This is a genomic window from Endozoicomonas gorgoniicola (assembly GCF_025562715.2).
In the GTDB taxonomy this organism is placed as follows: Bacteria; Pseudomonadota; Gammaproteobacteria; order Pseudomonadales; family Endozoicomonadaceae; genus Endozoicomonas_A; species Endozoicomonas_A gorgoniicola.
Map to the genome: position 1 here is coordinate 1 of NZ_JAPFCC010000001.1, position 230,686 is coordinate 230,686.

Genomic DNA, 230,686 nt, shown 5'->3' on the forward strand with positions numbered 1-230,686 from the left:
TCCCTGAACTTAGGGAGAAATATACCTATACGGACGATTTGGTAGTGCCATTGGCTATGCGTTATGTGGGTAAAGAATTGATGGGTAAAAGCGTGTTGGTCAGGTTTTGGGGTGATGCAAACCGGAAATATGGTTCAGGGGATTATATTTATGATTTAGGGATTATCCCGAAAAACAAAATTTCATTAGCCTACAGGATGAGGTGAGTGGTATGAAAGGTGCTATTTACGAGGTTGACTCGGGGCGCTTGGAAATGATAATTACAGCGCCACGGAAAGAAGATATTGATCTACAGTTGACAGGCCGGACAGGTTTCCGTGCTTACTATGGCGATGTTAAAGACGGTCAATATATTGTTGAGGGTAGTCCAGTCCTCCGCCCAGTTATGGGTTTAACGGTTTCTTCCACTGAACTAACGATAGCCAAAGTACTCAGGGTAGATAACATCCCAAAAGGCACAAAAGTCTTCCATCCCGAGGGCGAGGTAGTTGTTGATGACGGGTTTATCGAATGGTATTCAGTAGAGCCTGGCACTTACCTGTTCCGCTTTGAAAATTTCCCTTACATGGAGGAGGAGATAAATGCCGTCGTTAGGTAAGCACGACCCTCTTTCCCAGAGGCAGGCTGATAAAAGCCTGATCAACCAGACCCGTGACCGGCTCGATAATGAGCCGGTTTTGGTTTCCGGGGTTTTGATTCAGTGTAATGATGAATCCCTTCACCGGCTGCGGGAAACCATCGAGTTCTTTGATGACCTGAAACAGGACGACGGCACAGTGAGCTGGAAGCTGGCAGATAACGGCCTGCTGCCCTGTAATCGGGAAGAGCTGCAAACCCTGATGATTGAAACCCGCAAAGCCCGCGCCCTGCGATTCTCCCGGCTTCATGCCAGAGCCAACGAATTTAAGCAACAGATCGACTCAGGCCAGACAGTCACCCTTCGGGATATTGCCGGAAGCTGGTAATATATCCAGTGCTGTACAAATAAACAGCCACTCAAGAATAATTATGACCCCAGAACATCAACACGCACTGCTCAGGCACTGGCTACAGGATGAGCCTCACGCTATTGATCTGGCCTACCAGTTTGTGGCGATCAGCCAGATATGGGATGACCTGATCGACCGGGATAAGCCGGTGGACAACGACGCCATTAACCGCATGATGCGGTATGCGCTGGTCGAAATTCCGAAAAACCCCTTTTACCAGACCCATATCCAGAGCCTGCACCCGGTACTGGAAGACCGTCTTTATACCTGGCTCGATGCTAATGCGCTGGAAGCCAAGGGCAACTGTCGGGACTTGCAGGTGAGCTACATCATACGTTCCGTTATTACTGACCTGATCATTCATTTGGCCTTTCTGGTGGGTGGCTTTGACTGGCGGCAACAGGCCGCTCTTGCCCTGCGTCAGGCGGTGTACCGGGACAACGAATCATTCTTTGACTACTGGAAGGAGCAGCGTCATGTGTATGAGCAGTGACTCACCGGACGTACCGGAAGCGGGTCCCATGGAACGGACAATGGTGGACTTGTCGGAGCGCCAGCTTCAGGACTACGAGCAGATGTATGACCCTCTTGCCCGCAAGATGGTAGACGACAGCAAGGAGCTGGGTACTGCGGCATTCCGTCAGCATACCGGCAATGTGGCAGCGGCAGCCGCACGACAGCAGTCCGGCACCGTGAATGCCAGTGCCGGGTCAGCGCCTTTGTTGAAGCAGGGGCTGGTCGAGCAGGGCATTGGTAAAGATATGGCTGTCGGCGGCGCTGTCTCCCAGGGCGATATGCTCAGCAAGAGTCAGGAAGTGGTGGGCAAGCTGGGTATGGCGCAACTGGGCAGGGGGCAGTCGCAAACCGCCTCACAGACCTTTGGTAATGTGGCAGCAAATGAGTACGCCGAGAATATTGCCGAGGCTAACGCCGACGCCAGTAAGAGCGCTGCCCGGTCTTCAGCTGCCGGAACCGTGGCAGGGATTGGGGCGGGCTACTGGCTGACCAAACCGCAGACCCCTTCTGTCAACATGCAGGGACAGAAGAAACCCCTGTACGACAACCCCGCCTTTATCAAAAACTTTTAACTGCTCTTTAGCAAGGAAGGCTGATTATGTGTATGGAAGTTGAAGCCGCAACGGATCATACCCTGCAAAACCGTCAGGCCGAACAGGCTAAAAAGATCGACAAGAACTATCGGGAAGTGTTTCAGCCTCTGGAACGTGAACTGGTGGGTCTGGCCATGGATGACAAGTTTGTCGGAAAGTCTGCCAGCGACGCTTATCAGGCAGCCGGTAAAGCCTTTGACGCAGGCGAGGGCAGCACCGCAAGAGGGCTTGCAGGCTTTGGTATGAACCTGACCCCTGACCAGCAAAAGGCACTGGACTTTAAACGGGCGATGGGGCGCAACACCGCCACCATGGGCGCAGCCAGTACTGCACGACAGAACGCTGAAACCCTTCAGGGCAATATTAAAAGCAACATGCTTTCTATTGGCCGGGGTGTTCAGGCGCAGGGGCTGAGTGGACTGAATCAGGCAGCGGGTATGGAGTCAGGCCGTAATCAGGCTAGCCATAATGCCGCAGGACAGAAAACTTCCCAGAACTACCAGACCGCCGGAACCATTGCCACGATTGGAGGCTTGGCGATGTTTTCCGAACGGAAGAAGAAAAAGAACATCAAGCCCCGCAGCGATGAGCAGGATATGGCCGACGTGCGTCGTATTGATAACCACGAGTACGACTATAAGGAAGGCATGTCCGGCGGTCGTCGTGAACAGGGGCATATTGGCCCCATGGCCGATGACGCCCCCGCCAGCATTTCCGACGGCAAGACTATTGATATTGGTGATATGCAGAGCCTTGGGCTGGGTGCCATTCGCAATCTGGATAAACGACTGAAGAAGATGGAAGGGAGATCACAGAATGAATCCTAATGCCTTTGCCGATGGCGCAGCCCGTGGTCTGGGTATGTTTATGCAGGTTCAGGGACATAAAGACCGGCAGGAAGAGAAAGCCTATAACCGCAAGATGCAGAAACAGTTGTTTGATATGCGGCTGGAAGACCGGGAGTATCAGCGTGGCCGTGATAAAGTAGCGGATGAACGTCATCAGGAAGGTCTGGACTACCGTAACAAGCGTGATGGCGTTATGGATCAGCGTTATCAGAACACGCTGGATTACCGTGACAAGCGTGATGCTATTGGGGATAGTCGCTGGCAGCAGAACTTTGATGCAAGCAAGGGCATCAGGGCATTGCAGACACAAAACCTGCAAGGACAGATAAACGACCGAAAGCGGAAAAATCATCAGGCCAACATAAAGAGAATTTCCACCGCCTATTCACTGGCATACAAAGAGGGAAACGTTAACGCCATGAATGCCCTGAAGCGGGCATATATCGGCGCATGGAACACTAATCCCGCACGTCGGCAGGAGCTACAGAAAGGTGCTGCTGAAGGTCATACCAAAGTTATGACTGATCTGGATGAACAACCCGGTGGACGACTGTTGCCGGAAATCACCACCTACGACCAAGAGGGTAATGAAGTCAGTGTCAGTGCCTTGAGCCGTGACCGTAGCAGTCGTCCGGATGACCCCTATATGACCGTGGATCGTGATGCTATTTTTGGTGACGTGATGAATGACCCGGATATGGCGGAGTATATGATTCGGGCTGAATCAGCGCTGAATGGGATATCGGACAAAGGCAGCAATCAGTACCGGAACGTTGCCCGCTATAACGAATTTGGCGAGCGTGAAGGGGAGGACGTTTACCTGATTGACAAAGAGCGGGGCGGTCTGGTGCCGATGCCAATCCTTGGTCAGCCTTCAAGACCTGTAAGACAGCCCGCACCAAATGAGCTACCTGAAGGCATGACAGCTCAACATATTGCCTCATTCCTCAGGGCAAACCCCGGAGCTACCCGTAAAGACGCTATTAACGCATGGACGGCCAGATAATGAGCGACAGCAAGTTCACAATTCCTGACGACTGGGGTCAGACAGAAGAGCAGAAACCAGCATTTAATATTCCGGATGAGTGGGGGGAGCCTGAGAAAAAAAGTAACCAGCAAGGTTATGGAGCCGACTTGGTTGATGCGGCACAACAGGGAGCCTATTCCGGAACCGCTGATCTGGTGTCCGGGGTAGAAATGCTGCTGGGTGGTGACGGTGAAAACGCTGTCACTGATTATTTACGTGAAAGGGCTGACCAGCAGTATGAGGAAATGTCGGATTCCGGTCGTGAAGCCATGCAGGGGTTTGGCTTTGAGGCTGATGAGGATAGTGTCACAGGGTATGGCCTGAAAGACAGCAGTTCATTGTCAGGGTTTGGCCTTAACCTTGCTTCTGGCCTTGGTAGCTTTGCCCCGTCAATGGTGCCGGGAGGCGTTGCGGCCAAGGGTATTTCTGCCTTTACCAAAGGCAAGAAAGCTTTTGACGTGGCTAATAAGGTAAGAAAAGCAAAAGCCCTTGGCGACGCTGAAAAGCTCAGGAAATTAAAAAAACTTGAAAGTCGTATCGACAAGGCCAGCAGTGCTACCGGGTTTGGTTTAACGGGTGGCGCAATGATAGGGGGAGGCGGTGCAGAGCAGGCCAGGCAGAATATTTTAAATGCCAGCCCTGAAGAACTGCACACACTCCCAAGATTCCAGTCGCTGGTTCGACAGCTGTCTGATACTTCTGAGCCTTTGACAGAAGCAGAAGTATTCCGTCTTGCCAGAGATGAGTTGGCGAACGAGATAGCAAGGGATGCTTTTAACAAATCCGCAGCCGTCGGTGCTGTTTCAATGGGTGTAGCGGGTCCCATTATGGAGAAGACCATCAGAGGAGGGACCGGTCTTAGTGCGTTTAGAAATACACTGGCAGGTTCGGCAACAGAAGGTCTTCAGGAATTTTCCGAAGGTGTTGGTCAGACAGCTTCTGTGAACCATGCTTTAAATGCAGCAGGAATGGAAAGAGATATTTTTGAGGGAGCCATTGAAGATGGACTGACTGGCGCTGTAGTTGGCGCGGGTGTCGGTGGCGGTGTAGCTTATGGCGGTTCCAAGATTAATCAGTTCCGGTCGTCTTCCAGAACGCCTTCTGAAGCCGCAGAACAGGCACGACAGGAAGTTAGGGAACAGGGTGGCGATGCATTGCAGCAGGCACAGGCTGCCAGTGAGGCGGCAGGCAGCATTCTGAAGCAGCAATCATTCCCGGCAGAACTTGACACAGAATTCAATGTCATTGAAGAGAAGGCAGAGACACCTTCAGGGAGTCTGTCTTTTGATGACTGGGGACAACAGCAAGGCTATAACCAGACAACCGAAAGCGTACAGCATCTTGATAGCAAGAATTGGTTCGGGCAACTGGAGCAAGATCGTAGACAGAAGCCAAGGGGCGTTGTTGAATACTTTCCACCTTATGCGACGAATGCAACCTCACAACCCGACCTGTCAGAAACAGCACCGCAAGCTAAATCCTACACCTATGAGAATGGGGTTAATTACCAGAGCGAATCAGCGAATGGTCTGGGTTTGGCCCCATTCACCGAAAACTACCAGCCTGACAACACGGTTGAATACTCCAAGGCTGATGAACTCAGCCGGGGCATTGAAACCGATATTCAGCAAAGGGCTGAAGCTGAACAACTCGCTGCTGAACAGCAGGCATTGGCACAGCAACAGGCGTTTGATAAGGAAATTGCCGACGTACAGGCTGAGAGCCTGCCGGAAAGAGAGCAGGCATTGCAGCAGGACTACCCGCTTCAGAAAGTCGCCGGTCTGCCGGACAGTCGTCTTGAGTCGCCCCAGTATCGGGAGTACCTGACCGAAGTCGCTGATATAGCCCATCAGGATACAGTCGCCAGTCGTCGTAAGAATCTGGACGACGATGAAACCGTATTGATGGCGATCCGTCGTCATAAGGGTCTGGTACAGGGCAGTGTAGAAGACACCATTGTTGAAAGTCTGAAGTTCAAACTGAAAAGCAAAGAGCTGAAAGGATTGCCCAGCCAGTACCTGAGAAAGAACGGCGGTATGACGCTGGACGATATGGCAACGGCGCTGTATGAAGATGGCTTTAATATTGATGGTCGGGAAATGACCGTTAATGAACTGAGTGAAGCCATTGATAATGAATTGTCCGGTCGTCCAATGTTTGCAGACTTTCAGGGGCGCTCCCTGACCGACGACCGCTACACGCCCAAGACTGTCACCAACCGGATCACTGAGCCTGCTGTTAAGGCTGCTCTGAATGGTGAGCCTCTGTCACCTGTGTATCAGCGGGAAATCACCCGCCTTCTTAACGAAGCGGAGAACGACCCGGTGTTTGAGGCGCCTGCTTTTTTAAACGAGCAGGAAGCCCGGATTGAGCAGGAAAGACAGGCTAATGCCTTGCCGGAAGGGTGGTTTGAGCAGTGGGAGCCCGTAAACTTTGAAGAAGCTGATGCTACTATAGGAGTGGACAGCAAGGACTTTAACGATGCAGACTGGAAATTAATCGCTGAAGCACAAGAACAAATTCTGCTTGAAGAGGCTGCACTTCACGAACAGCAGAACACCATTGAGGAATCTAACCTTGAAAGAACAGCAGGACAACTCTCAGCAAGAACAGAAGCCAACCCTGACACCGAAGCAGGCGAAAGCGTACGCCAGAGCGTTAATGAACTCCAGGAAGAAGCATCAGCAAGCCAAACAGAACCAGAAGTAACCCCTTCTGATTTCTCCCTTGAAACCCAGACCGAAGCATCCCTTCAGCAGCAGGCCGAACAACAGCAGGCGGCTGAAGCGGCAGAGCGTGAAGCCCAAAAGCAGGAACAGCAGAAAGCCGAAGCCGACAGGGAGCGTAATGATTTCGCCCTGACGGGTTCTGATTCTGTGTCTGACCAGGCAACTGCCAGAGGTCAGGCCGACCTGCTTTCTCCATCAAATAACGATCAAATAAAGAAACCCGCAGAAGACAAGGCTTCTGAAGCGGACAGCACTGAAAAAGCAGCCAGTCAGCAAATAGAAGACTTCGGTGAAAAGATCGGCGGAGCCCGAAAGGATGTCTGGTCAAGCTATCGGGAAAGCCTGTCAAACGATGTTGACGTGGAAGCTCAACCCCTGAGCAAAACCTTTCCTGAACCGAATTATGAAAAACTCCATGAAGCCGGTGCCGATATTCAGTCGCTGGCGATTATTGCCGCCCTTCGGGCAGATATTCCCGCCAAGCCCCGTCGTACCTACAAGCTGAAAAGCTGGGCTGAGAACGTGGAAGCGGCAAGACAGATCGCCAGTATGCTGGTTGACAGTCAGGTGTCTTCTGACCGTGTACTGGAAGCGATGAAGCAGGACGGCAACGCCCCGGAAGGTGTGATCAATATCATTCCGGTTCTGGCAAAGCTGGAGCCCGGACAACTGAAAGCAGCGGCAGGGTTCAGGATTCGGTCAGGCTCTTTCTCTATCTTCAATGGCCAGCAACGTAACCCCGGTAAGCCGATCTATTACTTGCAGGACAATAAAGGCAAGCGCAACCATTTTGACCTGTCTTCTGAGAGTCTGACGGAAATTCAGGAGCAGGTACTGGGCTTTATTCGCGGGCAACTGGAAGCAAGCCCCGGCAGGAAAGGACGACAAACCCGCTTTGACGTGTTCCGTACCCGTGGCAGCAAAACCTTCTGGGTCGGTAAAAAGATTGCGTCGGGTAAGTTTGTGACATTGAAAACCGGCTTTGACAGTGCCGGTGAGGCAACGAAGTTCCTGAAGGAGAATCAGGACTGGCTGGAACAGGAGTTGAAGCGCAAGAAGGATGTGCCGGCGCATCGTCGTTCAATCAATCAGGATCGGCAGGGGCTTGATTATCGTGATGGGCAGGATGTTTTACCGGAAACCTTTTCTGAAGCTTTTAGTTTCCGTGGGGTGGAGTTCGGTAATTGGGTTGAACAGGGACGCCGACAGAGTGATTTGAACCGGGCTTATGATGCTTTGCGGGATTTGGCAGATGTGCTGGGCATTCCCACACAGGCTCTATCCCTGAATGGCGATTTGGGGCTGGCTTTCGGAGCCAGGGGCAGAGGTGGCAAAAGACCAGCAGCTGCTCATTATGAGCCTGACAAAATAGCGATCAATCTAACCAAGAACAACGGCCCGGGCTCTCTGGCTCATGAATGGTGGCATGCCCTTGATAACTATTTTTCCCGCAAGCGCGGCCAACCGGGTGAGTTTATCACTAACAACCCGAAAAAAGGCGTATTTAAAAATAACAAGTATCAAAGGGATGACAGTGTTCGCAATGAAGTAGAGGACGCATTTGATGCGGTTGTCAATGCTATTGAAAATACCGGACTGCCTGCCCGATCAAGAGAGCAAGATGCGACACGCAGTAAAGATTACTGGTCAACAGTTATTGAGATGACCGCCAGAAGTTTTGAAAACTACGTCATCCAGAAGCTTGAAGCCAGTGGTTTTCATAATGATTATCTTGCCAATATTGTTTCAGAGCAGGAGTTCGGAGGGACGCCTGATAGCTACCCTTACCTGACCGCCAAAGAAAAAGAGTCTGTTACCAGGGCGTTCGACCAGCTGTTTGCCAGCCTGAAAACCGAAGCTACTGACAAGGGCGTCAAGCTGTACCGTCTGGGCAGTGGCAAGGGCATCAAGTTGAACAATGCCCGTCTGGTCGCCCACCGGATGAAGAAGGAGCTGGGTGTAGGTGTTGAGGCGGTGGCCACGGAAAGCGATCTGCCTGACCATCTGCAAAGTGAGATTCGCAGGGATAGCGTTAGTGGTCGTGTAAAAGGGATTTACGACCCGGTGTCGGGTAATGCCTTTATTATTGCTGACAAGCTGGACGGTGCCAGGGATGCGGTTAAGACCCTGCTACATGAGCTGGTCGGTCATAAAGGTGTACGACTGGCGTTAGGCACTAAGCTGAACCTGAGCATGGCTGGTATTTACCGGGATATGCCGGCGGATGTACGACAGACGATTGAAACGGAGTACGCTAGCCAGCTGGAAGGCTTGTCTACCGGCAAGCGCAAGATGCGGGTAGCAGAAGAGTATGTTGCCCGGATGGCAGAAAGTAACCCGCAACTGCCATTAATGAAGCGGCTGTACAGCAAGTTGAGGCGAGTGCTGCGCAATGTTCTGCCAAGCATTAAATGGACGGATGCCGATCTTGTGGAGCTGGTGCAGGCGGGGAAGAGGGCTTTGCGTAAATCGGGGAACGACCGTGGAGAAAGTCTTTACTCTCTGGAATCGGCTGATGCAGATTCTGCTAATGGCTCAGGCCAGCAGGGTAGCCGGTCGGATTTCATCGTCACCCCTGAAACCTGGCAGGACCTGTTTATCCGCAAGATTCAGGATAAGTTCAGGCCGCTGAAACGCACTCAGGACGCTCTTTCCGTGAATGGTGCCTCGCCTCTGTCGGAAGAGATGGACACCTATCTGGCTGAGGAACTGTCCCACGGCAGGATTGAAGAATCCCTGCGACGGTTTGAGAACCGGCATGTTCGCCCCCTGGCACGAGCCATTGCGGAATCGTCCGTAGAGCGTGAAGAACTCGACCTGTACCTTTATGCCAGACACGCACCGGAGCGTAACGCCCATATCGCCCGCATCAATGACAAGATGCCCGATGGCGGTTCGGGTATGACCAATGCCCAGGCGGCAGATATTCTTGCCCACTTTGATGCAGAGGGTAAAACCCCGGAGCTTCAGTCACTGGCGGACAGGGTGTACCGGATCAATAAACAACGACTGTCCATTCTGAACAGTGCCGGACTGGAGCCCAAAGAGGTACTGAAGAGCTGGAACCGCTACCAGAACTATATTCCCCTGAAGGGCAAGGGCGAGCAGGTAGAGAGCGCAGTCCACCGGCAGAATACCGGACGCGGGTTTGATATTCGCGGCAGGGAATCCATGCGTGCCATGGGGCGGCGCTCAATGGCGGAAAGCCCCCTGCTGCATTCACTGGCAGCCTATGAGGAAACGCTGGTTCGTAAAGAAAAGAACGAAGTGGCAAAAGTTTTCCTGAAGATGGTGCAGGCACACCCGAACAAGGATTACTGGGAAGTGTTCAGTGAAGATCATCTGGATACCAAGCGCCTGTTTGATCCACGCACGGAAAAAGTAGTTGATCGTAAGAACCCGCTGATGAGGCTGGACCGTGACAGTTACTTTGCGGTGAAGGTGAACGGCAAGGAACACTACATCAAGCTGGCTGATAAACAGCTGCTGGCGGCCATGCAGAACCTTGGGCCGGAAAAGCTGGGTGCTGTTACCCAGATGTTGGGCCGGGCGAATCGTTTCCTGGCATCCCTGAACACCAGCATTAACCCGGAGTTTGTTATCTCCAACTTCAGCCGGGATATTCAGACAGCAGTTCTGAATGTCATTGCTGAGCAGGATTTAAGCGACGGTCGTATTAAGGGGCAGCAACTGGCGACAGAGGTCGTTAAGGATATACCCAGCGCCATGCGGGGCATCTGGCGCAACCTTCGGGAAAAAGACGGCGAATCCACTGAGTACCAGAGGTGGTTTAATGACTTCCGGGAGGATGGCGGCAAGATCGGTTTCTTTGGCCTGAACGACTTTGATGTGCAGGCCAGGCGGATCAAGGAATTGATTACGGTGGCTGAAGGGGGCAATAAAGGCCAGGCTCTGGAAATGTGGGGAAACCTGCGTGACCTGGTTGAAGACAGCAACGCTGCCGTGGAAAACGCTGTACGACTGTCGGCTTACGTCAATGCCCGTAAGGCTGGCGTCAGTCGTAAAAAAGCCGCCAGTCTTGCCAAGAACCTGACTGTTAACTTTAACCGTAAGGGAGAGCTGGGTGTTTATATGAACGCCCTGTATATGTTCTTCAATGCGGGTGTTCAGGGTACGGCACAGTTTGTCCGGGTGATGAAGTCCAAACGGGCGCAAACTGTAGCGGCAGGTCTGGCGGGTGCGTCCCTGCTGCTGGCTGAATGGAACCGAATGGTGTCCGGTGAAGACGACGATGGTGAGAACTGGTGGGACAAGGTGCCGGATTATGTGAAGGAGCGTAACCTTGTCATTATGAAGTGGTGGAAAGACGACGGTTCTTATATCTCTGTGCCGCTGCCTTATGGTTATAACGTCTTTCATGTGGCGGGTATATTGACGGATGACCTGATCAGGGGGCAGAAGTCTGTTCCTGAAGCGGCGACTGAAGCCGTTAAGGCGTTGCTGGGAGCCTTTAACCCGATTGGTTTGCAGGATTCTGAAAGTACTGAGAAGGCAGTTATTAAGAGCGTGTCGCCTACGGTGCTATCCCCCGTCGTACAACTAGCCGTCAATGAAAACTTCTACGGTGCGCCGATTTATAAAGAAGGCTTCCCGGGGGCAACCCCAAGGCCGGACAGTGCTTTACCCATGAAGTCTACCAAGACCCTGTTCCGTGACCTTGCTACCTGGCTCAATGAGGCCACTGGTGGCACAGGCTTCCGTAGCGGCTGGGCGGATATCAGCCCGGACAGTATTGAGCATCTGTTTGAGTTTGCCACGGGTGGCGCGGGTGCTTTTGTCGGTCGTACGTTTAATGCGGCATTCGGCGATAAAAAGCTGTCCGAACTGGAAGATCGGGAGATCCCGTTCTGGCGCAAGCTCAATGGTACGGTGTCGGAATACCGGGATGTTCAGACTTTCTATGACCGACTGGACGAGGTGAACCAGTACCGGGATGAGCATAAGTCACTGCCCGCCAGCGAACGGCAGGAGTATCGGGCGGAGTATGACCATTACCTGAGACTGTCCAGCATGGCCCGTCGTACCCGTAAGCGACTGAGAAAGCTTCAGGATCGTATGGACTTTGTAGAAAACAGCGACAGGCCGGAAGCGGAGAAGGAAGCCTTGCTGGAACGGTTACGGGAACGGATGAACCGGGAGGTGGATCGGTTTAATGGGGAGTATGGGGAGTTGGTGGAGTAGGCTTTTGCCTACTCTCAGCTGCCTTTTGCTTGCAGCCAGTCCAGATAGAAGTTAAGAAATCTTGGCTTTGTTCGTTCAGAGATTTGCAGGCCGTGGCAGACTCTGGCAAACAAGTCAGTGTGCAGTGTTTCAAATGGCTGAAAAACGCCTTTCTTAACGCCGTTGACTATCTTGTCAGCAGGGACGATCTGAATCCGGCTGTAATCAACAAAGCTCTTTTTGGAGATAAAAGAATGATCGCCGGGGTAGAGTACGCAACTGTTGTCATAAGGAATACCTTTTTTCACGGAAGACAGACTGACAATCAGAACCAGCTTCTCGTGAGTCACCGGGTCAGTCAAAAGGATGAACAGGTGCTTTAAGTCTTTTCGTCCATCGACTGGGGTAGGTATCAGGAGCGTTGCGCGTTGTACGGGAAAAAACAGCTTCATAAAGAGGCAAATATATCATCCACTGATTGCTTGGAATAAATTTCAGCCTGAAGCTCTTCGGCTTCTTCCGGGGATTTCCCCAGAGCCTGAAATACGTCTTTATAGCGAAGGGGCAAACTACTGCCTTTTGGGTCTTGCCACTCAGGGCATTCATCGTGGGTATAGTCGCTGAGATCATACTTGTGCATGTGACCGAACTTATCCCATACCGCCTGAAGGACTGAGACATCAGCCTTGCTTAACTCGTCGAGATCGGTAAGCGTTATTTTATCTTTCCTGAGATCGACTTCATAACCCGCCCGGTCGCCAATCCAGTCTTTCCAGCCATCGACGCTGGAAGGGGCAGAGTCGTTGATATGGTTTAGCGTACGAGACAGAACCGGTCCGTGATCCAGAGAAACCATCAGGTCGTAGGATATCGGATATCCATACCGTTCCATTGACTCACGATCAGCCAGGTAAAGCAGCTTCATTAACTTCAGCACTGACATTCTTCCCCTGTTCCTGAGCAGGAAGTATGCGGCCATCTGTGCTGCTAACCGATCATTGAACATGAATACGTCACCTGATCCTTTGTGTTTCTGATTTTGGGGCAAATGATTGTAGGAGGTCAACTATATTTGTCAATGCAATTATAGACCGCTATCTGCCGGAGAGGTTCAGAGTTTAGCTATGGAGGGTGAAAAGCCCGGGTTGTTCCGGGCATTTATCCTCTAATTTTTATATAGCAACAGACCAGTGATGATTTTCCGCTTTCAGAATTAGCTGCTCAATAGCGGCAGTCTCTTCATTTTCTGCCAGCAGTCTCAAAAAGAAGCTGACGTTGCTGCTTGTATCAACAGACTCCAGATACAGTGTGCGTAAAACTGCGTCGGATGTTCTGGGGATAACTGTCTGGTCCTTTTCCCATCGGGCAACAGTCTGGGTATCAACGCCCAGAATTTCTGCCAGATGCTTTTGAGACATACCCATTTCGACACGCAGGAATCGGATTTCCTGACCTTCCAGCGTACTTTTCTTTTCTGTAACGTTTTTAGCGATAACCCGGTGCAGGCCGTCTACGTCTTCGATGCCTACATAGGTATCACCATCAATATTCTCGACTTCATAGCCATCTTCCAGATAGATGTAGGACAATCCGCATTCTGTATAGTGATAATTCATTTTCAGTCCTCCATCGCTTATTTAACGATGACTGTTACCAGGTAAATGCCAGGTCGATCTTCCGGCCTGCGTACATCAATCACAAGCTCAATAGTGTCGCCAGAAGAAAACCCCATGAGATTAAACTTCCATGATCCCCTTGGGGTTTGGCAAGGGCTCTCTGTGATGTAGCTATGCCGAGACCTGAGTACATCAAAAACTTGCCTGTTAGAAACGCCCCGCTCAAGCATTCGCTCTTTGGCGTGCTGACCAAATCGCACATGCTGGGTATGGTTAGCGGCCAGATCGCGCACAATAGACAAAGCTGATTTCGGCTTGAGCGGAAATTCTTTTATAGTGAGAGGCTTTTTAGCGTCCATTACTTACCTATCATTTTGATAGCTAACAATATGATAGTTTATTTTATGCGGATGTGAAATGAATTTACGATAAAAGCCGAACCTCCAGCCACTCAATCAGCTTCACCACCTCCCGGTCTGGCAACCTCAGAAGCAAAAACAGCAAGCGCTGGTGAGCGGGCGACCCTATATCAACCCCCAGTAACAGCCAGTCAACAGAAGCCCCGGTAACCTGGTGAATAGCAACCAGTTCATTCATGGATGGCGTGGTCTTGCCCCTCTCCCATCTTGACCACTGGGCAGGGTTCCTATTGACCCGCCTTGCCATCTGCCCCTGGCTTTTCCGGAATGCCTTTCTTGTCTCTCTCAATCTCTCGCCGAATGTATTCATACAACTGCACCAATGTATCGTGTTGGCCTGTCAGAGCCGAAGGTGAGCCTAAAAAATTGCACAGGTCGCATTACTTTCATTGAAACCCTTGCGTCTTGTGCAACTGTGGACAATAAGGTGATCCAGATCAGCTTTTTATTCAGTACAGCTGCAACTATGGGCTACCAGTACTAGAAACAAATAATATAAATACTGTATAAATAGACAGTTTAAAAACTGTATGTAAGAACAGTAGTACATGGAAATAATAATAATGAAGTATGACCCGCTAGAGCGCCTTATCGAACTGGCAGAGTATAGCCATAGCGTTGCCAGCCTGTGTGAAAAAAACGACCTTGAGCAGAAGCTGACGGATCGTGAGCGAACGATGAAGGAGGCGCTGGAGAAAGTCAGCCAGGAAGCTGCTGAACTGGCAATAAGCCTGAACCCGATTATCAGCGCAGAGACCGGCGAGTGGGATTGGGGTGCCGGGCGCTGACAAGTCAACACGCGACCCCCTGAGTATTACCCGAAAGCTATTTCTCAGGACACCCGACCCAATGTGCCGTTTGTCCTGTGGGATGACGTTCCCACCGTGCTCGGTTGTCAGGCCGGAGGTGGAATGTAGAGGATGCCAGCTTGGGTGAATCACGGCAAGCACCTGAAGCTGCTTGCTTGTCAAAAGTGTGAAATTCAGGCTGTGTGCTATAGTGCGATGTACAGTATAAAAGTAGTGCCTGTCGTACAAAAATTACAAATTACAAACGGCCTCTTCACCCCTTAAAAATCAAGCACTTAGAAAATTCTCAAATTACAAAAAATGATCGTAACTTATTGAAAAATAAGGAAACTGCCTATCCGCCAGCTGGATATGTCCCCGCTGCTGGCTGAGTCTGTGCGCAGAATCAGCAATGCAGAATCCATCAGTGCCATGTTCCAGTAATCACATCGACTGAAACCGCACCAACAAAAAAGGCGTAGTGAAGTTTTACTACGCCTTTTTTGTTGGTGCGGCATCCGGCATCACTCTGGAGCCGGTTGGAGTAATTAATATTGGATTGCTTACCAAGGCAGTATATTACCGGGTCAGTTTGATGCGTAATCGCTGAATGAAATAAAAAATGCAATATCTTGAATGTTATATAGACTTGTCTAATCGCTAATAAAAATTAGCGGCCAGTCGTATTTAATTGTAAATCAAGAGTGCATAATGATAATCAACCACCAACGAAGAACTTCAAGTTTAAGCCTGCTTACTATTGGGTGTCTACTGGCTTTTTCTTTTATTGGTAGTGAAAATCTATACTCAAATACACAGCTGATAAGTCAACATTGGAAGCCCAGTCTAAATCTCGAGCTGACAGGGCAAAATTGGCAGCTCAATGAATATCCTGAAAATGTTTGCTCTCAGTTTATATCCGAAGAAAGCTGTACTGCTCAATTGTCAGGTGTTCTGCAGTCGTATCATGAAAAGATTCCCCATCTTGTAAACCATTACAGTCAATTAGAATTTTATAACAAACAAAAATCTCTTGAACCAGGAAACGGAGGAGGGTTTAAGATTAAGAATTACGGTCGTTCGTCCTCTGCATTTTCAGCAAAAATGTCTGCTGACGGAACATACACGCAGAAAAGAGTTTTGCGAGAACAACAGGGTTCCTCAATCGAGCCCATCACTAAAAACCAATCATTTACCATTCCGCCTGAACTTAAGCGTTCTGGTTTTGTAGTAGTCAGTACTGACTCAAGATTTAACTATGGAAGTGAGAATGAAGATTTTAAAATAAATATTAATAGTGCAGGGAAAACATTAACTTTTTCTTTTTATGCTAAAAAGAATTACATCCAGTTGAAAGAAGTAAACCTGTTGACTCAAGGCGACAGTTCAGGCTCTGAAATAACTAAATATATAATAGATGATCAGGATACAGTAGAAAGGTGTGTATGCGATGTGGGTTTTATTCGCTACGAGTGGTCTAAGGAAGGAAATGCTACCTGGTATAATCTGTATTTAAACAATCAGTCTGTTTTCTTTGGTTTAATCACCGATTTTCAAGCAAAAATCGTGTTCATTGAAACTGACAAACCTAAACTGATTACTTTTAGTGCATCGTGAAAACCCACGTCCTATGGACGTGGTCATGAATGGTTGGCTCCGCCTGCCATGAACTACCCATGCTACTCCTTATCTCTGAGTTGTCCCCACAACTACTAGAGATAGGAAGTAGCATGAGTAGATTTGAAAAGTTAACGCATGTCATTTGGCATTGCCAATATCATATAGTTTGGGTGCCCAAATACAGGTTTCGAGTCCTGACCGGAGCCGTGAAAGCCGAGGTTCATAACAGTATTCAAGTATTTTGTAGTCAGCTTGGATGTACGGTAGTGGAACTGAACATCCAGAGTGACCATGTGCATTTGCTGGTAAAAGTGCCGCCGAAAGTTTCGATATCGACGCTCCTGGGAACGTTGAAGGGGCGAACAGCTTTGAGGCTGTTCACGAGATTTCCGTACCTCAAGAAGAAACCATACTGGGGCAATCACTTTTGGTCAAAAGGCTACTGTGTCGATACTGTCGGTGTAGATGCAGAAATGATCCGTAAGTATGTGAAGTACCAAGAAAAGAAAGAACGTCTCCAACAGGAGATAGACTTCAGGAAATAACCTGCAATCTTGGGACAACTCTCACCAGCCTTCTCTGAAGGCTGGCGGTTTCAGCCCCCTTTTAGGGGGCATAAAGCAAAACCACGTTCTAAGAACGTGGATCATTTACTTCCCTACTCTACAGAAACAGTTAAAAAGGTGCGCGTAAAAGATACCGACTATCACGATTTGAGCAGAATGCCTATTGGCGACTGAGGCTCATAAAAGCCAGATGTTCGGTGTTTTGTCGGGAAGGCAGCATTTACCGTAAATCCGAAAGATGGGTTTGGCAATTCAGCCGGTTTGTGGGTATGATACGTCGCCTTTATATCAGCCGCTGTTAAACTCCCATAGTCTGGTCGCAAGATTGATGTGGAAGGGCGGCATTCTGGAGAAAGAAAATGTCTGAAGCTATTACTCTGAACGCTATTGTGCGTAAAGATGTAGGGAAAGGTGCGAGCCGCCGCCTGCGTCACGAAGATAAAGTACCTGCCATCATCTACGGTGGTGAAGCTGAGCCTGTACAGGTTACCCTGGAAGGCAAGGCTATCCGTAAGGCTCTGGAGTCTGAATCCTTCTACTCCCAGATCGTTAACCTGGATATCGAAGGTGCTGCTCAGCAGGTTATCCTGAAAGACGTTCAGCGTCACCCGGCGAAAGAATTCGCTATGCACATGGACTTCCTGCGTGTAGACGCTACTCACGCGGTAACCACCCACGTACCTCTGCACTTCATCAACGAAGATGCCTGTGTTGGTGTTAAGGCTGGCGGTGCTATCACCCACGCTCGCGTTGAAGTTGAAATCAAGTGTCTGCCTGCTGATCTGCCAGAGTTCATCGAAGTGAACATGGCTGACGTTGAGCTGGGTGGTCACGTACACCTGTCCGACCTGGCTCTGCCAGAAGGTGTACAGCTGGTAGCTATGCTGCAGGCCGAAGGTCATGATCTGGACGTTGCCAGCGTACAGAAGACCCGTGGTGCTGCTGAAGAAGACGAAGCTTCTGAAGAAGCTGGCGAAGAGTAAGATTCTGTCTTACTGTTTCCAGCAGTAATAGCTCTGGTTGAATTCTGAGCTGTCGAAAACAGCTTTCATTGCTTAAAGTGATGAAAGCTGTTTTTTTATGTGTAGAATTTATACGTTTTCAGACTGTTTTCAGGAGTGAGTTTCGATTATGGCTAAACCATCAGAGAACGCCATCCAACTGATTGTGGGCTTGGGAAACCCGGGCGCTCAGTACGATGATACCCGCCATAATGCTGGCTTCTGGTTTGTGGAAGAGCTGGCACGTGCTTACGGTGCTGTCCTGCAACCAGAAAAAAAGTTTTTTGGCCATGCCGCACGTATTTCCATCAACGGTCAGGATGTCCGTTTGCTGAACCCGACAACGTTTATGAATCGCAGTGGGCAGGCCGTAGGCGCTCTGGCCACCTTTTATAAAATTCCGCCCCAGTCCATTCTGGTGGCGCACGATGAGCTGGACCTGCCTCCCGGTGTCGGGCGCCTGAAGCAGGGGGGAGGTCATGGTGGTCATAACGGGCTGCGCGATATTATTGCTTCCCTGGGGAATAATAAGGACTTTCTGCGCTTGCGACTTGGAATTGGTCATCCGGGGAACAGTAAGGAAGTGGTGAACTATGTGCTGAACAAGCCGGCAGTCGCTGATCGCCAGAGAATTGATGCGGTGATTGATGAGGCGGTACGTGTAACGTCTGAAGTCGTTAACGGTGCGCGGCAGAAGGCGGTTCAGGAGTTGCACACCTTTAAAGGCTGAAGGTTAGAATGGGTCAGCTGGCCGAATCCCGAATCCCGAAGCCCGAAGCCCGAAGCCCGAAGCCCGAAGCCCGAAGCCCGAAGCCCGTTGTTGGGTGCTGGCTGAGGGGTTCGGTCTGTAAAATAATTACTGCTTTTTTGAGAGTTCAAGCTCTGGCAGTTCCCAATGGCCTGAAGTGGTTTTTTGTTTATGCCTTTTTAGTGCCTGATCAACCAGGCGGCAGACTAAATCTTCAAACTCAATGCCCGCATGTCGGGCGCTGTCCGGGAACAGGCTGGTGGGTGTCATGCCGGGCAGGTTGTTCAGTTCCGCCAGAATAGGGTCGCCAGACTCCGGTACAATAAAATCGGAACGGCTGATATCCCTGCAGCCAAGGCCGGTATGGGCCAGCAGGGTCAGTTCCTGCACACGCCTGTACTGTTCCGGTGGGATGGGGGCGGGGATAATATGGTCGCTCATGCCCGGGTTGTAACGGTATTCGTAGCTGTACCAGGCTCCGTCACAGGTGGTGATTTCGATGACGGGCAGAACCTGTGTTGTGTCCAGCTCAAGTACGCCAGCGGTGATTTCCCTGCCCACTATAAATTCTTCAACCAGCAGTTCATGGTCTTTGCTGAAGCTTTCGCGCAGGCAGGCTTTCAGTTGGTCATAACCCCTGGCGAACTGGATGCCGATTCCGGAGCCCTGAGAGAACGGCTTGATAATCACTTTGTCGCCCAGTTGCTCCAGGCAGTCGTTGACGTTCTTCTCAAGGTCATCTGAGGCGTAGATCACAAGGTCCTTTGCCAGCGGCATACCCAGATGGCTGAGAATCCGTTTGGTGGTCACTTTGTTCAGGGCGTTGGCGCTGGCCTGCGGGCGGGAGCCTATGTAGGGAATCCCCATCACTTCCAATAAACCCTGAAGGCAGCCATCTTCCCCCTGTGGTCCGTAAGTGGCGGGGAATACGACATCGACTTCATGCCGGAGTAGTTGCTCAGGCAGTTGTTTATCCAGCTCAAGCTGGATAGCCTTGCCGTAGTGTCTGGTCAGTGACGGCATCAGCCGGTTGGCAGCAATGCGTGAAACTTCAGCTTCCGGAGAGGGGCCGCCGCTGATAACCGCCACGGTTTTATTCTTGTCAGGCATTGAAAATCTCGTCGCTGTTTCTTTATTAAGAGCAAACTGGAAATAAAATAGTGCAGCAAAAGATTAGTACAACCTTCGCTGTCTGTCTGGTTGATTAATACAGCCTCTGATATCTATGGCATACTTCCTCTGCTAAACCGGCCAGCCGAAAAAACATGAATTCCATTCTGCAACTCAGACTGAGATTGCTGTACACTCGTGCAATTATGAAATCCGACACTGAAGCTTCCGAGGCCTATGCTCCGCCAGGTTAATAAAGAACCATGGTTCATCTCTGGGCGGTAGCGTGGGTGTGATCAGGGAGTTGGTGGGGGCTCTGTATAATGTCATTCCGCTATCCGCTATCCGCTATCCGCTATCCGCTATCCGCTATCCGCTATCCGCTTCCGATCTGTTATAGCGGTCACTGAATTGTGGTCAAATATGGGTGTGTCGGGTTAATTTGTAACGCTTAACCGAATCTGGCTAAGTTCTTTGTAGAATCAAGGTTTCGCAGAAGTCTGGTGTTGTGTGTTATGCAGACAAGAAGGTAGTTCTTGGGAAGTGTGAGTGTTATATGGGCTCACCAGATTTATTGTGAAAATTTGTACTCGTTTGGGGCTTTGTAGAAGTCTATTAAGCGTTAGATTTTTAGCAAACAATGGAGTTAATTAAATGTCAAAAATTTCTCTCAATATGGAAATGGGAAATTTAATCTGTAGATTTGGAACTAAGAAAGTTTTACTAGATTTAGTCAATGAAATCGTTTTACCTGGATTTTTAGATGATACTCTTGTTCGTTCATATGGTAAAACAAGTTATTTCTTTCATGATGTAAAACCAGTACTTTTAAACGAAAAAGGTAAAGAGCCAGTAGTTGCTGTAATTGGAAGATTAATTAAAGATACAACTTTAGAGCGAGAGCAGGTTTTTGAAAAAGGAAAAGGTATTGTTAGAAAGACTGGTGAAATGGCTTCAGCGCCATCTGCAATGTTTTTATTGATTCTAAATAATCATAGATTAATCTATGTTCGAGAAACTAAAAATGCTCCAAAAATGGAAACATTTAGAGCAACTCTTCTTTCTTTTCTGCGAAATAAACATAAAAGCTATATTGATGCTTTACATAAAGAGAATAAATCGAAAAAGGTTACCAAAAACAAACTACTAGACGATACACCAAGACCCACAATAGAACTTATTCCATTAACCTCAGATGAAGATATTGAAACATTTGTCAAAAAATATGACGTATTGAAAAGTGTGGAAATTTCTCTTTCTGACAGAAATGATGAGAGTGACAACGACCCATTTTTTGAAGCAATGCAAAAGCGCAAAGATGCAATGGGTAGTAAAAAATCCACTATAGTACATAGTAATTCTAAGGGACTTGATAAAGCTGAAGTAATCGTAGAAATAAGTGAAGCTACAGAGCAAGGAAATCAAATTGTGAAATTAAGTGGTGTTGATTGCAGTGGTGATATATTAAGAGGCAACAACGAAGAATTTCAATTAAGAAAGCATGTTGAAAAAGTTAGCAATAATAGCCAAAAAGCTGCTAATGAGCTATTTACATCATTTCAAGAGCTTGTTGAAGATGGATTGGTAAAACTTCCACAAACATCCGAAAAGGCGAAAAAAATAATAGGTTCACTTGTTCAGAGGTTATTCTAATGAATTCTGCCAACTATGAAGCAAAGGAGTTAACTAAAGAGAAAAAATTGTGGGATATTTACTGGGCTTCTAGAAGATTACCACATAGTAAATTCAATATTATTACAACATTGCTTGTCTTCATTGCTTTGATTTTAAATTCTTGGTTATCGCAGCAGCCTGTAGATGAAACATTGGCATTCGTTAGAAGCTTAGCTGATAGTGGTTTGTCAATATCGTTAAGTACGCTCGGCTTTTTATTATCGGGTTTCACGATATTTGCTACGATCTCTCAACCAACTTTATTTTTGAGAATGTCAGAAATACAAAACCCAGAGAGTGGATTATCATATTTAAAGCACAATTTTTTCATATTCCTTAGAGTATTTATATATTACATTGCTTTTGCAACACTGTGCCTGCTAGTAGCAGTACTTGGGCATAGTGGAGGTTTAATCTCACTACTCGCATCGTACTCGCCACACCCAGTTGAAGTAAAATTCGCTTTAGTGAAAATATCCTACATAGTGATTTGCACGTCGTATTATTTTTTATTAATGCAACTAAAATCATTTGTATTCAACATTTACCACGCTGTTATGACTTCTTTACGATGGGTAGCAGAGGGGTACGAGTAAAAAAAATCTAACGAATAAGGATAGATTGTGCGCAGCCGCAATCTTATCCGGTTGTTGAACAAGCCTGGCCTTGACAACTGTTCAACAAATGGCTCAACAAATGCTTCCAGTTCGTTTCGTTCGCTGCGCGTACCCGACCGCCTTCGGCGCACAGCTTAACCGGTGTTATGTTGCAAATCAAAGTACAGCAAATAATCGATAGACTATAATTTGCTGTCGTATATACATTGGAGAAATATATAAGTATGAAATTTACTATTGAAGGTAATGATTGCATGCCTCCGCTTTCAGGAGGTTATTTAATCATTTTACTTGATAACAAAGAAATACATGTTGTTAGTGTTCCATCTCCAAATATATTTGCAGATAGGCATCGAGACAGCATTTCAGAAAATCACGATGAATTTGAAGACCCTGATGGCAATGGATTTGCAATATCAGTATGGTCTTCAAATATTGGTGTAGAATGGCAACTAGATATTACATCAAAAAACAATAAAGAAAGCTTAAAAGATCGTATTGGTGTGGAGTATCGCCCAAATGATTTCTGACCATTGCAAAAGTATTTTTTATGAAGAATTCTGTTCTGGAATAGAAGTAATAGAAAGCCAATGTAATGATGAGTTCCATAATAAGTTATATTTTTCAAATGTAATAAGCTTGATGGAAAAGTATTTGTATGACCTCTTCATACATGAAATATCCTCAAATAGAAAAGCAATTGTAAGATTAGGGACGCAAAATAAATTTAGAACTGAATCTCTGAAAATACCTTACTTACTTCATCATACAGTTGAAGAGTATTTGATTAATGCAATGAAAAACATGGTCTGGCATAGACTTAACGATATTGATGTTTTGTTCAAAAATGTAATTGGTATAAAGATTAATATAAGTACAACACTTCTTGAAAATCTGAACATAAGACATCATATCATCCATAGAAATGGTTACGATCTTGAAGGAAATAAAGTATTAATTGAAGATCAGGATTTACAAAGCTGTATAGCTTTGGTCGACTCTTTTGTATTTGATATAGATAAAAAATATCAGATTCAGGGACAAATGAAAAAATTGTAGGCCTCTGCATAAGCAACATAACGCCTGGTTCAGCCGCGTGCCGAAGGCACGTCGGGTGGAGGGGCGCAGCCCCGAAACGAACTGGAACCATTTGGTACGCCCGGCATGGGCATGAACTTATGGGGTGAAAGTCCCCTGTGGGTAAACCAGCATCGGATCTGGAGCCGAATAAGCCCACCGATGATAACCACTAGCTTAAGGCAAGTGCAATCTCTCGAGGGATTGTGCGGAGGCAGTCTGACTGCAAAAGTGCGAGCCGACGGACAGAAATCGCATACAAGGCCGAGCCTCGTGGGTGAGTGAGCCAAAGATCACAAAGCCCTCTGGTTTGAGAGACACGGTAAATGCGGCGGTTGTGTACTGAAAGTTCATGCTCTTATCCGGGGAGGTCTGTTCAACATGCGATTGGTCAATCCCAGTTCTCAGCCACTGGTTACAACAGGCTCGGCGGACAGGGTTAATCACCCTGTTCGAGCAAACCCGGTGACCACCAATAGCGCCTGCAGAAGTAATTCTGTGTGGTGATTGAACAGAAGTCAGCAGACGTCATAGTAGTTGTTCGACAGAAGTCGTTAATCCGATTGGAAGTCGTCAACGAAGGACTGAACACCGATGAAAAGAGGAGACTGATTCCCTCAACACAGTGCAGCCGTCCGGTGACTCACTGGAGTTGGCGAAAGAATCTTTAACCAGCTTTGAACCACGATCTACTGAGTTGCGCACTGGAACCAGCCAATTTGCTGAAAGCATGGAAACAAGTCAGAAGTAACAAAGGGGCTCCCGGAATAGATGGGATCACCATTGAAGCCTATCCTGACTTTGCCCGTCAGCACTGGCCTTCAGCGCGCCAAGCCTTGCTCAATGGGACTTACAGACCATCTCCCGTCCTTCGGGCTGTTATAGAAAAGCCCGATGGTGGAGAACGGCTGCTGGGCATCCCGACAGTTATGGATCGAGTGATACAACAGGCCATTGTGCAGGTATTATCACCCATCTTTGACCCTGACTTCTCTCCCAGCAGCTTTGGTTACAGACCGGGAAGGTCTGCACAAGACGCTGTACAACAGGTTAATCAATACATTAAGCAGGGGCTGCATCAGGCGGTTGATGTTGATCTGAGTAAATTCTTTGATACTGTCAGCCACGATGTTCTTATGTCGAGAGTCTCTCGCAAGATTCACGACAAGCGTCTGTTGAAACTGATTGGCCGCTACCTTCGTGCTGGCGTCATAATTGATGGGCAATGCTACCCAACCTGGGTAGGTATGCCACAAGGCGGTCCACTTTCACCGCTGCTGTCGAATGTCCTTCTTGATGACCTGGATAAGGAACTGGAATACCGGGGACACTGCTTCGCACGTTACTGCGATGACTTCGTCGTACTCGTCAGAAGCCAGCGAGCCGGTGAGCGAGTGATGGCAAGCATCACCCGCTACCTTGAGCGCAGGCTAAAACTGAGAGTAAACCCGACAAAGAGCAAGGTAGTGAAAGCTACCGAAGCTGAGTTCCTGAGTTTTACCTTTACAGGGAAGCGAATCCGCTGGTCGGAGAAGAGTCTGAACCGTTTCAAGTGGAAAACCCTGAAACTCACTGGCCGAAGCTGGGGAGTATCGATGGAATATCGCTTGAAGAAGCTGGCCGAATATATCCGGGGCTGGATGGGTTATTTCAGGATAACCGAATATTACAGTCCCATACCGCGACTGGATCAATGGATACGTCGGCGGATTCGCTGTTGTTTTATCAAGCAATGGCGAAAGCCGAAAACCCGTTACAGAAATTTAATCAGGTTAGGTGTTGATCACATCAAGGCCGCCTCGATTGCAGTCAGTAGCAAAGGGTATTACCGGCTAAGCAAAACCTATGCGGCACAGTTAGCATTAAACGACAGTTCTCTCAGTAAACTCGGGCTTGTTTCCCTGAAAGACTTGTGGATCAGGTTTCACCATCCTCGGTGAATCGCCCGGTGCGGACCCGCACGCCGGTGTGGTGTGGGGGCTGGAGGTTAGAGACCTCCGGCTACCCGATTTAGCCGTCGCTGCTTGGTATTATTTCGTAGCCCAAAGATGATGCGCTTTGAAGGAAGCCATTAATATTTCCAGCTCCCCATTCTGTGCTTACTGTAATCTTACAGTCAGTAAGTTGAATGAGATCATTATCTTTAATGAAGTGTCTTTTGTTTGTTTTTCCCTTGTATTTTTCTTCCACATACTCTGAATCGTTGAAAACACCTGTAGATCCTTGGATAGATTTAGGAAATAGATGCTTCAATTCTTCGTATGAAATATCTGGGTTGGCTAAAACATGCTCACGTATAACTGCATGAACTAACCTTGACTTTCCATATGCAGAATCTCTGAAAATATATTTTGTAGTATCTTTTTTTCTTTTTTCTGAGCTTTCTAAAGCTTTGTTTGTTAAGCCTTCATAATGGTTCAATAGCTTTTCAATAACATTAGCTGGTGTATCAAAGCCTTGTGCATGTTGTTCTAAACGGTTGTATATTTTTGCTGGAATTCGTATTACATGGCTCATCACTTTATCCTTACTTCATGATGGGTAACAATGTAACATGTAAGCTTGTAAACGACAATGATTTAATATGTATAGACGGCTAACAAGTGGCTATGGTGTTGCGTACTCCAGTCAAAATGAACACCTTCTGATCAGGGTGAGCAATACACCCTTCCACCATTTGATGACAATGATCTTCCAGGCGGCCAATACGAAGCCTAAACTTCCGCAGCCCTTGTTGCTTTAGGGATAGCGCCTTAAGTCAGTGCCATTGATCCAAAACCGATAGCATTAAATCAGGTGGATTATTATCCGGCAGTCCTTATAATCCGGCCCCATTCATTCTTTTTGTTAATAGATAAAGGCTGGTAACTTTTATGGGTTTTAGATGCGGCATCGTTGGCTTGCCCAACGTCGGTAAGTCCACTCTGTTCAATGCACTGACCAAGGCAGGTATTGACGCCGAAAACTTCCCGTTTTGTACCATTGAGCCAAACGCCGGTGTAGTGGCTATGCCTGACCCGCGCCTGGACAAGCTGGCAGCGATTGTCAGTCCTGAGCGTGTATTGCCGACTACCATGGAGTTTGTCGATATTGCCGGTCTGGTAGAAGGTGCTTCCAAAGGGGAAGGTCTGGGTAACAAGTTTCTGGCGAATATCCGTGAAACCGATGCGATTGCCCACGTTGTGCGCTGTTTTGAAAACGATAATGTTATTCACGTTGCCAACAAGGTCGACCCTGAAGCGGATATTGGCATCATCAACATTGAGCTGGCCATGGCTGACCTGGAAAGCTGTGAAAAACAGCACCAGCGCGTAGTTCGTGTTGCCAAGAGTGGTGACAAGGAAGCCGTTGCACAAAAAGCGCTGCTGGAAAAGCTGATTCCGCATCTGGAAGAAGGCAATCCGGTTCGCTCTCTGAAGCTGGACGACAATGAGCAGGCGCTGGCCCGCATGTTCCACCTGCTGACCACCAAGCCGACCATGTACATTGCTAACGTGGACGAAGACGGTTTTGAAGATAATCCTTACCTGGATAAAGTGCGTGAGATTGCTGAACAGGAAGGTGCAGTAGTTGTACCTGTCTGCAATAAACTGGAAGCTGAAATTTCCGAGCTGGAAGACGATGAGCGCGATGAATTCCTGCAGGACCTGGGTATGGAAGAGCCGGGTCTGGATCGTGTGATCCGCGCGGGTTACCAGCTGCTGAACCTGCAGACCTACTTCACTGCCGGTGTGAAGGAAGTACGTGCCTGGACGGTTAAAATTGGTGCCACAGCGCCTCAGGCCGCAGGCGTTATTCATACTGACTTCGAGCGTGGCTTTATTCGTGCCGAGGTGACCTCTTACGACGATTTCATTGAGTACAATGGTGAGCAGGGTGCGAAGGAAGCCGGCCGCCTGCGTCTGGAAGGAAAGGAGTACATCGTTAAGGATGGCGATGTAATGCACTTCCGTTTTAACGTTTAATGCTTCTCCTTCCCTTTAAATAAAAAGAGTCAGCGCTGCTGACTCTTTTGCCATCAACACGCTATCAAACGCTTTTTTTGGTATCAACCACGCTGTCTTCGGTACCGAACTGGTTAGGTACATAAGCGTCAGCCTGATAATCGTTTTCCCAGGTTTCATTATCCAGCAGGTATTTGAAACGGAATGAGGAATCTTTTGGCAGACGGACTCTTGTACGAAAAACCTTGTCCTTTTTAACGTACTTCATTGTTAGCGGGCTCCACTCATTGAACTCTCCGGCGAGTGCTACGGATTTAATGTCGTCTCTGGAAAACTCAAAAGTAACTTCAGCCTCTTTTTTTGTTTTAAAAAATTTCTTCTTTAGCATTAAAAATCCCCTATCGAGCAAGTCAGACAAGTGTTACCTGTTTACTGCCTGCACTTCCCCCGAAATGCAGATAAACAGGAAACCCCAGTATGATACTTGAATGTTTAGGCTTTGTGTCAAAGCATAATTTCTTGTTTGCACAGTTAAAATGCGCATGCTCCTTTGAATTGATGATTAATCATTCATTCATCATGGAATTGAGTAAAGCCTGTGCCGTTATCATTTAATCGGGTTGGGTATAAATGATAAAAAATGATTTGATCACCTATAAATAACAGCTTCGAACAAAGTTGGTCAGGTGTAAGATTCCACCATGAAGCGGTTACTTATTTTATTGCTTTCCCTTATGTACCAGAGAAGGCTTTGCTCTCAAGAATAATGCGGCGAATCTGTTTCAGGTTTTCAGCTTCGTCAGTACCCTTATTAAAGGGAATAAAGATTGCACCGAGCAGTCCTTTGCCCCCGGGCATAAAGTAGATGTAGTTGTCCTCCGTTGAGGCAGACAAGGGACTGCGATAACGGGTGTAAATAATGTAATGCAACTGTTCTATAAAAACACGCATGGTATGTTCACGGTCGTGATGATGTCATACCCTGTGTGTCCTCCTGAGATAGAATCCGTAGCAATTTCGAAGTATTAGTAGGTATTTGCTGAAAAAACAGCCCAAGTGGTTGACAGGCAAGGCATAAATCCTGAAAATGCGCTTCGTCTTTCGGGGCTAGGTAGCTCAGTTGGTTAGAGCACAGCACTCATAATGCTGGGGTCGGCAGTTCGAATCTGCCCCTAGCTACCATTGCAGGCAATGACTGCAACCACTGGTTGACATTGATTGAAACGATGGTAACTTCGAAAGCGTCTTAACGACACCAGTTGGGGTATCGCCAAGCGGTAAGGCACCAGGTTTTGATCCTGGTATGCGCAGGTTCGAATCCTGCTACCCCAGCCATTTTTCTGTCGGCTTCTGCAAAGCAGAGGTTGCGTTGCCGGTCTGGTTGTTTTTGAGTTTAAGCTCAATGGCATAACGGTTGACAGATTAATTAGAAATCCAGATAATGCACGCCGGTTTGATGGCTAGGTAGCTCAGTTGGTTAGAGCACAGCACTCATAATGCTGGGGTCGGCAGTTCGAATCTGCCCCTAGCTACCATCATCCTCGTCTTAATGACATCGTTGGGGTATCGCCAAGCGGTAAGGCACCAGGTTTTGATCCTGGTATGCGCAGGTTCGAATCCTGCTACCCCAGCCATCTTCTCTGATGAAGAATTTTAAAAGCCTGCTTAAGTGATTAAGCAGGCTTTTTTCGTTTGCCCAGCGAAGCGGGCAAACCCGTCAGGCTGAAAGAAGCCTGAGCCGCCCCGACTGAGGGGAAGGCAATCTGAATGGCAAGGGCGTAACTGGCCAACGGTTGGGTCTGAAGGAAGCCATAGGAAGTCAGAGGTACACAGCGCAAGCGAACCTGATTCGGCAGGTTGGGAGCGGCAAGCGTGCGAAATAGCGCAAAGCCCGATACTCAGTCAGTCCCAACTCTGTGCTTGAGGGTGGCATTTCTGACAGGGAACCGTTTAGTAACTGGGGAAGCCTGGCATCAATCTCTGAATCTCAGGGGCTGTTATCGCAAGAGGAAACTCAAGGGTAACAGTGGTGTGAGGTGGCAGATGATCCTGTAGTAGTGATGAAATTCCGGCCTGTGAAGGCGGGTAACCGTTCGGAGGGCAAAACCGGAATGACTACAGCCAGAGTGACTGTAGGGCATGTGTCGTCAAAAGCGGCAGATGTTGCGAAGGGGTGAAGCATTCTTAAAGAACAGTCAGACCGCAGGAATGACACTGTGAGCGCACAAGCTGCCTGACGAGGCAGGACATCTTCGGCTGGTGAGGTTGGGAACAATCCTGCTAAAAGAAAGAGCCGCGCTCGGGAGTAAAGGACAGGTAGCAGGTAGATTGCCTTGAGCCAGAACGCCTGTGAATGTCCATGAAGAATCCGGCCACAGTAGAAGGATGGCGCAATCTGTCTGTCGTGAGACAGTAACTGATGAGAGTATATTATAGCCTGTATGGGCGCTTGCTGACGATGGAAGCGCTTTACAACGGATTCAAAAAGGTATGGAAAGCGAAAGGTGCGGCCGGAATAGATGGGCAGAGCCTGAGCGACTACGCCTCGAATCTGCGTGGTAATCTTGAACAGTTACTGCTTGAATTGCGGGAAAAGCGCTACAAACCGCTACCGGTAAAGCGTGTAGAAATCGACAAAGAAGACGGTGGAAAGCGTCTGCTGGGAATCCCCGCAGTAAAAGACCGAATCGTCCAACAAGCACTTCTAAATATCCTGACCCCGATCTTTGATCCGGACTTCCACCCGTCCAGCTATGGGTACAGACCGAATCGAAGCTGCCATCAAGCCATTACCAAGGCGACCCTGTTCATACGGAAGTACGACAGACGCTGGGTGGTGGACATGGACTTGTCCAAATGCTTTGACCGACTCGACCACGAGTTAATTCTCAAGGCGTTCAGGCACAAAGTGGCAGATGGAAGCATCCTGAACCTGATCAGAATGTTCCTGAAAAGCGGGGTGATGGTTGGCTATCAACTGGAAGCCACGGAAACAGGCAGTCCACAGGGCGGAGTGATCAGTCCCTTAATCTCAAACGTCTATCTTGATGCGTTTGATCAGGAAATGATGCGACGCAAGCACAGGATTGTCCGCTATGCGGACGATATCCTGATTCTGTGTGGCTCCAAAGCAGCGGCAGAAAACGCTCTGAAAGTGGCGACCAAAGTACTGGAGCAAGACCTGAAACTGACGGTCAACCAGAATAAAACACACATAGCCCATAGCGGCGAGGGTGTGAAATTTCTGGGAGTTGAAATCCTGAGCAGCTATACGCGCATACAGGAAAAGAAGCTCAACGCACTGAAAGCAAAGGTAAAGCGAATCACGAAAAGGAATCGGGGAACGAACCTTGAAGGAGTAATCCGAGAACTGAACCCTGTGATACGAGGATTTGCTAATTACTTCAGGATAGCGAACTGTAGTCGTGAATTAAAACGGCTGACAGGATGGATGAGGCGCAGGCTGAGATGTTTACAACTGAAACAGTGGAAGAAACCAGCGAAGCTGCATCGTCGGCTGAAGCAACTGGGTTACAAGCCACCATTTAAGTACATCAAAATGCGTTCATGGAGAAATGCGTGCAGTCCCCTGTCGCATTTAGCCATGCCGAACAACTGGTTCAATGAGATAAAGTTGTTCAATTTGGAAGGCGTTAAAACGGGCGTTCTTGCCCCTTATTGTTAAGGGATAGAGAGTGCAGGAGCCGTGTACGAGGTCCGTACGCACGGTTCTGTGGGAAGGACGGGGCAATAGCCCCGCCTTACCTAATGTTGTGCAGGTTTTGTACTAAACAGCCATGAACAAAAAAATGTAGCTTTTGCCCTCCTGCCCAATAAGCCAGAAGTATTCGATTGTGTATGACCGGATATTTAAGCAGGCTTGTTTGTACATTTTTTACCTTTAAAGATCAGAATTATTCTGAGTTTCATTTGGTTATGGGGAAACCGTGTCCTGCTCTATAGCCTCATCATACTGCAGCTCCTGGCTATCATTATGCTCAGGCAGTTCACCTAAACTGATAGGTTTCAGTGTTACTTTCAATTCGCTGTTGTTACCGAAGGAGACGCCTTTAAGCGTTAACGGATCCCAGTTGCTGTTGATGTTGGTTTTTTTACTGCCAATCACTCTACCGTCGATTTCTACCACCATTTCGTAGGACATTTCGGGCATATAGTAGTACATGCCTCCAGCAAAGATATCAAACCGGTAAGTAGGGTTGTAGTTATCCAGATTGTCCTTAGACCAGCCAATGCTTCCCCCGGGGTAGGGTTGATACGTAGGAACCGTGTCACTGTTTGCGTTTTGCAATTGTACATTAGTGTTATACGGAACCATTACACCGCCCGCTTTTTTGACAGGGAGAATCTGAAATATTTGCCCTTCTACTTTGGTAAAAAACACTAAGGCGTTATTGACAAAACCTGCTCCTTTGGCGCTAAAGCCAAAGGTGCCTGGTATAGCTCGCGTCTGGTCATCAAAGCTCAGGGAAGCTGCGAAAAGGGAAGTGGAAATACCACTGGCCAGAAGGAATGAAGCTGTCTTCATAACGATCTCTACTCTTTCAGAGACTACGAGCAAACTATTATAGCCGCACTGCTGAAGTTGGGCTTTGAGACGGTATAAAGACCGCATAATTCCTCATGCCAGAACAGGCACAACTACGTACAATGCAGCGTTATTATTACCAACGTTCCATTATACGAAGAGGCTGGCTTTGGAATTTGTATTGAGTCTGGACTGGGCGCTGTTGTTGTTTCTGGTGGGATTGACGGCAGGGTTTGTCGATTCCATTGCCGGTGGTGGCGGGTTGATTACGGTACCCGCTTTGCTGGCGGTGGGATTAACTCCGGCTCAGGCGCTGGCTACCAATAAACTGCAAAGTAGTGGCGGAGCCTTTTCTGCCAGTTATTATTTTGTTCGCAAGGGCATGGTGAAACTGGGCGACCTGAAGCTTGCCATTGCCCTGACTTTTGTGGGCAGCGCCCTGGGTACCATACTGGTACAGACGATTGATGCCAGTGTGCTGGAACAGATCATCCCCTTCCTGATGATCGGCATTGCCGGTTACTTCCTGTTTTCTCCCAGTGTTGGCGACAAAGATCGTAAGCAGCGCTTTTCCATTAACCTGTTTGCCCTGACAGCCGGATTCGGTATTGGCTTTTATGATGGTTTCTTTGGTCCGGGAACTGGTTCGTTCTTTGCTATTGCCTTTGTCAGCCTGATGGGGTTCTCCCTGACCAGGGCGACAGCCCATACTAAAGTGCTAAACTGCACCAGCAATATCGCGTCGCTGCTGTTCTTTATACTGGGCGGAGCCGTAGTCTGGAGAGTCGGCCTGGTGATGATTACCGGTCAGCTGATTGGTGCCAGACTGGGTTCAAAAATGGTAATGAGCCGAGGTCAGAAGATTATTCGACCGATGATTGTGATAATCTCCCTGATAATGACTGGAAAACTGCTGTGGAATAATTACGGCCACTTACTGTTTTCCTGATAACAATGATTTTTATGGCAGTTAATGGATAGTTCCTGGTACAGCATCCTGTTTGGGGGCGTTTATCTTGCCCTGATTATGGCGTTTGCACTGAACATTATTATGCACCGGCGCTCTGTTGGGGTATCCCTGGCGTGGCTGGTATTGTTGTTTGCCTTACCGGTTGCCGGGTTTGTCTGTTATCTGCTGTTTGGCCCCCGTCGTCTGGGCATCAAACGTATCAAACGGCTGGAAAAACTGCATCCGGATTATGAACAGTGGTCTGATCATCTGACTGCGGTTATCTCAGGCACGTCGGTCAGGCAGGATGCCGCTCAACAACACCCTGGTATCTATACCCTTTCCGAGCAGGCGCTGGGTATTCCGGTTATGCCCAGCAGCAATCTGCAACTCTTTCACGAAACCGATGCCATTATTGATGGCATTCTTCAGGATATTGAACGGGCGAAAAAAAGTATTGCTCTGGAGTTTTATATCTGGGACGCCACCGGGCGTGGCAGAGAGTTGGCAGAAGCTCTGGTCAGGGCAGCCAGACGGGGCGTTGATTGTGTGGTGGTGCTGGATGGAGTGGGCAGTCGTCATTTTTTAAGGCACTACTGGGGCAGGCGCTTTCGTCTGGAAGGGATCAGTGTAACCGAGTCACTGCCGGTGGGCTTGCTGCGTATGCTGGTGGAGCGCATCGACATTCGCAACCATCGCAAGATACTGGCTGTGGATGATGATATTGCCTGGACTGGCAGTTTTAACCTGGTGGACCCGGAATACTTTAAAACCGACGCCAACGTCGGGCGTTGGGTCGATGCCATGGTGCGCATGGAAGGTGTTGCGGCTCATGTAATGTCTACTGTCGTGCATTGGGACCGAACCCTGGAAACCGGCGAGCCATTCTCCGTTTTACAGTCAACTTATGAGATGCCCCGCAACCAGTTGAGCGACAACCGGGCGGCTGTGCATATTATGCCTTCGGGTCCTGACGGGCAGCGGGAATCCATTCATCAGGTGTTGTTGACAGCGATTTATGAGAGTAAAGAAGAATTGCTGATTTCCACACCTTATTTTGTACCGGATGAAGCCCTGTTAACGGCGCTGCGTTCTGCCGCCATGCGAGGTGTCGATGTGCAGCTGCTGGTGCCGGAAAAAAACGACTCCCGTATGGTTCATTATGCCAGTCGTTCTTATTATGACGAGCTGCTGAATGCGGGCGTCAGCATTCAGCAGTTTAAAGGGGGGTTGCTGCATACCAAGTGCGTACTGGTGGATCGCTCTACCATTTTGTTTGGTACGGTAAACCTTGATATGCGCAGTGTCTGGCTGAATTTCGAAGTCACCCTGATCATTTACGACCGGGCTTTCAGCCAGACCATGGCGCTGCTGCTGGAAAGCTACATTGCATTGTCAGAACCTGTTGAGCCATCCAGCTGGGCTAACCGGCCTTTCCGGAGAAAGCTTCTGGAAAATACCATGCAGCTGATTAGTCCGCTGCTATGATAATCTGTCGGCAGGGTATACGACGCCAAGCATTTTTCTGGCGTCGGTCATAATTTCGCTGATGACTTGAGTGGTCACAAGACCGGGGTGTTGGTACTGCCTGTTTTGGATCAGTTCTGCAAAGGCCTTTGCTTCATACTCCAGGGTATTTTCAGGCTGGGTAATGCCCAGCTTCTCTGGTGCTTCCCCTCTGATAATGCGTGTCACTGTGCGGCAGTCGGAAATTTGCTCGATCAGCAGCGCTCCGGCTTCTCCCTGAATATCACTGGGTGTCAGTCCATCGCTGACTTTTGAATGGCTGACCAGTACTTCAAAGCCTTCATACTTCAATGTCAGGGAGCCGTGGGCGTCTACTCCGGACTCTAACAGACTGCCACTGGCTGAAACCTGCTCAGGCTTACCGAACAGTTCAATGGCTGCGGTCAGCGGGTAGATACCAATATCCATCAGAGAACCGTTTGAGAACTCAGGGTTAAAGGTATTCGGGTTCTCGCCATCCAGGTATTTCTGGTAGCGGGAAGAGTACTGGCAGAAACTGAAATGCGCTCGCCGAATTTTTCCCAGTGAAGGCAGAGCTTCCCGGCTTATTTGCAGGTTTGGCAGATAGCGGGTTTTCATGGCTTCCATTAATACGACGTTGTTTGCCAGGGCAATTTCGATCAAATGCCTTACTTCGTCAATATTGGATGCCAGAGGCTTTTCACCAACAACATGCTTGCCCTGTTTTAGAAAAAGCTCTGCCTGGGAAGCGTGCAGGGAGTTTGGACTGGCAATATAAACAGCATCAATATCCGGGTTATCAGCTATTGCTTCAAGATGGTCATAGCAGTCAGTCACCGCATATTGCTCAGCAAAGGCATGAGCAGTCTCCAGTGTGCGGGAATAAACGGCAGTCAGCTTGAGAAGTCTGGTCGTGTGGGCGGCCTGGCAAAAGGCGTGGCTGATCCAGTTGGTACCGATAACAGCAAAACGAATCATATCTTTGAACCCGTGTTTTAAAAATGAACTCCGACAGGCTCCTGGCCTCTGATAGAACAGGATGTCGGAGTTCATTCAGTTGTCACTTACTGATCAAAACGAACACGGTACAGCAGTGAGTAAATCACCGGCAGCACCACCAGCGTCAGTACCGTGGCAAAACCAAGACCAAAGATAATGGTCACTGCCATGGAGCTGAAGAAAGCATCTGAAATCAGCGGCACCATCCCCAGCATCGTGGTCAGAGCGGCCATGCAGACCGGACGCACACGGCTGACACAGGCATCCAGAATCGCCTTCTGCATAGATGTAGCGTTTTTCGCTTCAATGTTGATCTGCTCAACCAGTACGATGCCGTTTTTCAACACCATACCGGACAGGCTCAGCATCCCCAGCAAGGCGGTAAAAGTGAACGGCATATTCAGAAGCAGCAGACCCGCAGCAATACCAATAATACTCAACGGCACTGTTGACCAGATAGCCAGTGGCTGTCGTAAAGTATTGAACAGAAGGATAGTCACCAGGAACATCGACAGGTAGCCTACTGGCAGAGATCTGAAGATATTCTTGTTGGCTTCTGTAGACTTTTCGAACTCTCCTCCCCATTCGAAGCTGTAACCTTCTGGCAGAGGGATGGCTTCAAGGTCGTCTTTCAGCTTCTGGCGCATGGATTCCGGCGTGTCGTTACTGAACGGTGCTACGTCAGCCAACACTGTCAGAACACGCTTCAGGTTGCGGCGCATGATCAGCGGGTTTTCGGTTCTGGTCTCAAACCCTTTCACGGCCTGGTTGATGGGAACAAACGCATTGCGCTCCTGGCTCCATACCTGCAGGTCATTAATATGGTCTGCATTTAAGCGTTCTGCCTCTGGTGCGCGGGCAACAATAGGCAACAGATGACTGCCATCACGGTACAAGCCGACCTGTCGACCGCTGAAGTTCATCAGCAGGGTGTTGTCCAGTGACTGTTTGGTGATGCCGCTGCGACGGGCAGCTGCTTCATCCAGTTGTGGACGAACAATCGCTACCGGTTCCCGCCAGTTATTGCGGATATCAACCGCACCCGGAACCGCTTCCATGATTTCAACCGCCTGTGCGCTCAGCTGGCGCAGCACGTCCGGGTCTGGCCCGTAGAAACGAGCTTCAATCCGGGCAGCAGGTGCGGGGCCGTTTTGCAGCAGCTTGAATTTGTATTCGTACTCAGGGTGCTGGCTCTCAAGGTGCTCACGAATTTTTGGCAGCAGGGTTTCAATGGTCTGCAGACTGTCGGTTTCAATCATCAGCTGACCATAGCTGCTATACAGATTCTCCGGCGTATAAGTGAGAATAAAGCGTTGTGCGCCCATGCCCATTACCGTGGTAACGTTGTGTACCTCATCAAAGGCCAGGACCTCCTGCTCAAGTACCTGCATATTTTTCTGGGTTTGTCGTATATCGGTGCCTTCCTGCATCCATACGTCAACAAAGAACAGCGGCGTATTGGAGGGTGGGAAGAATGCCTGTTTAACGTGGGAGAAACCTGCAATCGCACCCAGCAGGGCAGTAACAACCAACACCAGTGAAATAATGCGATGTTTCAGCGCCTTATTCAGAATGGCACGATAAGCGACAAACAGAATGCCTTTGTACGGGTCTTCAGGGTTACCGGTCAGTGTCGTTTGATCCGGGTCTTTGAAGACCATGTGACAGAAGAACGGTGTCAGGGTAATTGCCAGAACCCAGCTGATACTCAAAGAGATCAACAGAACCATGAACAGAGACCCCAGGAAGTCCCCGGTAGCGTCCGGAGATAGCCCGATGGGAGCAAAAGCCATGATGGCTATAGCGGTCGCGCCCAGCAGTGGCCAGATATTCTGTTGAACGATGTTCTTGATCGCTTCCATACGGGTCTGACCACGTTGCAGCCCTACCAGTACTCCCTCTGTCACCACAATAGCGTTATCGACCAGCATTCCCAGGGCGATGATCAACGCACCCAGAGAGATCAGCTCCAGCTGTATAGACAGAATGTTCATGCCTATAAACGTGCCGAGAATGGTCAGCAACAAAATACCGCCCATCAACAGGCCGGAGCGTAATCCCATGGCAAACAGGAGAACAACAATAACGATGGCAACCGCTTCAACCAGGCTGATGATAAAGTTTTGCACCGAGTGGTCAACAATATCGGGTTGGCTATATACAGGGGTCAGCTCTATGCCCAGGGGGCGGCTGGACTCCAGTTCGGCCATGCGTTGGTTAACGGCACGACCAACGTCGACAACGTTAACACCTTTGGAGAAGGAGATACCCACCGACAATGCTTTCTGACCATTGCTGCGGTACAGGTTAAACGGTGTTTCATCAAAGGCTTTGTAGATAGTGGCAATATCACCCAGGTACACCAGCTCGGAGCTGCCCGGAATATTGATCACCAGTCGTTCCAGTTCCTTAATGGACTGAAATTCTCCGGTTGGGTGAATGCGTACAGACTGACCTTCGATCAGCATACTTCCAGCGTTGGAGACAATGTTCTGGTTCTGGATCAGGCCGAAGATCAACTTCGGGTCCACGCCCAGTGAAGCCAGTTTTGACTGGGATATTTCAATGACGACCTGCTCGGAAACGTTACCGGCAATAGAGACTTTTTTAACACCTTTTACCAGTGTCAGCTCACGTCGCAGAATGTTGGCATAGTCTGCCAGTTCCCGGTAAGTGTAATCTTCACCGCTGATGTTATACAGAATGCCGTAAACGTCACTGAAGTCGTCATTGACGATGGATGGATAGACGCCGGGAGGTAACGTCCCCTGGCTGTCACCAATCTTGCGGCGTAGCTCATCCCATATCTGCGGGTGCTGGTTCGCCTTGAAATCGAAGGACAGCTCAACCATTATCTGGGAATTGCCAGCGCTGGAGACGGACGTGATATTCTTCACGTATTCCAGCTGCTGTATAGCGCGTTCCAGTGGCAGAGTAACTTCTTCCTCAACCTGCTCCGGTGAGGCACCGGGGTAAACGGTGTTAACCATCGCCTGGGGAATCGGGAATTCAGGAAACTCCAGTTGCCCCAGATTATTAAACGACACTACGCCGCCAATCAGCAGCAGGACAACCAGTGTCCAGCTGATGACTTTGTTCTTAATTGAATATTCAGCGATATTCATGGTTATACTCCACGCTCACGTTCCAGCGGCTTGACTTCCATACCTGCACGCAAACGGTTCAGGCCAGCAGATATAATCTGTTCACCATCCTCAAGACCGGAGGTAACGGTAATCCCGGAATGGGTAATACGACCAACGGTAACGGACCTTGGGGTAACTGTTCCGGTTTCAGCGTTATATACCCAGGCCTGATATTGACCACTGCTGTCGTCTTTAAGAACGGCTGTCATGGGTACAATAAATTCAGAAGCAGAGCTGTCATTGCCCATAGCGCGGGGGATATCTATCGCCATAGTTGCGCCCATACCCGGATAGACGGTAAACGACTGTGGTGCAGGCATGGAAAAGGTCACTTCATAAGACTGGGTACCTGGAGTAACTTTGGTGGCATGCTCTTTATAAGAGACCTTGTATTCTGTGCCATTGCTCCCTGAAGGGCTGCCTGCAAAGGTCACTACTGGCTGATAGGCTGGATCGATGCGGTCTTCCTTTACCCGGGTCAGAATGCTTTCAGGCACCTGGATACTGACATCCAGAGTGTGATGATCCTGTAGAATCAGAACCGGCTGCTGGGCCTGAACGGACTGATAGTTTTCCACCAGAGTCTGGGCAATACGGCCAGCAAAAGGTGCGGTTAATACCGTATCGCTGAGGCGGTCTTTAGCCAGTTGCAGTTTGACTCTGGATGCCTTTAGACGAGTGCTGGCGTTATCGAAGTCAGACTGGGACACCATCTTCTTATCACGCAGGGACTGAATACGATGAAAGTCGGACGCTGCCAGGTCGTAATCGGCCTGAAGGGCTGCCACTTCGTTCCTGAGATCACGGTCATCCAGTTTTGCCAGCAACTGGCCCTTTTCAACAATCATTGCGGGGGTCGCCGGAAACTCGATCAGTTCACCTGGAATCCGGAATGAGATAGATGCTTCTTCACTGGCTGCGACGATTGCAGGGAACTCCCTGAGATTTTGTGACCGCTGGTTGACCACTTCGAACAGCTTTACCGGTCGTACGACACTGACCTCTTGTTCTACAGGCTCTGAACAGGCGGTCAGAAAACTGAGAGAAACGGTTGCCATTGTCACAGTGCGGACAAATCTGGCAAGTGAGTTTGGTTTCATGGGATTCCTTGTTCTTTATGTATTAGTAAGTTCTTTTCGAATTTAAAACGAATATTATTCGTTGTTGTTTAAAGTCATTGCAAGCGTCACAGCTGTCAATAAAAGCTAATCCAGCAATTCTTCCTGAACGAGTTTTCTGGTCAGAACTTCCAGAGCGCTCAGTCGTTCATCAAAGTTGTCAGGATATATGTCCCAGCTTGTGAAAAAACGCTTAATTTGTCGTTTATGCATGGCGTACGATTTTTCAGGGGACAGTACCTTATTAAACACTTCAAACCCGGACTCTTTTATCTGAAATAAGCCCCAGGTGCAGGCAAAGAGGCCCAGCTCCAGCTCCAGGGCCAGCTCTTCCGAATAGTCCAGTGTTGGGTGTTGCTCAAGGAGCTCTTTGGAAATTACCTTCATCCATGAGTACATTTCATTACTGAACTCATTGATGGCAATGTACCGCTGGCTGGAAGCCCGTTCCCAGACAAAAGGGTTCATGGCCAGTTGCTGAAGGCGGTAATGCCCCGGATACTGGTCATCGCTATACCATAGACAGAAGCACATCAGAACCATACGTTCATGAGGAGGCAGATCCAGCTGGAAAATGCGCTTCTTTACTGGTTCACGCATTTTGAAAATGGCATCGGCACATCCCAGTAGCAGATCCTCTTTGCTGGAAAAGTGTGAGTAAATTGCTCCCATGGAGCAGTCGGCTGCCTTGGCAATATCAGACATGCGCAGATCGAGAAAACTGCGCTCATCCAGCAACTTGATCGTTGCTGTCAGGATATCGGCCTCTCTTTGCTGGCGTTTTTGTTGTCTGGACATCAGGTTACCGGTTTATGAAATTTTTTCGAATAATATTCGTTTTTTTTCTGAAAAAGCTACAAATGAGTGTTCATAGGGCTATGCCTGATCCAATTGAAACCCTGATCTCGACATAACCATTCGCAGGCATTGGTTGCCAGTACACTTCGCTGACAGGAAGGTTGTGTATATCGTCTTGCTCGACAGATGACATAAATTAGCTTTCTCCAGATCAACGACTCAGGGCAAACATTATAGATTCTCAGTCTGATGGTCATGAATCAGATGCGTTGATCTCGTATATTTTTCGGGGTTCACCGCATACTTACACATGAACCCCCATTTACCGGCCTTATTTATAGTAGAAAAAAGTATAATCTTTATACTCAAATAGTCTCAAAATAGGCTTGTTTTTCAGAATCTTACCACTACTTTTAAGTCAGATTAATAGTCATCTTTATAATCTTTCTAATCGAGATTAGATTAATGGTTACATCTGTGAAAACCAGAGCTAGAGTGGTAACCGATAACACTGGGTTTGAGCTTGAATTGCCTGTGCTTGTTAGTAAAGATGGTGTCCTGGAACCTCTACTTGATTACCTCCTTGTAAACCAACACAACCGAAGCAACTCATGGTGCGAAAGAGTAGTGCATGGAGCATATCTACTCATGCAATATATCGAAGCTAACCAATCTTGCTTTTCAAGCCCAAAATCACTTTTTGAGTCTTTCGTACGACATCTATACAGTGGCACGATCGACAACGATGGATATGATCCATCAGGTTTATATTGGCTTCCTGCATCAACTCAAACGGTAAATGGCCTTATTAATTCTTTAACGGGACTAACTGATTACTTAGCAGATAATATTGAAAACCTTAAAAGTATGAACCCCAATAGGATGGCCTCCAGATTTGAAGAACGGTTAAATTATGCTGCTTGGTATCGTCGTAATCAAGAAGATTTTCTTGGTCATATTAAGGATAAAAGTATTAGTTCCACATCTTTAAGAGCAAGAAACATCATGGGGAAACGACTTTTAGTCGTTAGCAGTCACACTGCAACACAATTTCCAGAAAATATATTTAAAGATTTTTTTGTAAATGGCATAGGAGCAAATAAAGATCCAAGATCAGCAATCCGAAATCAACTTATTTTGCTTATGTTGCATTTTACTGGGTGCCGTGAAAGTGAAGCCCTTCACTTATGGATAAATGATGTATTAATAGATCCATTAAACTCTGAAAGCGTATCTATTCGCATTTATCATCCAGAAGAAGGAAAGGCTCCCGATAATTGGGTTGGATCACAAGGGCAAACACATAGAGCTGCATATCTTCGAGAAAGATATCTAATTACCCCAAGAAATAAAATACTTGGTACGAAGAAGGTGGGCTGGAAATGTCGGGTAATGGATCATTCTGACAAATACATTCAACTGTATTGGTTTCCAACCAAAGCGGGGGTATTATTTAATAAACTTTGGCGCATGTATATTAAGTATCTTGCTGTTACTGATAGGTTACATCCTTATGCTTTTGTAAGCTTCTCCAAAAAAAATATAGGCGCAGCTTTAACTTTAAATGCATTCAATGATGCTTATAAAAGAGGTTTAATTCGGATAGGAAAAGCACCCTCAAAAGAGGCAGGACTAACACCCCACAGCCATCGTCATTCTATGGGAAGAAGGTTAGAAAGAGCAGGTGTTCATCCTAGAATAATTCAAAAAGTTCTACATCATGTATCAATAGAAAGTCAAGATATTTATACAGCGCCATCCTTAGAAGATATTAGTCAGTCTTTGAATAAAGCAAACTCAATTATAGAGAGCGAAGGTATAGATAACACAACTAATCAACGTCAGTCTGATTGGGATGAGCTAATGAAAGTATATGCTGATTAATAATCAGTATTTTTTAAAGGTTAGTAACTATGAGTAGGAAAAGAATAGACAACCGAACAACTGATTTAAGTTGTTCATGGCTCACAAAAAAATATGGTAAAGAATGGGAGTTGTGGAGAGAATATGCTGAAAACTGGTTGCACTCAATAAAGCTAGGTCTTACGCCAAGGCTTCAGTCAGTAGTGTGGTTTCTAGAAACCTACATAGTAAAACAAGAGCTCTCATCAGAACCACTGCTTTTTTTAAATGGCGACTGTTATCTACCAAAGCTTTTTCCCATTATTGAGCAAGGAGTAAAATCTAATGGTAAGTACACTCGAAATAATCAAATAGTTGAATTTATTGACTGGGTTATTGTTAATTATTTCAGCGAGCCAGATGACAACGGAAAACCAATAGCTTTATTCCAAAACCCTTTCACTTATATTAGTGAGAAAGGATATCGAAGTGAAACGGTTTATAATCCAATTCCATATCGTTATATTAAAGAGTTAAGATCAATTTTATGTCCAGATCCTAATGGGCATTTTAGCAATTGGACCTGGGCTCAAGAGCAGTCTGGAAAAAATGTCACCGGGAATCTTGGAGATTGGTACGAAGTGACTAAAAACCTTATCGATACAAATGATCCAGATTGTGTATGGAGGAAAATAGTAGTCGAGCAGGGGCAATATTACAGTAGAAATGGAAAGCGTTATAGAGTAAAGAGAAAGAATGGTTTAGAAATCTATCAGATGTGGTCTCCTGTTAGGCCTATGATTTTATTTATCAAGTTACATTTACCATTAAGGACTTATCAAGTTCGAATGCTTGATTCTGGTGAAGCAGATACTTGGCGTTATCTGAATGGAACTTTTAAATTAAATAAACAAAACAGTTTTGTTTTGGGTTCAAAAAAAAATCCATATTCAAAAGGTGTATTTAGACGTCTTATATCCCCCGATACAGGTAATTGTCATACAGCCTTATATATCAATACCAATAAAACCGCAGACCAAAACAAAGCGGCGATTGATCGGGGTTATACTATACCATGGGAACATGAGCAGGTTTTGTATTGGCTAGAAAAACTTCGTAACTGGCAAGAAAAGTATAATCCTATAGAGTCCCCTACACCTTGGTCATGTCTTCAAAAAAAACATACAAGTGAATTAAAGTCCGAAGCACTTTTGGAAGAAATTGGTAAAACTTGTTTCTTATTTAGAAATGCGAGTGCAACAATAAGTGAAGATAAAATGAAGCCGTTGTGTGCCAACAACGAAGCTAACTTATGGTACAGATTATTATTTACTTTGGAAAGTACAGTAAAAAAAAGGAATGGAGAGGCTTTATTGAGATTCGTCAAACCTTATGGCGGGAACATTCCGATAAGCCAGAGGTATTCAACCGAATTTCCTCTTCATAGTTTAAGAGTTAGTTTACTTACTCATTATGCAATGGATGGTGAAGTTCCTATCCCTGTGCTGTCAAAATTAGTTGCTGGACATAGCCGCTTGATAATGACCTTATATTATATAAAGATATCTCCTGCTGTAATGAGACAGAAAATGGATGAGGCTGAATCAAAAATAGAAGCTGAAGAATTACGACAGCTTAGCAATTTCTTAACAGATGCAACAATTCAGCAAATCAAGGAAAAAGCAATTTTCAGAGATTATACAAGCCTTGAAATGGTTCTTGTAAACAGAAATCCAGCAGGCTGGGAACAACGGCATATAGGTTTATGTTTGGCAGGTGGTAACACAGTTAAGTCAGATGAAACAAATCTTCTAGCTGGTTGCTGGAATGGTGGAGAATGTAAAAACCCATCAGCAAGACCACGCTCTCAAGTTTACGATCCTGTTCCTCACGGACCAGAAAACTGCTGCAGGTGTCGTTGGTTTATAACCGACTCAGCATATTTAGATGCACTCAGAGGACACTTTAACAATCTAAGTTATCATGCGTCCTTAGCTGCTAAATTAGCTATTGAAGCTGAGCAAATTATGGAATGCTTAGAAGATGAGCGATCTTCAGCAGAAGATGCCAGCATGCCCTTTAGAAAACAATCGGAACTTCAACAGGCTCAACGTCGTTATGAAAAACAACTCGTAGAAGCTGATGAATATGCTAAAGATATGCGTGCATGCTTTACTTTGATTCATCGGATTATCAATTTAGAAGAAAGTAGAAAAGCTAACGATAATAAACAGAAATTAGTTGCAGTAGGAAAATTGCATGATATCTATCAACCAATTGCATTACTGGAAACCCAATCGGAACTGTTGCAACTTTCTGGAATCTGTGAAGATGCAGAAGTTTATCCTGAGTTAGCTGATGATCTAAGAAAAACTCCAGCAATTGAAAAAAGGTCTAATTTTTTAGACTCAGCGTTAATTCGTGAAGGTTATCAACCAATCTTTATAACATTAAATGAAAAAATGCAACTTATGGTTGGCAACTCTTTAATGAGAATAATGGCAAAGCAAGCTTGCCCTGATGACTGGCAACTATCAGGAATGAAGACAGTATGCAGCATAATAGAGGCAAAACAGTCGCTTTACGAAGCCGGTTTTTTAAATGTTGGCATAGAGGCATTAGAGAAGTCATGCAATAAAACAATGTTCTTTTTGAGAGACATAATATCAAATAATCATTCATCTCTTTGTACGGATTATGATGATGTCTATAGTTGATCCGAAGCAAATACTTTCCAACCTCAAAGAAAAATCTAACAGCAGAAAAAAGAAGACTCTTGATTTAATCTTTGGATTATTAGAAGAGCAGGCGAAAAAGGAAGAACTGGATTTTTCTATTGCTACTATTGGCCGAATGTCTGTTCTTGCTGGGGGGCCAACAGCTCAGTCTATCCATAATAAGAATGGAGCAGATTACCGCACTCTTATTGAGGCCTATGCATTGGCACATGGAACAACACGGAAAAAACCACCAATTCAACCCCTTCAGCGAGCAAAACAAAATCATGGAGCAAAAGATTATGACCTACTCTCAAAGATCAATGATCCTGCAATGAGAGCGGCAATTGGAACCATTATCAGAGAAAGGGATTTATATAGAAATGAACTAAAAGTACTAAAAAGCAAAGCTTTTATAACGGTAGATAGGCGGGTTACAAAAAGCACAGAGCAAGCCACTGTTGAAGTACTTCCATCGTTGGCAGGGTTATTTACACCTAGCCAAAGAGAAGCACTAGAAGACGCTATCAGTGATAAGTTAATGGCTCGGAGAGGCTGGCATTCTCAGCCCAATGGACGCGTTAAGGATGAAAATGGCAGGCACCTTTATAAACCAGGGTATGTCACAGCAATAGAGAAGATACTGAAAGAGTCCAGTTCCTGTGACAAATAATTTAACGTCAGTATGTAACGATAATTATATAAAGTCACATGCAACGGTAAGTATTAAGAGTTTTATATGACTTTAAATATTTCGTCACATAGTGACGATAATGAAAAAAATGCCCTGGGGAGACCCAGAGTTGGTATTACAGAGCAAAACTCACTGGAATTTTGCCTTACCATAAGGCGATGGATCGATAATCATCGCTTAGATCGCTGGCTTGCAGAAGAGGCCAGCTATCCTGATGCTGTGGCAGCTTACGACCATTTACCCAGTAATTTAAATGGATGTGGCAAATGTGAAGAGGCTAAAGCACTTGACCTGTGGTGTTTGAAGTGGCTCTCGCAAGCAGGTTGGCAGAGGCTACAGGCAAACGTACGACAACAAAGACTTAATCATGGTTCATCAATAATCGGGAAAGATGGTCAACCGATCAATCGCCCCCGTAGAAAAGCTATCCAACTGGAGGAAGAAACCAAAAACCGCCTGGCTTACTATGCCCGAAAGCGTAATATGACTATCAATGAAGCCATCCGTGATCTACTTGACCATGCTGATCCATGAGTTTGATTAGAGATCAAGTTGACTCTAATCAATAGAAAATAGGCTTGAAAACATTGCTATATAAAGGATTAATTGGCTTGATTAAAGAAAGTGCTATAAATAAGCCGGCCATCCCTCATATCGTAAACACACGGCTATGCAGGTAGATCAACGGGCACAATCAGATGAACACAACACCTGATCAACACAGACTTTTTATTCTAAAAAAATATTAAACCTTTCTTCTTTATAAAAGTCTAAGCGTAGTAATTTAAGAAGTAACAGCAGGAAGGGAGTCACTATGGCTTATGGATTTACGCCGGTTTCTGGCGCATCATCGAATAGTTCATCAACCGCCACTGAAGCAACAGGGTCGCATGTTGCTTCATCATCAAGGTTTAACTCCAGAACTGTGTCTGAAACAGCAGGTAATGAACTGTATATTGTTGACAGGGAGGGCCACCAATCATTTACAACCTTCCGCGAGTTACTTTCAGACAGACATTTGTGGCGCAATTTCAAAGATCAATTTTCCCTGTACCAGCCTGATGTCACTTTCGAATTTGAATCTCCAGAAGCCAGACATGATGTCCTTCAAAGTGAACAGTTAAGTCAGCTGTTTCTTCTGATCAATGATGTTCAGGTCATACCCGGGATAACCCGGGAAATCGAATTAGAAGCAGAAAGGCCTCAAGATGCCCCTCCCCAAGTCCAGGCTGTTTCTGATCAAAGGTCGGATTCTAGTCAAATATTGTGTAACCCAGATATGGAAGAGCCCGGAGAACGCATCTATAGCCTGACGAGCCAGACAGCAAGAGAGGTGAGCAGGACGTTTCCTCGAGGGTTCCGTAACGTGAATACTCTATCAAGTTCTGGCTTTTATTTTTCTTACGACCTGGGAAAAGTACAGTGCTTTTGCTGTGGTGGCACTGTTGAGCAGGAGCTGATCCAGAACAGCACAGATCTGGATCAGCTCCATGGTAAATTTTATCCTGACTGCAACTTCCTTCGTCAGAAAAAAGGGGAGCCATTTATTCGTAACCTCCAGAACAACTTGACCGAAGCAGAGCGAACACTGGTGGCTAACTCCCGACCCGACATCCCGTATTTGTACTCACGGCCTGTGAGTGACGCAGCCAGGCGTAGAAACAGAATGCTCAGACAACGTGATTTTGATCGACTGAGTCTGCTAGAAGGGCGATTCGAAAGTTTAACCTTGCAAGATACCATGCAATATCATCGGACATCTGATCCCACAAGGGTGCGTCAAAGATTTCAGCAGCTGCAGCTGCCCCAGCCCCCTGCGCTTAATAGTGGAATCGGTGATAGCTGTAATGCTTCCCTTGAACATCTTCGTAGCAAATTATCTCCTGAGCAATTCCTGGCACTGGATAGGTTACGTAATAAAGTGACAGCCGCTTTTTATCAACGGGAAATACTGGAACAGAGCCTGTTGGAGATTCTTCACCAACTCGACGCCTGTCCTGAACCAGAAGTCAGGGAAGTGGCTGGAGAAATCACCGAAATCATTAACGCAGCTCAAGATCAAGACTGTCAGGATCACACTTCGGAAGTGATTGATCAAATCAAAACCCGATTGCTTTTTATGGCGTTAAAGCAGGAACTCGCATCAGAAACAACCCCGACTTCCGCGCTCCGTTTTTTCTGCAAACTGAAGTTATTTTTCAATGAGTCCGTGCTGTATAAAGTGCTGGCTACAACAAATGACAGTCGTGGACTCCCTTTAATTGCAAGCAGAGAGTCTACAGAAATCAGGGGGTACGTTAAAAACCACCTGGCAAGAGCCGTGTGCCAGTTCCCCGCAACGCATATTTTACAGCGGTATAGCAGCTTGGGCCGCCCCGCTGCCGAGGTTATGGAAAACATTGAGAACGTATTCAGGCATGGCATTAATAATCAGGCGGACTTTGCACAATACCTGACCGACTTATTCCTGGCTGATCGCCAGTTTATGGAACTTCTGCAACAGCTCGATGGTGACTTATCCATTCGGTGTGCCAAATCACAAAGTAATGCTGAACTGCTGATGGAAGTCTATGATCCCCTTACGGCCACCTCCGGGGTTTCAGAGCAGGAACTTCTGGAAGGGGCTGGCAACGTTGCACAAACCCGTGAGCAATGGATCCGGGAAGATCTTCAGCAATTCATTGACGAACAGATCCGAGAGCACTGGGCAGTTATTACCATTGAAACATCGTTATAAGTTGTGAAAAATGGCAAAGCACCCACGAGCGCATAGTGAGCATGACTATGAATGGTTCTGGTGTCAGGGATACAGGTCGTGTCCCGGGGATCAGTCCAACGACGGTCATCAGCCATTTAAAAAACTTGCCCCACCACGGGTAACGTCACTTCCTTTCTAGTGCTATGCCTGATCAAACCGGATACGGTAAAGCAGCGCATAGATAACGGGCAAAACGACCAGTGTCAGTACGGTGGCAAAGCCCAGACCAAAAATAATGGCCACTGCCATAGAGCTGAAGAAGGCATCAAATACCAGTGGAATCATACCCAGCATGGTGGTCAGTGCCGCCATGCAGACGGGTCTTACCCGGCTGACGCAGGCATCCAGAATGGCAGATTGTGCGGTGGCAGACTCTCTGGCTGCCTCAATATTAATCTGTTCTACCAGAACAATGCCGTTTTTCACAATCATGCCGGACAGGCTGAGCATCCCCAGTAAGGCAGTAAAAGAAAAGGGCATTCTCAGCAACAGCAGCCCGGCAGCAATACCAATAATGCTCAGCGGTACGGTTGACCAGATAGCAATTGGCTGTCGTATGGTGCTGAACAGGAAAACGGTAATCAGGAACATAATCAGATAGCCGAGAGGCAGTGACAAGAAGATGCCTTTCTGGGCATCTCTTGAGGACTCGTACTCGCCACCCCATTCCAGAGAATAACCGGCTGGCAGCGGAATGGCTTCAATACCCCCAAGAATTTTCTGACGCACAGAATCAGCCGTTTCTTCACTGAACGGGGGAATGTCTGCCAGTACGGTTAATACCCGCTTCAGGTTTCTGCGCATGATAAGCGGGTTTTCAGTTTCGGTAGCAAAGGCCGTTACCGCCTGACTGACAGGAACAAACGTGTTGCGCTCATCGCTCCAGACCTGCAGGTCGCTGATATGGTTAGCGTTCAGGTGCTGAGCCTCAGGTGACCTTGCCACAATAGGCAACAGGTGACTGCCATCCCGGTAAACCCCAATCTGCTTGCCGGAAAAATTAACCAGCATGGCATGGTCAATGGATTGCTTGGAAAGCCCGCTGCGGCGCGCGGCGGCTTCATCAAACTGTGGACGGATAATGTTCACCTGTTCCCGCCAGTCGTTTCGGATGGCGTAAGCACTGGGTTCCGCCTCAGCCACTTCGATGGCCTGAGCGGCAAGCCTGCGCAGAACCTCCGGGTCAGAACCGAAAAACCGGGCTTCTATCCGGGCAGCCGGAGCAGGGCCGTTTTCGAGCAGCTTGAATTTAAAATCAATATCCGGAAACCTTGTTTCCAGACTCTGTCGCATTTCCGGGATCAGTTCTCTGATGGTGTTCAGGTCAGCCACTTCGATAATCAGCTGCCCATAGCTGCTGTACATTTTTTCCGGTGCGTAGGTCAGGATGAATCGCTGTGCGCCCATGCCCATAACTGTTGTCAGATTGACCACCTGCTGGTAGTTCATGACCTCCTGCTCAATGGCCTTCATGGTTTTTTCGGTTTCCCTGATATCAGTGCCTTCCTGCTCCCAGACATCCACAAAAAAGATGGGCGTGTTGGACGGCGGAAAAAACGACTGTTTGATACTACCGAAACCAACGATGGCTGCGACAAGGGCTGCAATGATCAGAGCCAGGGAAGTCAGCCGGTATCGCAAGGCGATGTTCAGCAGATTGCGATAAATCGTAAACAATGCGCCTTTATAGGGGTCAGATGCATCCCCGACCATACCTTCTGAGGGTTCACTGAACATCAGGTAACAGAATAACGGGGTGATAGTAATCGCCAGAACCCAGCTGATCATAAGGGCGATCAGCAGTACCTGGAACAGGGATATCAGAAAATCGCCGGTAGAATTGGGTGACAGCCCGATGGGGGCAAAGGCAATAACCGCAATGATGGTGGCACCCAACAGAGGCCATTGAGTCTGGCTGACAACGACTTTAACCGCTTCGATCCGGGACTGCCCTTTCTGCAGGCCGACCAGTACACCTTCCGTGACCACAATGGCGTTATCGACCAGCATACCCAGGGCAATGATCAGGGCGCCCAGGGAGATCAGCTGCAATTCGACCTTGAGGATATTCATGCCAATAAACGTCCCCAGAATCGTCAACAGCAGAATCGTCCCCATCAGCAGGCCGGAACGAAGCCCCATGGTAAATAGAAGAACGACGATGACAATGACCACGGCTTCGACCAGATTGATCAGAAAGTCCGCAACGGACTTTTCTACGATGGCAGGCTGGTCATAAACAATATCCAGGTCGATGCCAACGGGGCGACTGAACTCCAGCTCTGCCAGCCGTTTGTTAACGGCTTTGCCAATATCAACGACGTTCACACCTTTGGAAAACGAGATGCCCATGGAAATGGCTTTGTTGCCATTGCTGCGGTAAAGGTTGGTTGGTGTTTCGTCCGGTTTTCTGCTGATGGTGGCGATATCACCCAGGTAGATCAGTTCAGAGCTGCCGGGATTACTGATCAGCAACTGTTCAAGTTCATGCAAATCCTGAAACTCGCCAGTGGGATGAATGCGGATGGACAGTCCTTCAACCAGTACACGACCAGCGTTAGATACAACGTTTTGATTCTGGATCAGGTTTAAAATGCGGGCGGGGTTGATGCCCAGAGTCGCCAGTTTGCTTTCTGACATTTCGATAATGACCTGGTCGGTCACTGTTCCGGCCAGACTGATTTTCTTTACCCCCTTAATCAGTGACAAATCCCTGCGTATGTAGTCGGCATAATTTTCCAGCTCCCTGTAACTGTAGTCTGTACTGCTGATATTGAAGAGAACACCAAAAACGTCACTGAAGTCGTCATTAACAAGCGATGGCAAAACACCGGGAGAAAGGGTTCTCTGGGCGTCACCGATCTTTCGCCGTAATTCGTCCCAGATCTGAGGCTGGTCACTGGCTTTGGCAGTCTCCAGCAGTTCAATCGATATCTGTGACAGTCCGGCGCTGGATACAGAGTTGATGTTTTTAACGTATTCAAGCTGTTGAATGGCACGCTCAAGAGGCAGTGTCACTTCTTCCTCGACCTGTTCTGGCGAGGCGCCGGGATAAGCGGTCAGGACCATGGCCCGAGGGATAGGGAATTCAGGAAATTCCAGTTGTCCGAGTTGCAAAAATGAGACAGCTCCGCCCAGTACCAGTAATACGACAAATGTCCAGCTGATGACCGGGTTGCGGATAGAATATTCAGCGATATTCACGGTTACAGCCCCCGTTCACGTTCCAGTGGTTTAACCGCCATGCCCGGGTGCAGGCGACTGAGACCTGCACTGACAATTTCATCCCCTGCCTCCAGTCCGCTTAAAATGGTAATGCCCTGCTCGGTGACAGCGCCAAGTGTCACCTCGACCGGGTTTACAGTCCCGGTTTCAGGGTTGTAAACCCAGGCTGAGTTTTTACCTGTACTGTCGTCTTTCAACACGGCTGTCAATGGAATGATATATTCCGCCAGTGCTTTGGGTCGGAAAGTGACTTTCGATAAGTCAATGGTGACGGTGCCTCCCATGCCCGGGTAAATAGTCAACTCTTCTGGCGTCTGCATGGTGAAGACAGCGGTATAAGACTGGGTCCCCGGTGTAACCCGGGTGTCGTGTTCCTTGTAGGTCAGGGAATATTCTTTATTGGGGTTGCCGGCAAAACGGACGGTTGGGGAGTAGTCGCGGTTTACTTCTTCTTCCCGGATTTTAGTAATAATAGTTTCAGGCACCTGGATACTGACATCCAGAGTATTGTTGCTCTGCAAAATCAGTATGGGTTGCTGAGCCTTCACTGACTGATAGTTCTCAACCATGGTCTGGGCAATGCGTCCGGAAAAGGGTGCATTAAGAACGGTGTCCCTTAGCTGGTCCTTTGCCAGTTGCAGGGATATCTTGCTGGACTTCAGTCTGGCGTTGGCCTGGTCATAGTCAGCGACTGAGACCACTTTCTTATCCCGCAGGGAAGCTATACGACGATAGTCTGCTGCTGCCAGGTCATAATTGGCCTGACGCACGGCAGCGGTGTTTCTAAAATCCCGGTCATCCAGCCTGGCTAACAGCTGCCCTTTCCGGACTTCATCAGCCGGGTGTACCGGGAATTCAATCAGTTCTCCGGAAACACGAAACGATACTTCCGCTTCTTCGGTGGCTTCTACTGTGGCAGGGAACTCTCTGATATTTTCTTTGCCACTGTCTTTTACTGTAAACAGTTTTACCGGTCGAACCACTTCGTTCACCTGTTCTTCAGTCTCTGAGCAGGCACTCAGTAAATACAGGATAAAGACGGTTGTTGCAGTGTGGATCAGTGTTCTGAACCCGGGTTTTATAACACAGGGAGTATACATACTGCCTCCAGTATTATTGCTGGCATGCGTGGATTATTGAGAGGTTTGAATGGAGTTTGCCTGCAGTCTGCTAATAATAGACATGGACAGCCTGATCGTTTGCTCAATTATGAATTTCAGGCGCAAATTGAATGGTTCAATAACCCCGTTATGATCAGACTGAGAATCTATACTGTTTGCCCTGAGTCGTTGATCTGGAGAAAGCTAATTTATGTCATCTGTCGAGCAAGACGATATGCACAACCTTCCTGTCAGCGAAGGGTACTGGCAACCAATGCCTGCGAATGGTTATGTCGAGATCAGGGTGTCGCCCCTTCAGTATCAGCAGGCTGTTGGTGTAGAGCAGGGTATTCAGGTGGTGGCTCCTGGCGGGTATGTCAGGGAGCATCGACATAATGGTCAGCAGGAACTGATTCTTGTGTTTGAAGGTGAAGGCGTAGCTGAAATTGATGGCAGGGAGTACCCCATGTTTTCAGGGGCATCTTTCTATCTGGCTCCTCATAAAAGCCATCGGTTTACCAATACCGGAGAGGGCGAACTGAAGTTCTTCTGGGTATTTCTGCCCGGCGGGCTGGCAGATTTTTTCCGTAGAGCTGGTCGCCCCCGGCATGAGGGAGAAGTACCTCCTTCTCCTTTTGCCCGTCCTGATAATATCAACCAGATTGAAGCAGAAACCGTGTTTGCACCGTTGCAGGGTAGTTAACGAATGCCGTTTATTAATTTGCCTGATGACTCAGAGCTTTTCTACCGGACTGAAGGGCAGGGAGAACCCGTCGTTTTTATCAGTGGACTGAATGGCAAAGCATCATTCTGGGATGAACAGTTAGCGTTTTTTTCCCGGTATTTTCAGGTTATTGCCTTTGACCAGCGCGGTTCAGGCAGAAGCTCAAACAAGGCTCAGTCGTGTGAAACTCTGGAGAGGCTTACAAACGACGCTGTTACCCTGATGGATTGGCTGGGCATTGAAGCGGCACACATTATCGGTCACTCGCTGGGAGGTGTCATTGCGCAAAGCCTGACCAGCCGATATCCGGAGCGCATAAAGTCGGTGGTGCTGAGTGCTACCTGGGTAAAACCTGATGATCGTCTGAAACGTATTTTTCAGGCGCGGCAAAGCTTTTTGAAAACATCTGGCGGACAGGCATTTCTGCGCTATAACCCCATGTATCTTTATCCTTACTGGTGGATTCAGTCTCATCCGCAGCTACTCAGCAATCCAGAAAGTCCCGACCCTTCCCAGGTAAAACTCTGTCTGGAACGAATGGGCATTATCATGGAGGCGGACAATCTTGAAAATGCTGCCAGTATTCGCTGCCCTGCGCTTGTTCTGTCGGCGCAGGATGACCTGCTGATCCCCCCGGCTATGGGTGATGAAGCCGCTCACTCTCTGCAGCACAGTCACCGTCATGTATTCACTAAAGGTGGGCATTATTATCCGGTGGTCATGGCGAAAGCCTTCAATCAGGTGGTGATGGATTTTCTTAACAACCTTAATAATCTTTGCCCGATGCAGCGGTTGAATCACTGACAGACGTACCTGGTAGTCGAGTGAAAGCCATTCCCCCAGATGCCGTCTCAGATTCGGACTCTTTTCACCAGTGCAAAGTAACACCGGTAAGGCAGGCGCTTCAGAAAGCCCATTATTCCTGCAAATACGGTAGGAAAACGTATTTCAAATTTACGACTGACCAGCCCGTTGCTGATGAGCCTGGCAGCCTGTTTACTCTCTATCAGGAACGGCATAGTGAAATCGTTTTTGTCAGTCAGAGGTGTTTTTACAAAGCCGGGATTAATGACTTTGACATCAAGACCATACGGGTCAAGATCCAGCTTCAGGCATTCGGCCATATTGATCAATGCCGCTTTGGTGGCACCGTAAGCCGCTGACTTTGGTAGCCCGCGATAACCAGCCAGTGACGCATTGATGGCAAGCAACCCGCGCTTTTGCTGTTTCATGACGGGGATCAGTGCCTCAAGGCAGTAGCTGACTCCAAACACATTCAGGTCAAACTGTTGTTTAATGACATCAGCACTGAACCGGCTGCCTGGCATGGGTAAAAATGTACCAGCGTTTAGCACCGCCTGGTCGATGGTTGAGAAATCATTCTGAATGGCAGTGACCACATCATTAACAGACTGCTGACAGGTCACATCCAGAGGGTAGGCATGAATCGCACCCGGCAGGGGGCGGGATTCCTCAACCAGTGCCGATAGCTTGTCCCGGCTGCGGGCGCTGGCGATCACCGTATGTCCCTGGTCTGCCAGCTCAAGGGCGAGGGCTTTGCCAATGCCCATGCTGGCACCGGTAATCCAGATAACGTTGCTTTTTGTTGCTTTCATCGTTATTGCTACATGCTTGCGGTGTTCATGGTTCGAACGCTTTTTGCAAAGGTTTTTCTTTACCAAAGACAAATACCAGTCTGCCAAGGGTTATACCCCATTTGGAAACCGTTGCTACATTGATCAGCACACCATCTTCCTGAAGGAACAGCCAGTCATCAAACGACACTCGCCATGTTTTATCACCGATGGGCAGATCGATCTTGTATTTCCAGTTAAAGGCATGTCCCGCTGCTTTGCCCTTAGCCACTCCGATAACGTCACCTGCTGTGCCTTCGTATCGCCCGTCGCCAAGAATCCTGATTTTCCACCGCCGGTTTGATGTCGATCCATTTTCATAGGAAAAATCTTCATCAAGAATCAGTACACCGTCTTTTACCGTGCCGTTCATATTGACTTTAAAACGATTGCGAACTTTGCCAAAACGATCCTGAAACATACCCCAGGCCAGCGTATGCCCCTGAAAGTAATCTTCAATCTTGAGAGTGGGGGTTGTGCCTGCGTAATCATCCGGTTTTATGGTGCTGCACCCGGCCAGCCAGGTCATTGAAACCAGTCCCAGCAGCTGACGAAACGATTTCCTCATAGTCTTGCTCCATCACATTGATATTCACTGATCATGGGTTTTCTGGTTTTATAAAAGCGGACATTGATGCTTTTGCACTTAAAACCGGTTTCGCAATACGCCAGATAGAAGTTCCACAGTTTGTAGAAGCGATGATCAAAACCTTTAAGGTTCAACTCTGGCCAGCAGGCCTTAAATCGCTTCATCCAGAGATTCAGGGTTCGGGCATAATCCTGACCAAACGCCATAGAGTCTTCCATCTCAAGCCCGGCTGACTCTATCTGGCTTTGCATGATCTGATGGCTGGGTAGCATACCGCCGGGAAAAATATAACGCTGAATAAAGTCTGCCCCTTTCCGGTAGTCTTCAAACCGTGTGTCATCAATAGTAATGACCTGAAGTATGGCAATACCTCCGGGCTTGAGACTGTCGTATACTTTCCGGAAATAGACAGGCCAGTGGTTTTCACCTACGGCTTCAATCATTTCGATGGACACCAGACAGTCAAATTGTCCGGACAGATCCCGGTAATCCGTCAGGCTGAACTGATGACCAGCGTACTTACACGTTGCCCGGGCATAAGCTAACTGTTCTGTAGACAGCGTGATGCCATGATAAGAACTGCCGGTTCGCTCAGCCAGAGCGCTTGAAAAACCGCCCCAGCCACAGCCTATCTCCAGAACCGTCTGTTCAGGCTTTACGTCCAGCCAGTCTAGTATCTGTTGGTACTTATTGCGCTGCCCCTGCTCCAGAGACTCATTCTCATGATGAAACAAAGCACTGGAGTAGGTCATGGTGTTGTCCAGCCATGGCTGGTAGAAATCATTGCCAAGGTCGTAGTGTGCAGCAATATTTTTTCTACTTCCTTTACGACTATTGTTGTTTAATAAATGAATAAGCCTCTGAATTTTTCCGCTCAGCCAGTTTGGCTCAAATAATGAGTCCAGCGCCTTTTCATTGGTCATAGCCCAGTCTGTGATGGCGACAAGATCCGGGGTACTCCAGCCACCGGATATATACGACTCTGCAAGACCAGTAATACCTGCCTGCGAAGCCATCATAAAGGCCAGTGGGCGGTGCAGCGTCAGTCTGGCAACCGTAACATCATTCTTTTCAGTGCCGATGTGGAACTCTTCTCCGGAATTAAGAGTGAGAATGATTTTACTGATATCGGCGCTTTCCAGTTTGCGCTTCAGCCACCACAGCGGCAGGCTCAATAGCGATGGGGTGGTTCTATTTGTGCCTGAAGGCATTTTTTCCGCTGTATTCATTACCGACCTCCCTTTCTTGTTATGGATTCACCGGAGCTCCAGCTATAAGGTTCTTCTGCAGGCTGGTGTTTGACGATCCTTATTCCTTTAGCCCACAGCTTCAGGGCTTCCCAGTGAATAGCGCCAGTCACTTTCAGGGTTTGCCAGGGCAGCAGGCAGAGTTGCAGCAGAATCCGTTGATTGGTCAATTCTTTTTTCTTTCCCTGAAAGACAGCGGCAAAGAGTTTGCCCTGGCTGTCCAGAAGCTCAATTGTCAGCGAAAGCGTCTGGCCAGGTCGGCGAACACGAAAACGGTAGTGGCAGTCCATCGGGAAGAAAGGCGAAACATGCAATCGTTTACGGGCAGTCTGGTGAATAATCTCCTGCCCGTCGCTCTTTTCAGGGTGAGCAGTTGCAGGGTGAGCAGTTACAGGGTGAGCAGTTACAGGTTGAGCAGTTACAGGAATAACATAAGAGTGTCGTTCACTAAAAGTATTCGAAACTTCGTAGACCAGAGCAACCGGCTGCCCGTTACGATAACAAAAATAAACCGACAGAGGGTTAAACACATAACCCAGTATTCTGGGTGAACACATCAGCTCGACTTGGTCCGCAGCCGCTATGTTGTTCTCACAGAGCAGTTCATTGACCTGCTGTTTCAGACATCGACAGGAGCCATCACCATAATCTCTGGTATGAAAGGCGATGAGGTTGAAGGCATTAAAGGAAAACAACCATAAACATTGATCCAGCTGCTGCAACTCATCCAGATTGACCAGCCAGGACGCCATACGATAGCGAAAACGGTGTTTTTTGGGGCGAATCCGGTTGTGCATCAGACTTCCCCAGTAAACGGCTGATTTCATACAACACTCTCTGTTTTGTGAGTAGACACCTGTCTGTTATCAGAAGCTGTCTCTGACTCACCGGTTCCGAAAGATTCCGGCAATACCAGACGATGGTTTTCCCCGGCCACGGACCACGGACGCTTCAGGCCGCCCAGGGCTTCTGCAACCGCAAGGCCAGACTGCAATCCGTCTTCATGGAAGCCATAGCCAAACCAGGCGCCGCAGAACCATGTGCGCTGTCGCCCCTGCAGTTCCCAGAGGCGTTGCTGGGCTTCGATGGCAGCTCTGGTAAAAACCGGATGGTCATAAAGATAGCTGCCGTGAATCAATGAACGGTCAACATCAAACCCCGGATTAAGGGTGACAAACAGGTCTTTGCCATCAAGGTGTTGCAGCCGGTTCATCCAGTAAGTCACAGACGGCCCCTGGTGATGGTTGGTTTTTGTACTCAGGTAGTTCCAGGAGGCCCAGGCTCTTTTGTTTTCCGGCATAAAGCGCGCATCGCTGTGCAATACGGCGGTATTGCGCTGAAAGGTAAAGGCACCCAGCAACAGTTGTTCCAGCTCGTCAGGTTCGCTGAGCAGCTGAAGGGTTGTGTCTGCATGGCATGCCATTACCACATGGTCAAACTGCCATTCTGTTCCCTGAAGGTTGCTGATAACCACTTTGTCCGGATAACGTTTGACTTTGCGGATGCAGCAATTCTGAACGGTACTGTTGCCGAGCTGGCTGATGATTTTGCTGACGTATTCACGACTGCCGCCTTTTACGGTTTTCCACTGGGGGCGATGGGTGAGTTGTAATAGCCCATGATTTTCGCAGAATCGCAGAAATGCGAGTGCCGGGAAGTCCAGCATTTTGTCAGCAGGGGTTGACCAGATGGCCGCTCCCATGGGAAGCAGGTGTTCGTCAATAAACTTTCGGCAGTATGCGTGGCGTGACAACAGTTCACGCAGGGTGGTTGAAGGATCCAGGGTCGTTTGCCATTCACGGCTTGCCCGGTAGAACCTCAGCACATCCACCAGCATTCTCCAGAAGCCGGGTTTCAGGGCATTAAGCCTTTGGGCAAACACACCGTTGAGACCAGAACCTGAATATTCGACTTTGCTTTTGTTGATTGAATGAGTCATGGACACGGCAAAGGACATATCGGTGTTGATAACATCGACGTCCAGATGCTTAAAAAAGGCGGTCAGGTTCGGATAGGTAGTGTCGTTAAAAACAATAAAGCCAGTGTCTACCGGAGTAGACTGATTGCTGTCTTCAACACAAACTGTATGGCTGTGACCACCAAAGCGGTCGTCTTTTTCAAACAGGGTGACATTGTGTTGTCTGGACAGCAGCCATGCAGCGGATAAACCGCTGATGCCTGAACCGATAACAGCAATGTTGAGTCCATGGTTTTTCATTAGGTTCCATCCGGAAGAAGAAGATGTGCAGTTTGATAACGCTTCTACGAGCCTCCTGAATGAGTGGATCAACGACGTACTTTAATGAATACCATTATTTTGAGAACTGAAAATAAGAAGAGGGCAGCAAAGCCCAGCAGAAGGCTGAATACGCCCAGTGGCATGAACAGGCTTTCATGTAGCCAGCCATCTTGATCAACGTACTGATAAAACCGTTTTTCGAGCCAAAGACAGCAGGCTCCCGCAGTAATAAACAGCAGGCCAGCATAAAAAAAATATGTAGAAACTTTATTTTCATGTCGGGGTGATTTTGAATAGGGTAATTCAGTCATAAATCAGCTTGTCTGTGTAGAATTTATAGTACAGATTTAATAATCCGAAAGTTTTCTGACCCCGTACAACAAGAGTTTACAATAGTGTGACTGACAGCACGATGTTAATGGCTACTGCGTACAAAAACAATATGGAATCAGACAACACAACTCCGGAAGCACTAAGGCAGAACCTGGTTGATCTGGCAAAATACCGGGACAGGCAGCTGTTTGTGCATCTGTATGACTACTTCGCTCCCCGTCTGAAAAACCACCTGATCCGCAAAGGGGCTCATGGGGAAATGGCGGAAGAGCTGGTTCAGGAAGCCATGCTGTCAGTCTGGCGGCACTGTGCCAGCTACAACCCGGATAAAGCCACGGCATCCACCTGGATTTTCAGGATTGCACGCAACCTTTGGATAGACCGGATGCGTAAAGAAAAACCGGGCTTTACGGTTCAGATGGATGTCTATCCGGAAATGGGGTTTGAGCCCAGTCATGCTTCTGCAGATTCCGATAAGCTTATTCAGGCGATCAACAGCCTGCCTCACCAGCAGTCACAACTGGTTTACAAAGTGTACTTTGAAGGAAAGTCGCATCGGGAAATTGCAGATGATATGGATATTCCATTAGGTAGTGTGAAATCAGGCCTGCGCCTGGCCTTCGGTAAATTGCGTAAAAAGATTGGCCAGGGACAATAGGAGGGGAATCATGACCGCAACACATCATCCTGATCCCAGCTCTCTGATGAGTTATGCTGCGGGCAGTCTGCCGGAACCCAGCGCCATGGTCATAGTCTGTCACCTGTCCAGCTGTGAACACTGTCGTAAAATGGTTTCTGAGGCTGAGGACGTTGGACGCTCGTTGCTGGAACAGCTGGAGCCTGTTCCTATGTCGGAAGGTAGCCGGAGTCAGATGCTGGCCCTGCTTGACGGTATTGATCCAGAACCTTCACAGCCTGTATTCAGAGCGGATACGGGTAGCATTCCGGCGCCGTTGCAACCCATGTTGGGGGAAGACCTTCACAGGCTGCACTGGCGAACGCTGGCACCGGGTATGAAGCAGTTCATTATTCCTGCCTCTGCAGGCAAGTTGCGACTGCTGAAAATTGCCCCCGGTACCTACATGCCCAAACACAGTCATTCCGGTTCAGAGCTGACCCTGGTATTGCAGGGTTCATACAGTGATGAACTAGGGCGGTTCTGTGCCGGTGACGTGGCTGACCTTGACGGTGACGTCAGCCATCAGCCAATAGTCGATACCCACGAAGACTGCATCTGTCTGATAGCAACGGATGCTCCGTTGAGATTCACCGGACTGATCCCACGACTGCTGCAGCCTTTCTTTGATCTTTGAAGCGGTGAATGGATGCACAATCTCCTCCAGCACAGTGGCTTGTAAGAACCGTAGCTACTGTGTCTGGAGTTTTTTTTGTCCACTTAAAAATCAGACAGAACGAGACTCAAGAGAGACACGATGACCTGACTTCTGAGAGTCCCGGGTGCTTTTTTCAGATTGCTCTTTTACAGAATGAGAATGTCCAATCACATTAATCAGGGCGCCTGCCACAATCAGGCTTCCGCCCAGCCATGTCCATACGGATGGTATTTCATTAAAAAATAATCCGCCCAGTATCATGGAAAAAATAATCTGAATATAAGAGTAGGCAGTTACTTTGTTGGCAGCTTCTACCTGCATGGCTCGGGTCAGGTAAATCTGTAACACCTGGGTCAGCAACCCGACCATAATCAGGAGCACCAAGGCTTCCATGTCTGGCAGTACAATATCTTTCCCAAGCAGTGCCAGAGAGACCGGTAAGGCGACCATGGGAAAATAAAAGATAATGACAGAACTGTCTTCGCTGACACTCAGTTTTTTCACAATAACATAGGCAATGGCGCTGCCTGCTGCCCCTGCCAGTGCCGCAATGACGCCAATCGCTGGCAGGTCATTGGCGCTGCCCACCAGAAGCCCCGGTTTTACCGTGATGATCAGTCCCAGGAACGACAGGAAAATACAGAGAACCGTTGAGCGATGAATCTTCTCTCCAAGCACCAGAATGGCTAACACTGCGGTGAAAATAGGCGTCAGGTTCTGAAGAATATTGGCTTCAGCCAGCGGCAGAATGGTCAATGCGTAATAAATACACATAAGGGCAAGAACGCCGGAGACTCCCCTCAGGGTGAGAAGCACCCTGTTATTGCCCCATGGTGAAATGCCTTTTCTCTTTATATCCGCATAACTCAGCAACAGTGAGATAAAAGCCCGCGCAGCAACAATCTGGAGAACCGGAATATTGTAGGTGTTAACCAGCTTTACACAGCTCGACATCAGGGTAAATGCCAGTGATGACACCAGCATGTACCTCAGCCCTTCAGGCATCCAGCGCCTTATGTTTTTTTTCATTTAAAATTCAGTCAGCCTCAAAATACGTCAGCGGCAGTTTCCGTAGGGAATTCAAAGTCGATTGTAAGAGCATGGAAACCTTAGCTGGCGGAGCATTAACAAATCATTGGCAGCATTGTATTGTGAGTGACCTTATCAGTTAAATTGAATGTTTTACTGATATTGATCAGAGGATTTGATGATTAACTATAAATTTGTGGGTATCTGACACAATGTGGGTATCTGACACAATAGGTGGTGACACGGTAGGTGATAACATTAACTGGCGCGGACAGAAAAAACGGCAATGATGTGATTTGGAAAAATGATCATTGCCGTTTAATAACAACTAAAATTATTTATTGGTAACGCAGGTCATAAATTTGTTCCAGGGTGGGGAGCATTTAATCCATGGCTTGTCAGTATTGCTTACCGTGTAGTAAGCAGATTTTTCCTTGCCGGTATCAATAATTCGGGTGTTCCCATCTGTTGCAAGATGCTGTCTACTGCCATAAAAGCCGACGGTGAACACTTGTCCGGAGTTTTTCAGTCTTGGGTCACTTTCGGGAATGCAGGGTGTTATTGCAATGGATTTATCTCTAAAAGATGTAAGGCAGAATTTGCTGCAGTTTCCGGGATTGCTTTTATCGTATAGTTCAAAGCTCACTTTTGGACTGCTTCTGGTGCTTAGTTGTTCGTTTCGACGCATTCTCCATGCGGTGGCATCGGTTGGTATTCGACCTGCATTGATAAGAGAGGTGACGGTCATCTTTCCATATTCATATTTAATTTCGGTAACCGGAAAGCTGTTTTCGCCCGCAGAGTCTTCTTTGGCAAGAGCGTAATTCACAAAATTTTGCAGGATGAAAGCAGGGATGGCTATTTTATACCCTGCGGTATACCAGAGTGCCGCTGATACCATGTATGGGTATGAAGAACGCCATAATCTATTGGCTGCACTGGTAGGGGCGGGGGTACTGCCACTGCACTGCAGGCTTAATTTTTCGGTGTCGACATACAGGGCAGTTCTCTCAGCCGGGCCACCGGCGTAAACTTCCGAACTTAAAATCAACGGAGGTGAGTATAAGTCAGGCGGCCTTGGGGTGATTGTGGTCACACTGTTTATTTCCGGTGAAAATGCTGAAGAGCTGGCAGGTTTGATCAATGCTGTAGCGTAGGTGCGGTTAACTAATATTGTGGAGACAGTAGAAGGTGCAAGTTGTGTTAGAGACGTTGTGTTAGAGTCGAACCGTGGGGTACGAGAAGGTGAAGAGTGTATTGAAGAGTGTATAGATGTACTGCTTTGGGGTATCGAACGGGACGTTGATATTCCACTGCCCAGAGCCTGGTTCGGGTATTGGGACAAAGGCAAAGTAAACAATAAAATGGACGCTGAATACGCAGCTCGTTTGTTCATGATTCACAACTCTGCTGATTGACAAAGATAGTTAAGCCTAATAAACAGAGTTAAGTGATTTTTTTTGTCAGGTGCCTGGCCCTGATGCAATGGGTTGTTTGGGAGCCGTTTCTCTTGAGTCCGCGATTATGTGGAAAGCTGAAGTGTTAATCGTCTTCAAACAGTTCCCGCAACATTCTGTCAGGGTTAGCAAGAAACGACCGGGTTATCTGGTAATGTTCGGTTTCCTCATAGTTAACCGACTCAATGCCTGAACCAGTGAAATGATAAATCAACGCTCCGGGGTAAGCCATTAACAGGGGGGAATGGGTGGCAATAATAAACTGTGACTTTTTCTGTACCAGTTGATTCATCCGGGACAGAACCGTTAGCTGTCTGGCTGGTGAAAGAGCCGCTTCCGGCTCATCAAGAATATACAGGCCGTTACCCCGGAACCGGTTGAGTACCAGCGATAGAAATGATTCTCCATGGGACTGCTCGTGGAGTGAGATACCGCCATAGGCATCTATAATCGGCGGACCTCCGCCTTCATTGTCTAACTGCTCAATGTTAGTCGCGACATTAAAAAAGCTTTCGGCCCTGAGAAAAAAACCGTCTGCGGGCTTTCGGATCGATTTAACCAGCCTTAAAAACTGGTGCAGGGCAGAGTGGGACTCACGGGTGCCAAAGTTAAAGTTTTTTGTGCCACCCTCGGGGTTAAAACCCATGGCGACGGCAATAGCTTCCAGCAGAGTCGACTTTCCACTGCCGTTTTCACCAATAAAAAAAGTCACTTCCGGTGAAAACGGCAGGTGATCAATACTCCGGATTGCCGGAATGGTGAAAGGGTAATGGTTCCAATGTTCAATTTTCTCGCTTTTTAGAGAAATTTCCCTCAGGTAGGGTAATGTTTCCATTAGTTGTTCTCTTTGCTCAATTAGCTGACGATAAACATGAGCAGCAGTTATAGCCGAAAATGGAAATACCCAGTATGGTTAAATGAAAAAAATAATGTCCCGCTTGACAGAGGAGGTACATCGGATGAACAGAGATGTCGGGCTGACCCATATCGCACTGACGTCTAAGAACATTGACGCCAGTGTCCAGTTCTATGGTGAATACGCCAATATGAGAGTGGTTCATGAACGTGGCATTGAACCAGAATCTACCCACGTGGTCTGGTTGTCAGATCAAACCAGACCCTTTGTTATTGTGTTAATCGAATCAAACCATCCTGCACCGGCTTTGGGGCCTTTCGCGCACCTTGGCGTCGGTTGTGAGTCGCGGGAGACGCTGGATAAACTGTGCGACCGCGCTCGTAAAGCCAATATTCTGGTACGAGAGCCAGTAGACTCGGGTTACCCTGCTGGCTATTGGGCTTTTATCAAAGATCCGGACGGACATAACCTTGAACTGTCGTATGGTCAGGAGGTTGGGCTGGCGGTGACTAACGCTTAATAACTGTTTAATAATAAGCCTGTCGTGGATAGTTGATTGTTTTATTATCAGCGACAGGCAAATTTTCCTCAAAGCGTCTAATCTACAGATTAAAACCAGCACGTGAAATACCCACCATGTATGGCTTGATGTCTGAGGAACTTGCCGGTGTATTATGCTCGCCGGTATCAGAAGACCACCCTGCCGGTGAATACCTGAAATCCAACCGGCAACTCTATCGTCCACTGCGCAACGTTTACAACGTTGCCCAGACCAGCTTGCATAAGCTGTCACTGAATCCTGACCCTTCTGAGCTGGAAGAATTACTGATTGTCAATCAGGAAAACTGGTCAGAACTGGAAACTATGCTGCTGGATATTCTCCAGACCAACTCCCGGGATCTTGAATGCCTTGTCTGGCTGGCTATGGCACAGCTCTTTTCTGATCAGCCATACATTCGTCTGGCTCGTGTACTGAATTTTTTAGAGCAGGTTGTCCAGACCTTCTGGCCTGCTGTTCAGCCCCTGCTGCCGGATGAAAAAATCCACTCCAGTGACGAGCAGGGGATAGCCAGGGAGCGCGCTGAACTACAGTCGCGGCCGCTGAAACTGTTGTTTGGTGAATCAGAAGACAGCTGTCAGATAGCCGTCCCCCTGCGTATGCTGCCGCTGATTGGAGACATTGATTATGTCCGTTATCAACGGGACGAGGCTGAACTTGTCAAACAGCTTCAGGAGTCGCCTTCAGACATTCTCAATAGTGAAGATGAAATCGTTAAGCGCATCAATAGCATGCAGGATGTGATTGATGCGCTGGACGCACTGGATAAAACGCTGCAGTCCTGTTTTGGCGAACTGAATATGGCTGCACCGGGTAGTCGTTTTTTCAGAAAGCAAATGGATGCCAACCTGAACGCCATGCAAAACCTGACAAACGGAATTATTGAGCCATGGCCACTGGATGCCCGAAAAGCGCTTGAATCGGAGCAAGAAATTTCTGAGAAAGAAGCTACCTTAACAGTAGGTTTGTCGGATTCTGATGCTGAATCCGGAGTAAATGGCAATGGTAGCGGAATCGACAGCACTCTGGCACCGGGCTTTGGGCGGAATCAGGCATTTCATCAGTTGCGCAGTCTGGCGGATTTTTTCCAGAAGACAGAACCTCAAAGTCCGGTGTCGTATTTACTGGAGAAAACTATTCGCTGGGGTTACACCCCTCTACCGGATTTAATGCATGAATTACTTCAGGGGAATGAGGCACTTCTGGGGAGAGTTACTGATCTGACAGGTATGAACATGACTGCCAAAAAGTCTATTCCGGGTAAACCGGAAATGTCTCTGGATTCCATACTGGCCACGCAGGAAGAGGAAATGACCACTGGTCCTGAAATAATCAGTGCTCCTGAACTGATCAGTACACCTGAACCCATTGAGCCTGTGCCAACTAAGCCATCAGCAGAGACTGAGCCAGAGACAACAACAATGCCCGATATGACTATTGCAAACTTGCCTGACTCTGACTCTGACTCTGACTCTGACTCTGGCTCTGGCTCTGGCTCTGGCTCTGACGTTGATGATGATAAGGCTCAGGCATCAGAATCTGCTGACGAAGAATCGTCACAATCAGAACCAGGCTCTGAAAATGTGGTGATTAGTAATCTGGATGAGCTTTTCTGATCAGTGCTAACGCACTGACAACGGAGGAAATACATCATGGCTAATATGTTTATGAAGCTAGGGAATCTCAAAATTAAAAAAGGAAAAGGGGCCACCGCTCTAATAACTGGTGGCGACAAGAACAAAAAGTCTGACTATTTTGGAATTCGCTCTATGAACTGGCGTGTTACTCGCGATGTCGACATGGAAGTCGGTGATGCTAACAACCAGGACAATGGGATAGCATCGATGAGTCAAATTACGGTTACCAAGGAGATGGATGGTGCTTCTGAAGTCATCCTGTCACGGATATTAGTGCCGGGTAAATATGGCGATACCGTCGATATTGTCATTACCAAACCGGACCGGAAGGGTGGGGGGGCTGAAGTTTATCTTCACATCCAGTTAAAACACGCCCGTGTCTGCGAAGCCGACATTAACATTGCTGAGGGGGCAAGACCTTTCGAGTGTTATGCACTGGCTTACAGCAGAATTTTGATTAAACACTGGAATGAGGACGAAGGCGGCGCTCTGCAACCGGGTGGCGACGTTACTTTTGATCTGCCAACCGCTAAAGCTATGTCTCATGCCATCCAGCAGAGTGGCTAAAGCTATATCTCATGCCATCCAGCAGGGTGGTGGTGCCCCCGCAGCATGAAATAGCTGATTTTTCATTACAGAAGGCAGGAGCAGCTCATGCCCCTCAGTACTCAACATAAACGAGTCAGTAAAAACAGGGGCAGCATTTCCTGCGATGTCGAAACGAGCGGAGCCTGTGCTAACCATGCCATCAGCATCTGCAGACGAAGAGTCGTCACAATCAGAATCAAGCTCGGAAAAGGGGTTGATTACTTATCTGGATGATCTTTTCTGGTCAGTGCTAACGCACTGACCACCGGAGGAAATACGTCATGGCTAATATGTTTATGAAGCTAGGGGATCTCAAAATTAAAAAAGGAAAGGGGGCCACCGCTCTATTAACCGGGGGCGACAAGGGCGGCAAAGACAACTATTTTACTATTCGCTCTTTGAACTTTCGTGTTGGTCGCGAAATCCTCATGGAAATCGGTAATGGTCTGAACCTGTCCACAGGGAAAATGCACTTGAGTCCAGTTACGTTTACCAAGGAGATGGATGGTGCTTCTGAAATCATCCTGTCACGGATGTTAGTGCCGGGTGAGAAGGGCGATACCGTCGATATTATCATTACCAAACCGGATGAGGAGGGTAAGGGGGCTCAAGTTTATCTTCACGTGCAGTTAAAAAAAGCCCGTGTCATCGAATGCGACCTTAACATTGCTGAGGGGGCAAAACCTTTCGAGTGTTATGCATTTGCTTACAGCAGAATTTTGGTTAAATACTGGAGTGAAGACGAAGGCGGCGATCTGTCACCGGGTGGCGACGTTATTTATAACCTGTCAACCGCTGAGGCTGAGTCTCATGCCATCACCGGTGGTGGCAGTAGCTCTCCCGACGCAGTATGAAACCGTTGATTTTTCATTAAATAAGGCAGGAGTAGCTCATGCCCCTCAGTACTCAACACAAACGAGTCAGTAAAAACCGGGTCAGCATTACCTACGATGTCGAAACGAACGGAGCCTATGAAAAACGTGAGTTACCTTTTGTTGTTGGAGTGATTGGTGAATTTTCAGGTGACAAACCTGAGAGTCAGAAAGAGGAAGTCGATTTTCGAAGCTTTACTGATGTCAACAGGGAGAATTTCGACACCGTGATGACAAATATTGGTCCACAACTGGATATGAGAGTCAATAACAAGCTGGCCGATGATGACAGTGAATTTAACGTCAAGCTGCTTTTTAGTTCAATGCGAGACTTTGAACCTGAAAATCTGGTTCAGCAAGTCGAACCGTTAGCGAAGCTGATGGAGGTGCGCAATCAGTTGCGGGAACTGCTGGCTCATGCCGACCGCTCCCGTGACCTTGAAAAGTTACTGAAAGAAGTACTGCAAAGTACTGAAGCACTGAACAGCCTTTGTGAAGAACTTGGTGTCAGCCCTGACGGTGAGGAGGCAGAATCATGAGTGAGCAACAGGGCGAAACTGCCGCCGCAGAGAGTTCTGAGGCTCAGGAAGCTCCTGCTACTTTCCTTGACCGGGCTATTGCTGCAACCAGTCAGACGTCACCGGATACCACCAAAGAACTCCTTGCTACGCTGACTCAGCAAGCGTTATCCGGTACGGTGACATGGAGCAAGAGCCTGCAAAAAACCATTCAAGAAGCCGTCAACTTAATGGATGAGCGAATGTCAATGCAGTTGTCGGAAATTATGCATAAGCCAGAGTTTCAGAAGCTGGAAGGTTCGTGGCGCGGAATCAGCAAGCTGGTACAGAACAGTGAGTTAGGTACTCAGTTGAAAATTCGCGTGCTGGACATTACTCGTGAGGAGTTGATAGAGCAGTTTGAAGATGCACCTTCCATTGACCGCAGTCGTCTTTTTAACCTGGTTTACCAGAGTGAATTTGGTACAGCGGGAGGTGAGCCTTATGGTGTACTGCTGGGTGACTACGCGTTTGATCATAATGACGAAAATGTTGCCTTGCTGCGTTATCTTGGGACTGTAGCAGCTGCTTCCCATGCGCCATTTATCGGTTCGGCAAGCCCTTCCCTTTTTGGGTTCAGCAGCTTCGAAGCGTTTAGTGAAGGCAGACCGGTGGCTTCGGGTTTTGAATCGCCCGTTTACGCCAGCTGGAACGGCTTCAGAGACAGTGATGATTCCCGTTATGTGGCTCTGACCATGCCCAAAACACTGGCACGAACTCCTTATGGCACAGGGGGACGTTCGGTAAAAACTTTTAACTATGAAGAGTTTCCGAAGTCGGCGGATGGACAGCGACGACCATCGTCTATTGACGACTTTACCTGGAGCAATGCCGTCTATGATATGGGATTACTGATTAATAATGCGTTTACTGCCTTTGGTTGGTGTACCAGCATTCGGGGGCTGGAAAATGGAGGGAAGGTTGAGGGTTTGCCAAATTACACTTACACGTCAGAAGCGGGGGATCTGGTGCAACAGTGTCCAACGCAGGTCAATCTGACCGATGAGCGTGAGAAAGAAATCTCAGATCTGGGGCTCCTGCCATTAGTTCATTATAAAAATGGTAACTACGGTGTCTTTATTGGGGCGCAAACTCTGCAAAGAGCCAAAGTATATCTTGACAAAGACTCCACGGCCAATGCTGCCATTTCTGCCCGCCTGCCCTACATTATGGCCAGTTCCCGCATCGCCCACTACCTGAAAGTCATGGGGCGGGATCAGATTGGCTCTGCTATGCAGCCTGCAGATGTAGAAAAATACCTGTCGACATGGATTGGCGAATACACCAATCCTAATGCGGCGGGTAATGAGGCACGAGCCGAAACACCACTGCGGGAATCAAGCATTAAAGTTGAAGAGCAGGCCGGGCGGCCGGGCTGTTATTCAGCGATTGCCTACCTGCGCCCCTGGCTGCAGATGGAAGAGCTGACTACATCGCTGCGCATGGTTGCGAATATTCCGGGAGGTGGTGGCGGTGGGTGAGAGCAGCCCAAATGAGGCTGTTTTCACCAGAACAAGAACGAAAGTTTCAGGCTGAAGCACTGATTCAGAAGCTGGTAGCTGGTATTGATGAAATGGTTACGTTACAGCTTAATGTCATCATCCAGCATCCTGCCTACAAACGGTTGGAAGCTCTGTGGCGTGGTCTCTGGTATATGCTGGAGACTGTACCTGCTTATCAGTTGGGAAAGGTTTTACATGTCAGGATTCTGGATCTCAGCTGGGAAGAACTCGCAAATGATCTTGACGTGGGTGTCAGTATCCGCTCGTCTGTCCTGCACCGCCTGATTTATGAGCAGGAGCTGAATACCCTGGGTGGGCAGCCATTTGGTTTGCTGTTGGTGGATCATCCGGTTTCATCCGAAATGGATGAAATCAGCGGTTCAGATGACTTTCATCTGCTGCAGCTACTGGGTGAGCTGGGTCATCAAGCCCTGTGTCCGGTGATCCTGCCCGTTGCCCGGAATTTTCTGGGAACGGATGATATTAACGTCTGGTCTGATCAGCTTCGGGTCAAACGTATTCTTGGCAGCAATGACTTTTTAGGCTGGCGGCACTTGCGTACACAGAGTGTCAGCCAGTTTCTGGGACTGACCCTGCCTGAACATCTGCTTCGGACTCCCTGGCAGGCCTGCTATCAAAACATCCACTTTAATGAATACTCAGTCAGCGACAAGGGAGGTGATCACCTGTGGGGCAGTAGCGCCTTTGCATTTGCCGGAAATGTGATGAAGGAATTTAATCGCATTCGCTGGTTTGGTTTTCTCAGGGAGTCGGAATCCGGCGGAGCTATGGTTGACCCTCCTGTTGGTTCACCGCCGGCTGCCCGGATACGCCTTACAGACAGCCTTGAGGAGTTTTACAGTGACCAGGGCTTTATTCCCCTGGCAACCTGTTACCTCACTCAGGAACTGGCTTTTTTTAACAACCGTTCTGTCTTTATACCTCCAGCGGACAACGATGACTGGAGAATTCTCAGCATGATTCAGACGACGCTGATTGGGTGTCGCTTTGGACACTATCTGAAAGTACTGATCAGGGAACGTATTGGCAGTTACCGGAGCGCAGAAGCCTGTGAGCAGGACTTAAATGACTGGCTGCAGGGGTATGTGTCCAATGTCGAGTATGCTGACGCGCAAATACTGGCCCGTTACCCCCTGAGGCGTGCATCAGCAAAGATTTCAGGTGATGCCAACCTGGGCATTTATCATTGTCAGGTTGAGCTGCAGCCACAGTATCAGTTTGATGCAATCAATACACATATCGTCCTGAAAGCTGACACCAGTGAACTGGCCGCTCATTTTGCTCCCTCTCATTTCGCTAAAACCGCTACCAGGATACAGGGTGGAAGATCATGAATGTAGATCTGCTGGCTGCTTTTCGTAAGGAAACACCGTCTGGTGATGATCTGGAAGACCTGAAGCATTCGGTGCGACACAATATCCGATATCTGCTTGAAACAAGACAAAGCAGGGAAGCTGGAAACTCTGAAATATTGTCATTTAATTCACTTTACTGTTATGGGCTGTCTACCAGAAATCTTGGGCATGGTGACTTTCAGAGCAATCGTTTATGCCGGGAAATCGAGAAAATGCTCTCTTATTACGAGCCCCGGCTGCAGGACGTTCTGGTCGAAGTAGACAAAGTCAGGGAACGGGGAAATCGCCTGTCCATTCGAATTGAGGGTGTACTGCAGGATGAGAAACAACAAATGGTTCCCGTCGTATTTAATTCGGTCCTTAATCTCACCAGCAGCCATCTGAGTATAGAGGAGAGTCGTTTTGCCTAACACCCTGATGTCATGGTATGAACGGGAGTTGAGCTTTCTGTACACTGAAGCGAGAGCATTTGCAGAGGAACACCCTCAGCTGGCCAGCCACCTGGGGGTTGGCTACAATTCGTTGTCTGATCCTCATGTCGCGCGGTTGCTGGAATCTTTCGCCCTGATTAATGCACGGTTGTCACGGCAGCTTGCGGAGGGATCAACCCAGCTTTCCAACAGCCTGCTGAATATTGTTTTTCCCATGTGCCTGCAGTCTCTGCCTTCGACCAGCATGATTCGGATTGCACCTTCCCGCGATCAGTCACAGGTGGCAGCGTTGCCTTCAGGTACCCGTTTCAGGGCTTATGTCAATGAAGATCAGTTCTGCCGGTTTCAGACCACACGGGAATTACAACTGTGTCCGTTTGATATAATGGAAAGCCAGTTTGAATTAAGGCCGTTTACTTTTTCAGGCATTGATTATCCTGAGTCTTCGACAGCCTTATTGAAACTGGAGCTGGGTATGCTGGATGACTCACGCAGTTTTTCTGATCTGGCCCCCTTCTCGGAAATCAATATTCACTTGCAGGGGCTGGCCCGGCATCAGGCTCGGATGTATGACTATCTTTTCCGGCATCGCTGCCAGATGGTGCTGGTCAATGACAAGGAACAGCAGGTTGTCCTGTCTATGGGGCAATTCGCAGCGGTAGGGTTTACCGGGCGGGACTCCATGATGACTCATGACAACAGTACCTTTCTTGACTATCAGATGATGCTGGAGCTGTTTGCCTGGCCAGAGTTATTTTTCGGTTTTCGCCTGCTGGATATCGGCGATGCCTTGCGGCAGTTTTCCTGCCAACGGGTTACTCTGCTGGTGTTTCTGGAAGATATAGTTGAAGAACAGGTGCCAGCCCTTGGCAGCATTCACTACAGCCTGGGCTGTGCGCCTGTCATTAACCTGTTTGAGCAGATTGCAGAACCTGTGGTCGTTGATCACCGGCAGCTGAGTTACCAGCTGGTTCCCGATATTCATTCTGCCAACACTCTGGAAGTGCAGTCGGTTCAGAAGGTGTTGGATATTACCGGTGAGCAACCAGAGCTACTGCCGCCAATCTATGGCCTGAAGCACAACGATACAGATCACGGCCGGTTCTGGCTTTACCATCCGCCTGAAACCGAGACCGATATATGTGGACAGCTGTCGGTGGTTTTTCCTAATCTTCAGACGAATAAAAACCAGACGATGGTGTTGTCACCGCACCTGATCTGTAACAACGGGATGCAGGTTCTGGAGTTACCTGATAATCCCCGGCTGGAGTGCCTCGACAGTATTGCACTGCCAGCGGACGCTAAAATGCTGATGCGACCAACGGCAAGAATACGACGTAAGCATAATATTAAGAATCGTCTGAACCTGCTCGTACATCTGAAAGGTGCATTTACCTCGGTATTGCTGGGAAATGACTCTGCCAGTGATCTTCGCACACTGATGTACGTGTATTGCCTGCGCAATAACTCGGTCAGCACTGCCTGGCTTGATTCTCTGGTACATATGCAGCCTCGCCCCCTGGTGGCTCCATTGCGTATTGGTGGACATCAGTGTTTTACCCAGGGCATTGAGTTAATCATTGAGCTGGACCCCGCAAGGCTCAAACAGGTCAGCATCATGATGTTCGTCAATCTGATTGACTTTCTGGTGGCAGGTTACGCTGGGTATCACAGTTTTATCGAAGTGGTCATTCGTCTCAAAGGCGATTCCGGAGACTATATGCGATGTACACGCCGACATGGTTATCAGATCAATCGTTGAGCGATAGCTTGCAGCAGCAGCCCTGGCGCTGGCAGTTTGCCCAAGCGGTAAGAATCATCGAATTAACGGGCGGTACATTTCGGGCGGTCAGCGATCCGGTTTATGGCTATGCCTCGGCGGAAATCAGCGACATTTTGCGTACCCGCAAGGGTTGGCGTTTAAAAGTCACCTGCCCATCGCTGAATGGCTACAATGGAGTACTGCCTTATGTTTATCAGGATCTGGAACAGCAGCAGCGACTGGTTCGGGACGACGATGACCTGTATGCCCTGTTCAGTGTCTTTAACCACCGGGCACTGAAACTGACGTCGATGGTCGCTAATCGTTCCAGTCTGTCTGTGCGCTATGAAGAGCGTTACCAGAGAGGTGGGCTGCTGGATAAGACGGTACTGACGTTGCTGGGCACGCCGATTCCCACCCAATGGATACCACCGGATAACCTGGTGCGATACACCCAGGTTCTGCATAGAGCAACTACCAGTCTGGTGTTGTTGAGTGGCATTCTGCAGGACTATTTCTCAATCGCTATTCGTCTGGAAGCTCCCCCTCTGGTGCGCCTGCCTCTTGCCCCCGAGTGCCTGACCCGGTTGCGCTGCCGTGTCGACCACAAAACAAAGTGTGTAGGGCATCTTAGCCGAAATGCGGTGGTAGGGCGCAGCTGTTACCTGCTGCACACCCGACTCAACGTGGTGATCCTGGCCAGAAATCCTGATGAATATGCAGAGATTACTTCTGACCGGTCATTAGGCCCGGCCATGCTGGAAATGTGTACCCTTTACTTTGCCGGTGCAGCCCGCTTTCGCCTTCAGATTGAATGTTCCAAACGCTGCCTTGCCTCACCCACACTCAATACCAGACCCTGTGTCAGTACTGCCAGGCTGGGCTTGCTGAGTTGCCTGATTCCGGAGAGGCATCCTGATCAGACCATCGTTGTGGATTATCCCGGGCTGCCGGACAGAGAACCCTCTGAACGGCAGGACAAATCATTCATACCAGAGATCCCTCTGTGATGAAACAGCTTGAACTGAAAACCCTTATTGGCCGACTCTCAACAGAGTTGAGACGGTCACTGGAAACTGCAGCAGCACTGTGCGTTAACCGTAAACACAAAGCGGTTGAAGTGGAGCATTGGCTGATGCAGCTGTGCCGTGAACCCGGTGCTGCTATGAACCAGATCATCATCAGCCAGAAGCTGTCAGTGACCACTATGATTGACGATCTGGAACAGCGTTTAAGTCGTCTGCCGGACGGTTTTGAAGGCACACCGGCTTTAGCCCATGACACGGTTATCCTGATTCAGGATGCCTGGCTGATTGCCTCTGTTAACTTTCATCAGCAGACCATTGCTGTTCACCACCTGATACTGGCGTTGCTGGATAATGATTCGTTCGCCATGGTGGAAACGCCCCTGACAGAAGAGCTTCATAAGATTTCCAGAGAAGCGTTACAGGCTCAGGCTTCAGAGGTGTCAGAAACGACGGCTGCTGAGCCAAAAGAGTCAGCTCTCAGCAAATACACCACCGATATGACGGCTTTGGCTGCCAGTGATGAGGCTTCTGGTGCCGGGGGAATAGTTGTCGGTCGGGATCAGGAAATACGACAAATCATAGATATTCTGTGCAGGCGCCGTCAAAACAGCCCTATTCTGGTGGGTGACGCCGGTGTGGGAAAAACGGCAGTCGTTGAAGGGCTGGCGCAAAAAGTGATTAATGAAGATGTTCCTGACAATCTGAAAGGCATCCGAATCCTGAACCTTGACCTTGGGCTGTTACAGGCGGGAGCCAGTATCAAGGGAGAGTTTGAGAATCGCCTGAAAGACCTGATCAATGAAGTGAAGCAGTCCGAAGTGCCGGTGATTGTGTTTATTGATGAGGCGCACACACTGATTGGTGCAGGAGGAGCTGCAGGACAGAATGATGCAGCGAACCTGCTCAAGCCTGCCCTGGCGCGAGGTGAGTTTCGAACCATTGCAGCGACCACGTGGGCAGAATACAAAAAGTTCTTTGAAAAAGACGCTGCCCTGACCCGACGCTTTCAGCCTGTCAAAATCCATGAGCCTGACGAGGAAACGGCTATTCATATGGTGCGTAGCGTTGCTGCGACTCTGGAGCAGCATCACCGAACCCGAGTTCACGATGATGCGGTGACCAGCGCCGTCAGACTTTCGATTCGCTACCTTCCCGAACGACAGCTGCCCGATAAAGCCATCAGTTTACTGGATACGGCCTGCTCACGGGTGAGCCTGTCACGCCATACGACCCCCATGCGCCTTCAGGGAGTGTTGCAACAGCAACGCTACCTGCTGGGAGAATTGGCAGAACTCAGCCGGGATCAGGCAGCAGGGCTTGTGGAGCAGGATCAGGTGACTATCGTAAAAGAGCAGCTGGAACAGGTCTCTGAGAAAGTCGAAACCTTAAAACAACAGTGGCAGGAAGAGCAGGCGCTGGTTGAAGAGCTGGTGACGCAGGAAGCGGCAATCGACGAACAGTATCTACAGACTGGAACAGTGAATGAAGCCCTGAAGAAAAAGCAGGAGACGATGCAGGAACAGTTGCAGAAACTGCAGGGGCAGGTTCCCATGGTGTATCCCAGGGTGGATGCTGACAGCGTGGCAGCGGTGGTATCAGGCTGGACGGGAATACCTGTCGGAGACATGCTCAGTGATGAAATCCAGCGACTGTTGACGCTGGAAGAAAGCCTTCGACAGAGAGTGATCGGGCAGGATCAGGCGATTGCTGAAATCAGTAAAAGTGTACGCATTGGGCGTGCAGGACTGTCTGACCCACGTAAACCGATTGGTGTTTTTTTAATGTGTGGCCCATCAGGAGTGGGTAAAACAGAAACGGGACTGGCTCTGGCGGATGAGTTGTATGGTGGTGAACAGAACCTGACCGTACTGAATATGACGGAGTTTAAGGAAGAACATAAAGTATCCATGCTGCTCGGTGCGCCAGCAGGCTATGTGGGGTATGGCGAGGGTGGTGTGTTGACAGAAGCGGTTCGTCGCAGTCCTTACTCGGTCTTGTTGCTGGATGAAATGGAGAAAGCTCATCCGGGCGTACACGATATTTTTTACCAGATATTTGATAAGGGGCGTATAGCTGACAGTGAAGGCCGTGAAGTGGACTTTCGTCAGACTATTATCATTATGACGTCGAATGCAGCCGATTCGGCTATCTGTGACCTGGTTGACCAGTTTGAGCATGAGGGGAAAGGAATACCGGACAGAACGGACATTATTGCTGTCATTAATGATGAACTGCAGCATTTTTTCAAACCCGCTTTTCTTGGGCGGCTTACCCTGATTCCCTTTTTGCCACTGAACGACACTGATATGGCTAAAATCTGTCGTTTAACATTGCGCCGTATGGAGAAAAATCTGGCAGCCCGCTATGGTGCCTCGCTGGTGGTTGACGACGCCGTGGTTGAACAGCTCGTCGCATGGAATGACAGCCCGCAGACAGGGGCCAGGGCGATAGAACAACAGGTTAACCGTCGTTTGATGCCTGTACTGGCAGAAGAGTGTCTGAGCCGACTGGCGAAAGGAGAAAGTATTACACAGGTCTGTATTGGTCTGGATAACCATCGGCTGGTATTCGACGTCCAGTGATTGATGTACTAGTGCTGATAAAGGTTTTGCATGCATGGTTTTTAGCGCTTAGCTGCACTAGTACATTGTTTCAATTCAGATCGGTTGGGTAGAGCATTACGCGACACCCGGCACAGGAGTTTAATGCAGGTAAGAAACTGATAAGGAGCCAACAGTGGCTGAGCAAACGATAGATCCTGAATCCCGACCACTGGTGGCCACAACGGAAGATGGCAATAAGCTGATTGTTGCCCGGTTGACCAGTACAGAACGGCTGGATGACCTGTATGAACACAGGGCACTGGTGCTGGTACGAGATGTGGATGAGCGCACTCTTCTGGGGCAGACGATCTCTTTTTGTTATCAGCCCTTGCATGGCTCCGAACGACGGAGGGAACGTTTCTTTCACGGTTTCTGTGTAGAGGTGCGTCAGGTTGGCTGGCTGTCCTCCCGGGATTATCTGCAATATGAAGTGGTGGCAGCTCCCTGGTCATGGTTTTTATCCCAGCGGATCAATTGTCGGGTATTTCAGCAGCAGAAGACCAGTGAGATCATTGCAGCCATTGCCCGTGAACATGGATTTCAAAGTTATCTGGAGTTGAATGGTTCTAACGACCAGCGGCGTGAATACTGTGTGCAGTTTAATGAAACCGACTGGGGCTTTATTCAGCGACTGATCAATGCCCAGGGCTGGTACTATTTTTTCCGTCAGCAGGAGGAAAAACACACACTGGTGATTGGTGAGAATAACCGGCTGTTTGGAGACTGCGGTGAAAGTGGTGTCGAATACTTTGTAGGCAGCCATAAGCTGAAACGTGCCATCACTGAATGGCAACACGTTTACAGCATAGGCGCCGGCTCGGTAGTGACGGCTGACTACAACGTTGAGATGGCAGAGCCGGTGATGGCTGACGAAGTAAAAACAACTTTCACCAGTATTCGTCATAAGAACCTGCAACAGTATTTTTACCCGGGCGGGTTTCAGGAAAAAAATACGGGCAATACGATCTCTGCACAGCAGATGCAGGGCATTGATACCGGGTTCAGCGAGGTTAGTGGAGCCAGCTGTCGGTTTCACTTTGCCAGCGGGACGACATTCCATCTGGATCATCACCCTGAAAGCGAAGAACAGGTGACCTGGCTACTCAGCGAGGTCGTTCACACATTTAATACTGCCGAAGATGGACATTCCATTGAATACACCAACCGGTTTCGCTGCCTGCCTGTGGACACTCCCTGGAAAGCCAGGCAGCGTCTGCCTAAACCGGTGATGGCGGGATTACAGAGCGCCAGTGTGACGGGGCCTGACAACGAGGAAATTTATCTGGACAAGTACCATCGTATTAAATTGCAGTTTCACTGGGACAGGGAAGGTAAAAGCGACCAGAACAGTTCCTGCTGGGTTCGGGTGGCCCAGTCTCTGGCGGGAAATGGTTTTGGTTGCCAGTTTACTCCCAGAGTGGGAGATGAAGTGCTGGTGGGCTTTCTCGACAGCGACCCGGACCAGCCTCTGGTGGTGGGTACCGTGTATAACGGCAAACGTCAGCAGCCTTACAGTAACTCAATGGAGCAGGGTATGCGGTTGAAGTCTCTGCCGGGCGCGGGGGCTGACCATTTCAGTGAGCTGAGGTTTAATTGCAAATCTGAAGAAGAACTGGTGTACCTGCAAGCCCAGAAAGATATGAAGGTTCTGGTCAAGAATGATGCTGAGCGAACGGTGACAGGCAATGATAAAACACTGGTAGAAAAAGCTTCGGAGCGAACGGTTAAAGAAAACGACACACACAAGGTCGAGGGGGAGCAGTCGACAGAGGTCATTAAAAACCTGACCACCAAAACCGATGCTGACTATCAGTTGCAGACAAAAGGGAAGTATCAGCAGCAGACCGACGGCAGCTTTGATTTAAAGGTTGGGGAATCCACAACGGTTAACAGTCAGGGCAGTCTGGAGCTGGAGACCAAGGGTAATATGACTGGCACAGCATCCGGGAGCCTTTCTCTGGATGCTGCCAGCATTTCCGGCAAGGGCAAAACCGATGTTGAGCTTACCGTGGGTGCCAGTAAAGTCAGCCTTTCCCCCAGTGCTGTAGAAATCAGCTGCGGTCCCAGCACTGTTAAAGTCTCACCTGCCGGGGTTGAGATCAGTGGTATTGAGGTCAAGGCGAATGCTCAGGTCATGGCAGAGATTAAAGGGGGCGTATCAGCCTCTCTGGAAGGGTCGGTTAATGCTGAAGTGAAAGGCACCCTGGTAACCATCAATGGCAATGCCCTGACGACTGTAAAGGCCGGGGCACTGGTGGAATTGTCCGGAGCCATCGCCAAAATAAACTGAGATGACTCATGCTGGAGATGACTCATGCTGGAGATGGTTCACGCTGGAAATCATTTATGCTGGAGATCGTTTATGCTGATTGTTGCACCAGCGTTGAAGAAAATTCCACAACTCAAGGCAACCGATATTCTGGTTCGGTATCAGCAGGAGCCGGATTTCAAAAAATCCATTAACAAAGACCTGTCACCTGTCCAGCTGATTAACCAGTTATACGACGCAAAGCAGTGGCAGGAGGTGGTCGTGTTTTTATGCCACAGCCTGTTTGCCCGGGAAGTCATCTGGTGGGGGTATTGTTGTATTGAAACCGTGCAGGATACGTTGTCTGCTGAACAACAGCGGAGCCTCCAGGTGGTTTATCAGTGGTTAACGGACAGTACCGAGCCCCATCGGCGCCTGGCGGAAATAGAAGTGAAAAAAATCGGTCTGGATAATGCCTGCGGCTGGCTGGCACAGGCGGTGTTCTGGAGTGGGGGGAGCATTACCCCGCTGAATGCGCCTGAAAGCCCGGCACCGGCTTACCTGTACAGTCATGCGGTAGCGGGAGCCATCTGTCTGGCGGCATTACTGCCTGATGGCAAACAGGGAGAAAAACGGTACAAACAGTTTATTAAGCTGGGTCTCAACATAGCTGCCGGTGGCAGCGGGAGGTAAAGATGGGGCCTGCTGCCAGAGTTCTCGATATGCACATCTGCCCCATGCAGACACCGGCAGTTGTTCCCATTCCCCATGTAGGCGGCCCTCTGTTGCCCATGCCGTCAACGGTTTTGATAGGCGGCCTGCCGGCAGCAGGTGTCGGGCAACCGTGTGTTTGTGTCGGGCCGCCCGATGTTGTAGTAATGGGCAGTTTAACGGTATTCATGAATGGTCGTCCGGCGGCGCGTATAGGCGATGAGACCGCCCACGGTGGCGTTATTGTTTCGGGCTGGCCTACCGTAATCGTTGGAGGTTGACAGGTAGCCTCCATCCGTACAACCCTGCCTTGCCTGGTACTTTGTTTTATGACGTTTAACTGGTCAGTCAACGCAATAGAATAGCTAATAACTGCGATTGGTATTATATGAGGTTCCGGGTCATGTTGAGAAAGTGGAGTCAAAGAAGAAACCTGGTCAGTGAAGCGAATACACTGCTTTTGACCAAGCCCCTCTTCTTTCAGAATACGACCTTATTGACGGGAGCCCGTCAGACGGCACCGGGCCGTCGAGGTGAGAATCGATTTTATGGTTATGCTTTCAAACCAGATGATCTCGATATTTCTGATGCCTTTAGCAAAGGTTTTTTTCCAAGGTATCTCGATGGGCCTTCCAGAGAAATGAGAGATATGATGGTTCCCAGACCCCGTAACCTTTCTGGTGAGGTGGTTATTCAGTCTTATATTTGCCATTACGCTGCCTGTCAGTCCTATTTATTCTGTAATATCTATCTGGTAGACCTCAGGGAGGTCGGGGGCATTGTCCGGGGGCCGTCAAATCCGCGTTTTGCAACACATCCCAGTGTCATGCCAGCAGACAGAGACGGTTACAGGTCGGGGGACGGGGCATTTGAGTATTTTCCCTTTACCCGGCAGTTGTATCGACTGGAAACCCTGGCGCCTGTTCCTGGTGAGGCGGTGATAGGGATGGTGACATGCTCTACTACCCGTTCACCTGTATCCCGGCTTAAACTTCATGTTAACCCGGGGTACAAGGAGGGACTGGAAGGAACCAGAGACATTGTAGATTTATTTAATGGGGAAAGTAGCTGGGTTATGGTATAGACGCGGCCGATCCGGGGAGTCCGTTAATGGCGGATCTGTTGCGGCAAGTTGATTTTCATATAAATTTCCTGGATGAAAGGTGTTCTCCTCCGATCCATATCCAGTTCCAGCCTGGCATCATATCCTTTATAGCGATACCTCAGCTCAGTCCGGTTACCGTTCTGCCATTGCTGACAGTCGAATACAAAACGTAACCATGCCCAACTACCGGAATAGCTCTGCTGTGACAGTTTCAGGCTACTGTCCAGCATAGAAACAGTCACCTGTTCAGTGTCATCACTGGGCCAGAGCCGTTGTTGCCAGAGTTGTGGGCCGTGCTTGTATACAAAGCGACCATTGTTGTCTCTTATGGAAAACTCCGTGGCCTCTGGCGTTAGCTCGGTACAGCGCATGCGGTATTTAATCTGTAAAGTACCATCTGCATTAAACAGGCTCTGTTGCAGAGTTCTGACATTATCCAGCTGCTTAAGGAATTGTTTTCCCAACCCGAGTTTCTGTCCCCGTATCGTTTTAAGCTGCCAGCCGGTATTGGTGTTGAGAATAAAAGGTTGAAGAACAGATGTCGTGTAGTTGTCATGCAGTCCTTTTGGTTTAAAGAAATCAATAAAGTCTATCATCCGGCTGTTGCTGCTGGCCCTGGCTGAAAGAGGAAAACGTTGGTTAAGGTACTGGCTGTAAAAGCTGTAGACGCTAAGTTGCCACTGGTCTTGTGCATATTTTGAGGCACCAGCCATAATCTGCTGCCAGTACTGTCTGGCAATCTGTTCAAACCATTTTGCGGCAATGGTTTTGCTGTTTGCTGTCAGCTGCCAGAGGGCGGGTAGCTCAACGTCTTTGTCTTCAACCACTTGAACCGCCTGTTCATACATAGCTACATTCTGGTTGTAGTGTGTACTGATACTTTGTAGCTTTTTGACGATGGCAGACAGCACCGGTACCAGGGTATCGGCCTGTAGTTTTTCAAATCCGACGTAGTCAGCGAATGCCTGATTAACGATGGCGGGGTTGTCCGGCGGTACGGGCCGGCCCCTGGCTGCTCCGGAAATAACAGCTTCTGCCCGCTGGGCTGCCATACTGAGGTTTTCTGCTCTTGCAGACTGGGTAGCGGTTGCCAGTTTTTTACTGGCTGCAACCGGATTGATTGAGTCGTCTGCCAGCTGGGTTTCACTGGCTACCGTTGCCATCAGACTGAACAGAGGGGCGCGTTCGCCTGAGTAAAGGTTCGACAGCTGATTGCAGAGCTGTGCCAGTGTGGTGGCCGGACGAAGCTCGATGCGATCCAGCAGTTTTTGCCATGCCCGGATGTAATCCTGAAAATATAACTCTCTCACTTTGGCGCTGACACGGCTTAATTCAACCGCAGAAAACGCTGGCAACCCCCTGCTGATACGGCTCAGGTTACTCAGTTCCTGCTTCAGCATTGACGACAGAGGTGACAGATCGAGAGTTTTGTATTGACTGCGGGTATAAAGCCGGGGAAGTCCAGACTCGTTCTTTTCATTTTTAAGTACAAAGTACTGGTCAAAGTCATCGCCAAACAACTCTTTCATTGTGATCGTTCCCTGGTGTTGTGGCAATGCAATGATATGGTCGTATATCACTTTTTCGTCCAGTTGCCCGCTGAGGGACTGCCTTGAACGGTCAATTAAAGCGATATCGGGCTTGATATGTGTATTTTTCAGCTTCCAGAGATCCTTTAACAACAGCGACAGCTGACTCTGGTTGGTGGTTTCCAGTACCCTCTCCTTTGCCAGTAAGCCCAGGATATGGCTTTCGAGCAGTTGGGTATCCCGAATATCCGGTTTGAACAGCATCAGGTAAAGTTGTAGTGAATCAAACAGTGTCCTGCTGTTTTGTTCTTCTGCATACTCCAGCTGATCGCGCAACATTCTGGCCAGAGGTTTGAGCAGGCGAAGTTGCAGCTGGAACTGGTAGGCATCATTGATTTGCCGGGTCTGGTTCCAGTCCATCAGTCCAAGATGGTAGAAGGCAGTTTTTGTCTCCTGGTAGCTGTCGTTAAGTTCTTTGAGTCTACTGAGGGGGGAGATGGCGTCAGCAAGGTTGTTATTATTGTTGTTATCCAGTTGACGGATCGCAAACCGGTAATCCCGAATCGTTGTTTGCTGCTGATGAAGTAGTCCTTGATTGTATCCGATCTGCTGCCAGCAAAATCCCAGACCTGCGAGCAACATAAAGACCAGTACAACAATGGATGCAGCTGTCTTAAACTGCCAGATTTTGCGTGCGATGGGGTTTTCACCCACGTCTCCCATGTTATTAAAAATAATCCGGTTGAAAAATTGCTGGTTGAACAGACTTTGGGTGTTCTGTATCTCCGGGCTTTCCGATAATGCGGTGAAGCCGTGAATACGTGCCAGTTCTGAAGCCAGCAGGTTGATGCTGACACCCTTATTGCCGATGGAACTGAACCAGACGCCTCTCAGCAGGGGTGTCGGGATATGGGGTTGAGGCTGAAACAGTTCTTCACAGAAAAAACGTAGTCGCTCTCCCAGAAGTGAAAACTGCAGGCAGTAACGCATAATTGCCCGGCGTGCATTGCCGTCTTTTTCGTTCTGCAGGATCGTGGGCAATAACGAACACAGCTCCTGATGGCAAAGGTTGAATGCCTGGTAAAAGTGGTCGGAACGATAACCTTCCTGCAGGGAAAACCCCCAGGGCATCACCTGTTTCTGCTGACTGCAGTTCCGAAAAAATTCAGTAAAGCCATTCAGCCTGTCAGCCTGTGTTAACAGGAACCATGTGGGCAGTTGTAATCTGAAGTGCCGGTTTAGTTCCATCAGTCGCCAGCGCAGCTGCCTTGCCAGTTCCATTAAACCGAAGGGCTGCCGAACCACCAGCTGCTCGGAAGACAGCATCGTTATAACAGAGGTTAAGGGACGCCGGGGTCGCTTTCTTTTCAGTAGCCTGATCAGGGAATGCCACAGTTCTTCCGCCTGTGACTCTTTGTTCAGGAGGTAGTAGTGACCAGTCAGTTCGATGATGACCGCAGACTCACCCAGCCAGAACACAATACCGGAACGCAGATCGACCGCCTTGCCGCTGATGCGCTCATAACCTGCGTCGATCAGCCACCCTGATTTGCCCGACCCATCGGGACCCAGCAGTATCAGCCAGGGCAGGGCATAAGGGTTACTGCCATGGCGCTGATGCAACTTTTTCCACAGTTGCTTCCAGTCTTCGTTCAGTTTCTGTTTACGTTGCTGTTCGTCCTGTTCTATGACGTGTTCTTTTTGTGCTGACATTGAATAGTGCCGGCGCAGGTATTTCCAGAGGCAGTAAAGCGACCAGGGCACTATCAGCAGTAGTGTGATCAGGATCTGCCAGAAAAGTGACAGCCAGGCAAAGGTATCACCAGCCCATAAGGGCAGTAGCCATACCAGCAGCAGAACAACGGTGAGAGCGAATACTATCAGGATGTTTTTATTCATAACCAGAAGCCTGCCGGACTTAAGGGAAGCGGCAGAACAGAGCTTACCGGAAGAACGTCATTCCCATGCAGATGGGAATCCACCACGAACAGTGGATCCCCGCCTGCGCGGGGATGACAATGGTATATTCTTGTCAGCTTATTCCCTGAGACTGTGCAGGTGAAGCTGGCGGGTTGAGGGGGGTAAGCTGAGTCCGGCACGAACCGGGCTGAATGTGGAACAGTCAGTAAACGCAGACTGTCGCTGTAATCCTGGTTTGCGTTTTTGATCCAGACATGAGTCAACACGCCACAGGTCACCAGAATAGCCAGTATGATCGGAAGAAAACGCAGGGAGTATGCCTGACGAAGAGGGCGAAATGGACTGGCTTTTACTGGCAGTGACGGTAAAGGGTTTTCGCCCCGGTATTTGCAGATGTCCTCGTACAAGTCACTGCATAATTGCGCCAGTGCATGCCCATCGGTTTTCATATACCTGCCTTTAAACCCAAGACGAAGGAGTACATAAAGCAGCTCAATGAAGTCAATCATACGACGGGTATTTTGACGGGCCTGTTCCAGCAGGATAAAAAAGACTTCTCCGGCATTGCGTTGTTTGAAAAGCTGAGCCACAAGACTGTGATTTTCCCAGTAGGCAGCCTGCCCCCAGCTGGTATTCATGATCTCTTCATCAAAGGCAGCACACAGGGCATAACAGGCTTTTTCCATCAACCGGGGTGAGTAGTCAGAACGCAGACCGTTGTTGTGTAACTGGCTCATACATTTCAACAGGTACTGGTGTAACTCAGGCAGGTTGTGGCTGTTTTTCTGTTGCGACAAGGTGGTCAGAATAGCCAGCAGTTCCGCAGACAGGTTGATCAGCGGGTTGTTGGTTGCAGAAAAATGGGTCAGCAGGTCTTTCGTATCTACGCACTGGCTCTGTTCAGAAGAAATCCTGCCCCCGGTATTCGTTTTGTCCCCGGTACTCATGATAAAGGCTCCGGTTAGCGAATGACAAAGCACTCAATGTTAGTATCTTCTGGCATCTGTTCGTCGATATGCAGTGCCAGCTTGTCACGGGTTCGGATCATTTCCTGCCACAAATCGTCTCCTGTATCGATTTCAAAATACACAGTATTTGGCTGAATTCTCAGTTCCAGGGGGACTGCTGGCAGTGGATTCAGGGGAACAGCTGACAGGGCGTTGCGTACCCGCTCTGCAATACGGTTGTGACCACAGAGTTTAGCCGCTGATATAAAGTTTGTGCGTGTTACCTGAGAACCCAGGCTGGAGGAAACCGCAAGAATAAAACGTCCGTCGTTAAACAGGGTGCGGTCATCAATCTGGCAACGTAATAAACGACGGCGCTTGTACAGGCTTTTATCCCAGCTTAAGGTCACAACCTTATCCTTGCTGGCCTGACGCAGGTTCAGCAACAGGCAGGAAATGACGGGAGCGAAAGAGGTGTATATGTTGTGTTCATCGAACACCGGAAAGTCGGGAGACAGGGTGGTGGTAAAGGTGGACAGATCGGCAGCCATCAAAACGAGGCAGTGGTAAAGGTGCGCAGCGCTGATGCCGGCCTTATGCTCAATCTGCTTCAGCCAGGCACCATAACGATTCAGGGACTGCAGCCACATATAGGCAATCTGCATGGTCTGAAAACTTTTCTGCTCACCCTCAAGCCCGATCTGTGCCGCAATCTGGGCTGCACGTTGTTGCATCAGGGCCTGTATGTTCTGTACCTGCTCAAGCAGGTAGCGGGAAACCCGGTAGTCCATGCAGCGGGGGATAAAGGTTCTGTCCAGCAGGATCTCGCTATCGGAATTGAACTCCTGTATGCGTGCAACAGCCAGAGTCGTGTAGTCGTCCAGTGGTTCACTGTCCAGCATCAGGCTGGGGTTCAGAATACAGAGTTCCAGTTCAACGGCATCGTTGTCGTGGTTTGTGCTGTCGTGGACGGTGTGGTCAAAGCTTTTGTTTCGTATGGCGCTGGAAAGCTGCTCTGTTGTTGCCGTGTCAACCTGGTTTGAACGTAACAGTGGCAGTACCAGGTAAACCGTAGCTCCGGCATTGGCGCTTTCAATATCCCGGATCAGGTTGTCAGTCAGCTCGAAAGGTGTCCCGTCAGGAAACAGCCCACAGGCTTCACGCAGGAACAGCTTGCCGGCTTTGAGCTGATCGGTATCAATACGCAGACTGGTGAAGCCAGCCAGCCCCGGATGTTTAAGACTGATCAGCTGGCGGCTGTGGTGTTCAAGGTAGCGTTCCTGCTGCTGGAAATGCTGGGGGCTTAAAAACATCCCTTCCTGCCAGACAACTTTATCAAACGTGTGATTCATGGGTTCGCTGCTTTGTTATTTGCTGAATATGGTTATTTGCTGGGTATGGTTATTTGCTGGGTGTGGACACCAGTCGTAAGCGGTTTTCCTCGATAACCAGCGCCAAAGAGTTGTTTGCGCCTTTTGTTATGGCTTCAACAGCAGAGGCCATGGCACTGTTGTAGCTGGCAAATTCGCCAAGAACCCCAATGTAGCGGGTGGCACTGTTGAGTTGAAAAGTCTGTTTACGGTGTTCGCCGGGATGGAGTACGGGAAGCTGATGTTTTTTGATCAGGCTGTCCTGCAATGTGTTGCCGTCTTTCAGGTAGATATCCAGAAAATCCGCCTGTTCAAATAAGGTTTTGCTACTGAGTTCATACAGGCGGGTCTGTAACGGTGTCGGCAGTCCCGATCCCATACGATTGATATCGTAGGCTGCGCTGATATCCAGAGTCAGGATGGTTGGAGACGGTTTCGAGCGGCAGCCAAACAGAAGTACGACAACCATGATCAATACAAAGGCGGTTTTTTTACGTTCCATCATCGTTGCTCCTGAATAGCTGTTCCTGTTCCTTTAAGGCTTGACGGAAGCGTTGCAGAAACAGTAGCCGGTAGCGTTTGCTGACCATCAGTTCCTGATAGTAGTACTGGTAGTTGGGCAGGAAATCCGCATTTGGTGATGCGTCTGATGGTGCGTCAGGCTGCCAGCGAAAGTGTTGTCGTATCCGGCTTGTTCGCTGGGTGTCGGTGACCGGCGATGAAGCAGTGACGGATTGTCTGAACTGTTCAGCCAGCTGGTCCGGGCAAAAATCTTCGATGGCCTGATCAAGCGCTGACAGCATCGCCTTGCAGATAGATCGTTGTTGTGTGGCTGGTGTATCGGGGGAGGCTGTTGCGTGGTCACCTGAGCCTGGTGGTTGGGAGTAAATGCGCGGAATCTGTGTCAGCACGGGACGACTGCCCTGTGAATACAGGCAGGATTCATCTGGCTCCTGAGGCTGGGTAATTTTTCCGTACCAGAGTCCCCTGTGTATGCTCCAGTCATTATCCAGATCGTCTGGTTCTGTCAGTATATCAATCAGTGGTTTTTGATCAGGGGCAAGGTTCAGGCTGGTCGCCGTAGCGAGATCCGTCAGCGGCCTGTCGGCTCCGGACATAGAGACATCTACATTCCCGTTTTCAGTTTGACTGTCCTTTGATGCGGGTTTTCTGGCAAAGGGATCATCAAGGGCTTCTTCGTCTTCCTCCACTGAGCTGGTGGGTGTGAGCGCGTATTGTTCCGGTGCCTGATCTTCTGTCACTGTCAGCACAGGCGTGTCCAGCAGACCTGTGGTGCCCAGCCAGGGGCTGAAATCACTGGCTGCCAGTTGATAGTCACCACAGGAAAGAATGTCGCCGTCGCTTAATAGGAGTCTCTGCCGGGCCTGAACCGGTACTTCGACCTGGTTAATATGCAAAGGAAGGTCACTCAGGTTTTCCACGTACCAGAGCGAGTCTTCACGAGTCAGGCGGGCGTGTTGATCAGCAACACGGTTCTGACGATCGGGTAACCGGATCTGGCAGGAGTCTGACTGACCGATAAGCAGCTCCTCGGCATTCAGCGAGTGGCTCAGGCTGGCAACCTGTTCTCCTTCAGGCACACTGATGATCATAAACTGCATGGTAATGATCGGGAGTCTGGTTAAATGTCTAGATGGAAGCCGACTTGCGACAGCCTCCTGTATGGGAATGACGGTAGTATGATGTTAAAGATTGTAGATGATTTGTTGGGGATTGCAGTCTTGCGGACATGCAGGCTTGTAATATTGCGGAAAAGGCAATGGCAAAAGACCCTTCTGTTGTATCCATTGTCGCAGAAGCTGAACGACTGGGTTTAATGACGAGAGACCAGGGAACTGCGGTCAGGTTGACGCCATCTTATCTTCCAGAATTTTCCAGCCTTCATCCCAGTCCCTGACAGCGTATGCTTTTATCCAGCATTTTGGCAAATAAATACTCCCCAGCAATTCAGCCGCAGTGGCCTCGGCCAGGGAGCATGTTTTCATTTTCTTATGCAGGTCGTAGGCCATGTACCCTCTGACCTGACCAAGCGTTCCCCGAACGAATTTATAAGTGGCGCGAGCTTTTAAGCCAACAGATTGTGCCGTGCTGAGGGCAGGTACCATATCGAAACCCGTTCTGGCGAGCTTTTTGGACTTCTGGTTTATGATGTAAGTAATGATTGCTCTGCAGTTTTGCGATGCATCATTACAAACACACTCGTAATTATTTTCCTCAAACAATAATCGGAGGCAGGCGAGATGGCGGGTTGTACTCACGAGGGCAGGCACTTTCGCCACTGTGTCGGCAAGGTTGCCGGTCAGCATCTTTAAGCCTTGCATAGCTACGAACTTTGCTGTTCTTTTCACTATTTCCTGTTCCAGTTGTTTTAGCAGTGTCACCCTGTGTCTCTCGTAAAAGTCCCTAGTAGCCGGGTCAATCTCTGGCAATGGTGTATAACCCTGAGCAACAGCTTCCACCGCATCAACAACGTCAATGGGATCAAGGTCAGAAAAAAAATTTTCCATGGCAGGCTCCAATTCAAAGGCAGGAGGCCTCAAATGGGAAAACAGCTGTATAGAGTTTAGACGGGATTTGCCCCAAACTCTTCATGAAATGTCATCCAGAAGCCTGGCTTATGGCTGACAAGATTGAAGCAGAATTGGCCTCTGTACCTGAGGGGCTGAACTGGCTGGCCGATACAGTATTTCAACAACATTCAATAAATAGTGTGCAAAGGCCTTTACCCTATGGATGCTCCAGGAAACCCGAAGCCCGTAACCCAGACAGATTTACCGTCAGCAGAAAACCAGAAGCCTGCTGACGAGCCAGAAAAGGCAAAGAAAGCAAGCCATGCCGGGCGTACTATCAGCAAGCATGATGGTCAGACAACGTCCAGCTCGATTGTTGATGAGGCGAGAGCTTTGGCCGGGCCTGATAAAGCGAAAAGGCAACAGGTTGTCTCATCAAGAAAGACGCACGCTGAAATACAAAAGATTGGCGATGAGCTGGATGCCTCCAATCAGGCTATCAGGGACTTCATTAAAGCCAATAAACTGCTTGAAGTGTCAAACATTCAATACGACCCTGTTACCGGGTTTTCCAGAGAAACCCAGCGTAAGAGTGTTTTGATGTCGCAGTTGAAAGATTTAATTGATCAGCACACCCGGTTATTGAATCAGATATATAGTGTTATTTCGCCTTCCAGTCATCAACTGAAAATGATGGGTAAAGCCGTCAGGTCTGCTGTCGGTAAAAAAAGACGAAGCCCTGAAGACAAGGCTTTACTGGAAGCCGTGACCTCAATTCCCGGAATTGATGGCAACAAGGCAAAGTACTGGAAAGAAAGAGGGTTCATACGGAGTTACTCAGTGTTTTGTATGGAGCGTTTTCAAGCAGTGTGTACCCTTTATCCCTCACTGCAAAGAGTGGGAGACCCTGAAACCTATATTGCCAGAGTCGAAGAGTTTATTGCTCATTCGCTGGAGTGGATGCAAGTACTGGTGGAAGTGATGCAGTGTGATATTGCAGAGGGAAAAAACGTTGAGCTGCAGGAGAACATTAAGGCATTCGATAATGCGGCTGTCGCCATTTCGGCGATGATTCAGGATAGTGAAAAGTTTTATGTGGCCTATGACAAGCTGGACCAACTGCGACATCTGCTGGCTGAAAACGGACATTATCTTGATCACTGGCTGGAAACGCTGGGTGATTTTAGCCAGAAGCCACATGACAGCCCAAAGTATTTAAATGCCATTGTCGCAGCCATTGTTATGGATAAGCCGGAAGTGGCCCTGAACATACTGGAAAAATTCAGCCAGCGGGTAAACAGCGGCGATTTTCCTGCGTCTGACTGCTTTCGGGTCTGCCTGGGGCTGATCAGTTCCACCACATGGTTATACGATCGTCCGGAACCTCTGGGGGAACACAAAAATCGTGTCAGGGGGGCAGAAAAAATAGTCAGGGAATTTGGGAATCTGGTCAGACATGTCGATGAAAACAAGTTGCTTTCCGATGAACAACGGGCTTCTTTGCTGCAGCTCTTTGCGGTTATTGATGATCTCTGCTGTTCTGAAGTCCGGAACTTAGAGGCACTTGAACAGAGAGTCCTTGACAGGGGTGCTGAGCTGGTTCGTGAAGAAGACGCCCAAAAACAAAAAGTTCAGTCCAAGCTTGAGAGGCGTGAACGGCGAAGGCAAAAACGTCTGGCGGAGCAACAGGCGACTAAAAAGGAGACGCCTTCAGATGAACCGATTAATGAACCGGATCGCCCTTCGGATGACAGTGAGGTACAACTGCACCCTTCACTGAAGAAAGCACTGGATGCATTTTCCCAAAATGAGCCTAACAGGGTCATCAAGTCGGCGTTTCATGAAGTTGTGAAGGATAAAAGCGCCAGTGCCTTCGACAAAGCTCAGGCACATTATGGTTATGCGGATGTTTTGTCCGCCCGGCTGAGCCCGCGTCTGGAAACGTTGAATGCCTTTGTGGATGCGACTTATGACTATGAGCAGGAACTGTTGGCAGACCGGCTTCCCCCTTCTGATAATGAGTTTCGTTTTAACAAGGTGCTGAGTGAACTGAAAGGTCAGGTGGAAGGCATCAACTGGGCAGTACTGGAGATGGCTCAGTCGATCAAGTCCGCGCTGGATATATTTTATGAGCTGGGGGATGAAAAGGCAGAGTTTCTGGAACAGCTGCTTGAGCTGCATGACCAGGCAGAGGATCTGATTGCAAAAACAGAAAAAGTCACAGAATGTTGCAGACGATTGCCAGACATCTACCAACTAAGGGGACGGGTTCTCAGCCGGTACCTGAAGGCAAGAACCGAGAGGCAGGCAAATCCTGAGCAAGTAAAAAAACGTGGGGAAAAGAAAAAGCTGATTGAAGACAGTATCAGAGAGATAAAGGATTTCAGTTCGAAACTCGATGGCAGTATTCGGTTTATAAAGAGTGTACTGGATCGGAATAAAGTAGAAAGTGCCGTTACCAACTACCAACAGCAGAGTGATAATGTGCAGGTAACGGCTGACAGTGCCACAGCTTCTGCCATTGCGACAGCTTCAACATCTGCAACCCCTTTATCGCCTTCAGAAACCACCTCTTTTGAACAGAACCAGCCAGCGGAACCGATCGCTTCCACATCGGTCGCTTCCACATCGGTCGCTTCTCCCGTTGAAGCTGTTGGGGGGGCATCAGGCAGCACTGGAGTAGAGACCGGGGGTGCTGAATCTCAGCCTGCTCCGTCATTTGTGTTTCCTGTCAGGCGGTTTATGCCTGAAGATATTTTCAGTTCCCTTGAGAAGTCGATTGAGGACACCGGGCTTTCCTGGCAGATGGGTAAATCGGGTCTGGTTGTTTCTGACAATGCAGATTCAGCATCAGGAGCGACTGCCAGACCAGAGCCTGACCAACCTGCCAAAGGCAGGAGAAAAGGTAAGGGTAAAAAGCGGAAAGTGGCTGCGAGCAAACCGACGGAGCCGAAGGCCGAATTACCTGCTGCTACCGGCTCGCTCATGCAGCTTCGCGTACGTGATTATCTGAAGTCAGTAGTCACTCATGGAAAGAGTCCGGATGGAAAGCCGCTGCCTGATGGCTTTGATCTGGAAGGTGTAAAAGCCAGAATTGAGGCGGGTACGTTTTTGTCGACGCCAGACGTACTGGAAGATTTTGCGATTCTGGCGGATGCCCTGGGGACACCTGTCCGGCTCATATTCAGGACAGCTAACGTGTTTAACTGCATGCCCGGGCTTGGCAAGCCTGTCAAAGTCGCAATGAATGAATACCCGGATACACCGCATATGTCACTGGAATACTTTGCCTCTGAGAAAAATCGTCGCTGGTTTACTTCACTTTCGCACCTCTTCGATTACGTTGCAGAGGACACGGCCGGGAAGCTGGAACAAAAAAACAACAAACCGTCGCATTAGACTGACCCATAAAAAAATGCAGCTCTCCCGGGCTAATCAGATAGCCTCATGTTTCGGGGTGAGCTGCATTTTCTGCCTATGGCTGTTGGGTTGAGGTCACTAGAAAAAGCTCAGTATATCCAGCACAGACTTCTTGGCATCACCAAACAGCATGCTCGAATTCTCCTTAAAGAACAGTGGGTTCTGAACCCCGGCATAGCCGGTCGCCATGGAACGCTTGAAGATAACCACTTGACCGGACTCCCACACTTTCAGAACCGGCATGCCTGCAATCGGGCTGTTCGGGTCATCCATGGCCGCCGGGTTGACGGTGTCGTTTGCGCCAATGACCAGAACCACGTCGGTATCGACAAAGTCGTCATTCAGTTCATCCATTTCCTCAACGATGTCGTAAGGCACCCTGGCTTCTGCCAGCAGTACGTTCATGTGTCCGGGCAGACGTCCGGCTACCGGGTGAATACCAAAACGAATGTTAATATTTTTCTCACGCAGCTTAGTGACCAGCTCTTGCAGAGGGTGCTGAGCCTGCGCAACCGCCATACCGTAGCCCGGAGTGATAATGACACGGGAGGCATTTTTCAGCATGTCAGCCACATCTTCCGCGCTGGACTCTGTGTGTTCACCCTGATCTTCACTGGCAACAATGGTGCCGCCTTCTGTACCAAAACCACCGAAAATCACAGAGACAAACGACCGGTTCATGGCAGCGCACATCAGGTAAGACAGAATCGCACCGGAAGAGCCGACCATTGCACCGGTAATAATCAGCAGGTTGTTACCCAGCATGAAACCGGTGGCTGCGGCAGCAATACCAGAGTAAGCGTTCAGCATGGACACGACCACCGGCATATCTGCACCGCCGATGCCCATGACGAGAGTAATACCAAACGCGAAAGCAAATGCAGTCATTAACAACAGTGCCAGCATGTTCTGCTGCTGTACAAAGATGACCGCCATTAACACCGCTGCGCCAATAATCGCCAGATTCGTCCAGTGCCCTCCGGGCAGGGAGACAGGGCTGCTGGTAATTCGGCCATGGAGTTTCAGGCAGGCAATGACAGAGCCACTAAACGTCACTGTACCGACCATTACACCAAACCCGATCAGGGCATCGTGAATCATGACTTCAGTGGCGGTCATGATGCTTGCAACGGTTGTTGCTTCTATAGCACTGGAGAAACCAATCAGAACGGCTGCCAGACCACCAAAACCGTTAAGAACGGCGACCAGCTGTGGCATCTCGGTCATTTCAACCTTCTTAGCCAGATAAAGCCCGATACCGGAACCGACAATCATCAGTACCGTTACCCAGTTCATCCCTGCAATGCTGGCATGGGCGATGGTGGCGACAATGGCAATGACCATGCCCATCATGCCGTAAAAACTGCCGTTTTTGGCACTTTCCTGACGACTGAGCCCGGCAAGGCTCATGACAAACTTCATGGCTGCGAGTAAGTACGCAGAAACTAATAATCCTTCAGACATGACGAACATCCTGATTATTCTTTAATAAACATTTTCAGCATGCGTTGGGTGACCGCGAAGCCCCCGACGATATTGATCATGGCGACGACAAGAGCTATTCCCGAGAGAGCCAGTACCGCACCGTTATCACTGCCCATTTGCATCAGCGCCCCGACAACAATAATGCCGCTGATGGCATTGGTGACACTCATCAGCGGTGTGTGCAGGGCAGACGTTACGTTCCAGATCACGTAGTAGCCGACGATAGACGACAATACAAAGACAGTAAGGTGTTCAAGGAAGCTGGCAGGTGCCGAATTAGCGACCCATGCAAACAGGCAGGCACCGGCTGCCAGCAGGGCAGGCTTAAGCCATGGACGTGATGGTTTGGGTGCTTCTTCTGCCGCTGTTTCGAGTTGGGCTTTTTCGGTGGGAGCCGCACTGACTTTAACAGGCGGTGGTGGCCAGGTGATGTTACCTTCTTTAACGACGGTCAGACCACGAACGACTTCGTCGTCAAAGTCTATGACCAGCTCGCCGTCTTTTTCCGGCGTCATCAGTTTTAGCATGTTCACCAGATTGGTGCCGTACAGCTGTGAAGACTGGGTCGGCAGACGACTGGGCATGTCAGTAAAGCCAATCACGGTGACACCGTGTTTTACGACGGCTTTGTCTTTTTCTGTGCAGGCGCAGTTACCACCGGTAAGGGCAGCCAGATCGACGATAACGCTACCGGGTTTCATGGCTTTTACCATGTCTTCGGTAATCAGTCTTGGAGCTGGGCGACCCGGAATCAGAGCGGTGGTAATGATGATGTCGACTTCTTTCGCCTGCTCCATGAACAGTGCCATTTCGGCATCAATAAATGCCTGACTCATCTCTTTGGCGTAGCCGTCGGAAGAGTCCTGTTCTTCTTCATAATCAAGCTCAAGGAACTCGGCTCCCATGCTTTCAACCTGCTCCTTAACTTCAGGGCGGGTATCAAAGGCACGAACAATAGCACCCATACTGCCAGCAGCGCCAAGAGCCGCCAGACCGGCCACTCCAGCACCAATCACCAGAACTTTAGCGGGAGGAATTTTACCGGCGGCAGTAATCTGACCGTTAAAGAAACGGCCAAAGTGGTGTGACGCTTCAACCACTGCACGATAACCACCAATGTTTGCCATGGAACTCAGGGCATCCAGGGACTGGGAGCGGGACAGGCGAGGCACACTGTCCAGTGCCAGCACGTTAATATTGCGCTGGCTTAACTGGTTCATCAACGCTTCGTTCTGTCCGGGCCAGATAAAGCTGGCTAGTGTCGCACTGTCTTTCAGCAGGGCGATTTCTTTTTCGGAAGGCTCATTGACCTTCATAACGATGTCTGATTGCCAGACATCTTTGGCTGGGGCAATCTCTGCACCGGCATCGGTATAGGCACTGTCATCAAAGCTGGCCTTTAAACCGGCTCCACTTTCAACGACAACACTGTAGCCCAGCTTGATCAGTTTCTTTACCGTGTCCGGTGTGGCAGCCACCCGGTTTTCATTCGGCTGAATTTCTCCGGGAATCCCTATTCGCATGATATGAACCTGTTTTCTAATTTCGTCAAATGTTTCAGTAATACGCCACTTGTCCTTCAACTTCAGGACGGATGACGGTGCCGGAATCCGAACAGAGAATTTCACTGCAACGACTCAGGGAGCCAATGGCAGCCATTTTTCCTGTGTTCCTGACAAAGTCGACAGCTGCCTCAATTTTCGGCCCCATGGAACCAGAGGCAAAGTCAAACTGGCTGAGCCCTTCAGGGGTTGCAATACGAATATCTCTGGAATCCGGATGCCCGAACTGCGTAGCAACGGCATGGACATCAGTCAGAATCAGGAAGGCGTCAGCGTTAAGCTTTTCTGCCAGCAGGCTTGAGGAGCGGTCTTTATCAATCACTGCCTCAACATCTTTTAACTGTCCGTCGCTGTCCCGTCTGACCGGAACACCGCCACCGCCGCCACAGATCACGGTGATATCTTCGGCACTGACCAGGTGCTGCAACGATGGCAGCTCAAGGATGGCCTGTGGTTTTGGAGAGGCAACAACGCGACGGAAATGTTTACCATCGGCTTTGATGATCCAGTCGGGATGTTCTTTCAGAAGACTGTCAGCCTGTTCACGGGTGTAAACGGGACCAACGAATTTGTCAGGGTCAGAGAATGCGGGATCGTCGCTGTCTACCAGTGTCTGAGTCGACATCACACACACTTTTTGATCCGGCATCTGGTTGCGCAGTTCCTGCTCAAACAGGTAGCCAATCATGCCCTGGGTCTGGGCTCCCAGTGAATCGAGAGGGTAGGGTGCTACGTCTTTATAGTGATCATTCATCAATGCCAGCAACCCAACCTGCGGACCGTTACCATGGGTCAGGATAACCTGATGATCCCGGGCAATTCGGGCAATGGATTTGGCGGCTATATGAATGTTTTTACGCTGGGTTTCACAATCGAGGGGTTCACCACGCTGGAGGATCGCATTGCCTCCCAAAGCTATTACAACTCTCATTACAGTTCCATTTAATAATCAAAATAATAATTCAAAAGTCTCTTGTGGTGATTTTCAGAAGTGACGGCATTCCTGTCTGTCCTGACTGCAACGAAAATCGTGGTTAACCTAGTGCTGACAAGCGTTTATATCCATACAACCGTCATTCCCGCGTAGGCGGCTCTCGTAAAGGAGAGAGTACCACGGTAGTGGATCCCCGCCTGCGCGGGGATGACGTTGGGATGTTCTACGTTGCTACTCCCCTAAACAGCATCAGCGGGTGCTGGAATAAACCATTGTCCCGTCAACATAGGTTCGGTAAATGTTCCGGTCATCACCCAGCGTCATCAGTACAAACAGCTTTTCGCTCAGGGTTTTGGAGTTATCCCAGCGCAGTTGCTGAACCTGAGTAGCCATTGGGTCAAGCACGACGAAATCAGCTTCTTTACCAACATTAAAGTTACCGATCTTGTCATCAAGGTACAGTGAGTGAGCACCGCCCAGGGTTGCCCGGTAAAAGCCTTCCATTGCGGACAGCTTCTGCTGTTGCAGCTGCACCACCTTGTAGGCTTCGTTCAGGGTCTGGAACATATTAAATGAAGTACCCGCACCGACATCGGTGGCTATGCCTACCCGCACATTGCCTTTTACAGCCTTGGGGTAATTGAACAGACCGCTGCCCAGATACATATTGGACGTTGGGCAGAAGGCGGCTGACGATCCGGTTTCTGCCATGACCTGCCACTCCTGCTCTTCCAGGTGGATGCAGTGTGCGTACACGCTGCGTTCACCAGTTAGACGGTAGTAGTCGTATACATCCAGATAGCTTTTGCGTTCCGGATACAGGGATTTCACCCACTCAATTTCACTGGTGTTTTCAGACAGATGGGTTTGCACATAGGCATCCGGGAACTCTTCCCTCAGTGCCATGGCTTTTTCCAGTTGCTCCGGACTGGAAGTCGGGGCGAATCTTGGGGTAATGGCATACAGCAGACGATTGCGGTTGTGCCACTTCTTCAATAAACGGCGGGAGTCGTCGTAGCTGCTCTGTGGGGTATCCAGCAATTCTTCTGGTGCGTTACGGTCCATCATCACCTTACCGGCGATCATGCGCATGTTACGCTGGTCGCACACTTCAAACAGTGCATCAACGGATTCCGGATGAACGCTGCAGAGCACCATCGCGGTGGTCGTACCGTTCTTCAGCAGTTCCTTAACAAACAGTCCTGCCATCTCTTTGGCATAACGCTTGTCGCCATACTTCATTTCAGTCGGGAAGGTATAGGTGTTCAGCCACTCAAGCAGCTGTTCACCATAGGCTCCGACAATTTCCATTTGCGGGTAATGGATATGGGTATCAATAAAGCCCGGTACTATCAGTTTGCCCCGATAATCACAGATACGCAGAGAGTCAGGCAGCGTATGTTTTCCTTCCTCCCACTCACCGGCATAGGCGATCTTGCCCTGATTAATAATCAGCAGGCCGTCTTTTATGTAGCGTAAATTGCTCTCAATGGATTCCAGGTCGCTGCCCACCTTACTGATATCCAGTAATGTTCCCCGGACAGCTTTGACTGTATTTGGGTATTGCATCACAACACCTTTTTGTATTTTTATTAATTACCAGACATCCTGTCTGACCATTATGTTTAAAGTCAGGGCAGCCACTCAGTGGTTGCCCCGGCATGGTGGTTACTGTTTTTCCTGCAACGCCCGCAGCATTTTCTCCGGCGTAATGTGCCAGTCACGAACCCATACACCTGTTGCGTCGTGTATGGCAGAAACAATGGCAGGTGCCGCAGCATTTACACTGATTTCAGAGACAGACTTGGCACCAAACGGGCCAACGGGGTCATCACTCGGTACCAGTGTGGCAAGGAAGTCTTCGGGCAAATCACCGACCATTGGCGCGCCGTAGTCAGCAAAGTTGGCATTCACTACACGACCCTGGTCGTCGTACTGAATGGCTTCCTGCAGGGTATGGCCGATAGCACGCAGGCTGGCACCGTAAATCTGCCCCAGTGCCAGTTCCGGATTCACCGGTGTACCGCAGTCCACCAGAGCGTGGAACTTGCGCAGTGAGACTTTACCAGTGCGGGTATCCACGGCGACCTCGGCAAAGTTGGCTCCGTAAGGGAAGGCAAACTCGCTGGTAATAAAGCTGCCCTGTCCCATCAGCTGTCCACAACCTTTACCGCTTTCAGCGTATTCAGCGACTTCGCAGAAACTGATGCGCTTGTCTTTGTCGTGATACTCTTTAGTGCGAACGTTAGTGCGAACGTTAGTGCGAACGATAGCCGGATACTCAACCTCCAGAGACTCAACAGGCTCTTCAAGAAGGTGAGCGGCTGTTTTCAGAATCTTGTCCCGCAGGTCTTCAGCCGCCAGTTTGGCAGCGTTACCAGAGAAGCAGGTGCCACTGGACGCATACGCACCCTTGTCAAACAGACAGCTGTCGGTGTCACCGGAGACTACGTGAATGTCGTCCAGACTGGTACACAGCACTTCGGCAGACAATTTCGCCACCACGGTATCCAGGCCTGTACCCAGGTCCGCACCACCGGAGTGGACAATCAACGTGCCGTCTGATGCCAGTTTGATCCAGGCGTTGGCCTGATCAATGTCTGGAATACCGGACTTCTGTTGCATGGTTGCCAGACCGCGACCGACCCGGATATGAGATTCGGCAGGCTCTTCTTTTGGTGTGCTCCAGCCAAACTGTTCAGCACCGGTTTCCAGTACTTTGCCCAGTGCGCAGCTGTGAGCCACAGGTACGGAAGTAGGGAGCTTGCCTTCACCCACTTTACCCAGCAGTTCAAGAGACTGACCTTCATGTACCCTGTTCTTCTCGATCATTTCCAGCTGGTCAATGCCCAGGGCGTCTGCCATTTCGGCAACGATCATCTGAACCGCAAAGTTACCTTTCGGGCCGCCGTAGCCTTGATAAGCACCAGTCGGCGCGATGTTGGAGTAGTAAGTAGTGACCTGGAACTTAACGTTTTCACAAGGGTACAACGGCAGGGAAATGGCTGGCGCGTTGCAGGGAACGGTTAATGCATGGTTGCCGTATGGGCCGGTATTGAAACGGAAATCAACATCGAACGCAGTGATGGTGCCGTCTTTTTTGGCACCCATTTTGATGGTGATTTCAGCAACGTGACGGGTAGAAGAAGCGATAAACTCTTCTTCACGGGTGTGGCGGAACAGAACCGGACGACCCGTAGTGTGCGTGGCAAACGCACAGACTTCTTCCACGAGGATGTCCTGCTTGGAGCCAAAGCCGCCACCCAGACGTTCTTTAATGACATGGATTTTGTGCTGTTTGATACCCAGAACCGTCGCAATTTTACGACGAACATGCCAGGGCACCTGAGTAGCCGCACGTACAACCACGCGATCGGCTTCCATGTAGGTGTAACACAGATGCTGCTCAGGCGGTAACTGTTGTGCCTGACGGGACTGATAGGTGCGCTCGATCACCAGATCGGCTTCTTCAAAGCCCTGGTCAACATCACCGATTTCACCATGCCCGGTCGCCGCAATATTTTTACGTGGGTCGCCACCAAATGGGAAGTTAAAGTGAATGCGACCATCACGAGGATCGGCGGTTTTGTTCTGTTCTTCCAGATTATCCGGAGCGCCCACGCTATAGCTGATGACACCGTTGTGGACAATAGGTGCGTCCTCTGCCATGGCTTCACGGATAGAGAGCACAGGTTTGAGAACTTCGTAGTCAACCTTGATGGTTTTCAGGGCGGCTTTTGCCTGCTCTTCCGTTTCGGCTACCACAGCGGCTACCCGGTCACCGTAATGACGCATCTTCTGACCAAACAGACGACGATCCAGTGGTGAAGGTTCCGGCGCAGTCTGGCCGCCCGGTGTGTAGTAAACGTCAGGGCAGTTACGATGATCAAACACTGCCACCACACCCGGCATGCTTTCTGCTTCGGTGGTGTCAATGCGGGTAATGTAGGCATGGGCGTGGGGGCTGCGTAACATCTTCAGTACGCAGGCATCGGCCGCCACAAAATCTTCAACAAAGCAGGCTTCGGCTTTAATGGCAGCCGCTGCGTCGACCTTACCGCCGGGCTTACCGACGTGACGCAGATTGTCACCAAATGAAGGTGCCGTGCTTTTTTCAAACTGAGGGTTCTTAATGCGCTTACTGGCGATTTCAATCGCATCAAAGACTTGCTGGTAAGCACTTTCCCTGAGGAATAAAGACGACAGAACATCTTTAATGGCTGCGCGGGAAGGATTCGGGTTGCGCTTGAGCAGATCGGTGATCAGCAGAGCCAGAGCCGGGTCGTTATAGCCGGACTGAATGACACCGGCATCAATCAGTGCAGACTGAACCGGACCCAGCTTGCCATGCTCATTCAGTGACTCGGCGGTCACTACCTCACAACCTTCAAGCTGTGCAGCGATCAGCAGGCTGGCATTAACGGTGCAGCCATCGAGCAGAATAGTGTCAGAACCGGCAAATCCGTAGCCATCATCACTGTTACGAACGGAGCGCATTCCAAGACGCTTCAGCAGTGCCTGTGCGTTCTCACCGGCTTCAGCCCTGATGGTGCATTCTTTGCCATTTAGAGTAAACGTCATGTCCATGATTACTGTCCTTTCACCTTGTACGCTTCAACCATGGAAGCCACTAATACACCACTGACTTCCTGCTTGTATTCAGCACTGGCTCTGAAGTCAGAATCACAGCTCACAGCGTTGGACACGGCCTTTTCCAGATCCTGACGACTGATGTCGTTGGTAAGAAAAGCGGAAACAGACGTTTCTACGGGAATCATTGAAACAGGGAGGGAGGAGCCGGAGAGGGCTACAGCATAAGACTCGACGCCTTCGTGACTGCGATGAACCACAAAGCTGGCATTGACAATGGGCAGGTCGGCAGCACTTTTGCTGACCTTCTGGTTAAAGCAGGCGTACACTTCAGCAGGTACAATAATTTTGGTAATCAGCCCGTTTTGATATTCCGCCACTGACTGCACTTTGACATTGCCAAACCCTTCTGTAATTTCAATTCTGGCATCCATGGCCAACAGTGCAGGAACGATCAAACAGTGAGGGAGCCCGGCGGCAATTTCACCACCAAGGGTACACTGGTTACGAACATTACGGCTGTAAACCAGGGCGGCCGCCTCACGCAGTCCTTCAGGAAGTTCCGGATGATCGACAAGGGTCTGCAACGTTGTCAGGGCACCAATTTCCCAGCCCCTTGTTGTTTTTTCACACCCTTTCAGATCCAGAGCTGACAGGCTGACAGCGACTTCCCGTTCGTTTTGGGTTGGCGCTGCATTCAGACGTGCTCCTCCTGCTATATAAACGGCGTCGTCACCATATTTTGCTTTGAATGCCAGGGCTTCATCCAGGCTCTTTGGTCGTAAATACTGCTTGATCATTCTTAGTCCTTTTCGTTGCCGCTCCTTCTCCCGTTTGTGTCCTTGAAAGAAGGGGCGGGTAACGCCTTTGAATTAAATTCCAAAGATCACAAACTTAAGCGCGAACATAATGGCCAGAGCCCATACACTCACACTGACTTCTTTCACGCGGCCTGCCAGCAGCTTGATCACTGGATAAGCGATAAAACCAAGGGCAATACCGTTAGCAATGGAGAAACTCAGAGGCATCATGACTGTGGTAATAACCACCGGACCAGCTTCTGTCAGGTCTGACCAGTCCATATCGCCAAGGCTGGCGGTCATGAGTACGGCAACGTACATCAACGCACCTGCTGTCGCATAACCAGGTACCATGCCAGCCAGTGGTGACAGGAACAGGGTCAGTAAAAACAGCAAACCGATGACAACAGCGGTCAGGCCAGTACGTCCGCCAACAGCCACACCAGAAGCACTTTCAACATAAGTGGTAACAGTAGGCGCGCCCATGATGGCACCGACCCATGAGGAGGTACCGTCAGTGATCATCGCCTTGCTCATGTTTTCCATCTTGCCGTTTTCGTCAGCCAGGCCAGCCTTATCACCCACAGCAATCAGCGTTCCGGTGGTATCAAACAGGTTCACGAACATAAAGGCGACAATGACACCGACCATGTCTGGCGTCAGGGAACCCATAATATCCAGCTTGCCAAAGATCGGCATGATGCTCGGTGGCAGGGAGACAATACCGGAGTACTGAACATCACCAAAGGCCAGGGCAATGACAGTTACCACAGCGATAGAGGCCAGAACCGCTGATTTCATCTTGCGATAGCTCAGGGCAAGAATCAGGAACAGGCTCAGGCTTGCCATAACAGGTGCAAAGGATGTGATATTACCCAGACCTACTATGGTGCCCGGATTAGCAACAACGATGCCGGAGTTTTTGAGGCCAATCAGTGCCAGGAACAGACCAATACCGGCAGTTATGCCGATACGAAGTCCTTTTGGAATACTGTTGATAATCCATTCCCGAACCTTGAATAAGCTCAGCAGCATAAAGCCAATACCACCCCAGAACACGCCGCCCATCGCCTGTTCCCAGGAATACCCCATGCCAAGCACTACGGCATAGGCAAAGAAGGCATTCAGACCCATGCCCGGAGCCAGCCCTACAGGCCAGTTAGCGTAAACGCCCATAACGATGGAACTCAGTCCGGCTATCAGACAGGTGGCAACAAACAGTGCCCCCTTGTCCATTCCGGTTGCCGAGAGCATTTCTGGTACAACAAACACCACATAACACATTGTGATAAATGTGGTACAGCCCGCCAGTGCCTCCATTTTCACTGTGGTGCCGTGTTGTTTCAGTTTAAAAAGCCGTTCAAGAAGGTCGGGTTTCGTGTTGGTATTAAGGTCAGCGTCGGTACTTAGCATTACTCATCCCCTCCTCGGGATTTTCTTGTTTTTAAGATGAACCGGCTGGGTTAACACCCAGCCGCAGTCTGCTTAGTCGAGGTTGTCCATATTTTTCCAGAGGCGTGCAGCCGCTGTACGTGCTTCGGCATAAATGCCTTCTACATCAAATGGGAATTCGCGGTCTTCATAAACGACAGCACCATCAACAACAACGGTGCGAACACCATTGCTGCCCATACCAAAGGCGAGATGCCCCGGCAGGTTGTCGTCAACAAACGGCGTTGGGCTGATGTAATCGTGAATGACCAGGTCTGCCTGGTAACCGGGTTCGAGTCGTCCGAACTGACCACCAAAGTTACGTTCCAGCAGACGGTTTCCATTACTCAGGAAGTTAAGAAAGCTGTCTGGCCATAGTGGGCCGCCGGCATCGCGATGCCTGAAGAAAGCAAACTTCATTTCTTCCAGCATATCGCTGCCAATTCCGTCGGTACCCAGCGCAACGTTTTTGAACTTTTCGAGCTGGCTGTTGTAGCCCACGTTGTTATTCATGTTGGAACGTGGATTGTGAACCAGGAAACCGTCGCGCTGGTTCAGCAGCTCAATGTCTGCATCAGTCAGATAGGTACCGTGAGCAATCAGGGATTTTTCATTCAGCAACCCGAAGGCATCCAGTCGCTGGAGCAGTTCCTGACTGTAGTGGTGGCGACTCCATGTGCTGTCGTATTTATCTTCAGCCACATGAATATGCAGCCCGCGACCCGTTTCTTTAACGGCGTCAGCCAGTAGTCCCAGCCCGTCATTGGGTACGGTAAACGGCGCATGGGCGCCAATATGAGCTTCTACAAGATAAGGCTCGTCGCCTCTGGCTTTTGCGCTGTCTATCAGGTTGGCAAAGTCGATATTTTCCTGAACACCGTCTTCCAGTTCCTTCATGCCGAAATTGCGGTCGGTGGTCTCAAAGCAGGTCATACCCCGCAGGCCAGCTTTCAGGAAACCCTGGCGCAGAGTATTCAGTGAACCTTTGATAAAGGCAGGCGAAGCATGGTGATCAATAACGGCTGTGGTACCGGACTTGATGGCTTCCAGCGAGCAGATCAGACCGCTGTAGTAAAGAATTTCTTCGTCGATACCACGGTCCAGTCGCCACCACAGGTTTTTCAGGGTGCTGACGAAATCCGGGCAGGGTTTGATCTCTGCCATCACGCCACGGGAAAGGCCTGAGTAGAAATGGTTGTGGCTGCAGACAATGCCCGGCATAACAACACGGCCAGCAGCATCGATCACCTTTGTCGCCTGTTTCGGATCAATCCCTTTACCGACCCGGGCAATTTTGTTGCCATCAATCAGAATATCAACCCCTTCAGTCACTGAAGCAGGCTGAAACTGTACAGCGGTAGCATTTTTTATCAGTAGCATTATTGTTTTCCAATCTTTGTAAGACGGTCTTATGCAATTTCACTTAATGGCCTACGGGACCCAGGAGGTATGGGTACCTGAGGTACACATGGCGGATAACACGGCCAAGGGTGACCATTTCATCCGGAAGCTCACCGTTTTCGCCCAGCACATTAATATGCAGCTTGCGTACTTCCCCTTCATGGCGTACCCAGACATCTTCGTTATCCACAAAGAAGCCGGTATTAGTGCTGTTTTCGAAATCCTCCAACAGGCTGAAGATGGTCAGCTTTTCCTTATATGGCTTGCTGTCCCAGTTACAGAACCGGGCGCAGTTACCGCATTCGTTGCAGTATGCATCGAGGTGCAGAACCTGATAACGCTCCCGGAAGCCGGGAATGTCCAGTGCCACATTGGCACGGTTAGGACATACACTCACACACTTATTACAGATGTGGTTGCACTCCAGGCAACGCTCCCCTTCCCGGGCAGCAAAGGCTTCTGTATCTTCCCGTGTAACGTTGGTCAGGGGGATGAACCCTCTGCGCTGAAGAATGGTCCGGGAGTCAGACGACAATACGCTGGTATTCGTATGAGTCCGGGCTGACTCGCGCTTGATGATCGTATCCGTTGCTTTTCTGGCTTCGTTCATACAGCGCACAACGGTCGATGGTCCGGTATGGGCATCACCAATCAGGAAAATGCCGGAAACGGCGGTTTCACAGGTGGCTTTATCAACAATGGTCCAGCCATCACGACCAACGGGTAAGCCCATGCTGTTCAGCAGCTCGACGTCGGCGCATTCGCCAATGGCTGTGATCACGGTGTCGACTGGCATTGTTATGGTCTTATCCGTCGCAACCGGACGACGGCGACCACTGGCGTCTTCAGCACCCAGCTCCATCACACGACAGGTCAGCTTACCGTCATCCGTCATGGATTCAGGATTGGTGAGGAAGTGGAACTCAGCCCCGTCAGCCACTGCGTTGTGGTACTCTTCGCGGTCTGCGGGCATTTCCTGTTCAGTCCGGCGATAAAAGGAAAACACTTTTTCAACACCGGGTATCTTCAGGGCAGCTCTGGCACTGTCCATAGCGGTATTACCACCACCGACAACAGCGACATTCTTACCAAGAGAAATCGTTTCTGGCTTGCTATTAAAGGTTCTCAGGAAAGACAGAGATGGCAGCAGTCGGGAGCGGTCACCTTCCAGTGGCATGTGATTGCCTTTTTCAGCACCAACTCCCATAAAGACGTAGTGAAAACCACCCACGTTTTTCAGCATGGGCGCGTTAATATCCGGGTCACAGCCAAATTCAAACTGAACGCCGTGAGCCCTGACAAAATCAATATCCTGCTGAATCACTTCAGCCGGAATGCGGAAGTTTGGCAGAATGTTACGGATAATACCGCCAGCGTCTTTTTCTTTCTCAAATACGACCACCGGGAACCCTGCCCGTGCCAGGAAATAAGCGGCAGACAGTCCACTCGGGCCGGCACCAATAACAGCACAGCGAGCCTGTGATATCTGCTTCGGCTTTTTCCATTCGGATTCATACTGTTTCCAGCCCTGCTCTACGGCGATTCGCTTCATATCACGAATCTTTATCGAGCCTTCGTAGTCCTTACGGGTACAGCTGGACATGCACTGATGGTCACAGATATGGCTGGTGATGCCAGGCAGTGGGTTTTTGTCGTATATCAGTTTGAGTGCGCCCTGGTAGTCGCCTCTGGCGACATTCTGAATATACTCTGGAACATCCTGTCCAATAGGGCAGGTTTCCTTACAGGGGGCAATGGTGCAGTCAAATCGTGGTGAAACGTCTTCCTGCTTGCTGGGGGACTCATGCCAGCTTTTTTCTGTGTACTCGTCCTCTGTCAGTGCGTTCTCAGCTAACTGCTTCAATGCGTGTACATCAACTTCCTGTTTGTTCCAGGTGTCTGACTCTTCCAGGGCATTGGCACAGTCACGCAGACGCATATAACCACCGGGCTTCAACAGTTCGGTAGCCATGGTGATCGGACGAATGCCGGTGTTAAAGATATTGGCGATGTTACCTTTCCAGGCACCGCCGGAGTAGGACATGGGCAGCTGGCCGTTAAACTCGTCGGCTATGATGGCAGCAAGGTTGATGGTCAGTGGATACAGCGCACGACCAGACATATACATTTCATCACCAGGCAAACGCCCTTTGTCGTTTATGCAGCCCAGTGTGTTGGAGAGTTTGACACCAAAGTGGTGACCTTTTTCAGAGGCTACCTCGCGCAGGCGGCGCAGCATAGGCAGCGCGTCAGTCATTTGCAGGTCGTGACTGAAAGATTCTTCGCTCAGGCTGATGTAATCAAAGCCACGCTGATCAAGGATGTTACGAACCCGTTCGTAACCAAGCAGGGTTGGGTTAAGTTTTACAAAGGTGTCGATACCCTTCACTGCCAGCATGTACTGACAGATTGCTTCAATTTCGTGGGGAGGGCAGCCGTGCATGGTGGACAGGGTGACGGACTGGACGATCTTTGGCGAAATCTGGTCAATTTGTTGTTCCAGAGACTCAAGGCGTCCCTTATGCTGGAACGTTGCCATTACTTCAGGCTGGCGCAGCCACTGTTTGATGGATTCTTTATAAGCGGCAAAGTGTTCGTGGCTGCTGCAGTCCATCATGTCGTCAATGAAGGTCTGCATGCGAGGGGTTTTGATGCCCTTCAGGTCATAACCCACGCTCATGTTAAAGATAAAACTTTTTTCCTGTTTCTCGCCCAGGGCCGGGTCAAACAGTGACTCCAGAACGTGCAGGATAATCCAGGATTTAAGATATTCGTCGTAAGCTTTGGGCAGGGTATATTCAGTGGACCATTCCGTGTTGTAGCACTCGTCGTCCGGATCAATGCAGGGCTTTTCAATTTCCAGCGTGTCCATGATCTGAACGGTCTTCAGCTCAATAAAGCGACCGCCTGCCACCCAGGAGGTAATAATGTTCTGGGCAAGCTGTGTGTGAGGTCCAGCTGCCGGGCCTACTGCGGTAGTGGCGGTTTCAGAACAGACATTGACCCTGTGGTTGTTTTTCTTTCTGAACAGCTGATCGACTTTAATGCCAAACAAGGACTGGTTTTTCTGATATTCCCCGTGAATTCGATTCAGCATTTCCTGAAACGGAACGGGACGCATAATATCGCCCATTGACTTCTCCTTATACGGCTTGAATATTGCCCGTTTAGTGTTTTCTTCAGGTGACCTTATGGTTGCCGGTCTGTTTTTTTCATAACACTTTACCGGTGCAAACGGAGTCACTGATCTCAGTTATGCATGAATCAGACCAATTATTCACAGAGAGAAACGAAAAAAATCAACAGGGTGGCGTTATAAGAAAGTTATTGATCTGAGGCAAAAAAAGAACGCTTAATTAATTTAGTTGGATTCGGAAATACGCGTGATTGTTTGAGTCTGATTTAATGGTTTATTGTTGGCAAATGGTAATAGTTTTCATTTAAACGCTGTTAATCGAGAATGTTCACCATTATGATAACTGTCTGATAACCATTAAATGATCGCTATCAATCTGATAATCAGCCGGTGACAAAAACTGATAACGATACTTAACTATTGATGTATGTCACTAAAATTAAAGAGGTTTATTGCAAAGATATTGATACTGCTGAGGCGTATCAATATCAAGATGAATACTGTGAGTGTTTACAGAAATAAAACGATGGGGTAGTGCTGTTAATAAGGATTTCATTCGGCTTTCAGAAGGCGCATTCAGGATGTGTTGATAATAACGGCGATTTAAAAGCACAGGATGTCCGGATTTTTCCTGGTAAACCGGAAAAACAATATCGTCACCCCTGTTAGCAAAAAGGTTGATAAAAACCTCCTCTGGAATTAATGGCATATCGCCATGTGTAATAAATAGATAATCAGAGGCCGCCTGCTGTATACCTGACTGCAGTGAGCTGAATAAACCCTTTTTATAGTCTGGGTTATGAACAATTTGAATCCGCTTATTACTTTTATACCGTTCAAACAGTTCATCGCCCCGGTAGCCTGTAACAAGAATAACCCGGGAGACACAATTTAGCGCATTGGCAATACTGCAATCCAGAATGGTTTGATCCGATTCTCCAAAAGGAAGCATGGCTTTCCATTGCCCCATACGGGATGACAAGCCTGCAGCCGCTATAAGGCATTGACATTGGTGCAGTTTTGTATTCATTAATTTTTTATACCTTCCTGGCTCAGTTTTTTGGTGTAGTAAGGGCGTGTAATGATCCCAGGCATAGATCCAGACAAAGACCGAATAATTGCCGCAACCGGTGCTGGCGGGAAAACCTGTTTTTTACAACATCTTGCCAGATTACTGCAACAGTCAGGCCGGACTGTTCTGCTATCAACCACCACGCATATTTATCATCCGGATGTTGATGGTTTTGCAAACAGTATTGACCGGGTGATCTGCTGCACAGATGCTGAAGAGCTTTATAACAGCCAGCCTGAGCCTGCGTCGATTACTGTTGCCGGAATGATGTGTAAAAATCCTCAGAAACTGTCTGGTATTCCGGCAAATCTTCCGGCAGAGCTGATTAAGCGCAATCTATACGACAATATTCTTATTGAGGCTGACGGCTCCCACCGGCTTCCCCTGAAAGCGCCTTCCGAAAAAGAACCTGTGTTACCCGACGGCTATCAGGTGTTGGTTGGAGTGACGGGCTGGAAAGGCATTGAGTCACCGATAACAGCTGATACGGTGCATCGAAGGGAGTGGTTTTCAGCCGTTACCGGCCTGAAAACCGGCGACAGCATTACGCCCGAAGCGATGTCAGTACTTATTAACTCATCAGCCGGTTTATTTAAACAGCCTCATTTACAACCAGATTCTCACTGTATTTATGAAAAGGAACCGTCTGGAAATAATTTTTCTGAAAAAAAATGTTCTGAAAAAAAGCCCTGTAAAAAAATCTGGTTGTTGAATCAGCTGGATTCTCAGAAACAGCGGCAATCAGGCCGAGCTTTTGCATTAGAAGTTCTTGCTCACTCACCTTCCATTCATACGACGCTTTTGAGTAGTTTCTCTCAGCTCTATCCATGGCTGGAACGAATTAAAAATCCCTCTCTTTACGGATCAGATTATGACCAATAATGTTTTTTCACGAGCAGCAGAATTATCAGACAGCCATACACCTTTTGCTATAGCATCCATCATTGAAACCAGTGGATCGGCTCCACGGCATAAAGCACAACTTCTTGTAGAAGACAGTGGTCAAACCTTTGGTACAGTGGGTGGCGGCATGGTGGAACGCCATGTGATTGAAGAAGCCATTGCTGCCATCAAAACCGGACAGTCACGAATGGTGGATGCCAGCATGTCCCGCAGCGGTAAAAATGCCATGGGCATGGACTGTGGTGGAGCAATGAAGGTTTTTATTGATGTTCACAATGTTAAGCCGCAGTTGTTACTGATTGGTGCAGGTCATGTTAACCAGGAAGTGGCTCATCTCGCTGGCAGACTGGGGTTTGCCATTACCGTCGCTGATTCCTGGAAACCTAATTTAACGGCTGAACGTTTTCCCGAATTTACCCGGCTGGTTGACGGCGACACGATTTCTGAAGCGATTGCAAAAACCACCATCACTCCTGACACACAAGTCGTTATAGCGACCAATCATGAAGATATTGAGGCGTTGATGACCGTGTTGAAGACAGAGGCCAGACATATCGGACAGCTGGCAAGCCGCAAAAAAGTAACGACGTTGAAAGCTAAAGCATTGGAAACCGGAATTTCTCCTGAACGTTTTAACGAGGTTCGTACGCCGGTGGGTCTGGATCTTGGTGCAGAAACGCCTGAGGAAATAGCGGTCAGCATTATGTCTGAAATACTGGCAATCAGTCGCCATAAAAAGCCTGCTCCAATGGGTGACATGGTGGAGGAAGGTCTGAAAAGGCGTGTAGTGATTCGTGGAGCTGGAGACCTGGCGAGTGGAGTTGCACTTAAACTGCACAACAGTGGTTATGACGTGATTATGCTGGACTTGCCAGAACCAACCGTTATCCGCACGAATATTGCCTTTGCACAGGCTCTGGTAAACGACGACAGACTGATAACCGTTGAAGGTGTGACCGGGTGCAAAGCCCGTTCAGTTGCCGATGCATTGAAGATTATCGAACAGCGGAACATTGCGGTCATGGCTGATCCTGATGCGGCATCGTTACGACAACTTAAGCCTGCCATCGTCGTTGATGCCATTCTGGCAAAGCGAAACCTTGGCACACACCAGAAGATGGCTCCGGTGACATTAGCACTGGGGCCCGGTTTTACAGCCGGTAAGGATGTGGATGCCGTCATTGAAACCTGTCGCGGTCATGATCTGGGGCGTATTATTTATTCCGGTGAGGCAAAGGCCAATACAGGAACGCCTGGCGTAATTGGTGGCTATGGTGCTGAACGTGTATTACGTTCGCCCTGTGCAGGTGTTGTAACACCACTGGTGAAAATTGGTGATCTGGTTTGTGAAGGTCAGACCGTTGCCACGGTGGGAGAATACGCAGAACCCGTGATTACCCCAATCAGCGGCAAAGTGCGTGGAATGATAAATCCGGGACTGAAAGTGAGTGAACACTTCAAGATTGGTGATGTTGATCCAAGGGGGACATCGGTCGACCACTCCACTACCACGGATAAGGCGAGGACTATTGCCGGTGGTGTTCTGGAAGCGGTTTTAACCATTTCTCGAAATAGTGCATGAAAAATAGGTAAAAGTGTAACCTTCAGAGCCTGCACTAACGGTTTGCGAAAGTGCAAATTCTAAGTGCAGGTCAATGCCCCCTACGGTCATTGACTTAATGACCTCCCTCATAGTTTTTTTTGCGGCGAGTCTATGAGTCTGTGTATGGAGCAGGCCTGAATAAGGCGATCAGCGTTGACACATCAACTGCTCCTGACGGCCTGACGGTGCTTATTTTGTCGATGCGTCACCCTCCAGCTGATATTTTTTTATTTTCCGGTAGAGGGTTGCAATGCCAATACCCAGTTCATCCGCAATTTTTTGTTTACCTTTTTTCAGGTCATATTTTTTGAGCGCTGCCTGAATACGTTGCTTCTCCATTTCTTCCAGACTCATTGATGATGAGCTTTTTTCGACAGAGAAGGTCGAAACGGCTGAACTGTCTGGCTTATTTGAATAACAGCCGTCGTTTAGCTGGCAGAGATGGTCAGGCAGAAGATCAGGAAGAATAACGCCTCCATGCTCGACCATATTGATCAGATACTCCATGGTATTCGCCAGTTCCCTGACATTGCCGGGCCAGTCCCAGTTAGTCAGGCAGGACATCGTGTCTTCACTGATAACCGGTACAGGTAGTCCCATCTCTTTTGCCTGTTTTTTCAGGAAAAAGCGGGCTAACAGAGGAATGTCGTCTTTTCTTTCCCGCAGAGAGGGGGCAACCAGTGGGATAACGTTAAGGCGGTAATATAAATCTTCTCTGAACTGTTTTTTTTCGGTCAGCGTCGAAAGGTTCTGATGCGTTGCCGAGATAACTCGGATATTAACAGTACTGACTGTAGAGGAGCCCACCGGTGAAATTTCCCGGCGATCCAGAACCCTGAGTAATTTTGCCTGAAGGTTGAGTGGCATATCGCCAATTTCGTCCAGAAACAGGGTGCCGCCGTCAGCGCTTTTTATCAGACCTTCCTTACCCTGGGTAGCGGCTCCCGTAAATGCGCCCCTTGCATAGCCGAAAAGCTCACTTTCCAGCAGATGTTCGGGAATGGCTGCACAATTGATAGCAATAAACGGTTTTTTACGGCGGGCTCCGGTTTCATGAATTAACCGGGCCACCACTTCTTTACCCGACCCGCTTTCACCGTTGATCAGAACACTGGAAGGGCTGCTGGCAATTTTTATAATTTTGTCCTGCAGCTTCTGCATGGGCAGGGAGTCTCCCACCATACGACTGTGAGATTTTCCGGGTACTGACGGCTGGCGAGAATCCTGGTGATTTTGAGTCAGTATCAGCAGCTTGCCGTTACCATTCTGTATAAGGACTCCCGGTGATATGATTTCCTCAGTTCCGTTCTTGATAATAAATTCTTCAGATTCCCGGTTAGCCATTCGTCGTTTACCAAATGGACGGACACTGATCAGACTTAACTTATCACTCTTATTCAGTTTTAACTGTTTTTTAGCGGCATCATTGATATGTATGCAGTTGCCTTTGTCGTCAAATTCCAGAACGCCTTCGGTAATTTTGCTGGATAATGACCGGATGACATTTTCAGTATTCTTCAGGTTGTTGTAATACATGTCCTCCAGTTTAGTGGCAATGAACACTTTGGATATATCTTCAATATACCCAATATAAAGCGAAGTGTTAGTCAGTAGTTGCTGACGCTGCTCTTCACTGAAACAAACCAGACTGATAACTCCCAGGCATTCATTTTTAAACAGAACCGGAATGCCCAGAAACGCTTTTTCCTGACAACTTACCCGACGGGTACAGTATAAACATTCAGGGTCTTTACCTGACTTCTTAATAATTTTTTCTTTCCGGTTCGCAATGATCCATTTGAAAGCATTGGTTCCAGTGGTTAATGGCCGGCCAAGATTGTTGGCATAAAGACCGGTTCCCGCTATACGTACCAGTTCATTATCAACAACCTCAACATCAAGGTTTATCATTCGTGACAGAATTTGTACGAACCTTGCTATTGTTGACTGAATAGACATTAATTTAGATGTTGCTTTCAACAAATTATCCTTCCAATGCCTCAAAGCAGGCTGTTAATAAAGTGCATCTGGAAAGCATCTTATCAACAGCTATTTTAGTAATAGTTATCTTCTATTTTTCTCATAGCAGGCTGGTGTTTTGTATTGAGCTGGAGCAATTGAATAGGTGACGTGTAGTGTTTTTTGTACAAATGGATGGACTTATTGTAAAAAAAGCATTCGATCTATTTGTAATTCCCTGAATTCAAGTCATAAGTGCATAACCCATGACTTTTCTTGCATCTATTCCAGTTGACTCTTTAAATGCCTCATAAGGAGTCTTGTAGCCCAGGCACTTTCTTGGCCTGTTGTTCAGCTTATCCACTGCAATGATGACATCTTTTTCTGTCACGCCATTAAGCTCCATCGACTTGGGGAAATACTGCCTTAGCAAACCATTAGCATTCTCATTCTGGCCTCTTTCCCAAGAATGGTAGGGGGCAGCAAAGTAGCTGTCACATTTTAAAGCTTTGGCAATTGATTCATGCTGAACAAACTCCTTTCCATTGTCGTATGTTATTGTCTTTACAAACCTTTTCAGAGGCTTGAGTACGTCAATTATTCCCTGTTTAACCGCTTTTGCCTTCTTGCCTGGTAGAGGGACAGCAAGGCGAAGCTTGGTTTTTCGTTCATCTAATGTAGCGATGGCTCCTTTATGATTTTTACCTATTACAGTATCAGCTTCCCAGTCACCAACTCGCTCTCTGTTGTTGACCACTTCGGGGCGTTCTTCAATGCCAACCCGATTTGGTATACCGGTTCGGTTATGAGCTGAACCGTATCGCTTTCGATAAGTTTTTTTCTGGTGCCTCAAGTGCTTATAGAGCGAGCCTCCGCGCCGTTTATCATCCGCTACAAATTGATAAATCGTCTCATGATGCAGCTTGATTACACCGTCCTTTTCAAGCCTTCCAGCCACTTGTTCAGGACTCCAATCTGAACGGATATCGTTTGAAATACGTTGTTTAATGTCGTCTGTCAGCTTAATAGCTTTTGGCTTATCTTTGTGCCGCTGCCGAGCTGTGCGATTAGCCTGTTGGTGCCTGTACCCTCTTTGCCCTTTATTGCGGTTTACTTCTCGCGACACGGTAGGCTGTGAACGGCCAAGCTTTTTAGCAATTTTGTTTTGTGAAGTCCCATTTTTGAGTTCAGTTTCGATATAATATCTCTCTTCAGAGCTCAGGTGTGTATAGGCCATCCTTGGCTTCCTCTGTATGGTTTGGTTGCTTTACAGAATACCCCTGAGTTCTGATTCACTTCAAAGGTTCTGAAACAATCCTCTGGTTACAGAGGTTATGCACTTATGATACGAATTCAGGTTCAAATAAATCGAATGCTGATTCAAAAATACATCAAGGTTGTTGGGTTACTTGATGTTGCTACTTCTGAGCAGCGTTTACTGCATTAATCGCAGCATCCACAATGTGTTGATAACCCGTACAGCGGCAAAGATTTCCGGCATGCTCTCGACGAATATCATCACGGCTCAGGTTGCATGGACTGGTTGAATCCTCATTCTTAAGGTCTTCAATCAATGCGGTAGTTTTCATGACCAGACCTGGCGTACAGAAACCGCACTGCACCGCACCGGCATCCACATAAGCCTGCTGAACCGGCGACAACTCCCCGGCTACTGCTTCTCCCTCAATGGTCCTGATTGACGTACCTTCTGCCCTGACAGCCAGTGAGATACAGGCGTTAATCGGGATATCATCGATCAGTACCGTACAGGCTCCACACTCACCGACACTGCAACCTTCTTTTGTGCCGGTCAGTCCGTTTTCCCTCAGGGCCTCAAGCAGTGACTGTCGTGTATCAATCAGTAGCTCTGTAGGTTTGCCATTAAGCTGACACTGGATAATCTGTTTCATAGCTGGCCTCCGGCTCTGACAATCGCTTCAGTGACAACCCGGCGAGCCAGAGTTCTGATAATATGTTCACGAAAATCTTTGGCGGCACGCCAGGAATTTCTGGGACTCAGATCTTCCAGTACAACACCGACAATATCCTCAACCAGCGTCTGGTCAGCGATACGGTGTTCTGCCAGTTTTTCAGCGGTGCGACACCGTTTAGGTACTGGTGCTGCTACGGTGTAGGCAATTCTTAACGCTTTTATACGCTGGCTCGTTTCCAGTTCACAGCTCGTTTCCAGTTCACAGGTAGCCGAACAACCGATAGTGGCAATGTCCATGGCTTTGCGCATGGCGTATTTATAGAAATGACTGCCGGTGTTCCGGTATTGCCCTGCATCAATGGTAATGGCGGTAACCAGTTCGCCCGGTTTAAGGTCGACCCTGCCGGGCCCCTGATAAAAGGATTCTATCGGTACAACTCTTGTTGTCTGCTGGCTTTGTACGGTCAGTGTCGCATTGAAGGTGAGCAGGGGGGCAGCGCTGTCGGCACTGGGCGCACCATTGCAGATATTACCGCCGACGGTTGCCATATTGCGAACCTGTGGTCCACCGAGAGAAGATGCGCCTTCAACTAAAGACTTACACACTTTATGACGTTCCAGAAAACGGATCAGTCGGGTAACGGTTACACCCGCGCCAATGGTTATTCGCCCATGGTTGTCTATGGTCAGCAATTGAAGGTCTGCAATGGACTGGATATCCACCAGGTGACGAAACTCCGGCTTACCTTCGCGCAGCCGGATTAATACATCAGTACCGCCTGCAATCAGCCGGGCATCAGGGTGTTCGGCGAGATAAGCGCAGGCTGAATGGATGCTGTCTGCTTTATAATACTGTTCTACCGGAAACATTCAGTTTGCCTCCTGAATCAGATGCGCTTCACTGAAGGCGTTAAACAGCGCTTTAGGCGACATGGGTAAGCGGTTGATGGCCACGTCGGTTGCGTCCAGAATGGCATTGCGAATCGCCGGAGCCACTGACAGCAGCGGTGGTTCCCCTATTGACTTGGCACCATAGGCTGAAGTCGGCTCAGTGGTTTCAACAAAATCACTGCCAATATCCGGCATGTCCGGCATGGTGGCTATTTTGTAATCCAGCAGGTTGTTGTTATAGATGATTCCGGTATCAGGGTTGACCAGCAGTTCTTCGCCCATGGCACCGGACAGCCCCATGGCTATGCCGCCATGAACCTGGCCTTCGGCAAGGATTGGGTTAATGATTCTGCCTGCGTCGTGTACATTGATGATGTTGAGTATTGAGGTCTGGCACAGTTCAATATCGACTTCGACGTCTACAAAGGTGCATCCAAAAGAGCTGGCGTTGGTGGTTGTCTTGCATGAAACATCCGCCGTTAACTGATGTCCCCTTTGCTTGTGGTAATAGGCATCCATTGCCAGTTCTTTCAGGGTCAGAGTCTGGCTTTCGGGGGTTTCTGCAACCACTATACCGTCTCTGAGCGTCAGTTCAGAGACCGGGCAGTTTAACATTTCTGCGGCATAACCAAGGATTTTCTCACGCAGCTCTCTGGCTGCTTCTGAAACGGGTTTGGAAATGACGTAGGTTTGCCGGGAAGCGAATGAACCCGGATCAAAAGGTGTTACATCGGTATCCTGGGCAGACACTACATGGACAGCAGAAAATGGAACCCCCAGATGTTCCGCAGCCATCTGGGCAATTGCGGTATCAGAACCCTGTCCAATCTCTGTAGCACCGACCTGCACAGTAATGCGTCCATCCTGGTTTAACACCATTCGGGCTCCGGCAATCTCGACACCGGCAGGGTAAGTGCCGTTACCATAAGAGAAACAGGCGACACCAAGCCCGCGTCGCTTGTTATAAGAAGGATTATTTGAATGCCTGTAGTCTTCTTTCTTTTTATCCCAACCAATACGTTCCCTGCCTTTTATCAGGCACTCCCTGATGCCACAGCTGGTAATGTGTTTGTCGGTTAATGGGTTCATGTCTCCTTGTTGGGCGACATTGCGCAGACGAAACTCTACGCTGTCCATACCGATGTTGCGGGCTGCCTCTTCCATAATAGATTCTACGGCAAACACAATCTGCGGCGAGCCATAACCCCGCATGGCACCTGCGGCAGGAAGGTTTGAGTAGTGGGTCATCGCCTTATAGCGAACCGCTGCCTTCGGGTAAAGGGGTGGCAGTTTGGAACCCGCCGCTTTGGCAATGGAATGACCGTGGGAGGCGTAAGCACCGGTATTGGAGACTACATCCAGTGTCAGGGCTTTCAAGGTTCCATCACGGTTAACGCCGCACTTTATATCGACGTTGAACGGATGGCGGATTCGGGTACTGAGCATCGACTCTTCCCGGTCCAGATCGATCATCACAGGAATACCACCCAGTTTCCAGGTCAGAAAAGCGACCATAGGCTCAAGCACCACATCCTGCTTGTTACCAAAACCACCGCCGACGGTTGGTTTTACGACCCGTATCCGGCTTATTTCCCAAGACAGTGCCTGAGCGATTATACGACGGCATATATGGGGAATCTGGGTAGAAGAAGTGATGACAATGTGGTCAGTGTCGTCCATGTAAGCCATGGCAATCTGGTTTTCCAGATGACAGTGCTGCACCATCTGGGTTTGAAAGCACCCGCTCACGGTTGTGTCTGCGTGATGCATGGCTTCATCAGGATTGCCGAACTGATATTGATGCTCAGCGACCTTATTGGATGTTTGCTGATGAAGAATCGGTGCCTGTTCAGCCATGGCCTGTTGATGATTCAGCAAAGGTGGGTACTCGTCGTATTTTACCTTAATCAGCCCCAGCGCCTGCTCGGCAATCAGATGGTCTGTCGCCACCACAATGGCGATTTCATCTCCGTGATAGCGGACATAATCGGTCAGCAGTAACCGGTCTTCGACATCCCTGCCTTTTGGGTCAAGGGAGTAAGCATGACCTGCCGTTGCAAACGGTGTTTTAGGAATATCCTCAAACGTAAACACTGCCTCAACGCCCGGCAGCGCTTTAGCGCCAGAGGTGTCAATATTTGTGATCCTGCCGTGGGCAATTTTACTGCGCAGATATCTGGCAACCCGGGTTCCGGGCATAATAAGGTCGCTGGTAAAACGGCTTCTGCCTGTTACCTTGGCGGTAGCATCCAGCCGCTGTTCAGAGTACCCAATGCTCATAATCAGTTCCTGTTCCAGTAGCGAAAACAACGATTCAGGGTTTCTCTCGGAATAAATTCACCGTCGCCTGCCAGCCCTTTGAACACGCCATTGCGTACAATGACTTTTCCCCTGGACAGGGTCATCACCGGGTAACCCTGCAGGATCATACCTTCGTAGGGGCAATAGTCGGAGCGGCTGTGCATCCGGCTCTGGCTCAGGGTGACCTCACAGTCAGGGTCAATAATGACCAGATCAGCGTCAGAACCTTCGGCAATCACCCCTTTGCGCGGATAAAGGCCAAACAGTTGAGCTGGTCTGGTACTGACCAGATCGACGAAATGGTTAATGGACAGCCGGCCTTTCATTACCCCTTCAGAGAACATCAGTGGTATCCGGTTTTCAACACCGGGCATACCATTGGGGCAATATTGAAAACCGTCACGGCCAGCCCGTTTCTGATCCATGGTAAAAGCGCAGTGGTCGGTGGCAATGGTGCTGATGGTGCCGTCCTGTAAACCATTCCATAACTGTTCAAGATGGTCGCTGTCGCGCAGAGGAGGGCTAATGATGTACTTTAAGCCCTGGTCGACAGGGAAGTCGCCGGAGCAGGTTTCATTGTAACGGTTGATATCCAGTTGCAGGTATTGCGGGCAGGTTTCTGCAAAGACTGGCTGCCCGCGCTGGTGTGCCTGACGGATATATTCCAGGCCAATACCATTGGACAGGTGCACGATATAGACAGGGGCATCGCCAGCCAGAACCGCCAGATTAATCATACGACCAACGGCTTCTGCCTCGCACTCCGGAGGCCGGCTGAGCGCATGATAGATAGGATCTTTTAAACCGCTTTCGAGCATTCTGTTTTTCAGGAAGCGAATGGCTCCGTCGTTTTCAGGATGCACACAGGTGAGGGCGTTTAACTGGTTTAACCGGGACAGGGCTGCCAGTACTTCTGTGTCGTCTAACTTAAAGCCGTATGTCAGGTAAAGTTTAAAGCTGGAGATGCCTTCATCCAGCACCATGGATTCCATTTCATCCAGAATGCTGTCGTCAATGTGCTGGATTGTGCCGTGAAAACTGTAATCAATCACCGCACTGTCGCGGGCGAACTCATGGTAGCGTGCAAGCTGATGATGCAGAGAACAGCCTTTCGGGCCAAAGCCCATATGGTCAATGATGGTGGTTGTTCCTCCGCAGGCTGCGGATACGGTGCCGCTGTAAAAATCGTCACAGCTTTGGGCAATGCCTACATCAATATTGAAATGCGTGTGGACATCAACGCCACCGGGAATGAGGTATTTGCCACTGGCATCGATGACTTCCAGAGGCGTGGTAGCGGACTGTTCAGCTTCCGCACGAGAGATAACGGGTGCAATCCGTTCAATAATGCCGTTTTGAATGAAGATATCGGCCTGTTCACTGGCATCGGCGTTAACCAGTGTGGCATTTTTTATAAGAACGGACATGATCTCTACCCTGTCTGGTTACCTTACCGGTAACCACTGGTGAGTGATGGTTACGGGTAAGGCAACCAGAACTCCTGAGGAGTTCCGGTTGCTGTGTGGTTTACGAGTTGTTAAGTGTCTTTTCTTTATTCTCTGCTATGCTCAAACTCCCTACAACGAATAAGAAAGGTACGCATTATGAGCCTTGAGGCTAGAGTCTTGGCGCTGGAAGAAAACCGTGTTCACTGGGATCAGGTTCTCACTGGAATTGAAGGCACTGTTGCACTGATTCTGAAGGAGCAATTTGATCTGAAAAAAGAGATTCAAGATCAAAAAAGGGAGCTTCAGGATCAAAAAAGGGAGAACAACAAACGCTTCAACACAATCGAAGAACTCCTGATCCAGATCGTTAACAATCTCGCCAGCAAGTAACACGCCACCTGACAACTCGTTCTACCCGACTGCTCCCGGCAGCGGGTGAACTCTGGGTTTAACGGATTACTTCTTCAGGTTATGCAGGTACATGCCCGGAATCACAGCGTACATCGCCGCACATTTCACCAGATGGTCTTTCCAGGTTTTCTCATTAGGCGCATGAGCTTCAGGCTCTTTACCCGGACCAAAACCAATCACCGGAATGTTGTAACGACCCATGATGGACACGCCGTTGGTTGAGAAAGTCCATTTATCAACCAGTGGCTTCTCATCAAACAACAGCTCATAGCAGGCTTCAGTCGTTTTTGTCACCAGATGATCTTCGTCGATCACCCAGGCAGGGAAATAGCATTCGGTTTCATACACCAGACCGGTATAGGCTGGACGGTCATAGTTGTACATACTGACTTCAGCTTTGGCTTCCTTAACCGCAGGCAGAGCGCGAATTTCTTCCAGCGCGCCTTCCCAGGTTTCACCCCAGGTCAGACGACGGTCAATGGAGATAGCACAGCCATCAGCTACTGCACAACGGCTTGGGGAGGAGAAGAAGATTTCAGAAACCGTCAGGGTACCTTTGCCCAGGAACTCATCATCGCCCAGACGGGTTGAAAGCTCCTTGATTTCATTCAGGATTGGGCCCATCTTGAAAATGGCATTATCACCACGCTCAGGCGCTGAACCGTGGCAACTTATGCCGCTGACTTCCACACGGATTTCCATACGGCCGCGCTGACCACGGTAGATATTGCAGTCGGTAGGCTCGGTACTCACCACAAACTCTGGCTTCAGGCCGGACTCATTGATAATGTACTGCCAGCACAGACCGTCACAGTCTTCTTCCTGAACGGTACCGGTGACGACCAGAGTGTAATCGTCTTCCAGACCCAGATCCTTTATGATTTTGCCCGCATACACCATGGACGCCATGCCGCCTTCCTGATCGGATGCGCCACGACCACCAATGGTCTCTTCGTCTTCATAGCCTTTGTAAGGGTCAAAGGTCCAGTTGTCCATATTGCCCACACCAACGGTATCAATGTGAGCATCCATGGCAATCACATGCTTACCATGGCCAATGGTACCGAGAACGTTGCCCTGTGGGTCAATTTCAACTTTGTCGAAACCCACTTTTTCCATCTCTTCCTTGATGCGCAGTACGACTTTTTCTTCGTCACAGGACTCGCTGGGAATGGCAATCATATCCCGCAGGAAGCGGGTCATTTCAGGCTTGTACTCTTCAGCCTTTTTCAGAACGTCAGCAAAAGGGAGCTTCAGATCGGTTGTCATTGTTGTATTCCTTAATCGTTCTATTGATAGATTCAGCGGTGTTTAAACAGCGTATTTGCCTTCCCAGACCACATTCCGGTAATTCACCTGATCGGTGTCGCCTTCCGTGTTGAACAGCAATACGACAGAATTTTTATCGAGCTTTAACGATTCCATGATGCGCCCGGCATCCGGATGTTTTGCAATGGCATAAAGCAGGCCGATACCAATGGCGCCGGACTCTCCGGATATAACCACGTCATCTCCCTGCAATGGGTTACCCAGGATACGCATACCCAGTGCAGCAACCTTGTCTTCTACGGACAGGAAATGGCGGCTGCAGTTTTTGAGAATTTCCCAGCCCAGTGGGTTGGGTTCACCACAGGCAAGTCCAGCCATAATCGTGGCCAGGTCTCCGGTCACATTGACGGCAGCACCGTCAGGGGTGCAGCCAGACTGGTAAATGCAGTCAGCTTTATCGGGTTCTGCCACAATGCCGGTAAAGGTGTCGGCACCGTAACGATTGGCGAGATAGCCCATTGCGCCACCGGCCAGCGCACCAACGCCTGCCTGAAGAACAGTATGAGTTGGCTGGGGAATACCCATAGCTTTCAGCTGGTCGCAGGCTTCCGATGCCATGGTCATATAACCCTGCATAATCCAGGTCGGGATTTCGGTGTAGCCTTCCCAGGCTGTGTCCTGAACCATCAGCCAGCCATTTTCGTCGGCATTTTTGCAGGCCAGACGTACAGCGTCGTCATAGTTCAGGTCGGTGACAATGCATTCGGCTCCCAGCCTGAGGATATTATCGACACGCTCCTTTGCTGCGCCCTTTGGCATATAAACGACAGCTTTCTGTCCCAGCTGCTGCGCAGCCCAGGCAATACCACGACCATGGTTGCCATCGGTAGCGGTTGCAAAGGTGATGGGTTCCTGGTCTTTTAAGCTGTCGAAACTGAATTCGTCCAGAGAGATACCCAGCTTCTGGCAGACACACTGGGCAATGGCATAGGAACCGCCAAGCACTTTGAAAGCATTCAGGTCAAATCGGTAGGACTCGTCCTTGACGAGAATTTTGCCTATGCCCAGCTCGTTTGCCAGACGGTCAAGGGAGACCAGCGGGGTGGGCTTGTAAGCATCGATCTGTTGATGAAATTCGAGAACGGTTCTGGCGATCTCTGTGCTGAACAAAGAAGACGATCGTCCTGTAAAAAACGGGTTGTCTTTTTGTTGCAGTGACAATGAAAATGTTGACACTTTTTACTCCTGAGCTTTTTAATCCTGAACTTTTTAATCTTGAACTTTTTAATCCTGACCTCTGTACTCCTGAAAGAATGCTGACGGGTAGACGATAGTGTTTCCTAAGTTTCCCCCAGACACTGGAAACAACGTCTGGAGGCGTTCATGTAAAGATCAGCCATCTACACGACGCTTGCCTTTTTCCATGAGTTTTTCCAGCACCACGTCAGGGTTGCCAAATTTACGGTTGAGGATCATGGAAGCAATGATAAATGGCTTCCAGCCAGCTTCCTTGTAAGTGTCAACCAGGTACTTGTTAAAGACGCCTTCAGTCACTTCTCCTTCTTCGCAGGATACGCCGGTGATGTCAGCAGGCAGACAGTGCATGTACAGGGCTTCACCATCTTTGGTGCGCTTCATCATCTCTTCGGTGCAGTGCCAGTCTTTATGCTGGGCATTCTGTTCAAGACACTCTTTTTCCAGAGCCTTCAGGCCTTCTTGGTCATTGGCTTTCAGCAGCTCAGTGCGCTTGCCCATTACGTGATAAGGCGCCCAGGATTTTGGATAAACGATGTCAGCGCCTTCAAAGGCTTCTTCCATGGAGGCGACCTGTTTGAAGCTGCCGCCACTTTCTTCCGCCTGTTTGGCGGCGGTTTCAACCACTTCCGGAATCAGTTCATAGCCTTCAGGGTGAGCCAGTGTGACGTCCATGCCGAAACGGGTCATCAGGCCGATAATGCCCTGAGGTACAGACAGAGGCTTGCCGTAGCTTGGGGAATAAGCCCAGGTCATGGCGATTTTCTTACCCTTGAGGTTTTCCAGAGAGCCAAAGTGTTCTTTCAGCCAGGCGAGGTCAGACATGCTCTGGGTAGGATGGTCAACGTCGCACTGCAGGTTAACGACACCCGGACGCTGAGCCAGTACATCTTCTTCTTTACCAAAATCCAGGGCTTCACCCACTTCGCGCATATACTGGTTGCCATAGCCCAGGTACATATCGTCACGAATACCGATGACGTCTGCACAGAAAGAGATCATGTTGGCGGTTTCCCGAACGGTTTCGCCGTGAGCAATCTGAGACTTGCCTTCGTCCAGGTCCTGTACGGCGAGACCCAGCATGTTGCAGGCGGAAGCAAATGAGAAACGGGTACGGGTAGAGTTGTCACGGAACAGTGAAACACCCAGACCACTGTCGAATACTTTGGTGGAGATGTTCTCATTCCGCAGTTCGCGCAGGGCTTCTGCAACCGTTAATACCTGTTTCAGCTCATCGGTAGATTGTTCCCACGTCAGCAGGAAATCCTTGTTGTGCAGTTCAGAGTCAAGATTTTTAATTTCTTCAATAAGATCCTGATAAGTTGCCATGGAATGATCCTTTGATGTTTGTAGAACAATAAATCGTTCTTTTGCGGTGTAAAAACAGCAGTCTGAAGCCTGGAGATTTAGCCATCTGCAGTTTGATTTGCTGGTAATGAGAGACTGATAGACTCTGTGTTACTCTGATTTTCTATATAACAAGATGTGTGCCAATGTGTTCTTGTTGTGTTGTTACATGATTGGTTTTTAAAAAAAAGATATATAAAACAACAAGTTAAATATTTCATTTTTGAGATGTGCTTTTTGCTGAGATGAATAATCACCCATGGTATTTTAATTAAAAGAAGTTGTTCGATCAGTTTGATAATAAAAATATTTTCAGAATCAAAATGAAAAAATGACAATGGACGTATAACGTGCTGAAGCTTTGATGGTGTAGCCTTGATTATTTATGACCTGAATCAAATAATAAAAAGCCATCATTGATTATCGTGTTTACTGAGATCGCCTTAATAAAAACAGTATCTGTCTAATAAGTTGAATACTCGTGCTGCATCAATTAGCAGCTACTATAAAAACGGTTGCATAAGCACATATTTTTACGCGTTCAATGATGGTGAGTGCGTAATGAATAAGCTTTTGTAATACGGAGGTAATATGGAACTGTACTATAAGCTCGATGATCGCCCTCCTCTTGTAAAAAGCTTTATTCTGGGTTTTCAGCATCTTCTGTCTGCACTGCCGGGGATCATTGGCGCACCACTGGTGGTTGCCTCGGCTCTGGGGTTTTCTATACAGGAAACGGTGATCCTGGTGAATGCTTCGATGCTGATGTCCGGTATTGGCAGTATGATTCAGGGGCTGGGTTTTGCTCCGCTTAAGCTGGGGGCAAAGCTTCCTGTTATTCAGGGTACCAGTTTTGCTTTTGTAGGCGTGTCGATCACTATCGGGTTTCAATACGGTTTCGCGGCGGTGGTTGGAGCCACGATTGTCGGAGGATTATTTGAGGTCTTCCTGAGTTTCTATATTCATCGTATACGAAAGTTTTTCCCGCCTGTGGTGACCGGAACAGTTGTCTGTCTGATCGGTATGACGATCTTTCCTGTAGCGGTGGATTGGCTGGCAGGAGGAAAGGGCGCTGAAGACTATGGTAGCCTGATGTATCTGGGTGTTGGTGGGGTGGTGTTTTTACTGGTTGTCTTTTTTAACCAGTGGTTCAAAGGGTTTATCTCTTCAGCCTCCATCCTGATTGGCCTGATTTTTGGTTACCTTCTCTGGTTTGCCCTCGGTCTGCTGGATCTGAGCCCGGTGACCGAGGCCGCTGTGGTCGCTATTCCCAACCCACTTCATTTTGGTATTGAGTTTCATACGGGTGCCATTATTGCCATATGTGTTGTGTACACCGTATCCATGGTGGAGTCAGTCGGTGACTATCTTGCCCTGTCTAACTATTGTGACACCGAGCTGGACAGTAAACGCTTAAGTGCCGGCATTCGCTGTGAAGGTTTAAACAGTGCGCTGGCTGGTGTGTTCAACTCCATGGCAACCACTTCGTTCAGTCAGAATATTGGTGTTGTGGGTATTACTGGTGTGGCGAGCCGTTATGTTGTGGTGTTCTCCGGAGGCATTTTGATTGCTGCCGGACTCCTGCCAAAGTTTGGTGCCCTGATTGTCAGTGTGCCTGAGCCGGTGATTGGCGGAGCAGGCGTGATAATGTTCGGTATGATTCTCGCCGGAGGCATTGGCATCCTGAAAAAAATTGACTTCTCCCGCCGTAACACCATGGTACTTGCCCTGGGTATTGCTGCCGGTCTGACAGTGACCTACCGGCCTGAAATCGTTAATGAACTGCCGGACCTGGTGAGAATGGTGTGTGGTAATGGTGTCGCTCTTGGCGCGATTGTAACCGTCATTGCCAATCTGGTTTTACCAGAAAGCAAGACTGTAAAAGAAGCACTGAATGCTGTTTCTGAGAGCTAATAGCGCAAATCCAGAGCTACCAGGTTCGCTCTGAAGCAGTGCAGTGACCATGTCTTCCATAATACACTGCACTGTCTTCTTATTGGGGACGGGTACATTTTTTCTGAATGACTAAGTGATTAATTGTGGCCTCCCTTGAAGGAGGGGAGGCTACCCAATATATGGCGTTCTGCGTTGTTACCCGGTTCGATATTAAGCATGGGAGCCCCTTGTTCATGATGGTTTCAATGTCTGAAATTGGCCCATGCACGACCAAAGCGTCGTACCATTAATCGAAAACCTGACAGCGATTCGTCAAGGTTAGCCGATAAGTCCCGGCTGGGCTCTTGGATAGGCTCTTGGGCGCGCTCTTCTTCTGCCAGCTGAGTGGGTGTAACCGTGTTAATCCGCATTGGTTGCCAATGGATAAAACGATAGCTGGCGATTTGATCATCGGGGTTGGTGATACTTCTCAACTGCAGGTCTTCCAAATTAATCGTGGTGCCACTGGTGGAGTAGTAGTCAAACATGAAGCTGATTGCTACCCTTTGTGGCGATATTCTCTGCGCTCGCGTAAATCTGTAAATCCAGATGTACTCTGGAAAACTCTTGTCCAGAGTATTCCCAATATTAAAGGCGTTATATGTTACTGAATCCGGTACTGTTATAGCTTCACCGTCTGTCGAGTCAAACTCAACCTGAACAATAAAGTGTTGAGGTGGAAGCCAGGTTGAGCTGCCATCATCCGCATCCTCCCTTAAGAAGGGAGCCTTTGGTAAGGATGGGTCATGGTACGATAAACGCCCCTCATTCATTGCCTGAGTATAACGGTTTGACACTCTGGCGTTTGTAGTGATGTGCAGCTGACTTTCAACCTGTTGGTCAATATTGTAAAACTGGGGGGAGGGGGGTATAAAGGCATTTTGTTCTGATAGAGTCAGAGGGGCTGGTTGGTTGCCAACAGGCTTCCCGAATGCAATAAGAATACTATCCTCGTGCAGGAAGGGCTGGCCAGATGAACAGTCTGAGGACGTTGCTTCGGAAGAGCATTCCTGGGACGAGTCAGCCTGATAGACGATTATTGGAATGACGGTCTTCCCCTTATTGTCTAAATAAGGCAGCTGAGGGAGCCAGCCACTGATCATTCCTCTGGCTTGTAGTTGATATGCAGTTCTGCTGACCTCATCCATATCAGACATTGGGTTAAAATTTTGTTCATTTATATGATAAGAGAGATGCATCTTTTCATTGTGTTGTTCAGGTTCGGGGCTCACGGCCCGCTGAAATTCAGGGTGTCGAAGAGTGGAACTGATTATCCGGAAGGCGGGTAAAAGATTTTGGGTTAGCTCCAGACTGCCTGCTGATCTGTCAGTTTGTTGAGATAAACTTGGTCCGCCTGAAATCCTGTATATAAGCGGTATTTCTGTGCCATCTGGTTCAATGGTTGTATGCTCGACTTGAAAGCCTAAGCGTAGTAATAGCTCTTCGTTGAGATAGACTGTCTGATTATTAATTTTGACCTGACTTTGGAAGTAAAAGGATATATCTGTGTTCGAAAGGTCGGTAATTTTGTAAATAACAGCAGAAAGGTTAAAAGATAAAAGACTGAGTACTAATGAACACGTTATAGCAAAGCGTTTTTTGTTTGCCTGTTTGTCAAACTGCACAGTGGCTCTCCCGTGTAATGATAATCAATTTCACAACTGATCTTGTAATGATCCCCCCAAAAAAAGTAGACAATATTTTTGACATTACTCATAAAATCACGTTAATAGCAATCATGAATTCAAACCATACTGGCTTTTACAATTCTGAAATACAGCCTTTTTAAGATTCCAGTACAGGTTATCTGTCTCAGGTCAGTGAAGAGTGGAGCAGCAACATTGGCAAAAACACAGTTATTTGCACAATCTCGCTTTCTCCAATATACACGCACTTTAAATTGGCCGATATTCACACTGAACCCGGGGATGAGATTCTATACAAAAATCAGGTAGTGGCACTACCAATAAAAGCGAGTGCCTGAAAACCTGAATTACCACTGAAACCTGAACATCAATAACCGAAAGAGTACGAATGTCAGCCAAATACAACCAGCGCACCGGTTATGGCAAAAACCTGAATAAACAGTGCACAAATAAAAGCTGCAATAATAGGGCGAAGACCAACCTGCATCATTTCGCTGAATCGGGTTTTTAAACCCAGGGCTGCTAATGCTATGGCTAAAATAACAGCACCTGCATTTTTGAGTTGCGCGGTTATGGCAGGCGTCAGTATACCGGTAGAATTTACGATGATGACGGCCAGAAACAAGACCACATACATAGGCACAACGTCTTTGAGTTTCACGGTTGTGGCTTCACCGGAAGTTTGGGCATCGGAGCGGGCCACGTACCAGCATAAGCCGATGGAGAGTGGAATCAGGAATAAGACACGGCAAAGCTTAGTCAGTATGGCAAAGGTTTCTACCTGACTTGAACCGACAGCCGCACCAGCTGCAACAACTTCTGCAACTTCCGGGAGACTGGCTCCAGTCCACACCGCATAAACCATTTCATCTATCTGAAAGTGATGAAATGCTGCCGGTAAAATAAACATGGCCACCGTGCCAAAAAGGGTAATGGCACCAATACCAAATGCAGTGTCTTTACCGCTGGCTTTAATGATCGGAGCAACAGCAGCAATAGCAGAGGCACCGCAAACCGTGGTTCCGGCAGCGATACACAGAGTCGTACTTTTGGCCAGCTTCATTTTGGAACAAATAAATAAACAGAAACCAAAAGTACAGCATGCCAGCAGAATTATAAAAACCAGACCTTGCCACCCCAGTATCATGATATCGCTTAAACTGAGCTTAAAGCCAAGCATGATGACACCCAGACGCAGTATATCTTTGCTGGCGTAGGTTATGCCTGGAGCAACAACGGCCTGTTTTTCCGGCTTCCAGAAAACGTTGGTGACGACCATTCCAAGAATAATGGCGTAAAGTAAGCCACTGATGTGCAAGTGACTGTTAAAGGGCATTTTTGCCAATACGGTTGCACCTGCTGCAATAGCACAGGCAAGCAATAGTCCTGGAAGTTGTTTTGGCAGGGTAGGATTTTTTCGGGCGAGTGAATTAACAACTTGATTATCCATGCGCTCTACTCTTGTTTTTGTGAAATAGTTATTGTTAAAAAAATTGTTGTGGAAAAAATGTTCTTTTAAAACTGCCTGGATAAAATACACCGCAAAGGCGCAAAGGCGCAAAGGCGCAAAGGCGCAAAATCATAAATCAATAATATAATTAGACAGTCGTTTTTATATTCAATCTGTTTAAACAATCAACAAAAAACTTTTTAGAAATTCATATCACGAATGTGAAGAATGTTATGCGTCAACATTTATAATCTTCATGATTATTTACAGAAAGTCATTAACAAAAAATTTAAATTAAGTTCACATATTAACTGTCTTATAGGGTAATGTAATGATAATGCAGGGATATTGATGTGAATCAGCATTATGGCATCTTATCAGTAAATATCACTATTGTTTTTATGGAATTTGAAAACCAGGCAGTGGTGGACACCCATCGAAATCAACCGCCGCAGAAAAACCGACAAAAACGGTCACGTTTCAAACAGGTTGATACCACATCCGTGAGATGAACTCTCCGATCACCTTATCGTGCAGTTCCTCTGAGCGAGAAAAGCAGATAGTTCTACGGGTTGGTGCAATAGAACCTGAACTTATAGGGTTTGACCAACTTTATCAGCTTCTTCAAGGTTTTCTTCGTTCTGCGTCCAAAGATATGTGCGATTACCCTCTGGTAGCGAGGCTCCCATGCGTAGAACAGGCAGCGCTGATTTTTCTTATTGCCAACATAGAACCATTGTTCATCCATCTGGCAGATTAGCACCAGCTCTTCATTGTCGAAAGGGAGTGACGTTACATAGTCATGCTCACTATGCGCTCGTGGGTGCTTTGCCATTTTTCACAACGCCATCTGTGGTATCACAGTGAACACATACAACTTTAATGATTGCCATAGGGAAAAAATGGATAGAGTATCAGCAAAGCTCTTCCGAAAAATATACGAGATCAACGCATCTGATTCATGACCCCGTATTTCAGAAATAAAAAACGGCTCTTTTACAGGTTGGCTGATCAGATGTTCAGGTACTTCAGGAAACTGCTTTTATTGATGGAGATCAATAGTCGTTGAGCAATTATTTTGCCATTAATGGCAGGCTTGATTCATCAATTAATACAGGCGAGTAAATATGAAAAAGACCCTGCTCGGACTCTCACTTGTGGCACCTATCATGGCAACGGCAGCTGATTTTTATGTTCCGGATACGATCTCTAAAGAAGGGCAGGCTTTTTTGAGTACTCAATTTACTGCCCAGCTTCGTCAGGAGTCTGCCATACCTGATGCCATGACGAAAGAAGACTGGCTGGCCATGCAGGCTAAGGCTAATGAAGATATTATTCCTTTGAATACTGCCGTGGTAGAAAAATATAAGCCAACGTTAAAGGAAATGACACGGGTGCGGTTCATTTGCTACGACGAAGCCTCCCTATTCACCATCAACTCACCGTAATTTCGTTTCTTAGAGCACGAATGGTGATATGACCAGTATTCATCCCAGTCTCCACTGGAGTTTATTGAGCGAAGCTTCAGAATGGCTTCCGCGCCTTGCAGGCTCCATCGTGCGCCTGTTATATCAAGACGGTCATTTATCAAATGTCGGCAAGCGCCTTCAATCACTCCGCTGGCAATAGGAAAGCCTGAGCGTAGCGCCTTATCGTAGCAAAGCCGGTCTCTGTTTTTTTGCAGATAGCTAGCACATTTATCAATAGCTTCCCGATTCTTCAATTTTCGTTTCGTGGCACTTTGCTTTATGCCCCTGGCTACCCGACCCGACTGCCCATGAAGAATTTTCAGTGCTTGCTGCTCAACCCATTTCTCAATAGATTTATCACCTTTATCATGCAGACAATGAGCGGCTTTCCACAGATATTCCAGCACATGAATGAAGTCCATTATGATGCTGGTTTTGACCTGTTTTCTGCGGGCAACTCTTTCAATCATTTTCAGTTGATGCGGATGCCCATCGACCACGACAACCCATTGTCGTTTTCGTTCCGGGTCACGCTTGAGAGCCTCATCAAAGGCTTCTTCGATGACTGTTTCTCCGTCCCTCTCAACACTGGCCCAAACCCTCTTGTTGCGTATTGGAGGTCGAAATTTGACGACATTGTCCGCTTTCTTTTCAGAGTTCATGATGGACTCTGGTGAGCGTGGGTTTGCCCGCACAGTGTAAACAGTCGCCACCATAGCCATACGCTTCCGGTCTTTCTTTTCTCCCGGACTTAAACGTGTCTGACATTTTTTCTTGCTTTTCTCTGCATTCTTGCGGGTCGCTTCCCTTAACCCATCTGGCAACATGACCAGACCTTTCCCGTCAAAGCTCAGAACCAATAGGTCATCTGTTTGCTCATCTTCTATGGTTCGTTGTTCATAGAATTCGACAAAATCCTGAGCTGTGCCTTCAACCAGCTTTATTGTCTGGTACTTGCCAACTATGCCGGGGCAATTTTCACGATGCCGTTTGACGACATTGTCATAAGAACGATCAATAGCATCCGTGATCACACGCTTGCGTACACCATCAGAATATTGGTCGTTATTAAGGTTGAGCCCGGCATCCAGTGGGAATTCGTTGGAGACATTGCGCTGGCTATAAGCAAACCGTTTGACCGTTACCTTGCCAAACACCGTGGTGAGAACCCGGCTGGTATTTTGACGAATATGGTTACGAGGTATGCCGTCAGCGGGAGTGACAGACACTGCTCTTTCTTCATCTTCAGCCTGTTTATCGAGATAGCCCTGAAACATTAGCCGAAGCAGCTCGTCCCCATTGGTTCGAATGTACTCTTCAGTTGTGCCATGTTCCTGCAGGCAGGCAGATTCGAGGTGGCGGATCATGCTATTAAAGTGATCCTGTGCAGGAGAAAAAAATTGAAAGTCGAGAGTATTGGCGTAAGATGCGTTCACAAAGGGCTGCTTTTCCGGTGTTATTTGTTTGGCGACGTTATATCACCACGAAACAGCCCTTTTTTCTTTGCTCTCAGTCGTCAAAGTGGTTGGTTTTGCTGGGGTAGAGCGTCGTAGCAAATGAACCGCACCCAAATGACACTCGGTGGTGTAGGTACATTGGAAATCAAGCCCTATGGCTGGAAAGACAATGGCAAGTTGCTGGTCTATGTTCATGGCGGTGCCTACATCTCTTATAACAGCCGTGCCACGCTGGCTAGCAGTGTACCCGTTGCTCATGACACTGGCCTTCGGGTAGTTTCTATCGATTATACTCTGGCACCAATGGGTAACTATAAACAGGCTACTGATGACGTAATTGCTGTGATTGATGCCCTGCGCCAGCAGGGTTATAACATGAATGACATTGCCATTTACGGTGATTCTGCCGGTGGCGGTCTGGTGGCGGGTAGTGTTCTGAAAATGCGTGACCAGAATAAGCCTTTGCCAGCGGCTGTGGTACTCTGGTCACCTTGGGCCGATATTACCGAGTCCGGTGATACCTACTACACCCTGAAAGACGCTGAGCCACTGTATCGTTACGACCTGCTGCTCAAGCCATCGGCAGACGCCTATGCGAATACAGAAGACCAGAAACACCCCTATGTTTCCCCCGTTTATGGCGACTATAGCAAGCCGTTCCCTCCAACCCTGATTCAGGCAGGCACTAAAGAGATTTTTCTTAGCAACGCTGTTCGTCTTTATCAGGCGATTGACAGTCATGGCGGTGAAGCAAAGCTGGATATTTATGAAGGTATGTGGCACGTATTTCAGGCTTTTTCCTTTGATATCCCGGAAGCGCATCTGGCTCGCAGGAAAATGTCGCAGTTCCTTGATTCGCACTTGTGATTTACAGATAAATGCTGCGTAGTGCCTGATCTTCAGGCCTCCGCTCTTACCTGAAACTGACTGCGGTACGCTCGTGGCGATTGCCCAAACTGCTGGCGAAACACGGTAGAAAAGTAGTCGGGGCTGGAAAAGCCCGCACTGAAGGCAATGTCGGTGACACTACGCTGACTCTGCTGTAATAAAAACTGTGCATAGTTCATGCGCAGAGAAAGTAGTAGCTGTTTGGGCGACAAGCCTAATCCCTTTTGGCACAGGCGATGAAGATGTGAGGAAGATAAGCTGATATGCTGGCACATGTCATGCACATTCCATGCTCGCCCGGGATCCTTTCGAACTGCAGCCATTAGTCCCTCTAAACGTGAATCAACCATTGTCGTATTATTTCTGAACAAGCGGTTAATATTCAGTGACAGCTGTTGTATTAAGCCTCCACGTATGAGGTCCGATTGATGGGTATTTCGTTCATAATCCAGACTCTCCAGACAATGATAGAGCTGCGAACCCAAATCGCACCGTCGGTGCCATGGCTGCATACCGGGAACCCCTGTTGTATGAGTGTCAACCATGATCCAGGCTGATTGTCGAAACCCTTTTGGTTCCAGTGAAATCTCGAACGCTGTATGCGGGGGGATATAACACAGACTCTGCGCCTGAAGCGCATATTCCTTACCGGCCACTTGTAGCAAACCATGACCATCCAGCGTGGCCGAGAACATAGCCCGTTGCGTAAATTCACGCTTAATGTGATGAATTTCATGCAAATCGGACAAGCCTGCCACAAAGACTCCGATGGACTGGAACTCCGGATAGTCTCGCTGACATAAAAAACGTTCCCGACATTCTGGCCCAACTTCAATTATTTCATCCATGGGCGGTTTTTAAAGGTTTATGGGTTTTTCTCAAACGAAATCGATCATTCAAACCCAGATAATAAAGAGATTTAAAAATGAGAACCAAGGGTAATGGATATGAAAAAAAACATTATGACCTGCGTCATGCTGGCAGCCACATTGGCGCTGACCGGCTGTAACTCAGACTCTGATGACGATACCGACAAAGTAGTGGGCTGCCCGTCAAAGCCTGCTGATCGAACGATAACCCTGTGTGTAACGGCTCTGCCCAAGAGCCATCCCAACGGTGACCAGATTTATCTGGCAGGCACCATGAATGGCTGGCATGCAGGTGGTGAGGCTGATCGGGAAATCATTCTGGAAGATCACGGCAACGGCAGTTACAGCTATCACCTGCACTTTGCTGAAGATACCAATATCCACCAGTTCAAGTTCACTCGTGGCAGTTGGAAATCAGTTGAGATTGATGCTGACAACTACGACATACCCAATCGCAGTGTAGAGTACAGCGGACAATATCGTGTGGAAGACATGCAAATTGCCAAATGGTCTGATATAGACGGCTCCTTTGGTGGGCGACACACGGTGGTAGGAAACCTGAAGCTACATACCATTGACGCTTTCCCTATAAACGACGGAGAAAGAACGGTTCGGGTCTGGCTTCCTGAGAGCTATGATGCGAAACGTGCTGAATCTTTTCCGGTCATCTACGCCTGGGATGGTCAGAACCTCTTTGACGAGCGGACTGCAGGCTATGGCATGGAGTGGAAAATTGACGAAACCCTCACCGAGCTGGCAGCTGATCATGTCGTCATTGGTTTTGACAGCCCGACTGGTGACAAAAATGGTCAGTCAGGCCGTAAACGTCGCTATATCGAATACAGTGCGTTTGACTGGAAGCATCCAGAAGAAGGTTCTATTGTCACGCGTGGTGATGAGACGGTTGATTTTGTGGTTGATACGCTGATTCCCAAGTTTGAGAGTGAATATAATATTGGTAGCAGTGCCGAAAAACGTACCATCATGGGTTCTTCCATGGGTGGCTACATGAGTCTGTACACCATGAGTTATCGCCCCAACGTATTCGGCACTGCTCTTGCCCTGTCTCATGCGACTAACGACAACTACGGCGGTGTCGCATTACGCGAATACATGACTACCCACTCATTTCTCAAAAGAACCTTCTTTTGCCATTGATTTCCATCCATAACGGCAAAGCATTCGCAGCGTCGTTATGGATGGAAAATTCTGTGAGATTCGCTAAAACCTTTGTTTCCAGGATGACTGAAAGTCAGGCCGCAGAATCTGCAACAGCCGTTGTTTTATTTTTCGCCAGGAAGGCGATCATGGCTACAACGGCAGCCGTAACACCGATTGGGTAGGAGATAGCGGCGGACAGAGACAGCCCTTCAGGAGCCATAAGGATGTAAGTGGTACACACAGCCGTCATAAACATGGCTGGCAGTGATACAAACCAGTGGCTCTTGTCCCGGGTGACCATATAGGCGGCAGCTGCCCACAGAACAATGGTGGCCAGAGTCTGGTTGGAAAATGCGAAGTAACGCCAGATGATATTAAAGTCAACAAAGGTCAAAACGAAACCAACTGCAAATACAGGCAACGCCAGCTTGAGACGATTGGCCTTGCTGGTTTGCTCAATGCCAATCGCATCCGCAATGATCAGGCGCACACTGCGAAATGCGGTATCACCGGACGTGATCGGGCAGGCAATGACTCCCAGAACGGCCAGCAGGCCACCAACAGTACCCATCAGTCCGACAGAGACTTCCTTCACAACCAGACCGGCACCACCCTGAGACAGAACGTCGTTCAAGCCTTCCAGCCCATTTGGGAAGAAGGACATGGCAGCAGCAGCCCAGATCAGAGCCACAATGCCTTCAGCAATCATTGCGCCGTAAAAAATCGGACGCCCCTGGGTTTCATTTTGAGTGCAGCGAGCCATCAGGGGAGATTGTGTGGCGTGGAAGCCACTGATTGCGCCACAGGCAATGGTGGTGAAAAGCATGGGGAAAATTGGCAGCCCTCTGGGGTGGATCAGGTCTGCGCCGATTTCAGGAACTGGCAAACCATTGATAACGGTCATACCGCCCACACCAAATGCCATGATGAGCAGTGCAGCACCGAAAACAGGGTAAATTTTGGCGATGACTTTATCCACAGGCAAAACGGTTGCCACAAAGTAATAGCAAAGAATAATGCCAAGCCAGAAATTAGTGCTTGCCAGAATACCCTCGCCACCAAGGTTTGCCAGCAGACCAGCAGGCCCCATCATGAATACGACACCGACCAGTACAAGCAGTACCACAGAAAAAGCACGCATAAACTTGCGCGCTGGCTCGCCGAGGTAGTGGCCAACGATTTCAGGAACAGACTTCCCTTGATGACGAATGGAGAGCATACCTGAGAAATAGTCGTGAACCGCCCCCGCAAAGATGCAGCCAAGCACGATCCAGAGAAAAGCAGCAGGGCCGTACAGGGCACCCATAATCGCACCAAAGATTGGCCCGAGACCGGCAATATTGAGGAACTGAATCAGAAAAATTTTGTACCAGGGGAGGGGAACGAAATCTACGCCATCTTCAAATTCAACGGCAGGCGTCTTACGGTCAGGCTCGATGCCAAACCACCGCTCGACCAGTTTGCCATAAATGAAGTAGCCCCCAATCAATACAAAGAGCGAAATTAAAAAGCTGGTCATAAGGCATTACCGTTGTCGTCTTCACTTTAGAGGTGTGACGGTAACCCCGTTATTGCCTCTGGAGTGAAAAATGGAAATCAAGCTAATGATATGGTGGTTTTTCATACAAAAAATTGACTGAAAGCAATCATTCTGAAGATATATTTGCGGCTTGGGAAAATACTGACTGCCAATCATCTCCAGGTCGGATGCCTGCAACATTGGGTCAAAGATATGTTTGAGTGCGCGCCGGTGGGTAAAACCAGCATCGACGAGGTATGCCCGGCACACAAGGCTATAGAGTGATTCATCGGGCAGTGGTGGCGGGTCAAGAGTGAGCATTTATAACATATTCTTGTTTGTAGGATAGTGGAGTTAAGGCTATAAACCCGATGCTATGCAATAAGTAGCAAGAGTATTAGAGGCTCTGTAGTAATGAATAAAGATATCCTTTTTGCGATTCTCAATCAGAAAAGTCAGGAAGAGTTGTTGGAGCTTCTGAATGAAGCCTGGCGAGTAATGAGTACTAATCAACGGAGTGAAATATTCAGTCCGGTCATGAGCAAGGAGCAATATGAATACCCAGCCAGTGGCAAAAAAACACTGGCTGCCATAAGAAAATTCCATAAAGAGTCGTACGACGGGGAGTATTATGCGCCTTTTGATATTAACTCTAAAAACTACATGAATATTCCCGAGGAGACGGATGGCTGGTTTGCCCGGCTTGATGAGTTATTCACTGAGTGCACAAAACTGTCCAACCAAAAGGAATACAGCGCAGCGCTTGAAGGCTACGAGCTTCTGTTTGAGTTGGCTGAGGCAGTGGACAGTGGTGAAGAGATTATTTTTGCAGACGAAACCGGTATGTGGATGTTTACCGGAGACGAAAAAGCGTACTTCACGGCTTATATTAAAGCGGCTGCCGGTGGCTGTTCTGATGAGGAATTTGTCGAGAAGGCTATGTATGCCTTACGTCAGGACAATGATAGATGCTGTGGATACGAGCTCTACTCAGTTGTTCAGTCTATTGCCACAAAGGAGCAGGCTGAACGCATTGATGGAGAGATAAAAAGCCGGAATTTAAAAGTGAGCAAATGAATAGCTGCCAAAGCTCAGGTATAAGGTGTTGGCTATTCCTCAATTTTTCATTTTAAAGCTCTGCCCCCGGGGCAGTGCTTTTATGAAGGTTAATCAAGCCGCTTCCAGCGCTTCTTTCAAATTGGTGCAGACACGGTAATCCACATCAATCGTCTCAAAGTGCTTCTCGGCGCACTCAATCTTATCGTTTTCCTCTTCCCGACGCTCTGCTTTATTGGTGGTACTCTTGGTTTCCCGAACCAGATAAAGCTTTTCTTCAGAGTCGCCCGTTACGACTGCCCAGTCGGGGTTATAGGGACCAACGGGGGGGCTACCTTGAACCAAGGAAGGCAGCTTGCAATAGAACTTCACTGATTCATGACCCACGTGTCGATAGTTTTGCACACGTGTCCATAGTTTTAATGCATTTTTACAATGTCTTTTTATACGACAGATCCCATCTGAAAAATAGGCAGATACATAGCCACGATCAAACCACCCACAAGCACCCCGAGTACCGACATAATCAATGGTTCCATCAGGCTGGTCAGGCCATCAACGGCGTTATCCACTTCGTCTTCGTAGAAGGTCGCGACTTTATCGAGCATTTCATCCAGAGAGCCGGATTCTTCACCGATAGAAACCATCTGAATAGCCATGGGTGGGAAGATGCCAGAACTTTTCATGGCGAACTGCAGCTGCTGGCCTGTAGAGACATCTTCTTTGATGCGGTTGGTTGCATCCGTAAAGATAACATTACCCGCAGCCCCTGCCACTGAGTCGAGGGCGTCGACTAATGGAACACCGGCGGCAAATGTCGTTGAAAGAGTTCGGGCAAAACGTGCGACAGCTGACTTTTCAAGTATTGGTCCTATAATGGGAATTTTGAGTACCAGCCTGTCTTTCCTGTCCCTTGCGGCTTTTGAACGTTGCATGATTTTTTTAATCATGAAGCCAAAACCCACGATCCCGATAATGGCTGCAAACCACCATTGCTGAACAAAGTTGGAAATCTGAATGACCACCTGAGTAAAAGCGGGGAGTTCGGCACCGAACCCTTGAAAGACTTCTTCAAACTGGGGGACGACCTTCACCAGCAGAATACCGGTAACGATGAAAGCGACGCACACAACCGCGACCGGGTAGTTCATTGCCTTTTTGATCTTGGCTTTAAGCGCTTCTGACTTTTCTTTATACGTTGCAATTCTGTCCAGCAACGTTTCCAGCGCACCGGACTGTTCACCAGAGGCCACCAGATTGCAATACAGGTCATCAAAATACAGTGGATGCGCCCGAAGGGCTTCGGCCAGAGTCGTACCACCTGCCACCTCATTTTTGATCTTGAGAAGCAGCTCTTTCATGGCGGGCTTTTCGATACCATCAGTTGTGATGTCAAAAGCGTTAAGCAGCGGTACACCGGCTTTCATCATGGTGGCAAGCTGTCGGGTAAACAGGGCGATATCCAGGGGGTTAATTTTACCCCCCTTACTTTTACCAAACGAGAAGCTTTTCTTTCTCACCTTGGTGACAGAAATGCCCTGCTTGCGTAGCTCGGCCTTGACCAGGGCGATACTGGCGCCTTCCATTTCCCCTTTAGTTTTACGTCCACTCTTATCTTTACCTTCCCAGATAAAAGTGGAAGGTTTGGCTGATTTTTTGGCCATAGGTGTGTCCGTACAGTCTTGTTATTTTTTCAGCTCCGTGAGTTTTTCAGACATCAGACTCTCTGGCTGTTTTCAGAAGATTATAAGCGTATGTATCGGACAGAAGCCCTCTGGCAATAGTAAAAAGCAGACTTATTCTGCGGGAACGCTGGTTCGTTTGAAGGTCTTCAGATTCAGGGCCGTCATTTCTCCGCCCCAGACACAACCTGTGTCTATGGCATGAACGCGCTTGCGACCACTGTTTCCCTCCAGGGCCGCCCAGTGGCCAAAGACGATGGTTTTTTTATAAACCGGGCTGTCCGGGAACTGAAACCATGGGTAGAAGCCTTTTCTGGAATGAGCGGTTTTGTTTTCAAGATCCAGTTTGCCGTTTTCGTCGCAGAAGCGCATAAGGGTGAAGTAGGCGGTGATCATCTTCAGCCTGGCGCGCCGGGTCAGCGCATCTTCCCAGGAATTCAGCTTGTCGCTACTGAAAAGGTAGCGCAACAGATCCTGGTAGTCGTTTGCCTGCAAGGCTCTTTCGAGCTTCCCGGCATAGAAACGTGCCTGTTTGATGGTCCAGATTGGGGGAATTCCGGCATGCACCATGGTGATATTACGGTCTTTGTCGTGGTGCAGAACCGGACGGTGGCGTAGCCACCTGATCAGTTCTTCACGGTCTGGCGCGTTCAGAATTGAGTTCAGCGTGTCTTTTTTCTTTGCCGGGCGAACGCCTGACGCCACAGCCAGCAAGTGCAGGTCATGATTACCGAGAATGGCGACACAGTCGTCGCCAAGGGACTTAATAAAGCGCAGAGTGGGCAACGAATCCGGCCCCCGATTAACCATATCACCGGCTATCCATAGCTTGTCCTGACCGGGCTGAAACCTGATTTTGTCGAGCAAACGGCGAAACGGGTCGTAGCAGCCCTGAATATCGCCAATGGCATAAACCGCCATAGAGTCTCCTGAGTGTCACACGAAGGTCAGCTGACACTCATCTGTGATGTTTATGTCAGCCTGCCTTTATAGTTTTATCTCAGCTTGTTGCGCTTGTTCAAGCGAAGAGTTTTAAATAGCTCTGGTAAAGAGTTTAAGCGTTACGGTCGTGGATAAAGTCAGCAATTCGTACGAACTCTTCCAGCGTTACCCGCTCCGGACGAACAGACGGATCAATCGACAGCTGTTCCAGCTCTTCTGCAGAAACCAGTTGCTTAAGGGTGTTGCGCAGGGTTTTACGACGCATGCTGAATGCTTCACGAACCACACGGCTCAGCATTTTTACGTCCTTACAGGGGTGTGGCAGCTCTTTATGAGGCGTCAGACGTACAATGGCAGAATCAACCTTGGGTGGAGGGTTGAAGCAGCCGGGTCCAACCGTAAACAGATAGTCTACCCGGCAATAGTACTGCGCCATGATGCCCAGACGACCGTAGTTGTTTTCACCCGGCTGCGCTGCCAGACGCAGCACAACCTCTTTTTGCAGCATAAAGTGCATATCGCTGATCAGGCCCTGGTACTCCAGCAGATGGAAAATCAATGGCGTGGAGATGTTATAAGGCAGGTTGCCAACCAGTCGCAAAGGTTTGTCGTCGTTTTTCAGGCTGGAAAAGTCGAACTTCAGGGCATCACCTTCATGGATGCGGAAGTTGGGGTTCAGGCCAAAACGGAGTTTCAGGATCGGGATAAGGTCGCGGTCCAGCTCAATAACATCCAGCTGACCAGCGCCATCCAACAGGAATTCGGTAATGGCGCCCTGACCCGGACCAATTTCAACCAGCCGGTCGCCTTCCCTTGGGTGAATGGAGCGAACGATTCTCTGGATTATGCCCTGATCGTGCAGAAAGTTCTGGCCGAAGCGTTTACGGGCTCTGTGATGGGGGAATTCGGACATAATGTACTGTTTACGGTCGTTCAGGGAAATGGCGGCTTATGATAGCGGCAGAAACCCGCTTTGCATACTGCTGATGATTATTCGGTGTTCAGCAGACCGCTATGTAAGAAGGAAAGAGTTTGGAACTAAACCGGGCTGTGAAAGCTCAAACCTGTTAACGCAGAGAAAGCAAGCAGGGATAAAATGTATGCAACGAAAGCAGAAAATAATGTTTTTTCAGTACAGTTCAGACCTTGTATCAGAAAAGGCAACCACCACAACAGATCGAAAAGCATGGGTAATCAGTGTTTACTGGTACAAAATTTCGTCATCATCAGATAAGTCATAAAATGTGTAAATTAGACCAATGTACCTTCAAAACTTTGATTAGTAGCCTCCGCCACGGTGGTTTTCGGAGGAGGAGACTCCGGAGGAAAATAGCCGAAAACTTCTGACTGGTAAGGAGCATTGCAGATCGTCAAGGTCACTGATTCCGGAAAAAACTTTTGCTCCATTTCTACTTTGACAGGAAAAGGGTGAGTGTTTGAGTCTACGTCAAGAACCCCTAAGTCAGAAGTAACACCCCAGGCTAAAACCAGGTTTGCGGTGCGGCTTTGATCAAAAGGATTTCGGACAACATAGCCTACGGCATTAGGTTTGAATGGCAGCTGGAACGGAATATTGGGAGGACGACGTATCATAAAACTGCAAGCCTTTTGCTTACCTACAATAATGGTCTGTTAACCCTTAACTGTCTGCATTGCATAATCAATGGCCGTTAGCAAGCTGTCCGGACTCGCTTTGCCGCTTCCGGCAAGCTCAAGTGCTGTGCCGTGATCAACAGAGGTTCGAATCACAGGCAGTCCGAGTGTAATGTTCACCGCCTTCCCAAAACCTTTGAATTTCAGCACAGGCAACCCCTGGTCGTGGTACATGGCCAGAACCGCATCCGCCGACTCAAGGTAGTTCGGGTTAAACAGCGTGTCTGCCGGTAAAGGGCCTTTAAGGTTCATGCCTTCCTGGCGCAGCTTATCCAGAACCGGAATAATGACCTCGATTTCTTCCCTCCCAAGGTGCCCGCCTTCTCCGGCATGGGGATTCAGTCCACAGACCAGAACTTCTGGTTCTGCAATACCAAATTTGTTTTTCAGGTCTCTGTTCAGGATACGGATCACTTCTTCCAGTGATTCCGGCGTAATGGCATCAGCCACATCACGCAGGGGCAGATGAGTGGTTGCCAGGGCAACCCGTAAACCTTCGGTAGCGAGCATCATAACGACCTTGCGGGTATGGGTCTGTTCCGCCAGAAACTCAGTATGGCCGGTAAAAGGTACACCAGCGTTATTGATCACTTCTTTATGAACCGGACCGGTCACCATGCCGTCGAACAATCCCTCCATGCAGCCCTGAACCGCATAGCTGAGCATATCCAGAACATACTGACCGTTAGCCGGATCAGTCTGACCGGGCGTGCAGGGTTGGCTGAGGGGTAAAGGGGCAACAATTAGTTCACCCGTCCGTGCAGGCTGGTGGTCTTCTGGGTTGAAGGTTTTAAGGTTGATGTTCAGTTTCATCTGCCGGGCTCTCTGGCTGAGCAGTTCCGGATCGGCAGCCACAACCAGCTGGGCGGGCAATGAATGGTTTGCCAGCATCAGGCACAGGTCGGGGCCAATGCCAGCTGGTTCGCCAGAGGTGATGATCAGTCGTGGTGTATGGGTTCCGGAATTTGTCATATCTGTAATAGCAAAAGAGCCCGTCGGGTTGTGCATCTTTACACAAACCCGGCGAGCTTCATAGAGGGCAGTTGAGTCTTACAACCGAATCTCTACAAAAGACTGGTCGCGGATTTCACGCAGCCAGACTTCCAGCTCTTCTTCAAACTTGCGCATACCCAGCAGTTCACGCACCTGGTTGCGGCGCACCTTATTGCTGATATCAGCCTTACGTTTGCCTTGGACTTCCAGAATATGCCAGCCATAGGAGCTGCGGAACGGTTCGCTCACAACACCCTGAGGTGTTTCCTCCATGGCTTTCTGAAACTCTGGCACCAGAGTTTTCGGAGATACCCACTCCAGGCTGCCACCATTCAGGGCTGAGCCAGGGTCGTCGGAGTAAGCTTTTGCCAGATCGGTGAAACTTTCACCGCTCTCAATACGGTCGTAAAGGTCTTTCGCCAGCATCTGGGCTTCCAGATCGTTACGGATTTCGTTTGGCTTGATCAGAATATGGCGAACATTAACCTGTTCTTCCATAACCTTCTCGTTACCACGGGTGTCCATCAGCTTGAAAATATGGAAACCACCGGCACTGCGCACCGGCTGAGAAACCTGACCTGTGTTCATTTTTGCGGCCTGTTCGGCAAACAGGGTGGGCAGCTGTTCGGCACTTCTCCAACCCAGGTCACCACCGTTCAGGGCATTTTGACCTTTGGAGTAAGTAATCGCCATCTCGGCAAAATTAGCACCCTGTTTCAGCTGGACAGATATGTTATTGGCTTCTTTCTCAGCCGCCTGAACCTGTGAAGGTGTTGGGTTATCCGGTGTTGAAATCAGGATATGTCCCAGACGGTACTCGACCTGCTGGCTGGCCTGACCTTCCGGAGAACGCAGGAAGTTGTCAATTTCCTGTTCACTGATCTGGATGCGGCTGGTGATCTGGCGCTGGCGTACACGGTTGATGATCATCTCGCGACGAATCTCTTCACGGGCTTCGGCGTAAGACAGACCATCGGCTTCCAGACTTTTGCGGAACTCTTCAATAGTCAGGCCGTTGCGCCTGGCAATTTGGGTGACGGCGTCGTTCAGCGTCCAGTCGTCAATGCGGATACCACCGTTGCGACCCATCTGCAGCTGCAGGTTTTCCAGCACCAGCTGTTCCAGCACCTGGTTTTTCAGCACGCTTTCCGGGGGGAGGGTGATATTGCGGTCAGACAGCTGGCGTTGCACAGTTTCAACACGATTGTTCAGTTCGCTCTCCATGACCACATCTTTGTCGACGACAGCGACGATGCGATCCAGGGGAACCGGTTTGGCATGGGCGATATTACCCGTTGACACCACGACAGCCGCCAGCGCCAGTGCGCGGCAGGCTGAAAGCATCAATTTCTTCAATCCCTTCATCATTACTTCTCGCGAATTGTATAACCTGAAATACCTTGCAAGTACTCTTTACCTGAAGAACCGGTCAAACTACCCAGACCTCGCAGTACAAACTGCAGGTAGATGCCGCTTCTGTCTTTTGGATGGTCGATATTATCGGTCGATTTAACATAGGAACGCCAGAATAATCGCACCTGATAACAACAACTGGCATATTCGACACCAAACAGCTCCTCAAGGTTCCGCTTGTTGGTCATATCGTATTGCCAGCGACCCATGGCTGACCAGTTCCGGGTGTAGGGAATCGGCCAGGCAAAGCTGATATCCGTGGCTTTCAGGTCGTTTTTGGCTTTCTGATAGATGGGATTGTTATCGTCATCCCGACCGGTTTCAATGTAGTTTCCATCTTTGTCTTTGACAAATCGCTCCACCCGGTCCGCATACCTGAAACCCATATTAAAAGTCTTGCGCTCTGAAGGTCGGTAACGATAGGTCAGCGCATAATTATCAATACGGTTTTCATTACTATTCCACACAAAATCCTGACGCAGGCTCATGGTGCGGGTGAAATTGTAGATGAATTCTGAAGCGATAGGAGAGGTGGAGTCCAGCAATTCCTGTCTGAGACGGGAATCCTTTGCGATCAGGTCTTCATCGGGCTGGTCCGGTACTTTCCCGGCCTGCCCGAGATTGTTGGCGATATAGACCTTGCGATCGTCAAAATGGAAAATCTGGCCAATGCCGAACCGCATCCGCTCGAAGCCATCATCCTGAATAAACCGGGTAGTGATCCCCAGCGATACCTGGTTGGCATCAGCCAGTCGGTCATAGCCGCTGAAGCGGTTATCCTGCCAGAGTGAGCTGTAGCTGAAACCCATGTTGCCGGTATCAAAGATCGGGTTGAACTCCTGACCTTTCACATGAGGGGCATACAGGTATTTCATCCGGGGCTCAAGCGTATGGGTGTAATCGGTGCCAAACAGTTCGGTGAAACGATCAAAATATAAACCGCTGTCCAGACTGAAAGCCGGAACCGTAGTCGATGGAGTTTTAGTAAAGTCGCCATCCTTAAACTCTTGTCCCACATATGAATTGCGCAGGTCTTCCATCACCTCTTTTTCCTTGAGGTTGGACAGGCTGTAATTCACACTGCGGACTTTAACTTCCGGTTTCAGAAAACCCCAGGTTGTGTACATGGGGTAGCTCATTCCGGTTTCAAAGTAAGCACGACTGCCTACGGCCTTTTTGATGCCATAGCCTTCGTTGTAAATACTTTCAAAAATTTTTGAACCACTTGGAAAGCCCGGGTCAGGCTGTTCTTTGACGTAGTTCCAGTCATCTGCCCGATCAAAATAGGTGTAATCCGCCAGATAATTCACCTGAATCCGGTCGGTAGCCTGCCAGTTACCCCTCAGTTCGATTTGCGGCAACTTGTTATAGGGGTCATCCGCCGTACGGTTCATGTTCTTTTTCTTGTGAACATCCAGCTTTGTCTGCCAGTTGGTGTAGTCATTGCCACCATAGTAACGGGTCATTACACGCTGATTCAGAGGGCTGGAGGCCGAATAGTCCAGGCTGGAACCGAAATCGTCCAGATAGTCCTTGTCGCTGGCATCGGCATAATCCAGCTCAGCCATCCAGCGATCATTAAACTGACGACGGTGACGGGCATTGGCAAACCAGCGGTCTTTTTTGTAATGTCGGTTTTCATCTTCCAGCTGGTCGCCACCAATCAGACCAGCAACACCCAGTTCACCTTCATCCTTTTCAGTCAGGTAGCGGAATTCGTTTTCCAGCAGAAAACCGCGTTTGGTCATGACTCTTGGCGTAAAGGTGGCATCGTAATTGGGTGCGATGTTCCAGTAGTAAGGCAGGTCAAATTCAACACCTGCCTCGTCGTTAAATCCCATTTTCGTGGGGTACAGGAAACCGGATTGACGCCGCTTATCAATAGGGAAGTAGAGGTATGGGCTGTAAAAAACGGGCAGATTCTGAATCCTGACAACCGCGTTACGTGCCGTACCATAGCCGGTAGACGGATCCAGTGTGACACTGTCGCCTGACAGCTGCCAGCCTTTGTCGCCGGGGGGGCAGGTGGTGTAGGTGGCATCATCCAAGTCCATGGTGGCGTCTTCATGACGCAATATAACCTCAGCACTGCCCCTGGCATGAGACTCATGCATCACATACCGGGCATTGTCGACCTCAGTCCGGCCGGTATCCAGCTGGGACTGGGCGATATCGCCCACAATCAGGGAGCCGGGTTCACGGAAAACAACATTGCCCTTGAATTCGCCAAAGTTTTTTTCGTTATCGAGGTAGGCTTCATCGCTTTCCAGTTGACGGTTCCCCTGACGAATTTTTACCGCACCCTGCAGAGTAGCTATGGAGTTCTGGTAGGTGGATTCGTCAGCGTCGGCAATAATGGGCGCAGAGTTTGGATCGCCTTTGAAGTTTTTACCGGGGCGGGTTGGCTCGACATAGGTGCCAGCACACCAGGGTTCTTCCCGTTCCAGTCGCTGGCATCTGGCCTCGCTCAGATTCGACTTATTTACCCAGTCCAGCTGTGTACGTATACCTTCAGGCTGACTGACGGCAGTCATCGTTTTAGACGCTGGGCTCACGACTGGAGCAGTGACTGGGCGGGGGGCTCGTTTCATGGCTCCCTGTTTTAACGGCACCACAGAACATTGCCAGCCACTGCCATCGCTGGCTATTTCGCAACTCCACTCAGTATCGGCGGAAAGGTTGTTTTCGGCTCTGGCTTTGCTGACTGGTTGCCCGGCAATTATGGCACTGGCTATCGCCAGAGTTAATGCCCGAAGTTTGAAAGGTAAGTGATGCATCTCCATGAGCTTTGCAGTCCCGGCAGTGTGTTTTTAAACGTTCAACAGCCATGCGAACATTTTTCAATGTCCACTTAAAACACGACTTGGTTGGTTTCCGTTTGCGTTAACCGGCCATTGTAACGGATTAACTCTATGATTGTTGTCAATTTTTATTAGTTGTATCAGATTTATTCCGGTGATAACCGCTATTAGTCTGTGTTACTCTGATCGACAGTGCAATAACTTTAAAAATTTTTACGGGCTGAAATCGTGGTTTTTTCAGCCGATGTTCTATGCTGCCTGACTCAGGGAAACTTTCAAGGAAACTCTTTGCTAGACATGACTCCGTCTGACCATATTCGCCAACCGTCCCGGCAGCAAACCTCTCAGCCAGAGCTGGCTCATCCAGAGTCAGTCCGGCAACAGGAGCGTCGGGAGCAACTGGCACAATGGGTACAGCAGCAGCTGGTACCTGCTGAAGAACATTTAACGAATGCAGTGCAACTCTTACCTGTGGGTGGGGACGCAGGTTTTCGCAGTTACTATCGTATACAGAGCCCGCAGGGTTCGCTTCTGGCTGTAGATGCGCCACCAGAAAAGGAGGACTCTGCCGCCTTTGTCAGTATTGCCGGACTGCTGTCTGGTGTGAGTATACGGGTGCCAAAGGTCAGGGCCGTGGATTATGACCAGGGTTTTATGCTGATCGAAGATTTTGGTGACACGTTGTTGCTGGATCTGCTTAACCAAGAGTCGGTTGATGCTATCTATGCCGATGCCCTGGCGCTGCTCAAAACCCTTCAGGCTACTCCTCCTGATACCCTGCCGGAATACGATGAAGAACTATTGCAAACAGAACTGAGTCTCTTCAGGGACTGGTTTGTTCAGCAACTGATCGGTATTGAACTGACGGAAGAGGATGAAAAACTGTTTTGTGGGCTGGACCAGATGTTGATTGCCAGTGCCAGAGAGCAGCCTTCTGCCTTTATTCACCGGGACTACCATTCCCGCAACCTGATGAGTCTGCCCGACAATCAGATTGGTGTGATTGACTTTCAGGGGGCTTTGCACGGTCCGGTTTTATACGACGCTGTTTCTTTATTAAAAGACTGCTATGTCTGCTGGCCTGAAGATCAGGTTGAAGGCTGGCTGCAGGATTTTGTCAGGCAGCATGAACTGCTCAGGGATACTGACTGGGCGACCTGCCAGAGATGGTTTGACTGGCTGGGGTTGCAGCGCCACCTCAAGTGTCTGGGCATATTTACCCGGTTGTGGCTGCGTGATAATAAACCGCAATACCTGTCAGCTATTCCTGTTACGTTCCGCTATGTGCTGGAAGCCTGTTGGCGTTATCCTGCTTTTGAGCAACATGGACAGTGGCTGCAGCAACGGGTGGCTCCGATACTGATGCAGAAGATTGCTGATATTACCGCAGTGGCGGCAAATGCTGTCGAAGAAGTGCCTGTGTCAGAATCATCGGCTGTTGAAATGTCTGCCGGAAAAAAGGATCAGTCTGTTAATTCATGAAAGTAATGATCCTTGCAGCGGGTCTTGGGAAGCGTCTGCGTCCCCTGACCCTGCACACGCCTAAACCCCTGATTGAAGTAGCGGGTAAATCCCTGATCGTCCATCATATCGAGCAGCTGGCAGCAGCCGGTTTCAAAGAGATTGTGATTAACCATTCCTGGCTTGGAGATCAGATTGTCAATGCGCTGGGTGATGGTTCCCGGTGGAACGTCAGTATTACTTATTCAGAAGAACCTGAGCCTCTGGAAACGGCTGGTGGTATTATTCAGGCTTTGCCATTGCTTAAGGATGGTCAGTCTGAAGATAATCAACCGTTTCTGGTGGTGAATGGTGATGTCTTTACCGACTACCCTTTTGACCTTGTGCCTGACACCATAGACGGGCAGGCGCACCTGGTTATGGTCAATAACCCGGACTTCAAGAAAACCGGCGATTTTGCCCTGCAGCAGGGCAGGGTTCAGGAACAGGGCGATCAGTTACTGACGTTCAGTGGCATTAGTGTATTAACACCGGGGTTGTTTGCGGATATTCCTGCCGGTGTGCAGGCTTTGGCTCCCGTTCTGAGACAAGCGATAGTGGACAATGAAGTGACCGGAGAACATTTTCAGGGACTCTGGACAGATGTTGGCACAGTTGAACGACTCAACGATTTGGAACAGTATTTGGCGGGTAACTCTCGTACCTGTTAGATGACAGTAATAGTAAGTTAAATGACAGCAATAGTAATCGGTGCTTTTCTTGGGTTGATTTGGGGCGGACCTTTTGGCGCTCTGCTGGGTGGTTTCCTGGGCCGCTGGATTGACCGTAATTTTATAAAATCGAATCAGTCCTACAGGCAGGCCGGTCAAAGAAGCTACAACCGGCAGCGGGCGCAGTCTGCGTTTTTTCGCGCCTCTTTTCTGGTGATGGGGCGTATTGCCAAGGCAGACGGTCGTGTCAGTGAAGATGAAATCCAGATGGCGTCTGCCATTATGCGGGAAATGCGCCTTTCTGAAGAACAGCGCCGGGCGGCGATCGAACTGTTCAATCAGGGAAAGAACCCGTCGACCGATATTTCTGAGGCGCTGGCAGAATTTCGCCGGGTGGCAGGCTCCAGCACCCTGATCCCCATGTTTCTGGAAATTCAGTTGCAGGCGGCTTATGCCGACGGTGGGCTGACACAGTCAGAACGTGTCGTATTTCGCCATATCTGCGATCAGCTGGGCGTCAGCCAGCTCAACTTTGAGCTGTTGCACAAACGCTTTCAGGCGCAGCAGGCTTATTATCACCACGCCGGCCAGCAGCAGGCTGGGGGCGGCGGAGGCTGGGGGCGCCCGGGTCGGGATGAATTGAAACAGGCCTATCAAATTCTCGGGGTTGAACCCTCTGCCACCGACGCTGAAGTAAAGCGGGCTTATCGTAAGCTGATGAGTCAGCACCACCCGGACAAGCTGGTGGCGAAAGGCCTGCCGGAAGAGATGATGGAGGTTGCCAAGCAGAAAACCCAGGAAATTCAGGGTGCTTACGACCATATCCGCAACAGCCGGAAATAGCCTGATTTGTACGATATTGCAGGTTCGGGAACTTTCTGACCAGTACATGGACTAATACCCACTGGCGGTGAAACTTTCGCCGTCTCCCCTCTTTGTTCCATAAAAGGTTGATACCATGTATCTGGTTAGAAAGCGCTTTCTGTACTCGCAGGTTCCTGCCGTTACCCGTGTATTTCTTGAGCGAGACCCTTCTCAGGGCATTTACTGCTTTTATCCCGCAAGGCTGATCAGAAAGGTCAGTAAAGCGGTGAAATATCTGGTGCTGAAACACTATCCGCCTATCGCTAAAACCCTGCGTGACCGTCGCGTTAACAGTTATTTTTAAAATTTTCGATCGACTTTTCCACCGGTGAGCTAACCTTCCTGCTTCCACAAAATGATTGCAACTGCCTTTACTGGCTAAGGAAGTACTTACATGGTTCGAGCGAAGCAATGTTTCAGTGTTGTCAGAAATATAATATGGCTGACCTGTACCGGATTTTGCCTGCTTTTGACCCCATCAGAGATGTTTGCCGAAACAGTGCCGATGCCTTTCACGCTCAGCTACGACAAACTGCTCCCTGTTCCTTCCGGGTATGCGTGTCCGCCAAATGCGTTATCCTGTGTGACCTCAAAAGATGCCATCCAGTTTTTGCCAGGTGATGAGCTATCCCTGCCTGCACGATTTTTAATGAGAAACCCGGATGATTTAATGCCAGTTTATTATCTGGACAAGAAAAATAGCGGTTATAACAGCGGCTATGAAAATAACAGCGGCTATGAAAATAACAGCGGCTATGAAAATAACAGCGGCTATGAAAATAGTGACGATGACAAGATAATGCCTCAGAGCGATGAGGCAGCTCATTATCTGAAAGCCCAGTTTGAAATAATGACCAGTAAAAACATCATTCTCATTACTCCCGCTGAGGCAGGCACCTGGAAGCTATTACGGCTCGATCTTCACCCGAAGCTGGTTGATGACTCATGGGGCTCCATTCAAAACAGTATTCTTGTCCCCAGAGGGGAGGTGGCAGTACTGCAAAAAATTCGCGGCAATCTCACTCTGACTTTACAGCTCTTTGGAGATAACAGGCCGGCCAATGGGGTCATCATCGATTCTGAAGGAGTCGTTTACAGGGGGGATGACACTCCATGGTTGAGTAACCCTGAAGACAGTGGCAAGAACGATAAGAACTACTCAAGTGAAGTGACTGGAGGTAAAAGTTATTCATCCGCAGTCAGAAAAAAAACATCATCCCGCAGTAATCCAGTAACTACAGGAGCCGGAGGAGGCGCTACGGGGGCGGGTGGTGATGACGGAGAGGATGATGACTGGAAAAAAAGGCAAAAAAAAGCCGATGGGGCTGAGCGGGCATTTATACATTTTACAGATGAGGAACTTGAAAAGCAGTCAATGAAAACCCTAATAAGTTATCTGAAAAAACTTCGTGATACAGAGAGAGATAAGGCAAACAAAATCGTCAGTATCATCGTAAATAAAAATGAAAAGGCTAAAAAGAACCACAAAATGTCACCAGATACTGTTTATAAGTTGATTGGCCTTTTAGACAAGCGGCAATTTAACAGAAGCAATGCGCTTATGGGCAAGTTGAGAGGGCAAATAGATGCTAAGCGATAATCGCTATTTGGAAACTGTATTGTGCCGGCCGGTTGGTGGTGCTGATCAGTACGAGATAAAACGCAAGGCTTGGGGCTTTAAAATTCCAAACCTTGCGGCTGAGCTGAATGATTATTGATAATAAAGCAGCTTACAAACTCTTCATACGACCACCGTCTACAGTCAGGCTGCTGCCGGTGATGTAACTGGCAGCATCGGACAGCAGGAAGGCCGCAGCTTTGGCGAACTCTTCTGCTTTGCCATAACGCCCCATGGGGATGTCGGCCTCAACTCTGGCGCGAGTCTGGTCTCTGGAAGTACCACTACGACCGGCAACGTACTGGTTTAACGCATCCATACGGTCGGTCTGGATACTGCCGGGAATCAGGTTATTAATACGAATGTTATCTTGAGCGAGCTGGTCTGCCAGGCTTTTTGCCAGACTGGCCACGCCGGAACGCATAACTGTACTCAGGGTCAGGTAGTCAACGGGTTCTCTGGCGGTAGAAGACGTCAGGGTCAGTATGCTGCCGCCGTTGACCTTGAGGGCTGGCAATGTTTCACGAATCAGGCGTACAGCACTCATCAGGGTGAGTTCAAAAGCGTTTTGCCAGGCTTTGTCGTCCAGCTCGTCAAAAGAGCCCGGAGGTGGCCCGCCAGCGTTGATCACAACGCCATCAATATGCCCAAAATCATCCAGAGTTGACAGAACCCAGTGGCGGATACTTTCCTGGTTTCGGGCATCGAAGACATAGCCACGAATTTCCGAACTGGTTTCACTGCTGATGTTCGATGCCGCCTGTGCGATTTTGTCGGGTGAACGGCTGGCGATTGAGACTTTTGCCCCTTCAGACGCCAGTTGTCGGGCGATACCCAGCCCAAGACCAGAGCTGGCCCCGGCTACCATGAAGACTTTGTTTGTTATATTTAGATTCATCGTACCCCTCCATCCGAGTGACTGATTCTAACGTCAAATGTCTTTTAAATCAGCTGCACCCTGAAAGAATCTTTGAACAGGTTTAAACGACGACTGACCGATGGGGCTGTGTCAGGTATTCTCTCGACTGCATTTCCTGCAGGCGGCTGAGGGTACGCTTAAACTCAAAACTCAGTCTGCCTTCGGCGTACAGTTCTGGTAACGGTACTTCAGCAGAGACAATCAGCTTGACATGGCGATCATAAAACTCGTCGATGAGGTTGATAAAGCGGCGCGCCTGATCGTCTTTGCTGGCGTTCATTTGTGGAATGCCTTCAAGTATCACTGTCTGAAACAGGCAGGCAAGTTCAATATAATCATTCTGGCTGCGGGGGCCGTCACATAAGGCTGTAAAGGTAAACCATGCAAGGTCTTCGCAGCTGTGTTTGCAGGGGATTTCCCGGCCAGCAATCGTAACAGGCTGATTACCTGTTGCATGGTTGAAATCGGCGGCCAGCGAGGCGAAAGCATCTGTCAGTCGCGTACTGGTCTGTTCATTCAGAGGGTAGTGCCAGGTTTCAGCCTGCTCCAGCAAACGTAGGCGGTAGTCAACGCCGCCATCCACATTAACGACCTGTGTGTGTTCTTTTAATAGTGCAATGGCAGGTAAAAAACGGGCGCGTTGCAGGCCATCTTTGTAGAGCTGGTCTGGTTCGACATTGGAGGTGGCTACCAGTGTCACACCCCGAAGGAACAGTTGTTCAAACAGTCCGCCCAGAATCATGGCGTCGGTAATATCGGACACAAAGAATTCATCGAAGCAGATAATCCGGGTTTCGCCAGCCAGCTTCTCCGCCACTTTTTCCAGCGGGTTCTTTTCGCCTTCCAGTCCTGTTAATTCAGAATGCACTCTGCGCATAAAATGATGAAAGTGCATGCGCATTTTCTGCTGAAAGGGCAGGCAGTCAAAAAATGTATCCATCAGGTAGGTTTTGCCGCGCCCGACACCGCCCCAGAAATACAGCCCCGGAACCGGTGTTTTGTGCTTTGATGTGAATGGATTAAGACGTTGCAGCCATGATGGTGACGGAGTGGCCATCAGTCGGTCGTAGAGGTTTTGTAACTGCTTAACCGCCTCCAGCTGGGCAGGGTCCGGCATAAAGTCGTCGCGTTTCAGGTCTCGCTGGTAGCGTTCCTGCGGAGTCATGCTGCTTTTCATTGTCAGGTCTGGCAAACGTTATTGGTTGTTATAGCTTCTGGTGATGATCCAGTTGCTGGTCAATGTACCGTTATGCCGTTGAGGCAGCAACCGCAAGAACAGGTAAAGAGAGGGTAACCCGCGTAAGAACCACCCGACCTATGTATACTTTGGCATGGAAAAAATATAACGTAAGCAAAACTGGCTTTCAGGATCGGGGAGTGGTTTCTCGTTGAACAATGAGCATTATCTGAGTCATAGGCAGACGAAGCCAGAACGTACCATTGAGGCAATACTGTGGAAGATATGAATGTACTTTGGTTTGTAGGGAGTCTGGCGTTTCTGGGGGGAATGCTGGCAGGGGCTTTGCTTTACCATCTGCTGGCCGGGCCTAAGTCTGAACGGGGCAAGCTGCAGAACCAGCTGGATGAACTGCAGAACGACTTCAAAGATTATCAGAGCAAGGTGTCTGATCATTTTGGTACCACTGCACACCTTATCAACAAGCTGACTGACAGCTATCGTGATGTTCATGAACACATGGCGAATGGTGCAGAAAATCTGTGTGAAGATGAAGCAGTAAAAAATCGTTTAAGTGACGCACTGCTGAGCAGCAATGCCTTGTTGTCTGGAAAGGTTACCAAGCGCAGGACCGAGCGCCCAAAGGCGGTGGAGCAACCAAAGGACTATGCTACAAAGCAGGCTCCGGATGAAAAGGGAACCCTGTCTGAAGAGTTTAGTGTGAAACCGGAAGATAAACCCGCCGCACCAGCGGTAGAGGTCGAACCTGTTAACCCGGCGGCTGAAGAGAAACAGGCTATTTAATGACAGGCGAGAGCAGGAAATCCTGCTCTCGCGTTTTGGGTATGCCTTTAAGCCATAGAATCCAGATACTTCTCCGCATCCAGAGCTGCCATACAGCCGGTTCCGGCGGATGTGATGGCCTGACGATAAACGTGGTCCATAACATCTCCTGCCGCAAACACACCTTCTTTTGATGTCAGGGTGGCATTGCCTTCCAGACCGCTGCCGACAATGATGTAACCGTCTTTCATCGCCAGCTGTCCGTCAAAAATGCCGGTGTTTGGTGAGTGGCCGATGGCAATAAAGCAACCGAGGGCGTCAATGTCCTGTGTCTCTCCGGTCAGTACGTTTTTAACCCGTACACCGGTGACGCCCATGTCATCACCCAGCACTTCTTCCAGTACTGAGTCCAGTACCAGACGCATGTTGCCGTTCTCTACCCGGTCCATCATTTTATTCTGCAGAATTTTTTCTGCCCGGAAGCCCTGACGGCGATGAATCACGGTCACTGTTCTGGCAATGTTGGACAGATACAGCGCTTCCTCAACCGCTGTGTTACCACCACCGACAACAACAACATCCTTATTCTTGTAGAAGAAACCATCACAGGTGGCACAGGCCGACACGCCTTTGCCCTTGAAAGCGTCTTCACTGTCCAGTCCCAGATAACGGGCGCTGGCACCGGTGGCAATAATCAGGGCGTCGCAGGTGTAGGTGTTGCTGCCTTTCAGGGTGTAAGGTTTTTTGCTGAAGTCGACTTCTTCAATATGATCGAATACGATTTCTGTGCCAAAACGCTTGGCATGTGCTTCCATATCTACCATCAGACCCGGCCCCTGCAAGCCTTCAGAGCCCCCTGGCCAGTTATCCACATCTGTGGTTGTCGTTAGCTGGCCGCCCTGCTGCATACCGGTAATAATGACCGGCTCAAGGTTGGCGCGGGCGGCATAAACCGCAGCGGTATATCCGGCGGGGCCTGACCCGAGAATAAGCAGGCGGCAGTGTCTTGGAGAAGGTTTAGCTTCGCTCATTTTTATACTCCTTGGAATGCGGCATCCTGCAGATGTCAGCGCAAGTATTCTTGAAACTAACAGTCGAAAAAATCTGGTCGGAAAAAATCGAAAGCTGAAAGCTTGAAAACAGAAAACAATAATAACACTGGTCAGGATCAGAACCAGTGAATATAAGACTAAAAATCAAAAAGCAGAGTTAATTTTTTTGCGAGCAGACCAAGGACTATATCAAGTTGCCCGCGCCAGGTAAGGTAGTCCCTGCTCTTTCATTCTCGCCTTCCTGTATAAGCGATAGGGTAAGGGAGTTTTCTGTTTCTTCATGGCGCTGGCACACAAACGTATTGCTGGAAGCTTTATGCCTGAACTGAGTACCGCTAGACGTATTGACGACAGAAAAATGCATCCTGCCTCTCCAAAACTAAAGGAATATTCATGTATTGGTTCAAGTGGCTGGCTTGAAAAATTGTATATCCCCCTGGTGCTTACTTTCCACATTATCAATCCGGAAAAGCCAAGCCCCTTGTTCGGGGCTTTTACAGGTTGGCTGATGGAAAATGAGGGGTTGCAACAGAAATAGCCTTTCAGGAAAGATTGATTTGAACAGATCAAAATTTCTGAAGGATCAGACATGTGTACAACACCCTCACTACGTCCTATGTTCGCATTTCCCGGCTGGGTAATCGAGCAGATTGATATTGATTGGGAAGTCAAACAAGCTTTTGTCTATCTCCGCAGGGATGGCCGAATTCAGCACGAGAAATGCAGTCAATGTGAAACCCCTATGGGACAAATGAAGACAAAAGATCGGTGTGTCCAGGATTTACCACTGGGAGTTCTACAGGTAAATCTTCTCTTCACAGCTTTTCAGGGCCGCTGCTCACACTGCAACAATATTGAAACCGTTACTATTCCTGGTTTAACTCCCAAGGCTCAGGCAACCGATCGCCTTAAACGACACGTCAGCCATTTATGTCGCTATATGCCCTGCGACAAGGTGCCTGAATTCATTGCTATATCCGGTGGTACTGCCCGTCGTTGGGATAAAGAGATGCTGCTGAGAATGCTTCCAGCTCCAAAGCGTGACGGTATTCGCGCTCTGCTCATTGACGAAAAATCCATTGGCAAAGGCCATCAGTATCTTACCGTTGTTCTTAACGCCGACTCAGGAGAAACCCTCTTCCTTGGTGAAGGCAAGCGAAAAGAGACTCTGGATGAGTTCTTGAGCAGCCTGACTGAAGAGCAAAAAGCGAGCATCGAGTGTGTTGGCATAGACCGTGGTGGCAGCTATCAGGCTTCGGTGAAAGAGCACTTGCCCAATGCGGATATTGTATACGACAAGTTTCACATTATTGCCAATTATAATGATGTGATAGATCAGATAAGGCGCAGGGAGTGGCGTCAGGCTGAAGAAGAGAACAAGCCCTTTATCAAGGGTCAGCGGTTCAACCTGTTCATGAACCCTGAGAACCTGACTCCAAAGCGAGAAAGCAGTCTGAAAGAGCTCTTGAGCATGAACGAGGATCTCAATCAGGCTTACATCCTGAAAGACATGCTCAAACAGCTATGGACGTACACGTACAAAGCGTGTGCCGGCAAGTTTCTGGATAGATGGATAGAGTTAGCAAAAGAAACCGGAATTGCAGAACTTAAGAGGTTTGCTAAGGGCTTGGACAGGGCAAGAGAGGGCTTGCTGTCGTACTGCCATCATCGTATAACCAGCGCGAAGATTGAAGCTTTCAATGGAGTCATCAAACGGATTATCTACAAAGCTTGTGGCTACAATGATCTTGATTACCTCTATCTTAAAATCAGGCAGGAGGCTGTAAAATGATCAGCCAACCTGTAAAAGAGCCCCTTGTTCAAAAAAAGGGTTCAACAACAAGATAAAGTTGCCGCTGCGCGCAACCCACTCTAATTCGTTATACTGGTGGGCTAGTGCAGCTAAGCGCTAAAAAGCATGCATGGATATAACGCTTGTCAGCACCAGGCATGCGGCATTCCAATAACGAATCATAGAGTTGAAAGCATGAATGAGTCCGTTACCAGAGGTTCCGGGTATTTTCTGGAAGGTCTGAAGCAATTGCCAGACCCGGCCATTCGCTGGTTTGTTCTGCTTCCGATGATGATTAACCTGCTGGTGTTTGGCGGACTGATTTATCTGACCTTCCGGCAGTTTGGCATCTGGATGGAAGACCTGTTCGGCTGGATACCCTCCTGGCTGTCCTTTCTGGAATACCTGCTCTGGCCTTTGTTGTCCATGGCGGTGCTGGGTGTGGTTTTCTTTACCTTTACGATTCTTGGTAACTTAATTGCAGCCCCTTTCAATGGGCTGCTGGCAGAAAAAGTCCAGCGACTGAATGGAGCCGATGATCTGCCGGATTATGAGCTGAAAGACTGGTTGGTTCTGCTGCCCCGAACCGTTTGTCGTGAGCTTCGTAAACTCGTGTATTACCTGCCCAAGGCGCTGGTGCTGTTGATTCTGTCGATTATTCCGGTGGTTAACCTGGCCAGCCCGGTACTCTGGTTTCTGTTTAACAGCTGGATGATGTCGATCCAGTATTGTGATTACGCTGCAGATAACCGGGGAGTGTCGTTCAATGACATGCTGGTCAGGCTTCGGGAGCAGCGTAGCAGTGTCTGGGGTTTTGGTGCAACGGTCTCTTTATTGTTGCTGGTACCTTTTATAAATCTGGTGATTATGCCTGCTGCCGTTGTAGGCTCTACCCTGCTGTGGGAGCGTCAGATTGAACGCCAGAGAGTTGGCTGCTGAGGAAGGTCTGGAAGACGACGGCTACCGTGTTGTTCTGAACTGCAACAGTCATGGGGGGCAGTCCGTTTATCATATCCACCTGTGTTGTTCTGAACTGCAACAGTCATGGGGGGCAGTCCGTTTATCATATCCACCTGCATCTGATGGGTGGGCGTCAGATGGCATGGCCTTCGGGTTAAGTTCGGGGGATTCGCGATTCTTTCCGATAACTGTCTTGGAAAGAATCATCGGAAAGAGTCAGGGATAAGTTGTCCGGGAACCGACGATCAGGCTTCAACCACTTCGTAACTGTGGCTGACTTTAACGCCACCTTTGCCCAGCATAATGGAACCCGAGCAGTATTTATCGGCAGACAGGTCGACGGCACGTTTTACCTGAGATTCTTTCAGTTCCTTGCCTGTCACCACAAAGTGCAGGTGGTTGCAGCCCCTGAAAAGAGAGTCAATACAAGACTTTCACTCAATCATTATTGAGGTTTTCGAGAATGCCCATTCCAAAGCTTTTTTCATATTGGCCTTTTGTCTTAATCGTATTTTTTCATTCTGGCGGAGTACTTGGTGGATATGGTGTGTTCATTGACAGACCCGGGCTATTTGCAGGTGGATTACCAGAGGCGGTTAAAAAAGAATGGTTATTAAAACAGATGCCTCGTTTTTCGCCGACTATGGATAAGTAGTTATAAATTAGCTATCGAATATTTTTGACCGTCCGGTTACTAAAAATAGTTATTCCAATTCTACCGGCAGCGCTCAGTGTAGTGATTATACTCCAGCTATCACCAACAACACCTGCGTTACTGCTTCAACGAAAATGAAAACCGTTTTACCTATCACAGATGGGGCCATTAGAGAAACCCTGCAGATCGCCAGGAGTCATGGCCCAACACCCTATGTCAGAGAAAGAGCACACGCTGTACTGCTCAGCTCTCGTGGCTTTCCTATGGCTCAAATTGCCGATATCTTTGAGGTTCAGTACCAGACGGTATCACGCTGGCTTGATGACTGGGAGGATTATGGTATTCGAGGGCTATACAAAACACACGACGGAGGGAAGAAACCTATTTACAATTCTGAAGAAGAACTGCGCATTAAAGAACTGGTGGCTAAGGAACCCCGCCGTATATCATATGTCCAATCCAAAATCGAAGAGGAAACAGGCAAATCCGCATCAAAGACGACAATAGGTAGAATAATAAAAAAGCTGGGGATGGTTTACAAAAGACTCCGTAAATCATGCAAGCATAAAAGAGATGAGGAGCAGTTTCAGCGTAGTAAGGCAGCATTGAAAGATGCTCAAGAAGCTGAAGATAAAGGTTTAATTAATTTGTTCTATTTTGACGAGTCAGGGTTTAGTCAGGAGCCTTGCGTACCTTATGGCTGGCAGGAGAAAGGCAAACAGCTCCGTATACCTTCAGTAAAAAGTAAAAGAATCAATGTTCTGGGGTTTATGAACCGTTCCTGTGAACTGTTTTATTACCCTGTAATTGGATCAGTTGATAGCAAGACAGTCATTGATATTTTCGACTATTTTGCCTATCAGATGACAGCTCCAGAGTACGGAGGAGATGATCGTTACACTGTGGTCATTATTGATAATGCCAGCATTCACACCAGTAAAGCGTTCCGAGCAAGAATTGATGACTGGATTCTTGAGAAAAAAATGATTGTTTTATTTCTCCCCACATACTCTCCCGAGCTCAACCTGATTGAGATTCTATGGGATAAGGCTAAATATGAATGGATCGATATATTATCAATTGTGAATTTCAGAGGCTTTGAGAAAGAGGTAAAGCGAGTTTTTGATGGGGTCGGTCAGGAATATATGATTTCGTATGCATGACTACTTAAATGTGTTAATGAAGGTAAAAGCTGGGTTGTTATTAATGACCCTATGAAGCTTGAAATTGACCACTTCAGTATACAGCTCCCAGCTGAACATAAGCAGGATACTGCTCGTCCTTTCTATCTTTTAATGAGTGATACAACCCGGCTTTCGACAATGGGGGAACCTGTGCATATAAAGCAGGTTCCTCCGGGTGAAGAGGCTTTGATGAACCCTCAGCGGGTGGAAGCAGGCGCTTTTTCAACAGCGAAAAATTGTCGCCCTGTGCTATTAAAAAATGGAAGTAAGGATGATTCTTCTATCAGGGACGCGATCAGGATTCCTTATCATGATGATTTTTTATGGCTTTACACAGGAGTCAACGGGTTTCTGTATCTTTATTCAGATGCAAAGCTACCAGCAGCTACTGATGACCGGATCATTATCGCAATAAAAGACTACTGTCCTGTGCTTGTCGAGCTAGATCAGGATAAAACCGTCCTGAGTTTATTGTGTGATGAGTCAACAGAGATTTTAGATATTGCCAGGAAGGAAATGCATGACCAACAGTCCGTGGTTGTTTTCTGGTACAACACCTCAGGTGTTTTGATGGTTTCTGTGCGTTCTCCGGAAGGCAGCACACTAACCATGACAGCAGAAGAATACCGGGACAACCACTCTCTTTTTTATGCTGCGCTTAAAGAGATGCTGGTTGCAGGCAGAGCCGATTTTGTTCGCCAGCCGGCTCCGGGAACCGTGATTGTCAGACCCGGTGGAGAGCCCATACGAATTCCACTCCAAAAACCTGAAAAAGAACCAGATAACCAGGAGCCGGAGGATGGAGGTACCGACAAAAACAATCAGCAGGGAGGTTCTTTTCCATTTCCAGCAGACTCGACGTCAGTTTTTTTCTCAGGTGGCAGTGGCAATGTTGTCGGTTCTCAGGCGTTATCAGGTACATTTTTTGGTGGCGGCTCACAACAGGGAGCTGCTTCTGCCCCTGCTCAAGCGCCTCAGCACCAATTGGGTGGAGGAGCTGTCGCGACCTTAAACAGCAAAATGGTTCCACTTCTTGCTGATAAGGCAGGAAATAATAACAGTGTGTTCTCGCCCATGAGCCTCGCTATTCCTCTGGCGTTACTTGGCACTGGTGCAAACGGCTCAACGAGGAACGAGTTCCAGGAACTGATGAACTCTCAGCCGTCGCCACAATCTATGGAAAATAGACTAGAAAGCCTGGTACAGGCTTCAAAAGTAATGAGTAACAGTGACGTTGTTACAGTAGGGAACCTGGTTGTAACGAGACCTGATATTGCTGTGAAGCAAGAGTACCAGCTTGTCATTACTAGAATGTTTCAATGGTTAACCAGACCCCGCCACTTTGAATTTTCCTGGAAGGCTGAGCCTAACCTGTCAAGTGATCAGTTTCGAAATTGGCTGAATAAGGCAGTCAGTGATCTGACGGCAGGGAAAATACCTAACCTTCTGACCCAAAATCTATCATCTGATACGGTAATGGTGCTTGTTAACACGATTCTTTTTAAAGCTAAATGGAAGAAAAAATTGTCTTTGGAAGCTGGTTTCGTTTTTAAAGGTGTTGACAATCCTTGTCATGGAAAAACAACCCCCGCTGTTCGTTATAAAAATGCCCTTCACGCCTTTGTTCACAGTGATCTCGGACGAGAGTGGCAGGGGGTCTGGTGCCCTTTTTCGGATGAAAATTTCGGGCTGCTGTTAACCATGCCGCGTTCATGGCATTACCAGAACGCACTTAAAGATGATGTTGATGTTTTTGCTAAAAGTATGACTGCAATTCATCAAGGGGGTCATCATTTTGTCACAGCGATCTTTCCAAAAATGAAGGTGGAGTCAGGATGGAATCTTGCAGGAATGCTTCGGCAGCAAGGGATGATTCCCTCTGCCTTTACAAGGCTGGCTGACTTCAGTCGTCTGTTTGAAGTCTCCGGGGTACACATCTCCAGTGTGATCCAAAAAGCCATTTTTGAATTAGACGAGGTGGGTGTTCAGGCCGCAGCTGCAACACTTGTATCCACCGGTTTATTTTCAGGAATGATACCTAACCCGGAAGTCAGGTTTGATCATCCTTTCAGGGCCACTATAGTACACAGGCCTTCAAATTTAATTTTGTTTGAAACAACGATCAATAAAACACCTGATCAGCCCAATATGACCTGGTAATAGGCGCTGGTGCTGTTGATTATGCCCGCTGCCGTGGTAGGTTCTACCCTGCTGTGGGAGCGTCAGATTGAACGCCCCTGATGAGTTGGGACAGAATGGAGAACCGTTAATGAACTGTCTTTTCTGCAAGATGGTGGAAGGTGAAATCCCCACAAACAAGGTGTATGAGGATGATGAGCTACTGGCGTTTCGGGATATTAATCCTCAGGCACCGACGCATATCCTGATTATTCCGAAAAAACACATTGCCACGCTGAACGACACTTCAGCTGATGATCAGTTATTGCTGGGTAAAATTATGTTGAAAGCCAGAGAGCTGGCGGCTGAGGAAGGTCTGGAAGACGACGGCTATCGTGTTGTTCTGAACTGCAACAGTCATGGGGGGCAGTCTGTTTATCATATCCACCTGCATCTGCTGGGTGGGCGTCAGATGGCATGGCCTCCGGGTTAAGTTCGGGGGGCGCCTTGCCCATGCTGCACAGGCAAATCTCTAAGGAAGTGGAGCCATTGAGGAAATATTGTGTAAGCTGGGCGAGGCTTAAAGAATGTTTTGTTAGCAGGTTACTGTTTTGGTGGATATTCTCCGCAGTTTGTAATAATTGCGTCTTTTAATGGTTTGTCACTGCTGTCTGTAGGTAACTGTTCAATTTTATCGACCACATCCATACCTTCACTTACATAACCAAAAACCGTATGTTTTCCGTCAAGCCATGGTGTCTTGGTAAATGTAATAAAGAACTGGGAGCCATTCGTATTACGCCCTGCGTTTGCCATGCTCAGGACTCCCGAGCCTATGTGAGTCAACTTGAAATTTTCGTCAGCAAATGTCCCTCCATAAATAGATTTTCCACCAGTACCGTCTCCAATGGTAAAGTCGCCCCCTTGCATCATAAAATACTGGATAACACGATGAAATTTTGAATTCTTGAATCCGAACCCATTTTTACCGGTTGCCAGCTCATAGAAATTTTTAGACGTTTTGGGCACTGCTTTATTGCATAAGACCATCACAATTTTACCTATTGGCTCGTCTCCGACAGAAATGTCAAAAAAAACTTTTTGGAACTTTTCATCTGCATCTGACTTAGAATTGCCATGACACAACTTATTAAAGTTGCTAACGTCTGCTCCTTTGTATATCTGACTCTTCGGCTGATATAAAGAACCCTCCGAACTCCCTGAATCCACTGTAGAAAAAAGTAATGTACCTAGAAGTGCGTAAAGGGCTGTCATATTCAGACCCTTGATAGAGAAAACCAGAAAAGTATGGTTCAGGAATCCGTAGTGTCAACTTGCAGTCTTCTCCCATATCTAAGTTGTCCGGGAACCGACGATCAGGCTTCAACCACCTCGTAACTGTGGCTGACTTTAACGCCACCTTTGCCCAGCATAATGGAAACCGAGCAGTATTTATCGGCAGACAGGTCGACGGCACGTTTTACCTGAGATTCTTTCAGTTCCTTGCCTTTCACCACAAAGTGCAGGTGAATGCTGGTGTAAACCGCTGGCACTGAGTCGGCACGTTCAGCCTTGATCTCGACCTGACAGTCAGACACATCCTGGCGGGATTTTTTCAGGATACTCACCACATCCACCGATGAACAACCGCCTACACCCATCAGAACCATCTCCATTGGAGAGGGTGCTGACTTCTCTCCCGGCTGTGCATCCATAACAACCGAGTGGTTGCTGTCGGTGAGACCCAGAAAGCGATCATCGCCAACCCATTTTACCTGCGCTTGCATTGAGTTATTCCTTAAATAAGAGTTTTAAACCGGATGTAAAGCTGGTAGCTACCAGTAGTATGTTGTCATACTACGATTTTTTATTAGAACCAGAGGCTGTCTGCGAAGGGTATATGAAAAAATTAACCGGAACCAGTACAGTGTGCGGGTTGGGTTTTACACGCTCGCTTCAACTGGCCAGTAGCCGGACAAGGGGTAATGTCTGTTTCAGCAATACAACTATCTACTAACCTTGGGGGCGTAATTGACTCAGTGCCGTCGCATAACCTGAGCAATAGCTTGAACCGGAGTGTTTACGATGCCTGATACCCGGATTAAATTAAAAGATATTTTTAAAGAAAGCAACATGCTTCTTTTGACCAAAAGCATGTTTTTTCAGAATACAGCCAGAATCGAGAGCTCGAGTTATATGCCCAGTATCCGGAGAGGTAAAAGTCGATTTTTCGGTTATGTCTATAAGTTTGAGTGGAGGGAGCATTACGTTCCTTATGTTTTTGAAAATGGTTTGACTCCAACGGAGTGCGATATTGAGAGCGGAGCCCCCCCCGGCGATAAGCGAATACGTGGCAAAACCTATGGCACCAGGTTAACAGACTTGTCGACCTTATCTATGGGAGAGGGTATAGACACTCATATTTGCTTTTACCTACCTCCCTTCAACCAGCCCCCTTCCAGCTTAGCGTTTTTAATTGATATCAGAGAGTTAGGAGGCATTGTTCTACGCAAGCTACCGGTCAGGTACTATAATGGCGCTGAGCTTTTTAATGTGATCATTAATTACCCTGTTTCTAAATCAAGAATCGTAGGAGTCATTAGAACCTTACTTGAGTCGAGCGGGCAGCTAATTCCACAACAACTTGAACTTTATGTTAACCCGAATTATACCGGGGGAATGGAGGGGGCCAGGGCGGTTGCGGCGTATTTTAATGGAGAAAGTGAATGGTTGGTGGTTGATTACTGACTCAACCCAGAAGGTGGGTGACCTGGCTTTTCTGGACGTCATTGGTCGTATTGTTGGTTGTTCCCGTGAAATGGTGGGGCGGGTTCTGAAAGATCTGCAGGCGCAGGGCGTGATTTCAGTTAAGGGTAAAACCATGGTGGTGTTTGGAACACGCTGAGTTTTTCATTGGTAGACAGTTCATAGCTGGCTATATTTGCTGATGGTAATCACGAAGAGGCTGGCTATGAAAGTCACCAATCTGTATCTGCCCCTGTCTATGCCTTTCAGGGCTTCGTTGCTCACCGCCGCCATTCTGGCAGGGTGTTCTTCTGATAACTCAGTAGAAGTGATCATGAACCGGGTAACGCCCGATGGTATTGGCCCCAAGATTGGCACCATTACTCTGAAAGAAGTGTCGGACGGATTGCAATTTACACCGAATTTGCACGACCTTGTGCCGGGCGAACACGGTTTCCATGTTCACGAACACCCGTCGTGTGAACCGGCTGAAAAGGACGGTAAGATGGTCGCAGCCCTGGCAGCGGGTGGTCATTATGATCCTGATCATACCGGTCGGCATGCTGGCCCTGACGGCGATGGTCACAAAGGAGACCTTCCGGTCCTGATGGTTGATGAAAAAGGGTTTGCCAGGTTGCCGGTGGTGGCAAGGCGTTTAAAACTGTCTGAAGTAAAAGGACGTTCATTGATGATTCATGCAGGAGGAGATAACTACTCCGATAATCCACCAATGGGTGGGGGCGGTGCCAGAATCGCCTGTGGGGTAGTGAAGTGACAGGCAAAATCTCCTGACGTCATTCCCGCCTTCGCGGGAATGACGGGAGATGATAATAGCTAATTAGAGGCGGTGTCCAAACAGGGTTTTCAGCCCATCACCCGGGTTCTCCTGTCGCATAAAGGCTTCTCCGACCAGAAAGCTGGTAACACCCCGGGCAAACATGGCATCAACATCTTCAATGGTATGAATACCACTTTCGGTAATAACCTTGCGATCTGTTGGAATAGAAGACAGGAGTTCAAAGGTATTATCCAGGGTGACTTCAAACGTGTGCAGGTTACGGTTGTTGATGCCAAGCAGAGTACCCTGTAGAGGCAGTGCTCGCCTGAGTTCTTCTGCACCGTGGACTTCCACCAGAACGTCCATACCCAGATCAAGGGCGACGCTGCTCATTTCAACCAGCTGCTCATCGGTCAGGCAGGCGACAATCAGTAGCACACAGTCGGCGCCCAGCATCCGGGACTCGTAGATCTGCCACACGTCAACCATAAAGTCTTTACGCAGAACCGGCAGGGAGCAGGCATTTCGTGCTTCCTGCAGGTATTGCTCAGAGCCCTGAAAAAAGTCACTGTCCGTCAGAACGGACAGGCAGCTGGCTCCCGCCTGCTCATAGCTTCTGGCGATGTCGGCAGGGTGAAAGCTTTCCCGGATCACACCTTTGCTGGGAGAGGCTTTTTTGATTTCTGCAATGATTCCCGCCTGGCCGTCCGATGTACGCTGTTCCAGACTGTCTGCAAAGCCCCGGGCCGGAATGGCTGCACGGGCTCTGGCCATCACTTCATCAAGAGAAAGCGACTTTTGTCGTTCAGCAATCTCTTCAAACTTGCGTTCGACGATGGTCGTGAGAATAGTAGGGGTAGACATAGACATTCCTGTTAATCCGCTAGCCTGTTATTCAGCCAGAGCGCTGGTAAAGGTAGACAGTTCATGCAGTTTTTCCAGAGCCAGACCGCTGGCAATGATATCCTGAGCCATGGCAACCCCCTGCTGCATGGTCCGGGTCACACCGGAGACGTAAATAGCAGCACCGGCATTCAGGGCAATCATATCGGCGGCTTTTCTGGCATTGATGCTGTCACGTTTACCGAGGGCATTGCGGATCAGTTCCAGAGATTGTGCAGAATCTTCAACGTTCAGTCCGATCAGGCTTCGTGACTCGATATCAAAGTCTTCCGGCTTGATCAAGGTTTCTGAGATGTTGCCCTCTTTCAGTTCGACAACAAAGGTTTCGCTGGCAATGCTGATTTCATCCAGACCATCCTGAGAATGAACCACCATCACATGTTTATTGCCCATCTCTTTCAGCACTTCAGCCATTGGGCGACACAGTTCCTGGGTAAACACACCAATCACCAGATTGGGTACACCAGCCGGGTTGGACATTGGGCCAAGAATGTTGAAAAAGGTGCGGATGCCCAGCTCTTTACGGATAGCTGCTACATTTTTGGTAGCAGCATGGTGTGCAGGTGCGAACATAAAGCCAACACCAACCTCCTCAATACAGCGGGCTACCTGTGCCGGAGAAATATTCAGGTTAACCCCGCTGCGCTCCAGCAGGTCGGCGCTGCCGCTGGAGCTGGATACGCCCCGGTTACCGTGTTTGGCCACATGGGCGCCAGCCGCCGCTGCGACCAGTGACGACGCTGTGGAAACATTAAACAGATGCGCGCCATCACCGCCGGTACCGACAATATCGACCAGGTGGTCGGCATTAACATTCACATGGGTTGCCATTTCCCGCAGCACAGTGGTGGCACCGGTAATTTCCTCGATGCTCTCACTTTTCATGCGCATGGCGGTCAGGAAGGCGCCAATCTGACTCTGGGTACACTGGCCGGACATGATGTCACGCATTACGTCAATCATTTGGTCACGACTCAGGTCGAGGTTCTGTACCGCCAGTGAAATTGCTTCTTTTATATTCATGATTGTTGCTCTAATCCTTGTTGCTCTAAAAGTTGCTGCTTTAATCAGATCTTCAGAAAGTTTGCCAGCATGTCATGACCGTGGTGGGTCATAATGGACTCCGGATGAAACTGTACCCCTTCGACAGGCAATGTCTTGTGGCGCACGCCCATGATTTCATCTTCCCGGCCGTCATCAAACTGTGTCCATGCCGTGACTTCCAGGCAGTCTGGTAGTGATTCTTTTTCAATGATCAGGGAGTGGTAGCGGGTGGTAGTGACAGGGTCTGGCAGACCGGCAAAAACACCTTCATTTTTATGGTATATAGGAGAGGTTTTGCCATGCATCACCTGGCGAGCCCTGACCACTTTACCGCCGTATACCTGTCCGATGCTCTGGTGTCCGAGGCAGACGCCCAGTATCGGTAGTTCACCCTGAAAGCGGCGAATGGTCTCCATGGAAACACCGGCTTCATTGGGGGTACAGGGACCGGGCGAAATAACAATCCGTTCCGGATTGAGTTTTTCAATATCAGCGATGGTGATTTCGTCGTTACGATGCACTTCAACTCTGGTACCCAGTTCGCCAAAGTACTGCACCAGATTCCAGGTAAAGGAGTCGTAGTTGTCGATCATTAGCAGCATGCTTATTTCAGTTCCGTACTGTTCAAACCTTAAGCTTCAGGGTACCGGAATATACCACAGCTGGCAGAGGTGTTCTTTATTTGAGGAACAGGCGGCTCGGGAGTCTGAATTCTTAAAATCAGAATAAGTTGACAACAGGTAGCGGCATCATTGAGTAATGCAGCGATTTGGTTGTTCCTCTTCTTCAGAATGGGGCGAACCTTCTTCAGTGTTGGGCGAATCATCTTGAGAGTAGGCTGAGTCACCTTCAGAGTAGCCTGAATCCTCGCCTCTGTCGGTTCGAAGCGGAAGCAGGGGCGGATTATCGTCTCGTATGCCTGAAGGCATGCGACTCCAAAGGGTTATTGCTACGAGTATGTCGCCAGCGTTGCCGCTTATAGCTGGTTGGCTTGGATTTCGATGGTCAAGCTTTGCATAAAATGAGCAGGGAGGATAACTTCCCAGCCTACTGACATCACTGGGGTAAAACCGAGAAGCGATAAAATATAAATTGAAATAAGCCAAACACGATGGCATGGGAGCTTCTGAATGAAGCCTGGCAGGATCGATGTTAAGCGGAACGAAGACGCCTCCTGGGCCTCCCAGGCTTCCTTCATGAAAATCAACATCATACCTCGGTGTTTTGCACTTCTCACAAATCGGCGGCTTGCTCGAAGTGTCTGGTTTTTTTGGTTTATTGTTATTGTTTGTTCCTTTTCTGTCATTGCCCTGATTTCCATCACCTCCGCTTGCAGCCGACATCATGTAGACCTGTATCAGCCTGTCGGGGTGAAAAAAGCTGCCAGCAGTGTCGATATATAACTCACTCATTAACTTTTCCGGGAAACTTTTCAGAGTCTTTTTTTCAACGGTTGTTATATCCGCCAGAAAACAACCTTTGCCCTGCAAGTCAATGATCTGACCGTTTTTGTTGTTATAAGTGATCAGTACCGGTTTGTCAGACTCAATAATCACTGTCGTATTTTGATGTTGAAAATCGTATTCGTACCCGGGCGCTACACCGCTTTCAGGTGAAGCGTCAACAGTTAAAATTCCCTGAAACTGGATTCTGTACTCATTATCCATAGCGTCATTGTCTGGCGCTAACAAAAGGGTGCTGGAATTATTTATATCGTATGGTGATATTGCATCCGGCTGATCCAAAACTAACTTTTTAAATTCGTCGTTTATTGATTTAACAGGAGTGTAAGGAATAAAGTCAGGCCAGTAGGGGGTGTCTGTTTTGGCAGAGAGTGCCTGGAGAATAAGCAAAACTGCGAGTGAGCATCTGATAATCTGATATCGAAATAAACTGCCGGTCATGGAATACCTCAATTTCAATATTTTTTGTGAGGTAGCAGTGTAGCGTTTCGGTTATTTCAAGGGTGTTATTTTTGCTAATAAGCAGAGGGGTATTTATTTTGATCGAAATGCTGGCGCAAACTCGCTCCTTCTGGAGCGAGTAGCTCACTTATTTATCCCGGGAAAATTTCAGGAAATCAGGAGGGTGTCAGGAAACCCGTTTGAGCCATGGCAACGGCGCGAAACAGAGCCCGGCCTTTATTCATGGTTTCTTTCCATTCCAGTTCAGGCACCGAGTCTGCAACAACGCCAGCACCAGCCTGAACATGCAGTTGACGACCTTTGATAACTGCCGTTCGGATGGCAATGGCTGTATCCATATTACCGTTCCAGCCAAGATAGCCTACAGCACCACCGTAGACACCGCGCTTCACAGGTTCCAGTTCATCAATGATTTCCATGGCGCGTACTTTCGGGGCTCCGCTGAGGGTGCCTGCGGGCAGGGTAGCCTTGAGTACGTCGATCGCATCCAGCCCCGGTTTCAGGCGACCAGTGACGTTGGACACAATGTGCATGACATGGGAGTAACGTTCGACAATCATTTTGTCGGTCAGGGTCACGGAGCCGGTTTGAGCCACACGACCAATGTCGTTTCTACCAAGGTCAATCAACATCAGGTGTTCAGCGAGCTCCTTGGGGTCGTTCAGCAGCTCCTGTTCCAGAGCCCGATCCTTTTCTTCGGTTTCACCCCGTTTGCGGGTGCCGGCAATCGGGCGAACAGTGATCTCTCCGTCTTCCAGGCGCGCAAGGATTTCCGGCGATGAACCCACAACGTGGAAATCCCCCAGATCCATGTAATACATATACGGCGACGGGTTAGTACTGCGGAGGGCGCGGTACAGATTGAGTGGAGAACTGTCGTAAGGGATGGTCATACGCTGGGAAGGCACGACCTGCATGGCATCACCTGCCAGAATGTACTGGCGGATAGTTTCTACAGCAGCCTTGAAAGGCGCTTCGCCAAAACCAGACTGGAAGTCCTCTTCTGTGACAGGGTTCAGTGAGGCCTGAACGGGTGCCTGAACGTTGGTGGTCTGCAGGCGGCGAACCAGATCGTCAAGCCGGTATTCTGCTTTAGCAAGAGCTGCTTCGTCGGAAGCGTCAGCGTGTGTGACCAGAATCAGTTTGCCGCTGAGGTTATCGAACACGACCAGTTCATCGGAAATCATCAGCAGAATGTCGGGGGTTCCCAGTTCATCGTGGGGGACGGAGTGTTTCAGGCGGGGTTCAATATAGCGGACGGTGTCGTAAGCAAAGTAACCGACCAGTCCGCCGGTAAAGCGGGGCAGCTCTGGCAGTTCTGGCACTTTATAACGATCTTTAAAGCGATTAATAAAAGCCAGAGGGTCGTCGTTTTCATGGCGCTCAACGATCTCACCGTCTGTTTCCAGAGTAATGATATGCCCGTGAACCCTGAGAACGCTGCGGCAGGGCAGGCCGATCATTGAGTATCGACCCCATTTCTCTCCGCCTTCAACAGATTCCAGCAGGTAGGAATAGCGACCATTGGCCAGTTTGAGATAAGTGGTTAAAGGTGTGTCCAGGTCCGCCAGAATTTCCCGGGTTACGGGAATGCGATTGTATCCTTCACGGGCCAGATGCACGAAAGCTTCAGGCGTCATAACAGTCTCTTGTCAGTAACGGTTTATTTTGCAGTGGTCATCACTGTTGGTGATGCTTGTCAGCACTGGGCCTATTTATAAAACGGGGTGCGACACTTGGTCAGGAAAATTTCAGGTACATTTTCAGGCGCAAGGCCAGACAGACCATCGCCAGGAAGGGATAGCTTGGGAGGAAGGGCTGTATGGCACCATGTCACAGTGATTCACTGTTGACTCCACGCTATATCAGTTGAATGTGCCAGTCATGCAAGGTGCTGGCACCAGTTTGAATCGTTCGGAGGATCAAAGGGTATACGACTGCCGTATTGATTGCAAATGACGCAGAATCGTAAGTAGCTACCCTGTAAGGCTACCCTGTAAGGCTATCCGCTGAGTGCTTGACTTTTTCAGTACCAGAATCAGGAACTCAGCGGGAAAGGGGTCAGAGCAGTTTATCCAGAGTCGTGACAATCAGGTCGGGATTCGAGGCTGCAATCGGCTCACCGTGATTGTAGCCATAGGGAAGGGCTATCACTTTTACACCGGCAGCCCGGGCGGCCTTGATATCGTTGCTGGAGTCGCCAATCATCAGGGCTGTGTCCAGGCTGGCCTCAGCCTTTTCAATGGCATGCAGCAGTGGCAGAGGGTGAGGCTTTTGTTCATCAAGACTGTCTCCGCCGAGGCTGATTTCGAAAAAGTGATCAATGCCCATCAGTTTCAACAGTTTTTCAGTGAAAATCTCGGACTTGTTGGTCACAACAGCCTGTTTTACACCTTTGTCAGCCATAGCCTGAAGAAAGTCTTTGACACCCGGGTAAAGGTGACTGTGCTGACCCACTTCGATGGCGTAGTGGTGCTTGAAACTGTCGTATGCCTTCACAAACACTTCACGGTTGACAATACCCGGCTGGTCGCCCGCCATATCGTCAACCAGGGCGCGTTTGACCAGCGATGGAATACCGTTGCCCACCCACAGACGCACCTTGTCTTCACCGGCTTTGGGCAGGTTCAAATCGTCCAGCATGGCATCAATGGAGATTGCCAGATCCGGAACGCTGTCGACCAGTGTTCCGTCCAGATCGTACATGATCAGCTGTGGCAGGTCGCCTGCCGTGATTTCAGTCAGTTTCATGTTTTCTTTTACCTGATAGTGTCTGTGGACAGACCTGTGAAATTAAACCGGATCAGCCTTGGACAGTTCTTCACGCATCTGGCCAATCGCGGTTTTGTAGTCGTCTGCATTAAAGATGGCAGAACCTGCAACAAATGCATCAGCACCGGCTTCGGCAATCTGGCGGATATTCCGGGCGCTGACGCCGCCATCAATTTCCAGACGGATATCCAGGCCACTGTCATCAATAATTTTGCGAACCCGGCGCAGCTTCTTCAGAGTAGAAGGAATAAACTTCTGACCGCCGAAGCCGGGGTTTACGGACATCAGCAGAACCATGTCCAGCTTGTCAATCACGTAATCAATAATGTCCGGGCTGGTGGCTGGATTCAGCACCAGGCCAGCTTTGCAGCCACTTTCACGGATCATTTGCAGGGTGCGGTCGATATGATGGGATGCTTCCGGATGGAAGGTGATCATACTGGCGCCAGCTTCAATAAAATCCGGTATCAGGCGGTCTACCGGATTCACCATCAGGTGAACGTCAATCGGGGCCGTCACACCGTGGTTACGCAGCGCCTTGCAAACCATCGGGCCAATGGTCAGGTTCGGGACATAGTGGTTGTCCATCACATCAAAGTGAATCCAGTCGGCTCCAGCTTCAATGACCTGATCCACCTCTTCGCCAAGGCGGGCAAAATCGGCAGAAAGAATGCTGGGAGCAATAATAAAGTCACGCATTGTGCTGTGTTCCGGTCTATAGGTCTGTCAGGATTGGCGGGATTTTAGCGGTTTGCCGGGCTGATGTCAGTTCTTGTTGTCATGACGGGCAGAGGTTTGCGCTCTCTTCAGACCAGCTTCCGGATGATGGCAATTTCTTTGCCTGCCTGACTTTGCCTGCCTGACTTTGCCTACCTGAGTAGTGTATTGGCTTCGGCGGAACTTGTCGGTGAATTTTGAGTCCAAGCAGGAAATGGAATTCAACCAGGGACCAGGATTATGGGAACTATAGAGAATGTTGCGCCAGGAGTGGTTTATGGCGGTCAGCAGGAATGTGCAGTTTGCTATGAAAATTATGACGATCATGAACATAAGAAAGTTGTTCTGCCTTGTCAGGGGCAGCATGTGTTCTGCGGCAGGTGTGTTAATAAAGTCCTGGAGAATGAAAAGCCTAGATGCCCCTATTGCCGCGGAGATATAAAATCATTAAAGCCCACACCATCATTGCGTGAACGAATGATTAAAGGACTATCTAATATTCCTTTTGTTGCTGGTGCTTGTGCTGTTGGTGCTTGTGCTGCTGTTGCTTTTAATAATACTGATAGCGGTTATATTCGCAGTGCTGCTGGAGGTGTGATTGCTTCTGTTGGTGGTGCTGTTGGTTATAATATTACTACTGTTGATAATCCAGTCATACAAATAGGTGCTTATCTTGTTGGTTGGACTGGCTTGATTGCTAGTTGGGCTGGCTTGATTACTAGTTTAGGGGCTTATTCTGATTCTGATGAAGTTCTTTATTTCTACTTTTCAGGTTTAATGGCAAGTATTCATTCTATCGAAATGTTTAAACAGTGCAGACGAAGATTGCATGACTACATGATTTCCAGTGAACGTCCTTCGCCTTAAAGAGTCTTTCAGGTACAGGGTACTCCAATGGTAGAGCCGTTGATCATTTCAATAGCAATAAATGTCATATTTCACCCGGCTCTATCCGTAATTGGCTAATTTGTCCAGATAATTACCTCAGCAGGGGTTTTTTTCCTGTTTTCAGCCGCTATAATACGGCTCCCGTTTCCCAATTGAGCGCCCAATGTTTGAGCAGGCCGATTCGGGAACTATTAGCCTGGTTTCTAATTCTGCAAGGTTCACGCTGCGCAGGAACGGCCAAGTAAGAACAGGTATTGCATCTGTAATACTCTTGAGGCGAATTTAATGAAAACTTTTAGTGCAAAGCCAGAAACTGTAAAACGTGACTGGTATGTAGTAGACGCTGAGGGCAAAACCCTGGGTCGTCTGGCTACCGAGATTGCTTCCCGTCTGCGCGGTAAGCACAAGCCTGAATACACTCCTCACGTTGACACCGGTGACTACATCGTTGTTGTAAACGCTGAGAAGGTACACGTATCTGGCCGTAAAGCTACTGATAAGATGTACCATCGTCATACTGGTTACGTTGGCGGCCTGAAGTCCATGAGCTTCGAAAAGCTGATTGCTCACAAGCCAGAGATGGTTATCGAAACTGCTGTTAAAGGCATGCTGCCACGTGGACCTCTGGGTCGCGCTATGTACAGCAAGCTGAAAGTGTACGCTGGTGCCGAGCACAAGCACACTGCACAGCAGCCAAAGCAACTGGAAATTTAATCGGGGGTAGTCATGTCTGTGACACAATACTACGGTACTGGACGTCGTAAGTCTTCTACCGCTCGCGTATTTCTGAAGTCTGGCTCTGGCAGCATCGTTGTTAACGGTCGCTCTCTGGACGAGTACTTTGGTCGTGAAACTGCTCGCATGGTAGTACGTCAGCCTCTGGAACTGACTGAACTGCTTGAGAAGTTTGACATCAAAATCACCGTATCCGGTGGTGGTGGTTCTGGTCAGGCTGGTGCGATCCGTCACGGTATCACCCGTGCTCTGATGCAGTACGACGAATCTCTGCGTCCTACTCTGCGCAAAGCGGGTTACGTTACCCGTGATGCTCGTGAAGTAGAGCGTAAGAAGGTTGGTCTGCGCAAAGCGCGTAAGCGTCCACAGTTCTCCAAGCGTTAATGGGAATACGTCTCCGGACGTTCTCACTGGCGTTCTAGTTTCGGGAACTGCGCGAAAAAATGCCTGCTTTATGCAGGCATTTTTTTTGCTCTGGAGCATGCTTTACAGCCTTTAGCCAGAGCCTATTGCAAAGCTTGGTAGAGTTGGAAAAGAGACCCCGGGGTTATCCGGCCTGTTGTTGTTCTGTCTGAACCTGTTACCGATAAAAATATCCCGCAGCCAGTCGCCCCAGCTCTGGCGGGGCAACCATCCCCTTTCTCTGCGCCAGCTTCTCATTGTCTCTGCTGATACCCGGGTGATCCTGATCGTTACATGTTGTTGATAATCAGGATGCCTTAAGTGAACCCCTATAGGAGGATTGGGGGTTTCTGAGTAATACAGGTTGTCATTGTGGATTCTGGCGTTGAAGAAGTTTCCGGTGCCAGCAGAAGCGTACAATAGTCTGTGGTCAGACACGGGGATAGCACTCAAAACAGTTTCAACACGATGTTCGCTGTAAGGAGGGGGCTGAACCGATGCCTCGTAGATTTGACTGAGAGCCTCATTGTGGCACAGGACATTAAAAATATTAAAGTATGGGATGCCATAGTTAATAACGGTTGACGACGTTAAAGGAGCCTGGGATGCCATGGTTCTTTGTAGAGTTCTGAAATCAAAGCTCGTTGGGTAATCTACACTTTGTGTTCCGTCAACCCTGTTGACAATTTCCAGCAGAACCCCTCCTAAATTCGACGGTTCAAAATCTATGGCAACGGCGTTTTCCCGACCCACCGGGCTAAACAGTGTTGCAAACGCAGCCCTTGAAGGCCGCCTTTCCCTGAACCATTCCGGATACCGGGTTTTGAAATCGTGATTTCGCAAGGCGCGGGCTGTTGGGCTTACGTCATCAAGGGGTGACAATTGTAAGTTATCTGCAGGGTATGCTTCCAGCTGTAAGCTCATCTGAATGATTTCGGAATTTGGTTCGGCTTTAAAAAACAGATTATTCCCGGCAAACGCGCGATGCGCTGAAGCTGATGAAGACAGTAGTGCTAAATAAGCGATCATCGTCGTATAAAATAGAGAATATCTTATCGATATTATCGTTTGGCTCACTGGGATCTCCTGGTTAGCAATGATGGCTCTGGTTTGTCATTAAAAGAAGCAGGGGTAAGGATAGGTGTCGGGAAAAAAGTTGACCAGTACAGTAAGGTATTTATCGTGATGCCACCACCTTAACAGTGCGAACTCTCCGGGTTTGAAGATTTATGTGCCGGGCAACAGGAAAAAATGGCAGCAAACCTTTTTAGGAGACGCTAAAGCTAGTATCATTACGTACCACCGCACTCGGTGGGTAAGTGGAAATACATGCTAATATCCCACCCATGAACAAAAAGAAGTCAAAGGGCAAAAATGCCCGGATGGGGAGAGTAGGTTAATGAGTGACAACGGCGTAAACACTGGCCGACGCCGCTTTCTCGTGGCTGCAACTTCGGTGGTGGGGGCTGCCGGAGCTGTCGGGGTTGCGACACCTTTTATCAAGTCATGGAATCCAAGCGCCAAGGCAAAAGCCGCTGGTGCTCCCGTGAAGGTAAATCTCAGCAAGCTCGAGCCGGGACAGCAGATTGTAGTAGAGTGGCGGGGCAAACCCGTTTTTGTGGTTCGTCGAACCCCGGATATGTTGCAGGAAATCCGCGAGGTTGACTCAAAAGTCCGGGACCCGGATTCCGATAAATCAGAACAGCCCGATTACGCTAAAAACGAATACCGTTCAATCAAAGATGAATATCTCATTGTGGTTGGTCTGTGTACCCATCTCGGCTGTTCTCCCAAATACCTGCCTGAAGTTAAGCCTATGGAGTTCGACTCCGACTGGAAAGGGGGGTATCACTGCCCCTGTCATGGCTCGAAATTTGACCTGGCTGGCCGTGTTTATAAAAGTGTACCTGCTCCTACAAACCTCGTGGTGCCGCCCTACAACTATGAAAGCGACATGGTCATCATCATTGGCAAGGATAAGGAGAATGCATGATGAATAGCCTGCTGAACTGGGTCAATGACCGGCTTCCTGTGGTGCGAGCCTGGGAAGATCATCTGGCCAAATATTATGCACCGAAAAATTTTAATGTCTGGTATTTCTTCGGCTCTCTGGCGTTGCTGGTGCTGGTTAACCAGTTGCTGACCGGTATCTGGCTGACCATGAGTTATGTGCCAGATGCGGAAAAAGCCTTTGCTTCCGTTGAGTACATCATGCGTGATGTCGAATATGGCTGGTTGATTCGCTACATGCATTCAACGGGTGCTTCATTCTTCTTTATCGTGGTTTATTGTCACATGTTCCGGGGGCTCCTCTATGGTTCTTACAAGACGCCGAGGGAGCTGATCTGGATATTTGGTATGGCGATTTATCTGGCACTGATGGCTGAAGCCTTTATGGGCTATATGTTGCCATGGGGGCAGATGTCTTACTGGGGCGCTCAGGTCATTATCTCACTGTTTGGTGCGATTCCATGGATTGGCGCAGATTTGCAACAATGGATTCGTGGTGACTTTCTGATCTCCGGAATTACCCTGAACCGCTTTTTTGCCCTGCACGTCGTTGCACTTCCTATCGTGATTCTGGGTTTGGTTGTGCTGCATATCCTGGCTCTGCATGAGGTGGGTTCCAATAACCCCGATGGCATCGACATTAAGAAAAACAAAGGGTCTGACGGTATTCCTCTGGATGGTATTCCTTTCCACCCCTATTACACCGTGAAAGATCTGGTGGGTGTGGCGGTTTTCCTGTTTGTCTTCTGTGGTGTGATTTTCTTTATGCCGGAGATGGGCGGCTTTTTCCTGGAACACGCTAATTTTGAAATGGCGGATTCACTGAAAACGCCAGAGCATATTGCACCTGTCTGGTACTTCGGGGCGTTCTATTCCATTCTGCGGGCCATTACTTTTGATGTCGGGCCAATTGATTCGAAGCTGGGTGGTTTTATAGCAATGGGAGCAGCTATTGCCATTCTGTTTGTGTTGCCCTGGCTGGACCGTAGCCGGGTCAGGTCTATTCGCTATAAGGGAATGATTAGCAAGGTAGCTATTATATCTTTTGCGTTGGTGTTTATTCTTCTGACCTGGCTTGGGACTCAGCCTGCGACAGAAACTTACACATTGATCGCCCAGATCTGTACCGTGCTGTATTTTGCGTTCTTCCTGTTAATGCCGTTCTACACAAGGATGGAGAAAACAAAACCTGTACCTGAAAGGGTGACCGGCTAATGAAAAAAACAATACTTACACTGTTGCTGTCTTTTTATTCGGTATTGGCTTTTTCTGCAGGCGGTGGCGGTTATCCCCTGGATAAAATCGAAACCGATCCATCCGATAAACCATCCTTGCAGCGTGGTGCAGCGCTTTACCAGAACTATTGCAGCGGTTGTCATTCCACGGAGTTTCAGCGCTATGAACGGGTGGCTGATGACCTGGGAATTCCCCACGACCTGATGATGGAAAATCTGGTGTTTAATAAAGATGCCAAGATTGGTGACCTGATGACCAATGCTATGGCAAGGGAAGATGCCAAGGCATGGTTTGGTGCGGCGCCACCGGATTTGACCATGGTCACTCGTGTACGGGGGGAAGACTGGGTCTATACCTATCTGAGAACGTTCTATGAAGATCCCAAGCGCCCCTGGGGTGTGAATAACAAGGTGTTCCCGGATGTCGGTATGCCCCATGCGCTGTTGGAGTTGCAGGGCGTGCAGTTGGATAGTTGTAATGGTGAAGACCCTACGAAGCGTGATCCACTGACTGGTCAGACAGTTTGTGGGTTGACGATTGATCCTGAGCGTAAAGGCTCCATGACTCCGTCAGAATACGATCAGGCGATTTATGATCTGGTTAATTTCCTGGCTTATTCAGCAGAGCCAATGAAGGCACAGCGTCAGCAGTTGGGTATTTATGTCATGCTGTTCCTGGTGCTGCTCTTTATCTTTACTTTCCTCCTCAAGCGGGAGTACTGGAAAGACGTACATTAGAGCGGTGTGTCATCAATGATGACAAAACGGCACCTTTTGTGTGCCGTTTTTTTGCGCAAAGGAAACGATGAACTCTGGCTGATTGGTAATGGCATTGCTACCATTGCAGCTTTATTTTTTATGAATGGTGCAGCAGGCTGGGTAACAGTCCTGCATGGCAGAGTGTAGAGAAGTTCATGAGTAAGTCCCTTCGAGATCAGTTGATGAAAGCTGGCCTGGCGACCAAGCAGCAGGCCCTGAAAGCGAAAACGACCACCAAAAAAAAGAAGAAGCAGGCTGTTAAATCCGGTGAAATGACGGAGCAGGATAAGCGCCGTATTGAACTGGAAAAAGAACGTGCAGCTCAGGCAGAACGAGACCGGGAGCTGAATCGCAAGCTTGAAGATGAGCGTCAGCAGAAAGCCATTGAAGCTCAGGTCAGACAGTTGATTGAAACGAATGCTATGTCTCGTGACAGGGGAGAAGTCGGCTACAACTTTGTGGTCGATAAAAAGGTCAAAAAGATTTATGTCACTGACGAAATGCAGGAGCGTTTGAGTCGCGGTTTATTTGCGATTGGTATTCTGCAGGAAGCGGACGGCACTGAAGTGTTTCATGTTATTCCTGCACCTGTGGCGGCAAAGATTAATGAACGCATTCCAGAGGCAGTGGTTATTCATGATAATACGACGGAAGAGCTGACCAGCGAGGAAGAAGACTGGTACAAAGACTTTGAGATTCCAGATGACCTGATGTGGTAATGGAGTCAAGGGGGCTTTCAGCCCCCTTTGTCAATGACGTTACCGCAGACGTTTATTCGGCGGTAGCAATCACTTCGATTTCGACTTTAACATCTTTTGGCAGACGAGCCACTTCCACCAGGCTGCGAGCCGGGAATGGGAAGGTGAAGTACTGCTTGTAGACTTCATTAATATCAGTGAAGTCGTTCATGTCTTTTACAAATACGGTCGCTTTGCGCACTTTGTCCATGCCACTGCCAGCCGCTTCAAGAACCGCTTTTACATTTTTCAGGCACTGGTGCGCCTGAGCCTTGGTGTTTTCTTCCATCTCACCGGTTTCCGGGTCGATTGGCAGCTGGCCGGAAGTGATGATCAGGTTACCAAACTGGATACCCTGAGAGTATGGACCGATGGCTGGAGGCGCATCTGGGGTTTCGATCACTTTATCCATGGTGATGTCATTACCTGAGAGTTTATATGGGGGATGATTGTGAAGGGCGAGATTCTAGTGTGCTTCAGCGCTTTTGTCATCGTGCCTGTACAGGCCACTTTGTGGATTTGAGTATAAATACTTAGTCGCAGCTATGCATTTTTATCCAGTTTTCTTACAGTTTCAGATTGAGACCGCACTTGCGTAAATAGTCCATAACCTCTTTGTAGCGTGTATTCACCGTAGCGTTATCCAGTCCGCCAAACCAGTATCGCCATAGTGTATTGCCTGTGCCATCAATCGCCTGTACACCGTTGTTGCCAAAGTACAGCCTGTGCCCTTGTCGTGTAGTGATCACGTAAGAAGCGCCAACAATGTCACCTGGCATTTCATCACAAGCCATTTCGGAGTCGTGCAGGCTGGTGTTTTCAGGGTTGCTCACTTCGCTGCGATAGATAGCCTGCTCTTCCAGTGAGCGCTTGTTTAAACCGTTATGGATGTAAGCGACGTAAAGGTCTATCTCAGGTTGTTTTGCCATTCTTCGCAGAGTAATGGTTCGGTCTTCAATGGTTTTGCGTCTTGCTGTATCGCTCATCATTGAAGGGGGTAATGTTTTTGCCAGAACCTTACCGGGCGAGTTGCACAGTGGTGTTGTGGGCTGGCGAGTGTGAATGATCGCCGTTACCTGAGTGATCTTTGATTCATTAATCATGTTGACCAGACTTTGTTCAAAGGCTTTCTGGAAGCTGACGGCGACAGGGCGTGAGACTGTGTCGGCTCCGGATATCTGAATTTCCGACGTTTTTCTCAGTGGTGATATAGCCTGTCTGTCGATGCTGGTTTTGACATTGGCGTTAAGTTCGCTATCGCTGGAGATGATGGAGGCGATGTCGTTAAGCATGGCCATTTTGAGTTCATTGACGTCCTGTGTCAGTGCTTTCGGTTGTAATTCTTTTTTGCCGTGAGGCACTGGTGAACTACAGCCTGTAATGATGGCTGTTATCAGAAATATCGTGATTAGCAGCCATGGTTTGTGGCTGCTGCCGGGTATAAGGGGATAGCCTGTTACAGGGGTTGGTGAACTCAAGGGGTGGTCACTTCTTGCTGTTTGTGTGAGTTCAGGAAAGATAGTCAAAAAACACGCTTTCTGCCAAGGGTGAGTGCTGTCCTGACTGAGGGGTAGGGGGAGCTATAGCCAGATGTATTGAACTTATGAGCAGTTCTTTAGTCATAAAGGTTAACGAATGGATTGTGTATAAACAGGAATTACCATGGAAAGTGCTAAATCGGCTAATGCCCCAGTTTTTTCAGATCAGGCGAAATTTATAGAGCCTGCCGGGAAGCAGGAGGTTTCGTATCAAGGGCGTTCTATGAAGCCCGCTAATGTTTCTAACAATGCTTCCCTTGCTGAAGGCTCCACTTCAGTATCCAGAACACCCCTGCATGAATACTATGTTTCTCAGCTAAAAGACGTTGGAGCGGTGACATGTGAATTGCCGGATAAATGTCCAGATTGGTTTGAGCCCTATAGGAAGAGTGTTTTTGAGCCTTTGACTTTGGTGAGTAATCAGCTTTGTCATATAGACAAAGGGAATGACCAGGACGTAGGTAAAGTTGCCCTGTTCAATACGATGAATGCCTCCAGTTGTGCCTATAACAAAGTAATTGTTGCGTTGATGAAGCTTGAAAAAGCCAGTCAGGCAGGCGCTTTTAATGATGAGCAGAAAAGCGTTATTGCCGGTTGGCTGGATGATGTGCTTGGGTCTTTTCCTGAGAAGTGGAGAGATTTGCCGCTGGTGCTGAATCCTGATGTCGGAAATTGGAAACTGAGCAAAAAAGATGCAGAGCTTGGTGCGACTTTCAAAGCTAACCTTGCCGAGTACCTTAAAAGGGCCAACAGAGAGGAATTTCTTCCCCTCTGGATGAACAAAGATGTAATCGGGGAGGATCTGGGTACTGTTTACTTGTCCTATTACAACGCCCGGAATGAAAATGTTGGTTCTGGTAAAAAGGATAAATCATTAACCGCAGAAGATTTGTACGAAAAATATGAATGGCTTTTCAAATGGCTGGTTGAGTTTCAGGATAAAGCAAAGGTTCTTCAGGAGTCTGATATTACTGAGCTTATGTACAAATGTATGATGTACAGGCTCGATAGTGTTGATAAAAAAATAGCGAGTATCGAAAGGTTGCGACCAGAGCATAAGTTCAAGTGGACTGATCTGAAGGGCTCTGTTGCCCCGGCAATGGCTGAGAGTTTGCCTGATGGAAGTGAAGACCGCCGTGTTAGTCGATCAGACAGCTCAGACAGCTCAGACAGCTCAGACAGTTGTCGTTCGGAGGTTTCTGTTGCTTTATCGCCGATCCATCTTAGTGATGATGACCCTCAATCCGATGATGAAAAACCTGTAGCTGTCGGAAAAAGGTCGCGATCTTCAAGCGTTGATCGAGAGGGGAGTGAACAATCTTTTGAGCCGGCCTGTAAACTGCAGAAAGCTGAGAGTCCAGGGAGGGAGTCGAGAGAGTCGGTTGTTTTATCTGGGACTGGCGACATCCCTTCAGGTTCGGGGCGGGTTGTTGGTGGTGATCTGCCTCCTCTGCCTGGCCCGAGTCCTTTAAACGTTACTCGGGCTGAATTGCCACAACTATCAAGGATGCGGATGATCATTCCTGATACTCCAGGCGGGGGCTTCTCGATTGACCATAAACTTGCAGTAGAAATTCTGGTAAAAGAACTTCCGAAAATGCTTAAAAAATATTCCGATCCGGCAGGCGTTTGGGGTAAAGAGGCAGCGGAGAGTGAGTTACGCTTTATGATTAGCCTGATTGATTATCTTGATGGTTTAAACTGTCGGCTGCATCTGGATGGGCAGCGGTATTTGATTGGTGATAGTTGGTTTAAAGCTGAAGCAGGTAATAGAACCGCCTATCAAGAACAGGTGCTTGCCGATGAGCACCTGGTCTGGAGACAGGCATTTGCTTTGTTGTCATTAAAGGAGCCTTTGGAGTCTTTTATCGAAAAACTCAAAACATCTGAAGGCAAGACTTTTGCTGCTCAAATTAAAAGTGTGACTGATGTTTTAAAAAGTCAGCTGGTGGGTAGCCTCGGTTAGCGCAATAGCTGGCAGGCTGAATAAAGGCAGCTAAATACATTTCTGCCTGTTTATTTATTGGGTTTGCCGGTCCTCTCTCGCTATAATGCATCGTTTTTAATTCCTCTGACTGGGATTCCGATGACAGTTCGTACCCGTGTTGCGCCCTCTCCTACCGGCGACCCTCATGTAGGCACCGCTTATATTGCTCTCTTTAACCTGGCGTTTGCCAAGAGTCAGGGTGGTCAATTCCTGCTTCGTATTGAAGACACTGATCAGGCTCGCAGCACGCCTGAGTCTGAACAGCAGATTATGGACTCATTGCGCTGGCTGGGTCTGGACTGGGATGAGGGTCCGGATGTTGGTGGTGATAAAGGCCCGTATCGCCAGAGTGAGCGTCGTGAGATTTACGCGGAACATGCTCAGATTCTGTTGGATAAAGGCCATGCATTCCGTTGTTTCTGTTCTTCTGAACGTCTTGATGCCCTGCGTGCAGAACAAACCGCTAACAAACAGGCGCCGGGTTATGATGGCCACTGTCTGCACCTGAGCGAAGAAGAGGTTCAGGTCAAACTGGCAGCGGGTGAAGAGCATGTTGTACGCATGAAGATTCCTGCAGAAGGTACCTGTAAGGTTGAAGATATGCTGCGTGGCACTATCGAAATCGACTGGTCTCAGGTGGATATGCAGGTGTTGGTAAAAGCGGATGGTATGCCGACTTATCATCTGGCAAACGTCGTAGACGATCACCTGATGGAAATTACCCATGTTATCCGTGGTGAAGAGTGGATTAACTCTGCACCTAAACATCAACTGTTGTACAAATACTTTGGCTGGGAAATGCCGGTACTGTGCCACATGCCGCTGCTGCGTAACCCGGACAAAAGCAAGCTGTCCAAGCGCAAGAATCCTACCAGTATTACGTATTATCGTGATGCAGGTTATCTGCCGGAAGCCCTGCTGAACTATCTGGGTCGTATGGGTTGGTCCATGCCTGATGAGCGGGAAAAGTTCAGTTTGAAGGAAATGCTGGAAAGCTTCGATATCAGTCGTGTATCTCTGGGTGGCCCTATTTTCGATCAGGAAAAACTGTCCTGGCTGAATGCCAGCTGGATTCGTGAAGACCTGAGTACCGAAGAGTTTGCGGATCGTCTGCACAACTGGCTGCTGAATAAAGACTTCATTATGAAGTTCCTGCCATTTGCACAGGGGCGTGTTGAGCGACTGAGTGACTTCGCGCCAATGGCAGCATTTATGTTCTCTGGCATGCTGGATCTGACTGCTGAAGACTTTGCCCATAAAAAGCTGGAAGAAGCGGAGGTGAAGAAGGTTCTGCAGTTTACACTGTGGCGTCTGGAACAACTGCGCCAGTGGAACAAGGGGAATATCTTTAACGAGATAAAAACGCTGTCTAAAGAGATGGGGCTGAAGCTGGGTGATTTTAACCATCCTATCTTTGTGGCGATTGCCGGTACTCCTAATTCCTGGTCTGTTATGGATTCTATGGAGATTCTGGGTGCAGATATGACCCGTGCCAGGCTGCGTCATGCGGTCGCAGTATTGGGCGGTGTTTCCAAGAAAGAAGGCAAACGTCTGGAGAAAGAGTTTAAGGTTCTGGGTGTAGAAGAATCCTGATGTCGTTTATTACGTCCAGGAGCCTGTCGGACTTAAGCGTCCGTAGCGAGGATTGCAAGAAATTGAGGATAAAAATTTCTGATTTTGAGGCGAATAGCGAGCTATTCAACGAGAAAGCAGGAATTTTTAGACCAGTTTATTGCAACCGCAGTAGGACAGTCTTAAGTCCGACAGGCTCCTATATAGATATAGTGGAAAAGAGGCTGGCGATGTTTCAGCCTCTTTTTGTATTTAGCCAGAGGTCGAATAAAAAATATTCTTCGCTGTAGCCCCTGTACATCAAGGCTTCACTTATAACTATTTGAAACGACGATGGGTTTTTTCATAAGTGATGCTTGACAGGATAGGGGGGCATCCATATCATTCGCCCTGCGTTTCGGGGGCAGCTACTCACAACGAGTCAGATTGCTTCCTGGAGACAACAGATTTTGGGGCCTTAGCTCAGCTGGGAGAGCGCAACACTGGCAGTGTTGAGGTCAGCGGTTCGATCCCGCTAGGCTCCACCACTTCTTCTTAGAGAAGAATATCTTTATACGATGAGTATGAAGATGATTTTGCGTCCCGTTCGTCTAGTGGCCTAGGACACTGCCCTTTCACGGCAGTAACAGGGGTTCGAGTCCCCTACGGGATGCCATTTCTTTTAACGCAGTCAGTTAATGGTAATTACTGATTACGTTTTGACCTGAAGATGTCGTTAAATTGCTTCCACTTTGCGGGAATAGCTCAGTTGGTAGAGCACAACCTTGCCAAGGTTGGGGTCGCCTCCGGGGTAGAGAGTGAGTCTCGTTTCCCAGACTTCGAAGAAGTCTCAAAATATCTTCAGCGCGGGAATAGCTCAGTTGGTAGAGCACAACCTTGCCAAGGTTGAGGTCGCCTCCGGGGTAGAGAGTGAGTCTCGTTTCCCAGACTTCGAAGAAGTCTCAAAATATCTTCAGTGCGGGAATAGCTCAGTTGGTAGAGCACAACCTTGCCAAGGTTGGGGTCGCCTCCGGGGTAGAGAGTGAGTCTCGTTTCCCAGACTTCGAAGAAGTCTCAAAATATCTTCAGTGCGGGAATAGCTCAGTTGGTAGAGCACAACCTTGCCAAGGTTGGGGTCGCGAGTTCGAGTCTCGTTTCCCGCTCCAGTTTAGATTTGGGTGTGAAATGCAACCTTGCCAAGGTTGGGGTCGTCTCTTTATAGCAAGGGCGAGTCTCGTTTCCCGCTCCAAAATTCAGGCTTTATGTTACTCAAAACATAAAGACGCAAAAGATTGCGTCCCGTTCGTCTAGTGGCCTAGGACACTGCCCTTTCACGGCAGTAACAGGGGTTCGAGTCCCCTACGGGATGCCACTTTCTTTAAGACATGAATAAGTCTTTAACATATTCAGCGCGGGAATAGCTCAGTTGGTAGAGCACAACCTTGCCAAGGTTGGGGTCGCGAGTTCGAGTCTCGTTTCCCGCTCCAGTTTAGATTTGGGTGTGAAGTGCAACCTTGCCAAGGTTGGGGTCGTCTCTTTATAGCAAGAGCGAGTCTCGTTTCCCGCTCCAATTTAGATTTGGGTGTGAAATGCAACCTTGCCAAGGTTGGGGTCGTCTCTTTATAGCAAGGGCGAGTCTCGTTTCCCGCTCCAAATAGGCTTTATGCATAAGCATAAAGACGCAGAATTGCGTCCCGTTCGTCTAGTGGCCTAGGACACTGCCCTTTCACGGCAGTAACAGGGGTTCGAGTCCCCTACGGGATGCCATTTTCTTTAAGACACGAATAAGTCTCTAACATATTCAGCGCGGGAATAGCTCAGTTGGTAGAGCACAACCTTGCCAAGGTTGGGGTCGCCTCCGGGGTGGAGAGTGAGTCTCGTTTCCCAGACTTCGAAGAAGTCTCAAAATATCTTCAGCGCGGGAATAGCTCAGTTGGTAGAGCACAACCTTGCCAAGGTTGGGGTCGCGAGTTCGAGTCTCGTTTCCCGCTCCAGTTTAGATTTGGGTGTGAAATGCAACCTTGCCAAGGTTGAGGTCGTCTCTTTATAGCAAGGGCGAGTCTCGTTTCCCGCTCCAAACAAATAGGCTTTATGCATAAGCATAAAGACGCAGAATTGCGTCCCGTTCGTCTAGTGGCCTAGGACACTGCCCTTTCACGGCAGTAACAGGGGTTCGAGTCCCCTACGGGATGCCATTTCTTTTAACGCAGTCAGTTAATGGTAATTACTGATTACGTTTTGACCTGAAGATGTCGTTAAATTGCTTCCATTGTTGCGGGAATAGCTCAGTTGGTAGAGCACAACCTTGCCAAGGTTGGGGTCGCGAGTTCGAGTCTCGTTTCCCGCTCCAGTTTAGATTTGGGTGTGAAATGCAACCTTGCCAAGGTTGGGGTCGTCTCTTTATAGCAAGGGCGAGTCTCGTTTCCCGCTCCAAATAAACAGGCTTTATGCATAAGCATAAAGACGCAGAATTGCGTCCCGTTCGTCTAGTGGCCTAGGACACTGCCCTTTCACGGCAGTAACAGGGGTTCGAGTCCCCTACGGGATGCCATTTTCCCTATAGAAAATTAAGCCTGACGCTTAAATGCGTCGGGCTTTTTGCGTTTCAGAAATGTTGATTTTTCTTTGTCTCAGCCAATCCCTTTAATTGCTGCTACTTTTCTTTATCAAAAATTACAAATGAGAATCAAAGAATGGCGATGCGTTTTTGGCTGCTTGGGTTGCTGCTGCTGGGAAGTTTGCTGCAGGCTAATGATGCGGCAAAGGTTGTAATTGTAACCGGGGCTTCTTCTGGTATTGGTAAAAGCCTGGTGGAAGAGCTGGCAGCTGATAAAGGCTACAGGGTTTATGGCACTACGCGGCAGGCTGGTCTGGTTGGTGACTATAAAGGTTATTCGCTGATTAAAATGGATCCGGCTGATACCAGTTCTGTGGATGCTGCAATAAAAATGGTTGGAGACTGGGAGTCGGGAATTGATGTTCTGGTTAATAATGCAGCCTATATGGTTATTGGTTCTGTAGAGAGTGTTGAGCCGGACCAGTTGTTGGATATGTTAAATGTGAATGTGGTCGGCTATGCAAGGGCGACTCGTGCTGTCCTGCCATATATGCGCAAGCATCAATCCGGGCTGATTGTGAATATCAGCAGTTCGCAGGCTTTTGAGCCAAGAGGGTTGATGGAGTCTTATTCGGCGACCCGGTCTGCTATTGAGACCATGTCACTTGGGCAGTCTTCTTATCTTGAGGATTATGGGGTCAAGGTGGTGGTTTTTGAGCCTGGGGCTACCAATACCAACATTGGAAAAAGTACTGTTATCGGTCCAGTGAAAGTACAGGGGGATAGCGCTGGAGCGCAGACGGGTAATCTGAAACGTATGATGGTGGATCGCCTGGCGCAGGGTGCCAGTCCGGGAGATGTAGCAAAAAGGATTATCAGCGTTATTGGTGATGAAATGCCTGACTTTCGTACACCTGTGGATTCGAAGGTTCTTGAGCGCGCCAGATTTGTTTATCGAAACCCTGACGGGAACGGGTTAAGAGATAAGCTGCGAGGAAACTATCTGAATTTTCTGAAAGCCTGGGGGGCAAAACCAGATAACTTAAAAATCAACTAGTGGTTGACAGTGATAACGCAAATCCCTATTATTTTGCCTCGTTTGCTGCTGACAGCATTGCCGAAAGAGATCAACAAGTACTTGATTTCAAATGAAAAAACGGCATAATTCAGCAACAAGGTTTGGGGCCTTAGCTCAGCTGGGAGAGCGCAACACTGGCAGTGTTGAGGTCAGCGGTTCGATCCCGCTAGGCTCCACCAAGTTTCAATAATCAGAATTTGATTCTGGTTGTAGAATGTGTCCCGTTCGTCTAGTGGCCTAGGACACTGCCCTTTCACGGCAGTAACAGGGGTTCGAGTCCCCTACGGGATGCCACTTTCTTATCTAAAGAATACGACTGAAGGGTCGTTAAATACTTCTGCGGGAATAGCTCAGTTGGTAGAGCACAACCTTGCCAAGGTTGGGGTCGCGAGTTCGAGTCTCGTTTCCCGCTCCAATATAAAAAACCAGTCCAGTGTGACTGGTTTTTTTATGCCTGAAATTTATGCGGCTGTCTCTGGCAAGGTTGGGGTCGTCTCTTTATAGCAAGGGCGAGTCTCGTTTCCCGCTCCAATACAAGAAACCAGTCCAGTGTGACTGGTTTTTTTATGCCTGAAATTTATGCGGCAGTCTCTACACGCATGGTTTTTAGCGCTTAGCTGCAATAGGACAAATTCTGATAAGCCTGGCTATTTCATCAGTAATATCGTATGTCGTGGTAGCTTCTTACCAGAGGAACTGTTAATTCAGGCCCTCTGACTGCGGGCTGAGAAGAGACCCCGGGGGGGGCTTTTAAAGGGTTGTTGTAATCTCTGTATCGACTACCGGGAGCCAGCAGGTAAAGCGCTCCATTCTGGGCAAGCTTATAAAGATAAGAGGTGATCGATTTGCCTTCCGGCATCCCGTTTATTGCTTCATAGCCGTTGTAAACAATGAGTGTGTACAGGGCTAAATCTTCCAGGCTGTCTCTGGAAGTGGTCGGCATGCTTTTTAAGGCTTCTAAAAAGTCATCATTTTCTTCATACAGTTCAAAGGCAGCACTGCCTACCTGGATAGTGGTTTCTCCTTCTGAAAACTGGTGAGTGTGTTGTATGTTGAGGAAATGTGTCATGTGTTTTTGGATTTCATACAGGTTCCATGCCTGTAACGCAAAAAATTTTGAGCTATCAATAATTTTAATCCATAGCTGTTGGGCAGGGTTTTTCCGATGGCGGACGCCAAGGCTGTTTATTGTTTTTACTTGACTGGCAACGATCTTAAGGCTTTTAGAATAGCGCCTCCAGATTTTATGGATTTTTTTAAAGTGGTAGTAAAGCTCAAAGCCATTCCCAAAAAAGTAGTAAGCGTAGTCTATGGCCAGTCTTTTGCTGGCAAGCAGAATATATGGAAGGTTCGGGTAGGGAATCTCTATGTATTCTGGCAAACGTCTTTCGAGCATAAAATGCCCTGGTGCATGATACTGGCGTTTTGCTGGAGTGGCATTGGGTATGTTGGCTTGCACTATGCCATTGCAATGGCTGAGCAGGGTGCCATTGCTGTGATCTGCGGAGGTTAATGAACAGTCGTATTCGATGCCATGGCTGTTGAAGGTTGATTGTTCAACAATAGTATCTGTTGGTGTTTCTGTCGTGGTAATGCATCGCAGGCCCGGGGGTAGATAAGCCTGGTTTGTCTGGGCGATTGACTGCATTGATGTATGGCAATCAGCGTGTTTTTTGCTGACTTTTTGGAAAGTGGTGGCTGAAATATGACCATCATGAGCAAGGGCGAAGCCGGAGGTGGCTGCATTTAACACGATAATTAATGTTGTAATTTGCCGCAGACACTTCGGAAAGAGCGCCATAATGCTTTATCCCTTTGATATCTTATGTGTAATCAGAGGTAAGCGTAGTTAGTATTTGTTGCTTGTAAAAAAGAATTATTTTTGTTTCGTTTATTTTGCGCAAACAGGTAGCAGGTATTCCTGCTACCGCATGGTTATAACAATTAATGATTTAACATAGCGGCTCCGCGAGCGCCGCCAGCGTCACCAAACCGGGCTTTTCGTACTTCGGGTAGCTTGCCAAGCTTAAGCGTGTATTTTTTCATCAGTGGCGGGACAAGGTCGTAAAGTTCATCAAAATTAGACAGCCCTCCGCCTACAACAAAGACACCCGGGTCAAGGGTGTTGGTCAGGCTTCCAAGCCCGCAGGCAAGAAGCTCTGTGTAAAGGCTGACGGTCTTTTCGGCGTCGCCATCCTGGTGGCGATAGAGTTGCACTATCTCTTTGCCTTTGGCGTGCCTGCCTGCAAAGTGCTTGTAAATGATTTCCAGTCCCCGGCCTGACAGGTAATTATCCAGGCAGCCCCGCAGGCCGCAGCCACAATCGATAACCGGGAAGTCAGAGCCTCCCAGTTCCAGCGCTTGAAAGGGTAGTGGGGTATGGCCCCATTCGCCAGCCAGATTGTTACGGCCGGTATAAATCCTGTTTTGTACATAGAGTCCGCCGCCGCAGCCTGTGCCAAGAATAACTCCGAATACGGTGTCAAAGCCTTCACCGGCACCACCAATAGCTTCCGAGATAGTAAAGCAGTTGGCGTCGTTGTCTATTTTAACGGGTCGGTTCAGCATGTACTCCAGGTCGGACAGAAGGTTTTTACCATTGGCGCATGGAATGTTGGCAATCACTGCCTTTGCAGAATCCGGTTCAATAAAGCCCGGAATGCCAATGCCGACACAGCCTCGTACGTTGAGTTGCTCATCGGTTTCCCGGATCAGAGTCTTTATGCTTTGCCTGAAGGTGTCGTAGTTGTCAGTAGGTGTTGGGATGCGTTTGCTGAACGCTCTTTCGTAGCGGTCGTTATAGGCAGTCAGCTCCATCTTGGTGCCGCCGATATCCAGTCCATACAGCATATCTGACATTCTCCGGTTTATTTTGAAATTTATAAAGGTCGGGATGATGACAGACGTTATAACACTCATGCAGACGCTGCTGATATGACCCAGCGCATGGAACCGGTTGCACAGGCTGTGCAACCGGTTATCCGGGTTACTGGATTCTGGGGTCAAGGTTACCCTTGTTGTAGAGGTCGAACATGGCTTCGAGGCTTAATGCTCTGATTTTTGAAGCATTGCCTGCCGTTTCAAAAGCCTGATAGCGCTGAAGGCAGATATCTTTCATTGCCCGGGTGGCAACAGTAAGGTATTTGCGTGGGTCAAACTCTGATTTGTTTTCCTGCATAAACCGGCGGATAGCCCCTGTTGATGCCAGACGCAGGTCGGTGTCGATATTGACCTTGCGTACCCCGTGGCGAATGCCTTCCTGGATCTGCTCGACAGGAACGCCGTAGGTTTCCGGTATTTCTCCACCGTTGTCGTTAATAACCTTAAGCCAGTCCTGTGGAACGGATGATGAGCCGTGCATAACCAGATGGGTGTTGGGTATGCGTTTGTGTATCTCGCGGATTCTGTCAATGGCAAGGATGTCACCAGTCGGAGGGCGGGTGAATTTGTAGGCACCATGGCTGGTACCGCAGGCGATGGCGAGGGCATCGACATGAGTAGCCTGAACAAATTCAGCAGCTTCGTCGGGATCAGTCAATAGCTGGTCTTGAGACAGTTTGCCCGCAGCGCCAACGCCGTCTTCCTCTCCGGCTTCGCCGGTTTCCAGAGAGCCCAGGCAGCCCAGTTCCCCTTCTACAGAAACTCCGCAAGCATGAGCCATTTCAACGGTTCGGCGAGTCACCTCAACATTGTATTCGTAGCTGGAAGGGGTTTTGCCGTCTTCTTTTAGTGATCCGTCCATCATGACAGAAGAAAAGCCCAGCTGTATTGAACGCTGACAGATGGCGGGGCTGGTGCCGTGATCCTGATGCATCACAACGGGAATGTGTGGAAACTCTTCAATGGCTGCCAGAATCAGGTGTCTCAGGAAGGGGGCGCCAGCGTATTTTCGGGCTCCTGCAGAGGCCTGAACAATGACTGGCGAGTCCGTTTCGTCGGCTGCTTCCATGATGGCGCGCATCTGTTCCAGGTTGTTGACGTTAAAGGCTGGGACGCCGTAACGGTTCTCGGCAGCGTGGTCGAGAAGTTGTCTGAGGCTGATCAGCGCCATGGCTTGCTCCTTTTTTATTGAAGGTTATAGAGGGGCGTTTGAGCTATGGAGGTCTGCTTATATTATCGCCACCTTGTTCGTGGATGCAAAGCTTCGTGAATGGAAAGCTTCGTGGATGCAAAGTTTTGTGGATGGAAAGGTCGTTTTTGTTTGCTGCGAAAAAGCAAAAGAAGTGGACTCTTTAAGAATAAGGTTTGACCGATGTGAAAATGAAAGGCGCTTTATGGGGGTGCAGAGCTATATTGTCGAGGGTTCGCCAGACGCCTGACCGTTATGGGAAGAGGCTGACAAGAATATACCATCGTCATTCCCGCGCAGGTTCGAATGATGTTCTTCCGGTAAGTTCTGTTCTGTCGCTTCCCTGAGGTGGTCAGTATGGCCAAGTGGGTATCTACAGACAGGTGGAGGTGTTTGTCAAATGCGTTGTCATAAAAAACTCACTCAGGCGGTAGTATTTTTATTCTTTCTGTTGTTTGTCGGTTTATCAAATGCTCGCAAAGTGCATGATAACTGGTGCTGGTGTCTTAAAGATAACAAGGTGAATGGTAGTAAAAGGTTTGTAGGGCATTATAGGCCAAATAACTCTGGAGACGACATACTGATTACTTTTCGGTTTGTGGAGGCGACACGTTGCACTTATGAAGGGTCAGGTGTGAGTGTCAATATTTCAGCAAAACCGAAAGTGTTTGCCAGTATTGATTTCAGAGCTGTTGATGACAGGCCTGAGAAGCCTGTTCAGGTGGGTTACACCGCTGATGATGGTCGCAAGGTGTTTGTCTATTACGAACACATGGATCCATCATTTTTTAATGCACTTACCGCCGGGGTGAAGGAGCGTTTGATGAGTGAAGATCCGTGTCTGAGTCATTCTGATGATTTATTCGACGAGACGGTTCGAGGGGTATGGCGCCGGATGCTTAACTTCTGGAACTCCCCTGAGATGGGGGAGGCTTTATTGACGTTACCTTATGTTCACTTTGCGCTTGCTGATCATCTACTTGGTTTTTCTCCTCCTTTAAGTGTCTACGGGTATGGCAGAAGGTATTCGGGCGGTCATGAGCAGTGTCGGCGTGGTGAAGATGGATTTATTCTTGGTAAGCCGTTAGACAAGGCAATGTTGCGGTCTCAGGTGAAAGCGTTACAGGTTGGGCAGGTCTGGTTTATGGAGGAGTCTGTTCAATATAGTACTATGGGGAGTCATAAAATATATCACATGAGTGTCGTCTATTTAGGGGGAGGGCTTTTCCTTTTGCTGATCAATAACAGGGGGCAGTTTTTCATGAATATTAATGATTTTGTCAGACTGTTTATCAGCACTGCACGGTATGCCGGAAAGTATCGTTTGAGAGCTGCATTGGTTCGGTCTTCAGATGGATTAAAGCCCTTTAGTTTGAAGATGGACGGACCGTATCCCAGAAGTGTGACTGATTTTTTTGATCAGTGGGGGTGTCAGTGACAGGTTAGTCTGGCAGGAAAGCCGCCAGCAGCCTTCTGGCTGCTGGCGGGAGGTCAGGGCTTACGCCTTGCCTTCGGAACCGAACTCGCGGATCTTGCCCATTACGGTTTCAACGATCGCTTCTTTACCAGGACCGATAACCTTGCGTGGGTCGTAAACTTTAGCGTCGGAAGCCAGAACTTCACGTACCATCTTGGTCCATGCGATCTGGTTTTCAGTGTTTACGTTGATTTTTGCAGTACCACGGCTGATAGCATTCTGGATGTCAGCAGTCGGGATACCAGTACCACCGTGCAGTACCAGAGGTACGCCGGTCAGTTCGTTGATTTCCTGCATTTCAGCGAAGCCCAGGTTTGGCTCACCAGCGTATTCGCCGTGTACAGAACCCAGAGCCGGAGCCAGGCAGTCCAGACCGGTGCGCTCAACCAGTTCTTTACATTCCTGAGCGTCAGCGTAGATAACGCCGTCAGCGATAACGTCGTCTTCCTGACCGCCAACTACACCCAGCTCAGCTTCAACAGAAACGCCACGAGCGTGAGCGTATTCTACAACGGTCTTGGTCATCTCAACGTTGCCTTCGAATGGACCGTGAGAACCGTCGATCATTACGGAAGTGAAGCCTGCGTCGATCGCTTCTTTACACTTCTCGATGCTGGAGCCGTGGTCCAGGTGGATAGCAACAGGAACAGTGATTTCCATGCTTTCGATCAGTGCGCCAACCATAGCGGTGATCACCTTGAAACCGCCCATGTAGCGAGCAGCGCCTTCAGACACACCCAGGATAACTGGAGCGTTAGACTTCTGGGCAGCAGTCAGGATAGCCTGAGTCCATTCCAGGTTGTTGATGTTGAACTGGCCTACAGCGTATTTGCCTTCGCGTGCCTTGTTCAGCATTTCAGTCATAGATACCAGAGCCATAAACGTTTCCTCGGTCAGTGGTAACAGTTGTGATGCATCCCTGAAGGGTTTGCTTCATCGAGTTTTTTCAACCGGACAGACGTCCGGTTGAATGGAACTGGGAGTGAATGTTTTTATTTGACCGTGGTTGAGTAATCACAGTCATTATTAACATTCTGATTGCCATTTTAATTGCTTTTTTTAATCAAAAGACCAGAAGCGATGTAAAGAAGCCTTTTTCAATCTGTTAATTATTGAAAAATTGTTTCATAATTCGAACTGCTCTTACCTGTTACGATGGTAACAGTGTATAAATACAGATGTATTTATTACCGAGGCCACCATTCAAAGGAAGATGATTACGAAAGCATGGCAATGCCATCCCGCTATTGTGCGACATTTGGCAATTATATACAAATGCCACGTTGCTCTTATAGTGTTGTGTGCGGGTATCGTTACGTGTGCCTGCCACCCGGTGGTAAGCAATACAGAGGCTTTTCAGCAATCATGACGCCTTCCGGGCTGGTGGCAGGGAAATACTGATTCAGGTCAGGGAAATTCACATAATGGTGTTGTAATTTTCCCTGGCTAGATAAATTCGAGTGGGTTTTTTTGGATTTCACGTTTTAAATAAAAAAACATTATATGAAGCAACAATTCATATATCCCAATGTTTGAATTTGAGTGGATTTGTTTTTTTGTTTAGCTGTTTGTTTGATAAGTGTTTTGCAGAGCGTTTTATCAAATGTTGCACTATCTTGGAATTGATTGATTGCTTCTGACAGTTTCGATGCTTTATTCCATTTGAAAATGTTAAATGTGATCTGATGTCAAAGTCTGTGCATGGCTAAGTGATTGCTCAGGAACACTGTTCGAAACTAAATGATTAAATACTACTGATGATTTGTGTTAAGTGTTTTTGTTATATGCAAACATCAGTTTTAGATTGATATGAATGTGGGTGGTTTATGTTCTCAGGCATCATTGCTTCCTCCGGCGTTGCCATTGGTAAAGCATTTGTCCTTAAAGAAGCTGAATTTCAAATCAGCGATGGCGTACTGGACAGCTCTGAAGTAGACGCAAACATTGCGCGCTTCAAAGATGCTATCGCTAAAACGGTTGAACAGCTGGAGGCAATCCGTGATAAAGCGGCTGCCAAGCTGGGCGAAGAAGAAGCTGAAGTCTTCGAAGGTCATATCCTGGTAGCGACTGACGAAGAGCTGGAAGAAGAAGTTGTTGAAGCGATCAAGGGCCTGAAGCCTGCTGATGCGGCACTGAGTGAGACCATTGCTACAAACGTTGCGATGCTGGCCGAGCTGGACGACCCTTACCTGCGTGAGCGTGTTGCTGACATCAAGGACGTTGGTCGTCGTATGGTCAAGAACCTGCTGGGCATCGACATGGCGTCTCTGGAAGATGTGGCTCACGGCACTATCATCATTGCCGATGACCTGACTCCGTCTGAAACGTCCCAGATCGATCTGGAGCGCGTATGGGGCTTTATCACTAACATTGGTGGCCGTACTTCTCACTCTGCGATCATGGCCCGCTCTCTGGAACTGCCAGCGATCGTTGGTGCCAAGGTAGCGACTGACTGCATCCAGAACGGTGATACTGTTGTTCTGGACGCCATCAACAATAAGGTACTGGTGAATCCTGACCAGTCTGCCATCGATTCTTACAAGACCCTGCAGGCGCAGCTGGACGAAGAGCGTAAAGAGCTGTCCAAGCTGAAAGACCTGCCATGCACCACCGTTGACGGCAAGCAGTTCGAAATCTGCTCCAACATCGGTACCGTGAAAGACACCGAAGGTGCAAACCGTCACGGTGCTGAGGGTGTAGGCCTGTATCGTACTGAGTTCCTGTTCATGGATCGTACTCAGATGCCTACCGAAGAGGAGCAGTTCGACGCATACAAGGCAGTGGCTGAAGCTATGTCTGACCGTCCAGTGGTTATCCGTACCCTGGATATCGGTGGTGACAAGGATCTGCCTTACCTGGACCTGCCACAGGAACTGAACCCGTTCCTGGGCTGGCGTGCGATCCGTATGTGCTTCGACAAGCCTGAGATCCTGAATACCCAGCTGCGCGCTATCCTGCGTGCATCCGCTTTCGGTAAGCTGAAGATCATGTTCCCAATGGTGATCTCCGTTGAGGAAGCTCGTCGCCTGAAGCAGATCGTTGCTGACGTTAAGGCTGAGCTGACCAGCGAAGGCATTGCTTTCGACGACACCGTTGAAGTGGGTATCATGGTTGAGACGCCAGCGGCTGTTATGGTAGCTGACCTGCTGATTCAGGAAATGGACTTCTTCTCCATCGGTACCAACGACCTGACCCAGTACATTCTGGCGGTTGACCGTGGTAATGAGATGATCGCTGATATGTACGACCCAATGGCTCCGGCTGTTCTGCGTGCTATCAAGCGTGTTATCGACTGCTCCCACGAAGCGGGCAAGTGGACTGGCATGTGTGGTGAGATGGCGGGCGATGAACATGCCTCCCTGATCCTGGCGGGTCTGGGTCTGGACGAGTTTTCCATGAGTGCGACCTCCATCCCGCGTGTTAAGAAAGTTCTGCGTAGCCACAAGTACGAAGAGCTGAAGGTGATGGCTGAAGCGGCTGTAAATCAGCCTACTACTGAAGACGTAAAAGCTTTGCTGAACGACTTTATCGCCAGGCACTGATACAAGTCCGACAGGTGTCGGCAAGCTGTAATAGCTGTAACAACAAAATATAAAGAGGAGCAGGCAATGACCTGCTCCACAAAAAGCGGTAACACGTCAAAATAGCAGTGAATAACATTGCACGGCGTGCCTATCTGCTAAAGCCTGAATGAACGAACCAGGCTTGGAAGGATTTCGATGACAAGTAAGAGGTAATGCAAATGGCCACTGACAAGCAGTCAGCCAAAGCAGTAAAACAGGAAACAGGTAAAACAGAGGTTGAGATGCAACTCGACGCTCTGCTGGATCGGGCGAAAGTCGCTCGTGAAAAATACCTGAAGCTGGACCAGGAAGCGATTGACCGTATTAATAAGGCGATGGCTCTTGCGGGGCAGTCTGCGCACATGGAGCTGGCGCGCATGGCGGTTGAAGAAACCGGCCGTGGTATTCTGGAAGACAAGGTGACCAAGAACATCTTCTCTACTGAATACGTTCATCACTCCATCAAATACGACAAAACAGTCGGTGTTATTGAAGATAACGAAGAAGAAGATTACATGCTGGTTGCAGAGCCAGTGGGTATTGTCTGCGGTATTACACCGGTGACTAACCCGACTTCGACCACTATGTTCAAGTCCATTATTTCTGCCAAGACCCGTAATCCGATTGTTTTTGCTTTCCACCCATCTGCCCAGAAATGCTCCAGCGAAGCGGCTCGTATCCTGCGTGATGCTGCTGTCGAAGTGGGTGCGCCGGAAGACTGTATTCTGTGGGTAGAAAAACCTTCTCTGGAAGCAACCCAGAAGCTGATGGTTCACCCGGATATTTCTGTCATTCTGGCCACCGGTGGTTCCGGCATGGTTCGCGCTGCTTACTCTTCCGGTAAGCCAGCCCTGGGGGTTGGTCCGGGTAACGTGCCTTGTGTCATTGATCGTACTGCCGACCTGAAGCAGGCTACCAATGACCTGGTGATGTCCAAGAGCTTTGACAACGGTATGATCTGTGCCTCCGAGCAGGCAGCGATTGTACACGAAGCAGTTTACCCGCAGTTCATCAAAGAGATGAAAGCGCTGAACGTTTACTTCACGACTCCTGAAGAAACCAGAAAGCTGGCGGAAGTTGTGATTGTTGATGGTCACGTTAACAGTAAAATTGTTGGTATGAAGCCAGTTACCATCGCAGAGATGGCTGGCGTTAAAATTCCTGCAGAAACCCGTGTGATTGCGGCTGAAATCGAAGGTGTGGGTCCGGAATTCCCCCTGTCCCGTGAGAAACTGTCTCCAGTACTGGGTGTTCTGAAAGCCCGCGATACCAGGCATGGTATTGAGCTGGCTGACAAGATGCTGAACTTTGGTGGCCTGGGTCACTCAGCGGTTCTGCACGCTCAGGATGATGACGTCATCGACCAGTTTTCCCTGGCGATGAAAGCCGGCCGTATTATCATCAACTCGCCGTCTACCCACGGTGCGATTGGTGACCTGTACAACACTAATATGCCTTCCCTGACTCTGGGTTGTGGTTCTTACGGTGGTAACAGCACCACGTCCAACGTTTCGGCTGTTAACCTGATTAACGTTAAGCGTGTGGCGAAGCGTCGTGTGAGTATGCAGTGGTTTAAACTTCCCCGTAAAATCTACTTTGAAGCAAACTCTTTGCAGTACCTTGAGAAGATGCCTGACATTTCTCGTGTATTCATCGTCACCGACGAAACCATTCAGAGCCTGGGTTACGTTGACAAGATTCAGTACCACCTGAACCGTCGTCAGATACCAGTACAGGTTCGTGTATTTAACCAGGTCGAGCCTGATCCGTCACTGGCGACTATTCGTGCCGGTGCTGACGATATGGATCGTTTCCATCCAGACGTGATTATCGCACTGGGTGGTGGTTCTCCCATCGATGCAGCAAAAGGCATGTGGTTGTTCCACGAGCAGCCAGAAGCTGATTTTGAAAGCATGTCACAGAAGTTTCTGGATATTCGCAAGCGTGTTTACAAGTTCCCTAAACTGGGCAAAAAAGCACGTCTGGTGGCTATTCCTACCACTTCCGGTACCGGCTCTGAAGTGACCTCCTTTGCGGTGATCACTGACAAGGAAAGAGGTATTAAGTACCCACTGGCAGACTATGAGCTGACGCCAGATGTAGCGATTCTGGACCCGAACCTGGTACAGACCGTGCCTAAGAAGGTAACGGCAGACACCGGCCTGGACGTGTTGACTCATGCTCTGGAAGCTTTTGTATCGGTTATGGCGTCTGACTACACTGACGCCCTGGCAATGAAGGCTATTCAGCTGACCTTCGATTACCTGCCAGCGTCTTACGAGTCTGCCGACAAGCGCGCTCGTGAGAAAATGCACAATGCTTCCTGTATTGCGGGTATGGCGTTTGCCAACGCATTCCTGGGAATCAACCACTCCATGGCGCATAAGCTGGGTCACGAGATGAAGATTCCTCACGGTCTGGCTAATGCCCTGCTGCTGCCGCATGTGATTGAGTACAACGGTAACAGCAAGCCTTCCAAGGTAGCGACTTTCCCGAAATACGACCACTACATTGCCCACGAGAAGTACACTGAAGTCGCCAAAATTCTGGGACTGCCTCACAGCACGACTGATGAGGGGGTTAAGTCTCTGGCCAATGCAGTTCGTGACTTGATGAAGAAAGTTGAGGTACCGCTTTCCCTGAAAGAAATGGGCTTCAATGAGAAAGAGTTCCTGGCTAAAGTGCCGGAGCTGGCTGCCTTTGCATTTGAAGATCAGTGTACGACAGCCAACCCGCGTATGCCGCTGGTGACTGAGCTGGAAGAGTTGCTGAAGAAAGCTTACTACGGTGAGTAAGCTGATGCTGTGAGACAGTTCACTGGCTTTTAAAGCTTAAAAAAACGGGCGGATGAATGAATCATCTGCCCGTTTTTTTATTACGTATTGACACTGTTCATTTGAACCAGTTTTGCAGTAGCTTGTAATGCACTGGATTGCTATCACAGGCATATAGGCCGCACTCCAGAAAGGCTGAAACCATGTTGATGCAGATGACTGCAAAACAGACGACGATAGTACATTTTACCCATGCAGCCTGTGCGGAAAACTGAATAAATGCAGATGATACAGTGAAGTGGCCCGGAACCAGTAATGCAAGTGAGACTGTGGCAAGAATGGCGGTAAAGCAAATGAATGCCCAGGTGTAAAAATGCCAGCCAAAAAACGGGTTGCCGTAACCCGGTGTACCGGGGATGACGTGCAGGCTGACCTGTCGCAGGGCGATGCCGGCGCCCAGCATGGCTGATAGCAACAATAAGCCGTAATGCCAGGGTCTTGGGCCATAAAAAATATTAAGTGTGATGCCGAACATGCAGGCGGTAAAGGCAATTCGCTGGAGCAGACACAAAGGACAGGGCAGTTCATGATAGACAAACTGGTCGTACAGAGCAAAAGCCAGAATGCCGGACAGAATTAACAGCCCCAGCGCATTGAGTTGACGCCATTGGCAGGATACAGCTAGTGGATCAGGCTGACTCATTGTATTTTCCTACAGCAAGATGGGCAGTGTGCCAGTCGCATGGTGTTGAAACCAGAATAAAGCGACAGCGTAAGACAGGATGAACATTCCAATAGCTGGGGCTAGCCGGTTGTTAAGTATCAGAATCAGGGCAATCAGTAGCAACAGAAATGTTGTGCCAACCATGAAGAACACCATTTTCACGAATCGTGTCTGAAATGTAGTCCATCACTGGAGGTGTGTGAGGATCGGTCTGGTAACGTTCTTTAAGTGAACACACAGCGGTTTCTACATTTTATCTGTGCATTCATGCGGGATCGATGGGAGAACTGTGTATGACAGTGTGAACTCCATTTATTTAAAATTGAGCTGAATCATTATGTTACAGTCTCTTCCCGAGACATAATGTTGCAGACTATTGGGATTTGGTTGCTTATGGTTGATTCTAGGAGCCTGTCGGACTTAGAGCAAAAATCTGGCATAATTGCCAATAATCACTTTTCAAGCAAGCAACCTCTGACAAATGAAGAGATGGACTTTCAGACCCGTTGACCGCAGTATTCCAGACATGTTTCCCGCCAGTGTCGATGATTATTTGCCGGAACGTCATCTCGCCCGTTTTGTTGTAGAGGTCGTCGAGCAGCTCGATCTTGATCCGTTCATCAAGTCCTACAGCGGTAGAGGTTCCAAAGCCTGGCATCCATCGCTCATGCTCTCGCTGTTATTTTATGGCTATGCGACAGGTGTCTTTTCCAGCCGAAAGCTGGAGAAGGCTACTCACGACTCTATTGCTTTCCGCTATATCTGTGCCAATGAACACCCAGATCATGACAGTATTAATGCTTTCCGGAAGCGGTTTCGCAAGGAAATCAGCAACCTGTTTACCCAGATTCTAATGATCGCTAAAGAAGCCCAGTGGTTAAAAATGGGAACCATCAGTCTGGATGGCACCAAAATGAAAGCGAATGCCAGCAAACACAAAGCCCTCAGCTACGAGTATGCCTGCAAGCTGGAAAAACAGCTCAAGTCTGAGGTGGATGAGCTCCTGAAAATGGCAGAGAAAGCCGATGCAGAAGAGCAGCCTGAAGAGCTTTCTATTCCAGAGGAGCTCAAGCGTAGGGAAGATCGCCTTGCTGTTATTGCCGAAGCAAAAGCAGAAATAGAGCGTCGCGCTGAGGAGCGATACCAATACGAGCTGGAAGAATATGAGGAAAAAGTGGCTCGCAGGGAAGCGATCAGGGAGTCTGGAAAAAAGCCGAGGGGTAGAGAACCCAAAGCCCCAGAGGCAGACCCAAGAGACAAAGACCAGGTCAATCTGACAGATCGTGATTCCCGCATCATGCCAACATCAGGCGGCAGTTATGAACAAGCTTATAATGCGCAGGCTGCAGTTGATGTTGAAAGCGGACTGATCGTAGAAAAACACATTACTCAGGCAACAAACGACAAACAGCAGGTAGAGCCAGCCCTTGAAGAACTGGCAACTCGTGAAGACGAACTTGGCAAGCCCGAAGCGATCCTGGCAGACACAGGCTACTTCAGTGAGAGTAATGTGTCAGCTGTGGATAACTATGGCGCAACTGCGTATATCGCAGAGAAGCGTGATGCCCACAATAAACCTTTGATGGAGCGCTTTAAACCTGATGATCCTATGCCGGAAGGCGACGATGTAACAGCATTAGACCTGATGCGTTGGCGGCTGCAGACAAAAGAAGGTCGGGCTGTTTATGCCTTGCGGAAAAGTACGATTGAACCAACCTTTGGAATACAGAAAGAAGTGATGGGGTATCGCCAATTTCTGGTTCGAGGCTTTGCAGAGGTGTCTGCTGAATGGGATCTGCTCTGCACAGGCTTCAATCTGAAGAAAATGTTTGCCATGGCGATGGCGGACATTGAAAATTGGTTATTTATGATTCAACTTCTGGCTGCATACAGAGCTTTTTGGGCGATGTTTTACTATTTACGGGTAAGAGTGGCGGTTGTGAGAACAGCTTGCACAGTAGCTTAAACAGGCAGCAGGGTTATGATGCCGCCTTCTTTTCTGGACTTGTTACAAGTCCGACAGGCTCCTAGCACGGTATTTGTTGTAGACGACGATGACTCGATTCGTGATCTGCTTGCAAGCTATCTGAAAAAGAACGGTTATAACGTCATTGCCGCCAATAGCGGTGAAACCTTTTTGCAGGCGTTTCAGGAGTGGCGTTCCGCCGGAGAAGATGAGTCTCGCGTGATTATTGTGTTGGATATCATGATGCCGGGTATGGATGGCTTTGATGTCTGTCGTGAACTGCGTACCTTCTCAAAAGCGCCGGTAATAATGCTGACAGCGGTTTCTGATGAGATGGATAGAATCATTGGTCTGGAAATGGGGGCTGACGATTATCTGGGTAAGCCGTTTAATCCTCGTGAACTGCTGGCGCGCATCAAGGCAATTTTCCGCCGCAGTGAGCAGGTGGCAGAACCTAAAACAACGGGCCGCTATGCCGTGTTTAACGGTTTCTGTCTGGATAAGGTGACCCGTGAGCTGGTCTCTCCTGAAGGCGAGCCTGTGCCATTGACGGGGGCTGACTATAACCTGCTGATGTTGTTTGTTCGCAATCAGGGCAAGGTGCTGAGTCGTGAGAGTATCGCTGATGTAACGCGCAAACGAAACCCGGCACCCATGGATCGTTTTATTGATGTGAATGTCAGTCGTTTACGACAGTGCCTGGGTGAAAATGCCCGTGCGCCGGAACTGATCAAAACCGTCAGGGGGCAGGGTTACATCTTAACGACCGAAGTTGAATGGGTTGATAAAGCGCCCGCTTGAGGAAATAACTATTTGTCTGACTTTGTTGATGTTGGTACCGACGCAACGGTTCGCAGTAAAACGGCCAGAAAGTACTGGGGCAGGCTGTCTTCCCTGAGTCGAACTCTACTGCCTGACTCTCTGCCCGGGCGGTTTTTCATGTTTATGCTATTGCTGGTGTTTGCTTCGCAACTGGTCATCAGTACTGTCTGGAACTTCCAAAGCTGGGCGACTCAGGAAAAGGCCCTGGAAAACGTTGTCTCCAATATGGCTGTGCGAGTGTTATCAACGATTGAGTACTTTGATTCCCTGCCTGAACGCTATCGCCACATTATTCTGGATCAGTTGCGGGATATGGGGGGGACACGTTATTTCGTGACGCTCAACCGTGACTTTATCGAGATCGACGAACTGCCCGGAACCCGTAGTCAGGATATTGTGATTAACGGTTTTAAGGACACTTTGGGAGCCTTTAAGGCCAATGGTACTTTTTCCAATCGCGATATCAGTATTGCGTTTTCGGCACCGGAAACGCTGCGGGTGTTCAATAACAACACTTACCTGATGGATTTAACTGAAAGCTGGGGTCAGCACACACTGATTGTTGAGCCACTGTCGTTGCCGGTTCTGGTGATACAGGTGCCGGTTTCAGATAATGAGTGGTTGTATCTTGCTACCCTGATGCCAGACTCCGGCATTATGTCGTCTTCTCTGCCTATGGATTTGCAAGTGATTTATCTGTTCGGGCTGACCGTCTTGCTGATGTTCGGCAGTTGGATGATTTACGTGCTGACTCAGCCGGTGGAGCAATTATCCAGGGCGGCTGAAAATTTTGGCAGAAGTTTTGAACCTGTGTATTTGCCGGAAGAAGGGGCGCGGGAATTTAAAACGACTGCCAGTGCGTTTAACCGTATGCAGAGGAATATTCAGCACTTTCTGAATGATCGTAAGCAGCTGTTTTCCGGAATTTCCCATGATTTGAAAACCCCGTTGACGCGGTTGCGCTTGCGAGCAGAAATGCTGGATGACGACGATGAACGACAGGGGTTTGTTGAAGATATTGAGCATCTGGACATGATGGTGCGCAGTGCCTTGCAAATGGTTCGGGATACAGATATCCATGAAAACCCGGAAAGTGTCGATCTGGAACAGATGCTGGAAAATATTGCCCGGGCTGGCCGGTCTGTTGGGCAGAAGATCAGCGTTAAGTGCCATGAGCACGAAGTCGTCACTGGCAAGCCCCTGGCACTGCGGCGTTGCCTTGAGAACCTGATTGATAATGCTGTGGTTTATGGTGGCAGTGCGGGTATCTCTCTTTCTGTAGAAGAGGGTTATAACCGCATTGTTATCAGAGATCAGGGACCCGGATTGCCAGAAGGTATGGAAGAAGAAGTCTTTCAGCCCTATCGTCGTTTCGAGCATGGTGAAGCCTGTAATCCCGGAGGTAATGGCTTAGGCCTGATTACTGCACGACACCTGGTGGGGACTCACGGGGGGCAGTTAAGCCTTCGCAACCATCCGCAGGGTGGGCTGGAAGTAACGCTTACCATTCCTTGTGACATCTGACTTTTTTCCGGTTTATTGTTCCGCCAGTCAAAAAACGGGGGCTACTTCCAGAAGAAGCCCCCGCTCTGAACTAAAACAAGTCGTCGGATTTACTCGGACTTGTTCATAAAGTTGCGATACATCATATAAAAGTGCGCCGCACTCCAACCGAAATTGGTAGCGCCCTGAACGGCACCGGTTTCAGGGTTATAGTTCTCCCTGATGGCACCGTCTTCCAGCAGGCCTTCAGCGTTTTCCAGAATCTTGTTCATCTGTGTTTGAACATCATCATGGAAGCCGTAGTTTGCCAGACCCTGCAAGCCAAAATACACCTGGTCAACCCAGACACGTCCACGCCAGTAAATGTGGCTCTTTTACAGGTTGGCTGATCATTTTACAGCCTCCTGCCTGATTTTAAGATAGAGGTAATCAAGATCATTGTAGCCACAAGCTTTGTAGATAATCCGTTTGATGACTCCATTGAAAGCTTCAATCTTCGCGCTGGTTATACGATGATGGCAGTACGACAGCAAGCCCTCTCTTGCCCTGTCCAAGCCCTTAGCAAACCTCTTAAGTTCTGCAATTCCGGTTTCTTTTGCTAACTCTATCCATCTATCCAGAAACTTGCCGGCACACGCTTTGTACGTGTACGTCCATAGCTGTTTGAGCATGTCTTTCAGGATGTAAGCCTGATTGAGATCCTCGTTCATGCTCAAGAGCTCTTTCAGACTGCTTTCTCGCTTTGGAGTCAGGTTCTCAGGGTTCATGAACAGGTTGAACCGCTGACCCTTGATAAAGGGCTTGTTCTCTTCTTCAGCCTGACGCCACTCCCTGCGCCTTATCTGATCTATCACATCATTATAATTGGCAATAATGTGAAACTTGTCGTATACAATATCCGCATTGGGCAAGTGCTCTTTCACCGAAGCCTGATAGCTGCCACCACGGTCTATGCCAACACACTCGATGCTCGCTTTTTGCTCTTCAGTCAGGCTGCTCAAGAACTCATCCAGAGTCTCTTTTCGCTTGCCTTCACCAAGGAAGAGGGTTTCTCCTGAGTCGGCGTTAAGAACAACGGTAAGATACTGATGGCCTTTGCCAATGGATTTTTCGTCAATGAGCAGAGCGCGAATACCGTCACGCTTTGGAGCTGAAAGCATTCTCAGCAGCATCTCTTTATCCCAACGACGGGCAGTACCACCGGATATAGCAATGAATTCAGGCACCTTGTCGCAGGGCATATAGCGACATAAATGGCTGACGTGTCGTTTAAGGCGATCGGTTGCCTGAGCCTTGGGAGTTAAACCAGGAATAGTAACGGTTTCAATATTGTTGCAGTGTGAGCAGCGGCCCTGAAAAGCTGTGAAGAGAAGATTTACCTGTAGAACTCCCAGTGGTAAATCCTGGACACACCGATCTTTTGTCTTCATTTGTCCCATAGGGGTTTCACATTGACTGCATTTCTCGTGCTGAATTCGGCCATCCCTGCGGAGATAGACAAAAGCTTGTTTGACTTCCCAATCAATATCAATCTGCTCGATTACCCAGCCGGGAAATGCGAACATAGGACGTAGTGAGGGTGTTGTACACATGTCTGATCCTTCAGAAATTTTGATCTGTTCAAATCAATCTTTCCTGAAAGGCTATTTCTGTTGCAACCCCTCATTTTCCATCAGCCAACCTGTAAAAGCCCCGTAAATGTTCGCGTCGTAAGCCGGATTGCTCATTGCAGCGGTGGGGAATGGTACCTTTGGAGCGTTAAACTCTTTCGGGTCCATGATCACATCACGAACCTTCTGAGCGTTTTCCTGTGTTGCAACCTTGTTAAACAGCGGCGACCAGCCTTCAGGGCCACGACCACGTTTGGTCAGTAGCTCACCTTTTGGATCGTGTCCGTAAAGTTGTAACTTATCGCCGGAAATTTTGAGGTCGTAGTAAAAGCCGGACTTTTCATCAAACATGTGGGTGTTGATGTAGGTTGCTATCTTCTCTGCGTCTTCACGGTAGGTTTTGGCGTCGTCCGGCTTACTCAGGAGGTCTGCCATTTGCGCCAGGAAGTTCTTTTCACCCGCCAGGTAAGAGTTGATGTCAACGGATTCCTGGTTGATGGTGTAGCCTACTGGTTCACCATTCACCTTGTGCTGGAAGAAGCGGGGTGTCCAGTCGGCACGGGCAAGAACCATGTTGCCGTCGTATTCTTTCTCCGCATACGCTTGCAGCTGTTCATCAGAAATAAAGCCAAAGTTAGCAGCGTTATCCCTGCCGGATTCCCAGCCTGCACCATCCTGTGCCGGAGCAGAAATATCAACTTTGCCCCAGTCTGCCATATCATCGTACATTTCAGTGCTGTAGCAGACTTTCTTGCTTTCTCCTTCGCAGAACTGCCCCATCATGCCTTTCAGTTCATCAGGCATTTTCAGGTCATCGGAATAAGTGAATTTGAATTTTAATTCGCCATTTTCATCATTGTGAGCCGGATCCATAGTGGCACCATACTCAACAATACCGTTTCCATTGACGTCACGGTTTCTGTACCACCAGTTATGGTACTCAACCAGCTGTGGGTACATTTCTGCGATCCACTTGACGGCATCGTCTTCACGACCCAGCTCTTTCAGACCCAGATAGGTTTCCCATACGGACCAGGACGCCAGGGATGGCTTAGTATTGCGTTCGTTCCAGTTGTCGCCGTCCAGGTGATCAGCGTTTTGCAGGTGTCGAATTACATCATTATTAAATGGTTTTTCTACACGGAGGGACTGGGCATTCGGGAACACCACGTCAATCAACATACCGGCATCCTGTGGACGCAGTGTGTCGTCTTTAGTCACCTGATAGTCGAACATGGCACGCACGTTGTCCATCGCCAGATCAGGGTTGATGTGGGCCAGTGCGTAAACGTGCTTCCAGCTGTCCCACGGCCAGATGCCACCGGCAAACCATGGTGCGGTATAAGAGGGTGTTACACCGGAGGTCTGCAGGAAGCCATAGGGCGAACGCCAGTTGGTGTGCAGGTTCTGGATGGTTTTTACCGCCAGACGGGACTGCTGTTTGGTGGCTTTATCGTTGGTCAGACCGTTTTTCAGGTAACCTTCCCAGCGATCTGCAGACTTCTTGAAATGGCTTTCAGGGTTGTTCAGGATGCTTGCAGTCCGCTTTTCAATGTCGGCTACTTCATTCGCATCGTGACCGTAGGCTTGGGTGGACCAGACAGAAGAAGAGCTACCGGCGGCAATGGTAACCGGCGAGGATTTGGACTCATAGCTGAGTGGATCATTCAGATTGAATTTTGTTTCAAGCGTGCGACGAATCATAAAAGTCGCATCATCCTGAGTCATCATCACATAGGTATCACGCTGTTCATTCAGGCGGACATTGATACCATAAATGTCAGGCGTGAAGGTGCGGAAGTCTTCACCGTATTTTCCTGTCACTGTTTCTTTATTTGTGACACCCGGTTTACGATACAACTCTTCTGTCAGCTCACCTGCCCAGTTAAAGGTCAGCTCTTTTGCAGAGCTGGATTTGTTCAGGACAGTGGTCTTAACCAGGGAGACGCGTTTATCGACAAAACGCATTTCCATAGCGACTTCAATATCTCCCAGATCATAACGCTGGTACAGGGCGCCGGGGTAAGAAATCAGTTCAGGATTTTTAACCGAGGTCAGGTCGTAAACACGGCCGTTGCTGTCAGTCAGGGACAGTTGGTCCATGTATTTGCCCAGCAGGACATTGTACTCTTCAGCGATAATGGAGGGGCCGGTGAAGCTGCCGTAAGTATCAGCACTGCCCGGCAGCAGGAAGCCGTGCCAGCTACCATTGTCGTACAGTGGGTTGAATTTAATATTACTGTATTTGTCCCGCTCACGCAGAGCCATTGGGTTGCCGCTACGGTTCAGCACGTTGTCATACTGCAGGGCAATTTTACCCAGAGGGTTCAGGGAAGAACGATCAATGTTAACTTCATCGTCATCATTTTTGTCGGTACAGCCTGTCAGTAGCATTGATGCAATGATTGATGCTGCCAGTAAACTTTTCTTAAAGCGCATAGCTGATAGAAGCCTAACTAAGGGGTTGAATAAACTTTTTTCAGGCAAAAGCTGACCGGCCTTTTGAAGGGGCGACAGATAGCTGATACCAGTGAAATTGAGTATGTGGACGGAACTCAGCAAACAAAAAACAAAGAGGAAAGCGTAAGATTACCTACGGCAGGTAAAACCGTATACTGAAACATTTCCTCACAAGAATTGGTGAAATACTATGTAAGGTATCGATAAAAATATATGATCTTTATCAAATTTTAGTAATATTAAGCTATGAATTCGTGCTTTTCTTAGTCGTTGTGAACGGTAAATTTTTCGACAAAAATGTTAGACCCACTCTTGGCTATGGTCGTAAAACGACAGAAGTATTACATTTTTCACATCTTGCACATCACTTGTTCTATATTTTATTTGAACTTTTTTACTTTAAGTGTTTTGTCGGAATTCTTCTTATTTTGCTGTTATTTGCTCAAAAATAAAGAGGTTTACTTTACGTTAAGGTTTTTTTAGAAAAATTTCCTGATTGTGGTATAAAGGCAGCTTTTTTCTCGGGGGTTTAAATGGCTACGCTCAAAGAAATTGCACTTGAAGCAGGGGTTTCGCTGTCAACGGTATCGAGGGTGTTAAACGATGATCCGACCATCAGTGTCAAAAATGAAACCCGTCATAAAATTCTGGAGGTTGCTGAACAGCTGGAGTACAAAAGCACTCGTAAAAGAAAGAGGCAGCAGGAAGCGGCACTGAATATATTGGCTGTTTACAACTACAATCAGGAAAACGAAGTCCATGATCCCTACTACCTTTCCATCCGCTACGGAGTAGAGCTTCAGTGCAAGAAGCTTAATTTCAACCTGAAAGAAAGCTACGGGTTTAACCCGGAGAGCGATGTTGGCAGTTGTAGCGGTGTACTCCTGGTTGGCTGTGGGTCAGACACCCTGCTTCAACAATTGAAAAAACGCTTTCAGCATGTGGTGTGTATAGATAGTAATCGCTTTGAGGGTGAGGTTGATTGTGTCTATACGGATTTGGGCAGGATCAGTCGACAGGTGGTTGATCTGTTTGTCAATGAAGGCTACTCAAAGCTGGGTTTTATTGGTGGCCGGGATATAGGAGCCGCGACTGATGAGCGTGAAGAAGCTTTTCTGAGTTATGGTCAGAAAAAAGGGGTAGTTTCATCGCAGGATGTTTATGTCGGTGAATTTTCAAGCTCCTCAGGCTATAAGCTGGCACAGGCAATGATTAAGAAATCTCTGCCAGAAGCTATCTTTGTCGCATCGGATTCCATGGCTATCGGTGTGCTGCGTGCGTTGCACGAGTGTCAGATAAAAGTGCCGAGTGATGTAGCACTGATGAGTGTTAATGATATTCCGACGGCAAAGTTTACCTTTCCTCCTTTGTCGACATTCAGGATTCACTCAGAACTCATGGGGGTTCAGGGTGTGAATCTGCTGTCAGAGCAGGTTCGGGAGGAGCGAGATATTCCACTGACCCTGACCATCCCGGCCCGGTTGAAGAGCCGGGGAACTACTCGCTAACAGTTCTGTACAGGTATCAGGGACGAATACCATCACAGACTTCTACTGCTGGTGCGCTGCTGCCCTGGCTGTTATTCATGCATGCTGACAACAAGTAAAAGACAGCCGTCTTGTTCTTTCTGACTCCGATTTCAGGTTTTTTGTCATTTATTCGATGTGATCATTAGAGAAATAATGTGTTCAGTTTTTTCTGAACTGTTGATGAGTTTTGATTTGAATCAGTTATTTCTGGTTAACATCCGGTTAAGGTGATGAGTAAAATTTTACTAAAATCTATTTTGTCTGGAATTGCCTGGGATTATTGAGACTCCGGTCAGTCATCTTGTCCGGGGCACTTAAACCCAATAAATGTTACTGGAGTAAATATGACGGCTGTTGTTTATGGAGACCTGCAGGTCGCCGATTTGTACGAAGAGATCAATCATGTCCCTGCGGTGATGGAAAATCACCAGATTAATGGCATTAATAAAGAAGCGCCAAGGGTTAACGCGTTTCCTTACACGGTTGAAGCGCTGGCACTGAACAATAAGCCAGAGCTGGCGGGTAACTACCTGTCTCTGAACGGTTTGTGGAAGTTCAACTGTGCCGTTAATCCTCAATCCCGTCCAAAAGGATTCCAGCAGGAAAGTTTTGATGTTTCCCAGTGGGACGATATTCAGGTTCCCGGCAACTGGGAAGCACAGGGTTTTGATCAAGCCATCTACCTTGATGAGCGCTTTCCGTTTCAGACGGAGTGGCCCGAAGTGCCAAGGGAATATAACCCGGTAGGTTCCTATCGTCGTACATTTGAAATGGACAAAAGCTGGGAAGGCCGGGAAATTTTCCTGCAGCTGGCTGGTGCCAGAACGGCTACCTTCATATGGATTAATGGCCTGCGTGTTGGCTATACCCAGAACGCCAAGAACCCGGCTGAATTCAATATCACCCCTTATGTTCGCGAAGGTGAAAACAGCATCGCCCTGGAAATTTTCCGTTGGTCTAATGCCAGCTATCTGGAAAAGCAGGATATGCTGGATATGTCGGGTCTGGAGCGTGAAGTCTTCATCTATTCAACCGATAAAACCCGTATCTTTGACTTTGACTGCCGCGCGACTCTGGATAACACCCTCACCCAGGGTGAAATCAGCCTCAACGTAGACCTGAAACATTTTGCCGAGTCTGCTCCAGAGGACCTGACTCTGAAGGCACAGTTGCTGGACGATAAAAACGGTTTTGCGCCTGTTGTCAGCCAACAGCAAAATGTAGCGTTTGACAGCAATGAACAACGACTGACGTTTGCTTCTGAAGTGGCAGAGCCTCGCCTGTGGAGCGCTGAAGCCCCTAACCTTTACACCCTGATGCTGACCCTTAGCGACAGCACTGGCAAGGTTCTGGAGACCACCTCCCATAAAGTTGGTTTCCGTCGTATTGAAACCACGGGTGGTCAACTGACGGTTAATGGCAAGGCGATTAAAATCAAAGGTGTGAACCGTCACGAGCTGCACCCAACCCTGGGTCATGTCGCGACTGAAGAGACCATGCTCACTGATATCCGCCTGATGAAAGAGCATAACATCAATGCGGTGCGCACCAGTCACTTCCCATGCCATTCCCGTTGGTATCAGTTGTGCGATGAGTATGGTCTGTATGTGGTTGACGAAGCTAATATCGAGTCTCACCCACTGGCTCTGAGCCCTGAAACCCAGATTGGTGATACCGAGTCCTGGATTCCGGCCCACCTGGATCGTATGCAGGCGATGGTGGAAAGAGATAAGAACCATGCTTGTGTCATTATCTGGTCTATGGGTAATGAAGCCGGTGAGGGCTGTGTCTTTGAAACCCTGTACAACTGGGTAAAAGAGCGCGACGGTAGTCGTCCGGTTCAGTACGAGCCAGCCGGTGAAGCGCCTTATACCGATATCGTTTGCCCAATGTATCCAACCCTGGAGCGTCTGCAGGCGTTTTCCCAGCAAAACGACGGTCGCCCAATGATCATGATCGAGTATGCTCACGCCATGGGTAACTCGGTCGGTATCCTGAATGATTACTGGAAGATCATCGACAACAGTCAGTGCCTGCAGGGTGGTTTTATCTGGGAATGGATGGACCATGCGCTGGAACTGACCAATGACAAGGGCCAGAAGTACTGGGGCTATGGCAAGGACTACCATCCTGACCTGCCTACCGACGGTAACTTTATGAACGATGGTCTGGTAGCGCCTGACCGCACTCCGCATCCACACATGGCAGAAGTGAAAAAGGTTTACCAGCCGGTTCGTTTCCATGCGGTTGATGCGGCTGCCGGTCGTTTTGAAATCGAAAACCATTACGACTTCATTGGTCTGGACAAGTTTGAAATTCAATACCAGGTCAGCGCCGATGGCATTCAGGTGGCTAAAGGTTCCCTGGGTGTTAATGCTGTGGAGCCCGGTCAGCGTGAAGCGCTGACAGTTGACCTTTCCGGCCTGGAAATCAGCGAAGGCAGTGAATACCTGATTACCCTGAGTGCTGTAACCCGTAACAATGAGCCAATGTTGGGCTCAGGCTATGAAGCGGCGTGGGATCAGTTCTCCGTGACCGCTCGCCCTGCCTATCAGAAGCCAGCGATTAAGGAAGAGCATTCCATTAAACTGGCGGAATCAGAAACTTCTGTTTCACTGAAAGGGCATAACTTCGATATTCGTTTTGATGCGAAGACGGGGCAGATGGCTGAGTTTCGGGTAGATGGTAAGAACCTGATTCGCACTGGTCTGGAGCCAAACTTCTGGCGTGGTCTGACCGATAACGATCTGGGGGCAAAAGCGTTTGAGTGGGCGACTATCTGGCAGGACGCCGGTGCTAAACGTCAACTGACAGCTATTGAAGTCGAGCAGATCAGTACGCAGGAAGTGCAGGTGATTACCCGTTTTGACCTGCCAACGATTGAGTGTCAGTACGTTCTTACTTACCAGGTCTTTGCTGATGGCGAATGTCGTGTAGCGGCTGAATTTACTCCGGGTGAGAAAGAGCTGCCGGTGATGATGCGCTTTGGTCTGCAAATGACCCTGCCTTCTGACTACCAGTTCATTCAGTGGTTTGGTCGTGGCCCGGTAGAGACTTATGAAGATCGTAAAGGTGCGAAGGCGGCTGTGTATGGTGGCACCATTCAGGAACAGATTCATGCTTACCCGCGTCCGCAGGAAACGGCTAACAAGACCGATGTTCGCTGGGTAGCGCTGACGCAGCAGGATGGTGTTGGTCTGGAAGTGATTGCTGAAGACACGCTGCTCAATACCAGTGCCTGGCCGTTTGCTGCTGAAGAGCTGGATTTTGTGGCAGACGACGGTTCCATGGGAGCGTCCGGCCTGACCCCAATGTCCTGCAAGCACGGCGCTGACCTGCTACCCGGCAACCTGGTGACCTGGAATATTGACCTGACCCAGATGGGTACCGGTGGTCAGAACTCCTGGGGCTCCATGCCACCAATGCAGTATCAGCCACAGGTGAAGCCTTATCAGTACGCATTCCGACTGCGTCCTGTTAATGGTTAACTGCCTTTTCCCTGAGGTAAGAACGGAGCTCTGATCGAGCTCCGTTCTTGTTTCTGTCAGACAAGTATTGTGCCTGACAATTATACCTTTGCCAGTTGAGTGTGAATCATTATGAATGGAACTCTGAGTCACAGAGAAAAAAGTTTTATCGAATCCACGTAAAACCCCGTACTTTTAGTGCGGGGATGTAAGTGGGGCTTGCGTAGAGCAAGCCTATGCACTATTTTCTTCTTGTCTCTTGCAGACCTACCTCTGGGCTAGAGGAATGTTAAGCCTGCGGAGTTCGTGTGAGACTTGGGGAACATGGGTTGGCTCGTCACCGTAAAAGTTCCCACTGTGGAACTTTTATGCGATAACCAAGCTGTTCCCTGAGCAACGAACTGTGAAACAGGAACCTGTTAGGTGACTAACAGGAATCCCCGTCCTTCAGGGCGGGGAGGATGTCAACAGTGGAATGCTCTATAACCCTAACACGGAAGGTCTGCCATCAAATCAGCACCTGCTTCGATGATAAGGAAAAGAGCCTGCTAATTGGTCAATTGTTTGGAAAGTCAGACGAAACTACGATGTTGAACGGTCAGTTCTCCTGTGATTACGGTTACAACATTGAAGTCGGAAAAAATTTCTACATGAACTTCAATGGCGTCATTCTTGACTGCGGTAAGGTCGTGATTGGTGATAATGTGATGATCGGTCCAAACGTTACCCTTTGTACGGCAGGGCATCCGCTGGATATTAAAACCCGTAACACGGGTGAGGAGTTTGCAAAGCCTGTCACTATTGGGAATAACGTCTGGATTGGGGCTAACGTATTGGTTCTTCCGGGGGTGACCCTTCACGATGGCGCAGTTGTTGGAGGAGGAAGCGTGGTGACTAAGGATGTTCCTGCAGACTGTGTTGTGGTTGGAAGCCCTGCCAGAGTGGTCAGAAAAGAGATTAATCTTCAATCATCAATGTAGTGCAGCGAAGCGTTTATATCTATACCTCTCTATGGCTTTAAAGCGCGCATCGCTTTTGGACAATACCTGTCCATCGCCCAGCCTGCTGGAGCCTTTGTCGCCAGTTCGGGTATAAATCCGGGTTAAGCGATAACCCTGTTTTTTTTCAGTCATTAACTTTTCAGTCATTAACGCCAGTGATCTCTTCCGAGAGTCACTGGCGTTCCATGATACGGACAATAGTAAAATTATTCAGCCATTGTCGTCATATCCTTACGCACCCTGGGCAATCTCATTAAACAATGAGTTGTCGTTAGGGTTCTTTTCACGCCAGCGGTTAAAGATGGCGATGCAGTAGGCGGTTACTGCGATGATGCTCACCGGTCCGAGAATAACCTGAATCAGGGAGCCGGAGAAGTTGGCAGCCCAGTCCTCAGGTCCCGGAATCAGCGCAGTAATGGTAGCGGCCATAAAGATAGTGACCATTGGCACCACGGCCAGCAGCGCCCAGAAACGGTCTTTACCCAGGAAGTAGAAGTCCCGTGCAAAATCAGGATTATTGGAATCCCAACGCAGCTTGATGTAACCCGCCACCATGAACAGAACCGGCAGGGTTGCCGCGCCACCGTTCAGGTTTTTAACCGCCACCAGCAGGGTATTCATCTCCGCACTGAACTGACCAATCATAAACAGAATGATGATGACAGAAACCAGGATTCCCTGCATTTTCAGAGCATTGACCGGAGTACCTTCGTGGTTTACCTCAGACAGTTTCTTACCAAAAATTCCCTTCGGCGCATCAACAAACAGCATCTTGGCAGGTGCCGCAGTCCACAGCATCAGAGAGCCACAGAAAGTAGTGATCAGCAGGAACAGAGCAATAACATTGGTCCACCATACCGGGAAGTTCAACTGCTGGAACACCGCGTAAATAGCGGACAACAGACCCAGTTCCTGAGCGTATTCCGCAGGCAGTACCATGGACACCAGAACAGCGGAAAGAATCATCACCGAGGAGAAGATAAACACGTTCAGCAACACGCCAATTCGGAAGCTGCGTTCACCACCCTGAATGTTGCGCTTGTAAGCCGCCAGGGCTTCCAGACCACCCATGGATTGCAGTGCCCAGGACATGGAAGCGATTCGCGCCCAGGACAGATCGATTTCCTCAACAAAACGAGGCACTACCGGCTCGCCTTCGAAGGTCACAGTACCTGTGGATAGGGAGTAAACCGCCGCAACAATAAACACTACGGTCAGACCAAAGCCCGCGTAACCAGCGGAAGACAGCAGTCGGGACAACCACTTCGGCCCTTTCATGGATACCCAGGTGGCCACCCAGAACAGGGCGATGGAGGTAGCACTGACAATAGGTTTGAACCACTCAGCCGTGGTCAGCTCCGCCACATAGGAACCTTCCCCGAACACGGTGTACAGGAAGTAGGTGATAACGTTAGGCAGCAGGTCAACAAAATAGAAGATGTTAACGTAGAAGTAGAAGAAACCGGCAATAAAGCCCCACTTTCTTCCCAGCACCAGGTTCAGCCAGGACTGATAACCGCCCTCAGAGTTACTGAGTTTCTTAATAGAAGAAAACTCAATAATCATAAAGGTATAAGGAATGGCATAGATGACGGTAGCTACTGCATACAGCAGCCAGGAATTGTAGCCCCAGTCGGTGTATTGGTTAACAAGACTCCTGAGGACAAACCCTCCCCCCGCAATGGAAAAGAACAAAAATGTCATCAATGACATTTTATAACGTTGATCAGTCTCGGCAGACATAATTAAGTTCCTGAGTTGGTTGTTACAGCCAAAAACGTTGCAATTTACCGACAGAAGCCTTTCAGGAGGAATAAGGGTTAGCGGCGTTGTCGAAGTGCCACTCTTCCTGACCTGAAGTAACCGCTTTACTTTTTTTGCTCTTATTTTTACGAAAAGTTTTACCGAGCGATATTAGAGAAATGCTGTTCACTTTTGTTTGATTTGCGTCAACTTCTGACAGACAGGTAGGAAAAATGATGCTTCATGAAAAGTTCATATAACTACAACCAGGAAGGCTCAATGTCTCTTTTGATGGTAAAACGTATCTGTATCGCAATCTGGATCTCGACATTCCTGCCGGGCAAAAACTGCCGATCATCGGTGCCAGTGGTACAGGCAATTCCTTTCTCTTGAGTCTTTCTTTTAAACCAAAAACGGAGTCGTAAAGGCTCCGTTTTTGGTTCTGTATCTTTTTCATGGTCTGCTAAGCTGATTGCTCAAACAAAAACCATCTACTCAGGAAGCGCCCAATGAGTGCGACAGCAGAATCGAATGAGCCGGATCACACACTTAATACTCTGGCTGACATGATCAGTATTCTGGGTGAAGCCCGGTCTGACGTTAAGGTTCTTGATCGTAAGGTTGATACTCTTGATCGTAAGGTTAACGCTCTTGATCATAAGGTTGATACCCTTGATCATAAGGTTGACGCGCTTGATCATAAGGTTGACTGTATCCAGCAGGAAAACCGTGAACGCTTCGACCGGATTGAGCTAGAGCAGGCAGAGACCCGCAAGGACATTGCCAGGCTTGAGCAGGGGCAGGCAGAAACCCGGCAAGACATTGCCAGGCTTGAACTACTCATCCGTCAACGACTGCCGGAAAACTGATTCGCAACTGGCATTAAGTATCAGGCGGATTATTGCAGGCAGTGAAGTATTTTTAAGGGCAAAAAAACGGGGTCTTCTCTTAGTGAGAAGCCCCCGTTTCTTAAGCTAACTTAATCGATGTAATAACTGATTAAGCAGTAACTGCAGTCACGCCGCCAGCTTTGTTTACTTCGTGCATGGCAGTCTTGATGTTCTCAGACTGCGTACCGAAGATAGCCTGCATGTTGTTACCAACGACCATAACACCGCGAGCGCCCAGTGCCTTGATGGCAGTCTGGTCAACCTTGTTCACGTCAACCACTGCAACACGCAGACGGGTGATACAAGCGTCGATGGACTTGATGTTAGCGTTGCCACCGAAAGCGATGATCAGCTTGCCAGCCAGCTCAGGGCCTACTTCTACCTGAGAACCGCTTTCTTCGTCTTCACGACCCGGAGTTTTCAGGTTGAAAGCAGTGATGATGGTACGGAATACACCGTAGTAAACGGCTGCGTAAACGGCACCCAGAGGAATCAGCCAGAAGGACTTGGTGCCGATGCCGGAGAACAGGGCAAAGTCGATGAGGCCGTGGGAGAAGGATGCGCCCATCTTGATTTCCAGGAAGTTGGTAATCACGAAAGCGAAACCAGCCAGCAGGGCGTGTACAACGTACAGAGCCGGAGCCAGGAACAGGAAGGAGAATTCGATAGGCTCGGTGATACCGGTCAGCATGGAGGTCAGGGCTGCAGAGATCATGATGCCGCCCACACGCTTCTGGTGCTTGGTCTTGGCAGTGTGCCACATGGCGATGGCCGCAGCAGGCAGACCGAACATCTTGAACAGGAAACCACCTGCCAGGAAGCCTGCAGTCGGGTCACCCGCAAAGAAGCGAGGAATGTCACCAGTGAATACCTGGCCGGCTTCGTTGACAAACTGACCCATTTCCATCTGGAAAGGCACGTTCCATACGTGGTGGATACCGAAAGGAATCAGCATACGCTCAACGAAACCGTAGACAAAGCCCATGGTGACAGGGTTGCCTTCAACAGCGTAGTTACCGAAAGACTTGATGGCTGCACCGATTGGAGGCCATACGAAGGCCATAACGGTACCCAGGGCGATGGCAGCGAAAGCGGTTACGATAGGAACAAAGCGCTTGCCTGCGAAGAAGCCCAGGTATTCTGGCAGCTGAATTTTGTAGAAACGGTTGAACATAACCGCCGCCAGAGCACCAGACAGGATGCCGCCGAATACGCCGGTATCGATGGAGGTGATGCCCATGATGGACTTGGTTTCAACACCCATCAGGCCTGCAACCAGACCCATGGTGGCCAGCATAACCACGTAGCCAACGATAGCGGCCAGAGTGGAAACACCGTCGTTATCGGTCAGGCCCAGAACGGTACCGATGGCGAACAGCAGTGGCAGGTTGCCGAATACGGCACCGCCGGCCTGTGCCATCACCTGGCTGAGCAGCTCAGGCAGGAAACTGAAGTTAGCTGCGCCGATACCCAGAAGGATGCCTGCAACCGGTAGAATCGCTACAGGCAGCATCAGCGCACGGCCGATTTTCTGCAGCACCCCAAAGGCGTTTTGCAACATGGTGTGAAACCTCGTGATGATTGAGTCTTGGTAACGTCACACAGGCTGTTGTCCGCTGTGAACCTGTGTTTGTTTGTTATCGTGGGCGAGGTTAACAAAACGATCGTACCTATTGGGTAAGAGAGATAAACGAAATGTAACGAAATCTTTCAAGAAAGGGTGCGATCGGAAATGCATTGTCTTATGTCAGTTCTGCGTTAATAAATGGTAACTATTTTGATAGCGAGTTTGATAGCGAGTAGTTCACGGTGAGAGCAGTGCGGCAGATAGCGATTTTACCGCCTGTTCCGGTGTAACGGTCGGGTCGGACATGTAGCTACTGACAAAGTTAATGGCGGGTATCTGCAGAGACTCCTTGGCGGCCATTCCATGAATGATGCTTGGTACCAGAGTGTTGGCTTCGATGCTGGCCTTAAGGTCTTCCAGGCTTTTCTGCTGGCAGCCCTGAAGGTTTTCTGCTGCGTCCATTCGCGCAGGAATTGAGCCTTTTTTTTCGTTGAATGCGATTTGTGTCTCCATATTCATCAACTGCTGGGTTAGCCAGTGCTGTGCCTGACGGTCGCTAGAGCTTCTGAGATTAAACAGAACAAAGCTGTCGATGTTGTAGATGAACTTTTTGTCGGTTCCGAAGGCGGGCTGGCAGTAGAAATCCTCTCCTTCAACCTGACCGTTCATTTTGAACTCCCCAAGCGCCCAGTCCCCCATTAGCATCATGGCCGCCTTGTTGTTAATAATTTCCCGGGTGGCCTGGTCCCATGACATTTTGCTTCGATTGTCCGGAGTCAGGGAGGCTATTTGTTTCAGCTTTCGAAATACCCTGATCATAGTCGGGCTGGTCAGGGCTTTCCGGTCATGATGAACCAGTGCCTGTCGGTAAAAATCCGCGCCTCCTTCCGAGAGTACAACGGATTCGAAAATAGCCGCCTGCTGCCAGGCTTCTCCGCCGTGAGTTAGTGGAATAAAGCCAGCCTGGCGCAGGCGGGGGGCAATGGCGATCAGCTCATCCCAGCTGGTGGGGATTGCCAGCCCGGTATCCTCAAAAGCACCTGGATTAACCCATAACCAGTTGCTTCGGTGAATGCCAACGGGAACACCATAGAAACGCCCCTGAAACTGAATGGCATCAGAGACAAATTCAGGCAGTACAGAGGTCCATTGATTGTGATTGACGGTGTCATCAATGTCTGCCAGCAGACCCAGGCTGGCCCAGCTCTTAATACCCTGCCCACTGATCTGGGCTGCATGCGGGGGGTTGCCTGAAATAACTTGAGACTTCAGTACTGTCATGGCTCTGCCGCCGCCACCGCCGGCAACCGCTTGATCAGTCAAGGCAAAGCCGGACTTTGTATAGTGATCTTTCAAAATGTCCATGGCGGCAGCTTCACTGGGGGAGGTCCACCAGTGGAGGACATTAACTGTCCCTGCGGGGCGATTTGATGGTGCATCACTGGCCGTCACAGAAGTGGCCAGACAGGTTAGTAGTGTTGTTATAAGCAGGCGCTGGATCATAGATGAAGGCTTAACCGTTAATTAGTTAAAAAATGTGCAGTATTAAATGTGAATTGTTAATTCATAACTGAAAGGACTATTTTTCTATAGATCAACTTACTGGTTAATGATTCGACTTAAATACGTAAAATTACTTGAGATGAAATGGTGTAACCCGTTACATTTCTGAGTTAAAACTGAGCCGGTCATTTTTTGTACGAGTTTGAGCAATAGAAATAACGAAGTGCAGAGGTGAAGTCGTGGATGTGCTAGGGTATTTGCAGCGTTTAGGAAAGGCACTGATGTTGCCAATTGCAACCTTGCCTGTTGCTGCTATATTGCTGCGTGTCGGACAGCCGGATTTGTTGGATATCGCGTTTATGGCCGAAGCGGGGAATGCCGTTTTCAGCCACCTGCCTCTGTTGTTTGCCATGGGTATTGCAGCGGGTCTTTCGGAAGATGATGCCGGGGCGGCTGTTATGGCGGGGGCAATCGGTTACTTTGTTCTTACTGCTGCTGCAAAAACGATTAATGCCGATATCGATATGTCGTTTTTCGGGGGCATTATTGCCGGCATCATTGCTGGTCACAGTTATAATAAATTCCATCGTGTCCAGTTACCTCAGTATCTTGCCTTTTTTGGTGGCAAACGACTGGTTCCGATTATGACCGGGCTGATCGCCCTGGCTGCCTCTGTTATTGCTGGGTTTGTCTGGCCTGCTATCCAGTCGGGAATCAATGCGTTTGCAAGCAGTGTTGCTGATTCCGGTTACATTGGACTGTTCGTTTATGGAGTACTGAACAGGGGCTTGATCCCTGTTGGCCTGCATCATGTGGTTAACTCTATTTTCTGGTTTGGTCTTGGCGAATATACCAATGCTGCAGGTGAAATCGTTAATGGTGACCTGCCACGGTTCTTTGCTGGCGACCCTACCGCCGGTGCCTTCATGGCTGGTTTTTATCCAGTAATGATGTTTGGCTTGCCAGCGGCTGCCCTGGCGATGTATCTTGCTGCCCCCCGGGAAGAGTCGCGCAAAAGTGGGTGGATTGTTGTTTTCGGTTGGACTGACAGCTTTCCTTACCGGCGTCACTGAACCACTGGAATTCCTGTTTGTCTTTCAGGCACCAGCGCTGTATGCCGTTCATGCATTGCTGACCGGGTTGTCTCTGGTCGTGACCAATCTGTTTGGAGTGTTGGATGGCTTTGGTTTTTCAGCGGGTGCCTTTGATATGGTGCTTAACTGGGGACTGGCCACCCACCCCGTGACCCTGGTCATTATTGGTCTGGCCTTTGCTGTGGTTTACTTCTGCACCTTCTATTTTGCGATCAGGGTGTTCAATCTGAAAACCCCGGGTCGTGAGGACGATGAGGTTGAGCAGAGGCCGGTCAGTGTGGTTTCGGACTCGGAACGTGCGAAGCACTATATTGCATTGCTGGGTGGTAAAGATAACCTTGTGTCTGTTTCTGCCTGTATTACCCGCTTGCGACTGACTCTGGCAGATCGTGACAGGGTTGATGAGTCAGGCCTTAAAGCCATGGGGGCGAAGGGAGTCGTAAAGCTGGGTTCCAACAATCTTCAGGTAATCCTTGGTCCACAGGCTGAAATTATTGCCGGTGAAATCAAGCTGGAGATGGTTTAGCGATTGTTGCGGAAAATGGTGATAGCGATAAACTGCTATATCAATTCGTTTCGCTTTTTATTTCAATAGAATTGTAAGGGGTTGCCGTTGTGCAGCCCCGTTGGTTTCAATCTGAGCCTCCGAAGAGGTTGGCTTATCCTTCTGGAATTCAGCTTCTTCACTGCTCGCAAGATCTCCACGTTATTGAGAGAAATGCAATGTTTAAAAAAGACGTAGTTATTACTGCTGAAAATGGTCTGCACACTCGTCCAGCTGCTCAGTTCGTAAAAGAAGCAAAAGGCTTCGAATGCGACATCAAACTGGAAGCGGGTGGTAAGCAGGCCAGCGGCAAGAGCCTGTTCAAGCTGCAGACTCTGGGCCTGACTCAGGGTTCTACTGTGACCATTATCGCTGAAGGTGAAGGCGCTGAAGGTGCTGTATCTCACCTGGCTGAATTCATCACTACTCTGAAGTAATGATTTCTGCGATCCGGGATTCTTCGGATCAGGCAGCAGACGCTTGATGATCTTTTCAAAGACTGATTTGTCGTCGAAATTCATCGAAAGTTAGGTATAGCTGCTATTGGTGGCTATATTTTAGTCTGCTGGCGAAGCAATAAGAAATGATCAGGAGCTTGTTGAGGCGCTGTTAGCCCGACAGACTTCTGGAAATAAGCTGAGCAAACTGGGAAGTATCAGGTAACGACATGATGTTGTCTTATTGCTGATGCTTTGCAGGGAAGCTCGGCTTTTGTCGTTTGGGAGCACTGCTCTTTCGGCGACAGCTGTAGATTAATTTACTGGTTAATAGTGTTTTTTAGATGTGTGTACGGGGAGCTAATGCTTAGAATATGACGCTCTTCACTGGTGGTTGTGTGAGCAGCTAATAGCCAGAAGCTAAAAGCCCGGTGTATTTCTTATGTGAACACTGAAAAGACGCCTACCCTGTTATGACAGTTTTTCAGACTCGTTGAGTCAGGGGGAAATTAAGGTATGAAGGGTGGCGGCTTCTTTCCTGGATCGGTTTGGCTTCAGATAATCATTTTTTTGTATTGTCTGTTTACACAGGGCAGCGCTTACGCACAAGTCGACTGCCGTCTAATAATGTCTGAGTATTCTGGTTTTAAATCACCCTGGCTTCTTTCTGATGATGGAAAAGTGTGTTCTCTGGCGCAGAAAAAACCAGTAAAACCCTTGACTGAAAGGGTTGCTGAACCTGTCAGACTGCTACTGTTTGGGATGCTTGCATCACTTTCCACTTTCCTTACAAAAAGTTCTGAAAGCGCAGTTACCCCTTTTCTTCGTTCCCCGGTATGGGAGCCTGAAAAGATTCAGCCAGATTTCCTGCATCGTGAAGAAGGCATTCTACAACCGGAGACTGATGTTGACAGATGGTTTCCTGTTGATCAGATCATTTCTCAGAGCTCTCAAAAGCTATTACAGAAGTGGAACCAGTTAATGGACCACTATAAAAATCTTACGACCGCCGGAGATCCCGGCAGAGTTGACCAAAATACAAAAACTGAAACAACCCGTATTTTTTTATTCCTGGACCAGCAGAAATTTAAGGTAGTTATTGTACCCTCACAACCCTTGTCCCGTGACGCCAGAGACCGGTTAAATCATCAGATATTAAATACATTAATCCATACTTACCGTGTTGCGCTGGACAAGAGCGAAGCGCTGACTCCAGTGTCCGGAGCGACAACTGTGGCAGCGGGTGGCAGTGACAGGGGAGGTGATGATGACCGGGAACCCTATGACAGAAATCCGGTGACTTTTTATCAGAAAGATATCGGTTTTCAGAACGATGCCAGTGAGTTCAATACCTTTGCTTCCCTGTTTGCCAGGGAGAGGGGGCGTTTATTGAACATACTTTATCGGCGCATTCAGAACGCTATTTATTCCGGTGATGACACGCTTGCCAGCATATTGCGCGATCGAATTACAGTTTTTGAAGTAGATACGGTTGAGCTGCTTCAGCAACTGTCTGGCACCCAGAGACAAAGAAGTACCTTCGAGCCTTTTCTGGAAACGCTGCTTACAAACTCCCGGGAAACACAGTGGTACGAAGCATATTCTGAAGAGGGGGGGAGACAGCAACGTTTACCCGTATGGCCCGGATCAAAATCGGGAGAATACTCTGGCAGGCAGTGTCCGAATTCAGAATGCGGTAGTCGTGGATCTGGCTCAGGTTCGGATTCAGATTCCGGTGGGGCTTCTGGCTCCAATGGGAATATCAAAAAAACAGGAAAAGATGGAAAACGTTATGCAGGCAAGAGCGGTGAAGGCGGAGATGAAGGCGGAGATGAAGGCGGAGATGGAAATAAAAAACAAAAGATACTTGATGTGGTAAGTTGGGTTCAATCGCAATGCCCAATATGTAAAGCGAAGTTGCCTGGTGGAACTTTCTTGCGAGAAAACGAGGCATTCACTGAGTTCACAAATCTTTGTCCAGACTGTCAGGAGTCCAGAAGAGAGGCTCCAGCATTTCCATTTGAAAAAGTACCTGAATTACCCAGAGAGCTGATCATGAAATGTCTTCCTCTGAAAGATAAAATAGCTCTGGCTTCAACAAACAAAAACAATCATGAATTTAATAACCAATATTGGTTAAAGCGGCTTTCAGTTATGAAGGAATTTCATTTTGGAGGCAAGGATGACAGCCTGCGGCAGGAGACGGAATATTATTTTAGCGATCCTGAAGTGATAGACAAAATACGCAAAGGCATTGAAATCTCAAGAGAGTTTGTTGATTCGATTTGTAAAACCCCACTCGACTATGCTGCATTTGTTCTGTTTTTAGCCAGCAACAATAAACTACATCCCCGGTATTTAAAGGACTTGAAAGATTCTGGCCGCTATGCAGGCAGCATAAATGCCATGGAAGTATTATCCGATGGCTCGATAGCATCCGTTGAAAGAGGTGTTAAGCTGTTTATCCGAAACCCTGACGGTAAAATAATTGAGCCGACTGAACAGCTTTATGAAGTCGAAAACGCAGACGAAGACGACGAAGACTACGACGAAGACGAGTCTGATGAACGCATCACAAAAATAATAAAGTTCCCCCCGGGTTTCTTACTGGTTGGTAACAATGGGCTTTCAATAGGTCCGAATATCAACGAACTGCATGTTTCCGAAGAAGGTGTGCCTGACAAACCGAGACATGCCAGTGAACATGTGTGTGCAATAGATGACAGCCGCTTTGCGATGGCTTCCGGGAATGACATTTTTATATGGAAGGTTGATAGTTGCAGGAAAAACAGATCCTGCCAAAGCAGCCTTAAAGGTCACGAGAATTCAGTGAGTGCTTTGATAAAACTGCCCCGTGGCCAACTGGCTTCGGGAGGAAGTGACGGCCAAATCATGATTTGGGATGTGAGTCAGACACGTCCTGTACATACGTTGACCGGGCATGGTTGTCGGGTGACATGTTTAGCCGCTGTGTCTGACAGGCTGCTTGCATCCGGAGACTCTGAGGGTAACTTAATATTATGGGATGTTGACCAGGGGAGGTCACACCACATCCTTAGGGCCCATGAACATGGAATTAATCTCTTGTTCAGATTGCCTGATGGACGACTTATGTCTTGTACCTATCATCGTGACTTTTATTATTCGGACAGTGAAGTAACGATCTGGACTATTAATCACGTCGGTAAAGAGCTCTCCCAGGCAGCCGTTTTATCTCTAAGTAGTATTCGCTATATGGCTGTTCTTGCGCCAGACAAGCTGGTTGTAAAAATGGATAACGGTGATTCAGCTATAGAACTTTGGGGGTTATACCAGCCAGAACGAGAGGCTTCTGATGGAGCCAATATGAGGAAAAAAGAGCGTGAGAAGAAAGCTACTAAAGAACAGCACGACGAGATTTATGAAATGATGAACAGTCCGTGTTACTCGGAAGCGGTGAGCCGCATGGCGGCACAAAAAAGAGAGGAACATCCAGAAAAGTTCAGCGATTATAAGCCGGAAAATTAATGCTTTTAAAACAAACCCCAATTGAAACCAGTGGTTTTATAACCTTAAGTCTGTTTCAGCCTGCATTACCCGCTTGCGACTGACTCTGGCAGATCGTGATAAAATTGATGAGCCGGGTCTTAAAGCCATAGGCGCAAAAGGTGTGGTTAAGCTCGGAACCATTGACATCCTCCCCGCCCTGAAGGACGGGGATTCCTGTTAGTCACCTAACAGGTTCCTGTTTCACAGTTCGTTGCTCAGGGAACAGCTTGGTTATCGCATAAAAGTTCCACAGTGGGAACTTTTACGGTGACGAGCCAACCCATGTTCCCCAAGTCTCACACGAACTCCGCAGGCTTAACATTCCTCTAGCCCAGAGGTAGGTCTGCAAGAGACAAGAAGAAAATAGTGCATAGGCTTGCTCTACGCAAGCCCCACTTACATCCCCGCACTAAAAGTACGGGGTTTTACGTGGATTCGATAACCTTCAGGTAATCCTCGGTCCACAGGCTGAAATTATTGCCGGTGAAATCAGGCTGGAGATAGCTTAGCGACTTTTTGCTAGAAGTTGTCCCGGGAAATTGTGCGGACTGGAGCGATAGCGATAAACCGCTATATCAATCCCTTTCGCTTTCTATTCCAATAGAATTGTAAGGGGTTGCCGTTGTGCAGCTCCGCAGGTTTTAATTTGAGCATCCGGAGAGACTGACTTATTCTTTTGCAATTCAGCCTCTTTATTGCTCGCCAAATCTCCACGCTATTGAGAGAAAGGCAATGTTTAAAAAAGACGTAGTTATTACTGCTGAAAATGGTCTGCACACTCGTCCAGCTGCTCAGTTCGTAAAAGAAGCAAAAGGCTTCGAATGCGACATCAAACTGGAAGCGGGCGGTAAGCAGGCCAGCGGCAAGAGCCTGTTCAAGCTGCAGACTCTGGGCCTGACTCAGGGTTCTACTGTGACCATTATCGGTGAAGGTGAAGGCGCTGAAGGTGCTGTATCTCACCTGGCTGAATTCATCACTACTCTGAAGTAATGATTTCTGCGATCCGGGATTCTTCGGATCAGGCAGCAGACGCTTGACGATCTTTTCAAAGACTGATTTGTCGTCGAAATTCATCGAAAGTTAGGTATAGCTGCTATTGGTGGCTATATTTTAGTCTGCTGGCGAAGCAATAAGAAATGATCAGGAGCTTGTTGAGGCGCTGTTAGCCCGACAGACTTCTGGAAATAAGCTGAGCAAACTGGGAAGTATCAGGTAACGACATGATGTTGTCTTATTGCTGATGCTTTGCAGGGAAGCTCGGCTTTTGTCGTTTGGGAGTACTGCTCTTTCGGCAGACAGCTGTTGATGACGAAATGCCTGGCAAAAGTGTACCGGACGGTGATGTCTTTTGAGTATGTTTGCGATATAGGCCTGAGAGTTTATCAATAGTTGATTTTATTGATCAGGATCAGTTTTTTGAGCTGGGTGGTATAGCGTGTTCACATCTGTATCTTGTAGTGCATTTCGCTGTAATGATCGGAGTGGGTTTGGGTGTTTATTGTCTATCCTGTAAGCAATCTGCCGGGCGCTGTCCTGATGTGTGAATGTTTGTTTTATGTGGCTGACAATATCTGTAAACCCTTGTGTTTTAAGGTGTTTGTAGAGTTTTGTAGGTATTTTCACTAGGCTGTATTCGCACGGAAAATCCTATTTACTAACGACCATAGCGGCTTATCCGCTGTGACTAAGGGTATTGGAGACATCATGATCAAAATCGCTATCAACGGCTACGGCCGTATCGGCCGTAATGTTCTGCGCGCACTGTATGAAGCAGGTCGCCGTGATGAATACCAGATCGTTGCTATCAACGACCTGGGCGATGCTAAAATTAACACGCACCTGACCAAGTACGACACTGTACACGGTCGTTTCAATGCTCAGGTTGAAGAAGGTGAAAACGCGCTGTTCGTAAACGGCGACGAAATCAAAACTTTCTCTGAGCGTGATCCTTCGAACCTGCCCTGGGCTGACCTGGGTGTGGACGTAGTATTCGAATGTACTGGTGTATTCCGCTCCAAGGACGCTTGCCAGCCTCACCTGGACGCCGGTGCTAAAAAAGTCATCATCTCTGCTCCTGGTTCTAACGTAGACGCAACTATCGTTTACGGTGTTAACCACGAGACTCTGACTTCCGACATGACCGTTATCTCTAACGCGTCTTGCACCACCAACTGCCTGGCTCCAATCGCCAAGCCTCTGAACGACGCCCTGGGTATTGAAAAAGGTCTGATGACCACTATCCACGCGTACACCAATGACCAGCGTCTGAGCGACGTATACCACAGCGACCTGTATCGTGCCCGTGCTGCTGCACAGAACATGATCCCAACCGCTACCGGTGCTGCTGCTGCTGTAGGTCTGGTGGTTCCGGAACTGAAAGGCAAGTTCGACGGCATGGCGGTTCGCGTTCCTACTGTTAACGTATCTCTGGTTGACCTGAACTTCGTTGCTGGTCGTGAAACCACTGTTGAAGAAGTTAACGAAATCATTGCTACTGCTGCCAAGTCTTCCGAAGCTATGAGCAAGGTTCTGCACGTGAACTATGAGCCTCTGGTTTCCATGGACTTCAACCACAGCCCGTTCTCTTCCAGCTTCGATGCGACCCAGACTCGCGTACAAGGCAACCTGGTTAAGGTAATGTCCTGGTACGACAACGAGTGGGGCTTCTCCAACCGTATGCTGGACACCGCTAAGGCTTTCATGAACGCCTGAGTGATGTTTGATTAAAAACACAGGCTCTTCGTGGGCCTGTGTTTTTGTCGTAAAAGCAGTAGTAAAAAGAAGACGGTACTCGTTAGGTCAATGACTATACTGTCCAGGGTGACTGCCTTCTTTTTTCTGTTGTTTGACATATCGTGTATACATCATGTACTGATCATGAATTAATCATGAACCAGAAGTGAGTTGTCCCAGTATAAGCTGCCACACAGGTGACCCACACACAGGTCAAACTTGAGAGGATAACATGCTCAGACGCACGAAGCTCAGGCGCACAAAGCTCAGGCGCACAAAGATTGTTGCCACGCTCGGTCCTGCTACTCAGACCGATGAACAGTTAACAAAGCTGATTGAGGCTGGTGTTAATGTTGTCCGCCTGAATTTTTCACACGGTGATGCTGAAGACCACCGAACCCGTGCGGAGCAGGTTCGCACCATTTCTACCCGTCTTGGGCGCAGTATCGCCATACTGGGTGATCTTCAGGGACCCAAAATACGCATAGGGCGCTTCCAGAACGGTAAAATCAATTTGCCCGACGGCGCTGAATTTGTTCTGGATGCAGAACTGCCTATTGATGCAGGCGATGAGACCCAGGTAGGGCTTGCCTACAAAGACCTGCCAAATGACTGCAAGGTGGGCGATGTCCTATTGCTTGACGATGGTCGTTTAAGCCTGCAGGTCGTAAACATTGATGGCTCTCGTATCGTAACCACCACTGTAGATGGTGGTGAACTGTCGAACAATAAAGGTATCAACCTGGCCGGTGGTGGCTTGTCGGCAGATGCACTGACCGATAA

General features: G+C 48.7%; 194 protein-coding genes, 21 tRNA genes and 5 pseudogenes (1 of these 220 cut by a window edge). 125 read left to right on the top strand and 95 right to left on the bottom strand.

All coding sequences use genetic code 11. The features are described 5' to 3' along the window. The 8 genes from NX722_RS00005 to NX722_RS00040 form a co-directional block, all read left to right on the top strand. On the top strand, nucleotides 1-206 hold a 206-nt coding region (locus NX722_RS00005; protein WP_265442319.1), incomplete at its 5' end, for a hypothetical protein. A 5-nt stretch (nucleotides 207-211) separates the two neighbouring features. Beyond that, nucleotides 212-598 carry a hypothetical protein gene (locus NX722_RS00010; protein WP_262566147.1) on the top strand — a complete coding sequence of 129 codons (387 nt, stop codon included), beginning with the start codon at nucleotides 212-214 and terminating at the stop codon, nucleotides 596-598. Continuing rightward, entirely contained in the window at nucleotides 582-965 is a 384-nt protein-coding gene (locus NX722_RS00015) for a DUF4376 domain-containing protein (protein WP_262566148.1), read from the top strand. The genes NX722_RS00010 and NX722_RS00015 overlap by 17 nt, the downstream gene beginning before the upstream one ends. 43 nt (nucleotides 966-1,008) lie before the next feature. After that, nucleotides 1,009-1,482 carry a hypothetical protein gene (locus NX722_RS00020; RefSeq protein WP_262566149.1) on the top strand — a complete coding sequence of 158 codons (474 nt, stop codon included), beginning with the start codon at nucleotides 1,009-1,011 and terminating at the stop codon, nucleotides 1,480-1,482. Next, nucleotides 1,466-2,077 (top strand): hypothetical protein, encoded by a 612-nt coding sequence (locus tag NX722_RS00025; RefSeq protein ID WP_262566150.1) that lies wholly within the window; start codon nucleotides 1,466-1,468, stop codon nucleotides 2,075-2,077. The genes NX722_RS00020 and NX722_RS00025 overlap by 17 nt, the downstream gene beginning before the upstream one ends. 26 nt (nucleotides 2,078-2,103) lie before the next feature. Next, nucleotides 2,104-2,925 (top strand): hypothetical protein, encoded by an 822-nt coding sequence (locus NX722_RS00030; protein ID WP_262566151.1) that lies wholly within the window; start codon nucleotides 2,104-2,106, stop codon nucleotides 2,923-2,925. Continuing rightward, the gene (locus tag NX722_RS00035) at nucleotides 2,915-3,952 is read left to right on the top strand and encodes a hypothetical protein (protein ID WP_262566152.1); all 1,038 of its coding nucleotides are present in this window, start codon (nucleotides 2,915-2,917) and stop codon (nucleotides 3,950-3,952) included. The genes NX722_RS00030 and NX722_RS00035 overlap by 11 nt, the downstream gene beginning before the upstream one ends. Beyond that, complete coding sequence (locus NX722_RS00040; RefSeq protein ID WP_262566153.1) at nucleotides 3,952-11,904, top strand: LPD38 domain-containing protein; 7,953 nt, start codon at nucleotides 3,952-3,954, stop codon at nucleotides 11,902-11,904. The genes NX722_RS00035 and NX722_RS00040 overlap by 1 nt, the downstream gene beginning before the upstream one ends. A 14-nt stretch (nucleotides 11,905-11,918) precedes the next feature. On the opposite strand, the gene NX722_RS00045 is transcribed toward NX722_RS00040, so the two are convergent. The 5 genes from NX722_RS00045 to NX722_RS00065 all read right to left on the bottom strand — a co-directional run bounded on the left by NX722_RS00045 (nucleotide 11,919) and on the right by NX722_RS00065 (nucleotide 14,228). Next, on the bottom strand, nucleotides 11,919-12,335 hold the full coding sequence (locus NX722_RS00045; RefSeq protein ID WP_262566154.1) for a hypothetical protein: 417 nt from the start codon (nucleotides 12,333-12,335) through the stop codon (nucleotides 11,919-11,921). Further along, nucleotides 12,332-12,889 (bottom strand): Panacea domain-containing protein, encoded by a 558-nt coding sequence (locus NX722_RS00050; RefSeq protein WP_262566155.1) that lies wholly within the window; start codon nucleotides 12,887-12,889, stop codon nucleotides 12,332-12,334. The genes NX722_RS00045 and NX722_RS00050 overlap by 4 nt, the downstream gene beginning before the upstream one ends. 166 nt (nucleotides 12,890-13,055) lie before the next feature. Then, complete coding sequence (locus NX722_RS00055) at nucleotides 13,056-13,499, bottom strand: helix-turn-helix domain-containing protein (RefSeq protein WP_262566156.1); 444 nt, start codon at nucleotides 13,497-13,499, stop codon at nucleotides 13,056-13,058. 17 nt (nucleotides 13,500-13,516) lie between these two features. Beyond that, the gene (locus tag NX722_RS00060; RefSeq protein ID WP_262566157.1) at nucleotides 13,517-13,858 is read right to left on the bottom strand and encodes a DUF4258 domain-containing protein; all 342 of its coding nucleotides are present in this window, start codon (nucleotides 13,856-13,858) and stop codon (nucleotides 13,517-13,519) included. A gap of 64 nt (nucleotides 13,859-13,922) precedes the next feature. Next, complete coding sequence (locus NX722_RS00065; RefSeq protein ID WP_262566158.1) at nucleotides 13,923-14,228, bottom strand: helix-turn-helix domain-containing protein; 306 nt, start codon at nucleotides 14,226-14,228, stop codon at nucleotides 13,923-13,925. Nucleotides 14,229-14,466: 238 nt separating this feature from the next. On the opposite strand from NX722_RS00065, the gene NX722_RS00070 reads away from it, so the two are divergent. The 5 genes from NX722_RS00070 (at nucleotide 14,467) to pth (ending at nucleotide 18,623) form a co-directional block, all read left to right on the top strand. Further along, nucleotides 14,467-14,706, top strand: a complete 240-nt coding sequence (locus NX722_RS00070) for a hypothetical protein (protein ID WP_262566159.1) — start codon at nucleotides 14,467-14,469, stop codon at nucleotides 14,704-14,706. A 711-nt stretch (nucleotides 14,707-15,417) separates the two neighbouring features. Next, nucleotides 15,418-16,323, top strand: a complete 906-nt coding sequence (locus NX722_RS00075) for a hypothetical protein (RefSeq protein ID WP_262566160.1) — start codon at nucleotides 15,418-15,420, stop codon at nucleotides 16,321-16,323. A gap of 113 nt (nucleotides 16,324-16,436) precedes the next feature. Then, entirely contained in the window at nucleotides 16,437-16,871 is a 435-nt protein-coding gene (gene tnpA, locus NX722_RS00080) for an IS200/IS605 family transposase (RefSeq protein ID WP_262564606.1), read from the top strand. A 380-nt stretch (nucleotides 16,872-17,251) separates the two neighbouring features. After that, complete coding sequence (locus NX722_RS00085) at nucleotides 17,252-17,875, top strand: 50S ribosomal protein L25/general stress protein Ctc (RefSeq protein ID WP_262566161.1); 624 nt, start codon at nucleotides 17,252-17,254, stop codon at nucleotides 17,873-17,875. A gap of 148 nt (nucleotides 17,876-18,023) precedes the next feature. Continuing rightward, the gene (pth, locus tag NX722_RS00090) at nucleotides 18,024-18,623 is read left to right on the top strand and encodes an aminoacyl-tRNA hydrolase (RefSeq protein ID WP_262566162.1); all 600 of its coding nucleotides are present in this window, start codon (nucleotides 18,024-18,026) and stop codon (nucleotides 18,621-18,623) included. A gap of 126 nt (nucleotides 18,624-18,749) precedes the next feature. Here pth and NX722_RS00095 read toward each other — a convergent pair whose 3' ends face one another. Next, nucleotides 18,750-19,751: a D-alanine--D-alanine ligase family protein gene (locus tag NX722_RS00095; RefSeq protein ID WP_262566163.1), complete on the bottom strand. Its 1,002-nt coding sequence runs from the start codon at nucleotides 19,749-19,751 to the stop codon at nucleotides 18,750-18,752. Nucleotides 19,752-20,405: 654 nt separating this feature from the next. On the opposite strand from NX722_RS00095, the gene NX722_RS00100 reads away from it, so the two are divergent. The 5 genes from NX722_RS00100 (at nucleotide 20,406) to ltrA (NX722_RS00120) (ending at nucleotide 25,059) form a co-directional block, all read left to right on the top strand. Beyond that, nucleotides 20,406-21,404, top strand: coding sequence for a hypothetical protein (locus NX722_RS00100; RefSeq protein ID WP_262566164.1), 999 nt, complete (start codon nucleotides 20,406-20,408; stop codon nucleotides 21,402-21,404). After that, nucleotides 21,404-22,021: a hypothetical protein gene (locus tag NX722_RS00105; RefSeq protein ID WP_262566165.1), complete on the top strand. Its 618-nt coding sequence runs from the start codon at nucleotides 21,404-21,406 to the stop codon at nucleotides 22,019-22,021. Before NX722_RS00100 ends, NX722_RS00105 begins: the two co-directional genes overlap by 1 nt. 245 nt (nucleotides 22,022-22,266) lie before the next feature. Then, entirely contained in the window at nucleotides 22,267-22,572 is a 306-nt protein-coding gene (locus NX722_RS00110) for a hypothetical protein (protein ID WP_262566166.1), read from the top strand. Beyond that, nucleotides 22,562-23,101, top strand: coding sequence for a hypothetical protein (locus NX722_RS00115; RefSeq protein ID WP_262566167.1), 540 nt, complete (start codon nucleotides 22,562-22,564; stop codon nucleotides 23,099-23,101). The genes NX722_RS00110 and NX722_RS00115 overlap by 11 nt, the downstream gene beginning before the upstream one ends. A 695-nt stretch (nucleotides 23,102-23,796) precedes the next feature. Beyond that, nucleotides 23,797-25,059 (top strand): group II intron reverse transcriptase/maturase, encoded by a 1,263-nt coding sequence (gene ltrA / locus NX722_RS00120; RefSeq protein WP_262566168.1) that lies wholly within the window; start codon nucleotides 23,797-23,799, stop codon nucleotides 25,057-25,059. 70 nt (nucleotides 25,060-25,129) lie between these two features. On the opposite strand, the gene NX722_RS00125 is transcribed toward ltrA (NX722_RS00120), so the two are convergent. Beyond that, a complete protein-coding gene (locus tag NX722_RS00125) occupies nucleotides 25,130-25,636 on the bottom strand; it encodes a hypothetical protein (RefSeq protein ID WP_262566169.1) in 507 nt (168 codons plus the stop codon). Nucleotides 25,637-25,992: 356 nt separating this feature from the next. On the opposite strand from NX722_RS00125, the gene ychF reads away from it, so the two are divergent. Beyond that, nucleotides 25,993-27,084 (top strand): redox-regulated ATPase YchF, encoded by a 1,092-nt coding sequence (gene ychF / locus NX722_RS00130; protein ID WP_262566170.1) that lies wholly within the window; start codon nucleotides 25,993-25,995, stop codon nucleotides 27,082-27,084. A gap of 64 nt (nucleotides 27,085-27,148) precedes the next feature. On the opposite strand, the gene NX722_RS00135 is transcribed toward ychF, so the two are convergent. Both NX722_RS00135 and NX722_RS00140 read right to left on the bottom strand, forming a co-directional pair. Continuing rightward, nucleotides 27,149-27,451: an isoamylase early set domain-containing protein gene (locus NX722_RS00135; protein ID WP_262566171.1), complete on the bottom strand. Its 303-nt coding sequence runs from the start codon at nucleotides 27,449-27,451 to the stop codon at nucleotides 27,149-27,151. Nucleotides 27,452-27,795: 344 nt separating this feature from the next. Beyond that, nucleotides 27,796-28,014 (bottom strand): hypothetical protein, encoded by a 219-nt coding sequence (locus NX722_RS00140; RefSeq protein ID WP_262566172.1) that lies wholly within the window; start codon nucleotides 28,012-28,014, stop codon nucleotides 27,796-27,798. 154 nt (nucleotides 28,015-28,168) lie between these two features. Between NX722_RS00140 and NX722_RS00145 the strand changes: the two genes are divergently transcribed. The 4 genes from NX722_RS00145 to NX722_RS00160 all read left to right on the top strand — a co-directional run bounded on the left by NX722_RS00145 (nucleotide 28,169) and on the right by NX722_RS00160 (nucleotide 28,697). Beyond that, nucleotides 28,169-28,245, top strand: a tRNA-Met gene (locus NX722_RS00145). 78 nt (nucleotides 28,246-28,323) lie between these two features. Beyond that, a tRNA-Gln gene (locus NX722_RS00150) sits at nucleotides 28,324-28,398 on the top strand. Between the two features lie 123 nt (nucleotides 28,399-28,521). Then, a tRNA-Met gene (locus NX722_RS00155) sits at nucleotides 28,522-28,598 on the top strand. Between the two features lie 24 nt (nucleotides 28,599-28,622). Continuing rightward, nucleotides 28,623-28,697 (top strand) — tRNA-Gln (locus tag NX722_RS00160). A 39-nt stretch (nucleotides 28,698-28,736) separates the two neighbouring features. Here the strand turns inward: NX722_RS00160 and NX722_RS00165 are convergent. Then, nucleotides 28,737-28,901, bottom strand: coding sequence for a hypothetical protein (locus NX722_RS00165; RefSeq protein WP_262566173.1), 165 nt, complete (start codon nucleotides 28,899-28,901; stop codon nucleotides 28,737-28,739). Nucleotides 28,902-29,482: 581 nt separating this feature from the next. Here NX722_RS00165 and ltrA (NX722_RS00170) point away from each other — a divergent pair. Continuing rightward, the gene (gene ltrA / locus NX722_RS00170; RefSeq protein WP_262563619.1) at nucleotides 29,483-30,748 is read left to right on the top strand and encodes a group II intron reverse transcriptase/maturase; all 1,266 of its coding nucleotides are present in this window, start codon (nucleotides 29,483-29,485) and stop codon (nucleotides 30,746-30,748) included. A gap of 249 nt (nucleotides 30,749-30,997) precedes the next feature. Here the strand turns inward: ltrA (NX722_RS00170) and NX722_RS00175 are convergent, their stop codons facing one another. Beyond that, on the bottom strand, nucleotides 30,998-31,609 hold the full coding sequence (locus NX722_RS00175; RefSeq protein ID WP_262566174.1) for a hypothetical protein: 612 nt from the start codon (nucleotides 31,607-31,609) through the stop codon (nucleotides 30,998-31,000). A gap of 169 nt (nucleotides 31,610-31,778) precedes the next feature. Between NX722_RS00175 and NX722_RS00180 the strand changes: the two genes are divergently transcribed. Then, complete coding sequence (locus tag NX722_RS00180) at nucleotides 31,779-32,558, top strand: TSUP family transporter (RefSeq protein ID WP_262566175.1); 780 nt, start codon at nucleotides 31,779-31,781, stop codon at nucleotides 32,556-32,558. Nucleotides 32,559-32,582: 24 nt separating this feature from the next. Beyond that, nucleotides 32,583-34,046: a cardiolipin synthase gene (gene cls, locus NX722_RS00185; protein WP_262566176.1), complete on the top strand. Its 1,464-nt coding sequence runs from the start codon at nucleotides 32,583-32,585 to the stop codon at nucleotides 34,044-34,046. On the opposite strand, the gene NX722_RS00190 is transcribed toward cls, so the two are convergent. The 4 genes from NX722_RS00190 to NX722_RS00205 all read right to left on the bottom strand — a co-directional run bounded on the left by NX722_RS00190 (nucleotide 34,041) and on the right by NX722_RS00205 (nucleotide 40,107). Then, nucleotides 34,041-35,024 carry a Gfo/Idh/MocA family protein gene (locus tag NX722_RS00190; protein ID WP_262566177.1) on the bottom strand — a complete coding sequence of 328 codons (984 nt, stop codon included), beginning with the start codon at nucleotides 35,022-35,024 and terminating at the stop codon, nucleotides 34,041-34,043. The two genes, cls and NX722_RS00190, sit on opposite strands and share 6 nt — an antisense overlap. An 86-nt stretch (nucleotides 35,025-35,110) precedes the next feature. Further along, on the bottom strand, nucleotides 35,111-38,170 hold the full coding sequence (locus NX722_RS00195) for an efflux RND transporter permease subunit (RefSeq protein ID WP_262566178.1): 3,060 nt from the start codon (nucleotides 38,168-38,170) through the stop codon (nucleotides 35,111-35,113). Between the two features lie 2 nt (nucleotides 38,171-38,172). Then, entirely contained in the window at nucleotides 38,173-39,291 is a 1,119-nt protein-coding gene (locus NX722_RS00200; protein ID WP_262566179.1) for an efflux RND transporter periplasmic adaptor subunit, read from the bottom strand. Nucleotides 39,292-39,396: 105 nt separating this feature from the next. Continuing rightward, entirely contained in the window at nucleotides 39,397-40,107 is a 711-nt protein-coding gene (locus tag NX722_RS00205; RefSeq protein ID WP_262566180.1) for a TetR/AcrR family transcriptional regulator, read from the bottom strand. Nucleotides 40,108-40,584: 477 nt separating this feature from the next. On the opposite strand from NX722_RS00205, the gene gmtY reads away from it, so the two are divergent. From gmtY to NX722_RS00235, 6 genes are all read left to right on the top strand, one after another. After that, nucleotides 40,585-41,991 carry a gamma-mobile-trio recombinase GmtY gene (gene gmtY, locus NX722_RS00210; RefSeq protein WP_265442320.1) on the top strand — a complete coding sequence of 469 codons (1,407 nt, stop codon included), beginning with the start codon at nucleotides 40,585-40,587 and terminating at the stop codon, nucleotides 41,989-41,991. A 29-nt stretch (nucleotides 41,992-42,020) separates the two neighbouring features. Then, nucleotides 42,021-44,666 (top strand): gamma-mobile-trio integrase GmtZ, encoded by a 2,646-nt coding sequence (gene gmtZ, locus NX722_RS00215; protein ID WP_262565739.1) that lies wholly within the window; start codon nucleotides 42,021-42,023, stop codon nucleotides 44,664-44,666. Continuing rightward, entirely contained in the window at nucleotides 44,653-45,339 is a 687-nt protein-coding gene (gene gmtX / locus NX722_RS00220) for a gamma-mobile-trio protein GmtX (RefSeq protein WP_265442321.1), read from the top strand. Before gmtZ ends, gmtX begins: the two co-directional genes overlap by 14 nt. Before the next feature lie 66 nt (nucleotides 45,340-45,405). After that, the gene (locus NX722_RS00225) at nucleotides 45,406-45,894 is read left to right on the top strand and encodes a hypothetical protein (protein WP_262565741.1); all 489 of its coding nucleotides are present in this window, start codon (nucleotides 45,406-45,408) and stop codon (nucleotides 45,892-45,894) included. Between the two features lie 1,387 nt (nucleotides 45,895-47,281). After that, nucleotides 47,282-48,097 (top strand): hypothetical protein, encoded by an 816-nt coding sequence (locus tag NX722_RS00230; protein ID WP_265442322.1) that lies wholly within the window; start codon nucleotides 47,282-47,284, stop codon nucleotides 48,095-48,097. Between the two features lie 47 nt (nucleotides 48,098-48,144). Then, the gene (locus NX722_RS00235; RefSeq protein WP_456077473.1) at nucleotides 48,145-48,240 is read left to right on the top strand and encodes an IS1-like element transposase; all 96 of its coding nucleotides are present in this window, start codon (nucleotides 48,145-48,147) and stop codon (nucleotides 48,238-48,240) included. Between the two features lie 19 nt (nucleotides 48,241-48,259). Here the strand turns inward: NX722_RS00235 and NX722_RS00240 are convergent, their stop codons facing one another. Both NX722_RS00240 and NX722_RS00245 read right to left on the bottom strand, forming a co-directional pair. Then, entirely contained in the window at nucleotides 48,260-51,322 is a 3,063-nt protein-coding gene (locus NX722_RS00240; RefSeq protein WP_262566182.1) for an efflux RND transporter permease subunit, read from the bottom strand. A gap of 2 nt (nucleotides 51,323-51,324) precedes the next feature. Beyond that, nucleotides 51,325-52,443: an efflux RND transporter periplasmic adaptor subunit gene (locus tag NX722_RS00245; protein ID WP_262566183.1), complete on the bottom strand. Its 1,119-nt coding sequence runs from the start codon at nucleotides 52,441-52,443 to the stop codon at nucleotides 51,325-51,327. A 211-nt stretch (nucleotides 52,444-52,654) separates the two neighbouring features. Between NX722_RS00245 and NX722_RS00250 the strand changes: the two genes are divergently transcribed. Both NX722_RS00250 and NX722_RS00255 read left to right on the top strand, forming a co-directional pair. After that, complete coding sequence (locus NX722_RS00250) at nucleotides 52,655-53,146, top strand: cupin domain-containing protein (RefSeq protein ID WP_262566184.1); 492 nt, start codon at nucleotides 52,655-52,657, stop codon at nucleotides 53,144-53,146. Between the two features lie 3 nt (nucleotides 53,147-53,149). Then, complete coding sequence (locus NX722_RS00255) at nucleotides 53,150-53,971, top strand: alpha/beta fold hydrolase (protein WP_262566185.1); 822 nt, start codon at nucleotides 53,150-53,152, stop codon at nucleotides 53,969-53,971. A 47-nt stretch (nucleotides 53,972-54,018) separates the two neighbouring features. On the opposite strand, the gene NX722_RS00260 is transcribed toward NX722_RS00255, so the two are convergent. The 6 genes from NX722_RS00260 to NX722_RS00285 all read right to left on the bottom strand — a co-directional run bounded on the left by NX722_RS00260 (nucleotide 54,019) and on the right by NX722_RS00285 (nucleotide 59,187). Next, nucleotides 54,019-54,783, bottom strand: a complete 765-nt coding sequence (locus NX722_RS00260; protein ID WP_262566186.1) for an SDR family NAD(P)-dependent oxidoreductase — start codon at nucleotides 54,781-54,783, stop codon at nucleotides 54,019-54,021. 25 nt (nucleotides 54,784-54,808) lie between these two features. After that, a complete protein-coding gene (locus NX722_RS00265; protein WP_262566187.1) occupies nucleotides 54,809-55,369 on the bottom strand; it encodes a DUF3833 domain-containing protein in 561 nt (186 codons plus the stop codon). Then, nucleotides 55,366-56,619: an SAM-dependent methyltransferase gene (locus NX722_RS00270; protein ID WP_262566188.1), complete on the bottom strand. Its 1,254-nt coding sequence runs from the start codon at nucleotides 56,617-56,619 to the stop codon at nucleotides 55,366-55,368. Before NX722_RS00270 ends, NX722_RS00265 begins: the two co-directional genes overlap by 4 nt. Beyond that, nucleotides 56,619-57,464 (bottom strand): DUF1365 domain-containing protein, encoded by an 846-nt coding sequence (locus NX722_RS00275; protein WP_262566189.1) that lies wholly within the window; start codon nucleotides 57,462-57,464, stop codon nucleotides 56,619-56,621. Before NX722_RS00275 ends, NX722_RS00270 begins: the two co-directional genes overlap by 1 nt. After that, nucleotides 57,461-58,855, bottom strand: a complete 1,395-nt coding sequence (locus tag NX722_RS00280; RefSeq protein ID WP_262566190.1) for an NAD(P)/FAD-dependent oxidoreductase — start codon at nucleotides 58,853-58,855, stop codon at nucleotides 57,461-57,463. The genes NX722_RS00275 and NX722_RS00280 overlap by 4 nt, the downstream gene beginning before the upstream one ends. Nucleotides 58,856-58,923: 68 nt before the next feature. Next, on the bottom strand, nucleotides 58,924-59,187 hold the full coding sequence (locus NX722_RS00285) for a DUF3955 domain-containing protein (RefSeq protein WP_262566191.1): 264 nt from the start codon (nucleotides 59,185-59,187) through the stop codon (nucleotides 58,924-58,926). 107 nt (nucleotides 59,188-59,294) lie between these two features. Between NX722_RS00285 and NX722_RS00290 the strand changes: the two genes are divergently transcribed. After that, nucleotides 59,295-59,867 carry a sigma-70 family RNA polymerase sigma factor gene (locus tag NX722_RS00290; RefSeq protein ID WP_262566192.1) on the top strand — a complete coding sequence of 191 codons (573 nt, stop codon included), beginning with the start codon at nucleotides 59,295-59,297 and terminating at the stop codon, nucleotides 59,865-59,867. Between the two features lie 10 nt (nucleotides 59,868-59,877). Further along, on the top strand, nucleotides 59,878-60,522 hold the full coding sequence (locus NX722_RS00295; protein WP_262566193.1) for a ChrR family anti-sigma-E factor: 645 nt from the start codon (nucleotides 59,878-59,880) through the stop codon (nucleotides 60,520-60,522). 90 nt (nucleotides 60,523-60,612) lie between these two features. Here NX722_RS00295 and NX722_RS00300 read toward each other — a convergent pair whose 3' ends face one another. Together NX722_RS00300 and NX722_RS00305 are read right to left on the bottom strand one after the other, a co-directional pair. Continuing rightward, nucleotides 60,613-61,572: a DMT family transporter gene (locus NX722_RS00300; RefSeq protein ID WP_262566194.1), complete on the bottom strand. Its 960-nt coding sequence runs from the start codon at nucleotides 61,570-61,572 to the stop codon at nucleotides 60,613-60,615. A gap of 334 nt (nucleotides 61,573-61,906) precedes the next feature. Beyond that, nucleotides 61,907-62,668: a hypothetical protein gene (locus NX722_RS00305; protein WP_262566195.1), complete on the bottom strand. Its 762-nt coding sequence runs from the start codon at nucleotides 62,666-62,668 to the stop codon at nucleotides 61,907-61,909. Between the two features lie 118 nt (nucleotides 62,669-62,786). On the opposite strand from NX722_RS00305, the gene NX722_RS00310 reads away from it, so the two are divergent. Next, nucleotides 62,787-62,990 carry a hypothetical protein gene (locus NX722_RS00310; RefSeq protein WP_262566196.1) on the top strand — a complete coding sequence of 68 codons (204 nt, stop codon included), beginning with the start codon at nucleotides 62,787-62,789 and terminating at the stop codon, nucleotides 62,988-62,990. A gap of 124 nt (nucleotides 62,991-63,114) precedes the next feature. On the opposite strand, the gene NX722_RS00315 is transcribed toward NX722_RS00310, so the two are convergent. Beyond that, a complete protein-coding gene (locus NX722_RS00315; protein WP_262566197.1) occupies nucleotides 63,115-63,864 on the bottom strand; it encodes an AAA family ATPase in 750 nt (249 codons plus the stop codon). A gap of 124 nt (nucleotides 63,865-63,988) precedes the next feature. Between NX722_RS00315 and NX722_RS00320 the strand changes: the two genes are divergently transcribed. The 15 genes from NX722_RS00320 to NX722_RS00390 all read left to right on the top strand — a co-directional run bounded on the left by NX722_RS00320 (nucleotide 63,989) and on the right by NX722_RS00390 (nucleotide 80,843). After that, nucleotides 63,989-64,405, top strand: coding sequence for a VOC family protein (locus tag NX722_RS00320; protein ID WP_262566198.1), 417 nt, complete (start codon nucleotides 63,989-63,991; stop codon nucleotides 64,403-64,405). Nucleotides 64,406-64,533: 128 nt separating this feature from the next. Then, nucleotides 64,534-66,060 (top strand): type VI secretion system protein TssA, encoded by a 1,527-nt coding sequence (locus tag NX722_RS00325; protein WP_262566199.1) that lies wholly within the window; start codon nucleotides 64,534-64,536, stop codon nucleotides 66,058-66,060. 36 nt (nucleotides 66,061-66,096) lie between these two features. Continuing rightward, nucleotides 66,097-66,648, top strand: a complete 552-nt coding sequence (locus NX722_RS00330) for a type VI secretion system tube protein Hcp (RefSeq protein ID WP_262566200.1) — start codon at nucleotides 66,097-66,099, stop codon at nucleotides 66,646-66,648. A 302-nt stretch (nucleotides 66,649-66,950) separates the two neighbouring features. Next, nucleotides 66,951-67,523 carry a type VI secretion system tube protein Hcp gene (locus NX722_RS00335; RefSeq protein ID WP_262566201.1) on the top strand — a complete coding sequence of 191 codons (573 nt, stop codon included), beginning with the start codon at nucleotides 66,951-66,953 and terminating at the stop codon, nucleotides 67,521-67,523. A gap of 38 nt (nucleotides 67,524-67,561) precedes the next feature. Further along, nucleotides 67,562-68,080: a type VI secretion system contractile sheath small subunit gene (gene tssB / locus NX722_RS00340; protein ID WP_262566202.1), complete on the top strand. Its 519-nt coding sequence runs from the start codon at nucleotides 67,562-67,564 to the stop codon at nucleotides 68,078-68,080. Beyond that, nucleotides 68,077-69,579, top strand: a complete 1,503-nt coding sequence (gene tssC / locus NX722_RS00345) for a type VI secretion system contractile sheath large subunit (protein WP_262566203.1) — start codon at nucleotides 68,077-68,079, stop codon at nucleotides 69,577-69,579. Before tssB ends, tssC begins: the two co-directional genes overlap by 4 nt. Before the next feature lie 11 nt (nucleotides 69,580-69,590). Then, on the top strand, nucleotides 69,591-70,955 hold the full coding sequence (locus NX722_RS00350; RefSeq protein WP_262566204.1) for a type VI secretion system contractile sheath large subunit: 1,365 nt from the start codon (nucleotides 69,591-69,593) through the stop codon (nucleotides 70,953-70,955). Further along, nucleotides 70,952-71,386, top strand: coding sequence for a type VI secretion system baseplate subunit TssE (tssE, locus tag NX722_RS00355; RefSeq protein ID WP_262566205.1), 435 nt, complete (start codon nucleotides 70,952-70,954; stop codon nucleotides 71,384-71,386). The genes NX722_RS00350 and tssE overlap by 4 nt, the downstream gene beginning before the upstream one ends. After that, complete coding sequence (gene tssF, locus NX722_RS00360) at nucleotides 71,379-73,169, top strand: type VI secretion system baseplate subunit TssF (RefSeq protein WP_262566206.1); 1,791 nt, start codon at nucleotides 71,379-71,381, stop codon at nucleotides 73,167-73,169. Before tssE ends, tssF begins: the two co-directional genes overlap by 8 nt. Continuing rightward, complete coding sequence (locus NX722_RS00365) at nucleotides 73,133-74,179, top strand: type VI secretion system baseplate subunit TssG (RefSeq protein ID WP_265442323.1); 1,047 nt, start codon at nucleotides 73,133-73,135, stop codon at nucleotides 74,177-74,179. Before tssF ends, NX722_RS00365 begins: the two co-directional genes overlap by 37 nt. Further along, a complete protein-coding gene (gene tssH / locus NX722_RS00370; protein ID WP_262566208.1) occupies nucleotides 74,179-76,779 on the top strand; it encodes a type VI secretion system ATPase TssH in 2,601 nt (866 codons plus the stop codon). The genes NX722_RS00365 and tssH overlap by 1 nt, the downstream gene beginning before the upstream one ends. A 154-nt stretch (nucleotides 76,780-76,933) precedes the next feature. After that, nucleotides 76,934-79,090, top strand: coding sequence for a type VI secretion system Vgr family protein (locus tag NX722_RS00375; RefSeq protein ID WP_262566209.1), 2,157 nt, complete (start codon nucleotides 76,934-76,936; stop codon nucleotides 79,088-79,090). 72 nt (nucleotides 79,091-79,162) lie between these two features. Then, complete coding sequence (locus tag NX722_RS00380; protein ID WP_262566210.1) at nucleotides 79,163-79,741, top strand: DUF6931 family protein; 579 nt, start codon at nucleotides 79,163-79,165, stop codon at nucleotides 79,739-79,741. A 2-nt stretch (nucleotides 79,742-79,743) separates the two neighbouring features. Continuing rightward, a complete protein-coding gene (locus tag NX722_RS00385; RefSeq protein ID WP_262566211.1) occupies nucleotides 79,744-80,040 on the top strand; it encodes a PAAR domain-containing protein in 297 nt (98 codons plus the stop codon). Between the two features lie 122 nt (nucleotides 80,041-80,162). After that, the gene (locus NX722_RS00390; protein WP_262566212.1) at nucleotides 80,163-80,843 is read left to right on the top strand and encodes a hypothetical protein; all 681 of its coding nucleotides are present in this window, start codon (nucleotides 80,163-80,165) and stop codon (nucleotides 80,841-80,843) included. Between the two features lie 23 nt (nucleotides 80,844-80,866). Here the strand turns inward: NX722_RS00390 and tssM are convergent, their stop codons facing one another. The 6 genes from tssM to NX722_RS00420 all read right to left on the bottom strand — a co-directional run bounded on the left by tssM (nucleotide 80,867) and on the right by NX722_RS00420 (nucleotide 89,158). After that, entirely contained in the window at nucleotides 80,867-84,292 is a 3,426-nt protein-coding gene (gene tssM / locus NX722_RS00395; RefSeq protein WP_262566213.1) for a type VI secretion system membrane subunit TssM, read from the bottom strand. Further along, the gene (gene icmH, locus NX722_RS00400) at nucleotides 84,289-85,260 is read right to left on the bottom strand and encodes a type IVB secretion system protein IcmH/DotU (RefSeq protein ID WP_262566214.1); all 972 of its coding nucleotides are present in this window, start codon (nucleotides 85,258-85,260) and stop codon (nucleotides 84,289-84,291) included. The genes tssM and icmH overlap by 4 nt, the downstream gene beginning before the upstream one ends. 14 nt (nucleotides 85,261-85,274) lie before the next feature. Continuing rightward, on the bottom strand, nucleotides 85,275-86,612 hold the full coding sequence (gene tssK, locus NX722_RS00405) for a type VI secretion system baseplate subunit TssK (protein ID WP_262566215.1): 1,338 nt from the start codon (nucleotides 86,610-86,612) through the stop codon (nucleotides 85,275-85,277). A 49-nt stretch (nucleotides 86,613-86,661) separates the two neighbouring features. Next, entirely contained in the window at nucleotides 86,662-87,135 is a 474-nt protein-coding gene (gene tssJ / locus NX722_RS00410; RefSeq protein WP_262566216.1) for a type VI secretion system lipoprotein TssJ, read from the bottom strand. Beyond that, the gene (locus NX722_RS00415) at nucleotides 87,122-88,252 is read right to left on the bottom strand and encodes an FHA domain-containing protein (protein ID WP_262566217.1); all 1,131 of its coding nucleotides are present in this window, start codon (nucleotides 88,250-88,252) and stop codon (nucleotides 87,122-87,124) included. Before NX722_RS00415 ends, tssJ begins: the two co-directional genes overlap by 14 nt. Before the next feature lie 240 nt (nucleotides 88,253-88,492). Then, a complete protein-coding gene (locus NX722_RS00420) occupies nucleotides 88,493-89,158 on the bottom strand; it encodes a hypothetical protein (RefSeq protein ID WP_262566218.1) in 666 nt (221 codons plus the stop codon). Nucleotides 89,159-89,380: 222 nt separating this feature from the next. Between NX722_RS00420 and NX722_RS00425 the strand changes: the two genes are divergently transcribed. After that, nucleotides 89,381-92,560 (top strand): hypothetical protein, encoded by a 3,180-nt coding sequence (locus NX722_RS00425; RefSeq protein WP_262566219.1) that lies wholly within the window; start codon nucleotides 89,381-89,383, stop codon nucleotides 92,558-92,560. A 99-nt stretch (nucleotides 92,561-92,659) separates the two neighbouring features. Here NX722_RS00425 and pntB read toward each other — a convergent pair whose 3' ends face one another. The 10 genes from pntB to NX722_RS00475 all read right to left on the bottom strand — a co-directional run bounded on the left by pntB (nucleotide 92,660) and on the right by NX722_RS00475 (nucleotide 108,950). Beyond that, nucleotides 92,660-94,045: a Re/Si-specific NAD(P)(+) transhydrogenase subunit beta gene (gene pntB / locus NX722_RS00430; protein ID WP_262566220.1), complete on the bottom strand. Its 1,386-nt coding sequence runs from the start codon at nucleotides 94,043-94,045 to the stop codon at nucleotides 92,660-92,662. Between the two features lie 14 nt (nucleotides 94,046-94,059). Beyond that, on the bottom strand, nucleotides 94,060-95,589 hold the full coding sequence (locus NX722_RS00435) for a Re/Si-specific NAD(P)(+) transhydrogenase subunit alpha (protein WP_262566221.1): 1,530 nt from the start codon (nucleotides 95,587-95,589) through the stop codon (nucleotides 94,060-94,062). A gap of 34 nt (nucleotides 95,590-95,623) precedes the next feature. Next, on the bottom strand, nucleotides 95,624-96,559 hold the full coding sequence (gene arcC, locus NX722_RS00440; protein ID WP_262566222.1) for a carbamate kinase: 936 nt from the start codon (nucleotides 96,557-96,559) through the stop codon (nucleotides 95,624-95,626). A gap of 252 nt (nucleotides 96,560-96,811) precedes the next feature. Next, nucleotides 96,812-98,131, bottom strand: coding sequence for a guanine deaminase (gene guaD / locus NX722_RS00445; RefSeq protein WP_262566223.1), 1,320 nt, complete (start codon nucleotides 98,129-98,131; stop codon nucleotides 96,812-96,814). A gap of 99 nt (nucleotides 98,132-98,230) precedes the next feature. Then, nucleotides 98,231-101,143 (bottom strand): molybdopterin-dependent oxidoreductase Mo/Fe-S-binding subunit, encoded by a 2,913-nt coding sequence (locus NX722_RS00450; protein WP_262566224.1) that lies wholly within the window; start codon nucleotides 101,141-101,143, stop codon nucleotides 98,231-98,233. 8 nt (nucleotides 101,144-101,151) lie between these two features. Then, nucleotides 101,152-101,952 (bottom strand): FAD binding domain-containing protein, encoded by an 801-nt coding sequence (locus NX722_RS00455; protein WP_262566225.1) that lies wholly within the window; start codon nucleotides 101,950-101,952, stop codon nucleotides 101,152-101,154. A 72-nt stretch (nucleotides 101,953-102,024) separates the two neighbouring features. Beyond that, nucleotides 102,025-103,365 (bottom strand): NCS2 family permease, encoded by a 1,341-nt coding sequence (locus tag NX722_RS00460; protein WP_262566226.1) that lies wholly within the window; start codon nucleotides 103,363-103,365, stop codon nucleotides 102,025-102,027. A 72-nt stretch (nucleotides 103,366-103,437) separates the two neighbouring features. Continuing rightward, nucleotides 103,438-104,763, bottom strand: a complete 1,326-nt coding sequence (ssnA, locus tag NX722_RS00465; protein WP_262566227.1) for a putative aminohydrolase SsnA — start codon at nucleotides 104,761-104,763, stop codon at nucleotides 103,438-103,440. A 43-nt stretch (nucleotides 104,764-104,806) separates the two neighbouring features. Further along, entirely contained in the window at nucleotides 104,807-107,917 is a 3,111-nt protein-coding gene (gene ygfK / locus NX722_RS00470; RefSeq protein ID WP_262566228.1) for a putative selenate reductase subunit YgfK, read from the bottom strand. A 442-nt stretch (nucleotides 107,918-108,359) separates the two neighbouring features. After that, entirely contained in the window at nucleotides 108,360-108,950 is a 591-nt protein-coding gene (locus NX722_RS00475) for an NTP transferase domain-containing protein (RefSeq protein WP_262566229.1), read from the bottom strand. 51 nt (nucleotides 108,951-109,001) lie between these two features. Here NX722_RS00475 and yqeC point away from each other — a divergent pair, with 51 nt between their 5' ends. Beyond that, on the top strand, nucleotides 109,002-109,874 hold the full coding sequence (gene yqeC, locus NX722_RS00480; protein ID WP_262566230.1) for a selenium cofactor biosynthesis protein YqeC: 873 nt from the start codon (nucleotides 109,002-109,004) through the stop codon (nucleotides 109,872-109,874). Further along, complete coding sequence (gene yqeB, locus NX722_RS00485) at nucleotides 109,864-111,477, top strand: selenium-dependent molybdenum cofactor biosynthesis protein YqeB (RefSeq protein ID WP_262566231.1); 1,614 nt, start codon at nucleotides 109,864-109,866, stop codon at nucleotides 111,475-111,477. Before yqeC ends, yqeB begins: the two co-directional genes overlap by 11 nt. 210 nt (nucleotides 111,478-111,687) lie before the next feature. On the opposite strand, the gene NX722_RS00490 is transcribed toward yqeB, so the two are convergent. The 6 genes from NX722_RS00490 to hydA all read right to left on the bottom strand — a co-directional run bounded on the left by NX722_RS00490 (nucleotide 111,688) and on the right by hydA (nucleotide 120,009). Further along, entirely contained in the window at nucleotides 111,688-113,478 is a 1,791-nt protein-coding gene (locus tag NX722_RS00490) for a sigma-54 interaction domain-containing protein (protein WP_262566232.1), read from the bottom strand. A 223-nt stretch (nucleotides 113,479-113,701) separates the two neighbouring features. Further along, nucleotides 113,702-114,694, bottom strand: a complete 993-nt coding sequence (locus tag NX722_RS00495) for an IS30 family transposase (RefSeq protein WP_262563592.1) — start codon at nucleotides 114,692-114,694, stop codon at nucleotides 113,702-113,704. 181 nt (nucleotides 114,695-114,875) lie between these two features. Continuing rightward, on the bottom strand, nucleotides 114,876-115,367 hold the full coding sequence (locus NX722_RS00500) for a (2Fe-2S)-binding protein (RefSeq protein WP_262566233.1): 492 nt from the start codon (nucleotides 115,365-115,367) through the stop codon (nucleotides 114,876-114,878). Next, complete coding sequence (xdhB, locus tag NX722_RS00505; RefSeq protein ID WP_262566234.1) at nucleotides 115,364-116,260, bottom strand: xanthine dehydrogenase subunit XdhB; 897 nt, start codon at nucleotides 116,258-116,260, stop codon at nucleotides 115,364-115,366. Before xdhB ends, NX722_RS00500 begins: the two co-directional genes overlap by 4 nt. Continuing rightward, nucleotides 116,261-118,561 (bottom strand): xanthine dehydrogenase subunit XdhA, encoded by a 2,301-nt coding sequence (gene xdhA / locus NX722_RS00510; RefSeq protein ID WP_262566235.1) that lies wholly within the window; start codon nucleotides 118,559-118,561, stop codon nucleotides 116,261-116,263. A 2-nt stretch (nucleotides 118,562-118,563) separates the two neighbouring features. Next, the gene (gene hydA, locus NX722_RS00515; protein ID WP_262566236.1) at nucleotides 118,564-120,009 is read right to left on the bottom strand and encodes a dihydropyrimidinase; all 1,446 of its coding nucleotides are present in this window, start codon (nucleotides 120,007-120,009) and stop codon (nucleotides 118,564-118,566) included. Nucleotides 120,010-120,186: 177 nt separating this feature from the next. Here hydA and NX722_RS00520 point away from each other — a divergent pair, with 177 nt between their 5' ends. Then, on the top strand, nucleotides 120,187-120,420 hold the full coding sequence (locus NX722_RS00520; protein ID WP_262566237.1) for a hypothetical protein: 234 nt from the start codon (nucleotides 120,187-120,189) through the stop codon (nucleotides 120,418-120,420). 66 nt (nucleotides 120,421-120,486) lie between these two features. Here NX722_RS00520 and NX722_RS00525 read toward each other — a convergent pair whose 3' ends face one another. From NX722_RS00525 to ygeW, 3 genes are all read right to left on the bottom strand, one after another. Continuing rightward, nucleotides 120,487-121,710 carry a YgeY family selenium metabolism-linked hydrolase gene (locus NX722_RS00525; protein ID WP_262566238.1) on the bottom strand — a complete coding sequence of 408 codons (1,224 nt, stop codon included), beginning with the start codon at nucleotides 121,708-121,710 and terminating at the stop codon, nucleotides 120,487-120,489. A gap of 42 nt (nucleotides 121,711-121,752) precedes the next feature. Continuing rightward, nucleotides 121,753-122,946 (bottom strand): diaminopropionate ammonia-lyase, encoded by a 1,194-nt coding sequence (dpaL, locus tag NX722_RS00530; protein WP_262566239.1) that lies wholly within the window; start codon nucleotides 122,944-122,946, stop codon nucleotides 121,753-121,755. A 156-nt stretch (nucleotides 122,947-123,102) separates the two neighbouring features. Next, the gene (gene ygeW, locus NX722_RS00535) at nucleotides 123,103-124,293 is read right to left on the bottom strand and encodes a knotted carbamoyltransferase YgeW (RefSeq protein ID WP_262566240.1); all 1,191 of its coding nucleotides are present in this window, start codon (nucleotides 124,291-124,293) and stop codon (nucleotides 123,103-123,105) included. 609 nt (nucleotides 124,294-124,902) lie between these two features. Between ygeW and NX722_RS00540 the strand changes: the two genes are divergently transcribed. Continuing rightward, complete coding sequence (locus NX722_RS00540) at nucleotides 124,903-126,225, top strand: uracil-xanthine permease family protein (RefSeq protein WP_262566241.1); 1,323 nt, start codon at nucleotides 124,903-124,905, stop codon at nucleotides 126,223-126,225. Nucleotides 126,226-126,449: 224 nt separating this feature from the next. On the opposite strand, the gene NX722_RS00545 is transcribed toward NX722_RS00540, so the two are convergent. The 3 genes and pseudogenes from NX722_RS00545 to NX722_RS00555 form a co-directional block, all read right to left on the bottom strand. Beyond that, nucleotides 126,450-127,403, bottom strand: a complete 954-nt coding sequence (locus tag NX722_RS00545) for a hypothetical protein (RefSeq protein ID WP_262566242.1) — start codon at nucleotides 127,401-127,403, stop codon at nucleotides 126,450-126,452. Nucleotides 127,404-128,283: 880 nt separating this feature from the next. Then, nucleotides 128,284-129,342 (bottom strand): YeiH family protein, encoded by a 1,059-nt coding sequence (locus NX722_RS00550; RefSeq protein WP_262566243.1) that lies wholly within the window; start codon nucleotides 129,340-129,342, stop codon nucleotides 128,284-128,286. Nucleotides 129,343-129,822: 480 nt separating this feature from the next. Further along, a pseudogene (locus NX722_RS00555) lies at nucleotides 129,823-130,138 on the bottom strand (IS1 family transposase); the annotation flags it as partial. 331 nt (nucleotides 130,139-130,469) lie between these two features. Between NX722_RS00555 and NX722_RS00560 the strand changes: the two are divergent. Further along, nucleotides 130,470-130,790, top strand: coding sequence for a hypothetical protein (locus tag NX722_RS00560; RefSeq protein ID WP_262566244.1), 321 nt, complete (start codon nucleotides 130,470-130,472; stop codon nucleotides 130,788-130,790). On the opposite strand, the gene NX722_RS00565 is transcribed toward NX722_RS00560, so the two are convergent. Then, nucleotides 130,751-132,247: an ISKra4 family transposase gene (locus tag NX722_RS00565; RefSeq protein WP_262566245.1), complete on the bottom strand. Its 1,497-nt coding sequence runs from the start codon at nucleotides 132,245-132,247 to the stop codon at nucleotides 130,751-130,753. The two genes, NX722_RS00560 and NX722_RS00565, sit on opposite strands and share 40 nt — an antisense overlap. Nucleotides 132,248-132,367: 120 nt before the next feature. Here NX722_RS00565 and NX722_RS00570 point away from each other — a divergent pair, with 120 nt between their 5' ends. Beyond that, nucleotides 132,368-133,135 (top strand): alpha/beta hydrolase, encoded by a 768-nt coding sequence (locus NX722_RS00570; RefSeq protein WP_262566246.1) that lies wholly within the window; start codon nucleotides 132,368-132,370, stop codon nucleotides 133,133-133,135. A gap of 32 nt (nucleotides 133,136-133,167) precedes the next feature. Here NX722_RS00570 and NX722_RS00575 read toward each other — a convergent pair whose 3' ends face one another. After that, on the bottom strand, nucleotides 133,168-134,004 hold the full coding sequence (locus tag NX722_RS00575; protein WP_262566247.1) for a helix-turn-helix transcriptional regulator: 837 nt from the start codon (nucleotides 134,002-134,004) through the stop codon (nucleotides 133,168-133,170). A gap of 99 nt (nucleotides 134,005-134,103) precedes the next feature. Between NX722_RS00575 and NX722_RS00580 the strand changes: the two genes are divergently transcribed. Beyond that, nucleotides 134,104-135,183 carry an alpha/beta hydrolase-fold protein gene (locus NX722_RS00580; protein ID WP_262566248.1) on the top strand — a complete coding sequence of 360 codons (1,080 nt, stop codon included), beginning with the start codon at nucleotides 134,104-134,106 and terminating at the stop codon, nucleotides 135,181-135,183. A 94-nt stretch (nucleotides 135,184-135,277) separates the two neighbouring features. On the opposite strand, the gene NX722_RS00585 is transcribed toward NX722_RS00580, so the two are convergent. Further along, the gene (locus NX722_RS00585; RefSeq protein WP_262566249.1) at nucleotides 135,278-136,705 is read right to left on the bottom strand and encodes a carbon starvation CstA family protein; all 1,428 of its coding nucleotides are present in this window, start codon (nucleotides 136,703-136,705) and stop codon (nucleotides 135,278-135,280) included. Between the two features lie 21 nt (nucleotides 136,706-136,726). Beyond that, nucleotides 136,727-137,026, bottom strand: a complete 300-nt coding sequence (locus tag NX722_RS00590; RefSeq protein ID WP_262566250.1) for a hypothetical protein — start codon at nucleotides 137,024-137,026, stop codon at nucleotides 136,727-136,729. A gap of 93 nt (nucleotides 137,027-137,119) precedes the next feature. Here NX722_RS00590 and NX722_RS00595 point away from each other — a divergent pair, with 93 nt between their 5' ends. Beyond that, on the top strand, nucleotides 137,120-137,782 hold the full coding sequence (locus NX722_RS00595) for a hypothetical protein (protein WP_262566251.1): 663 nt from the start codon (nucleotides 137,120-137,122) through the stop codon (nucleotides 137,780-137,782). A gap of 93 nt (nucleotides 137,783-137,875) precedes the next feature. Here the strand turns inward: NX722_RS00595 and NX722_RS00600 are convergent, their stop codons facing one another. From NX722_RS00600 to NX722_RS00635, 8 genes are all read right to left on the bottom strand, one after another. Next, nucleotides 137,876-138,166 carry a restriction endonuclease gene (locus NX722_RS00600; protein WP_322740900.1) on the bottom strand — a complete coding sequence of 97 codons (291 nt, stop codon included), beginning with the start codon at nucleotides 138,164-138,166 and terminating at the stop codon, nucleotides 137,876-137,878. A gap of 38 nt (nucleotides 138,167-138,204) precedes the next feature. Further along, nucleotides 138,205-139,425: a type II secretion system F family protein gene (locus NX722_RS00605; RefSeq protein WP_262566253.1), complete on the bottom strand. Its 1,221-nt coding sequence runs from the start codon at nucleotides 139,423-139,425 to the stop codon at nucleotides 138,205-138,207. A gap of 132 nt (nucleotides 139,426-139,557) precedes the next feature. Beyond that, nucleotides 139,558-140,364 (bottom strand): symmetrical bis(5'-nucleosyl)-tetraphosphatase, encoded by an 807-nt coding sequence (locus NX722_RS00610; RefSeq protein ID WP_262566254.1) that lies wholly within the window; start codon nucleotides 140,362-140,364, stop codon nucleotides 139,558-139,560. A 133-nt stretch (nucleotides 140,365-140,497) separates the two neighbouring features. Beyond that, nucleotides 140,498-141,298, bottom strand: coding sequence for a 16S rRNA (adenine(1518)-N(6)/adenine(1519)-N(6))-dimethyltransferase RsmA (gene rsmA / locus NX722_RS00615; RefSeq protein WP_262566255.1), 801 nt, complete (start codon nucleotides 141,296-141,298; stop codon nucleotides 140,498-140,500). Between the two features lie 338 nt (nucleotides 141,299-141,636). Continuing rightward, nucleotides 141,637-141,978 (bottom strand): hypothetical protein, encoded by a 342-nt coding sequence (locus NX722_RS00620; protein ID WP_262566256.1) that lies wholly within the window; start codon nucleotides 141,976-141,978, stop codon nucleotides 141,637-141,639. Nucleotides 141,979-142,017: 39 nt separating this feature from the next. Then, on the bottom strand, nucleotides 142,018-143,010 hold the full coding sequence (pdxA, locus tag NX722_RS00625) for a 4-hydroxythreonine-4-phosphate dehydrogenase PdxA (protein ID WP_262568751.1): 993 nt from the start codon (nucleotides 143,008-143,010) through the stop codon (nucleotides 142,018-142,020). A gap of 78 nt (nucleotides 143,011-143,088) precedes the next feature. Beyond that, the gene (locus tag NX722_RS00630; RefSeq protein ID WP_262566257.1) at nucleotides 143,089-144,375 is read right to left on the bottom strand and encodes a peptidylprolyl isomerase; all 1,287 of its coding nucleotides are present in this window, start codon (nucleotides 144,373-144,375) and stop codon (nucleotides 143,089-143,091) included. Between the two features lie 23 nt (nucleotides 144,376-144,398). Beyond that, nucleotides 144,399-147,227: an LPS-assembly protein LptD gene (locus NX722_RS00635; RefSeq protein WP_262566258.1), complete on the bottom strand. Its 2,829-nt coding sequence runs from the start codon at nucleotides 147,225-147,227 to the stop codon at nucleotides 144,399-144,401. A 315-nt stretch (nucleotides 147,228-147,542) separates the two neighbouring features. Here NX722_RS00635 and NX722_RS00640 point away from each other — a divergent pair, with 315 nt between their 5' ends. The 5 genes from NX722_RS00640 to NX722_RS00660 all read left to right on the top strand — a co-directional run bounded on the left by NX722_RS00640 (nucleotide 147,543) and on the right by NX722_RS00660 (nucleotide 151,880). Beyond that, a complete protein-coding gene (locus NX722_RS00640) occupies nucleotides 147,543-148,727 on the top strand; it encodes an aminoglycoside phosphotransferase family protein (protein ID WP_262566259.1) in 1,185 nt (394 codons plus the stop codon). Further along, nucleotides 148,724-149,416 (top strand): N-acetylmuramate alpha-1-phosphate uridylyltransferase MurU, encoded by a 693-nt coding sequence (gene murU / locus NX722_RS00645; protein ID WP_262566260.1) that lies wholly within the window; start codon nucleotides 148,724-148,726, stop codon nucleotides 149,414-149,416. Before NX722_RS00640 ends, murU begins: the two co-directional genes overlap by 4 nt. Nucleotides 149,417-149,437: 21 nt before the next feature. After that, nucleotides 149,438-150,259 (top strand): co-chaperone DjlA, encoded by an 822-nt coding sequence (djlA, locus tag NX722_RS00650; RefSeq protein ID WP_262566261.1) that lies wholly within the window; start codon nucleotides 149,438-149,440, stop codon nucleotides 150,257-150,259. Between the two features lie 115 nt (nucleotides 150,260-150,374). After that, nucleotides 150,375-150,584, top strand: a complete 210-nt coding sequence (locus NX722_RS00655; RefSeq protein ID WP_262566262.1) for a hypothetical protein — start codon at nucleotides 150,375-150,377, stop codon at nucleotides 150,582-150,584. A gap of 201 nt (nucleotides 150,585-150,785) precedes the next feature. Beyond that, nucleotides 150,786-151,880, top strand: a complete 1,095-nt coding sequence (locus tag NX722_RS00660; protein WP_262566263.1) for a hypothetical protein — start codon at nucleotides 150,786-150,788, stop codon at nucleotides 151,878-151,880. Between the two features lie 130 nt (nucleotides 151,881-152,010). Here NX722_RS00660 and NX722_RS00665 read toward each other — a convergent pair whose 3' ends face one another. Both NX722_RS00665 and zapE read right to left on the bottom strand, forming a co-directional pair. After that, nucleotides 152,011-152,796 carry an SDR family oxidoreductase gene (locus NX722_RS00665; protein ID WP_262566264.1) on the bottom strand — a complete coding sequence of 262 codons (786 nt, stop codon included), beginning with the start codon at nucleotides 152,794-152,796 and terminating at the stop codon, nucleotides 152,011-152,013. 82 nt (nucleotides 152,797-152,878) lie between these two features. Further along, complete coding sequence (zapE, locus tag NX722_RS00670; RefSeq protein ID WP_262566265.1) at nucleotides 152,879-153,982, bottom strand: cell division protein ZapE; 1,104 nt, start codon at nucleotides 153,980-153,982, stop codon at nucleotides 152,879-152,881. Between the two features lie 297 nt (nucleotides 153,983-154,279). Here zapE and NX722_RS00675 point away from each other — a divergent pair, with 297 nt between their 5' ends. Further along, complete coding sequence (locus tag NX722_RS00675) at nucleotides 154,280-154,798, top strand: YhcB family protein (protein WP_262568752.1); 519 nt, start codon at nucleotides 154,280-154,282, stop codon at nucleotides 154,796-154,798. Between the two features lie 47 nt (nucleotides 154,799-154,845). Here NX722_RS00675 and trxB read toward each other — a convergent pair whose 3' ends face one another. Further along, nucleotides 154,846-155,808: a thioredoxin-disulfide reductase gene (trxB, locus tag NX722_RS00680; RefSeq protein WP_262566266.1), complete on the bottom strand. Its 963-nt coding sequence runs from the start codon at nucleotides 155,806-155,808 to the stop codon at nucleotides 154,846-154,848. A gap of 337 nt (nucleotides 155,809-156,145) precedes the next feature. Between trxB and NX722_RS00685 the strand changes: the two genes are divergently transcribed. The 4 genes and pseudogenes from NX722_RS00685 to NX722_RS00700 form a co-directional block, all read left to right on the top strand. Further along, on the top strand, nucleotides 156,146-156,367 hold the full coding sequence (locus tag NX722_RS00685) for a hypothetical protein (protein WP_265442324.1): 222 nt from the start codon (nucleotides 156,146-156,148) through the stop codon (nucleotides 156,365-156,367). A gap of 51 nt (nucleotides 156,368-156,418) precedes the next feature. Next, nucleotides 156,419-157,621, top strand: coding sequence for an ISL3 family transposase (locus NX722_RS00690; protein ID WP_262563714.1), 1,203 nt, complete (start codon nucleotides 156,419-156,421; stop codon nucleotides 157,619-157,621). 195 nt (nucleotides 157,622-157,816) lie between these two features. After that, nucleotides 157,817-158,560 carry a sulfate transporter CysZ gene (gene cysZ / locus NX722_RS00695; protein ID WP_407647941.1) on the top strand — a complete coding sequence of 248 codons (744 nt, stop codon included), beginning with the start codon at nucleotides 157,817-157,819 and terminating at the stop codon, nucleotides 158,558-158,560. 83 nt (nucleotides 158,561-158,643) lie between these two features. Further along, nucleotides 158,644-158,739 (top strand): annotated as a pseudogene (locus tag NX722_RS00700) (HIT domain-containing protein); the annotation flags it as partial. Between the two features lie 87 nt (nucleotides 158,740-158,826). Here NX722_RS00700 and NX722_RS00705 read toward each other — a convergent pair. Further along, nucleotides 158,827-158,964 carry an OsmC family protein gene (locus NX722_RS00705; protein ID WP_407647942.1) on the bottom strand — a complete coding sequence of 46 codons (138 nt, stop codon included), beginning with the start codon at nucleotides 158,962-158,964 and terminating at the stop codon, nucleotides 158,827-158,829. 80 nt (nucleotides 158,965-159,044) lie between these two features. Between NX722_RS00705 and NX722_RS00710 the strand changes: the two genes are divergently transcribed. From NX722_RS00710 to NX722_RS00725, 4 genes are all read left to right on the top strand, one after another. Beyond that, the gene (locus tag NX722_RS00710; protein WP_262566268.1) at nucleotides 159,045-159,236 is read left to right on the top strand and encodes a hypothetical protein; all 192 of its coding nucleotides are present in this window, start codon (nucleotides 159,045-159,047) and stop codon (nucleotides 159,234-159,236) included. Nucleotides 159,237-159,370: 134 nt separating this feature from the next. Then, nucleotides 159,371-160,399, top strand: coding sequence for an IS630 family transposase (locus NX722_RS00715; RefSeq protein ID WP_262563789.1), 1,029 nt, complete (start codon nucleotides 159,371-159,373; stop codon nucleotides 160,397-160,399). A 225-nt stretch (nucleotides 160,400-160,624) separates the two neighbouring features. Further along, nucleotides 160,625-162,580 carry a serpin family protein gene (locus NX722_RS00720; protein WP_262566269.1) on the top strand — a complete coding sequence of 652 codons (1,956 nt, stop codon included), beginning with the start codon at nucleotides 160,625-160,627 and terminating at the stop codon, nucleotides 162,578-162,580. A 109-nt stretch (nucleotides 162,581-162,689) separates the two neighbouring features. Further along, on the top strand, nucleotides 162,690-163,031 hold the full coding sequence (locus tag NX722_RS00725) for a histidine triad nucleotide-binding protein (RefSeq protein WP_262566270.1): 342 nt from the start codon (nucleotides 162,690-162,692) through the stop codon (nucleotides 163,029-163,031). A gap of 110 nt (nucleotides 163,032-163,141) precedes the next feature. Here NX722_RS00725 and NX722_RS00730 read toward each other — a convergent pair whose 3' ends face one another. Next, on the bottom strand, nucleotides 163,142-163,813 hold the full coding sequence (locus NX722_RS00730) for a peptidylprolyl isomerase (protein WP_262566271.1): 672 nt from the start codon (nucleotides 163,811-163,813) through the stop codon (nucleotides 163,142-163,144). 101 nt (nucleotides 163,814-163,914) lie between these two features. Continuing rightward, on the bottom strand, nucleotides 163,915-164,325 hold the full coding sequence (locus tag NX722_RS00735) for an OsmC family protein (RefSeq protein ID WP_262566272.1): 411 nt from the start codon (nucleotides 164,323-164,325) through the stop codon (nucleotides 163,915-163,917). Nucleotides 164,326-164,623: 298 nt separating this feature from the next. Here NX722_RS00735 and NX722_RS00740 point away from each other — a divergent pair, with 298 nt between their 5' ends. The 3 genes and pseudogenes from NX722_RS00740 (at nucleotide 164,624) to sodC (ending at nucleotide 166,058) form a co-directional block, all read left to right on the top strand. Then, the gene (locus tag NX722_RS00740; RefSeq protein WP_262566273.1) at nucleotides 164,624-165,286 is read left to right on the top strand and encodes a hypothetical protein; all 663 of its coding nucleotides are present in this window, start codon (nucleotides 164,624-164,626) and stop codon (nucleotides 165,284-165,286) included. 1 nt (nucleotide 165,287) lies between these two features. Next, nucleotides 165,288-165,443 (top strand): annotated as a pseudogene (locus tag NX722_RS00745) (helix-turn-helix domain-containing protein); the annotation flags it as partial. Between the two features lie 66 nt (nucleotides 165,444-165,509). Continuing rightward, entirely contained in the window at nucleotides 165,510-166,058 is a 549-nt protein-coding gene (sodC, locus tag NX722_RS00750; RefSeq protein ID WP_322740901.1) for a superoxide dismutase [Cu-Zn] SodC, read from the top strand. Nucleotides 166,059-166,121: 63 nt separating this feature from the next. On the opposite strand, the gene trpC is transcribed toward sodC, so the two are convergent. The 7 genes from trpC to rpe all read right to left on the bottom strand — a co-directional run bounded on the left by trpC (nucleotide 166,122) and on the right by rpe (nucleotide 173,404). Then, nucleotides 166,122-166,931 (bottom strand): indole-3-glycerol phosphate synthase TrpC, encoded by an 810-nt coding sequence (gene trpC, locus NX722_RS00755; protein ID WP_262566274.1) that lies wholly within the window; start codon nucleotides 166,929-166,931, stop codon nucleotides 166,122-166,124. Between the two features lie 21 nt (nucleotides 166,932-166,952). Beyond that, nucleotides 166,953-167,987, bottom strand: a complete 1,035-nt coding sequence (gene trpD, locus NX722_RS00760) for an anthranilate phosphoribosyltransferase (protein ID WP_262566275.1) — start codon at nucleotides 167,985-167,987, stop codon at nucleotides 166,953-166,955. Nucleotides 167,988-168,031: 44 nt separating this feature from the next. Further along, a complete protein-coding gene (locus NX722_RS00765) occupies nucleotides 168,032-168,610 on the bottom strand; it encodes an aminodeoxychorismate/anthranilate synthase component II (RefSeq protein WP_262566276.1) in 579 nt (192 codons plus the stop codon). A 147-nt stretch (nucleotides 168,611-168,757) separates the two neighbouring features. After that, nucleotides 168,758-169,912 (bottom strand): hypothetical protein, encoded by a 1,155-nt coding sequence (locus NX722_RS00770; RefSeq protein ID WP_265442325.1) that lies wholly within the window; start codon nucleotides 169,910-169,912, stop codon nucleotides 168,758-168,760. Nucleotides 169,913-170,088: 176 nt separating this feature from the next. Then, nucleotides 170,089-171,573: an anthranilate synthase component I gene (gene trpE, locus NX722_RS00775; RefSeq protein ID WP_262566278.1), complete on the bottom strand. Its 1,485-nt coding sequence runs from the start codon at nucleotides 171,571-171,573 to the stop codon at nucleotides 170,089-170,091. Between the two features lie 421 nt (nucleotides 171,574-171,994). Next, complete coding sequence (locus tag NX722_RS00780; protein WP_262566279.1) at nucleotides 171,995-172,684, bottom strand: phosphoglycolate phosphatase; 690 nt, start codon at nucleotides 172,682-172,684, stop codon at nucleotides 171,995-171,997. Between the two features lie 42 nt (nucleotides 172,685-172,726). Next, on the bottom strand, nucleotides 172,727-173,404 hold the full coding sequence (gene rpe / locus NX722_RS00785; RefSeq protein WP_262566280.1) for a ribulose-phosphate 3-epimerase: 678 nt from the start codon (nucleotides 173,402-173,404) through the stop codon (nucleotides 172,727-172,729). Between the two features lie 258 nt (nucleotides 173,405-173,662). Between rpe and NX722_RS00790 the strand changes: the two genes are divergently transcribed. The 3 genes from NX722_RS00790 to rpsI all read left to right on the top strand — a co-directional run bounded on the left by NX722_RS00790 (nucleotide 173,663) and on the right by rpsI (nucleotide 175,429). After that, nucleotides 173,663-174,289, top strand: a complete 627-nt coding sequence (locus NX722_RS00790; protein WP_262566281.1) for an RING finger domain-containing protein — start codon at nucleotides 173,663-173,665, stop codon at nucleotides 174,287-174,289. Nucleotides 174,290-174,595: 306 nt separating this feature from the next. Continuing rightward, nucleotides 174,596-175,024, top strand: coding sequence for a 50S ribosomal protein L13 (gene rplM, locus NX722_RS00795; protein ID WP_262566282.1), 429 nt, complete (start codon nucleotides 174,596-174,598; stop codon nucleotides 175,022-175,024). 12 nt (nucleotides 175,025-175,036) lie between these two features. After that, nucleotides 175,037-175,429, top strand: coding sequence for a 30S ribosomal protein S9 (gene rpsI, locus NX722_RS00800; RefSeq protein WP_262566283.1), 393 nt, complete (start codon nucleotides 175,037-175,039; stop codon nucleotides 175,427-175,429). A 111-nt stretch (nucleotides 175,430-175,540) separates the two neighbouring features. On the opposite strand, the gene NX722_RS00805 is transcribed toward rpsI, so the two are convergent. Beyond that, nucleotides 175,541-176,524, bottom strand: a complete 984-nt coding sequence (locus NX722_RS00805; protein WP_262566285.1) for a hypothetical protein — start codon at nucleotides 176,522-176,524, stop codon at nucleotides 175,541-175,543. 322 nt (nucleotides 176,525-176,846) lie between these two features. Between NX722_RS00805 and petA the strand changes: the two genes are divergently transcribed. The 5 genes from petA to NX722_RS00830 are packed head-to-tail and all read left to right on the top strand — an operon-like array spanning nucleotide 176,847 to nucleotide 180,170. After that, nucleotides 176,847-177,440: a ubiquinol-cytochrome c reductase iron-sulfur subunit gene (petA, locus tag NX722_RS00810; RefSeq protein ID WP_262566286.1), complete on the top strand. Its 594-nt coding sequence runs from the start codon at nucleotides 176,847-176,849 to the stop codon at nucleotides 177,438-177,440. Further along, nucleotides 177,437-178,672: a cytochrome b gene (locus NX722_RS00815; protein WP_262566287.1), complete on the top strand. Its 1,236-nt coding sequence runs from the start codon at nucleotides 177,437-177,439 to the stop codon at nucleotides 178,670-178,672. The genes petA and NX722_RS00815 overlap by 4 nt, the downstream gene beginning before the upstream one ends. Beyond that, nucleotides 178,672-179,430 (top strand): cytochrome c1, encoded by a 759-nt coding sequence (locus NX722_RS00820; protein ID WP_262566288.1) that lies wholly within the window; start codon nucleotides 178,672-178,674, stop codon nucleotides 179,428-179,430. The genes NX722_RS00815 and NX722_RS00820 overlap by 1 nt, the downstream gene beginning before the upstream one ends. A gap of 15 nt (nucleotides 179,431-179,445) precedes the next feature. Further along, nucleotides 179,446-179,598 carry a hypothetical protein gene (locus NX722_RS00825; RefSeq protein WP_262566289.1) on the top strand — a complete coding sequence of 51 codons (153 nt, stop codon included), beginning with the start codon at nucleotides 179,446-179,448 and terminating at the stop codon, nucleotides 179,596-179,598. An 8-nt stretch (nucleotides 179,599-179,606) separates the two neighbouring features. Next, nucleotides 179,607-180,170 (top strand): DUF2058 domain-containing protein, encoded by a 564-nt coding sequence (locus NX722_RS00830; protein ID WP_262566290.1) that lies wholly within the window; start codon nucleotides 179,607-179,609, stop codon nucleotides 180,168-180,170. A 52-nt stretch (nucleotides 180,171-180,222) separates the two neighbouring features. On the opposite strand, the gene NX722_RS00835 is transcribed toward NX722_RS00830, so the two are convergent. Together NX722_RS00835 and NX722_RS00840 are read right to left on the bottom strand one after the other, a co-directional pair. After that, nucleotides 180,223-180,600 carry a RidA family protein gene (locus NX722_RS00835; RefSeq protein ID WP_262566291.1) on the bottom strand — a complete coding sequence of 126 codons (378 nt, stop codon included), beginning with the start codon at nucleotides 180,598-180,600 and terminating at the stop codon, nucleotides 180,223-180,225. A gap of 154 nt (nucleotides 180,601-180,754) precedes the next feature. Then, complete coding sequence (locus NX722_RS00840) at nucleotides 180,755-181,549, bottom strand: hypothetical protein (protein ID WP_262566292.1); 795 nt, start codon at nucleotides 181,547-181,549, stop codon at nucleotides 180,755-180,757. A gap of 301 nt (nucleotides 181,550-181,850) precedes the next feature. Between NX722_RS00840 and NX722_RS00845 the strand changes: the two genes are divergently transcribed. The 20 genes from NX722_RS00845 to NX722_RS00940 all read left to right on the top strand — a co-directional run bounded on the left by NX722_RS00845 (nucleotide 181,851) and on the right by NX722_RS00940 (nucleotide 189,314). Further along, nucleotides 181,851-183,692 carry a hypothetical protein gene (locus tag NX722_RS00845; protein ID WP_262566293.1) on the top strand — a complete coding sequence of 614 codons (1,842 nt, stop codon included), beginning with the start codon at nucleotides 181,851-181,853 and terminating at the stop codon, nucleotides 183,690-183,692. 120 nt (nucleotides 183,693-183,812) lie between these two features. Next, nucleotides 183,813-185,306 carry a glutamate--tRNA ligase gene (gltX, locus tag NX722_RS00850; RefSeq protein WP_262566294.1) on the top strand — a complete coding sequence of 498 codons (1,494 nt, stop codon included), beginning with the start codon at nucleotides 183,813-183,815 and terminating at the stop codon, nucleotides 185,304-185,306. Between the two features lie 430 nt (nucleotides 185,307-185,736). Then, a tRNA-Ala gene (locus NX722_RS00855) sits at nucleotides 185,737-185,812 on the top strand. Nucleotides 185,813-185,864: 52 nt separating this feature from the next. After that, nucleotides 185,865-185,940, top strand: a tRNA-Glu gene (locus tag NX722_RS00860). 80 nt (nucleotides 185,941-186,020) lie between these two features. Then, nucleotides 186,021-186,099, top strand: a tRNA-Gly gene (locus tag NX722_RS00865). Nucleotides 186,100-186,132: 33 nt separating this feature from the next. Next, nucleotides 186,133-186,211 (top strand) — tRNA-Gly (locus NX722_RS00870). A 33-nt stretch (nucleotides 186,212-186,244) separates the two neighbouring features. Next, nucleotides 186,245-186,323 (top strand) — tRNA-Gly (locus NX722_RS00875). A 31-nt stretch (nucleotides 186,324-186,354) separates the two neighbouring features. Continuing rightward, nucleotides 186,355-186,430: transfer RNA gene (locus tag NX722_RS00880), tRNA-Gly, on the top strand. Nucleotides 186,431-186,560: 130 nt separating this feature from the next. After that, nucleotides 186,561-186,636: transfer RNA gene (locus NX722_RS00885), tRNA-Glu, on the top strand. Between the two features lie 39 nt (nucleotides 186,637-186,675). Beyond that, nucleotides 186,676-186,751: transfer RNA gene (locus tag NX722_RS00890), tRNA-Gly, on the top strand. A gap of 204 nt (nucleotides 186,752-186,955) precedes the next feature. Beyond that, nucleotides 186,956-187,031: transfer RNA gene (locus NX722_RS00895), tRNA-Glu, on the top strand. A gap of 41 nt (nucleotides 187,032-187,072) precedes the next feature. Further along, nucleotides 187,073-187,151, top strand: a tRNA-Gly gene (locus NX722_RS00900). Between the two features lie 31 nt (nucleotides 187,152-187,182). Continuing rightward, nucleotides 187,183-187,258, top strand: a tRNA-Gly gene (locus NX722_RS00905). 125 nt (nucleotides 187,259-187,383) lie between these two features. Then, a tRNA-Glu gene (locus NX722_RS00910) sits at nucleotides 187,384-187,459 on the top strand. 79 nt (nucleotides 187,460-187,538) lie between these two features. Next, nucleotides 187,539-187,614: transfer RNA gene (locus NX722_RS00915), tRNA-Gly, on the top strand. 125 nt (nucleotides 187,615-187,739) lie between these two features. Then, nucleotides 187,740-187,815, top strand: a tRNA-Glu gene (locus NX722_RS00920). 142 nt (nucleotides 187,816-187,957) lie between these two features. Then, nucleotides 187,958-188,878, top strand: coding sequence for an SDR family NAD(P)-dependent oxidoreductase (locus NX722_RS00925; protein WP_262566295.1), 921 nt, complete (start codon nucleotides 187,958-187,960; stop codon nucleotides 188,876-188,878). Between the two features lie 124 nt (nucleotides 188,879-189,002). After that, nucleotides 189,003-189,078, top strand: a tRNA-Ala gene (locus tag NX722_RS00930). Nucleotides 189,079-189,117: 39 nt separating this feature from the next. Continuing rightward, nucleotides 189,118-189,193 (top strand) — tRNA-Glu (locus NX722_RS00935). A 45-nt stretch (nucleotides 189,194-189,238) separates the two neighbouring features. Continuing rightward, a tRNA-Gly gene (locus tag NX722_RS00940) sits at nucleotides 189,239-189,314 on the top strand. Between the two features lie 240 nt (nucleotides 189,315-189,554). Here NX722_RS00940 and NX722_RS00945 read toward each other — a convergent pair. From NX722_RS00945 to fba (NX722_RS00955), 3 genes are all read right to left on the bottom strand, one after another. Beyond that, nucleotides 189,555-190,700, bottom strand: a complete 1,146-nt coding sequence (locus tag NX722_RS00945) for a hypothetical protein (protein ID WP_262566296.1) — start codon at nucleotides 190,698-190,700, stop codon at nucleotides 189,555-189,557. Nucleotides 190,701-190,843: 143 nt separating this feature from the next. Beyond that, nucleotides 190,844-191,905 carry an ROK family protein gene (locus tag NX722_RS00950; protein WP_265442326.1) on the bottom strand — a complete coding sequence of 354 codons (1,062 nt, stop codon included), beginning with the start codon at nucleotides 191,903-191,905 and terminating at the stop codon, nucleotides 190,844-190,846. Further along, complete coding sequence (gene fba / locus NX722_RS00955) at nucleotides 191,886-192,950, bottom strand: class II fructose-bisphosphate aldolase (RefSeq protein ID WP_262566298.1); 1,065 nt, start codon at nucleotides 192,948-192,950, stop codon at nucleotides 191,886-191,888. The genes NX722_RS00950 and fba (NX722_RS00955) overlap by 20 nt, the downstream gene beginning before the upstream one ends. Between fba (NX722_RS00955) and NX722_RS00960 the strand changes: the two genes are divergently transcribed. Further along, nucleotides 192,949-193,218, top strand: coding sequence for a hypothetical protein (locus NX722_RS00960; protein WP_262566299.1), 270 nt, complete (start codon nucleotides 192,949-192,951; stop codon nucleotides 193,216-193,218). The genes fba (NX722_RS00955) and NX722_RS00960 overlap by 2 nt on opposite strands. A 150-nt stretch (nucleotides 193,219-193,368) precedes the next feature. After that, nucleotides 193,369-194,406, top strand: coding sequence for a hypothetical protein (locus NX722_RS00965; protein WP_262566300.1), 1,038 nt, complete (start codon nucleotides 193,369-193,371; stop codon nucleotides 194,404-194,406). Between the two features lie 60 nt (nucleotides 194,407-194,466). Here NX722_RS00965 and fba (NX722_RS00970) read toward each other — a convergent pair whose 3' ends face one another. Beyond that, nucleotides 194,467-195,324: a class II fructose-1,6-bisphosphate aldolase gene (gene fba, locus NX722_RS00970; RefSeq protein WP_262566301.1), complete on the bottom strand. Its 858-nt coding sequence runs from the start codon at nucleotides 195,322-195,324 to the stop codon at nucleotides 194,467-194,469. A 947-nt stretch (nucleotides 195,325-196,271) separates the two neighbouring features. Here fba (NX722_RS00970) and ptsI point away from each other — a divergent pair. After that, on the top strand, nucleotides 196,272-197,987 hold the full coding sequence (gene ptsI / locus NX722_RS00975) for a phosphoenolpyruvate-protein phosphotransferase PtsI (protein ID WP_262566302.1): 1,716 nt from the start codon (nucleotides 196,272-196,274) through the stop codon (nucleotides 197,985-197,987). Nucleotides 197,988-198,187: 200 nt separating this feature from the next. Continuing rightward, nucleotides 198,188-200,803, top strand: a complete 2,616-nt coding sequence (adhE, locus tag NX722_RS00980) for a bifunctional acetaldehyde-CoA/alcohol dehydrogenase (RefSeq protein WP_262566303.1) — start codon at nucleotides 198,188-198,190, stop codon at nucleotides 200,801-200,803. Nucleotides 200,804-200,900: 97 nt separating this feature from the next. On the opposite strand, the gene NX722_RS00985 is transcribed toward adhE, so the two are convergent. Then, nucleotides 200,901-201,485, bottom strand: coding sequence for a disulfide bond formation protein B (locus tag NX722_RS00985; protein ID WP_262566304.1), 585 nt, complete (start codon nucleotides 201,483-201,485; stop codon nucleotides 200,901-200,903). Nucleotides 201,486-201,494: 9 nt separating this feature from the next. Continuing rightward, the gene (locus NX722_RS28720) at nucleotides 201,495-201,662 is read right to left on the bottom strand and encodes a DUF5993 family protein (RefSeq protein ID WP_407648055.1); all 168 of its coding nucleotides are present in this window, start codon (nucleotides 201,660-201,662) and stop codon (nucleotides 201,495-201,497) included. Nucleotides 201,663-201,987: 325 nt separating this feature from the next. Between NX722_RS28720 and NX722_RS00990 the strand changes: the two are divergent. The 3 genes and pseudogenes from NX722_RS00990 to NX722_RS01000 form a co-directional block, all read left to right on the top strand. Then, nucleotides 201,988-203,334, top strand: a pseudogene (locus tag NX722_RS00990) (IS1182 family transposase); the annotation flags it as partial. Nucleotides 203,335-203,487: 153 nt separating this feature from the next. Next, nucleotides 203,488-204,273, top strand: coding sequence for a response regulator (locus NX722_RS00995; RefSeq protein ID WP_262566305.1), 786 nt, complete (start codon nucleotides 203,488-203,490; stop codon nucleotides 204,271-204,273). A gap of 12 nt (nucleotides 204,274-204,285) precedes the next feature. Then, nucleotides 204,286-205,818 (top strand): ATP-binding protein, encoded by a 1,533-nt coding sequence (locus NX722_RS01000; protein ID WP_262566306.1) that lies wholly within the window; start codon nucleotides 204,286-204,288, stop codon nucleotides 205,816-205,818. 89 nt (nucleotides 205,819-205,907) lie between these two features. Here the strand turns inward: NX722_RS01000 and NX722_RS01005 are convergent, their stop codons facing one another. Genes NX722_RS01005 through ygjK form a run of 3 tightly spaced genes read right to left on the bottom strand, consistent with a single transcriptional unit; the run spans nucleotide 205,908 to nucleotide 209,846 of the window. Then, a complete protein-coding gene (locus NX722_RS01005) occupies nucleotides 205,908-206,162 on the bottom strand; it encodes an MGH1-like glycoside hydrolase domain-containing protein (protein WP_262568754.1) in 255 nt (84 codons plus the stop codon). Nucleotides 206,163-206,186: 24 nt separating this feature from the next. After that, nucleotides 206,187-207,389 carry an ISL3 family transposase gene (locus NX722_RS01010; RefSeq protein WP_262563783.1) on the bottom strand — a complete coding sequence of 401 codons (1,203 nt, stop codon included), beginning with the start codon at nucleotides 207,387-207,389 and terminating at the stop codon, nucleotides 206,187-206,189. 51 nt (nucleotides 207,390-207,440) lie between these two features. After that, nucleotides 207,441-209,846 carry an alpha-glucosidase gene (ygjK, locus tag NX722_RS01015; protein WP_262566307.1) on the bottom strand — a complete coding sequence of 802 codons (2,406 nt, stop codon included), beginning with the start codon at nucleotides 209,844-209,846 and terminating at the stop codon, nucleotides 207,441-207,443. A gap of 554 nt (nucleotides 209,847-210,400) precedes the next feature. On the opposite strand from ygjK, the gene ebgR reads away from it, so the two are divergent. From ebgR to NX722_RS01030, 3 genes are all read left to right on the top strand, one after another. Next, complete coding sequence (gene ebgR, locus NX722_RS01020; RefSeq protein ID WP_262566308.1) at nucleotides 210,401-211,375, top strand: transcriptional regulator EbgR; 975 nt, start codon at nucleotides 210,401-210,403, stop codon at nucleotides 211,373-211,375. 365 nt (nucleotides 211,376-211,740) lie between these two features. Further along, nucleotides 211,741-214,884 carry a glycoside hydrolase family 2 TIM barrel-domain containing protein gene (locus tag NX722_RS01025; RefSeq protein WP_262566309.1) on the top strand — a complete coding sequence of 1,048 codons (3,144 nt, stop codon included), beginning with the start codon at nucleotides 211,741-211,743 and terminating at the stop codon, nucleotides 214,882-214,884. A 566-nt stretch (nucleotides 214,885-215,450) separates the two neighbouring features. Then, nucleotides 215,451-215,843 carry a sugar O-acetyltransferase gene (locus NX722_RS01030; RefSeq protein WP_262566310.1) on the top strand — a complete coding sequence of 131 codons (393 nt, stop codon included), beginning with the start codon at nucleotides 215,451-215,453 and terminating at the stop codon, nucleotides 215,841-215,843. Here NX722_RS01030 and NX722_RS01035 read toward each other — a convergent pair. Further along, complete coding sequence (locus tag NX722_RS01035) at nucleotides 215,835-215,996, bottom strand: ATP:cob(I)alamin adenosyltransferase (RefSeq protein WP_262566311.1); 162 nt, start codon at nucleotides 215,994-215,996, stop codon at nucleotides 215,835-215,837. The genes NX722_RS01030 and NX722_RS01035 overlap by 9 nt on opposite strands. Nucleotides 215,997-216,095: 99 nt before the next feature. Continuing rightward, a complete protein-coding gene (locus NX722_RS01040) occupies nucleotides 216,096-217,607 on the bottom strand; it encodes an APC family permease (RefSeq protein WP_262566312.1) in 1,512 nt (503 codons plus the stop codon). Nucleotides 217,608-218,116: 509 nt separating this feature from the next. Between NX722_RS01040 and NX722_RS01045 the strand changes: the two genes are divergently transcribed. Then, complete coding sequence (locus NX722_RS01045; protein WP_262566313.1) at nucleotides 218,117-218,476, top strand: hypothetical protein; 360 nt, start codon at nucleotides 218,117-218,119, stop codon at nucleotides 218,474-218,476. A 130-nt stretch (nucleotides 218,477-218,606) separates the two neighbouring features. Here the strand turns inward: NX722_RS01045 and ptsG are convergent, their stop codons facing one another. Both ptsG and NX722_RS01055 read right to left on the bottom strand, forming a co-directional pair. Beyond that, the gene (ptsG, locus tag NX722_RS01050; RefSeq protein WP_262566314.1) at nucleotides 218,607-220,058 is read right to left on the bottom strand and encodes a PTS glucose transporter subunit IIBC; all 1,452 of its coding nucleotides are present in this window, start codon (nucleotides 220,056-220,058) and stop codon (nucleotides 218,607-218,609) included. A 243-nt stretch (nucleotides 220,059-220,301) separates the two neighbouring features. Further along, entirely contained in the window at nucleotides 220,302-221,567 is a 1,266-nt protein-coding gene (locus NX722_RS01055; protein ID WP_262566315.1) for an ABC transporter substrate-binding protein, read from the bottom strand. A gap of 281 nt (nucleotides 221,568-221,848) precedes the next feature. On the opposite strand from NX722_RS01055, the gene NX722_RS01060 reads away from it, so the two are divergent. The 8 genes and pseudogenes from NX722_RS01060 to pyk form a co-directional block, all read left to right on the top strand. Then, on the top strand, nucleotides 221,849-222,640 hold the full coding sequence (locus NX722_RS01060; protein WP_262566316.1) for a PTS transporter subunit EIIC: 792 nt from the start codon (nucleotides 221,849-221,851) through the stop codon (nucleotides 222,638-222,640). Continuing rightward, nucleotides 222,594-223,187, top strand: coding sequence for a glucose PTS transporter subunit EIIB (locus tag NX722_RS01065; RefSeq protein WP_262566317.1), 594 nt, complete (start codon nucleotides 222,594-222,596; stop codon nucleotides 223,185-223,187). The genes NX722_RS01060 and NX722_RS01065 overlap by 47 nt, the downstream gene beginning before the upstream one ends. A gap of 197 nt (nucleotides 223,188-223,384) precedes the next feature. After that, nucleotides 223,385-223,642: an HPr family phosphocarrier protein gene (locus NX722_RS01070; RefSeq protein WP_262566318.1), complete on the top strand. Its 258-nt coding sequence runs from the start codon at nucleotides 223,385-223,387 to the stop codon at nucleotides 223,640-223,642. Between the two features lie 1,296 nt (nucleotides 223,643-224,938). After that, nucleotides 224,939-227,149: a WD40 repeat domain-containing protein gene (locus tag NX722_RS01075; protein WP_262566319.1), complete on the top strand. Its 2,211-nt coding sequence runs from the start codon at nucleotides 224,939-224,941 to the stop codon at nucleotides 227,147-227,149. Nucleotides 227,150-227,195: 46 nt separating this feature from the next. Next, a pseudogene (locus tag NX722_RS01080) lies at nucleotides 227,196-227,351 on the top strand (PTS transporter subunit EIIB); the annotation flags it as partial. A gap of 551 nt (nucleotides 227,352-227,902) precedes the next feature. Continuing rightward, nucleotides 227,903-228,160, top strand: a complete 258-nt coding sequence (locus NX722_RS01085) for an HPr family phosphocarrier protein (protein ID WP_262566320.1) — start codon at nucleotides 227,903-227,905, stop codon at nucleotides 228,158-228,160. 711 nt (nucleotides 228,161-228,871) lie between these two features. After that, nucleotides 228,872-229,882, top strand: a complete 1,011-nt coding sequence (gene gap, locus NX722_RS01090) for a type I glyceraldehyde-3-phosphate dehydrogenase (protein WP_262568755.1) — start codon at nucleotides 228,872-228,874, stop codon at nucleotides 229,880-229,882. Between the two features lie 253 nt (nucleotides 229,883-230,135). After that, nucleotides 230,136-230,686, top strand: the beginning of a protein-coding gene (gene pyk / locus NX722_RS01095; protein ID WP_262566321.1) for a pyruvate kinase. Its footprint extends 916 nt past the window's final position; 551 of the gene's 1,467 nt are visible here — the first part of the coding sequence; it begins with the start codon at nucleotides 230,136-230,138; its stop codon lies beyond the right edge, outside the window.

What these genes read in the sequence shown, in the direction of transcription:
- NX722_RS01045 (WP_262566313.1), top strand. Translation starts at nt 218,117, where the DNA reads ATGAGTGCGACAGCAGAATCGAATGAGCCGGATCACACACTTAATACT.
- NX722_RS00030 (WP_262566151.1), top strand. Translation starts at nt 2,104, where the DNA reads ATGTGTATGGAAGTTGAAGCCGCAACGGATCATACCCTGCAAAACCGT.
- NX722_RS00250 (WP_262566184.1), top strand. Translation starts at nt 52,655, where the DNA reads ATGTCATCTGTCGAGCAAGACGATATGCACAACCTTCCTGTCAGCGAA.
- sodC (WP_322740901.1), top strand. Translation starts at nt 165,510, where the DNA reads ATGAAAGTCACCAATCTGTATCTGCCCCTGTCTATGCCTTTCAGGGCT.
- NX722_RS00835 (WP_262566291.1), bottom strand. Translation starts at nt 180,600, where the DNA reads ATGGATAAAGTGATCGAAACCCCAGATGCGCCTCCAGCCATCGGTCCA.
- ebgR (WP_262566308.1), top strand. Translation starts at nt 210,401, where the DNA reads ATGGCTACGCTCAAAGAAATTGCACTTGAAGCAGGGGTTTCGCTGTCA.
- NX722_RS00610 (WP_262566254.1), bottom strand. Translation starts at nt 140,364, where the DNA reads ATGGCGGTTTATGCCATTGGCGATATTCAGGGCTGCTACGACCCGTTT.
- NX722_RS00350 (WP_262566204.1), top strand. Translation starts at nt 69,591, where the DNA reads ATGAGGCTGTTTTCACCAGAACAAGAACGAAAGTTTCAGGCTGAAGCA.
- NX722_RS00135 (WP_262566171.1), bottom strand. Translation starts at nt 27,451, where the DNA reads ATGCTAAAGAAGAAATTTTTTAAAACAAAAAAAGAGGCTGAAGTTACT.
- NX722_RS00100 (WP_262566164.1), top strand. Translation starts at nt 20,406, where the DNA reads ATGTCAAAAATTTCTCTCAATATGGAAATGGGAAATTTAATCTGTAGA.
- NX722_RS00655 (WP_262566262.1), top strand. Translation starts at nt 150,375, where the DNA reads ATGTATCTGGTTAGAAAGCGCTTTCTGTACTCGCAGGTTCCTGCCGTT.
- NX722_RS00585 (WP_262566249.1), bottom strand. Translation starts at nt 136,705, where the DNA reads ATGACCAGCTTTTTAATTTCGCTCTTTGTATTGATTGGGGGCTACTTC.
- NX722_RS00070 (WP_262566159.1), top strand. Translation starts at nt 14,467, where the DNA reads ATGGAAATAATAATAATGAAGTATGACCCGCTAGAGCGCCTTATCGAA.
- fba (WP_262566301.1), bottom strand. Translation starts at nt 195,324, where the DNA reads ATGGCTCTGGTATCTATGACTGAAATGCTGAACAAGGCACGCGAAGGC.
- NX722_RS00995 (WP_262566305.1), top strand. Translation starts at nt 203,488, where the DNA reads ATGATGCCGCCTTCTTTTCTGGACTTGTTACAAGTCCGACAGGCTCCT.
- ychF (WP_262566170.1), top strand. Translation starts at nt 25,993, where the DNA reads ATGGGTTTTAGATGCGGCATCGTTGGCTTGCCCAACGTCGGTAAGTCC.
- NX722_RS00045 (WP_262566154.1), bottom strand. Translation starts at nt 12,335, where the DNA reads ATGAAGCTGTTTTTTCCCGTACAACGCGCAACGCTCCTGATACCTACC.
- ygjK (WP_262566307.1), bottom strand. Translation starts at nt 209,846, where the DNA reads ATGCGCTTTAAGAAAAGTTTACTGGCAGCATCAATCATTGCATCAATG.
- NX722_RS01025 (WP_262566309.1), top strand. Translation starts at nt 211,741, where the DNA reads ATGACGGCTGTTGTTTATGGAGACCTGCAGGTCGCCGATTTGTACGAA.
- NX722_RS00735 (WP_262566272.1), bottom strand. Translation starts at nt 164,325, where the DNA reads ATGCAAGCGCAGGTAAAATGGGTTGGCGATGATCGCTTTCTGGGTCTC.
- NX722_RS01085 (WP_262566320.1), top strand. Translation starts at nt 227,903, where the DNA reads ATGTTTAAAAAAGACGTAGTTATTACTGCTGAAAATGGTCTGCACACT.
- NX722_RS00965 (WP_262566300.1), top strand. Translation starts at nt 193,369, where the DNA reads ATGCGTTGTCATAAAAAACTCACTCAGGCGGTAGTATTTTTATTCTTT.
- NX722_RS00140 (WP_262566172.1), bottom strand. Translation starts at nt 28,014, where the DNA reads ATGCGTGTTTTTATAGAACAGTTGCATTACATTATTTACACCCGTTAT.
- NX722_RS00235 (WP_456077473.1), top strand. Translation starts at nt 48,145, where the DNA reads ATGAATGGTTCTGGTGTCAGGGATACAGGTCGTGTCCCGGGGATCAGT.
- NX722_RS00630 (WP_262566257.1), bottom strand. Translation starts at nt 144,375, where the DNA reads ATGCTTTCAGCCTGCCGCGCACTGGCGCTGGCGGCTGTCGTGGTGTCA.
- NX722_RS00500 (WP_262566233.1), bottom strand. Translation starts at nt 115,367, where the DNA reads ATGAAACAGATTATCCAGTGTCAGCTTAATGGCAAACCTACAGAGCTA.
- trpD (WP_262566275.1), bottom strand. Translation starts at nt 167,987, where the DNA reads ATGAATATAAAAGAAGCAATTTCACTGGCGGTACAGAACCTCGACCTG.
- NX722_RS00420 (WP_262566218.1), bottom strand. Translation starts at nt 89,158, where the DNA reads ATGGAAAATTTTTTTTCTGACCTTGATCCCATTGACGTTGTTGATGCG.
- tnpA (WP_262564606.1), top strand. Translation starts at nt 16,437, where the DNA reads ATGAGTAGATTTGAAAAGTTAACGCATGTCATTTGGCATTGCCAATAT.
- NX722_RS00435 (WP_262566221.1), bottom strand. Translation starts at nt 95,589, where the DNA reads ATGCGAATAGGGATTCCCGGAGAAATTCAGCCGAATGAAAACCGGGTG.
- NX722_RS00195 (WP_262566178.1), bottom strand. Translation starts at nt 38,170, where the DNA reads ATGAATATCGCTGAATATTCAATTAAGAACAAAGTCATCAGCTGGACA.
- NX722_RS00495 (WP_262563592.1), bottom strand. Translation starts at nt 114,694, where the DNA reads ATGGCCTATACACACCTGAGCTCTGAAGAGAGATATTATATCGAAACT.
- NX722_RS01010 (WP_262563783.1), bottom strand. Translation starts at nt 207,389, where the DNA reads ATGTGTACAACACCCTCACTACGTCCTATGTTCGCATTTCCCGGCTGG.
- gltX (WP_262566294.1), top strand. Translation starts at nt 183,813, where the DNA reads ATGACAGTTCGTACCCGTGTTGCGCCCTCTCCTACCGGCGACCCTCAT.
- NX722_RS00010 (WP_262566147.1), top strand. Translation starts at nt 212, where the DNA reads ATGAAAGGTGCTATTTACGAGGTTGACTCGGGGCGCTTGGAAATGATA.
- NX722_RS00710 (WP_262566268.1), top strand. Translation starts at nt 159,045, where the DNA reads ATGCCCATTCCAAAGCTTTTTTCATATTGGCCTTTTGTCTTAATCGTA.
- NX722_RS00260 (WP_262566186.1), bottom strand. Translation starts at nt 54,783, where the DNA reads ATGAAAGCAACAAAAAGCAACGTTATCTGGATTACCGGTGCCAGCATG.
- NX722_RS00290 (WP_262566192.1), top strand. Translation starts at nt 59,295, where the DNA reads ATGGCTACTGCGTACAAAAACAATATGGAATCAGACAACACAACTCCG.
- NX722_RS00335 (WP_262566201.1), top strand. Translation starts at nt 66,951, where the DNA reads ATGGCTAATATGTTTATGAAGCTAGGGGATCTCAAAATTAAAAAAGGA.
- cls (WP_262566176.1), top strand. Translation starts at nt 32,583, where the DNA reads ATGGATAGTTCCTGGTACAGCATCCTGTTTGGGGGCGTTTATCTTGCC.
- tssH (WP_262566208.1), top strand. Translation starts at nt 74,179, where the DNA reads ATGAAACAGCTTGAACTGAAAACCCTTATTGGCCGACTCTCAACAGAG.
- ltrA (WP_262563619.1), top strand. Translation starts at nt 29,483, where the DNA reads ATGAGAGTATATTATAGCCTGTATGGGCGCTTGCTGACGATGGAAGCG.
- NX722_RS00190 (WP_262566177.1), bottom strand. Translation starts at nt 35,024, where the DNA reads ATGATTCGTTTTGCTGTTATCGGTACCAACTGGATCAGCCACGCCTTT.
- NX722_RS00025 (WP_262566150.1), top strand. Translation starts at nt 1,466, where the DNA reads ATGTGTATGAGCAGTGACTCACCGGACGTACCGGAAGCGGGTCCCATG.
- NX722_RS00545 (WP_262566242.1), bottom strand. Translation starts at nt 127,403, where the DNA reads ATGTCTGATATGGATGAGGTCAGCAGAACTGCATATCAACTACAAGCC.
- NX722_RS00945 (WP_262566296.1), bottom strand. Translation starts at nt 190,700, where the DNA reads ATGGCGCTCTTTCCGAAGTGTCTGCGGCAAATTACAACATTAATTATC.
- NX722_RS00780 (WP_262566279.1), bottom strand. Translation starts at nt 172,684, where the DNA reads ATGAAACTGACTGAAATCACGGCAGGCGACCTGCCACAGCTGATCATG.
- NX722_RS00960 (WP_262566299.1), top strand. Translation starts at nt 192,949, where the DNA reads ATGGCTTGCTCCTTTTTTATTGAAGGTTATAGAGGGGCGTTTGAGCTA.
- NX722_RS00675 (WP_262568752.1), top strand. Translation starts at nt 154,280, where the DNA reads ATGAATGTACTTTGGTTTGTAGGGAGTCTGGCGTTTCTGGGGGGAATG.
- djlA (WP_262566261.1), top strand. Translation starts at nt 149,438, where the DNA reads ATGACAGCAATAGTAATCGGTGCTTTTCTTGGGTTGATTTGGGGCGGA.
- hydA (WP_262566236.1), bottom strand. Translation starts at nt 120,009, where the DNA reads ATGTCCGTTCTTATAAAAAATGCCACACTGGTTAACGCCGATGCCAGT.
- NX722_RS00270 (WP_262566188.1), bottom strand. Translation starts at nt 56,619, where the DNA reads ATGAATACAGCGGAAAAAATGCCTTCAGGCACAAATAGAACCACCCCA.
- rpe (WP_262566280.1), bottom strand. Translation starts at nt 173,404, where the DNA reads ATGCGTGACTTTATTATTGCTCCCAGCATTCTTTCTGCCGATTTTGCC.
- NX722_RS00245 (WP_262566183.1), bottom strand. Translation starts at nt 52,443, where the DNA reads ATGTATACTCCCTGTGTTATAAAACCCGGGTTCAGAACACTGATCCAC.
- NX722_RS00550 (WP_262566243.1), bottom strand. Translation starts at nt 129,342, where the DNA reads ATGGATAATCAAGTTGTTAATTCACTCGCCCGAAAAAATCCTACCCTG.
- pdxA (WP_262568751.1), bottom strand. Translation starts at nt 143,010, where the DNA reads ATGACAAATTCCGGAACCCATACACCACGACTGATCATCACCTCTGGC.
- trpC (WP_262566274.1), bottom strand. Translation starts at nt 166,931, where the DNA reads ATGTCTATGTCTACCCCTACTATTCTCACGACCATCGTCGAACGCAAG.
- NX722_RS00770 (WP_265442325.1), bottom strand. Translation starts at nt 169,912, where the DNA reads ATGACCGGCAGTTTATTTCGATATCAGATTATCAGATGCTCACTCGCA.
- ptsG (WP_262566314.1), bottom strand. Translation starts at nt 220,058, where the DNA reads ATGTTGCAAAACGCCTTTGGGGTGCTGCAGAAAATCGGCCGTGCGCTG.
- NX722_RS00265 (WP_262566187.1), bottom strand. Translation starts at nt 55,369, where the DNA reads ATGAGGAAATCGTTTCGTCAGCTGCTGGGACTGGTTTCAATGACCTGG.
- NX722_RS00985 (WP_262566304.1), bottom strand. Translation starts at nt 201,485, where the DNA reads ATGAGTCAGCCTGATCCACTAGCTGTATCCTGCCAATGGCGTCAACTC.
- NX722_RS00315 (WP_262566197.1), bottom strand. Translation starts at nt 63,864, where the DNA reads ATGGAAACATTACCCTACCTGAGGGAAATTTCTCTAAAAAGCGAGAAA.
- xdhB (WP_262566234.1), bottom strand. Translation starts at nt 116,260, where the DNA reads ATGTTTCCGGTAGAACAGTATTATAAAGCAGACAGCATCCATTCAGCC.
- rpsI (WP_262566283.1), top strand. Translation starts at nt 175,037, where the DNA reads ATGTCTGTGACACAATACTACGGTACTGGACGTCGTAAGTCTTCTACC.
- ptsI (WP_262566302.1), top strand. Translation starts at nt 196,272, where the DNA reads ATGTTCTCAGGCATCATTGCTTCCTCCGGCGTTGCCATTGGTAAAGCA.
- NX722_RS00330 (WP_262566200.1), top strand. Translation starts at nt 66,097, where the DNA reads ATGGCTAATATGTTTATGAAGCTAGGGAATCTCAAAATTAAAAAAGGA.
- NX722_RS00450 (WP_262566224.1), bottom strand. Translation starts at nt 101,143, where the DNA reads ATGACGTTTACTCTAAATGGCAAAGAATGCACCATCAGGGCTGAAGCC.
- NX722_RS00115 (WP_262566167.1), top strand. Translation starts at nt 22,562, where the DNA reads ATGATTTCTGACCATTGCAAAAGTATTTTTTATGAAGAATTCTGTTCT.
- NX722_RS00085 (WP_262566161.1), top strand. Translation starts at nt 17,252, where the DNA reads ATGTCTGAAGCTATTACTCTGAACGCTATTGTGCGTAAAGATGTAGGG.
- NX722_RS28720 (WP_407648055.1), bottom strand. Translation starts at nt 201,662, where the DNA reads ATGGTGTTCTTCATGGTTGGCACAACATTTCTGTTGCTACTGATTGCC.
- NX722_RS00520 (WP_262566237.1), top strand. Translation starts at nt 120,187, where the DNA reads ATGAGCCTTGAGGCTAGAGTCTTGGCGCTGGAAGAAAACCGTGTTCAC.
- NX722_RS00730 (WP_262566271.1), bottom strand. Translation starts at nt 163,813, where the DNA reads ATGACAGCCCTTTACGCACTTCTAGGTACATTACTTTTTTCTACAGTG.
- NX722_RS00015 (WP_262566148.1), top strand. Translation starts at nt 582, where the DNA reads ATGCCGTCGTTAGGTAAGCACGACCCTCTTTCCCAGAGGCAGGCTGAT.
- NX722_RS00560 (WP_262566244.1), top strand. Translation starts at nt 130,470, where the DNA reads ATGAAAAAGACCCTGCTCGGACTCTCACTTGTGGCACCTATCATGGCA.
- NX722_RS00620 (WP_262566256.1), bottom strand. Translation starts at nt 141,978, where the DNA reads ATGATACGTCGTCCTCCCAATATTCCGTTCCAGCTGCCATTCAAACCT.
- NX722_RS00765 (WP_262566276.1), bottom strand. Translation starts at nt 168,610, where the DNA reads ATGCTGCTAATGATCGACAACTACGACTCCTTTACCTGGAATCTGGTG.
- NX722_RS00105 (WP_262566165.1), top strand. Translation starts at nt 21,404, where the DNA reads ATGAATTCTGCCAACTATGAAGCAAAGGAGTTAACTAAAGAGAAAAAA.
- NX722_RS00660 (WP_262566263.1), top strand. Translation starts at nt 150,786, where the DNA reads ATGCCTTTCACGCTCAGCTACGACAAACTGCTCCCTGTTCCTTCCGGG.
- zapE (WP_262566265.1), bottom strand. Translation starts at nt 153,982, where the DNA reads ATGACTCCGCAGGAACGCTACCAGCGAGACCTGAAACGCGACGACTTT.
- NX722_RS01035 (WP_262566311.1), bottom strand. Translation starts at nt 215,996, where the DNA reads ATGACTGAAAAAAAACAGGGTTATCGCTTAACCCGGATTTATACCCGA.
- NX722_RS00095 (WP_262566163.1), bottom strand. Translation starts at nt 19,751, where the DNA reads ATGCCTGACAAGAATAAAACCGTGGCGGTTATCAGCGGCGGCCCCTCT.
- NX722_RS00425 (WP_262566219.1), top strand. Translation starts at nt 89,381, where the DNA reads ATGGATGCTCCAGGAAACCCGAAGCCCGTAACCCAGACAGATTTACCG.
- yqeC (WP_262566230.1), top strand. Translation starts at nt 109,002, where the DNA reads ATGATCCCAGGCATAGATCCAGACAAAGACCGAATAATTGCCGCAACC.
- gmtZ (WP_262565739.1), top strand. Translation starts at nt 42,021, where the DNA reads ATGAGTAGGAAAAGAATAGACAACCGAACAACTGATTTAAGTTGTTCA.
- NX722_RS00295 (WP_262566193.1), top strand. Translation starts at nt 59,878, where the DNA reads ATGACCGCAACACATCATCCTGATCCCAGCTCTCTGATGAGTTATGCT.
- NX722_RS01055 (WP_262566315.1), bottom strand. Translation starts at nt 221,567, where the DNA reads ATGATCCAGCGCCTGCTTATAACAACACTACTAACCTGTCTGGCCACT.
- NX722_RS00820 (WP_262566288.1), top strand. Translation starts at nt 178,672, where the DNA reads ATGAAAAAAACAATACTTACACTGTTGCTGTCTTTTTATTCGGTATTG.
- NX722_RS00460 (WP_262566226.1), bottom strand. Translation starts at nt 103,365, where the DNA reads ATGCTAAGTACCGACGCTGACCTTAATACCAACACGAAACCCGACCTT.
- tssC (WP_262566203.1), top strand. Translation starts at nt 68,077, where the DNA reads ATGAGTGAGCAACAGGGCGAAACTGCCGCCGCAGAGAGTTCTGAGGCT.
- NX722_RS00110 (WP_262566166.1), top strand. Translation starts at nt 22,267, where the DNA reads ATGAAATTTACTATTGAAGGTAATGATTGCATGCCTCCGCTTTCAGGA.
- NX722_RS00040 (WP_262566153.1), top strand. Translation starts at nt 3,952, where the DNA reads ATGAGCGACAGCAAGTTCACAATTCCTGACGACTGGGGTCAGACAGAA.
- pth (WP_262566162.1), top strand. Translation starts at nt 18,024, where the DNA reads ATGGCTAAACCATCAGAGAACGCCATCCAACTGATTGTGGGCTTGGGA.
- NX722_RS00740 (WP_262566273.1), top strand. Translation starts at nt 164,624, where the DNA reads ATGCCTGATACCCGGATTAAATTAAAAGATATTTTTAAAGAAAGCAAC.
- cysZ (WP_407647941.1), top strand. Translation starts at nt 157,817, where the DNA reads ATGAATGAGTCCGTTACCAGAGGTTCCGGGTATTTTCTGGAAGGTCTG.
- NX722_RS00595 (WP_262566251.1), top strand. Translation starts at nt 137,120, where the DNA reads ATGAATAAAGATATCCTTTTTGCGATTCTCAATCAGAAAAGTCAGGAA.
- NX722_RS00415 (WP_262566217.1), bottom strand. Translation starts at nt 88,252, where the DNA reads ATGCAGTTTATGATCATCAGTGTGCCTGAAGGAGAACAGGTTGCCAGC.
- NX722_RS00300 (WP_262566194.1), bottom strand. Translation starts at nt 61,572, where the DNA reads ATGAAAAAAAACATAAGGCGCTGGATGCCTGAAGGGCTGAGGTACATG.
- tssK (WP_262566215.1), bottom strand. Translation starts at nt 86,612, where the DNA reads ATGAATCACACGTTTGATAAAGTTGTCTGGCAGGAAGGGATGTTTTTA.
- NX722_RS00845 (WP_262566293.1), top strand. Translation starts at nt 181,851, where the DNA reads ATGGAAAGTGCTAAATCGGCTAATGCCCCAGTTTTTTCAGATCAGGCG.
- NX722_RS00525 (WP_262566238.1), bottom strand. Translation starts at nt 121,710, where the DNA reads ATGACAACCGATCTGAAGCTCCCTTTTGCTGACGTTCTGAAAAAGGCT.
- NX722_RS01030 (WP_262566310.1), top strand. Translation starts at nt 215,451, where the DNA reads ATGTTGAACGGTCAGTTCTCCTGTGATTACGGTTACAACATTGAAGTC.
- trxB (WP_262566266.1), bottom strand. Translation starts at nt 155,808, where the DNA reads ATGAGCGAAGCTAAACCTTCTCCAAGACACTGCCGCCTGCTTATTCTC.
- NX722_RS00280 (WP_262566190.1), bottom strand. Translation starts at nt 58,855, where the DNA reads ATGAAAAACCATGGACTCAACATTGCTGTTATCGGTTCAGGCATCAGC.
- NX722_RS00050 (WP_262566155.1), bottom strand. Translation starts at nt 12,889, where the DNA reads ATGTTCAATGATCGGTTAGCAGCACAGATGGCCGCATACTTCCTGCTC.
- ygfK (WP_262566228.1), bottom strand. Translation starts at nt 107,917, where the DNA reads ATGGGCGATATTATGCGTCCCGTTCCGTTTCAGGAAATGCTGAATCGA.
- NX722_RS00925 (WP_262566295.1), top strand. Translation starts at nt 187,958, where the DNA reads ATGGCGATGCGTTTTTGGCTGCTTGGGTTGCTGCTGCTGGGAAGTTTG.
- rsmA (WP_262566255.1), bottom strand. Translation starts at nt 141,298, where the DNA reads ATGTCCGAATTCCCCCATCACAGAGCCCGTAAACGCTTCGGCCAGAAC.
- NX722_RS00055 (WP_262566156.1), bottom strand. Translation starts at nt 13,499, where the DNA reads ATGAATTATCACTATACAGAATGCGGATTGTCCTACATCTATCTGGAA.
- NX722_RS00320 (WP_262566198.1), top strand. Translation starts at nt 63,989, where the DNA reads ATGAACAGAGATGTCGGGCTGACCCATATCGCACTGACGTCTAAGAAC.
- NX722_RS00815 (WP_262566287.1), top strand. Translation starts at nt 177,437, where the DNA reads ATGATGAATAGCCTGCTGAACTGGGTCAATGACCGGCTTCCTGTGGTG.
- guaD (WP_262566223.1), bottom strand. Translation starts at nt 98,131, where the DNA reads ATGCAATACCCAAATACAGTCAAAGCTGTCCGGGGAACATTACTGGAT.
- NX722_RS00275 (WP_262566189.1), bottom strand. Translation starts at nt 57,464, where the DNA reads ATGAAATCAGCCGTTTACTGGGGAAGTCTGATGCACAACCGGATTCGC.
- NX722_RS00640 (WP_262566259.1), top strand. Translation starts at nt 147,543, where the DNA reads ATGACTCCGTCTGACCATATTCGCCAACCGTCCCGGCAGCAAACCTCT.
- NX722_RS00690 (WP_262563714.1), top strand. Translation starts at nt 156,419, where the DNA reads ATGTGTACAACACCCTCACTACGTCCTATGTTCGCATTTCCCGGCTGG.
- NX722_RS00590 (WP_262566250.1), bottom strand. Translation starts at nt 137,026, where the DNA reads ATGCTCACTCTTGACCCGCCACCACTGCCCGATGAATCACTCTATAGC.
- NX722_RS00200 (WP_262566179.1), bottom strand. Translation starts at nt 39,291, where the DNA reads ATGAAACCAAACTCACTTGCCAGATTTGTCCGCACTGTGACAATGGCA.
- NX722_RS00060 (WP_262566157.1), bottom strand. Translation starts at nt 13,858, where the DNA reads ATGGACGCTAAAAAGCCTCTCACTATAAAAGAATTTCCGCTCAAGCCG.
- NX722_RS00790 (WP_262566281.1), top strand. Translation starts at nt 173,663, where the DNA reads ATGGGAACTATAGAGAATGTTGCGCCAGGAGTGGTTTATGGCGGTCAG.
- pntB (WP_262566220.1), bottom strand. Translation starts at nt 94,045, where the DNA reads ATGTCTGAAGGATTATTAGTTTCTGCGTACTTACTCGCAGCCATGAAG.
- NX722_RS00725 (WP_262566270.1), top strand. Translation starts at nt 162,690, where the DNA reads ATGAACTGTCTTTTCTGCAAGATGGTGGAAGGTGAAATCCCCACAAAC.
- NX722_RS00225 (WP_262565741.1), top strand. Translation starts at nt 45,406, where the DNA reads ATGACTTTAAATATTTCGTCACATAGTGACGATAATGAAAAAAATGCC.
- NX722_RS00665 (WP_262566264.1), bottom strand. Translation starts at nt 152,796, where the DNA reads ATGAATCTAAATATAACAAACAAAGTCTTCATGGTAGCCGGGGCCAGC.
- ygeW (WP_262566240.1), bottom strand. Translation starts at nt 124,293, where the DNA reads ATGGCAACTTATCAGGATCTTATTGAAGAAATTAAAAATCTTGACTCT.
- xdhA (WP_262566235.1), bottom strand. Translation starts at nt 118,561, where the DNA reads ATGAGCATTGGGTACTCTGAACAGCGGCTGGATGCTACCGCCAAGGTA.
- NX722_RS00380 (WP_262566210.1), top strand. Translation starts at nt 79,163, where the DNA reads ATGCTGATTGTTGCACCAGCGTTGAAGAAAATTCCACAACTCAAGGCA.
- arcC (WP_262566222.1), bottom strand. Translation starts at nt 96,559, where the DNA reads ATGAGAGTTGTAATAGCTTTGGGAGGCAATGCGATCCTCCAGCGTGGT.
- NX722_RS00825 (WP_262566289.1), top strand. Translation starts at nt 179,446, where the DNA reads ATGATGACAAAACGGCACCTTTTGTGTGCCGTTTTTTTGCGCAAAGGA.
- adhE (WP_262566303.1), top strand. Translation starts at nt 198,188, where the DNA reads ATGGCCACTGACAAGCAGTCAGCCAAAGCAGTAAAACAGGAAACAGGT.
- NX722_RS00385 (WP_262566211.1), top strand. Translation starts at nt 79,744, where the DNA reads ATGGGGCCTGCTGCCAGAGTTCTCGATATGCACATCTGCCCCATGCAG.
- NX722_RS00475 (WP_262566229.1), bottom strand. Translation starts at nt 108,950, where the DNA reads ATGAATACAAAACTGCACCAATGTCAATGCCTTATAGCGGCTGCAGGC.
- NX722_RS00065 (WP_262566158.1), bottom strand. Translation starts at nt 14,228, where the DNA reads ATGAATACATTCGGCGAGAGATTGAGAGAGACAAGAAAGGCATTCCGG.
- NX722_RS01040 (WP_262566312.1), bottom strand. Translation starts at nt 217,607, where the DNA reads ATGTCTGCCGAGACTGATCAACGTTATAAAATGTCATTGATGACATTT.
- NX722_RS00205 (WP_262566180.1), bottom strand. Translation starts at nt 40,107, where the DNA reads ATGTCCAGACAACAAAAACGCCAGCAAAGAGAGGCCGATATCCTGACA.
- NX722_RS00390 (WP_262566212.1), top strand. Translation starts at nt 80,163, where the DNA reads ATGTTGAGAAAGTGGAGTCAAAGAAGAAACCTGGTCAGTGAAGCGAAT.
- NX722_RS00175 (WP_262566174.1), bottom strand. Translation starts at nt 31,609, where the DNA reads ATGAAGACAGCTTCATTCCTTCTGGCCAGTGGTATTTCCACTTCCCTT.
- tssM (WP_262566213.1), bottom strand. Translation starts at nt 84,292, where the DNA reads ATGAATAAAAACATCCTGATAGTATTCGCTCTCACCGTTGTTCTGCTG.
- NX722_RS00685 (WP_265442324.1), top strand. Translation starts at nt 156,146, where the DNA reads ATGCCTGAACTGAGTACCGCTAGACGTATTGACGACAGAAAAATGCAT.
- tssB (WP_262566202.1), top strand. Translation starts at nt 67,562, where the DNA reads ATGCCCCTCAGTACTCAACACAAACGAGTCAGTAAAAACCGGGTCAGC.
- NX722_RS00540 (WP_262566241.1), top strand. Translation starts at nt 124,903, where the DNA reads ATGGAACTGTACTATAAGCTCGATGATCGCCCTCCTCTTGTAAAAAGC.
- murU (WP_262566260.1), top strand. Translation starts at nt 148,724, where the DNA reads ATGAAAGTAATGATCCTTGCAGCGGGTCTTGGGAAGCGTCTGCGTCCC.
- NX722_RS00575 (WP_262566247.1), bottom strand. Translation starts at nt 134,004, where the DNA reads ATGGATGAAATAATTGAAGTTGGGCCAGAATGTCGGGAACGTTTTTTA.
- NX722_RS00255 (WP_262566185.1), top strand. Translation starts at nt 53,150, where the DNA reads ATGCCGTTTATTAATTTGCCTGATGACTCAGAGCTTTTCTACCGGACT.
- rplM (WP_262566282.1), top strand. Translation starts at nt 174,596, where the DNA reads ATGAAAACTTTTAGTGCAAAGCCAGAAACTGTAAAACGTGACTGGTAT.
- yqeB (WP_262566231.1), top strand. Translation starts at nt 109,864, where the DNA reads ATGACCAATAATGTTTTTTCACGAGCAGCAGAATTATCAGACAGCCAT.
- NX722_RS00715 (WP_262563789.1), top strand. Translation starts at nt 159,371, where the DNA reads ATGAAAACCGTTTTACCTATCACAGATGGGGCCATTAGAGAAACCCTG.
- tssJ (WP_262566216.1), bottom strand. Translation starts at nt 87,135, where the DNA reads ATGATGGAACGTAAAAAAACCGCCTTTGTATTGATCATGGTTGTCGTA.
- NX722_RS00365 (WP_265442323.1), top strand. Translation starts at nt 73,133, where the DNA reads ATGTACACGCCGACATGGTTATCAGATCAATCGTTGAGCGATAGCTTG.
- NX722_RS00570 (WP_262566246.1), top strand. Translation starts at nt 132,368, where the DNA reads ATGAACCGCACCCAAATGACACTCGGTGGTGTAGGTACATTGGAAATC.
- NX722_RS00325 (WP_262566199.1), top strand. Translation starts at nt 64,534, where the DNA reads ATGTCTGAGGAACTTGCCGGTGTATTATGCTCGCCGGTATCAGAAGAC.
- ssnA (WP_262566227.1), bottom strand. Translation starts at nt 104,763, where the DNA reads ATGCTACTGATAAAAAATGCTACCGCTGTACAGTTTCAGCCTGCTTCA.
- NX722_RS00075 (WP_262566160.1), top strand. Translation starts at nt 15,418, where the DNA reads ATGATAATCAACCACCAACGAAGAACTTCAAGTTTAAGCCTGCTTACT.
- NX722_RS01070 (WP_262566318.1), top strand. Translation starts at nt 223,385, where the DNA reads ATGTTTAAAAAAGACGTAGTTATTACTGCTGAAAATGGTCTGCACACT.
- fba (WP_262566298.1), bottom strand. Translation starts at nt 192,950, where the DNA reads ATGGCGCTGATCAGCCTCAGACAACTTCTCGACCACGCTGCCGAGAAC.
- NX722_RS00580 (WP_262566248.1), top strand. Translation starts at nt 134,104, where the DNA reads ATGAAAAAAAACATTATGACCTGCGTCATGCTGGCAGCCACATTGGCG.
- NX722_RS00605 (WP_262566253.1), bottom strand. Translation starts at nt 139,425, where the DNA reads ATGGCCAAAAAATCAGCCAAACCTTCCACTTTTATCTGGGAAGGTAAA.
- NX722_RS00285 (WP_262566191.1), bottom strand. Translation starts at nt 59,187, where the DNA reads ATGACTGAATTACCCTATTCAAAATCACCCCGACATGAAAATAAAGTT.
- icmH (WP_262566214.1), bottom strand. Translation starts at nt 85,260, where the DNA reads ATGAGTACCGGGGACAAAACGAATACCGGGGGCAGGATTTCTTCTGAA.
- trpE (WP_262566278.1), bottom strand. Translation starts at nt 171,573, where the DNA reads ATGACGCCTGAAGCTTTCGTGCATCTGGCCCGTGAAGGATACAATCGC.
- NX722_RS01060 (WP_262566316.1), top strand. Translation starts at nt 221,849, where the DNA reads ATGTTGCCAATTGCAACCTTGCCTGTTGCTGCTATATTGCTGCGTGTC.
- petA (WP_262566286.1), top strand. Translation starts at nt 176,847, where the DNA reads ATGAGTGACAACGGCGTAAACACTGGCCGACGCCGCTTTCTCGTGGCT.
- NX722_RS00125 (WP_262566169.1), bottom strand. Translation starts at nt 25,636, where the DNA reads ATGAGCCATGTAATACGAATTCCAGCAAAAATATACAACCGTTTAGAA.
- NX722_RS00035 (WP_262566152.1), top strand. Translation starts at nt 2,915, where the DNA reads ATGAATCCTAATGCCTTTGCCGATGGCGCAGCCCGTGGTCTGGGTATG.
- gmtX (WP_265442321.1), top strand. Translation starts at nt 44,653, where the DNA reads ATGTCTATAGTTGATCCGAAGCAAATACTTTCCAACCTCAAAGAAAAA.
- NX722_RS00635 (WP_262566258.1), bottom strand. Translation starts at nt 147,227, where the DNA reads ATGGAGATGCATCACTTACCTTTCAAACTTCGGGCATTAACTCTGGCG.
- NX722_RS00020 (WP_262566149.1), top strand. Translation starts at nt 1,009, where the DNA reads ATGACCCCAGAACATCAACACGCACTGCTCAGGCACTGGCTACAGGAT.
- NX722_RS00455 (WP_262566225.1), bottom strand. Translation starts at nt 101,952, where the DNA reads ATGATCAAGCAGTATTTACGACCAAAGAGCCTGGATGAAGCCCTGGCA.
- tssE (WP_262566205.1), top strand. Translation starts at nt 70,952, where the DNA reads ATGAATGTAGATCTGCTGGCTGCTTTTCGTAAGGAAACACCGTCTGGT.
- NX722_RS00830 (WP_262566290.1), top strand. Translation starts at nt 179,607, where the DNA reads ATGAGTAAGTCCCTTCGAGATCAGTTGATGAAAGCTGGCCTGGCGACC.